At 69.0% G+C, this 230,686-nt stretch carries 213 protein-coding genes, 6 tRNA genes and 4 pseudogenes (2 of these 223 running past the window's edge); 81 read left to right on the forward strand and 142 right to left on the reverse strand.

Features of this window, described 5'->3' with window-relative positions; translation table 11 throughout:
- The 4 genes in view from aroB to M3330_RS01405 are tightly spaced (at most 48 nt apart) and all read right to left on the reverse strand, a layout consistent with a single transcriptional unit that may run on beyond the window.
- On the reverse strand, positions 1-492 hold the beginning of the coding sequence (gene aroB, locus M3330_RS01390) for a 3-dehydroquinate synthase (RefSeq protein ID WP_255026760.1). It extends 618 nt beyond the left edge of the window; 492 of the gene's 1,110 nt are visible here — the first part of the coding sequence; it begins with the start codon at positions 490-492; its stop codon lies off the left edge, out of view.
- Entirely contained in the window at positions 489-1,055 is a 567-nt protein-coding gene (locus M3330_RS01395; RefSeq protein WP_006551436.1) for a shikimate kinase, read from the reverse strand. The genes aroB and M3330_RS01395 overlap by 4 nt, the downstream gene beginning before the upstream one ends.
- A 4-nt stretch (positions 1,056-1,059) precedes the next feature.
- Positions 1,060-2,247 carry a chorismate synthase gene (aroC, locus tag M3330_RS01400; protein WP_006551435.1) on the reverse strand — a complete coding sequence of 396 codons (1,188 nt, stop codon included), beginning with the start codon at positions 2,245-2,247 and terminating at the stop codon, positions 1,060-1,062.
- 48 nt (positions 2,248-2,295) lie between these two features.
- Positions 2,296-2,913: an A24 family peptidase gene (locus M3330_RS01405; protein WP_230809452.1), complete on the reverse strand. Its 618-nt coding sequence runs from the start codon at positions 2,911-2,913 to the stop codon at positions 2,296-2,298.
- Between the two features lie 164 nt (positions 2,914-3,077).
- Here M3330_RS01405 and M3330_RS01410 point away from each other — a divergent pair, with 164 nt between their 5' ends.
- Positions 3,078-3,458: a DUF1622 domain-containing protein gene (locus M3330_RS01410; RefSeq protein ID WP_255026761.1), complete on the forward strand. Its 381-nt coding sequence runs from the start codon at positions 3,078-3,080 to the stop codon at positions 3,456-3,458.
- Here the strand turns inward: M3330_RS01410 and M3330_RS01415 are convergent.
- From M3330_RS01415 to M3330_RS01450, 8 genes and pseudogenes are all read right to left on the reverse strand, one after another.
- Entirely contained in the window at positions 3,451-4,698 is a 1,248-nt protein-coding gene (locus tag M3330_RS01415) for an RNA polymerase sigma factor (protein WP_255026763.1), read from the reverse strand. The two genes, M3330_RS01410 and M3330_RS01415, sit on opposite strands and share 8 nt — an antisense overlap.
- Positions 4,699-4,711: 13 nt before the next feature.
- Positions 4,712-5,068, reverse strand: a complete 357-nt coding sequence (locus M3330_RS01420; RefSeq protein WP_006551431.1) for a YciI family protein — start codon at positions 5,066-5,068, stop codon at positions 4,712-4,714.
- 107 nt (positions 5,069-5,175) lie between these two features.
- Positions 5,176-5,472 (reverse strand): annotated as a pseudogene (locus tag M3330_RS01425) (hypothetical protein); the annotation flags it as partial.
- 35 nt (positions 5,473-5,507) lie between these two features.
- A complete protein-coding gene (locus M3330_RS01430; RefSeq protein ID WP_255026766.1) occupies positions 5,508-6,362 on the reverse strand; it encodes a shikimate dehydrogenase in 855 nt (284 codons plus the stop codon).
- Entirely contained in the window at positions 6,352-8,208 is a 1,857-nt protein-coding gene (gene mltG, locus M3330_RS01435; protein ID WP_255026767.1) for an endolytic transglycosylase MltG, read from the reverse strand. The genes M3330_RS01430 and mltG overlap by 11 nt, the downstream gene beginning before the upstream one ends.
- Positions 8,205-8,723 (reverse strand): Holliday junction resolvase RuvX, encoded by a 519-nt coding sequence (gene ruvX / locus M3330_RS01440; protein WP_006551427.1) that lies wholly within the window; start codon positions 8,721-8,723, stop codon positions 8,205-8,207. Before ruvX ends, mltG begins: the two co-directional genes overlap by 4 nt.
- A 2-nt stretch (positions 8,724-8,725) precedes the next feature.
- A complete protein-coding gene (alaS, locus tag M3330_RS01445; RefSeq protein ID WP_219130305.1) occupies positions 8,726-11,392 on the reverse strand; it encodes an alanine--tRNA ligase in 2,667 nt (888 codons plus the stop codon).
- A 137-nt stretch (positions 11,393-11,529) separates the two neighbouring features.
- Positions 11,530-12,942, reverse strand: coding sequence for a replication-associated recombination protein A (locus M3330_RS01450; protein ID WP_255026768.1), 1,413 nt, complete (start codon positions 12,940-12,942; stop codon positions 11,530-11,532).
- Positions 12,943-13,037: 95 nt separating this feature from the next.
- On the opposite strand from M3330_RS01450, the gene M3330_RS01455 reads away from it, so the two are divergent.
- Positions 13,038-14,675, forward strand: a complete 1,638-nt coding sequence (locus tag M3330_RS01455; protein ID WP_255026769.1) for an alkaline phosphatase — start codon at positions 13,038-13,040, stop codon at positions 14,673-14,675.
- Between the two features lie 31 nt (positions 14,676-14,706).
- Here M3330_RS01455 and M3330_RS01460 read toward each other — a convergent pair whose 3' ends face one another.
- The 3 genes from M3330_RS01460 to aspS all read right to left on the reverse strand — a co-directional run bounded on the left by M3330_RS01460 (position 14,707) and on the right by aspS (position 18,313).
- On the reverse strand, positions 14,707-15,870 hold the full coding sequence (locus tag M3330_RS01460) for a kinase (RefSeq protein ID WP_033096583.1): 1,164 nt from the start codon (positions 15,868-15,870) through the stop codon (positions 14,707-14,709).
- A gap of 204 nt (positions 15,871-16,074) precedes the next feature.
- Positions 16,075-16,344 carry a DUF4235 domain-containing protein gene (locus tag M3330_RS01465; RefSeq protein WP_006551422.1) on the reverse strand — a complete coding sequence of 90 codons (270 nt, stop codon included), beginning with the start codon at positions 16,342-16,344 and terminating at the stop codon, positions 16,075-16,077.
- A gap of 181 nt (positions 16,345-16,525) precedes the next feature.
- Positions 16,526-18,313 carry an aspartate--tRNA ligase gene (gene aspS / locus M3330_RS01470; protein ID WP_255026770.1) on the reverse strand — a complete coding sequence of 596 codons (1,788 nt, stop codon included), beginning with the start codon at positions 18,311-18,313 and terminating at the stop codon, positions 16,526-16,528.
- A gap of 139 nt (positions 18,314-18,452) precedes the next feature.
- On the opposite strand from aspS, the gene M3330_RS01475 reads away from it, so the two are divergent.
- Complete coding sequence (locus tag M3330_RS01475; RefSeq protein WP_024100766.1) at positions 18,453-19,370, forward strand: neutral zinc metallopeptidase; 918 nt, start codon at positions 18,453-18,455, stop codon at positions 19,368-19,370.
- A gap of 43 nt (positions 19,371-19,413) precedes the next feature.
- On the opposite strand, the gene M3330_RS01480 is transcribed toward M3330_RS01475, so the two are convergent.
- Positions 19,414-19,713, reverse strand: coding sequence for a protease inhibitor I42 family protein (locus M3330_RS01480; protein ID WP_006551419.1), 300 nt, complete (start codon positions 19,711-19,713; stop codon positions 19,414-19,416).
- Positions 19,714-19,867: 154 nt separating this feature from the next.
- Here M3330_RS01480 and M3330_RS01485 point away from each other — a divergent pair, with 154 nt between their 5' ends.
- Positions 19,868-20,329: a hypothetical protein gene (locus tag M3330_RS01485; RefSeq protein WP_247848924.1), complete on the forward strand. Its 462-nt coding sequence runs from the start codon at positions 19,868-19,870 to the stop codon at positions 20,327-20,329.
- Between the two features lie 33 nt (positions 20,330-20,362).
- Positions 20,363-20,989 carry a hypothetical protein gene (locus M3330_RS01490; RefSeq protein WP_006551417.1) on the forward strand — a complete coding sequence of 209 codons (627 nt, stop codon included), beginning with the start codon at positions 20,363-20,365 and terminating at the stop codon, positions 20,987-20,989.
- A gap of 19 nt (positions 20,990-21,008) precedes the next feature.
- Here M3330_RS01490 and M3330_RS01495 read toward each other — a convergent pair whose 3' ends face one another.
- Positions 21,009-21,800: an SDR family oxidoreductase gene (locus tag M3330_RS01495; RefSeq protein ID WP_039587093.1), complete on the reverse strand. Its 792-nt coding sequence runs from the start codon at positions 21,798-21,800 to the stop codon at positions 21,009-21,011.
- Positions 21,801-21,962: 162 nt separating this feature from the next.
- Between M3330_RS01495 and M3330_RS01500 the strand changes: the two genes are divergently transcribed.
- Entirely contained in the window at positions 21,963-23,696 is a 1,734-nt protein-coding gene (locus M3330_RS01500) for an ATP-dependent DNA helicase RecQ (RefSeq protein WP_006551415.1), read from the forward strand.
- Positions 23,697-23,744: 48 nt separating this feature from the next.
- Here M3330_RS01500 and M3330_RS01505 read toward each other — a convergent pair whose 3' ends face one another.
- Together M3330_RS01505 and M3330_RS01510 are read right to left on the reverse strand one after the other, a co-directional pair.
- The gene (locus M3330_RS01505; protein ID WP_060653197.1) at positions 23,745-24,179 is read right to left on the reverse strand and encodes a DUF4383 domain-containing protein; all 435 of its coding nucleotides are present in this window, start codon (positions 24,177-24,179) and stop codon (positions 23,745-23,747) included.
- Between the two features lie 268 nt (positions 24,180-24,447).
- Positions 24,448-24,570, reverse strand: coding sequence for a hypothetical protein (locus tag M3330_RS01510; protein ID WP_016933989.1), 123 nt, complete (start codon positions 24,568-24,570; stop codon positions 24,448-24,450).
- A 423-nt stretch (positions 24,571-24,993) separates the two neighbouring features.
- Between M3330_RS01510 and M3330_RS01515 the strand changes: the two genes are divergently transcribed.
- Complete coding sequence (locus M3330_RS01515; protein ID WP_006551412.1) at positions 24,994-26,361, forward strand: hemolysin family protein; 1,368 nt, start codon at positions 24,994-24,996, stop codon at positions 26,359-26,361.
- Complete coding sequence (locus tag M3330_RS01520; protein WP_170318499.1) at positions 26,354-27,367, forward strand: hemolysin family protein; 1,014 nt, start codon at positions 26,354-26,356, stop codon at positions 27,365-27,367. Before M3330_RS01515 ends, M3330_RS01520 begins: the two co-directional genes overlap by 8 nt.
- A 28-nt stretch (positions 27,368-27,395) precedes the next feature.
- On the opposite strand, the gene M3330_RS01525 is transcribed toward M3330_RS01520, so the two are convergent.
- Both M3330_RS01525 and M3330_RS01530 read right to left on the reverse strand, forming a co-directional pair.
- On the reverse strand, positions 27,396-28,175 hold the full coding sequence (locus M3330_RS01525) for a pirin-like bicupin family protein (protein WP_006551410.1): 780 nt from the start codon (positions 28,173-28,175) through the stop codon (positions 27,396-27,398).
- Positions 28,172-29,197 (reverse strand): pirin family protein, encoded by a 1,026-nt coding sequence (locus M3330_RS01530; protein WP_039587085.1) that lies wholly within the window; start codon positions 29,195-29,197, stop codon positions 28,172-28,174. The genes M3330_RS01525 and M3330_RS01530 overlap by 4 nt, the downstream gene beginning before the upstream one ends.
- Positions 29,198-29,290: 93 nt before the next feature.
- Between M3330_RS01530 and M3330_RS01535 the strand changes: the two genes are divergently transcribed.
- Positions 29,291-29,755: a MarR family winged helix-turn-helix transcriptional regulator gene (locus M3330_RS01535; RefSeq protein ID WP_006551408.1), complete on the forward strand. Its 465-nt coding sequence runs from the start codon at positions 29,291-29,293 to the stop codon at positions 29,753-29,755.
- A 108-nt stretch (positions 29,756-29,863) separates the two neighbouring features.
- Positions 29,864-30,307: a thioesterase family protein gene (locus M3330_RS01540; protein WP_006551407.1), complete on the forward strand. Its 444-nt coding sequence runs from the start codon at positions 29,864-29,866 to the stop codon at positions 30,305-30,307.
- A 20-nt stretch (positions 30,308-30,327) separates the two neighbouring features.
- Here M3330_RS01540 and M3330_RS01545 read toward each other — a convergent pair whose 3' ends face one another.
- The gene (locus M3330_RS01545) at positions 30,328-31,356 is read right to left on the reverse strand and encodes an Rv2578c family radical SAM protein (RefSeq protein WP_255026777.1); all 1,029 of its coding nucleotides are present in this window, start codon (positions 31,354-31,356) and stop codon (positions 30,328-30,330) included.
- Positions 31,357-31,553: 197 nt separating this feature from the next.
- Here M3330_RS01545 and M3330_RS01550 point away from each other — a divergent pair, with 197 nt between their 5' ends.
- Both M3330_RS01550 and M3330_RS01555 read left to right on the forward strand, forming a co-directional pair.
- Positions 31,554-31,889, forward strand: coding sequence for a type VII secretion target (locus M3330_RS01550; protein WP_006551405.1), 336 nt, complete (start codon positions 31,554-31,556; stop codon positions 31,887-31,889).
- Positions 31,889-33,106, forward strand: a complete 1,218-nt coding sequence (locus M3330_RS01555) for a hypothetical protein (RefSeq protein ID WP_019289249.1) — start codon at positions 31,889-31,891, stop codon at positions 33,104-33,106. Before M3330_RS01550 ends, M3330_RS01555 begins: the two co-directional genes overlap by 1 nt.
- A 27-nt stretch (positions 33,107-33,133) precedes the next feature.
- Here M3330_RS01555 and M3330_RS01560 read toward each other — a convergent pair whose 3' ends face one another.
- From M3330_RS01560 to M3330_RS01570, 3 genes are all read right to left on the reverse strand, one after another.
- Complete coding sequence (locus tag M3330_RS01560; protein WP_170318498.1) at positions 33,134-33,778, reverse strand: hypothetical protein; 645 nt, start codon at positions 33,776-33,778, stop codon at positions 33,134-33,136.
- Positions 33,765-35,039 carry a histidine--tRNA ligase gene (gene hisS / locus M3330_RS01565; protein ID WP_006551401.1) on the reverse strand — a complete coding sequence of 425 codons (1,275 nt, stop codon included), beginning with the start codon at positions 35,037-35,039 and terminating at the stop codon, positions 33,765-33,767. Before hisS ends, M3330_RS01560 begins: the two co-directional genes overlap by 14 nt.
- A gap of 63 nt (positions 35,040-35,102) precedes the next feature.
- On the reverse strand, positions 35,103-35,786 hold the full coding sequence (locus M3330_RS01570) for an MBL fold metallo-hydrolase (protein WP_183079234.1): 684 nt from the start codon (positions 35,784-35,786) through the stop codon (positions 35,103-35,105).
- 149 nt (positions 35,787-35,935) lie between these two features.
- Between M3330_RS01570 and M3330_RS01575 the strand changes: the two genes are divergently transcribed.
- Both M3330_RS01575 and M3330_RS01580 read left to right on the forward strand, forming a co-directional pair.
- Positions 35,936-36,811, forward strand: coding sequence for a peptidylprolyl isomerase (locus M3330_RS01575; RefSeq protein ID WP_071934861.1), 876 nt, complete (start codon positions 35,936-35,938; stop codon positions 36,809-36,811).
- Complete coding sequence (locus M3330_RS01580; protein ID WP_071934860.1) at positions 36,811-37,593, forward strand: peptidylprolyl isomerase; 783 nt, start codon at positions 36,811-36,813, stop codon at positions 37,591-37,593. The genes M3330_RS01575 and M3330_RS01580 overlap by 1 nt, the downstream gene beginning before the upstream one ends.
- A 91-nt stretch (positions 37,594-37,684) precedes the next feature.
- Here the strand turns inward: M3330_RS01580 and M3330_RS01585 are convergent, their stop codons facing one another.
- From M3330_RS01585 to M3330_RS01640, 12 genes are all read right to left on the reverse strand, one after another.
- Positions 37,685-39,997, reverse strand: coding sequence for a bifunctional (p)ppGpp synthetase/guanosine-3',5'-bis(diphosphate) 3'-pyrophosphohydrolase (locus tag M3330_RS01585; protein ID WP_024100749.1), 2,313 nt, complete (start codon positions 39,995-39,997; stop codon positions 37,685-37,687).
- A gap of 104 nt (positions 39,998-40,101) precedes the next feature.
- A complete protein-coding gene (locus M3330_RS01590) occupies positions 40,102-40,659 on the reverse strand; it encodes an adenine phosphoribosyltransferase (RefSeq protein WP_006551396.1) in 558 nt (185 codons plus the stop codon).
- On the reverse strand, positions 40,656-42,407 hold the full coding sequence (locus M3330_RS01595) for an ABC transporter substrate-binding protein (RefSeq protein WP_255026781.1): 1,752 nt from the start codon (positions 42,405-42,407) through the stop codon (positions 40,656-40,658). The genes M3330_RS01590 and M3330_RS01595 overlap by 4 nt, the downstream gene beginning before the upstream one ends.
- Position 42,408: 1 nt before the next feature.
- Complete coding sequence (gene secF / locus M3330_RS01600) at positions 42,409-43,611, reverse strand: protein translocase subunit SecF (RefSeq protein WP_228045024.1); 1,203 nt, start codon at positions 43,609-43,611, stop codon at positions 42,409-42,411.
- A 2-nt stretch (positions 43,612-43,613) separates the two neighbouring features.
- Positions 43,614-45,410 (reverse strand): protein translocase subunit SecD, encoded by a 1,797-nt coding sequence (secD, locus tag M3330_RS01605; RefSeq protein WP_255026782.1) that lies wholly within the window; start codon positions 45,408-45,410, stop codon positions 43,614-43,616.
- Positions 45,411-45,520: 110 nt separating this feature from the next.
- Positions 45,521-45,850, reverse strand: a complete 330-nt coding sequence (yajC, locus tag M3330_RS01610) for a preprotein translocase subunit YajC (protein ID WP_006551392.1) — start codon at positions 45,848-45,850, stop codon at positions 45,521-45,523.
- Between the two features lie 147 nt (positions 45,851-45,997).
- On the reverse strand, positions 45,998-47,095 hold the full coding sequence (ruvB, locus tag M3330_RS01615) for a Holliday junction branch migration DNA helicase RuvB (RefSeq protein WP_228045124.1): 1,098 nt from the start codon (positions 47,093-47,095) through the stop codon (positions 45,998-46,000).
- A 95-nt stretch (positions 47,096-47,190) separates the two neighbouring features.
- Positions 47,191-47,787, reverse strand: coding sequence for a Holliday junction branch migration protein RuvA (gene ruvA / locus M3330_RS01620; protein ID WP_006551390.1), 597 nt, complete (start codon positions 47,785-47,787; stop codon positions 47,191-47,193).
- Complete coding sequence (gene ruvC / locus M3330_RS01625; RefSeq protein WP_033096573.1) at positions 47,784-48,362, reverse strand: crossover junction endodeoxyribonuclease RuvC; 579 nt, start codon at positions 48,360-48,362, stop codon at positions 47,784-47,786. The genes ruvA and ruvC overlap by 4 nt, the downstream gene beginning before the upstream one ends.
- Positions 48,363-48,559: 197 nt before the next feature.
- Complete coding sequence (locus M3330_RS01630; protein ID WP_006551388.1) at positions 48,560-49,312, reverse strand: YebC/PmpR family DNA-binding transcriptional regulator; 753 nt, start codon at positions 49,310-49,312, stop codon at positions 48,560-48,562.
- Between the two features lie 105 nt (positions 49,313-49,417).
- Complete coding sequence (gene pdxT, locus M3330_RS01635; protein ID WP_051121558.1) at positions 49,418-50,056, reverse strand: pyridoxal 5'-phosphate synthase glutaminase subunit PdxT; 639 nt, start codon at positions 50,054-50,056, stop codon at positions 49,418-49,420.
- A gap of 82 nt (positions 50,057-50,138) precedes the next feature.
- Positions 50,139-50,963 carry an acyl-CoA thioesterase II gene (locus M3330_RS01640; protein WP_006551386.1) on the reverse strand — a complete coding sequence of 275 codons (825 nt, stop codon included), beginning with the start codon at positions 50,961-50,963 and terminating at the stop codon, positions 50,139-50,141.
- Between the two features lie 142 nt (positions 50,964-51,105).
- Between M3330_RS01640 and M3330_RS01645 the strand changes: the two genes are divergently transcribed.
- Both M3330_RS01645 and M3330_RS01650 read left to right on the forward strand, forming a co-directional pair.
- Entirely contained in the window at positions 51,106-51,927 is an 822-nt protein-coding gene (locus M3330_RS01645; RefSeq protein WP_033096572.1) for an alpha/beta fold hydrolase, read from the forward strand.
- Positions 51,924-53,120, forward strand: coding sequence for a SpoIIE family protein phosphatase (locus M3330_RS01650; RefSeq protein WP_255026784.1), 1,197 nt, complete (start codon positions 51,924-51,926; stop codon positions 53,118-53,120). The genes M3330_RS01645 and M3330_RS01650 overlap by 4 nt, the downstream gene beginning before the upstream one ends.
- Positions 53,121-53,125: 5 nt before the next feature.
- Here M3330_RS01650 and pdxS read toward each other — a convergent pair whose 3' ends face one another.
- From pdxS to M3330_RS01695, 9 genes are all read right to left on the reverse strand, one after another.
- Positions 53,126-54,028: a pyridoxal 5'-phosphate synthase lyase subunit PdxS gene (pdxS, locus tag M3330_RS01655; protein WP_006551383.1), complete on the reverse strand. Its 903-nt coding sequence runs from the start codon at positions 54,026-54,028 to the stop codon at positions 53,126-53,128.
- Positions 54,029-54,278: 250 nt separating this feature from the next.
- A complete protein-coding gene (locus M3330_RS01660) occupies positions 54,279-55,361 on the reverse strand; it encodes an NUDIX domain-containing protein (RefSeq protein WP_255026785.1) in 1,083 nt (360 codons plus the stop codon).
- Positions 55,358-56,485 carry a glycosyltransferase family 4 protein gene (locus tag M3330_RS01665; protein ID WP_024100742.1) on the reverse strand — a complete coding sequence of 376 codons (1,128 nt, stop codon included), beginning with the start codon at positions 56,483-56,485 and terminating at the stop codon, positions 55,358-55,360. Before M3330_RS01665 ends, M3330_RS01660 begins: the two co-directional genes overlap by 4 nt.
- Complete coding sequence (locus M3330_RS01670) at positions 56,486-57,388, reverse strand: phosphatidylinositol mannoside acyltransferase (RefSeq protein WP_006551380.1); 903 nt, start codon at positions 57,386-57,388, stop codon at positions 56,486-56,488.
- On the reverse strand, positions 57,385-58,056 hold the full coding sequence (gene pgsA, locus M3330_RS01675; RefSeq protein ID WP_006551379.1) for a phosphatidylinositol phosphate synthase: 672 nt from the start codon (positions 58,054-58,056) through the stop codon (positions 57,385-57,387). Before pgsA (M3330_RS01675) ends, M3330_RS01670 begins: the two co-directional genes overlap by 4 nt.
- A 151-nt stretch (positions 58,057-58,207) precedes the next feature.
- Positions 58,208-58,729 carry an HIT domain-containing protein gene (locus M3330_RS01680; protein WP_051121556.1) on the reverse strand — a complete coding sequence of 174 codons (522 nt, stop codon included), beginning with the start codon at positions 58,727-58,729 and terminating at the stop codon, positions 58,208-58,210.
- Positions 58,730-58,788: 59 nt separating this feature from the next.
- The gene (gene thrS, locus M3330_RS01685; protein ID WP_006551377.1) at positions 58,789-60,867 is read right to left on the reverse strand and encodes a threonine--tRNA ligase; all 2,079 of its coding nucleotides are present in this window, start codon (positions 60,865-60,867) and stop codon (positions 58,789-58,791) included.
- A gap of 142 nt (positions 60,868-61,009) precedes the next feature.
- On the reverse strand, positions 61,010-61,660 hold the full coding sequence (locus M3330_RS01690; RefSeq protein ID WP_255026786.1) for a DUF742 domain-containing protein: 651 nt from the start codon (positions 61,658-61,660) through the stop codon (positions 61,010-61,012).
- A gap of 238 nt (positions 61,661-61,898) precedes the next feature.
- Positions 61,899-61,970, reverse strand: a tRNA-Val gene (locus M3330_RS01695).
- 433 nt (positions 61,971-62,403) lie between these two features.
- Between M3330_RS01695 and M3330_RS01700 the strand changes: the two genes are divergently transcribed.
- From M3330_RS01700 to M3330_RS01720, 5 genes are all read left to right on the forward strand, one after another.
- Positions 62,404-62,476: transfer RNA gene (locus M3330_RS01700), tRNA-Gly, on the forward strand.
- A gap of 25 nt (positions 62,477-62,501) precedes the next feature.
- Positions 62,502-62,572 (forward strand) — tRNA-Cys (locus M3330_RS01705).
- A gap of 1 nt (position 62,573) precedes the next feature.
- Positions 62,574-62,648 (forward strand) — tRNA-Val (locus M3330_RS01710).
- Between the two features lie 50 nt (positions 62,649-62,698).
- Positions 62,699-62,774 (forward strand) — tRNA-Gly (locus M3330_RS01715).
- A 20-nt stretch (positions 62,775-62,794) separates the two neighbouring features.
- Positions 62,795-62,866 (forward strand) — tRNA-Val (locus tag M3330_RS01720).
- A 156-nt stretch (positions 62,867-63,022) separates the two neighbouring features.
- Here the strand turns inward: M3330_RS01720 and M3330_RS01725 are convergent.
- Positions 63,023-63,517 (reverse strand): 2-isopropylmalate synthase, encoded by a 495-nt coding sequence (locus M3330_RS01725; RefSeq protein WP_006551375.1) that lies wholly within the window; start codon positions 63,515-63,517, stop codon positions 63,023-63,025.
- 400 nt (positions 63,518-63,917) lie between these two features.
- Here M3330_RS01725 and M3330_RS01730 point away from each other — a divergent pair, with 400 nt between their 5' ends.
- A complete protein-coding gene (locus tag M3330_RS01730; RefSeq protein ID WP_071934848.1) occupies positions 63,918-64,487 on the forward strand; it encodes an N-acetyltransferase in 570 nt (189 codons plus the stop codon).
- A gap of 52 nt (positions 64,488-64,539) precedes the next feature.
- On the opposite strand, the gene zapE (M3330_RS01735) is transcribed toward M3330_RS01730, so the two are convergent.
- Positions 64,540-65,553, reverse strand: a complete 1,014-nt coding sequence (gene zapE, locus M3330_RS01735) for a cell division protein ZapE (protein WP_006551373.1) — start codon at positions 65,551-65,553, stop codon at positions 64,540-64,542.
- A 165-nt stretch (positions 65,554-65,718) separates the two neighbouring features.
- Here zapE (M3330_RS01735) and M3330_RS01740 point away from each other — a divergent pair, with 165 nt between their 5' ends.
- From M3330_RS01740 to msrB, 3 genes are all read left to right on the forward strand, one after another.
- On the forward strand, positions 65,719-67,278 hold the full coding sequence (locus M3330_RS01740) for an alpha/beta fold hydrolase (RefSeq protein WP_255026790.1): 1,560 nt from the start codon (positions 65,719-65,721) through the stop codon (positions 67,276-67,278).
- Positions 67,279-67,341: 63 nt separating this feature from the next.
- Positions 67,342-68,577 carry a glycosyltransferase family 87 protein gene (locus M3330_RS01745; RefSeq protein WP_230809471.1) on the forward strand — a complete coding sequence of 412 codons (1,236 nt, stop codon included), beginning with the start codon at positions 67,342-67,344 and terminating at the stop codon, positions 68,575-68,577.
- A gap of 56 nt (positions 68,578-68,633) precedes the next feature.
- Positions 68,634-69,062, forward strand: a complete 429-nt coding sequence (gene msrB / locus M3330_RS01750; protein WP_033096717.1) for a peptide-methionine (R)-S-oxide reductase MsrB — start codon at positions 68,634-68,636, stop codon at positions 69,060-69,062.
- On the opposite strand, the gene M3330_RS01755 is transcribed toward msrB, so the two are convergent.
- Positions 69,025-69,750: an HAD family hydrolase gene (locus M3330_RS01755; RefSeq protein WP_019289229.1), complete on the reverse strand. Its 726-nt coding sequence runs from the start codon at positions 69,748-69,750 to the stop codon at positions 69,025-69,027. The two genes, msrB and M3330_RS01755, sit on opposite strands and share 38 nt — an antisense overlap.
- A 174-nt stretch (positions 69,751-69,924) precedes the next feature.
- Here M3330_RS01755 and M3330_RS01760 point away from each other — a divergent pair, with 174 nt between their 5' ends.
- Positions 69,925-70,893, forward strand: coding sequence for an L-lactate dehydrogenase (locus M3330_RS01760; RefSeq protein WP_255026794.1), 969 nt, complete (start codon positions 69,925-69,927; stop codon positions 70,891-70,893).
- Positions 70,894-70,897: 4 nt separating this feature from the next.
- Here M3330_RS01760 and M3330_RS01765 read toward each other — a convergent pair whose 3' ends face one another.
- From M3330_RS01765 to hemE, 4 genes are read right to left on the reverse strand one after another with little or no spacing between them, the layout of a single operon-like run.
- On the reverse strand, positions 70,898-73,183 hold the full coding sequence (locus M3330_RS01765; RefSeq protein WP_255028791.1) for a molybdopterin-dependent oxidoreductase: 2,286 nt from the start codon (positions 73,181-73,183) through the stop codon (positions 70,898-70,900).
- A 55-nt stretch (positions 73,184-73,238) separates the two neighbouring features.
- Positions 73,239-73,934 carry a hydrogen peroxide-dependent heme synthase gene (gene hemQ / locus M3330_RS01770; RefSeq protein WP_255026796.1) on the reverse strand — a complete coding sequence of 232 codons (696 nt, stop codon included), beginning with the start codon at positions 73,932-73,934 and terminating at the stop codon, positions 73,239-73,241.
- 5 nt (positions 73,935-73,939) lie between these two features.
- Positions 73,940-75,298, reverse strand: coding sequence for a protoporphyrinogen oxidase (locus tag M3330_RS01775; protein WP_019289226.1), 1,359 nt, complete (start codon positions 75,296-75,298; stop codon positions 73,940-73,942).
- Positions 75,295-76,392 carry a uroporphyrinogen decarboxylase gene (gene hemE, locus M3330_RS01780; RefSeq protein ID WP_039587069.1) on the reverse strand — a complete coding sequence of 366 codons (1,098 nt, stop codon included), beginning with the start codon at positions 76,390-76,392 and terminating at the stop codon, positions 75,295-75,297. The genes M3330_RS01775 and hemE overlap by 4 nt, the downstream gene beginning before the upstream one ends.
- Before the next feature lie 168 nt (positions 76,393-76,560).
- Between hemE and M3330_RS01785 the strand changes: the two genes are divergently transcribed.
- From M3330_RS01785 to M3330_RS01795, 3 genes are all read left to right on the forward strand, one after another.
- Positions 76,561-77,136, forward strand: a complete 576-nt coding sequence (locus M3330_RS01785) for a DUF3000 domain-containing protein (RefSeq protein ID WP_026061620.1) — start codon at positions 76,561-76,563, stop codon at positions 77,134-77,136.
- A gap of 50 nt (positions 77,137-77,186) precedes the next feature.
- On the forward strand, positions 77,187-78,629 hold the full coding sequence (locus M3330_RS01790; protein WP_255026800.1) for a wax ester/triacylglycerol synthase family O-acyltransferase: 1,443 nt from the start codon (positions 77,187-77,189) through the stop codon (positions 78,627-78,629).
- Between the two features lie 115 nt (positions 78,630-78,744).
- Positions 78,745-79,998 carry a ribonuclease D gene (locus M3330_RS01795; protein ID WP_039587065.1) on the forward strand — a complete coding sequence of 418 codons (1,254 nt, stop codon included), beginning with the start codon at positions 78,745-78,747 and terminating at the stop codon, positions 79,996-79,998.
- Positions 79,999-80,121: 123 nt separating this feature from the next.
- Here the strand turns inward: M3330_RS01795 and M3330_RS01800 are convergent.
- Positions 80,122-80,337 (reverse strand): annotated as a pseudogene (locus M3330_RS01800) (oxygenase MpaB family protein); the annotation flags it as partial.
- A gap of 366 nt (positions 80,338-80,703) precedes the next feature.
- Here M3330_RS01800 and M3330_RS01805 point away from each other — a divergent pair.
- The gene (locus M3330_RS01805) at positions 80,704-82,101 is read left to right on the forward strand and encodes a sugar porter family MFS transporter (RefSeq protein ID WP_024100730.1); all 1,398 of its coding nucleotides are present in this window, start codon (positions 80,704-80,706) and stop codon (positions 82,099-82,101) included.
- Between the two features lie 76 nt (positions 82,102-82,177).
- Here the strand turns inward: M3330_RS01805 and dxs are convergent, their stop codons facing one another.
- The 5 genes from dxs to M3330_RS01830 form a co-directional block, all read right to left on the reverse strand.
- On the reverse strand, positions 82,178-84,121 hold the full coding sequence (gene dxs / locus M3330_RS01810; RefSeq protein WP_084222380.1) for a 1-deoxy-D-xylulose-5-phosphate synthase: 1,944 nt from the start codon (positions 84,119-84,121) through the stop codon (positions 82,178-82,180).
- Positions 84,122-84,280: 159 nt separating this feature from the next.
- Positions 84,281-85,876: an MDR family MFS transporter gene (locus tag M3330_RS01815; RefSeq protein ID WP_006551358.1), complete on the reverse strand. Its 1,596-nt coding sequence runs from the start codon at positions 85,874-85,876 to the stop codon at positions 84,281-84,283.
- Positions 85,873-86,331: a MarR family winged helix-turn-helix transcriptional regulator gene (locus tag M3330_RS01820; protein WP_006551357.1), complete on the reverse strand. Its 459-nt coding sequence runs from the start codon at positions 86,329-86,331 to the stop codon at positions 85,873-85,875. The genes M3330_RS01815 and M3330_RS01820 overlap by 4 nt, the downstream gene beginning before the upstream one ends.
- A 152-nt stretch (positions 86,332-86,483) precedes the next feature.
- Entirely contained in the window at positions 86,484-87,767 is a 1,284-nt protein-coding gene (locus M3330_RS01825) for a class I SAM-dependent RNA methyltransferase (RefSeq protein ID WP_217579860.1), read from the reverse strand.
- Positions 87,764-89,761 carry an APC family permease gene (locus tag M3330_RS01830; RefSeq protein WP_255026801.1) on the reverse strand — a complete coding sequence of 666 codons (1,998 nt, stop codon included), beginning with the start codon at positions 89,759-89,761 and terminating at the stop codon, positions 87,764-87,766. The genes M3330_RS01825 and M3330_RS01830 overlap by 4 nt, the downstream gene beginning before the upstream one ends.
- 141 nt (positions 89,762-89,902) lie before the next feature.
- On the opposite strand from M3330_RS01830, the gene M3330_RS01835 reads away from it, so the two are divergent.
- Both M3330_RS01835 and M3330_RS01840 read left to right on the forward strand, forming a co-directional pair.
- Positions 89,903-90,568 (forward strand): TrkA family potassium uptake protein, encoded by a 666-nt coding sequence (locus M3330_RS01835; RefSeq protein ID WP_219130266.1) that lies wholly within the window; start codon positions 89,903-89,905, stop codon positions 90,566-90,568.
- A gap of 25 nt (positions 90,569-90,593) precedes the next feature.
- The gene (locus M3330_RS01840; protein ID WP_033096558.1) at positions 90,594-91,247 is read left to right on the forward strand and encodes a TrkA family potassium uptake protein; all 654 of its coding nucleotides are present in this window, start codon (positions 90,594-90,596) and stop codon (positions 91,245-91,247) included.
- On the opposite strand, the gene M3330_RS01845 is transcribed toward M3330_RS01840, so the two are convergent.
- Both M3330_RS01845 and M3330_RS01850 read right to left on the reverse strand, forming a co-directional pair.
- Positions 91,244-91,984 (reverse strand): DUF3159 domain-containing protein, encoded by a 741-nt coding sequence (locus M3330_RS01845; RefSeq protein WP_094980547.1) that lies wholly within the window; start codon positions 91,982-91,984, stop codon positions 91,244-91,246. The two genes, M3330_RS01840 and M3330_RS01845, sit on opposite strands and share 4 nt — an antisense overlap.
- A 76-nt stretch (positions 91,985-92,060) precedes the next feature.
- Positions 92,061-92,435, reverse strand: a complete 375-nt coding sequence (locus tag M3330_RS01850) for an OB-fold nucleic acid binding domain-containing protein (RefSeq protein ID WP_006551351.1) — start codon at positions 92,433-92,435, stop codon at positions 92,061-92,063.
- 183 nt (positions 92,436-92,618) lie between these two features.
- Between M3330_RS01850 and M3330_RS01855 the strand changes: the two genes are divergently transcribed.
- A complete protein-coding gene (locus tag M3330_RS01855; RefSeq protein WP_063714178.1) occupies positions 92,619-93,350 on the forward strand; it encodes an alpha/beta fold hydrolase in 732 nt (243 codons plus the stop codon).
- A 12-nt stretch (positions 93,351-93,362) separates the two neighbouring features.
- On the opposite strand, the gene M3330_RS01860 is transcribed toward M3330_RS01855, so the two are convergent.
- Both M3330_RS01860 and dut read right to left on the reverse strand, forming a co-directional pair.
- On the reverse strand, positions 93,363-94,259 hold the full coding sequence (locus tag M3330_RS01860; protein WP_255026802.1) for a DUF3710 domain-containing protein: 897 nt from the start codon (positions 94,257-94,259) through the stop codon (positions 93,363-93,365).
- A 1-nt stretch (position 94,260) separates the two neighbouring features.
- Positions 94,261-94,731: a dUTP diphosphatase gene (gene dut, locus M3330_RS01865; RefSeq protein ID WP_006551348.1), complete on the reverse strand. Its 471-nt coding sequence runs from the start codon at positions 94,729-94,731 to the stop codon at positions 94,261-94,263.
- A 126-nt stretch (positions 94,732-94,857) separates the two neighbouring features.
- On the opposite strand from dut, the gene M3330_RS01870 reads away from it, so the two are divergent.
- Positions 94,858-95,310 (forward strand): DUF3093 domain-containing protein, encoded by a 453-nt coding sequence (locus tag M3330_RS01870; protein WP_006551347.1) that lies wholly within the window; start codon positions 94,858-94,860, stop codon positions 95,308-95,310.
- Between the two features lie 185 nt (positions 95,311-95,495).
- On the opposite strand, the gene M3330_RS01875 is transcribed toward M3330_RS01870, so the two are convergent.
- Positions 95,496-95,798, reverse strand: a complete 303-nt coding sequence (locus M3330_RS01875; protein ID WP_006551346.1) for a DUF4193 domain-containing protein — start codon at positions 95,796-95,798, stop codon at positions 95,496-95,498.
- A 361-nt stretch (positions 95,799-96,159) separates the two neighbouring features.
- On the opposite strand from M3330_RS01875, the gene cei reads away from it, so the two are divergent.
- Positions 96,160-96,843 carry an envelope integrity protein Cei gene (gene cei, locus M3330_RS01880; protein ID WP_006551345.1) on the forward strand — a complete coding sequence of 228 codons (684 nt, stop codon included), beginning with the start codon at positions 96,160-96,162 and terminating at the stop codon, positions 96,841-96,843.
- 86 nt (positions 96,844-96,929) lie between these two features.
- On the opposite strand, the gene M3330_RS01885 is transcribed toward cei, so the two are convergent.
- Positions 96,930-97,823 carry an inositol monophosphatase family protein gene (locus M3330_RS01885; RefSeq protein ID WP_051121554.1) on the reverse strand — a complete coding sequence of 298 codons (894 nt, stop codon included), beginning with the start codon at positions 97,821-97,823 and terminating at the stop codon, positions 96,930-96,932.
- 99 nt (positions 97,824-97,922) lie between these two features.
- Between M3330_RS01885 and ppgK the strand changes: the two genes are divergently transcribed.
- Both ppgK and M3330_RS01895 read left to right on the forward strand, forming a co-directional pair.
- The gene (gene ppgK / locus M3330_RS01890; RefSeq protein WP_024100721.1) at positions 97,923-98,708 is read left to right on the forward strand and encodes a polyphosphate--glucose phosphotransferase; all 786 of its coding nucleotides are present in this window, start codon (positions 97,923-97,925) and stop codon (positions 98,706-98,708) included.
- Between the two features lie 134 nt (positions 98,709-98,842).
- The gene (locus M3330_RS01895; RefSeq protein WP_064852054.1) at positions 98,843-100,216 is read left to right on the forward strand and encodes an RNA polymerase sigma factor; all 1,374 of its coding nucleotides are present in this window, start codon (positions 98,843-98,845) and stop codon (positions 100,214-100,216) included.
- Between the two features lie 98 nt (positions 100,217-100,314).
- Here M3330_RS01895 and M3330_RS01900 read toward each other — a convergent pair whose 3' ends face one another.
- The 3 genes from M3330_RS01900 to M3330_RS01910 are packed head-to-tail and all read right to left on the reverse strand — an operon-like array spanning position 100,315 to position 102,412.
- Positions 100,315-101,529 (reverse strand): cation:proton antiporter, encoded by a 1,215-nt coding sequence (locus M3330_RS01900; protein WP_019289208.1) that lies wholly within the window; start codon positions 101,527-101,529, stop codon positions 100,315-100,317.
- Positions 101,530-101,538: 9 nt separating this feature from the next.
- Positions 101,539-102,021 carry a cation:proton antiporter regulatory subunit gene (locus M3330_RS01905; protein WP_006551340.1) on the reverse strand — a complete coding sequence of 161 codons (483 nt, stop codon included), beginning with the start codon at positions 102,019-102,021 and terminating at the stop codon, positions 101,539-101,541.
- A gap of 10 nt (positions 102,022-102,031) precedes the next feature.
- A complete protein-coding gene (locus M3330_RS01910; RefSeq protein ID WP_064852053.1) occupies positions 102,032-102,412 on the reverse strand; it encodes a DUF952 domain-containing protein in 381 nt (126 codons plus the stop codon).
- 258 nt (positions 102,413-102,670) lie between these two features.
- Between M3330_RS01910 and M3330_RS01915 the strand changes: the two genes are divergently transcribed.
- The gene (locus M3330_RS01915) at positions 102,671-102,865 is read left to right on the forward strand and encodes a hypothetical protein (protein WP_006551338.1); all 195 of its coding nucleotides are present in this window, start codon (positions 102,671-102,673) and stop codon (positions 102,863-102,865) included.
- Positions 102,866-102,940: 75 nt separating this feature from the next.
- On the opposite strand, the gene M3330_RS01920 is transcribed toward M3330_RS01915, so the two are convergent.
- Entirely contained in the window at positions 102,941-104,668 is a 1,728-nt protein-coding gene (locus M3330_RS01920) for a DEAD/DEAH box helicase (protein ID WP_024100707.1), read from the reverse strand.
- A 211-nt stretch (positions 104,669-104,879) separates the two neighbouring features.
- Between M3330_RS01920 and M3330_RS01925 the strand changes: the two genes are divergently transcribed.
- The gene (locus M3330_RS01925; protein ID WP_039587049.1) at positions 104,880-106,217 is read left to right on the forward strand and encodes a YihY/virulence factor BrkB family protein; all 1,338 of its coding nucleotides are present in this window, start codon (positions 104,880-104,882) and stop codon (positions 106,215-106,217) included.
- On the opposite strand, the gene M3330_RS01930 is transcribed toward M3330_RS01925, so the two are convergent.
- Positions 106,190-106,426: a DUF3039 domain-containing protein gene (locus tag M3330_RS01930; RefSeq protein WP_006551335.1), complete on the reverse strand. Its 237-nt coding sequence runs from the start codon at positions 106,424-106,426 to the stop codon at positions 106,190-106,192. The genes M3330_RS01925 and M3330_RS01930 overlap by 28 nt on opposite strands.
- Before the next feature lie 73 nt (positions 106,427-106,499).
- Between M3330_RS01930 and M3330_RS01935 the strand changes: the two genes are divergently transcribed.
- The 3 genes from M3330_RS01935 (at position 106,500) to M3330_RS01945 (ending at position 109,506) form a co-directional block, all read left to right on the forward strand.
- Positions 106,500-106,859: a DUF3099 domain-containing protein gene (locus M3330_RS01935; RefSeq protein WP_006551334.1), complete on the forward strand. Its 360-nt coding sequence runs from the start codon at positions 106,500-106,502 to the stop codon at positions 106,857-106,859.
- A gap of 37 nt (positions 106,860-106,896) precedes the next feature.
- Complete coding sequence (locus M3330_RS01940; protein WP_039587047.1) at positions 106,897-108,375, forward strand: methyltransferase; 1,479 nt, start codon at positions 106,897-106,899, stop codon at positions 108,373-108,375.
- A 168-nt stretch (positions 108,376-108,543) separates the two neighbouring features.
- Positions 108,544-109,506 carry a sigma-70 family RNA polymerase sigma factor gene (locus tag M3330_RS01945; RefSeq protein ID WP_006551332.1) on the forward strand — a complete coding sequence of 321 codons (963 nt, stop codon included), beginning with the start codon at positions 108,544-108,546 and terminating at the stop codon, positions 109,504-109,506.
- 105 nt (positions 109,507-109,611) lie between these two features.
- On the opposite strand, the gene M3330_RS01950 is transcribed toward M3330_RS01945, so the two are convergent.
- Together M3330_RS01950 and M3330_RS01955 are read right to left on the reverse strand one after the other, a co-directional pair.
- Positions 109,612-112,266, reverse strand: a complete 2,655-nt coding sequence (locus M3330_RS01950) for a bifunctional GNAT family N-acetyltransferase/acetate--CoA ligase family protein (protein ID WP_052227404.1) — start codon at positions 112,264-112,266, stop codon at positions 109,612-109,614.
- A gap of 106 nt (positions 112,267-112,372) precedes the next feature.
- The gene (locus tag M3330_RS01955) at positions 112,373-113,644 is read right to left on the reverse strand and encodes an acetoin utilization protein AcuC (RefSeq protein WP_006551331.1); all 1,272 of its coding nucleotides are present in this window, start codon (positions 113,642-113,644) and stop codon (positions 112,373-112,375) included.
- 104 nt (positions 113,645-113,748) lie between these two features.
- Between M3330_RS01955 and M3330_RS01960 the strand changes: the two genes are divergently transcribed.
- Together M3330_RS01960 and galE are read left to right on the forward strand one after the other, a co-directional pair.
- Entirely contained in the window at positions 113,749-114,435 is a 687-nt protein-coding gene (locus tag M3330_RS01960; RefSeq protein WP_006551330.1) for a metal-dependent transcriptional regulator, read from the forward strand.
- Between the two features lie 45 nt (positions 114,436-114,480).
- Positions 114,481-115,473: a UDP-glucose 4-epimerase GalE gene (galE, locus tag M3330_RS01965; RefSeq protein ID WP_175427942.1), complete on the forward strand. Its 993-nt coding sequence runs from the start codon at positions 114,481-114,483 to the stop codon at positions 115,471-115,473.
- A 19-nt stretch (positions 115,474-115,492) separates the two neighbouring features.
- On the opposite strand, the gene M3330_RS01970 is transcribed toward galE, so the two are convergent.
- Both M3330_RS01970 and M3330_RS01975 read right to left on the reverse strand, forming a co-directional pair.
- A complete protein-coding gene (locus tag M3330_RS01970) occupies positions 115,493-116,629 on the reverse strand; it encodes a DUF4192 domain-containing protein (protein ID WP_024100702.1) in 1,137 nt (378 codons plus the stop codon).
- A 169-nt stretch (positions 116,630-116,798) separates the two neighbouring features.
- Positions 116,799-117,539 (reverse strand): sensor domain-containing protein, encoded by a 741-nt coding sequence (locus M3330_RS01975; protein ID WP_255026809.1) that lies wholly within the window; start codon positions 117,537-117,539, stop codon positions 116,799-116,801.
- Positions 117,540-117,686: 147 nt separating this feature from the next.
- On the opposite strand from M3330_RS01975, the gene M3330_RS01980 reads away from it, so the two are divergent.
- The 4 genes from M3330_RS01980 to M3330_RS01995 all read left to right on the forward strand — a co-directional run bounded on the left by M3330_RS01980 (position 117,687) and on the right by M3330_RS01995 (position 123,299).
- On the forward strand, positions 117,687-118,709 hold the full coding sequence (locus M3330_RS01980) for a proteasome assembly chaperone family protein (RefSeq protein WP_248689998.1): 1,023 nt from the start codon (positions 117,687-117,689) through the stop codon (positions 118,707-118,709).
- Positions 118,710-118,883: 174 nt separating this feature from the next.
- Positions 118,884-119,921: an alpha/beta fold hydrolase gene (locus M3330_RS01985; RefSeq protein ID WP_255026813.1), complete on the forward strand. Its 1,038-nt coding sequence runs from the start codon at positions 118,884-118,886 to the stop codon at positions 119,919-119,921.
- Positions 119,922-119,988: 67 nt separating this feature from the next.
- On the forward strand, positions 119,989-122,493 hold the full coding sequence (locus M3330_RS01990) for an RNA helicase (RefSeq protein WP_006551324.1): 2,505 nt from the start codon (positions 119,989-119,991) through the stop codon (positions 122,491-122,493).
- A 41-nt stretch (positions 122,494-122,534) separates the two neighbouring features.
- The gene (locus M3330_RS01995; protein ID WP_193903630.1) at positions 122,535-123,299 is read left to right on the forward strand and encodes a LysR family substrate-binding domain-containing protein; all 765 of its coding nucleotides are present in this window, start codon (positions 122,535-122,537) and stop codon (positions 123,297-123,299) included.
- 11 nt (positions 123,300-123,310) lie between these two features.
- Here M3330_RS01995 and M3330_RS02000 read toward each other — a convergent pair whose 3' ends face one another.
- Together M3330_RS02000 and M3330_RS02005 are read right to left on the reverse strand one after the other, a co-directional pair.
- Complete coding sequence (locus tag M3330_RS02000; RefSeq protein ID WP_071934833.1) at positions 123,311-124,240, reverse strand: hydrogen peroxide-inducible genes activator; 930 nt, start codon at positions 124,238-124,240, stop codon at positions 123,311-123,313.
- A 101-nt stretch (positions 124,241-124,341) separates the two neighbouring features.
- Positions 124,342-125,052 carry a hypothetical protein gene (locus M3330_RS02005; RefSeq protein ID WP_071934832.1) on the reverse strand — a complete coding sequence of 237 codons (711 nt, stop codon included), beginning with the start codon at positions 125,050-125,052 and terminating at the stop codon, positions 124,342-124,344.
- Between the two features lie 73 nt (positions 125,053-125,125).
- On the opposite strand from M3330_RS02005, the gene M3330_RS02010 reads away from it, so the two are divergent.
- Positions 125,126-125,392, forward strand: coding sequence for a hypothetical protein (locus M3330_RS02010; protein WP_033096548.1), 267 nt, complete (start codon positions 125,126-125,128; stop codon positions 125,390-125,392).
- On the opposite strand, the gene M3330_RS02015 is transcribed toward M3330_RS02010, so the two are convergent.
- The gene (locus M3330_RS02015; RefSeq protein ID WP_071936369.1) at positions 125,352-126,545 is read right to left on the reverse strand and encodes an aspartate aminotransferase family protein; all 1,194 of its coding nucleotides are present in this window, start codon (positions 126,543-126,545) and stop codon (positions 125,352-125,354) included. The two genes, M3330_RS02010 and M3330_RS02015, sit on opposite strands and share 41 nt — an antisense overlap.
- A gap of 124 nt (positions 126,546-126,669) precedes the next feature.
- Between M3330_RS02015 and M3330_RS02020 the strand changes: the two are divergent.
- Both M3330_RS02020 and hrpA read left to right on the forward strand, forming a co-directional pair.
- Positions 126,670-127,468 (forward strand): annotated as a pseudogene (locus tag M3330_RS02020) (LLM class flavin-dependent oxidoreductase).
- 67 nt (positions 127,469-127,535) lie between these two features.
- The gene (gene hrpA, locus M3330_RS02025) at positions 127,536-131,429 is read left to right on the forward strand and encodes an ATP-dependent RNA helicase HrpA (protein WP_255026819.1); all 3,894 of its coding nucleotides are present in this window, start codon (positions 127,536-127,538) and stop codon (positions 131,427-131,429) included.
- 42 nt (positions 131,430-131,471) lie between these two features.
- Here the strand turns inward: hrpA and nrdR are convergent, their stop codons facing one another.
- Positions 131,472-131,942 (reverse strand): transcriptional regulator NrdR, encoded by a 471-nt coding sequence (gene nrdR, locus M3330_RS02030; RefSeq protein ID WP_006551317.1) that lies wholly within the window; start codon positions 131,940-131,942, stop codon positions 131,472-131,474.
- 193 nt (positions 131,943-132,135) lie between these two features.
- The gene (locus M3330_RS02035; protein ID WP_255026822.1) at positions 132,136-132,711 is read right to left on the reverse strand and encodes a LysM peptidoglycan-binding domain-containing protein; all 576 of its coding nucleotides are present in this window, start codon (positions 132,709-132,711) and stop codon (positions 132,136-132,138) included.
- Between the two features lie 285 nt (positions 132,712-132,996).
- Here M3330_RS02035 and lexA point away from each other — a divergent pair, with 285 nt between their 5' ends.
- Positions 132,997-133,707: a transcriptional repressor LexA gene (gene lexA / locus M3330_RS02040; RefSeq protein WP_006551315.1), complete on the forward strand. Its 711-nt coding sequence runs from the start codon at positions 132,997-132,999 to the stop codon at positions 133,705-133,707.
- Between the two features lie 76 nt (positions 133,708-133,783).
- Here the strand turns inward: lexA and M3330_RS02045 are convergent, their stop codons facing one another.
- The 3 genes from M3330_RS02045 to ptsP all read right to left on the reverse strand — a co-directional run bounded on the left by M3330_RS02045 (position 133,784) and on the right by ptsP (position 138,259).
- A complete protein-coding gene (locus M3330_RS02045) occupies positions 133,784-134,926 on the reverse strand; it encodes an acyl-CoA dehydrogenase family protein (protein WP_006551314.1) in 1,143 nt (380 codons plus the stop codon).
- 172 nt (positions 134,927-135,098) lie between these two features.
- Positions 135,099-136,391, reverse strand: coding sequence for a solute carrier family 23 protein (locus tag M3330_RS02050; protein WP_052039972.1), 1,293 nt, complete (start codon positions 136,389-136,391; stop codon positions 135,099-135,101).
- A 200-nt stretch (positions 136,392-136,591) separates the two neighbouring features.
- Entirely contained in the window at positions 136,592-138,259 is a 1,668-nt protein-coding gene (gene ptsP, locus M3330_RS02055; protein WP_019289186.1) for a phosphoenolpyruvate--protein phosphotransferase, read from the reverse strand.
- Positions 138,260-138,392: 133 nt separating this feature from the next.
- Between ptsP and M3330_RS02060 the strand changes: the two genes are divergently transcribed.
- The 4 genes from M3330_RS02060 to M3330_RS02075 all read left to right on the forward strand — a co-directional run bounded on the left by M3330_RS02060 (position 138,393) and on the right by M3330_RS02075 (position 142,606).
- A complete protein-coding gene (locus M3330_RS02060) occupies positions 138,393-139,160 on the forward strand; it encodes a DeoR/GlpR family DNA-binding transcription regulator (protein ID WP_019289185.1) in 768 nt (255 codons plus the stop codon).
- Positions 139,157-140,146, forward strand: coding sequence for a 1-phosphofructokinase (gene pfkB, locus M3330_RS02065; RefSeq protein ID WP_255026825.1), 990 nt, complete (start codon positions 139,157-139,159; stop codon positions 140,144-140,146). The genes M3330_RS02060 and pfkB overlap by 4 nt, the downstream gene beginning before the upstream one ends.
- A gap of 8 nt (positions 140,147-140,154) precedes the next feature.
- On the forward strand, positions 140,155-142,245 hold the full coding sequence (locus M3330_RS02070) for a fructose-specific PTS transporter subunit EIIC (protein ID WP_255026826.1): 2,091 nt from the start codon (positions 140,155-140,157) through the stop codon (positions 142,243-142,245).
- Positions 142,246-142,348: 103 nt separating this feature from the next.
- A complete protein-coding gene (locus M3330_RS02075; RefSeq protein ID WP_006551308.1) occupies positions 142,349-142,606 on the forward strand; it encodes an HPr family phosphocarrier protein in 258 nt (85 codons plus the stop codon).
- A 52-nt stretch (positions 142,607-142,658) separates the two neighbouring features.
- Here the strand turns inward: M3330_RS02075 and M3330_RS02080 are convergent, their stop codons facing one another.
- The 5 genes from M3330_RS02080 to M3330_RS02100 form a co-directional block, all read right to left on the reverse strand.
- Complete coding sequence (locus M3330_RS02080; protein WP_255026827.1) at positions 142,659-143,699, reverse strand: hypothetical protein; 1,041 nt, start codon at positions 143,697-143,699, stop codon at positions 142,659-142,661.
- On the reverse strand, positions 143,699-145,165 hold the full coding sequence (gene hflX, locus M3330_RS02085; protein WP_006551306.1) for a GTPase HflX: 1,467 nt from the start codon (positions 145,163-145,165) through the stop codon (positions 143,699-143,701). Before hflX ends, M3330_RS02080 begins: the two co-directional genes overlap by 1 nt.
- A 105-nt stretch (positions 145,166-145,270) precedes the next feature.
- Positions 145,271-146,137, reverse strand: coding sequence for a diaminopimelate epimerase (gene dapF / locus M3330_RS02090; protein ID WP_006551305.1), 867 nt, complete (start codon positions 146,135-146,137; stop codon positions 145,271-145,273).
- A 10-nt stretch (positions 146,138-146,147) separates the two neighbouring features.
- The gene (miaA, locus tag M3330_RS02095; RefSeq protein ID WP_006551303.1) at positions 146,148-147,110 is read right to left on the reverse strand and encodes a tRNA (adenosine(37)-N6)-dimethylallyltransferase MiaA; all 963 of its coding nucleotides are present in this window, start codon (positions 147,108-147,110) and stop codon (positions 146,148-146,150) included.
- The gene (locus M3330_RS02100) at positions 147,107-147,820 is read right to left on the reverse strand and encodes a hypothetical protein (protein WP_255026830.1); all 714 of its coding nucleotides are present in this window, start codon (positions 147,818-147,820) and stop codon (positions 147,107-147,109) included. Before M3330_RS02100 ends, miaA begins: the two co-directional genes overlap by 4 nt.
- Before the next feature lie 149 nt (positions 147,821-147,969).
- On the opposite strand from M3330_RS02100, the gene M3330_RS02105 reads away from it, so the two are divergent.
- On the forward strand, positions 147,970-149,382 hold the full coding sequence (locus M3330_RS02105; protein ID WP_019289176.1) for a DUF349 domain-containing protein: 1,413 nt from the start codon (positions 147,970-147,972) through the stop codon (positions 149,380-149,382).
- 76 nt (positions 149,383-149,458) lie between these two features.
- Here the strand turns inward: M3330_RS02105 and M3330_RS02110 are convergent, their stop codons facing one another.
- Together M3330_RS02110 and miaB are read right to left on the reverse strand one after the other, a co-directional pair.
- Positions 149,459-150,052: a hypothetical protein gene (locus M3330_RS02110; protein ID WP_016692697.1), complete on the reverse strand. Its 594-nt coding sequence runs from the start codon at positions 150,050-150,052 to the stop codon at positions 149,459-149,461.
- Positions 150,040-151,497, reverse strand: a complete 1,458-nt coding sequence (gene miaB, locus M3330_RS02115) for a tRNA (N6-isopentenyl adenosine(37)-C2)-methylthiotransferase MiaB (protein WP_230826295.1) — start codon at positions 151,495-151,497, stop codon at positions 150,040-150,042. The genes M3330_RS02110 and miaB overlap by 13 nt, the downstream gene beginning before the upstream one ends.
- Before the next feature lie 297 nt (positions 151,498-151,794).
- Here miaB and M3330_RS02120 point away from each other — a divergent pair, with 297 nt between their 5' ends.
- The 4 genes from M3330_RS02120 to M3330_RS02135 all read left to right on the forward strand — a co-directional run bounded on the left by M3330_RS02120 (position 151,795) and on the right by M3330_RS02135 (position 155,134).
- Complete coding sequence (locus M3330_RS02120) at positions 151,795-152,523, forward strand: amino acid ABC transporter ATP-binding protein (RefSeq protein ID WP_006551298.1); 729 nt, start codon at positions 151,795-151,797, stop codon at positions 152,521-152,523.
- A gap of 68 nt (positions 152,524-152,591) precedes the next feature.
- Complete coding sequence (locus M3330_RS02125) at positions 152,592-153,425, forward strand: glutamate ABC transporter substrate-binding protein (RefSeq protein ID WP_255026832.1); 834 nt, start codon at positions 152,592-152,594, stop codon at positions 153,423-153,425.
- Positions 153,426-153,548: 123 nt separating this feature from the next.
- Positions 153,549-154,229, forward strand: coding sequence for an amino acid ABC transporter permease (locus tag M3330_RS02130; RefSeq protein ID WP_006551296.1), 681 nt, complete (start codon positions 153,549-153,551; stop codon positions 154,227-154,229).
- Positions 154,226-155,134 carry an amino acid ABC transporter permease gene (locus tag M3330_RS02135; protein WP_255026833.1) on the forward strand — a complete coding sequence of 303 codons (909 nt, stop codon included), beginning with the start codon at positions 154,226-154,228 and terminating at the stop codon, positions 155,132-155,134. Before M3330_RS02130 ends, M3330_RS02135 begins: the two co-directional genes overlap by 4 nt.
- Positions 155,135-155,190: 56 nt before the next feature.
- Here the strand turns inward: M3330_RS02135 and recX are convergent, their stop codons facing one another.
- The 6 genes from recX to M3330_RS02165 form a co-directional block, all read right to left on the reverse strand.
- Positions 155,191-155,808, reverse strand: coding sequence for a recombination regulator RecX (gene recX / locus M3330_RS02140; RefSeq protein ID WP_033096537.1), 618 nt, complete (start codon positions 155,806-155,808; stop codon positions 155,191-155,193).
- A 120-nt stretch (positions 155,809-155,928) separates the two neighbouring features.
- Entirely contained in the window at positions 155,929-156,972 is a 1,044-nt protein-coding gene (gene recA, locus M3330_RS02145) for a recombinase RecA (protein ID WP_006551292.1), read from the reverse strand.
- A 277-nt stretch (positions 156,973-157,249) separates the two neighbouring features.
- Positions 157,250-157,444 (reverse strand): DUF3046 domain-containing protein, encoded by a 195-nt coding sequence (locus M3330_RS02150; protein WP_006551291.1) that lies wholly within the window; start codon positions 157,442-157,444, stop codon positions 157,250-157,252.
- Between the two features lie 37 nt (positions 157,445-157,481).
- Positions 157,482-158,627, reverse strand: a complete 1,146-nt coding sequence (locus M3330_RS02155) for a glycosyltransferase (protein WP_255026834.1) — start codon at positions 158,625-158,627, stop codon at positions 157,482-157,484.
- A 40-nt stretch (positions 158,628-158,667) separates the two neighbouring features.
- Positions 158,668-159,390: a PIG-L deacetylase family protein gene (locus tag M3330_RS02160; protein ID WP_006551288.1), complete on the reverse strand. Its 723-nt coding sequence runs from the start codon at positions 159,388-159,390 to the stop codon at positions 158,668-158,670.
- Positions 159,391-159,405: 15 nt separating this feature from the next.
- Positions 159,406-159,579 carry a hypothetical protein gene (locus M3330_RS02165; RefSeq protein WP_006551287.1) on the reverse strand — a complete coding sequence of 58 codons (174 nt, stop codon included), beginning with the start codon at positions 159,577-159,579 and terminating at the stop codon, positions 159,406-159,408.
- Between the two features lie 248 nt (positions 159,580-159,827).
- Here M3330_RS02165 and M3330_RS02170 point away from each other — a divergent pair, with 248 nt between their 5' ends.
- Genes M3330_RS02170 through M3330_RS02180 form a run of 3 tightly spaced genes read left to right on the forward strand, consistent with a single transcriptional unit; the run spans position 159,828 to position 161,723 of the window.
- Positions 159,828-160,424, forward strand: coding sequence for a biotin transporter BioY (locus M3330_RS02170; RefSeq protein ID WP_006551286.1), 597 nt, complete (start codon positions 159,828-159,830; stop codon positions 160,422-160,424).
- 16 nt (positions 160,425-160,440) lie between these two features.
- Positions 160,441-161,121 (forward strand): energy-coupling factor ABC transporter ATP-binding protein, encoded by a 681-nt coding sequence (locus tag M3330_RS02175; RefSeq protein WP_033096532.1) that lies wholly within the window; start codon positions 160,441-160,443, stop codon positions 161,119-161,121.
- Entirely contained in the window at positions 161,118-161,723 is a 606-nt protein-coding gene (locus tag M3330_RS02180) for an energy-coupling factor transporter transmembrane component T (protein ID WP_255026835.1), read from the forward strand. Before M3330_RS02175 ends, M3330_RS02180 begins: the two co-directional genes overlap by 4 nt.
- Positions 161,724-161,782: 59 nt before the next feature.
- On the opposite strand, the gene M3330_RS02185 is transcribed toward M3330_RS02180, so the two are convergent.
- The 4 genes and pseudogenes from M3330_RS02185 to pgsA (M3330_RS02200) form a co-directional block, all read right to left on the reverse strand.
- Complete coding sequence (locus M3330_RS02185; protein WP_006551284.1) at positions 161,783-162,592, reverse strand: hypothetical protein; 810 nt, start codon at positions 162,590-162,592, stop codon at positions 161,783-161,785.
- A 26-nt stretch (positions 162,593-162,618) separates the two neighbouring features.
- Positions 162,619-163,425 (reverse strand): phage shock protein PspA, encoded by an 807-nt coding sequence (pspA, locus tag M3330_RS02190; protein WP_006551283.1) that lies wholly within the window; start codon positions 163,423-163,425, stop codon positions 162,619-162,621.
- A 200-nt stretch (positions 163,426-163,625) separates the two neighbouring features.
- A complete protein-coding gene (locus M3330_RS02195) occupies positions 163,626-164,012 on the reverse strand; it encodes a helix-turn-helix domain-containing protein (protein ID WP_255026836.1) in 387 nt (128 codons plus the stop codon).
- A 393-nt stretch (positions 164,013-164,405) separates the two neighbouring features.
- Positions 164,406-165,047: pseudogene (gene pgsA, locus M3330_RS02200) on the reverse strand (CDP-diacylglycerol--glycerol-3-phosphate 3-phosphatidyltransferase); the annotation flags it as partial.
- A 43-nt stretch (positions 165,048-165,090) separates the two neighbouring features.
- Here pgsA (M3330_RS02200) and M3330_RS02205 point away from each other — a divergent pair.
- Complete coding sequence (locus M3330_RS02205; RefSeq protein WP_170318496.1) at positions 165,091-165,618, forward strand: amino-acid N-acetyltransferase; 528 nt, start codon at positions 165,091-165,093, stop codon at positions 165,616-165,618.
- A gap of 26 nt (positions 165,619-165,644) precedes the next feature.
- Positions 165,645-165,929 carry a YciI family protein gene (locus M3330_RS02210; RefSeq protein ID WP_006551279.1) on the forward strand — a complete coding sequence of 95 codons (285 nt, stop codon included), beginning with the start codon at positions 165,645-165,647 and terminating at the stop codon, positions 165,927-165,929.
- Here the strand turns inward: M3330_RS02210 and M3330_RS02215 are convergent.
- The 6 genes from M3330_RS02215 to thyX all read right to left on the reverse strand — a co-directional run bounded on the left by M3330_RS02215 (position 165,919) and on the right by thyX (position 174,238).
- A complete protein-coding gene (locus tag M3330_RS02215) occupies positions 165,919-166,902 on the reverse strand; it encodes a TerC family protein (protein ID WP_006551278.1) in 984 nt (327 codons plus the stop codon). The two genes, M3330_RS02210 and M3330_RS02215, sit on opposite strands and share 11 nt — an antisense overlap.
- A gap of 218 nt (positions 166,903-167,120) precedes the next feature.
- The gene (locus M3330_RS02220) at positions 167,121-169,892 is read right to left on the reverse strand and encodes a DNA translocase FtsK (protein ID WP_255026837.1); all 2,772 of its coding nucleotides are present in this window, start codon (positions 169,890-169,892) and stop codon (positions 167,121-167,123) included.
- Between the two features lie 92 nt (positions 169,893-169,984).
- Positions 169,985-170,611: a TIGR03085 family metal-binding protein gene (locus M3330_RS02225; protein WP_255026838.1), complete on the reverse strand. Its 627-nt coding sequence runs from the start codon at positions 170,609-170,611 to the stop codon at positions 169,985-169,987.
- Between the two features lie 77 nt (positions 170,612-170,688).
- Positions 170,689-172,494 carry a ribonuclease J gene (locus tag M3330_RS02230; protein ID WP_019289160.1) on the reverse strand — a complete coding sequence of 602 codons (1,806 nt, stop codon included), beginning with the start codon at positions 172,492-172,494 and terminating at the stop codon, positions 170,689-170,691.
- Entirely contained in the window at positions 172,494-173,399 is a 906-nt protein-coding gene (gene dapA / locus M3330_RS02235) for a 4-hydroxy-tetrahydrodipicolinate synthase (RefSeq protein WP_006551247.1), read from the reverse strand. The genes M3330_RS02230 and dapA overlap by 1 nt, the downstream gene beginning before the upstream one ends.
- 83 nt (positions 173,400-173,482) lie before the next feature.
- Positions 173,483-174,238, reverse strand: a complete 756-nt coding sequence (gene thyX / locus M3330_RS02240; RefSeq protein WP_255026841.1) for an FAD-dependent thymidylate synthase — start codon at positions 174,236-174,238, stop codon at positions 173,483-173,485.
- A gap of 143 nt (positions 174,239-174,381) precedes the next feature.
- Here thyX and M3330_RS02245 point away from each other — a divergent pair, with 143 nt between their 5' ends.
- Positions 174,382-174,981: a hypothetical protein gene (locus M3330_RS02245; protein ID WP_006551249.1), complete on the forward strand. Its 600-nt coding sequence runs from the start codon at positions 174,382-174,384 to the stop codon at positions 174,979-174,981.
- A 57-nt stretch (positions 174,982-175,038) separates the two neighbouring features.
- The gene (locus M3330_RS02250) at positions 175,039-175,479 is read left to right on the forward strand and encodes an SRPBCC family protein (RefSeq protein ID WP_006551250.1); all 441 of its coding nucleotides are present in this window, start codon (positions 175,039-175,041) and stop codon (positions 175,477-175,479) included.
- Between the two features lie 2 nt (positions 175,480-175,481).
- Here M3330_RS02250 and M3330_RS02255 read toward each other — a convergent pair whose 3' ends face one another.
- The 4 genes from M3330_RS02255 to M3330_RS02270 all read right to left on the reverse strand — a co-directional run bounded on the left by M3330_RS02255 (position 175,482) and on the right by M3330_RS02270 (position 177,969).
- Positions 175,482-175,985, reverse strand: coding sequence for a flavodoxin family protein (locus M3330_RS02255; protein ID WP_006551251.1), 504 nt, complete (start codon positions 175,983-175,985; stop codon positions 175,482-175,484).
- Between the two features lie 64 nt (positions 175,986-176,049).
- Positions 176,050-176,529, reverse strand: coding sequence for a hypothetical protein (locus M3330_RS02260; protein WP_019289158.1), 480 nt, complete (start codon positions 176,527-176,529; stop codon positions 176,050-176,052).
- Positions 176,526-177,281 carry a 4-hydroxy-tetrahydrodipicolinate reductase gene (dapB, locus tag M3330_RS02265; protein WP_170318494.1) on the reverse strand — a complete coding sequence of 252 codons (756 nt, stop codon included), beginning with the start codon at positions 177,279-177,281 and terminating at the stop codon, positions 176,526-176,528. The genes M3330_RS02260 and dapB overlap by 4 nt, the downstream gene beginning before the upstream one ends.
- Positions 177,282-177,366: 85 nt before the next feature.
- Entirely contained in the window at positions 177,367-177,969 is a 603-nt protein-coding gene (locus M3330_RS02270; protein WP_006551254.1) for a TetR/AcrR family transcriptional regulator, read from the reverse strand.
- 50 nt (positions 177,970-178,019) lie between these two features.
- Here M3330_RS02270 and zapE (M3330_RS02275) point away from each other — a divergent pair, with 50 nt between their 5' ends.
- The gene (zapE, locus tag M3330_RS02275) at positions 178,020-179,072 is read left to right on the forward strand and encodes a cell division protein ZapE (RefSeq protein WP_006551255.1); all 1,053 of its coding nucleotides are present in this window, start codon (positions 178,020-178,022) and stop codon (positions 179,070-179,072) included.
- On the opposite strand, the gene M3330_RS02280 is transcribed toward zapE (M3330_RS02275), so the two are convergent.
- From M3330_RS02280 to M3330_RS02320, 9 genes are all read right to left on the reverse strand, one after another.
- Positions 179,021-180,358: a pitrilysin family protein gene (locus tag M3330_RS02280; RefSeq protein WP_006551256.1), complete on the reverse strand. Its 1,338-nt coding sequence runs from the start codon at positions 180,356-180,358 to the stop codon at positions 179,021-179,023. The two genes, zapE (M3330_RS02275) and M3330_RS02280, sit on opposite strands and share 52 nt — an antisense overlap.
- 84 nt (positions 180,359-180,442) lie before the next feature.
- The gene (gene narI, locus M3330_RS02285; protein WP_006551257.1) at positions 180,443-181,174 is read right to left on the reverse strand and encodes a respiratory nitrate reductase subunit gamma; all 732 of its coding nucleotides are present in this window, start codon (positions 181,172-181,174) and stop codon (positions 180,443-180,445) included.
- Entirely contained in the window at positions 181,171-181,836 is a 666-nt protein-coding gene (gene narJ / locus M3330_RS02290; RefSeq protein WP_006551258.1) for a nitrate reductase molybdenum cofactor assembly chaperone, read from the reverse strand. Before narJ ends, narI begins: the two co-directional genes overlap by 4 nt.
- Entirely contained in the window at positions 181,833-183,503 is a 1,671-nt protein-coding gene (gene narH, locus M3330_RS02295; protein ID WP_033096525.1) for a nitrate reductase subunit beta, read from the reverse strand. Before narH ends, narJ begins: the two co-directional genes overlap by 4 nt.
- Positions 183,504-183,528: 25 nt before the next feature.
- Positions 183,529-187,224 carry a nitrate reductase subunit alpha gene (locus M3330_RS02300; RefSeq protein ID WP_006551260.1) on the reverse strand — a complete coding sequence of 1,232 codons (3,696 nt, stop codon included), beginning with the start codon at positions 187,222-187,224 and terminating at the stop codon, positions 183,529-183,531.
- Positions 187,221-188,372 (reverse strand): NarK/NasA family nitrate transporter, encoded by a 1,152-nt coding sequence (locus tag M3330_RS02305; protein WP_303627229.1) that lies wholly within the window; start codon positions 188,370-188,372, stop codon positions 187,221-187,223. The genes M3330_RS02300 and M3330_RS02305 overlap by 4 nt, the downstream gene beginning before the upstream one ends.
- Before the next feature lie 288 nt (positions 188,373-188,660).
- On the reverse strand, positions 188,661-190,946 hold the full coding sequence (locus M3330_RS02310; protein ID WP_033096524.1) for a polyribonucleotide nucleotidyltransferase: 2,286 nt from the start codon (positions 190,944-190,946) through the stop codon (positions 188,661-188,663).
- Between the two features lie 324 nt (positions 190,947-191,270).
- Positions 191,271-191,540 carry a 30S ribosomal protein S15 gene (rpsO, locus tag M3330_RS02315; protein WP_006551263.1) on the reverse strand — a complete coding sequence of 90 codons (270 nt, stop codon included), beginning with the start codon at positions 191,538-191,540 and terminating at the stop codon, positions 191,271-191,273.
- A 662-nt stretch (positions 191,541-192,202) separates the two neighbouring features.
- The gene (locus M3330_RS02320; protein WP_200359978.1) at positions 192,203-193,171 is read right to left on the reverse strand and encodes a bifunctional riboflavin kinase/FAD synthetase; all 969 of its coding nucleotides are present in this window, start codon (positions 193,169-193,171) and stop codon (positions 192,203-192,205) included.
- A gap of 158 nt (positions 193,172-193,329) precedes the next feature.
- On the opposite strand from M3330_RS02320, the gene M3330_RS02325 reads away from it, so the two are divergent.
- From M3330_RS02325 to M3330_RS02340, 4 genes are read left to right on the forward strand one after another with little or no spacing between them, the layout of a single operon-like run.
- Positions 193,330-194,217, forward strand: coding sequence for a metal ABC transporter substrate-binding protein (locus M3330_RS02325; protein ID WP_064061595.1), 888 nt, complete (start codon positions 193,330-193,332; stop codon positions 194,215-194,217).
- Positions 194,214-195,011, forward strand: coding sequence for a metal ABC transporter ATP-binding protein (locus M3330_RS02330; protein ID WP_006551266.1), 798 nt, complete (start codon positions 194,214-194,216; stop codon positions 195,009-195,011). The genes M3330_RS02325 and M3330_RS02330 overlap by 4 nt, the downstream gene beginning before the upstream one ends.
- Positions 195,008-195,901, forward strand: coding sequence for a metal ABC transporter permease (locus tag M3330_RS02335; RefSeq protein ID WP_255026847.1), 894 nt, complete (start codon positions 195,008-195,010; stop codon positions 195,899-195,901). The genes M3330_RS02330 and M3330_RS02335 overlap by 4 nt, the downstream gene beginning before the upstream one ends.
- Before the next feature lie 20 nt (positions 195,902-195,921).
- Entirely contained in the window at positions 195,922-196,614 is a 693-nt protein-coding gene (locus M3330_RS02340; protein ID WP_006551268.1) for a metal-dependent transcriptional regulator, read from the forward strand.
- Between the two features lie 31 nt (positions 196,615-196,645).
- Here M3330_RS02340 and truB read toward each other — a convergent pair whose 3' ends face one another.
- From truB to rimP, 11 genes are all read right to left on the reverse strand, one after another.
- Complete coding sequence (gene truB / locus M3330_RS02345) at positions 196,646-197,569, reverse strand: tRNA pseudouridine(55) synthase TruB (RefSeq protein ID WP_019289147.1); 924 nt, start codon at positions 197,567-197,569, stop codon at positions 196,646-196,648.
- Complete coding sequence (npt, locus tag M3330_RS02350) at positions 197,569-198,231, reverse strand: 4'-phosphopantetheinyl transferase Npt (protein WP_033096709.1); 663 nt, start codon at positions 198,229-198,231, stop codon at positions 197,569-197,571. Before npt ends, truB begins: the two co-directional genes overlap by 1 nt.
- 41 nt (positions 198,232-198,272) lie before the next feature.
- Positions 198,273-199,211, reverse strand: a complete 939-nt coding sequence (locus M3330_RS02355) for a metallophosphoesterase (protein ID WP_006551271.1) — start codon at positions 199,209-199,211, stop codon at positions 198,273-198,275.
- A 3-nt stretch (positions 199,212-199,214) separates the two neighbouring features.
- Positions 199,215-200,531 (reverse strand): MATE family efflux transporter, encoded by a 1,317-nt coding sequence (locus M3330_RS02360; protein WP_051121545.1) that lies wholly within the window; start codon positions 200,529-200,531, stop codon positions 199,215-199,217.
- A 71-nt stretch (positions 200,532-200,602) separates the two neighbouring features.
- Positions 200,603-201,550, reverse strand: a complete 948-nt coding sequence (locus M3330_RS02365) for a bifunctional oligoribonuclease/PAP phosphatase NrnA (RefSeq protein ID WP_255028808.1) — start codon at positions 201,548-201,550, stop codon at positions 200,603-200,605.
- Between the two features lie 88 nt (positions 201,551-201,638).
- Positions 201,639-202,097, reverse strand: a complete 459-nt coding sequence (gene rbfA / locus M3330_RS02370; protein ID WP_006551274.1) for a 30S ribosome-binding factor RbfA — start codon at positions 202,095-202,097, stop codon at positions 201,639-201,641.
- A 53-nt stretch (positions 202,098-202,150) separates the two neighbouring features.
- Positions 202,151-202,441, reverse strand: coding sequence for a DUF503 domain-containing protein (locus M3330_RS02375; RefSeq protein WP_006551275.1), 291 nt, complete (start codon positions 202,439-202,441; stop codon positions 202,151-202,153).
- Between the two features lie 124 nt (positions 202,442-202,565).
- Positions 202,566-205,445: a translation initiation factor IF-2 gene (gene infB / locus M3330_RS02380; RefSeq protein ID WP_024100657.1), complete on the reverse strand. Its 2,880-nt coding sequence runs from the start codon at positions 205,443-205,445 to the stop codon at positions 202,566-202,568.
- 204 nt (positions 205,446-205,649) lie between these two features.
- Positions 205,650-205,958: a YlxR family protein gene (locus tag M3330_RS02385; protein ID WP_006554227.1), complete on the reverse strand. Its 309-nt coding sequence runs from the start codon at positions 205,956-205,958 to the stop codon at positions 205,650-205,652.
- A 44-nt stretch (positions 205,959-206,002) separates the two neighbouring features.
- Complete coding sequence (gene nusA, locus M3330_RS02390) at positions 206,003-207,031, reverse strand: transcription termination factor NusA (RefSeq protein WP_006554228.1); 1,029 nt, start codon at positions 207,029-207,031, stop codon at positions 206,003-206,005.
- On the reverse strand, positions 207,028-207,627 hold the full coding sequence (rimP, locus tag M3330_RS02395; protein ID WP_033096519.1) for a ribosome maturation factor RimP: 600 nt from the start codon (positions 207,625-207,627) through the stop codon (positions 207,028-207,030). The genes nusA and rimP overlap by 4 nt, the downstream gene beginning before the upstream one ends.
- A gap of 156 nt (positions 207,628-207,783) precedes the next feature.
- Here rimP and M3330_RS02400 point away from each other — a divergent pair, with 156 nt between their 5' ends.
- Together M3330_RS02400 and M3330_RS02405 are read left to right on the forward strand one after the other, a co-directional pair.
- Positions 207,784-208,275, forward strand: coding sequence for a hypothetical protein (locus M3330_RS02400; protein WP_255028809.1), 492 nt, complete (start codon positions 207,784-207,786; stop codon positions 208,273-208,275).
- Positions 208,272-208,715, forward strand: coding sequence for a ferritin-like domain-containing protein (locus tag M3330_RS02405; protein WP_006554231.1), 444 nt, complete (start codon positions 208,272-208,274; stop codon positions 208,713-208,715). The genes M3330_RS02400 and M3330_RS02405 overlap by 4 nt, the downstream gene beginning before the upstream one ends.
- Positions 208,716-208,753: 38 nt before the next feature.
- On the opposite strand, the gene M3330_RS02410 is transcribed toward M3330_RS02405, so the two are convergent.
- Positions 208,754-209,413, reverse strand: a complete 660-nt coding sequence (locus M3330_RS02410; RefSeq protein WP_255026853.1) for an O-methyltransferase — start codon at positions 209,411-209,413, stop codon at positions 208,754-208,756.
- Between the two features lie 119 nt (positions 209,414-209,532).
- A complete protein-coding gene (locus M3330_RS02415; RefSeq protein WP_024100656.1) occupies positions 209,533-211,266 on the reverse strand; it encodes a proline--tRNA ligase in 1,734 nt (577 codons plus the stop codon).
- Between the two features lie 53 nt (positions 211,267-211,319).
- Here M3330_RS02415 and yaaA point away from each other — a divergent pair, with 53 nt between their 5' ends.
- Positions 211,320-212,063 (forward strand): peroxide stress protein YaaA, encoded by a 744-nt coding sequence (yaaA, locus tag M3330_RS02420; protein WP_019289140.1) that lies wholly within the window; start codon positions 211,320-211,322, stop codon positions 212,061-212,063.
- On the opposite strand, the gene M3330_RS02425 is transcribed toward yaaA, so the two are convergent.
- The 4 genes from M3330_RS02425 to mqo all read right to left on the reverse strand — a co-directional run bounded on the left by M3330_RS02425 (position 212,056) and on the right by mqo (position 217,523).
- Positions 212,056-213,138: an aromatic acid exporter family protein gene (locus M3330_RS02425; protein WP_255026854.1), complete on the reverse strand. Its 1,083-nt coding sequence runs from the start codon at positions 213,136-213,138 to the stop codon at positions 212,056-212,058. The two genes, yaaA and M3330_RS02425, sit on opposite strands and share 8 nt — an antisense overlap.
- 72 nt (positions 213,139-213,210) lie before the next feature.
- The gene (locus M3330_RS02430; RefSeq protein ID WP_232238113.1) at positions 213,211-214,632 is read right to left on the reverse strand and encodes an MFS transporter; all 1,422 of its coding nucleotides are present in this window, start codon (positions 214,630-214,632) and stop codon (positions 213,211-213,213) included.
- Between the two features lie 59 nt (positions 214,633-214,691).
- Complete coding sequence (gene cobA / locus M3330_RS02435; RefSeq protein ID WP_255026855.1) at positions 214,692-215,954, reverse strand: uroporphyrinogen-III C-methyltransferase; 1,263 nt, start codon at positions 215,952-215,954, stop codon at positions 214,692-214,694.
- 96 nt (positions 215,955-216,050) lie between these two features.
- Entirely contained in the window at positions 216,051-217,523 is a 1,473-nt protein-coding gene (gene mqo / locus M3330_RS02440) for a malate dehydrogenase (quinone) (RefSeq protein WP_232512698.1), read from the reverse strand.
- Between the two features lie 241 nt (positions 217,524-217,764).
- Between mqo and M3330_RS02445 the strand changes: the two genes are divergently transcribed.
- The gene (locus tag M3330_RS02445) at positions 217,765-218,835 is read left to right on the forward strand and encodes an alpha/beta hydrolase (RefSeq protein WP_255026859.1); all 1,071 of its coding nucleotides are present in this window, start codon (positions 217,765-217,767) and stop codon (positions 218,833-218,835) included.
- Positions 218,832-220,205 (forward strand): mycothione reductase, encoded by a 1,374-nt coding sequence (gene mtr, locus M3330_RS02450; protein ID WP_255026861.1) that lies wholly within the window; start codon positions 218,832-218,834, stop codon positions 220,203-220,205. Before M3330_RS02445 ends, mtr begins: the two co-directional genes overlap by 4 nt.
- A 75-nt stretch (positions 220,206-220,280) precedes the next feature.
- Here mtr and M3330_RS02455 read toward each other — a convergent pair whose 3' ends face one another.
- Positions 220,281-220,847: an alpha/beta fold hydrolase gene (locus tag M3330_RS02455; protein ID WP_064852543.1), complete on the reverse strand. Its 567-nt coding sequence runs from the start codon at positions 220,845-220,847 to the stop codon at positions 220,281-220,283.
- Here M3330_RS02455 and M3330_RS02460 point away from each other — a divergent pair.
- Positions 220,846-221,349 carry a hypothetical protein gene (locus M3330_RS02460; RefSeq protein ID WP_255026864.1) on the forward strand — a complete coding sequence of 168 codons (504 nt, stop codon included), beginning with the start codon at positions 220,846-220,848 and terminating at the stop codon, positions 221,347-221,349. The two genes, M3330_RS02455 and M3330_RS02460, sit on opposite strands and share 2 nt — an antisense overlap.
- Here the strand turns inward: M3330_RS02460 and map are convergent.
- Positions 221,336-222,193, reverse strand: a complete 858-nt coding sequence (gene map, locus M3330_RS02465) for a type I methionyl aminopeptidase (protein ID WP_006554247.1) — start codon at positions 222,191-222,193, stop codon at positions 221,336-221,338. The two genes, M3330_RS02460 and map, sit on opposite strands and share 14 nt — an antisense overlap.
- Positions 222,194-222,258: 65 nt before the next feature.
- Complete coding sequence (locus tag M3330_RS02470; protein WP_255026868.1) at positions 222,259-223,902, reverse strand: AMP-binding protein; 1,644 nt, start codon at positions 223,900-223,902, stop codon at positions 222,259-222,261.
- Positions 223,903-224,010: 108 nt separating this feature from the next.
- On the opposite strand from M3330_RS02470, the gene M3330_RS02475 reads away from it, so the two are divergent.
- Both M3330_RS02475 and M3330_RS02480 read left to right on the forward strand, forming a co-directional pair.
- A complete protein-coding gene (locus M3330_RS02475; protein ID WP_006554249.1) occupies positions 224,011-224,874 on the forward strand; it encodes a LuxR C-terminal-related transcriptional regulator in 864 nt (287 codons plus the stop codon).
- Between the two features lie 49 nt (positions 224,875-224,923).
- Complete coding sequence (locus M3330_RS02480; RefSeq protein ID WP_255026870.1) at positions 224,924-226,279, forward strand: APC family permease; 1,356 nt, start codon at positions 224,924-224,926, stop codon at positions 226,277-226,279.
- 2 nt (positions 226,280-226,281) lie between these two features.
- Here M3330_RS02480 and M3330_RS02485 read toward each other — a convergent pair whose 3' ends face one another.
- From M3330_RS02485 to M3330_RS02500, 4 genes are all read right to left on the reverse strand, one after another.
- Positions 226,282-228,123 (reverse strand): penicillin-binding transpeptidase domain-containing protein, encoded by a 1,842-nt coding sequence (locus M3330_RS02485; protein ID WP_255026871.1) that lies wholly within the window; start codon positions 228,121-228,123, stop codon positions 226,282-226,284.
- Between the two features lie 32 nt (positions 228,124-228,155).
- Positions 228,156-228,992: a GNAT family N-acetyltransferase gene (locus M3330_RS02490; protein WP_255026872.1), complete on the reverse strand. Its 837-nt coding sequence runs from the start codon at positions 228,990-228,992 to the stop codon at positions 228,156-228,158.
- Between the two features lie 114 nt (positions 228,993-229,106).
- Positions 229,107-230,261, reverse strand: coding sequence for a flavodoxin-dependent (E)-4-hydroxy-3-methylbut-2-enyl-diphosphate synthase (ispG, locus tag M3330_RS02495; protein ID WP_024100645.1), 1,155 nt, complete (start codon positions 230,259-230,261; stop codon positions 229,107-229,109).
- Between the two features lie 45 nt (positions 230,262-230,306).
- Positions 230,307-230,686: the 3' portion of an RIP metalloprotease gene (locus M3330_RS02500; RefSeq protein WP_247848880.1), read on the reverse strand. Its footprint extends 838 nt past the window's final position; the window shows 380 of its 1,218 coding nt (coding positions 839-1,218); the start codon falls outside the window, past its right edge; the stop codon is at positions 230,307-230,309.

Consider the following 230,686-nt stretch of genomic DNA (forward strand, 5'->3'; position numbering starts at 1 on the left):
GACGAAGACCGCCGAGGGCTCATGGAACGAACCGACGAGGTTCTTGCCCGCCTCGGTGTTGATGCCGGTCTTGCCGCCCACCGCGGCGTCGACCATCGCCAGCAGCGTGGTGGGGATGTGGTAGACCCGCACGCCGCGCATCCACGTCGCGGCCACGAAACCCGCGAGGTCGGTGGCGGCACCGCCGCCGAGGCTGATGACGGCGTCCGAACGGGTCAAGCCGATGCGGCCGAGCACCTCCCAGCAGAATCCGGCGACGGCCAGCTCCTTGCCGTCCTCGGCGTCGGGGATCTCGATGCGGTGGGCGTCGATGCCGGTCTCGGCGAGCGCCTCCCGCACGGCCTCGGCCGTCGCGGTGAGCGTCGGCTGGTGGAAGATCGCGACGGTCCGCGTGCCGGACAGTTCTTCGACGACGTCACCGAGCAGTCCCCGGCCGATGATCACCGGATAGGGCTGGGCGGTCTCGACGTCGATGCGTACCGGTTCGGTCACGGTGTGGGGCTCCGATCCTCGCTGATGGTCTGGCTGGTCGCGGCGTCCGCCGCTTCGAGTTTGGCGAGCACCTGCTGGACGACCCGCCCGGGGCTGCGGCCGTCGGTGCGCACCCGGATGGTCGCCGCCTGCCGGTACAGCGGGCGGCGGCGACGCATGAGGTCGCGGTATTTCTGGGCCGGATCACCACCGGCCAGCAACGGCCTGGTTCCGGCGGCGCCGACCGCGCCGGTGCGACGCAGTCCTTCCGCCACGCTGATCTCGAGATAGACGACGGTGTGTCCGGCCAGTCGCGCGCGGGTGCGCTCCGAAAGGATCGCTCCCCCGCCCAGGGACACCACACCGTCGTGGGTGTCGAGGGCGCGCGCGACCACCTCTTCCTCGGTCTCCCGGAAGGCCGGTTCGCCGTCCTGGGAGAAGATGTCGGGGATGGTCCGGCCGGTCACACGCTCGATCTCGGCGTCGGTGTCGAGCAACGGCAGCTCGAGCGCGTTCGCGACCCGACGACCGATCGTCGACTTGCCCGCTCCCGGCGGGCCGATGAGTACCAGGCGAGGCGACATGCGATCACCGCGGCGGCCGCGCCGCGATGCCCTTCAGGTAGTGGTCGATGTTGCTCACGGTCTCGGCGAGCGAGTCGCCGCCGAACTTCTCGAGGGCGGCCTGCGCGACGACGAGGGCGACCATCGCCTCGGCGACGACACCCGCCGCGGGCACCGCGCACACGTCGGAACGCTGGTGGATCGCGACGGCCTCGTCGCCGGTGGTCATGTCGACCGTCGACAGGGCGCGCGGCACGGTCGAGATCGGCTTCATCGCCGCCCGCACGCGCAGGGCCTCACCGTTGGTCATGCCACCTTCGATGCCGCCGGCGCGGTTGCTCGAGCGGAGCACACCGTCGAGGCCGGGCTTCATCTCGTCGTGGGCAGCGCTGCCGCGGCGACGCGCGGTCTCGAAGCCGTCGCCGACCTCGACACCCTTGATGGCCTGGATCCCCATGAGGGCCGCGGCCAGTCGCGCGTCGAGGCGATCGGCACCGCTGACGAACGAACCGAGGCCCACGGGCAGCCCGTGCACCACGACCTCGACGATTCCGCCGAGGGTGTCGCCGTCGCGCTTGGCGGCCTCGATCTCGGCGATCATGGATTCCTCGGCGGCCTTGTCGTAGGCACGCACTGGGCTCGCGTCGATCGCGGCGAGATCGTCGGCACCGGGTTCGGGGCCGACATAGGGATCGGATGCGCCGATGGAGATGACATGCGAGACGACCTCGGCGCCGAACGCCTGGCGCAGGAAGTTCCGGGCAACCGTGCCGGCCGCCACGCGTGCTGCGGTCTCCCGGGCGCTGGCGCGCTCGAGGACGGGACGCGCGTCGTCGAAGCCGTACTTGAGCATGCCCGCGAAGTCGGCGTGGCCGGGGCGGGGACGGGTCAGCGGCGCGTTGCGCGCCTGACCTTCGAGCAGTTCGGCATCGACCGGGTCGGCGGCCATGATGGTTTCCCACTTGGGCCATTCGGTGTTGCCGATCTCGATCGCGATCGGGCCGCCCAGGGTGCGTCCGTGCCGGACGCCACCGATCACGGTGACCTTATCGGCCTCGAACTTCATGCGTGCGCCGCGGCCGTAGCCCAGTCGCCGTCGCGCGAGTTGCTCCGAGATGTCGTTCGACGTCACCTCGACTCCGGCGACCATCCCCTCGAGCATCGCGACGAGAGCGGGACCATGGGATTCTCCAGCAGTTATCCAACGCAGCACAGGTCCATCCTTCCATGTTCGTCCGCCGACTCGACATGCCGCCCCTGGTCAACCCGTCGAGATCACCGCCAGCGCCGCGGCGGCGCACATCGACGGTCCGTGCGGAAGCACGCGCGGAGCGGCACGCACACCCCCGCGGCGGGCCTCCCGGAGCCGCAGAAACAGGGCCGCACCTGCGGTGAGGACGGATGGGAGCAGTGCACCGAGGAGCACCGCCGACGGGCCGGCGAGTCCGGTGACGGCACCGAGCCCGAGGGCGAGTTTGACGTCGCCCGCACCCACCGACCGCGGCACCGCGAGGTGGGTGATCAACAACGGTGCCGCGAGCAGAAGTGCACCGGCGAACGCCGCCCGGCCGTGCCCCGTCGCCGCGGCCACACCGAGGATCGTGCCCGCTCCCCCGAGCGTCAGCACGTTCGGCAGACGCCGCACGAGCAGGTCCACGGTGCTCAGGCACACGCACCACCATCCGAACATCGCTGCTCCGACGACCGCCGCGCCCGTGGTGATCGAGACCGCGACGAGTGCGGCTGCCGCGCATGCCGCCTCGCACGAACCCGGCAGCGGCCGACGACCGGCCGTTCTTCCCGCCACCACGCGCACGATCGCTCCCACGCCCACGCCGAGAACCACCATCGCGAGCTCACCCACCGTCTCCCCTGCCACGACCCGGAGCATCCCCCATCCACACTCGCCGGCAGGGCGTTCGCGCGGTGTCCGGCCCGGTCCTGTGGACAGGCGCACCTCCTGTGGACAAAGCCGCACGGTGCGGCGATCGTCCTGCGAGGATTGCCGGAGTCTGTCGGTTCCGGTCGGAAGGTTCTGGTCGAATGGAGATTTCGTCGCTGCTCGAACACGTGGGCACGGCCATCGACGTCGTCGGAGTCGGCGTCATGGTGATCGGCGCAGTGGCGGCGACGTGGATCGCGGCAACCGCGCGGCGGCGCGGGCCGGGTTCGGAGATCTACGAGCCGTACCGGCGCAATCTCGGCCGGTCGATCCTGCTCGGCCTCGAATTCCTGGTCGCCGCCGACATCATCAAGACCGTCGCCGTCACGCCGACCTTCACGTCGGTGGGTGTGCTGGCGGTCATCGTGCTCATCCGTACCTTCCTGAGTTGGTCGCTGCAGCTGGAGATCGACGGCCGGTGGCCGTGGCAGCGTTGGGTTCCCGAGGCCGAGACGACGACCGGCACGACACCGGCTACCTGAGCGCGTCCCGCAGGTCGTCGCGGCGACGCAGGAGATGTGCGCGTTCGACCGCGTTCTCCGTGCGCGCCGCGGCGGTGGTGTACGCCTCGCTCGCCTCGGTGATCCGGCCGAGGCGGGCGAGCAGGTCGGCCCGGACGGCGTGGAAGACGTGGTACCGCTCGAGCTCGAGGCGGTCGACGATCCCGAGAGCCGCTGCGGGACCCTCCACTTCGGCGAGTGCGACGGCCCGGTGCAACGCGACGACCGGTGTGGGATCCGCGGCCATCAGCAGGTCGTAGAGCGCGACGATCTGCGCCCAATCGGTGTCCTCGAAGGTGGGCGCGTCGGCGTGCACCGCGGCGATCGCGGCCTGGATCTGGTAGGGCCCCGGCCTGTTCCAGCGCAGGGTGCGCCGCACGAGCGCCTGTCCTTCGTCGATCAGCGCGCGGTCCCACCGCGAGCGGTCCTGGTCTGCGAGCAGGACGAGTTCGCCGCCGCGCCCTGTCCGCGCGGCGCGTCGGGATTCGCCGAGGAGCATCAGGGCGAGAAGTCCCGTGGTCTCGGGATCGTCGGGAACGAGCCCTGCCAGCAAGCGGGCCAGCCGCGCCGCCTCCGAACACAGGTCCGTATCGGCGAGTTCGGGTCCGGTGCTCGCCGTGTGGCCCTCCGTGTACACGAGATAGAGCACGGACCGCACCGCGTCGAGGCGTTCGGGAAACTCGTCCGGGGACGGGATGCGGAACGGGATGCGCGCGTCGCGGACCTTCCCCTTGGCTCGGGAGATCCGTTGCCCCATAGTCGTTTCCGGCACGAGGAAGGCTCGGGCGATCTGCGCGGTGGTCAGCCCGCCGAGCAGCCGCAGTGTCAGCGCGACCCGCGACGCAGGCGCGAGCGCCGGGTGACAACAGGTGAAGATCAGACGGAGGCGATCGTCGGGGATCTCGGGCGGGACGACCGCTCCGGAGTCGAACGCGTCGTCGGATGTCGGGTAGAGCAGGTCCGCCTCGGCGTGCTTGACCGGACGTGCGGCCTCCCGCCGTGCCCTGTCGATCGCCCGGCGACGGGCGGTGGTGATGATCCACCCGGCCGGGCTCGGCGGGATCCCCTCCCCGGGCCATCGTTCGACGGCGGTCGAGAAGGCGTCCTGCACCGCGTCCTCGGCGGCGTCGATGTCGCCGAGGACGCGGGTGAGCACGGCGACCGCCCTGCCGTATTCCTCACGGAAGGCACGTGCGATGTCGGCGGTGGACGGCCCGGTCATCGAGCTTCGCACGTCATCCGGCGCAGGAGCCGAACGCCAGGGGCCGCACCTCGATGGGCAGTGTGGTGGCGTCGGCAAGACCGCGCGCCCACCTCAGCGCCTCGTCGAGGTCGGGCACGTCGATGACGTCGAAGCCACCGAGATGCTCCTTGCCCTCGATGTACGGACCGTCGGTCGTCGCCGTGCGCCCCTCGTCCGTGCGCACGACCGTCGCCGTATCCGGAGGGTGAAGGCCGCCGGAGAACACCCAGACCCCTGCCTCCCGGATCTCGTTCTGCCACGCCGCGACCTTCTTCATGATCGGTTCGAGGAACTCCGGTGACGGCGGTTCACCGTCGGGCTGGTAGATGCTCAGCAGGTACTGCGCCATGGCGGGGTCCTTCCCCTCGGCGGCCGGCGGCTCCGGCCTCTCACCCTCTATACGAACGGTAGGGCGCCGATTCGACACCTGCGCGGAGAAATCCGCTGCCCACCCGCTCAGGCATCGCAGGTGGACAGCGGACGGTGTCGGGTGCGGCCTACTGCGACGAGTTCGACGATGGTGGCGTTGGCCTGGCCACCGCCCTCGCACATCGTCTGCGTGCCGTACCGGAGGTTAGTGCGGCGCATGTGGAAGATCATGTCGGTGAGGATGCGGGCACCGGAACCCCCGAGCGGGTGACCGAGAGCGATCGCACCACCGTTGGGGTTGAGCTTGTCCTCGGGTGCGCCGATCTCCTTCCGCCACGCCATGGGCACCGGAGCGAACGCCTCGTCGACCTCGAAGACGCCGATGTCCTGGTGGGGCCGCGCCCCGTCGTACCGGGTTCTCAGGCCGGGTGCGGAGAGTTCAGGTCGAGCCCGACGGCGCGCGCCATCTCCGCGCGCGGCGCGGGCAGCCCCGTGAACTGCTCGACCTGCCCGAAGGCCTGGTTCAGGAGCATGTGCAGACCGCTGACGACGCGGACACCGCGTGCCTCGGCCGCTGTCGCCAGCGGCGTGGGCCAAGGGTCGTAGATTGCATCGAGGATGCACGGCGCCTGCGCGAGAGCTTCTGTGTACGGCGCTACCGCGGGTGCGGGCACGGTGCTCACGAGCGCACCGGCCTCGGCGCAGACCCGGGCCAGTTCGGGTGCGTCGAACGACAACCACCGAGCCTCGATGTCGTCGCCGAGACAATCGAACGTCGCGCGGGCCTTCTGCCCGGACCGCGCGACCACGGTCACCGAGCGCACACCGAGGTCGGTGAGACCGACGAGCGCCGGCCGCGCGGTACCACCCGAGCCCACGACGACCGCCGACGCGCCGGACAGATCACCGACGCCGGCCGAGCGCAGTGCTCCGGACACGCCGTCGACGTCGGTGCAGTCGGCACGCCACCCGTTCTCGATGCGCACGAGGGTGTTCGCCGAGCCGATCCTCACGGCCCGCTCGGTGCGTTCGGTGGCGAACTCGAGAGCCGCGAACTTACCGGGCATCGTGACGGACAGACCCACCCATTCCTCACCGAGCGAGGACACGAGGCCCGGCAGCTGCTCACCGGTGCATTCGATGCGTTCGTAGGTCCACTCGGTCAGCCCGAGTGCCCGGTACGCCGCGAGATGCAACAAGGGCGACTTCGAGTGCGCGATGGGTTTCCCGAGGACCGCGGCCCTCCGGACACCTCCGTTCGGATCAGCGGCCACTGTCGAGGATCCCGCTCGCGAGTGCCAGTTCGGTGTTCTGCAGGTGCTCCTCGTAGGAATTCGCGAAGAGCGTGGTGCCCTTGTCGTCGATCGTCACGAAGTAGATCCATTCCCCCGGTTCCGGGTTCTCCATCGCCTGCAGCGCACCGATGCTCGGTGACGAGATGGGCGTCGCCGGCAGACCGACCATGGCGTAGGTGTTCCAGGGGGTCACCCGCGCGCGGTCGGCGTCGGTGGTCGCGAGTTCGGTCTCGTCGAGTTCGTAGTTGACGGTCGAATCGAACTGGAGCATCTGGTCGATGTCGAGGCGGTTGAGGATCACGCGCGCGACCTTCGCGAAATCCTGTGGCAGAGCCTCGCGTTCGACGAGCGATGCGGAGATGAGCATCTCGTACGGGGTCAGCCCCACCCGTGCGGCCGCGTCGGTGATCCCCGTCGCGTCGTAGCTGGCAGCACTTTCCGACACGAGGCGAGCCAGGATCTCGACGGGTTCGGCCGTCGGATCGAAATCCCAGCTGCCCGCGGCGATGAGGCCTTCGAGCTGCCGCCTGCGGTCGGGCACGTTCGCGACCGCGTCGCGTGCCCATTCCGGAACGCCGAGTGCCTGCAGGTCCGGGGTGGCCCCGGCCGCGTCGAGTTCCTCGTAGGTGACGCAGTTCTCGGCGGCCGGATCGCCGTGGCAGCTCGCCTCGGCGATGAGCGTGTAGATGCCCTTGCGGACGGCACCGGTGTTGACGTCGCGGATGTCGTGGAGCTGACGTCCCTCGGAGATCACGAGCGCACCGACCCGGCTGGCCGGGTCGACGAGGGCCGCGACGGCGTCGACAGCCGGGATGTTGGTGGCCACCTGGTAGAAGCCTGGTTGCAGCGAATTCATCCCCGAGTTCTGCACGGCCGCTTCGTAGAAGGCGGCGGAACTCGCGACGACACCCTTGTCGACGAACTCGCTGCCGATCTCCCCGGCGGTCTCGCCCGGGTTGACCTGGACGACGACGGCGGGCCCGGGAGGTCCGGTGAAGTCCGGCGGAAGGTTCGTGCCGAGGAACCGGTCGTAGGCGAGATAACCGCCGCCCACGACGACGAGCAGGAGCACCGCGGCGGCGAGCGCGCCCACGACACGTCCGCGCTTCCTGCGCCCGCTCGCCTTCGGATCACGGCGTGCGGCGCGTTCCGAACCACCGACCGCGACGGGGACCGCACGCTGCTCGGCGGTGACCTCCTCCGCTGCGACCGCGTCGTCGGCGGGATCGTCGTCCCGGTAGATATCCCGGCTCGCGTCGCGTGCGGCGTAGGAGTATCCGCCCGGGTACTCTTCGTCGAGATGTCCCCCGTCGGGGTGATCGGCCGGAGCGTGTCCGCGATCGGCGCCGATGGACCCCTCGTACTCGTACCCGGATCCTGCGTAGCCCCCGTCGCCGTAGCCCTGCTCGGCATAGCCCTGCTCGCCGTAACCCTGTTCGGCGTGACCGGGCGGCGGGCCATCGAATACACCCGGCTCGAAGTTCAGGACCGTGGTCTCGTGATCGTCGGGATCGGGTCGACGGGCCTCCGGGTGCCCACTCGGGACGCCCTCGTATCCACCACCGCCGTACGGATCACAGCCGTGGGAGTCGTTGCCGTACGGGTCGTGCCCGTATGCATCGTGACCTCGAGGGTCGGATGCGTACGGATCGTCGTACCGGTAACGCGGGTCTGATCGATACGGATCCTCGGATCCGGATCGATACGGATTCTCGGATCCGGTGCGATCCACTGGAGGTTCCGTGTACCCACCGGCGTAGGGATCCGCGAACAGATCCTGCCGTGCGTTCTCCGAATGGTCGTCGTGTCGTCCGTGCCGGCTCACCGGCTGTCCCCCGCGTCACGCCCCGACTCGTTCACTACCGAACTCCGCTCGTCCAACCAACCCTGCAAGATGGCCACGGCGGCGGCCTGGTCGATGACCGGCCGCGCACCTCGCGCACTCACCCCGCTCTCGCGGAGGGCGCGCGCCGCAGTGACCGTCGTGAAACGTTCGTCGGCCAGGCGCACGGGAACGTCGGGTAAGGCACGGCGAAGTCGACGCGCGAAGTCGCTCGCCAGTTTCGCAGCCTTGCCGGGCTCACCGCGCAGTGTCTGCGGCAGCCCGACGATAACCTCAACAGCCTCGTATTCCCTAACGATCTCGACGATGCGCCGGATATCGGGTGCGTCGGGTCCGCGTTCCTTGGACCGCGGCACCGTCTCGACCGGGGTGGCGAGGATCCCGTCGGGGTCGCTGGAGGCGACCCCGATCCGGACGCTCCCGACGTCGACTGCGATGCGGCGACCACGGCCGGGATCGTCCACTCCGGGACGATCGGGGCGCAGCGGTTCGGCCACGCTCAGCCGGCCAGCTCGCTCAGACGGGCACGGAAAGCATCGAGTGCGGCCGGGATACCGGCCGGATCCGCCCCTGCGCCCTGAGCCATGTCGGGCTTGCCGCCCCCGCGACCACCGATCGCGGGACCGAAGCTCGCGACGAGGTCGCCTGCCTTGATGCCCTTCTCCTGCGCAGCCTTGGTGGTGGCCACGACGAAGGGCACCTTGCCGCCGGCGTTGCCGAGCAGCAGCACCACGGCGGGCTCGGTGCCGAGCCGGCCACGGACGTCGGATGCGAGTGTGCGCAGGTCGTTGCCGGCGACATCCTCCGGGGCGGCCTCGGCCACGACGAGCACGTCACCGACGCGCTGCGCCTTGCTCGCGTACGTTCCGGCTGCGGCGGCGACGTTCGCGGCGCGGGTCTTCTCGAGTTCCTTCTCGGCGGTCTTGAGCCGATCGAGCAGGGCCTCGACACGTCCGGGCACCTCCTCGGAGGGAACCCTCAGGGTCGAGGACAGGCCCGCGAGCAGCGCGCGTTCCTTCGCCAGGTGGCGGTACGAGTCGAGACCGACGTACGCCTCGACGCGGCGGATGCCGGAACCGACGGACTGCTCACCGAGGAGCGTGACGGTGCCGACGTGCGAGGAGTGCTGCACATGCGTGCCGCCGCACAGCTCCATCGAGAACGGGCCGCCGATCTCGACGACGCGGACCTCGTCGCCGTAGTTCTCGCCGAACAGGGCCATCGCGCCCATCTTCTTTGCCTTGTCGAGGTCGGTGACGAAGGTGTTGACGGGATAGTTCGCCGCGACGGCCTCGTTGGTGACGGCCTCGATGTCCTGCTTCTGCTGCTCGGACAGGGCGCCGGGCCACGAGAAGTCGAAGCGCAGGTAGCCGGGCTTGTTGAGCGAACCGGCCTGCACGGCGTTGGGGCCGAGCACCTCGCGCAGCGCGGCGTGGACCAGGTGGGTGCCGGAGTGGCCCTGGGTGGCGCCCTTGCGCCACTCGGGATCGACCTGCACGAGGACGGCGTCGCCTTCGACGACCTGGCCCTCGAGCACCGTGACCTTGTGGGTCCACAGTTGCTTGGCGATCTTCTGGACGTCGTCGACCTTGATCTTCAGGCCCGGGCCGGTGATGCTGCCGATGTCGGCGATCTGGCCGCCGGACTCCGCGTAGAGGGGGCTGCGATCGAGGATCAGCTCGACCTGCTGGCCCGCGCCCGCCGCGTGCAGGCGCTCGCCACCGGTGATGACGGCGAGCACGTGCGCCTCGGTCACCAGCTCGCTGAAACCGGTGAACTCGGTGGGACCGCGGTCGAGGAGTTCCTTGTAGACGGTCAGGTCGGCGTGGGCGTGCTTGCGGGCCCGGGCGTCGTCCTTGGCGCGCTGGCGCTGCTCGGCCATGAGCGATCGGAAGCCCTCCTCGTCGACGGTCAGGCCCGCCTCGGCCGCCATCTCGAGGGTGAGGTCGATCGGGAACCCGTAGGTGTCGTGGAGGGTGAACGCCTCCGTGCCACCGAGCACATTCCTACCCTGCGACTTCACGGTCTCTACAGCGCCTTCGAACAGCTTGCTGCCGGTACCGAGGGTCTTGAGGAACGCCGTCTCCTCGCCCACCGCGACGGTCTCGATGCGCGAGAAGTCGGTGTCGAGTTCGGGATAGGACGGGGCCATGGTGTCGCGCACGACCGCCATGAACTCGCGCATGGTGGGCTTGTCGGCGCCGAGCAGACGCGCCGAGCGCACGATGCGGCGGAGCAGGCGGCGCAGCACGTAGCCGCGGCCGTCGTTGCCCGGGTTGACGCCGTCGACGATGAGCATCGCCGCGGTGCGGGCGTGGTCGGCGATGACGCGGAAGCGCACGTCGTCGTCGTGCTTCGCGCCGTAGACGGCGCCGGTGAGTTCGGCGGCCTTGTCGATCACGGGGCGCAGCAGGTCGGTCTCGTAGACGTTCTCGACGCCCTGGAGCAGGAAGGCGACGCGTTCGACACCCATGCCGGTGTCGATGTTCTTCTTCGGCAGCGGGCCGAGGATCGGGTAGTCGTCCTTGGCACCACCCTCACCGCGCTCGTTCTCCATGAACACGAGATTCCAGATCTCGATGTAGCGGTCCTCGTCGGCCTCGGGGCCGCCTTCGACGCCGTAGGCGGGTCCGCGGTCGTAGAAGATCTCGGAGCACGGACCGCACGGCCCGGGGATGCCCATCGACCAGTAGTTGTCCTTCATGCCGCGACGCTGGATGCGTTCCTCGGGAACGCCGACCTTGTCGCGCCAGATCGAGAACGCTTCGTCGTCGTCGAGATAGACCGTCGCCCACAGCTTCTCGGGGTCGATTCCGTAGCCGCCGTCCTCGACGGATCCGGTGAGCAGCGACCACGCGAAGGTGATGGCCTCTTCCTTGAAGTAGTCGCCGAACGAGAAGTTGCCGGCCATCTGGAAGAAGGTGTTGTGGCGGGTGGTCTTGCCGACCTCCTCGATGTCGAGGGTGCGCACACACTTCTGCACCGACGTGGCGCGGGTGTAGGGCGGGGTCTGCTGCCCGAGGAAGTAGGGCACGAACGGGACCATGCCGGCGTTGACGAACAGCAGGTTGGGATCGGCGAGGATCAGCGACGCGCTGGGCACCTCGGTGTGTCCCGCCTTCACGAAGTGATCGAGAAAGCGCCTGCGGATCTCGTGGGTCTGCACGTCGATGGTCCTTTGTGGTCTGGCGATGGTGTGAACTTCCCGGGACGGGCGGTCGACCCTGTCGATCGGCCGTTCTTCAGCTTATCGCGCCGCCGAAAGCGGCCGCGGTACGGCGCCGTGAGTACTCGGCGGAGGCGTCACCGCTCACCGCGCACGATGCGGCGCAGCTTGGGCAGGCGGGCCGACAGCTCCCGTTCCACACCGCGACCGGTCGGCTCGTAATAGTCGACGCCGACCAGCTCGTCCGGGGCGTACTGCTGCGCGAGCACGCCGTCCGGGTGCGCGTGCGGGAACTTGTAGCCGATCGCGTTGCCGAGCTTCTGCGCGCCCTGATAATGACCGTCGCGCAGATGGGCGGGCACCGGACCGGCCCTGCCCGCCTTCACGTCGGCGATCGCGGCGCCGAGCGCGGCGGTCACCGAGCCCGACTTGGGTGCGGTGGCGATGTGGATGGTGGCCTGGGCGAGCGCGAGCTGGGCTTCGGGCATTCCGACCTGCTGCACGACCTGCGCTGCGGCGACCGCCGTCTGCAGAGCGGTGGGGTCGGCCATGCCCACCTCCTCGCTGGCCTGGATCATCAGGCGACGGGCGATGAAGCGCGGGTCCTCCCCCGCGACGATCATCCGGGCCAGATAGTGCAGGGCCGCGTCGACGTCGGAGCCGCGCAGCGACTTGATGAAGGCGCTCGCGACGTCGAAGTGCTGGTCGCCGTCACGGTCGTAGCGCACGGCGGCCTCGTCGATGCTCGACTCCACGGTCGCGAGGTCGATGACGGCCGCGTCGCCACCGGAGACGGCGAGCGCGGTGTCGGCGGAGGCCTCGAGCGCCGTCAGAGCACGGCGGGCGTCGCCCCCGGCGAGCCGGACGAGGTGGTCGAGGGCGTCGTCGTCGATCTCGACCGCACCGGCGAGTCCACGGGCGTCGGTGCGCGCACGTTCGAGCAGTGCCCGGATGTCGTCGGGCCCGAGCGGCTGCAGTTGCAGCACCAGCGAGCGCGACAGCAGCGGGGCGACCACGGAGAACGACGGGTTCTCGGTCGTCGCGGCGACGAGCAGCACGATGCGGTTCTCGACCGCGGCGAGCAGCGCGTCCTGCTGGGTCTTCGAGAAGCGGTGGACCTCGTCGATGAACAGCACGGTCTGTTCGCCGTGGGTGAGGCGCCGGAGTGCCAGGTCGATGACGGCGCGCACGTCCTTGACGCCCGCCGACAGGGCGGACAGCGCTTCGAACCGGCGTCCGGTGGCTCCGGAGATCAGCGAGGCCAGGGTCGTCTTCCCGGTACCGGGCGGACCGTAGAGCACGACGGAGGCCGCACCCGATCCCTCGACGAGCCGCCGCAGCGGTGCTCCCGGTTCGAGCAGGTGTTGTTGCCCGACCACCTCGTCGAGACTCGCCGGTCGCATGCGCGCAGCGAGGGGCGCGTTCGCGCCGCCGGCCGCGACGGGTTGCCGGCGGACCTGCGGTTCGTCCTCGGGTTCCGGTTCGCGTGGCGCCTCGAACAGGGCGTCCGGTTCGGCAGACGGGTCGTTCGCCCCGAAAAGATCACTCACGCATCCGACGCTACAAGCTCGCGCCGACGCCCGGTCGACGGCGGTGTTCGTCGTTCGCGTGGACGGATGACCGACCGTGTGGTCGGATCTTGGTCGTGGCCACGACACCGTCCGCCGAACATGTGTCCCGTCGCGCCGTGCTCCGGTCGTCGATCCTCGCCGCAGGTGCGGCGGCCTTCGCCTCGACCACTCAGCACGCGCAGGCATCCCCCGCCGTCTTCGCGCACGGCGTCGCGTCGGGAGATCCGTTGCCCGACGCGGTGATCCTGTGGACGCGGGTGACACCCTCGCCGGAGGCGACACCCGGCTCGGGTGCGGGACCGGACGTCCCGGTCACCTGGGAGCTCGCCCGCAGCAGCAGCTTCGACACGCTGGTCGCGAGTGGGACGGTGACGGCGAGTTCCGTCTCCGACCACACGGTCAAGGTCGACGCCCGCGGGCTCGTACCGGGCACGACCTACTTCTATCGCTTCCGCGCCGGCGGTGCCGTCTCCCCGACCGGCAGGACGTCCACCGCGCCTTCGCACGACGCTGCGGTCGCACGCCTGCGCTTCGGGGTCGTGTCGTGCGCCGACTGGGAGGGCGGTTTCTTCTCCTCCTACCGCCACCTCGCCGCACGCGACGATCTCGACGCCGTGGTGCACCTCGGCGACTATCTGTACGAGTACGCGGCCGGGAAGTTCCCCGTCGCCGGTGGCCGCGGAGTTCGGACGCACGAGCCCGCCCACGAGATCGTGAGTCTCGCCGACTACCGCATCCGGCACGCGCAGTACAAGACCGATCCGAACCTGCAGTCGCTGCACGCGAAGGTGCCGTGGATCGTGATCTGGGACGACCACGAGTCGGCGAACGACGCCTGGGCGGGCGGGGCGGAGAATCACGATCCCCTCGTCGAGGGCGACTGGGCCCCCCGCAAGGCCGCGTCGGTGCAGGCCTACGACGAATGGATGCCGGTTCGCCCGAACGGCGGACGGCTCTACCGGCGCCTGCGGTACGGACGGCTCGCCGAACTGTCGATGCTGGATCTGCGGAGCTACCGTTCCCAGCAGGTCCTCGCAGTCGGACGGCAGGTCGACGATCCGGGGCGCACGATGACCGGCCGGGACCAGATGGAATGGCTCACCGCCGGGCTGGCGACCTCCCCCACACGATGGCAGTTGATCGGCAATTCGGTGATGTTCTCGCCGATCGTGTTACCACCGCTCGATCCGCGGACCACCGGAGCACTGACCGAACTCGTCGGAGTGCCGGCCGGCGGACTGCCCTTCAACACCGATCAGTGGGACGGCTACACCGCCGACCGTCGACGGTTGATGGACACCATCACGGCGGCGGGACTGCGCAACGTCGTCTTCCTCACGGGCGACATCCACACCTCCTGGGCGATGGACGTCCCGATGGACGCTGCCCACTATCCGGGTGCGGGCACCGTCGCCACGGAGTTCGTGGTTCCGTCGGTGACGTCGGCGAACATCGACGAGTTGCTCGGTGTGCCTCCGCGGAGCCTGTCGCCCGCGCTGGAGGCGACGGCGACCGCGGCCAACCGGCACGTGCGGTTCGTCGAACTCGATTCGCACGGTTACGGGGTGCTCGACGTGACTCCCGAGGCGACGCAGATGGAGTGGTTCTTCATCGGCGACCGCACGGATCCGAACACGGACGCGCGCCGCGCCGCGGGATACCGGGTGGCCGACGGCGCGACGAGGATCGAACCCGCCGCTCCGCTGGTGTAGACGCCGGTCGGCACCTGGCGGATCGGTCGCTCTAGCCGGCGGCGCGGTCCTCGAGGTGGGCGAGCACGTCGCGGGCATGCGCGGCGACGTCGTCGTGGCCTGTCGCGGTGGCGAACTCGGCGAGCAGCGACCAACGGGCGCGGAGCGCGGGGATGCGCGGCACAGACAGTCCGTGTTCGCGTACCGAGGCGATCCGGGCATGGTCCTCGGGCAGGAACAGGTGCGTGCTCAGCCAGATGCACGCGAGCAGTGCGTCGAGCAGCCGCTCCTCGAGCACCTCGTCGTAGGCCAGCTGCGGCCACATGGCGACGACCTCGGCGCGCCACGCGTCGGCCATCGCACGGATGCGATCGACGGACAGCGGCACCGAGCACAGGCACAGCGGGAAGGAACTGAGGGCGTACGCGATGTCCAGGGTCGCGTCGCGGAAGCCGCCCCATTCGTAGTCGAGGAACTGCACACCCTCGTCGCCGACCACGATGTTGTCGGGGCACAGGTCGGACGGGCTGAAGGCCCGGAAACGCCCGCCGGTGAACAGCTTGGACGCCCGCTCGGCACGCTCGCGTACCGACTCGGGCACCGACAGGCCGAAGTCGGCCTCGAGGAGCTCGGGCACACCCCGCACGGCATCGAGGGCCTGCTGGGACACGGCGTCGGCGACCCGCGCGACGTCGGCGCGACGCAGCAGCGCCGCGAAGTCCTCCTCGCGGCCGACGGTCGCCGCATGCATGCGTCCGAGTGCCTGAGCCAGGGCCATCAGGGTGTTCCCGGCGGCCTCGGAACTGTTGCGGAGCACCTCCGACAGGGTGGTCGCGTCGCCGAGGTCGCTGAGGACCAGCAGGCGGGCGTCGAAGTCGTAGGCGAGCAGTTCGGCACCCGGACGGTGATCCTTCGCGAGGGCCGTCGTGAACTGGTAGGAGACCGCCTCGCGGAGGAAGGCGATCTGCTCGTCCGTCTCGGAACCGCGGAAGTCGACGTGGCCGGTGCCACGCGAGGGCGGTACCTGCTTGAGGACAAGAGTGCGCGGGAGCGAGAACGGATTGGCGGCCACTCGTACCCGTACGACCATCGAGCGGCCACTGCCCCCGAGATCCACCGGATCGGTCAGGGTCACCGTGGCGCCGGTACGGCGGGTGAGCAGCGCTTCGGCGGCGTGAACCACCTCGGACACGGGGTCTGCCAATGTTGCGGTCATCACTGCCCAATCTACAGGTTCTCGGTCACGACGAGGTCCTCCACAATGCTCGGATCGAGCAGGACCTTCTTCACCCGTGCCCGGCCCACCAGGTCGCTTTTGTCTGCTTTGCGAGGGGAAATCGCTGTTCATCCGGGTGTGTCCCCGTCCGCGCCCCGGCCGCTCCGCTCCTCGGACGCCGATCACGATCGGGACACGTCACGATCATTCCGGTGAAACGTGTGTCACCTTCTGAAAACCACGGGCGGTGCCACGATCCACCGCAGCCTTCACGACACCGAAGATCAGACCCTGGAGGGCGGCCGCGATCAGCACGTCCCGGGTGCGCTGCGACAGATCCTGCGGTTCGGGCCGTTCGTCACTGCCGCCGACCTTCTTCCACACTTGGTTGAAGACGGCTCCGGCGAGGATGCCGCCTCCCACACTGGCTGCGAGAGCGAGCGGCTTGTAGAAGATCACGCGTGCGTCGGCCATGGATACCTCCTCGATCCGTCGCCCCCGTTGGCGCCGGACCGACGGAGTACCCGGGCAGGATCCTCACAAACCTCATCGGGCCCACGAACCTCACTCGGGAGCACCACCGGACGGCACACACGACGGCGCGGTGCCCCCGTCCGGAGACGGGCGACACCGCGCCATCGACAGCTACGGGTGATCAGGCCTTGTCAGCGCCCTCGGTCTCGGGTTCGGGCACGAAGTCGATGCCTGTCTCCTTGCGCTGCTCCGGCGTGATCGGGCCGGGTGCATCGGTCAGCGGATCGACACCGCCACCGGACTTGGGGAACGCGATGACCTCGCGGATCGAGTCCATCCCGGCGAGCAGCGCGGTGATGCGGTCCCAGCCGAAGGCGATGCCGCCGTGCGGGGGCGCGCCGTACTTGAACGCCTCGAGCAGGAAGCCGAACTTCTCGTTCGCTTCCTCCTCCGAGATGCCCATCACCTTGAACACCCGCTCCTGGATGTCGGGGCGGTGGATACGGATCGAGCCGCCACCGATCTCGTTGCCGTTGCAGACGATGTCGTAGGCGTACGCCAACGCCGAACCCGGATCGGTATCGAAGGTGTCGATGTACTCGGGCTTGGGCGAGGTGAACGCGTGGTGCACCGCGGTCCACGCCGAATGACCGAGGGCCACATCACCGCTCGCGGTCGCGTCGGCCGCCGGCTCGAACAGCGGGGCGTCGACCACCCACACGAACGCCCATGCGTTCGGATCGATCAGATCGAGCTTGCGGGCGATCTCGTCGCGGGCGGCGCCGAGCAGTGCACGCATCTGCTTGGTGGGACCGGCGGCGAAGAAGATGCAGTCGCCGGGGTTCGCGCCCACGTGCGCGGCGAGACCCTCGCGTTCGGCGTCGGTGAGGTTCTTGGCGACCGGACCGCTCAACGTGCCGTCCTCACCGACGAGCACGTAGGCGAGACCCTTGGCACCGCGCTGCTTGGCCCACTCCTGCCATGCGTCGAGCTGACGACGCGGCTGGCTCGCGCCACCGGGCATGACGACGGCACCGACGTACTCGGCCTGGAAGACGCGGAAGGTGGTGTCCTTGAAGAACTCCTTGCACTCCACGAGTTCGATGCCGAAACGCAGATCCGGCTTGTCGGTGCCGAAACGGCGCATGGCCTCGGCGTAGGTCATCCGCGGGATCGGGGTCTCGAGTTCGTAGCCCACCAGGCGCCACAACGCGTGCAGCACCTCCTCGGCGAGGAGGATCACGTCGTCCTGATTGACGAACGCCATCTCGATGTCGAGCTGGGTGAACTCGGGCTGACGGTCGGCGCGGAAGTCCTCGTCGCGGTAGCAGCGGGCGATCTGGTAGTAGCGCTCGATGCCACCGACCATGAGCAGCTGCTTGAACAGCTGCGGGGACTGCGGCAGAGCGTAGAAGTTACCGGGCTGCAGGCGGGCCGGGACCAGGAAGTCGCGCGCACCCTCCGGCGTGGAGCGGGTGAGGGTCGGGGTCTCGACCTCCACGAACTCGTGGTGGGCGAGCACCGCGCGGGCAGCAGCGTTGACCTTGCTGCGCAGACGGATGGTCTTGCCCGGCTTCTCGCGACGCAGATCCAGGTAGCGGTACTTCAGGCGCGCTTCCTCGCCGACCTGATCGTCGAGCTGGAACGGCAGCGGGGCGGCCTCGTTGAGAACCACGAGCTCGGAGGCGTCGACCTCGATCGCACCGGTCGGGATCTCGAAGTTCTGGTTGCCCTCGGGGCGGACCCCCACCTTGCCGGTGATCCGGACGCAGTACTCCGCGCGGAGCCGGTGCGCCTGCTCGAGGACGCCGGCGCTGCGGAAGACCACCTGCGAGACACCCGAGGCGTCGCGCAGGTCGATGAAGATGACCCCGCCGTGATCGCGTCGCCGGGCAACCCAACCGGTGAGGGTGACTGTCTGCTCGGCGTGCTCGGCTCGCAACGAGCCGGCGAGATGGGTGCGCAGCACGGAATTCCTTTCGAAACGATCAGCGACGGGTTCGTCGGCTGTAATCCTACGAAAGACACGATCGGCCCGAGCGCACCCGTACCGAATAGTTCGTGCCAAGCTTGTCCGAATCCGACGAACACAGGAGAAAGCGGCGGCGATGACGTTCAGAGAAGGTGCACGCATGGATGCGGGCCGTGTCCGTACCGGCGGCGGTGGGCGTGGCGGAAAGCTCGCTCTCGGTGGCGGGGCCGGCGGCCTGATCGTCATCATCCTGGCGCTGCTGTTCGGCGGCGATCCGTCCTCGCTGCTCGGCTCGGGAATGCCCGACACCTCCGGCGATCCGCAAGCCGAGAGCGCACTCGAACAGTGCGAGGTCGGTGGCAGCGCCGCGAACGAGAACGTCGACTGCCGGGTGCTCTACACCGTCGGGTCGCTCGACTCGGTGTGGGAGCAGCAGTTCGCGACACAGACCGGCGTGGCCTATGTGCAGCCGGAGGTCGAGATCTTCACCTCGGCCACGTCCACCGGTTGCGGCAACGCCACCAGCGACATCGGGCCCTTCTACTGCCCGGCGGACCGGACCGCCTACTTCGACACCAGCTTCTTCGACGAACTCGAGACACGGTTCGGCGCCAGTGGAGGTCCGCTCGCGCAGGAATACGTCGTCGCCCACGAGTTCGGGCACCACCTGCAGAACCAGCTCGGCGATCTCGGTCGCGCACAGGCCGACCCGCGCGGCCCCGAATCCGGCGCTGTCCGTACGGAACTGCAGGCCGACTGCTACGCCGGGGTGTGGGCCTACCATGCCGACAAGCTGCCCGAGCCGACCACCGGAGAGCCCTTCCTCGTGCCGCTCACCGACACCGACATCCGCGACGCGCTGTCGGCCGCGTCGGCCGTCGGCGACGACCGGATCCAGCGGGCCGCCACCGGCCGGGTGAACCCGGAAGGATGGACTCACGGGTCGTCCGAGCAGCGTCAGGCCTGGTTCCTGGCCGGATACCGCACCGGCCGGGTCGACGCGTGTGACACCTACTCGGCACGCGATCTCGACAACCCGCCGGCACTGCGCTGAGTTCCGCGGTGTTGTGAACCGCAGAGCGAGCGCCGAGACGCCGTCACGCGACGGTGACGGTCATGTTCGCGCGGTCGGCGACCAGGTCGGCATGCTTCCGCATGCGCAGCGAGATGGGCCAGGTACCGGCGCGGCGCGCCTTGAAACAGAAGACCCGCTCGCCGGTCCCTCCCGGCAACGGGTTCTTCGACGGCAGGAATCGGATGTCGCGAAGGACGAGTCCCTCTCCGACCCTCGACGTCGACCAGCAGTAGTCCCGGGAGGTGTTCTCAGGGAGATGCAGTTCGATCGTGTCCCCGACACCGACCGTGACATCCTTCGGACCAGTGGCGATGTGCTTCATGACCTCAGGATAGCCCGCGAATGTGATTTCCCTCACTCTCGTGACCATGGCGCTAGCACACCCGTCGCGACCGCGATGTGTGATGGGACACAAAACGGGGCATTCGTTCTGCATGCACGAAGAACGAGCCGGAATCACACGCAGCGACGCGGTGATGGGAGGACGCCTTCTCGCTCTCGCACACGAGAACGGCTACAGCGAACTGACCGAAGAGGTCGCGGCGCTGGTGTCGAGCCCCGGTTCGGACCCGCCGTCACAGATCACTCCCCCGCTCTACGGGAACGTGCTGAGGTGGACAGTCTCGACGATCGCCGACGTCGTCGTCGACAAGATCGGCCCGCAGGTGCGTGGCGACGAGAGCTTCGAACTGACCATCCGGACCGAGAGCGGCCGTCACGTCCGGCCGGAGGAACTCCCGCAGCCGGAGAGCACCGTGATGAAAGCGGTCGTCGACGCGCTCGCCGGCGACTCGGTCGCGGCCCGCAGCGAACTCGACGAAGTGGTCTTCGCCATGGACTGGGCGTCGCAGATGGAAGCGCTGGTCGAGGCGGTGCTCTGGCTCGACCGGCTTCTCGACACCCCGGTACCGGACGGGAACGACACGCCGCCCTGGTGACCCCCATACGCGGATGGGCGTGAACGGCGCGCGATGCCCGCCTTCACTCCCCTGACCCCCGAGATACTCACGGCCTCCGTCGCCGATCGCGCCGAGGCGCTCACCGGAAGCGTGTGCATCGCCGTGAGCGCACCGGACGCGGCAGACCCGGTGGAATTCGCACAGCGTGTCGCGACGGAACTGAGAACGCGGGGCCGCGCAGCGGACGTCGTCGATCTCCACGATTTCGTCCGGCCCGCATCGCTCCGGCTCGAGCACGGACGGACCGATCCGTACAGCTACCGCCACGACTGGTTCGACTACGCCGCGGTCGACCGAGAGGTGCTGCGCGCGGTACACGAACATCGACGATGGCTTCCGCGGCTGTGGGACGAACGCACCGACCGTTCGGCGCGCGAGCGCCCGCGTCGAGCGGCGGAGGACCAGATCCTCGTCGTCGCCGGCCCTATGCTTCTCGGCCGTGGTCTCGACTTCGATGTCACCGTCGTCCTGACGATGTCCCGGGGCGCGCTCGAAAGGCGCACGCGCCCCGAGGATCACTGGACGATCGACGCGGTGCTCGAACATGACGCGGTGCTCGAACATGCAGGAGCGGACGCGGACGTCCTGGTGCGCTACGACCACCCCACCCGCCCGGCAGTGCGGACGCGATCCGACTGAGCGGTCCTGCCGTCGCGGATCATCGCCCCGATCGAGGCTTGGCCAGGACCCGGTGAACCGCCGAGGTCACCGCGTCGGGCGCCACCGTGCCGAAGACCGCCATGGATTTCGCGAGCACGGAGCCGGGCACCACAGTCGCCTCGCCGCGCATCAGAGCGGCATAACCGTCGCGCGCGACGTGCGCGGGATCGTCCTTGGGCGCCTTCCCGAGGATCGTGTCGAGCATCCCGGCACGTGTGAAGAAGTGGGTGTCGGTGGCACCGGGGAGCATCGCGGTGAGCGTGACCCCGCTGCCGTCGAGTTCCTTGCGGACGCCGTCGGTGAAGGACTGCACGAAGGCCTTGGACGCGTTGTACACGGCCTGGTAGGGGCCGGGCATCTTCGACACCACCGACGAGGTGACGAGCATCCGGCCCGAGCCCGCCCGCAGCATGTCGTTCAGCAGCAGGTGCGCCAGATGCACCGTCGAGCGCACGTTGACGTCGACGATCGAGAGGACGTCCCCGAGCTCTGCGTCGACGAACGCCCCGCCGATCCCGACACCGGCGTTGAGCGCAGCCGCCGCCGGGACGCGACCTCCGGCCGTCGCAGCCTCGTGGACCGCCCGGACCCCTTTTGGAGTCCTCAGATCCGCGTGGACCGACACCACCTCCGCGCCGGACGTCCGCAGGTCTGCGGCGACCTCGTCCAGAGTGTCCGATCTCGCCGCGAGCACGAGGTCGTATCCGTCGGCCGCGAACAGGGCCGCCAACTCCCGGCCTATGCCTCGCGATGCTCCGGTCACCAGAGCGAGAGGTCGAGCGTCGTTCATATCTCCTCCTCGGCACGTCTGGCTCGCGGGTACCCACACCCCGCCGGGTCGACACGGCGCCGGGATCTCGCAACCGTTTGGGGCGGGCACGTCCTCGGGTATGCGGAGGGCACCCTGCGCGCGCAGTCCCTTCCGAGTTCTGGAGTCCACTTGCAGCACAAGATGTATCGGTCGTCGTCCGACATTGCATCGGAGGATGCACGCGAGGAACTCTGCGCCGCCGCGCAGAAGGTGTTCGGCTGGGACACGCTGCGTCCCGAACAACTGGACGCGATGGTTCCGCTGCTGGGCGGACGCGACGTCCTCGCCGTGATGGCCACCGGCTCCGGGAAGTCCGCGATCTATCAGGTGCCCTCGCTGCTGCTACCGGGGGTGACGGTCGTCGTCTCGCCCTTGATCGCGCTCCAGAACGATCAGATCGCCGGTCTGGACCACTCGGAGGCACCCGAGGCGGTCGCGATCAATTCGCGCCAGCGCGAGTCGGAGAACGAGGCGAACTGGCGGGCCGTGCTCGAACACGATGCCGACTACGTCTTCCTCGCCCCCGAGCAGCTCGCCAAGGACGAGGTCCTGGAGCGTCTGAGAAGCGTGGAGGTCTCGCTCCTCGTCGTCGACGAAGCGCACTGTGTCGCCATGTGGGGCCATGACTTCAGGCCGGAATATCTACGCCTGGGAGACGTGGCCGAGGCCCTGGGCCGGCCACCCGTCGTCGCGCTCACCGCCACCGCCTCACCCCCGGTCCGCGAGGACATCGTCGAGGCGTTGCGCATGCGGGATCCGTTCGTCGTCGCCGGTGGTTTCGACCGCCCGAATCTCGACATCGAGGTGCGCAGGCACACTGACGACGGCGAGAAGCGGCGCGCCGTCGTCGAGGCCGTGGCGTCCCTGCCCGGTCCCGGCATTCTGTACGCCGCGACCCGCAGGGACACCGAGCGATACGCAGAGGCCCTGCGTGAACGCGGGATCGACGCGTGCCCGTATCACGCCGGGATGCGCGCGGCCGAGCGCGAGGACGTTCACCTCGGATTCCTCGACGGTCGCTGCGATGTCGTGGTGGCGACCTCCGCCTTCGGTATGGGCATCGACAAGCCGGACGTGCGTTTCGTCGTGCACGCCTCGACACCGGACTCGGTCGATTCCTACTACCAGCAGATCGGGCGCGCCGGACGCGACGGGGAGCCGGCCACCGTCCTGATGTTCTACCGTCCCGAGGATTTGTCGCTCGCGACCTTCTTCACCACCCACAATCCCGACGAGGAGCTGATCGGCCAGGTGTTCTCGGCGGTCCGCTCCGCGTCGCCGATGAGGCTCGGACGGCTGCGTACCGAGCTCGACGTGCGGGGGCGGAGACTGGCCAACGCGGTGAACCTGCTCGAACGGTGCGGAGCGCTCGTCTCCGGCCGGCGTGGACTCTCCGCCGCCGACATCCCCCGACGGAAGGCGGTCGAGCACGCACGCGAGACGGCCGCGTCGGGCGAACGACTGGACCGATCGCGGGTCGAGATGATGCGGGGCTACGCCGAGACTCGCGGTTGCCGCCGCCGGTTCCTGCTCGGGTACTTCGGCGAGACGCTGTCCGACCCCTGCGGCCGGTGCGACACCTGCCGGGACGGCGCGTCCGACGAGGTTGCGACGGTATCCGTGCTTCGGGGCGCCGATACTGCCCCGGCGTACTGCGAGACGTCCGTGTTCGCCCCGAACACGCATGTCGTGCATGCCGAGTGGGGACCGGGAGTGGTGATGACCTGCGAGCACGATCGCGTCACCGTCCTGTTCGACAGCGAGGGTTATCGGACACTGTCGCTCGATGCAGTCGCCGAGTCGGGGGTGCTGAAAGTCGACGACCCCGCACCGGCAGAGCCCGTACCTGCCCATGCCGAAGAACCCGTGGCGTGAGGGGCCACGGGTTCTCCGGATCCCGTCATCACGACGGGTGGGTACGGATCAGGGGCGAACCGTGCCCGGGGTGGTCCGCGTGCGTGTCAGGAGCACACCGAGCGCGATCATGCCTACACCCAGGACGAAGTGCAGCCAGTCGTCCGCGGAGTTCACCGGCACGAAGTTGGCGCCGCTGTCCTTGTCGATGATCAGGCCGTAGATCCAGAGCACCAGGTAGATCGCACCGCCGATGATCAGGAAACTGCGGGCGGTTGCCACGGCCCGGGCCGCAGCGAGCCCCAGGACACCGAACAACAGGTGCACGATGTTGTGCAGGATGGAGACCTGGAAGATCCCCAGGAGCATGGCTTCGGAATGATGGCCTGCGCCCGAGAGTTGATCGTAGTCCGACGTGACCCCCGGGATGAAGCCGAGGATGCCCACCAGGAGGAAGACAGCGCCCACCACGAGCGCCGCAGTCTGCACCGGTGTTGCCGTCATCGAGCCACGGCCGGGGCTTGGGGTTCGAGATGTCATGTTCCGCGTCCTCTCACCGAACGTCCGTTCGGGTCGAGTGGTCCGAATTACATTCCCCGGTTAGCCGTGACCGAACGAACCCAAACGTCGGTTTCCGTGTTCGAGGATGGAGGTCGAGAACGGCGGCCGAGGGCGGGTACGGCACTCCACCCTCTGGCCGGACGGACACGACCGTGTCCGGACACGACGAAGGCCCGCGGGATCAACCCGCGGGCCTTCGAGTCTGCGAGGCTCAGGCCTGGCTGCTGCCGAACGCATCGCCGGCCGCATCAGCAGAACCGGTGAAGAAGTTCAGCACGTCGAACAGGTCGGACAGGTTACCGAAGAGGTCGACAAGGAACTCGAGTGCAGGCACGGGCTTCTCCCATCAATGGAACGACATCGAAGTTGTGACGACTCGCGTCGACACGCGATCCAATTGTTACCTGCATTCGACAGCTGCGCAGCGCGAAGAATTGTAATCCGGAACACAAATCGGCCCTAGCAGGGGAAATATGGAAAGTTCGGTGAAAATCGGCCCGATATGTCGTATTATTCGGGGAGTTTCCAGGCCGGACAATACGGCCTATTCGGGGAAGATTCCCATATTACAAGATCGCCTTGTGACCATATCTCCACCCCGCGGGGGGAACTTCCGCCGGTGCCCGTTCGTCCTATCCTGTGAGTACACCTGCCCGCCCGACCCCGAGGGAGTCATGAAACGCCCCAAGCGAAAACCTCGAAGACCCGTCCCGCCCAGATATGACGCTCTGCTCGTCACCCGAGCCCGGTCCCCGAAGTGCTGACCGCCCTCGGAATCGCGGCCGGCATTCTTGTCGTTCTCGCCATCACCGCACTGACCGGCTACTTCGTCGCGCAGGAATTCGCGTACATGGCCGTCGACCGCTCCCGCCTGAAGGCCCGCGCCGAAGGCGGTGACTCGGCTGCGGCCCGCGCACTGGCGGTCACCCGCCGCACCTCCTTCATGCTTTCGGGCGCTCAGCTCGGCATCACCGTCACCGGCCTGCTCGTCGGCTACGTCGCGGAACCGCTGATCGGTAGCGGTCTCGGCGAACTGCTCGGCGGGGTGGGTATCCCCACCGCGGTGGGTGTCGCCGTCGGCACCGTGCTGGCCGTGCTCTTCTCGACGGTGGTCCAGATGGTCTTCGGTGAACTGGTACCGAAGAACCTCGCCATTGCCCGTCCCGAACCGGTCGCACGCCGCCTCGCCCTGTCGACGAGCGCCTATCTCGCCGTCTTCGGATGGCTGATCAAACTCTTCGACGCGTCGTCGAATCTCCTGCTGCGCGCATTGCGCATCGAGCCGGTACACGACGTCGAGCACTCCGCGACACCACGCGACCTCGAACACATCGTGGCCGCGTCGCGCGAGACCGGCGAACTTCCGCCGGAATTGTCCACCCTCCTCGACCGGATCCTCGAGTTCCCGACCCGGACCGCCGAACACGCGATGATCCCGCGGTCGCGGGTCGACGTCGTCGAACTGGACGAGCCGGTCGCCACCATCCTCGACAAGATGAGCGAGGGGCACACCCGATACCCCGTGGTGGGCACCTCGTCCGACGATCTGCGCGGTGTCGTGCACCTGCACGACCTCCTCGGCCTCGACACCCCGACGGGCACGGCCGCGGGGGTCTGCCGCCCCCCCGTGATCGTGCCGGCCACGCTGGCACTGCCGGAGGTTCTCACCGAACTGGCCCGGGCCGAGGACGAGATGGCACTGGTGATCGACGAGTACGGCGGGTTCGCCGGCGTCGTCACCCTCGAGGACATCGCGGAGGAACTGGTCGGCGAGATCGCCGACGAGCACGATTCTGCGATGGCCGCCGAGGTCATCCGCCCCGAGGGCGACGGCTGGATCGTCCGCGGCGACGCACACATCGACGAGGTGGCCCGCACCCTCGACCACGAACTGCCCGAGGGCGACTACGAGACGCTCGCCGGCTTGGTCATCACCGAGTTCGGTGGCCTCCCCGAGGTGGGTGACACCGTCCGGATCACACTGGATCCGGATCCCGCCGAACTGCTGAACGGGGACGGCCCGATCCACAGGACCCTGGTGGCCGAGGTACGCGACATCGACAAGCACGTGCCGTCGTCCGTGCGCGTGACCGTTCTGACGGACGAGGTGACCGGCAATGAGTAATCCTGTGGTCGTCGCGGTGGTGACGATCGGCCTGATCGCCGCCAGCGCGTTCTTCGTCGCGGTCGAGTTCGCGCTCATCGCGGCGCGACGACACCGACTCGAGGACGCAGCGACGTCGAGCCGCTCGGCGCGGGCCGCCCTGCGCAGCGCGTCCGAACTGTCGGTGCTCCTCGCGGGATCCCAGCTCGGTATCACGGTGTGCACGCTCGCACTCGGTGCGACGACGAAACCCGCAGTGCACCACTGGCTCACGCCGTTGTTCGAGAACTGGGGCGCGCCGCTGTGGCTCGCGGACGTGGCCGGCTTCGTCCTTGCGCTGATCATCGTGACGTTCCTGCACCTCGTCGTCGGCGAGATGGCACCGAAGTCGTGGGCGATCGCCCACCCGGAGAAGTCCGCCACGATGCTGGCGCTGCCGATGCGCGCGTTCATGTGGGTGACCCGGCCGTTGATCGTCCGGTTGAATCATATGGCGAACTGGTGTCTGCGAAAGGTCGGTGTGGACCCGGTGGATCAGGTCGCCGAAGGTCAGGATCCCGATGCGCTGCGGCACCTGGTCGAGCACTCGGCCACCGTCGGCACGCTCGACGAGCGCTATCACGGGCACCTGAGCAGCGCGCTGGAGCTCGAGACGCTCACGCTCGGCGAGATCGTCACGCCGCAGGCCGAGCCGAGCAGCGTGAAGCCGACCTCGACGGCCGTCGAGATCCGTGAGACGGCCCATCGCACCGGGCACCTCCGGTTGCTCGTGCGCGACAACGGCCACGTGGACGGTGTCGTGCACGTGCGCGACAGTCTCCAGGCCGCACCCGGAACCACGGCGACCGAACTGATGCGCCCCGCGCTGACGATCGACGCCGCGACGCCGGTCTACGAGGCGCTGACGACGATGCGGGAGACCAGGAACCATCTGGTCACCGTCACCGAGAACGGACGGATCGTCGGATTGATCACCCTCTCGGACGTCCTGGCCCGGCTGCTGCCGATGAGCGGCGCCACGAGCTGACGTCGTTTCCTGCCCCGGCCGGGACCGTTCAGGAGTGTCCGAGTGCGGCGTGCATCTCCCAGACGATGATCTCGGCGCCGGTGGCTGTGGTGAGCTGTCGGCCGCCACCTCCGGCGATCCGCGCTGCGTCTCCTTGAGCGAGAGGTCCGGCTCCCTCGAGTGCGGCTTCGCCCCGGGCGACGAAGAGGTGCACGAAGGGTGCGTCCGGCAGCGTCACGGGGCGATCCGGACGCATCCGCGCGACGTGCATGGCGGCATATCTGTTGCGGATGCGGATGGCGGAATGGTCGGCGTAGGCGTCCATTCCGGATGCGACCGGCACGAGTCCGCCGGAGAGCAGTTCGTCGTCGATCTCGAGTTGTTCGTAGCCCGGCTCGATCCCGGCTTCGTCCGGCAGCACCCACATCTGCACGAACCGCACCGGTTCGTCGTGCTCGGCGGCATACGACGCAGTGGCACCGGGATGACGCCACGAGTCGTTCTTCTCGGAGTGGAGGATCCCCGAGCCCGCGCTCATGCGCTGCGCGAGACCCGGGTAGATCACCCCGGAATGCCCCGTCGAGTCCTGATGCACGAGCGATCCGCGGAGCACCCAGGTGACGATCTCCATGTCGCGGTGCGGGTGAGTGTCGAAACCGCTTCCCGGACGGACGATGTCGTCGTTGTTGACCATCAGCATCCCGAAATGCGTGTTGTCGGGATCGTAGTGGTGGCCGAACGAGAAGGAGTGCCTCGAATCGAGCCAGTCGATCTTCGTGTGGAGGCGGTCGTCCGCGCGGCGGACGTCGAGAATCGGTGCGGTGCTCATGCGGGGTCCTGTGTCGGGCAGTTCGGATCTGCGGTGGGCGGATTGCGGCGGGGGCGGATACGCGCCTGGGGCAGGGGCGGCGCCGGGAGACGCTCGACCCTCCCGGTGTAGCCGGAGACGCGGCCGAACCGATCGCACCCGCGTTCCCAGGCGTCCCGGTAGGCGACGATCTCGTCGTGGTCGCGGCCGACGAAGTTCCACCACATCACGATCTCCTCGCCGAGGGGTGTTCCGCCGAGGAGGACGATACGTGCGGGTTCGTCGGTGGTGTTGGTCAGTTCGAGGGCCGGCACGCCGGTTCCGGTGTAGCCCAGGGCGGCTCGCGTGAGCACGGTGCCGAACAGCGCGACCGTACCGGTGTCGACGAGCACCCCGTGCTCGAACGACGGGTCGACGTCGAGGGTGATGCTCGCCGCGGGGTCCAGGACGATCTCTGCGCCGAGCAACGGGGTGTACGTCGTCACGGGCGACTCCTCGCCGGCGAGCGAACCGAGGAAGACCTTGACCTCTGCACCGGGCACCCGAACGACCGGCGGCACGTGGTGCTGGAAGTCGCGGGGCGCATCGCGATGTGCGTCGGGCAGGGCCACCCACAACTGCACGCCGTGCAGTGTCGTGGCCGCGGAGGTGGAGACCTCGGAGTGACAGATTCCGTGGCCTCCGGTCATGAGGTTCAACTCCCCCGGCCGGACCATCGCGTGCACGCCGTGACTGTCGCGGTGTTCGATCTCGCCGGTGAACAGCCACGACACCGTCTGCAGACCGGTGTGGGGGTGCGGTGCGACGTCCATGCCGCCGGTGCGGGAGACGTCGTCGGGGCCGTAATGGTCGACGAAGCACCACGCGCCGATCAGCGAACGCTGCCGTTGCGGAAGCGTACGGCGCACGGGCATGGCCCGGGGGCCACCGAGCGGGACCTCACGCGAGGTGATGATCTCCACGCGGGGGCGGAGCGGGTCGCGGATGGGGAGGTCCTCCGTCCGGCAGCGGATCTCCTCGGGACGGGTGTCGGTGTTGCTCATGCCGCTCGACTCCTCTCGGTGGTCCGTCGGTCGACCCTATCCATTGTGTCACATTTGATTGCGCAGTCAACTAACACGGGTACACTGGGGATCATGGGAGACGCGAAGTGGCTCAGCGACGACGAACAGCGCCTGTGGCGCGCCTATCTGGATGCGACGCGCCTGCTGTTCCAGAATCTCGACAAGCAACTACTGCGGGACTCCGACATCTCCTTCACCGACTTCGAGATCCTGGTCCTGCTGTCCGAGGCACCCGACCGCCGGATGCGCATGCGCGACCTCGCGGACGCGAGCACCACGACCCGCAGCGGCATCACCCGCGCCGTCTCCCGCATGGAGAACGCGGGGTGGGTGCGGCGCGTGGAGTGCGAATCCGACCGACGCGGCGCGTGGGCCGAACTCACGGACGTCGGCTACGCGAGACTCGCCGAGGCGGGTCCCGGCCACGTCGGGGCGGTCCGCGAGAACATGTTCGACCTGCTCTCCCCCGCCGACATCGCCCCCATGACCGAGGTCTTCGCCCGCATGCGCGATCGCATGATCGACGGCAGACGGTAGGCCTCCGCCCCGAAGCGAACTCCGCCCGCACCTCCGGAGCGGGACGTCGATCGGATCACGGATATGTTGACCGGGTCACAGCCACGACCTCCGAAGGCGGTACCTCCCATGCGGCACGACCCGCGACGCACCTCGCTCGACCTGTATCCGTTGCAGCGCACGATCACGCCCCTGTTCGGCGACACCGACGCGCTCGGACACATCAACAACGTCTCGATCGCCCGCTACTTCGAGCAGGCCCGCGTCCTCGTCATGGAAGCCGTGTCGTCGACCTTGGGCGATACCTACCCCTTCGAGCGTGCGGTACTCGCGAAGATCGAGATCAACTTCCTGGCCGAGGTGTTCTATCCGCACGACATCGTCATCGCCACCGGTGTCCACCGCATCGGGACATCGTCGGTGGTGATCGGCTCGGCCCTGTTCCAGCACGGCCGGTGCGTCGCGCTCGCCGACTCGGTGGACGTCGGCACCGCCGCCGAAGGCGGCTCGCAACCGATCTCCGAAGCATCGCGCGTGGCGTTCGAGAAGGTCCGGCTCGCATACGACGACTGACGCGCCGCCCACGAACCGCCTCAGAACAGGGTGAGCGCCGCCTCGGGTTCGGGGACGCGTTCGTTGGCGCGCAGCGCACCCCTCTCCTCACGCCGAGCGGACGCCCGGACCCCGAGGCGGTGACGTTCGAGCAGGGGCGCGACCCGCTCGTCCAACCACTGCGAGTACTCCGGAGCAACGTACGCGCCCCGTCCGTAGAGGCGGCGATATCGTCTCATGAGGGCAGGATGCTCCTGCGCGAGCCACGACAGGAACCACCCGCGGGTCGAGCCGCGCAGGTGCAGCGGTATTACGGTGACCCCCGACGCGCCGGCGGCGGCGAGGGAGCCGAACAGCGTGTCGAGGTGCTGTCGCGAGTCGGTGAGGAAGGGCAGCACCGGAGCGACCATGACGTGGCACGACAATCCGGCGTCGACGACCGCCTTCACGAGATCGAGACGGGCCTTCGGTGACGGCGTGCCCGGTTCGATGTGCGCGGCCAGTTCGGGATCGCCGATCGGGAGCGACACCGCGACCGACACATCGACCTGACCGGCCGCCAGCGACAGGAGCGGAAGATCGCGGCGCAGCAGCGTGCCCTTCGTGAGAATGGAGAAGGGGGTGCCGGATTCGGCGAACGCCCGGATGACTCCGGGCATCAGCCGGTAGCGCCCCTCTGCCCGTTGGTAGGGATCGGTGTTGGTACCGAGCGCCACGTGTTCCCGGGTCCAGGATCGTCGCGCGAGTTCGCGGCGCAGGACGGCGGCGACGTTGGTCTTGACGACCAGTTGCGAGTCGAAGTCGTGCCCGCCGTCGAGATCGAGGTACTCGTGCGTGGGCCGGGCGAAGCAGTACCGGCAGGCATGGGTGCAGCCCCGGAACGTGTTGACGGTGTACCGGAACGGCAACCGGGAGGCCTCCGGCGTCCTGTTCAGCGCGCTCTTGCACAGCACCTCATGGAAGGTGACTCCCTCGAACTCCGGCGTGCGGACACTACGGACGAGACCCGCCCGTTCGAGGCCCGGCAGAGCTCCGTCGTCCGCATCCACAGTCTGACCCGCCCACCTCATACCCCCAGTCGAACATGTGTGCTATTCGCTGTCAACAGATCGTTCGGCATCGTGGTCGATCGGACGGAGCGCACTCGCGGTGCAACGAATACATCGGCATCCCCATCCGTTCATCCACAGGCGGCCGAGGGTCCGGTGGCTCGCCCGGTGCGCTCGAGTTACAGTGCTCGCCACACTGATCTTCGATGGGGGGTTCGATGAGCGGTCTGTTTCCCGGTGCCGGAATCCGGGTGGTGCCCGATGGTATTCGAGCGTTCGGGGCCACGAATCTTCGTGCGGCCGAGCAGGTAGCGCAGGCGGGGACGTTCGATCTGCAGGCCAACATCTCCGCGTTGAGTCCGGCTCTGGGACTCATCGGCGGAGAGTTCCTCGCGGTGTTCGCCGCGGCCCAATCCGAGCACACCAGTGCCGTCGCGCAACTGTCGTGGGCCTACGCGTCCAACGGCATCGCAGCACACGAGGCGGCCACCGGTTACGAAACGACCGACACCGGAACGGCTTCGGCGCTGGCCGACGCTGCGGGAGGACTGTGATGCAGGGATCGGTCATCGACACCGCAACACCCGCAGCGTCACCGACCGTTCTCGACGCTCTCCGCGCGTCGCCGATCGGACCGGTCCTCGACGCACCGCTGCCGGTACTTCCGGAACCCGTTCTTCCCGAGCCGGGTCTGCCCGTCCTCGAGGCGAATTCGATCGTCGAGCTGCTCGAATCGATTCCGGTACCGGTGCTGCCCGATCTCGAGACGATCGTGCGGCCGCTCACCGAACTCTGCTCGATGTTCGGCACCGGTATCCTCGACTCGCTCGATCCGTCGGCGATCCTGCAGCAGGGGTCGCGTCTGCTCGAGACCGCCACGATGCTCGGACGCAGTGCGCTGCACGCACTTCCGGAGTCGTGGGAGGGAGCAACGGCCGACGAGGCCGCAGGTCACGGTGTGCGCGCGCAGCAGTCGGCCCTCGAACTGGCCGACCGCGGCGACCGGATCGGCGACGTCACCCGCGCCGCCACGGCGACCGTCGAACGCGGCAACATCGAATTGACCGGCATCGCACAGTCGTTCGTGACCACGGCGATGGCGGCCGCACCGGCTCTCGCGACGCCGCCGGGCCAGGCCGCCCTGTTGGCGTCCGCCGCGCAGCATCTCCAGGCTGCCCTGGCCGTCGTTGCGCGTACCCGGGGCGAGCTGACGGTCCACACCGCCGCGATGACGGCGCTGACCACGCCGATTCCCGTGCCCGCGCCGGTGGCCGTGACCGGGGTGCAGGAGATGCGCACGGTCGCCACGGCCGCAACCGATGTCGCGTCGAGTGTCGCAGCGCCGTTCACGGCCGCCGCGCACGCCGCGACCACTCCCACCGCCTACGCGGCGACCGCGCCCACCGCACACGCGGCGGTTCCGACCGTCGGTGCGGCGGTCGCGGGATCGGCCGGAACGGTGTCGGCCGGAGTGGTCACCGGTCACGGCACCGCGGGGGCCGCGTTCGGAACTGCGGGTGTGCCTGCCGCCGCTCCGATTCCGACCGCCCCGGGCTCGGGCGGGAGTGCGCAGGCCACGACCGGCGCGAGCGCGATGGGAAGGGCACCCTCGACCGGTGGGATGGTCCCCGCGACGTCCGCTCGCGGGTCCGACGACGAGGAGCACCGCTCCCCCACCCGTCTGCTGAGTGCCGCCGCGGAGGGCACCGAGGTCGTCGGCGAACTGCCGTTGGTCGTTCCCGCCGTGATCGGTTCGCACGACGACCGCTGAGCATTACTCGTCGATCGGACGAGCCTGTCAGTCGACGAGGGAGGCGACCTCGTGGTCGGTCAGCGTCGTCTGCGGCACCCGGCCGGCGCCGCGCGCGAGTTCGATCGCCCGGTAGAGCGGGCGTTCGCCGAGCGCGGCGTCGCGGGCCTCGGCCCGCAACTGTTCGACGAGCACCGACGAGATCGCCGCCGCCGGAGCGATCTCGCTGGTGGCGAGCGCATCCGCGAGCTTTCGCAGGGCCAGCACGTCGAGTTCGCGACCGCCGCCGTTGGCGTACAGGGCGAGCGGGACCGACACGAGATTGTGCTCACCGTCGTTGACGCGCACGACGGCCTGCGATACCCCGCCCACCCGGACGATCAGTTCGACACCGGCGAGTCGCGCGAGATCGACACTGCGCGACCGGAACGCCCCCGACAGCGTGACGACGGTGCCGCGCAGCAGCAGGTGCCGACGCGTGGCCAGGAACGCACCGACGGCCGGCGGCACCGCGAAGACGGCCCCGACGAGCAGCGCGACCCATCCGGGCGCGACGATCCAGACCAGAACGCCGAGGACGACGCCGACGGCGAGCGCGAGCAGCGCGATCCTGCGGGCGCGTGGCCGGAGCAGCCGGGACGGGATCAGATCGAGCGGGACGGCGGCACCGTCCCGGTCGTCATGCGCCGGCAACGACCTCACCCACACGGGCGACGACGTCCGTGAGTGCAACGCTGTGCTGCTCGCCGTTGCGCAGATCCTTGACGACGACCTCACCTGCCTCGAGTTCGCGGTCACCGAGCACGAGCGCGACGACGGCACCGGACTTGTCGGCCGCCTTCATGGCGCCCTTGAGGCCGCGCCCACCGTATGCGAGGTCGACGCGGACACCCGCGGCGCGCAGTTTGTGCGCGATGGGCACGAGGGCGACCTTGGCGGCGTCGCCCATCGGCACCCCGTACACCTCGCACCGCGCGGGGCTGCCGGCGGTCTTGCCCTCGGCGGCGAGCGCGAGAACCGTGCGGTCGACGCCGATCCCGAAACCGATGCCCGAGAGCGGCTGGCCGCCGAGCTGTTCCATGAGCCCGTCGTAGCGGCCACCACCACCGATGCCGGACTGGGCGCCGAGCCCGTCGTGGACGAACTCGAAGGTGGTCTTCGTGTAGTAGTCGAGGCCGCGCACCATGCGCGGATTGACGACGTACGGGACGCCGATCGCGTCGAGGTGGGCGAGTACCTCGTCGAAGTGTGCGCGAGCGGTGTCCGAGAGATGGTCGAGCATCAGCGGCGCGTCGGCGGTCATCTCGCGGACCTCGGGGCGCTTGTCGTCGAGCACGCGCAGCGGGTTGATCTCGGCGCGGCGGCGCGTCTCCTCGTCGAGCGGGAGCGCGAACAGGAACTGCTGCAGCTTCTCCCGGTACTGCGGACGGCAGGTCTCGTCGCCGAGGGACGTGATCTCGAGGCGGAATCCGTCGAGTCCGAGCGACCGGAATCCTGCGTCGGCAACCGCGATGACCTCGGCGTCGAGCGCGGGATCGTCGATGCCGATCGCCTCGACGCCGACCTGCTGGAGCTGACGGTAGCGGCCCGCCTGGGGGCGCTCGTAGCGGAAGAACGGCCCGGAATAGGACAACTTCACGGGGAGCTGACCGCGGTCGAGACCGTGCTCGATCACCGCGCGCATCACGCCCGCGGTGCCCTCGGGACGCAGCGTGACCGAGCGCTCACCGCGATCGGCGAAGGTGTACATCTCCTTCGTGACGACGTCGGTGGACTCGCCGACGCCGCGAGCGAACAGGCCGGTGTCCTCGAAGATGGGCAGCTCGACGTGCCCGTACCCCGCCAGGCGTGCGGCACGGGTCAGACCGTCCCGTACCGCCACGAACTCCGCCGACTGCGGGGGAACGTAATCGGGCACACCCTTCGGCGCCGAAAACGTGGAGGCCTTGCTCACTGGTACTGCCTTCTCTCGGGATTCTCTCGGTTGGTCACCGGACGGATCGCGGTGTTCGTGCCGTCAGCGGGATTCTGCCAGGCCGGTGAGGAAGGGATTCGACTCCCGCTCCTGCCCGATCGTGCTCGCTCCGCCGTGTCCGGGGAGGATGTTGGTGCCGTCGTCGAGCACGAGCAGCTTGCGCGCGATCGAGTCGAGCAGTTGCGCGTGGTCGCCGCCGGGCAGGTCGGTGCGGCCGATCGACCCCTGGAACAGGGTGTCGCCGGTGAGCGCGACGTTCAGGGCGGCCCCGTCCGGGGTGGTGGTGCGCGTGCGCAGGACGACCGAGCCGCGGGTGTGTCCGGGCGTGTGGTCGACGACGAACTCGATTCCGGCGTGTTCGATCTCGTCTCCGTCGCCGAACTCCACGACCTGCTGCGGTTCGACGAACTCGACGCCGTCGAGGAAGGGGGCGAGGCTCGACCCCATGCCCTGCAGCGGATCGGTGAGCATCATCCGGTCGTCGGGGTGGATGTAGACGGGGATCCCGTACCGGTCGGCCACCGGCTGCGCCGACCACATGTGGTCGAGGTGACCGTGCGTGAGCAGCACCGCCCGGGGCGTGAGATCGGATCCGGTGAGGAACTCCACGAGCGGCTCGGCGGCGTCCTGGCCGGGATCGACGATGACGCACTCCTTCGCGTTGTCCTGCGCGAGGATGTAGCAGTTGGTCTGGAACATCCCGGCAGGGAATCCGGTCACGAGCACGAGCATCGCTCCTACGGGTGGAAGCCTTCGAGGTCTCCTACAGACTATGCGTTGCGCCCTGCCCGCGGGTTGCCGGTCCCGGGTGGCAGACTCGGGTCTGCTTCGAAGTCGGTTGGACCACATCGATCGTTCACGGGAGGACTACTGCAGTGCCGAGCAACGCACAACGGCGCCAGGCCGCGAAACGCAAACTCGAACGGCAGCTCGAGCGTCGAGCCGAACGCGAGCGCAAGCGGCGCCGCATGACGATCGCGCTGTCCGCGCTCGGAGTGATCGTGGTCGTCGGCGCCGGTGTTGCTCTGTGGGCGGTCGACCGGGGCGACGACACGGCCACCGAGGCGGCGTCGAACGACACCTCGGGTTCGGAAATGGAGTACGCCGCGCTCCCCGACGGCCGGTCCGAGCCGTTGCCCGAGACGGTGAGCTGCTCCTACACCGCGGACGGCCGCGAACCGTCGAAGCCGGCAGAGCCGCCGCGCACCGAGGGCATCCGCACCACCGGTGAGGGCAACACGGACATCAGCGTCAGCATGGAGACGAGCCAGGGGAACATCGGCCTGATCCTGCACAACGACGATTCGCCGTGCACCGTCAACAGCTTCCTGTCGCTGGCCTCGCAGAACTTTTTCGACGAGACGGCCTGCCATCGTCTGACTACCTCGCCGTCCCTGCAGGTCCTGCAGTGCGGCGACCCGTCGGGTAGCGGGTCGGGCGGTCCGGGATACCAGTTCGCCAACGAGTTCCCCACCGATCAGTTCGCCGCCGACGATCCCGCCGCGCAGGAACCGATGACCTATCCGCGTGGCACCCTCGCGATGGCCAACGCCGGCCCGGACACCAATGGCAGCCAGTTCTTCCTGGTGTACGGCGATTCGGTGCTGCCGCCGCAGTACACCGTCTTCGGCACGATCGACGAGACCGGTCTCGCGACCCTCGACAAGATCGCCGCGGCCGGCGTCGCAGGCGGAGCCGCCGACGGTGCCCCCGCGCTGGAGACCACCCTCACGTCGGTCAGGATGGACTGATGATCCGATTGCGCACCGCCCTCGCCGCCGGCGCCGGGCTGGCACTCCTGCTCACGGGGTGCTCCGACGATTCGTCCACCGATACCGCCGCGAGCTCGTCGGCACCGGCGTCCGCCGCCGACCGGCAGTCCCCCGCCTACACGGGCGAACTACCGGAGCGACCCAGCGGCACCGACTCCGTCTCGTGCACCTACGACGCCTCGGGTGACGCCGCACGCGACGTGACCGCCCCCGCCTCGGACGACGTCTCCGCCACCGGCGCTGCTGCCGCGCAGATCACCACCAGCGTCGGCGTGATCGGCGTCGAACTCGACCGTGCCGCGGCACCGTGCACGGTCAACAGCTTCGTGTCCCTCGCGGAGCAGGGCTACTTCGACGACACGCCCTGCCACCGGCTGGTGACCTCACCGGGTCTGCAGGTGCTGCAGTGCGGCGACCCGACGGGCACCGGCACGGGCGGGCCGGGTTACGGCTTCGACACCGAGTACCCGGAGAACGTGTACGCACCCGGCGACGCCCAGCTGCGCCAGCCGGTGATCTACCCGCGCGGCACGGTCGCGATGGCCAACACGGGCCGGCCCGGCAGCAACGGCAGCCAGTTCTTCCTGGTCTACGAGGATTCGCAGCTTCCCCCCACCTACACGGTCTTCGGGACGGTCGACGAGGACGGACTCGCCGTGATCGAGGAGGTCGCGGCGGAGGGCGACGACGGATCGATGGCGGCCGGCGGCGGTGCCCCCAACCGCGCGGTGCAGATCGAGTCGGTGACCGTCGGGTCCTGACACCCCCGTTCGCACGGAACGTACGGACGTCCCGTCCCGGAGATTCCGGGGCGGGATGTCGTCGTCCGGCGCGAGACCGAGACGGATTCGGTCAGGCTGCCGAGGTCACCCGGTACACGTCGTAGACGCCCTCGACGTTGCGGACGACGTTGAGTACGTGCCCGAGATGTTTCGGGTCGCCCATCTCGAAGGTGAACCGGCTCACCGCGACCCGATCGCCCGTGGTCGTCACGGAGGCCGACAGGATGTTGACCTTCTCGTCGGCGAGTGCCTTCGTCACGTCGGACAGCAGACGGTGCCGGTCGAGAGCTTCGATCTGGATCGCGACGAGGAACACCGACGACGGCGAGGGCGCCCACTGCACCTCGATGATGCGCTCCGACTGCTCCCGCAGCGACCCGGCGTTGGTGCAGTCGGTGCGGTGCACGCTCACCGCTCCGGTGCGGGTCACGAAGCCCATGATCTCGTCGCCGGGGACGGGCGTGCAGCACTTGGCGAGCTTCGAGACCGTGCCCGGTGCGCCCGGCACGAGGACACCGGAGTCGCCGCTGTTCCGCGAGCGGGTGGGGATGGTCGACGGTGTGGACCGCTCGGCCAGTTCCTCTTCGACGCCACCGACGCCACCGAGCAGCGCGACCAGCCGTTGCACGACGTGGTGCGCCGAGACGTGGTGCTCACCGACCGCGGTGTACAGCGCCGAGACGTCGGCGTACCGCAGTTCCTTGGCGACCGCGACCATCAGGTCGGCGTTCATCAGGCGCTGCAGCGGCAGACCGACGCGACGGACCTCCTTCGCGATGGCGTCCTTGCCGGATTCGAGGGCCTCCTCGCGACGTTCCTTGGCGAACCACTGCCGGATCTTCGCCTTGGCGCGGGGTGAGACGACGAACGACTGCCAGTCGCGGCTCGGGCCGGCGTTGGGGTCCTTGGAGGTGAAGACCTCCACGACCTCGCCGTTCTCGAGCTTGCGTTCGAGGGCGACGAGGCGGCCGTTGACGCGGGCTCCGATGCAGCGGTGCCCGACCTCGGTGTGCACGGCGTACGCGAAGTCCACGGGCGTCGAGCCGGAAGGCAGCGTGATCACGTCGCCCTTGGGCGTGAAGACGAAGATCTCCTTGACCGCCAGGTCGTAGCGGAGCGATTCGAGGAACTCCCCCGGGTCGGCCGCTTCCCGCTGCCAGTCGAGGAGCTGCCGCATCCAGGCCATGTCGTCGAGCTCGGCGACATCACCCGAGTGGCGTCCCTTGGTCTCCTTGTACCGCCAGTGCGCGGCGATGCCGAATTCTGCGGTGCGGTGCATCTCGTGCGTGCGGATCTGCACCTCGAGCGGCTTGCCCTCGGGACCGATGACGGTGGTGTGCAGCGACTGGTAGACGCCGTAGCGGGGCTGGGCGATGTAGTCCTTGAACCGTCCCGCCATGGGCTGCCACAGCGAGTGCACGACACCGACGGCCGCGTAGCAGTCGCGGATCTCGTTGCACAGGATGCGCACGCCGACCAGGTCGTGGATGTCGTCGAAGTCGCGGCCCTTGACGATCATCTTCTGGTAGATCGACCAGTAGTGCTTGGGCCGGCCCTCGACGACCGCGTCGATCCGCGACGCGGAGAGTGTCCGTCCGATCTCGTCACGGACGGTGGCCAGGTAGGTGTCGCGCGACGGTGCGCGGGTCGCGACGAGCCGGACGATCTCCTCGTACTTCTTCGGATGAAGGATCGCGAAGGCGAGGTCCTCGAGCTCCCACTTGACCGTCGCCATCCCGAGGCGGTGGGCCAGCGGGGCGATGACCTCGAGGGTCTCGCGTGCCTTGCGGGCCTGCTTCTCGGGAGGCAGGAAGCGCATGGTCCGCATGTTGTGCAGACGGTCGGCGACCTTGATGACGAGCACCCGGGGGTCGCGCGCCATCGCGATGATCATCTTGCGGATGGTCTCGCCCTCGGCGGCCGAACCGAGCACGACCTTGTCGAGTTTGGTGACGCCGTCGACGAGATGCGCGACCTCTTCACCGAACTCGGCGGTGAGCTGCTCGAGCGTATACCCGGTGTCCTCGACGGTGTCGTGGAGCAGTGCCGCGACGAGGGTCGTGGTGTCCATGCCGAGTTCGGCGAGGATCGTGGCGACCGCCAGCGGGTGGGTGATGTAGGGATCGCCGGACTTGCGCTTCTGGCTGGCGTGCCGTTCCTCCGCGACGTCGTAGGCCCGCTGCAGCTGCGAGAGGTCGGCCTTCGGGTACAGCTCGCGGTGGATGGTGACCAGCGGCTCGAGGACCGGCTTGAGGCTCGTGCCCCGCTGACCGGTGATGCGTCGTGCCAGGCGCGCGCGTACCCGCCTCGACGCGGAGGTCGATGCCGGTGTGGGGGTCGGGTTCTGACCGGAATTGTGGGACCGATCGAGATTCTGGGTCATGCCTCAACCTCCCGTCGCGGCTGCGAACCCGGTTCGTCACCGATGCGCATGTCCGGACCGTACGGGCCCGGCGGGTTCACCGGCACCTGTGGCAACTCTATCCCTCAGATCCGCATGAGAGACGTCAGCGGGTACTTCTGCAGTCGCGTCCGGCCGCCGAGGGCTTCGATCTCGGTGACGACGGTGATCCCGACGACCTCGGCGCCGACGCGTTCGAGCAGTTCGACGGTGGCGGCGAGGGTTCCGCCGGTCGCAAGGACGTCGTCGACGACGAGCACCTTGCGGCCCTGCAGGGCCATCCAGTCGCCCGGGATCTCGATCGCGGCGGTGCCGTATTCGAGGCTGTATTCACAGGTCTGGACGGGCGGCGGGAGTTTGCCCGCCTTGCGGACGGCGAGCACGCCCACCCCCAGGGTGCGGGCGATGCCGCCGCCGAGGAGGAAGCCGCGCGCATCGATACCGGCGACGAGTTCGGCGTCGGGTGCCGCGGAGGCCAGCGCCGCGATCACGGCCGAGAAGGACGGTCCGTCGGCGAAGACGGGCGTCAGGTCGGCGAAACGGACACCCGCGGTCGGGAAATCGTCGACCCATCGGGTGTGTTCGGCCACGGCCACGGCAGCTTCTTCGACGAGCCGCGTATCGCCGATCCGTTGAGCGCTCATCCTCCGAGTATCCACCGGTCCATGTTCCAGCCCGCACCCGCGGTCGTCGGGTTGGGCACCCCGGCATGCATTCCCGCCGCGAACCCGATCGTGCGGGGCTGCGCGAACAGGGGCAGGGTGGGAACGTCGCCCCACAGGATGCGTTCGGCCTCGGTCGCGAGTCCCGCGATGGCCGCGTTGTCCTTCGCCACGAGCAGGCCGTCGAGCAGTTCGTCGACGCGGCCGATCGAATAACCGCCGACGTTGCTGCCGGCCCCGGAGTGCAGTGCGTCGCGGGCGTGCTCCATGTCGGCGGCGCCACCGGCACCGGCGGCCGTGGCCGTCCCGACGAGGATCGCGTCGACCTCCCCCGCCGTCAGCTGCGACGGCGTGAAGGTGTCGGAGCCGGCGTCGACGATCTCGATGCCCGCCTCACGGCAGGATTCGCCGATCAACTCGACGGTGCGCGCGCGGCGCTCGTCCGGTCCGAGATAGCCGATGCGGACCTGCATGCGGTCCTGACCGGAGGCCTCACGTTCGGAACGCGCGGCGTCGATGTCGACCTCGGCGTAGCCTTCGGCGGTCGGCACGGTCTGCGGGTACAGCGGCGAGTCGGGCGCCAGGAGCCGCGAGGTGATCGGGCCCGTGACGCCGTTCGACTCGTCGGACACGCCGAGTTCGTCGAACAGCTGTGTGCGAGGCGTGCACAGGGCGACGGCGCGGCGCGCCGCCGGGTCCTGGAAGACACCGCTCGTGGCGAACACCAGTTGTTCGAGGTTGCGTGAGACGACGGTGGAGACGTCGGCGCCGTCGCCGAGGTTGCTGTGGCCGACGGATCCCTCGGCCACGTCGACGACGTGGATGCGGCCGTCCTCCGCGGCCGCGGACGTGTCGGTGCCGCGCGGCCAGACGACGATGCGGTCGGTGCCCGGGGCGTTCCCCCACCACCGCTCGTTCGCGACGAGCGTCAGGCCGTCCTCGGCGGTGTACGACTCGATACGGTACGGACCCGCCGACGGGAAGAGGGCCGGGTCGATCTCACCCGGGGTGAGAGACCAGCCGGTGTTCCAGAACTCCGCGATGCGCCGGACGGCCTCGGTGTCGTTCGTCGTGATCGCCCCGACCAGGTCGGACACACCCGACCTTCCTGCCGCCACGTGGGCCGGCATCAGCTCGGTGGCCCCGAACAGCGCCTTCCAGTTCGTGTCCTCGCGGCCGGGTCGGAAGACGACGGTGGCCTCCTTCGACCCGGGCTGACAGTCGACCCGGTCGATGTCGGCGTAACCACCACGATGGGCAGCGTCGAACAGCGGGACCTGCTCGCCGGACTCGTCGGGAGCGGTGAAGCGTCCGCTCGACGCAGCCCAGGCCAGGACGAGGTCGTCGCAGGACATGGGCACACCGTCGGAGTAGACCGCGTCCGGCGACAGGCGGTATTGCACGGTGAGCCCCTCACCGGGCACGACCGAGGCAGTGCCGATGTCGGTGTCCGCGATCACCCGGCCCTGCGGACCGACGTAGCCGAAGCCCGGCAGCACCCGGGCGAACGCCTGGCGCGCGCCCGAGGCCGCACCGTCGACGGTGTTCGCGTTGTAGGTCGTCACCGTGTTGTCGATCGCGTACCCGATCGAGTGCACCGGTTCCTCGTCCGTGCCGCACGCGACGGTGGAGAACGCGAGTGTCGAGGCCACCGCCGCGCACGCGAGGAGCGTGCCGCGGCGCCTCGGCGACCGCCTCGTCGTCGGGTCGTTCCGCTCGCTCACCGCCATGTCAGGACCTTCTCTTGCCGCGCTTTCCGGTGGGTCGTGCCCCGGGGGCAGGGCCGCGACGGACCGTCGCCCGGTCGGGCAGGGATCCGGCGCCCTGCACCGTCGGCACCACCTTTGCGTCGACCGCGTCGGCCGACTGCGATCCGGCCGGCGTCCCGGCCTTCGCCGCGCGGGCGGCGGCCTCCTCCCGCTTGGCGAGCACCTTGCGGGTGTGCTTCGCGACCGGACCACGCCATTCCTCGAGCGTAACCAGCAACGGGGTCGCGAAGAAGATCGACGAGAAGGTACCGACGACGATGCCGACCAACTGGACGAGGGCGAGGTCCTTGAGCGTACCCACACCGAGGAGCCACACCGCGATGACCATCAGCGCCAGCACCGGCAACACCGAGATGATAGTGGTGTTGATCGAGCGCATGAGCGTCTGGTTGACGGCGAGGTTGGCCTGCTCGGCGTAGGTGCGGCGGTGCAGGTGCAGGATGCCGCGGGTGTTCTCCTCGACCTTGTCGAAGACGACGACCGTGTCGTAGAGCGAGAAACCGAGGATCGTGAGCAGACCGATGACGGTCGCAGGACTGACCTCGAAGCCGACGAGGGCGTAGACACCCGCTGTCACGATGATGTCGAAGAACAGGGCGGTGATCGCTGCGATCGCCATGTTCCGCTGGTATCGGATCGTGATGTAGATGCTGACGATGACGAGGAAGACCACCAGCGCGATGAGCGCCTTGTTGGTGATCTGGCTTCCCCACGTCTCGCTGACGTCGGCGACGCTGATCGAGTTGCGGGACGGCTCACCGTCCGGCCCGGCGGGCTGGAACTCCTCGAACAGCGCGGTCTGCAACTCGGCGACCTGCTCGCCGTCGAGGGTCTCCGACCGGATCTGGACGGTCGCTCCGTCGCCGGCGCCGACAGTCTGCACCGCCTCGGGTTCGAAGCCGATGGTGTCGCTGAAGACGGTCTCGACTTCCTCGACGGAGACGCCCGGCACGGCCGGCATCTGGATGCGGGTGCCGCCCTCGAAGTCGATACCCCAGCTGAATCCGCGCAGCAGCATGCTGAGCAGGGCGATCAACACGATCACCGCGGTGACGATGTACCACCGCTTGCGGCGTCCGACGATCTCGAAGGCGCCCGTGCCGGTGTACAGACGGGACAGTCGGCTGTGCTGCGGCGCGGCCGTCGTCGTGGTCGTGTCGGTCATCGTCACGCCTCCTTCGCAGCGGTCGCGGCGACGAGACGACGCTCGTCGGCCACCTGCTGGATCGCGCCCAGACCGTTCACGCTCGGCTTGGACCAGAACTTCGACTTCGAGGCCAGGAACACCAGCGGCCAGGTCACCAGGAACACGACGACGACGTCGAGGATCGTGGTGAGGCCGAGGGTGAACGCGAAGCCGCGGACCTGACCGACGGCCAGGACGTAGAGCACGGCGGCGGCGATGAAGCTGACCGCGTTACCGGAGAGAATCGTGCGGCGGGCCCGTGCCCAGCCGCGCGGCACCGCGGAACGGAAACTCCGCCCCTCACGGATCTCGTCCTTGATCCGTTCGAAGAACACGACGAACGAGTCGGCGGTCATGCCGATACCGATGATCAGACCGGCGACGCCGGCGAGGTCGAGCGTGAACCCGATGTATCTGCCGAGCAGCACCATGACCGCGTAGACCGCCATTCCCGAGAGAACGAGCGACAGCGCGGTGAGCAGTCCGAGCATCCGGTAGTACGCGAGGCAGAACAGGAGCACCAGCGCCAGACCCACCGCACCGGCGATCAGCCCGGCCTCGAGCGAAGCCAGACCCAGGGTGGCGGAGACGGTCTCGGCTTCGGATGCCACGAACGACAGCGGCAACGACCCGTACTTGAGGGTGTTCGCCAGCTCTGCGGCCTGCGTATTCGTGAACTGGCCGGTGATCGAGGTGGCGCTGCCGGCGGGGGTGGCGCCCTGGATCACGGGCGCGCTGACGACCTTCGAGTCGAGCACGAAGGCGGCCTGCTGACCGATGTTCGCGGCGGTGAACTGCGCCCACGTATTGCTGCCCTCGCTGTCGAAGGTCAGGCTGACCTCGTAGCGCGACTGCTGCTGATTGAAACCGGAGGTCGCGTCCTCGATCTGCTGGCCGTCGATGATGCTCGGGCCCAGCAGGTAGATCGCGGTGCCGTCGGTCGAGCACGCGACCAGCGGAAGCGCCGGGTCGTCGTTGCCGGCGAGCGGGTCGGCCGCGGAGCAGTCGAGGGCGAGAGCCGCCGCCTGCTGCACGGCGGGGTCCTCGCTCTGACGGGTGGCCTTGGCCGTGGCGATGTCTGCAGCCGCCTGTTCCTGCGGCGTGAGCGAGCCGTCGTTCTCGGGAGCCTCGGGTGCTCCGGAGGGCTCGGCCGGAGCCTGGGGCGCCTCGACGGGGGCCTCGGGCGTCTCGGCCGGTGCCGGGGCATCGGTGGGCGCGGTGGGATCCTGCGCCGGGAACGGACGTCCCTGCGGTTCGGGTGCGTCGGCGGGCGGAGCCTGGTCGGCCGGCGTGGGTTCACCGGGTGCCGGTTCGGCAGGGGCCGGTTCTGCGGGCAGCCCGCCCTCGGGGGTACCGGCACCGGGCTGCTCGGCGAGATCCTCGGCGGTCATGTTCGCGTCGATCGGTCCCCCGATCACCGGCCTGATGTACAGCCGGGCGGTCTGGCCCAGCGTCCTGGCCTGGGCGCTGTCCTCACCCGGGACGGTGATTACGAGGTTGTCGCCCTCGACGATCACCTCCGAACCCGACACACCGAGCCCGTTGACGCGGGTCTCGATGATCTGCTGGGCCTGGCGGAGGCTGTCCGGACTCGGGCTGCTCCCGTCGGGGGTTCGCGCGGTGAGGGTGACGCGGGTGCCACCCTGCAGGTCGATGCCCAGCTTCGGGGTGGGCGACTTGTCCCCGGTGAAGAAGACCAGTGCATACAACGCGGCGAGAATCACCCCGAACAGGGCGAGAGCGCGCACGGGATGCACCGATCCGTTGGAAGGTGCCACGGTCTGTCAGTCTCCTCGATGCGAGTGAGTGGTGGTCGGGTGCAGTCGCGCGGCGCTCGGCACCGGCACCGGAGACTCCGGTGCCGAAACCGTGCGTCGCGAATCGGCTGTCAGTACTCGGTCGGACGTCCCTCCGGCGGGTTCGCATCGTCGTCCTTGCGGAGCAGATCCGGATCCTGCGGGGTCTCGGTCTCGACGCGCTCCCGGATGACCAGACGCGACCAGGTCGTGACGACACCCGGCGCGATCTCGAGATCGACGGTGTCGTCGGCGAGGGCGGCCACCGTGGCGTGCAGACCCGCGGTGGTCATCACGCGGTCGCCGATGCGCAGGGAGTCCTGCAGCGCCGTTACCTTCTGCATCTCCTTCTTCTGACGCCGCACGCCCAGGAAGGTCGGGACGAGCAGTGCCAGGATCAGGAGAGGGAAGAGCAGTTCCATCGTTGAAGTCAGTCCTCGGTCGTTGTCGGTGGGTGGTGACGCGAGCGACACCAGCGGGTCGTGGTGGCGCATGCGGCACCACGACGTCGGGATCGGCCTCCACGGACCGACGCAGTAGACCAGTGTGCCATTCCCCGGGCGAGGGCCCTACCTCCGTACGTCCGGATCGTCCGGATCGGACGGATCGACACCGCCCTCGAGGGTCGTGTCCGGGTCGTCCTCGAACAGCTCGAGCTGTGGTTCGCGCGCACGCACCTCGATGCCCCCTGTGGCGGCCTCCGGCGGCGGGGTGAGGCCGAGCTGCAACCAAGCGGCCTGCGTGGCCACACGTCCGCGCGGAGTGCGCGCGACCATACCGGCACGGACCAGGAACGGCTCGCACACCTCCTCGACGGTGGCGGGCTCCTCCCCCACGGCCACCGCGAGTGTCGACACGCCGACCGGGCCACCACCGAAACTGCGGACGAGTGCGCCGAGAACGGCGCGGTCGAGACGATCGAGACCGATCGGGTCGACGTCGTACACCTCGAGCGCGGCCTGGGCCACGGCCCGGGTCACGACACCGTCGGCGCGCACGTCGGCGTAGTCGCGGACGCGGCGCAGCAACCGGTTGGCGATACGCGGCGTGCCGCGGGAGCGACCGGCGATCTCCGCGGCGGCGTCGTCGCGGAGATCGATCCCGAGGATCGATGCGGAGCGGTCCAGGATGCGCTGCAGCTCGGGGGGCTCGTAGAAGTCCATGTGCGCAGTGAAACCGAACCGGTCGCGCAGCGGGCCGGTGAGGGCACCGGAACGGGTGGTCGCGCCGACGAGGGTGAAGGGTGCGACCTCGAGCGGGATGGACGTCGCGCCGGGCCCCTTGCCCACCACGACGTCGACGCGGAAGTCCTCCATCGCCAGATACAGCATCTCCTCCGCCGGTCGGGCGATGCGGTGGATCTCGTCGATGAACAGCACGTCGCCCTCCGCGAGGTTCGACAGCATCGCAGCGAGATCACCGGCGCGTTCGAGCGCGGGACCGGAGGTCAGTCTCAGTGACGTGCCGAGTTCGGCGGCGATGATCATCGCCATCGACGTCTTGCCGAGACCGGGCGGACCGGACAGGAGGATGTGATCGGGAGTGCCGCCGCGCAGCTTCGCTCCTCGCAGAACGAGCTGCAGCTGTTCGCGGACCCGCGGTTGCCCGATGAAGTCGTCGAGACTGGTCGGGCGCAGACTGGTCTCGATGTCGCTGTCGGAGGGCAGATGCTCCGCCGTGACCGGCGACCGCTCGCGGTCGGCCGATGCAGCATCGAATTCGCGGGCCGCTCCTGCGGCCTCGAACTCACGGTACTCGTCGGTCACCGCGACCTACCCAGCAGCTTGAGCGCCGAGCGCAGTGCCGTCGAGACGTCGGCGCCCGGCTCCTCGGCAAGGACCTTGTCGGCGGCCGGTTCGGCCTGACGCGGCGTGAATCCGAGGCCGACCAGCGCCTCGACGATCTGGTCGCGCAGCGGCGAGGCACCGGCCGCGACAGGCGACGATCCCGTGGCGCCGAAGGCCGCGACCTTGTCGCGCAGTTCGACGATCATGCGTTCGGCGCCACGCTTGCCGATCCCGGGTACCCGCGTCAGCGCTGCGGTGTTGCCGTCGGCGAGAGCCGCACGCAGCGCATCGGGTTCGAGGACGGCGAGCGTGGCCATGGCGAGCCGGGGGCCGACGCCGCTGACCGTCTGCAGCAGGCCGAACAGTTCGCGCGCCTCGGCGTCCACGAAGCCGTACAGCGTCATGGAGTCCTCGCGCACGATCATCGCGGTGGCGAGTCTGGCCTGCTCGCCGCGCCGGAGACCGGCGAGGGTCGCAGGTGTGGTGTTGATCCGATAGCCGATCCCACCCGCCTCGATCACCACGTGGTCGAGGGCTATGTCGAGTACCTCGCCGTGTACCGAGGCGATCACCGGCTACCTGCCTTCCGTGCGGCCGACTGTTCGCGCAGCCGCTCCTCGTAGCGTTTCTTCTGCTGGGCGGCCGCAGCTTCGGCGGCCGCGAGTCTGGCGATCAGCGGGGCCCGCCAACAGTGTGCGACGGCCAGCGCGAGCGCGTCGGCGGCGTCGGCGGGCTTCGGCGCGGCGTCGAGCTTGAGGATGCGGGTGATCATCGTGGTCACCTGCTTCTTGTCGGCCGTGCCACTGCCGGTGACCGCGGCCTTCACCTCGCTCGGCGTGTGGAACATGACCGGGATCGAGCGACGCGCCGCAGCCAGGGCGACGACGCCGCCGGCCTGCGCGGTGCCCATCGCGGTGCGCACGTTGTGCTGGGAGAACACGCGCTCGATCGCGACGACGTCGGGCTTGTAGCGGTCCATCCACTCCTCGACCGAGTCGGAGACCTTGAGGAGCCGGTGCTCGAGGTCGAGTTCGGGCGAGGTGCGGATGACACCGACGGCGACGGGGATCACGTCGCGTCCGCGTCCCGTGTCGACCATCCCCAGACCACATCGGGTCAGACCGGGGTCGACACCCATCACGCGCACCCGACTCACCTCTCGACACCCGAATACGGCCGGGTTTCCGACGCCTTCGACGGACCCGACCTTGCTTCGCACGATTGCGAACGCCTGTTCGAGAGCATAGCGGCCGGGATCGGGTGCCGGGAGACCGACACGCGACCCCGGCCGCTGTGACAAGTACGACGAGCGTCGCTCGTGGACGACTACGACGAGAGCGTCGCTCAGGCGTCGAGTTCGGCGAGGACGTCGTCGGAGATGTCGACGTTCGTGTAGACGTTCTGCACGTCGTCGCAGTCTTCGAGCGCGTCGACCAGCTTCATGACCTTGCGTGCACCCTCGGCGTCGACCGGCACCTCGACGGACGCCCGGAAATCGGGGTCGGCCGAGTCGTAGTCGATGCCGGCGTCGACGAGAGCCGTACGCACGGCGATCAGGTCGGACGCCTCGGAGACGATCTCGAAGGAGTCGCCGAGATCGTTGATCTCCTCGGCACCCGCTTCGAGGACGACCTCGAGGATCTCGTCCTCGGAGCGGCCGTTCTTCTCGAGCACGACGACGCCCTTGCGGGTGAACAGGTAGGCGACCGAACCCGGATCGGCCATGTTGCCGCCGTTGCGGGTCATCGCCGTGCGGACCTCGCCCGCGGCGCGGTTGCGGTTGTCGGTCAGACACTCGATGAGCAGCGCGACACCGTTGGGGCCGTAGCCCTCGTAGGTGATGGTCTGCCAGTCGGCACCGCCGGCTTCCTCACCGCCGCCACGCTTGCGGGCACGCTCGATGTTGTCGTTCGGGACCGAGCTCTTCTTCGCCTTCTGGATGGCGTCGAACAGGGTCGGATTACCCGCCGGGTCGCCACCACCGGTTCGAGCCGCCACCTCGATGTTCTTGATGAGCTTCGCGAACATCTTGCCGCGCTTGGCATCGATGACCGCCTTCTTGTGCTTGGTGGTGGCCCATTTGGAGTGGCCGCTCATTCGCTTCGAGCCCCTTCCGGAGAAGTGTGGTCGGCGTCAACCGACAGGTCGGAGAGTCGATTCTACTCGCTCCCGGTGTGGGCCACCGGCACGGTGGCCGTGTCGTCATGTCGCCGAGGCCGTCGGGCGCACCCGAGGTCGGGTCGCCGAGCGCACGGTCTCCACGAACAGCCGATGCACGCGATGGTCACCGGTGATCTCGGGGTGGAAGGACGTCGCGATCACAGCGCCCTGCCGCACTGCGACCACCCGACCCGCCGCCGGCCCGTCCGGAACCGTGGCCAGGACCTCCACGTCGGGCCCGATCTCCTCCACCCACGGGGCTCGGATGAACACCGCGCGCACCGGCCCGTCGCCGAGACCCGTCATCGGCAGGTCGGTCTCGAACGAGTCGACCTGCCGGCCGAAGGCGTTGCGGCGCACCACGATGTCGAGGGCGTCGAGGTGTTCGGCGTCCTCGGTGGTGTCGAGCACCCGGGAGGCGAGCAGGATCATGCCGGCACACGAACCGTAGGCGGGCAGCCCGGCCTCCAACCGGGCCCGCAGCGGTTCGAGCAGATCGAACACACGCAGCAGACGGCTGACCGTAGTGGATTCGCCTCCCGGAAGGACGATGCCGTCGACCTCGTCGAGTTCGCGTTCGCGACGCACCGCGATCGTCCGCGCGCCTGCCTCCTCGAGAGCGCTGCGATGTTCGCGGACGTCGCCCTGCAATGCCAGGACGCCGATCGTGGGAGAGGAAATGGTCACCGTTGCCTGCCTGTCCGTTCGGGGTCGCCGATGCGCAGGCACTTCGTAGGGACGTCTTCGTCGGGGACGCCCTCGTTCAGGACTCGCGCAGGTACCGCGTGAGTCCTTCCTGCACCACCGCCGCGACCATGTTGCCGTTGCGATCGAAGATCCGCCCCTGGGTCAGTGCGCGCCCCAGCCCGGCGGAGGGTGACGTCTGGTCGTAAAGCAGCCAGTCGTCGGCGCGGAACGGCCGCAGGAACCACATCGCGTGGTCCAGCGATGCACCCTGCGTCCGTTCGTCGTCGTGGCCGACACTCGCCGAGCCGAGCAACGTCATGTCGCTCATGTACGCGAGCGTGCACACGTGGAAGACCGGGTCGTCGGGGAGGATCTCGCGGGACTTGAACCACAGCTGCTGCTGTGCAGCCATCCTGCTCGACGAGTCCATCCGGTCGCGGGGAACGAACCGGAAATCCCATTCGGCCCATTCCTTCTTCGCCCACAGCAGGGTCGCGTCGTCGACCACAGTCTCCGGATCGGGCAGTTCCTCCGGAGCCGGCACCCGCGGAATCGTGTCCTGGTGCTCGATCCCCTCGTCGCGTACGTGGAACGACGCCGACATCGTGAAGATCGCCTTGCCGTCCTGGACGGCCGTCACGCGCCGGGTGCAGAAGGAGCGGCCGTCGCGGATCCGGTCGACGAGGTAGACGATCTGCATCGTCGGGTTCCCCGGCCGGAGGAAGTAGCCGTGCAGCGAGTGGACCCCGAATGCGGGATCGACGGTGCGGACCGCCGACACGAGCGCCTGACCGGCCACCTGACCACCGAACGTCCGCGGCAGCAACGTCTCCGTCGCTATGCCCCGGAAGATGTCGTTCTCGATCTGTTCGAGCGCCAGGATCTGCTCGATCTTCGCCATGGGAACTCCTTCTGTGCACCGTACGCAAGAAGGCTAGCTGCACGGAGGTGTGCCGAACGCCGTGTCCCCGGAAGGTGGCGAGAGAACCGGGATCGCTATCGAGTAGCGAATATGACACCCTCGGGAGAACGGAGGGGGTGCAATGCGACAAGTCACCGATATGGTGCGCAGGAACAGCGTGACGATCACGGGCAACCGACAGGGCCCGGTGGTCGTCCTCGCGCACGGTTTCGGCTGCGACCAGCACCTGTGGCGCCTGATGATCCCGCTGCTCGAACCCGACTTCACCGTGGTGCGGTTCGACCACGTCGGCTCCGGGCGTTCCGATGCGACCGCCTGGGACTCCCAGCGCTACTCGCGGATGGAGACCTACGCCGAGGACGTCGTGGACCTGTGCCGGAGCCTGGATCTCGGGCAGGTGCTCTTCGTCGGCCACTCGGTGAGCGCATCGATCGGTGTCCTCGCGGCGGCAGCTGCCCCGGAGGTCTTCTCCGGTCTCGTGCTGCTCGCGCCGTCCCCGCGCTTCATCGACGATCCGGCCAGCGGATACCGAGGTGGGTTCAGCACCGACGACATCGACGAGCTGCTCGAATCCCTCGAGGCGAACTATCTGGGCTGGACCGAGTCGATGGCGCCGGTCATCATGGGCAATCCCGAGCGACCGGAGCTCGGCGACGAACTCGCCGAGATCTTCTGCCGCACGGATCCCGAGGTGGCGCGCGTCTTCGCCCGGGTGACCTTCCTGTCCGACAACCGCTCCGACCTGGCCGCGGTGTCGGTGCCCACGCTCGTCGCCCAGTGCGCCCACGATGCGATCGCTCCGCGCGAGGTCGGTGCCTTCGTTCACGAGCAGATCCCCGGGAGCGAACTCGTGACCCTGAACGCGACCGGCCACTGCCCGCAGCTCAGCGCACCCGAAGAGACAGCAGCCGCGATCGCGGCGTTCGCGCGCCGATCGGGGTGACGGCGACGACCGATCGAACCCTCGATCCCCGTATCCGACACGGCGATGCGCTGTACGACAACGCGCCGTGCGGATTCCTGACGACGCTCCCGGACGGCCGGATCACGGAGATCAACCGGACCTTGACGGACTGGCTCGGGTTCACGAGCGACGAACTGGTCGGCAAGCGGTACTTCTCGGACCTTCTCAGCGTGGGCGGCCGCATCTACCACGAGACCCACTACGCGCCGCTCCTCCTCATGCACGGACAGATCAACGGGATCGCCCTCGAACTCGTCCGTGCCGACCGGACCCGGCTGCCGGTCCTGGCCGCCTCGGTGGTCGAGCCGGACGCCGAGGGCAGGCCCACGCTGATCCGCACGATGCTGTTCGATGCCCGCGAGCGCCGCGCCTACGAGACGGAACTGCTCCGTGCCCGTCGCGAGGCCGAACTCGAGCGTGAGCGGCTCCGCACGATCAACGCCACACTCCAGGCGACCCTTCTTCCGCCGAGCCTGCCCGCGGTACCAGGACTCGAGGTCGACGCGTACTACCACATCGCGTCCCCCGACGAGGTCGGCGGCGACTTCTACGACCTGTTCCCCGCGCGCGCCGGCACGTGGGGGCTGTTCCTCGGCGATGTGTGCGGAAAGGGCGCTCGCGCAGCGGCGGTGACGTCGATCGTCCGCTACACGCTGCGCGCCGCGGCGGTCTACGAGACGGTCCCGTCCGCGGCGCTCAGGACGCTCAACACCACCCTGCTCGACGAACGCGACAGCGAAACGCGAGCCCCCTTCTGCACGCTCACCTTCGGCACGGTCGCGCCCGATCCGGACACCGGACGGGTCGACATCCGTCTCGCCTCGGGTGGGCATCCGCCGCCGCTCCTCGTGCGCGCGAACGGCAACGTCGACTATCTCCCCACGATCGGCGGACAGCTGATCGGAATGCTGCCCACGCCGCAGCTCGTCGAGCACACCTTCGCGCTGCGCCCCGGCGACACGCTGCTGCTGTACACCGACGGGGTGACCGAGGCCCTCGTCTCCGGTGAGACCCGTGAACGCTTCGGGGAGGACCGGCTCCTCGAGCACGTCCGCGCATCGAAACCGACGAGCGCGGCGGAAGCGGTCGGGGCCGTCCGCGAGGCGCTCGCGACGCTCGGGGCGGGCGTGCAGGACGACGTCGCCCTGCTCGCCCTGCACGCGCCCCGGTAGAACGATCACCAGCCGCGTTCGGCGAGCCGGTGGGGCTGCGGGATCTCGTCGACGTTGATACCGACCATCGCCTCGCCGAGGCCCCGCGAGACCTTCGCGAGCACGTCGGGATCGTCGTGGAAGGTGGTGGCCTTGACGATCGCGGCCGCACGCTGGGCGGGGTTGCCCGACTTGAAGATTCCGGATCCGACGAACACGCCCTCGGCCCCGAGCTGCATCATCATCGCGGCGTCGGCGGGGGTGGCGATGCCACCGGCGGTGAAGAGGGTGACGGGCAGCTTGCCGGCGCGGGCGACCTCGACGACGAGGTCGTAGGGGGCCTGCAATTCCTTGGCGGCGACGTAGAGCTCGTCCTCGGGAAGCGAGCTCAGGCGCCGGATCTCCTGGCGGATCCGGCGCATGTGGGTCGTGGCGTTCGAGACGTCGCCGGTGCCGGCCTCGCCCTTGGAGCGGATCATCGCCGCGCCTTCGTTGATACGGCGCAGTGCCTCACCGAGATTCGTTGCGCCGCACACGAACGGCACGGTGAACGCGAACTTGTCGATGTGGTTCTCGTAGTCGGCGGGGGTGAGCACCTCCGACTCGTCGATGTAGTCGACCCCGAGGGCCTGCAGGACCTGCGCTTCGACGAAGTGGCCGATGCGCGCCTTGGCCATGACGGGGATCGAGACGGCCTCGATGATGCCGTCGATCATGTCGGGATCGCTCATGCGCGACACGCCGCCCTGCGCGCGGATGTCGGCGGGCACGCGTTCGAGGGCCATGACCGCCACCGCGCCGGCGTCCTCGGCGATCTTCGCCTGTTCGGGGGTCACCACGTCCATGATCACCCCGCCCTTGAGCATCTCGGCCATGCCACGCTTGACGCGGGCGGTACCGGTGACGGGGGCGGTGTCGGGGCTGGTCACGATGGGAGTCCTCCTCGGTGGACGGATCGGCGAAAGCTGCCGGCGCACGGGCGACGGGCAGCGGAACCGAGCCTAGGGGCGCAGCCGAGCCGGTCCTATAGCCAGTTCGGAACAACTGGACTGCCGCACACCGGTCCACTCCTCGGACGGGCACTGAAGATCCCGCGCATTCCCCAAAGGAACCGTCCAGTTTCGCGAACTGGATCTCTACGTGAGAGGCCCTGCGGCCGGACCGAAAGGGTTCAAAATTTCACCGGATCGCGCGGATCTCGGGCTCCAGCCGCCGCGTCGCGACCTGCCTCGCCTCATCGAGGAGCTCGGGCAGATCGTGCGGGTAGACCGGGTTCCCGGACCGCACCAGCGCCTGCAGTTCGTCGTCGTCGAACCAGCGATGGTCGAGGCGCATGCTCCGTTCGAGATCGGTGAAGCCGTCTGCAGCGGGTTCGAAGGACGGTACCCGCACCGAGAAGAACAGCTCCTCCGAGTGCAGGACCTCACCGTTGAACGGGAAGACGGCCACGCGCCGCCACATCGGCCCGCACAGGAGGTCGCGCTCGACCCGCAGACCGGTCTCCTCGGCGAGCTCCCGGAGCGCGGCCGTCGCCAGGTCCTCGCCGGGTTCGACGGCGCCACCGATCGTGAACCAGAAGTGCCGCTCGGGCACCGCGGGGTCGTGTCCGCGCAGCAGCAGGACCAGGCCGTCCTCGTCGAGCACCACGACGCGAGCCGACGTTCGTGCCCGATCCGGCACCGGGGTGGTCCGCGAAGCGGGAGCAGTGGCCGCGCCTGAGGAAGGGGACGTGCCGGGAACGGCCGGAGGCGCGGTGGCGACCGCACCCGCCCGCTCGGCAATCTCGAAATAGGTGGGCAGCGGCGCGGTTCCCCCGAGGTGCAACCAGCGGACCGGCCGTCGGGTGCGCAACGCCAGGGTGTCGCGCACCGCGTCGTTGTGGAAACGACGGGCGATGAGCACCCGCGCCTCCGCGTCGGCGAGCTCGGCCACGAGTTGGGGGCGCAGCCGGCCGGTCTCGAGCCGTGCCAAGGAGGCCGACAACGCGTTCTCGGCCTCCTCGCGCCGGGCGCGGTCCGCACGTTCGGCAGTATCGGCGAGCAGGGCGAGAGTGCGTCCCTCCGGGACCGGGATCGACGCCACGATGCTCCGCACGACCGCCGCGCGACGCGCCAGGGCCGCATCGAGTGCCTGCCAGGACAGATCCGAGCGCACATGGAGGCGGTCGAGTCGGTTGGCGGTGGAATAGGCCCACACACCGATCGCCACGACCACGGCGGCGATCAGCGACAGGACGAGGATCGTCACCGCGCTGACGGTCACGACCGGACCTCCCGCACCGGGCCGGCACCGACGGTGACGGTCTCGTAGACCCGCAGGATCTGATCTGCGACCACCGGCCAGTCGTACGCTTCGACCACCGTGGATCCGAAGTCGACCAATGCCTGCCGGCGGTCGTCGTCGTCGAGGACCTCGAGGAGTCCACGCGCGAGCGCATCGGCATCGGCGACCGGGACGAGGACCCCGGCCTGCCCGTCGCGCAGTACCCGGCGGAAGGCGTCGAGCTGGGAGGCGACGACCGCCGTCCCCGCGGCCATGGCCTCGACGAGCACGATGCCGAAGCTCTCACCACCGAGGTTCGGCGCGCAGTACACGTCGGCGCTGCGCATCGCGGACGCCTTCTCGTCGTCGTCGACCTGCCCGAGCAGCCGCAAGTGCCGGAAGTAGCGTCCCGCTTCCTTCCGCAAGCGGTCCTCGTCACCGCGCCCGACCACGAGGATCTCGATGTCGGGATGTCGGGCGACGAGCGCCGGCAACGCGCCGAGCAGGATCTCCATGCCCTTGCGGGGTTCGTCGTACCGGCCGAGGAAGAGCACCGTGCGGCCCGCTCGCGGGTAGCCCGGCAGCAGCGGGGCGTGCCGGAAGAACGGCACGTCCACACCGTTGGGGATCTCGACCGCATCGGCACCGAGAGAGGTGACCTGCCACCGCCGGGCCAGCTCGGACACCGCGATCCGGCCGCTGATCTTCTCGAGATAGGGCTGCAGGACACCCTGGAAGGTGCTGAGCACCAGCGATTTCGTCGTCGACGTGTGGAAGGTCGCGACGATCGGTCCTTCCGCCACCTTGAGCGCGAGCATCGACAGGCTCGGCGCGTTCGGTTCGTGGATGTGGAGGACGTCGAAATCGTTGTCGTTGATCCAGCGGCGGACCCGGGCATAGGAGACCGGACCGAAACTCAGGCGCGCGACGGACCCGTTGTACGGGATCGCGACGGCGCGACCGGCGGAGACGACGAAGTCGGGCAGGGGCGTCGTCTCCGACGCGGGTGCCAGCACACTCACCTCGTGCCCGCGGCCGATGAGGACCTCCGCGAGATCCACGACGTGTGCCTGTACTCCACCGGGAACGTCGAAGGAGTACGGGCAGACCATCCCGATCCTCACCTACGCCTCCATCCGGGCGCGGCGAGCCTCCGACAAGTCGTCGAGCCACAACGGCTGCAGCATGTGCCAGTCCTCGGGGTGGGCGGCGATGTTGGCGGCGAACCGGTCGGCGAGGGCCTGTGTGGCAGCGTCGATCCCGACACTCACGTCGAGCTCCGGATCCACGCGGAACCCCCAGCCGTCCTCGGTGAACCAGCAGTGCACCGGCAACAGTGCCGCACCGGTGTCGATGGCCAGTTTCGCCGGTCCGGCGGGCATGCGGGTGGGTTCGCCGAAGAAGGTGACCGGCACTCCCTTGCGGGCGAGGTCGCGTTCGCCGAGCAGGCACACGATCCGGTTGTCGCGCAACCGCGCGGCAAGCTCCCCGAACGGCGGCGTCTCCCCGCCGCTCGAGGGGAAGATCTCGAAACCGAGACCCTCGCGGTAGTCCACGAAACGGCGGTAGAGGGACTCCGGACGCAGGCGCTCGGCGACCGTGGTCAATCCGCCGAAGTAGCGGACGCACCACACGCCGGCGAGATCCCAGTTCCCACTGTGGGGCAGCGCCAGGATCGCGCCGCGACCGGCGGCGAGCGCCGCCTCGATGTGCTCACGGCCCTCGATGGACGAATCGATCGACTTCGCGGTCGCGTCGAGATCCATCGATGGCAGGCGGAACGCCTCGCGCCAGTAGCGCGCGTAGGACCGGACCGACCGGCGGATCAGATCGTCGGGCACCTCGTGCGGCTGCACCCCGAGCACCCGCGCGAGGTTGCGGCGCAGTTGCTGCGGTCCGCCGCCACGGCGCGCCGCATGGTCGGCGCCGGCGTCGAACAACCGTCGCGCGACGCCGTCGGGCAGTGCCCGGACCAGGCGCCAGCCACCCGCGTACGCGAGATCGGACGCCTTCTCGCCGACACTCACTGTGCTCCCCCGTCGTCCCGGGTCTCCGTCGTCCCCCCGGCCGGGGGCGTGATGGGAAGCAGTTCGCGCGCACCCGCGGAGTTGCGGACGGCGAGCACCCGCTGGAAGACGGTGATCACCGATCCGACGACGAGCAGCCACATGGCGATGTGGATCGCCCAGTCGAGTCCGAGGCCGGTGAGACCGGCGCCGACGAGCACGATCACGAGCCGGTCGGGTCGTTCGATCAGACCGCCGTCGGCGGACAGTCCACTCGCTTCGGCCCGCGCCTTCGCGTACGAGATGACCTGCGAGGTCACCAGACAGAGCAGGGTGGCGACGAACAGCGGACGGCTCTGCTCGTGGTAGACGGCCCACCACGCGAGACCGGCGAAGATCGCGCCGTCGGCGACCCGGTCGCAGGTCGCGTCGAGAACCGCGCCGAAGCGCGTTCCGCCACCGCGGGCCCGGGCCATGGCTCCGTCGAGCATGTCGAACATGACGAACAGCCAGATGACCATCGCACCCCAGAACAGGTGTCCCATGGGGAACAGGGTCACGGCGGCGGCGATCGTGGCGACGGTGCCGACGACTGTGACGGCGTCCGGAGTCAGGCCGGTACGGATCAGCGCCTTGCCGAGCGGCGCGGTGACCTTCGACACCGACGCACGCCCGAAGAAGCTCAGCATCCCGCGACCCCTGTCTTCCTGTCCGACCGTTGTGTCCGGAATCCGATCCTGCCACGAGTAGGGCCGGGAATGCGCAGTCGGCCCGCAGCGGATCGACACGCGAACGGCACCACGGCCGTACGATGCGATCGCGACGACTCGGGGAAGGCTGTCACTCGTCCCATGCCGAGGCGAGCAGTGCACGGGTGTCGCGCAGCAACTGCACCATGACCTTCGACCCACCGAGGACGGTGATGAAGTTGGCGTCGCCGCCCCAGCGCGGCACGACGTGCAGGTGGAGATGCTCGGCCAGCGAGCCTCCCGCCGCGGCACCGAGGTTGAGGCCGACGTTGAAGCCGTGCGGACGCGAGACGCGCTTGATGACGCGGAGCGCCCGCTGCGCGAACTGCATGAGTTCGGCGCTCTCCTCGGGCGTCAGGTCCTCGAGGTTGGCCACCCGGCGATACGGTACGACCATCAGGTGCCCCGGGTTGTACGGGTACAGGTTGAGCACCGCGTACACCGTTTCGCCGCGAGCGACGACGAGACCTTCCTCGTCGGACATCTTCGGGATATCGGTAAAGGGTTCGTACGGCTCGTCGCGACCTCGCGGGGACTCGGTGATGTACGACATCCGGTGCGGCGACCACAGGCGCTGCAGGTGGTCGGACTCCCCCACACCGCGATCGACCATCGACGCGGGACTGTCGTCGGTCGCGGGGATGTCGGCCGGCCCCGGAGTGCGATCGCCCGTCACGACGGGCTGCCTTCCCCACCGGAACCGACGAGCTCGGCGGTGGGCGAGGCGTTCTCGCGGCGACGGACCCATTCGGTCACGATCCGCACGGCCTCGTCGACCGGCACGCCGTTGACCTGCGTGCCGTCGCGGAAACGGAAACTGACCGCGCCCGCCGCGACGTCGCGCTCACCGGCGAGCAGCATGAACGGCACCTTCTGCGTGGTGTGGGTGCGGATCTTCTTCTGCATACGGTCGTCGGAGACGTCGACCTCGGCCCGGATCCCCTGAGCCTTCAGCTTGCCCACGACGTCGAACAAGTGGTCCTCGAAGTCCGCGGCCACAGGAATGCCCACGACCTGGACGGGCGAGAGCCACGCCGGGAAGGCACCGGCGTAGTGCTCGGTGAGCACGCCGAAGAACCTCTCGATCGACCCGAAGAGCGCCCGGTGGATCATGACGGGCCGGTGTTTCGCCCCGTCGGTGCCGGTGTACTCGAGCTCGAATCGCTCCGGCAGATTGAAGTCGAGCTGGATCGTCGACATCTGCCAGCTGCGGCCCAGGGCGTCCTTGACCTGCACCGAGATTTTCGGACCGTAGAAGGCCGCACCGCCCGGATCCGGGACGAGGTGCAGACCCGAGGCCTCGGCGACCTCGCGCAGGGTGTCGGTCGCGACGTCCCACAGCTCGTCGCTGCCGACGAACTTCTTGGGATTCTTCGTCGACAGTTCGAGGTAGTAGTCGTCGAGCCCGTAATCCTTCAGCAGGTCGAGGATGAACTTCAGGACGCTGGTGAGCTCGTCGCGCATCTGCTCCGGGGTGCAGAAGATGTGCGCGTCGTCCTGCGTCATGCCGCGCACACGGGTGAGCCCGTGGATCACACCGGACTTCTCGTAGCGGTAGACGGATCCGAACTCGAACATGCGAAGCGGCAGCTCGCGGTACGAGCGGCCTCGCGACCGGAAGATCAGGTCGTGCATCGGGCAGTTCATCGGCTTGAGGTAGTAGTCCTGACCCGGCTTGCGAACCGTGCCGTCCTCGTTGAGCTCCTCGTCGATGTGCATCGCCGGGAACATGCCGTCGCGGTACCAGTCGAGGTGACCGGAGACCTCGTAGAGGTGGCCCTTGGTGATGTGCGGCGAGTACACGAACTCGTAGCCGGCCTCGACGTGCCGCTGACGCGAGTAGTTCTCCATCTCCTGGCGGATGATGCCGCCCTTCGGATGGAAGACCGGCAGTCCCGAGCCGAGCTCGTCGGGAAACGAGAACAGGTCGAGTTCGGTGCCGAGCTTGCGGTGGTCGCGGCGCTCGGCCTCGGCGAGGAGTTCGAGGTGCGCGTCGAGCGCCTCGGTGGACTCCCAGGCCGTGCCGTAGATGCGCTGCAGGCCGGCGTTGTCCTGGTCGCCGCGCCAGTAGGCCGCGGAACTGCGCGTGAGCTTGAACGCCGGGATGAACTTGGTGGTGGGCACGTGCGGGCCGCGGCACAGGTCCTTCCAGACGAGCTCACCCGTGCGGGGGTTGAGGTTGTCGTAGATGGTCAGTTCCTTGCCGCCGACCTCCATCACCTCGGGGTCCGGCTCGAAGTCACTGCTTCCTGCCTTGTCGTCGATGAGTTCGAGTTTGAACGGTTCGTCCTTCAATTCCTCGCGGGCGTCCTCGAGGCTGTCGACGACGCGACGCGAGAAGCGCTGGGCATCCTTGACGATCTTCTTCATCCGCTTCTCGAGCTTCGCGAGATCTTCGGGCGTGAAGGGACGCTCGACCTGGAAGTCGTAGTAGAAGCCGTCGCGGATGGGCGGGCCGATGCCGAGCTTCGCCTCCGGGAACTCCTGCTGCACGGCCTGTGCGAGCACGTGGGCGGCCGAGTGGCGGATGACGCTGCGACCGTCCTCGGTGTCGGCGCCGACGGCCTCGACCTCGACGTCCGATTCCGGCGTCCACGAAAGATCGTGCAGCGTGCCTTCCGAGTCGCGGACGACCACGATCGTCTCGGGTCCCTTGGTGGGCAGACCCGCGTCACGGACCGCCGCGCCCGCAGTGGTCCCCGCGGGCACCCGGACGATCGTGGCTGGTTTCGCGGATGCGGGCGTGGTCACTGTGACGGACTCCTCGGCTCGATGCCTGATACGTGGTCGTCGCCGGACGCGTGCTGCGGTCGACGATCGCAAGCACACGGCAACTTCATCATGCTATCGACATCCGCCCGGGCAGCGAACACAGGGAGCCGAGCGGAGAAACTCAGAGGTGGTTGAGACCCGTCAGCACCCGTTCGAGCAGTTCGACGTTCGGTCCCACCTTGTCGGCCGTGCGGTGCACGGTGATCTCGCCGGTCGCCGCGAGATCCCCGACGAGCACGCGCGCGACACCGAGCGGGATCTGCGCGAGGGCCGCGATCTCCATGATCGATCTCGGCTGGGCGCACAACGCCAGCACGAGGCGATGCTCGTCCATCGCCGGACCGGACTCACTGCCCATCGCGGAGGGGACGGCCGACACGAGCACTTCGAGAGGCAGCTCCACCTCGGCTCGGGTGCGTCCCCCGCTCCGCACGAACGGGCGCACGAACGACGACGTCTCTGACTGGTTCATGTCCTCGATTCCCACACTGGTCCCGGTGCCCGTATTCCGGCCGGCCGGCTGCGCTGCACCGCCCGACAACGCTCTGTCGACCGACAACGCTCTGTCGACCGGCTGCGCTGTGTCGACCGGCTGCGCTGCGGGACGGTACATCTCGGCTGCCGTGACCTCGTCCACGACGGGGCCCGGCTCGCGGTGATTCCGTACCGGCACGGCGTGATCCGCCGGCCGCCGACGTCGACGGGACCGACCGGATCCGAATCTCGCTCCGGTCGCCCCCACGACCGGCCATTCGCTGTCCGCAACGCTCATCCGGACGTGCCCTCCTCGACGACCACGATCCTGCCATCACTACGCGCACTTCGGCCACAAGCACCACAGCTGTGCCCACACGACACGCGTGGTCGGGCCCGAGGGGGCCGTTGCGGTTCGAAGGAAACAAGCGCTCGCGGGCGACCACCCGACCGGGCGCCACGCTCGCTCAACGATTTCATCAAGGTACGAAAAAAGGCACCCCTGCGGGGGTGCCTTTCGTCACTGCCGATCTCGGTGGTCCCGGCTGGGATCGAACCAGCGACCTCCCCGGTGTGAACGGGACGCTCTTCCACTGAGCCACGGGACCGGGCCGCTCCGCAGCGGCTCGAACGAGATGGAACACTAACACGCTCCCGCCATGAAGACGAATCGCCTGGTCCCAGCGTTTCGACGCGGATGTTCCGTGCAGCGCGTTCGGGTGGCGCCTCTCGCGCGCGTACGCGAGCGGGCAGGAAACCGTGCTCGTAGAGACGAGAAGGCGCACCCGGAGCCCCGGGACGTGGACGGCCCTCAACTCGGGAGGACCGGGGAACGCAAGTGTCGGCCGGAGCGACACGAGCGGGGGACGCGGGCTCGGCCTCCGAAGCCCTATTCGTCGCCTCCCGCAGGGGTCATCAGCCCGTCACCTTCGCGAAATCTGCCGGTTTTCTGCCGTTGACCTGCGGATTTGTGCGTTTCGTAGATGCTCGGCTACTGTTTTGAACCGCACCACGGAGAGCACGACGCCGAACGGTGCGAATGCGGATGTAGCGCAGCTGGTAGCGCATCACCTTGCCAAGGTGAGGGTCGCGGGTTCGAATCCCGTCATCCGCTCGAGAGGTTGGACTCGACCTTTTACGGTGGAGTGGCCGAGTGGTGAGGCAACGGCCTGCAAAGCCGTGCACACGGGTTCGATTCCCGTCTCCACCTCGCGCGATTAGCTCAGCGGGAGAGCGCTTCCCTGACACGGAAGAGGTCACTGGTTCAATCCCAGTATCGCGCACCAGGTTCGACCAGCACGTGGGCCGAGCCGGTTCACCGAAAGAACGTGCACATGCGGATGTAGCGCAGCTGGTAGCGCATCACCTTGCCAAGGTGAGGGTCGCGGGTTCGAATCCCGTCATCCGCTCCATTCCGGCGATCACCATGCCGGCGCGATTAGCTCAGCGGGAGAGCGCTTCCCTGACACGGAAGAGGTCACTGGTTCAATCCCAGTATCGCGCACAGAAGATGAAGGCTCCCTTCGAATTTCGAAGGGAGCCTTCATTCGTTCGTGGAGACGCATTCGTTCGTGGAGACCGCCGATCGTCCGGGCCACCCGGTGAGAATCCGGCAACGGGTGATCCGGTGCGGAGGTATTCCCCGCACCGGACCGGCGCGTCACGCGCCGAGCGTGTTGATCCCCGCGATCATCGCCCGCAGCGACGACTCGTTGCCGGTCTCGCCCGTGCCCATCACCCAGGTCGTGCGCTCGCCGGAGCGGCACAGCAGGAAGGTCGCGGACATCTCACCGAGGTCGTGGCGGTGGAACGACAGGATCTCGATGTTCAGCCCGAGGTCGTACAGCATCGCGGTCATCGCGGCGATCGGTCCGCAGGTCGTGGCGGATGCCGTATGGATCGTGTCGCCGATCGCGATCGTCGCCTCGAAGGCGCTGCGTCCCGCACCCAGGGCCGTCGCGGTCCAGCCACCGAGGCGGACCGGGCCGTGCTGCGCACCGTAGGTGGATTCGAACTCCGTCCAACTCATGCCGGAGGCTTCCTCGCGCAATCCCCGAGGAAGGCCGCGTCCGTAGCGGGCGAAGAACGGATCGGCATCAGGGGTGCCAGAGGGGAACATCGGAGCGAAACCCGAGAAGGAGGTGAAGGCGTTCATCGTTCGTAGTGGTCTTCCACGAGAAGGAAGGACCGACGCGTAGCTCAACGACCCGCAGCGAGGGGTCGGTCCGAATCAGACCCCGCTACGGCGGTGAACTACGAGTACGCGCTTCATAGCCGCGACGGTACAACGCACCGACATTTCGTGCAAGTCGCATCCACGGGACCGTGTGACGCAACCGTGACCACGGTCGCTGGAACCTGAGGGATCCCTCATGTAGCGTGGATGTTGCCATCCCCCCGATGGTGTCGAACCCCAGCCATGACCCCCCATCCAAGGCTGGGGTTCAGCCATATCCGGACCCTTCTCCGTCTCGCGTCCGGGCTCGTGTCTCCGTCTCGCATCGACACGCGGGGCACCTGCCGTATCGTCCCGTCCGAGTGCTTCACTGGTGTGCATGTCCATGCCACCACTCGAAGAAGCAGTCTCCGTCGACGAGGCGGGCATCTGGGACGCCGAGGCAATCGCTCAGGTCGCCGCCGCGACCTTCCCGCTCGCCTGCCCTCAGGACGCCGCCGAGGACGACATCGCCGACTTCATCGAGCGCACCCTCAGCGCGGAGAAGTTCGCCGAGTACCTGTCCTCCCCCGAACGCATCGTTCTCGAGGCGCGCGCGGGTGAGGAGATCGTCGGTTATCTGATGGCAGTGGACGCCGCTCCCGAGGATCCGGCGATCGACGCGATGATCACGGCGCGGCCGGCGATCGAGATCAGCAAGCTGTACGTGATGCCGGGCCATCACGGTTCCGGAATCTCTGCGGCGCTCATGGATGCGATCGTCGCGCGGGCCCACACACTCGGGCGTGTGGGCCTGTGGCTCGGCGTCAACCAGGAGAACACCCGCGCCCGGCGCTTCTACGAGAAGCAGGGCTTCGAGGTGGTGGGCACGCGCACATTCGTCGTGGGGGCGCAGACGCACGACGATTTCGTCATGCAGCGCACCCTCCGAAGGGATGACGGCCGGTGAGCCGGTGATGGGGTGGAGGTCGACCCGGCGCGCATGAGCGCCGGGTATCCGATCAGCCCGCGGCAACCTCGAATCGGGACAGCGCCAGCAGACGGGACGTCGCGCGCAGGTACTTCTTGCGGTAGCCGCCCGCGAGCATCTCGGGCGTGAAGATCTCGTCGAGCTTGGCGCCGGAGACCGTCACGGGGATGCTCGCGTCGTACATGCGGTCGGCGAGGACCACCAGACGTAGGGCCACCGACTGGTCCTTCGCCGGGTGCACACCCTCGAGGAAGACGGCGGGGACACCCTCGACGAGCTTGCCGTAACGGGACGGGTGCAGCGTGCTCAGGTGCGCGCACAGCTCGTCGAAGTCGTCGAGCGTCGCACCCGGGATCGCGTCGGCGCGCTCGGTGAGCTCTGCCGAGTCGACCGGATCGGGTGCAGGCGGCAGGTCGCGGTGACGGTAGTCGGGGCCGTCGACGCGGATGGTCTCGAAGATCGACGCGAGCTTCTTGATCTCGCGCAGGAAGTCCTGTGCCGCGAACCGTCCCTCACCCAGCTGGCCGGGGAGCGTGTTGGAGGTCGCGACGATCGAGACGCCGCGGGCCGACAGTTCGGTCAGCAGGCGCGAGACGAGCATGGTGTCGCCCGGATCGTCGAGTTCGAACTCGTCGATGCACAGCACGCTGTGGTTCGACAGCTCCTCGACGGCCTTGTTGAACCCGAGGGCGCCGACGACGTGGGTGAGCTCGACGAACGTGCCGAAGGCCTTGGGCGCGGGTGCGCTGTGGAAGATCGAGGCGAGCAGGTGGGTCTTGCCCACGCCGAAGCCGCCGTCGAGGTAGAGGCCGGCCCCCTGCGGCTGGGAGCGGCGGCCGAACAGGCCGCGCTTGCCGCCGCGGATCTTCCCGATCTTGCCGACGAACTCCGCAGCGGTCGTCACCGCGGCCGCCTGGCTCGGCTCGTTCGGATCCGGAATGTACGACTCGAAGCTCACCTCGTCGAACATCGCGGGGGGCACCATCTGCGCCACCAACTGGTCTGCAGGCACCACCGGATTGCGGTCGACGAGACGTTCGTGCATCAGCCCAGGGTACGACCGCATCATGCTCGGATCCTCACTCGAATCCGGAATGCGACCTACTTCACACGGCGTTCACCTCGGCGTCATGCACCGGGAGGACACTTCGGATCGGCCGCTCGACCACCGGTTGCGCGCGGCCGCCGGTAAACCTGGCAGGCTGTGCGCATGCGCAGATCGGGAGTGATCGCCGCGATGTTGATCACGGTTGCCGCGGCGTCGACCGCGTGCGGAGCAGGACCGTCGATACGTCCCGACGTCGCCGTGGTGCGCGACGATCCCGGTGGCGCCGTCGACGGGACCCCGCAGGACGAGACCGAGGTACCCGAACTTCCGGTGCCGTCGGCCGAACCGGCGTGGCGGAACTGCACGGACGAGACGCTCTCCTCGTTCGACGCACCGCCGGGTGCCCAGGGCCTCGTTCTCGAGTGCGCGGAGGTCGTCGCCCCGATCGATGCGGCCGGCACCGTGACGGGCACCTTCCCGCTGGCAGTCATGCGCGCACGACTGCCCGACACCCCCACCGACGTGGCGCCGCTGGTTCTCACGACCGGCGCCGACGTCGCGTCGACGCGCGCACTGACCGCCATGGCGACCGGCGCGATGTCGGGTGCACTGGCGATGCGTCCGATCGTCGCGGTGGATCGGCGCGGGATCGGCAACTCGCTCGCGATCGACTGCATCTTTCCTGCTGATCGTCGCGGTCTCGGCGATCTCGGACAATTCGGCCGCACCGGCGATGCACCCGAACGCGTCGCCGATCTGGGTCGTCAGGCGACCGTCTCGTGCACCGACTACCTGCAGCCGCAGCAGCTGATGTTCGGCGCATCACACGCCGCCGACGACATCGAACGCCTCCGGCAGGCATGGGGCGTGGACCGGATCGGTCTCCTCGGGGTGGGGAACGGTGCGACGGTCGCGCTCGCCTACGCCGCCGCCTATCCGGGCGCGGTCGGCCGTCTCGTCCTCGACTCCCCCGCCGCGGCCACCGCCGACGCCGAACTCATGGCCGAGTCGCAGGCCCGCGGCGCGGAGGCCGCCGTCGATGCCTTCGCCCGGCAGTGCACCGCCCTCGACTGCGCCCTGGGCGACGATCCGCGCGCGGCGATCGAGGATCTGCACGAGCAGGCCACCGAGGGTGAACTCGCGCCGGTCTCGGCCAATTCCTTCCTCACGGCGCTGACGGGTGTCCTCGGCACGCCGCGCGCCGATCTGCAGGCCCGCGTCCGTGAGGTGGCGGACGTCCTCGCAGCCGCGCGGGACGGCGATGTCATGCCGCTCATCGAACTGGTCGGTGTGGCCGAGGAGAGGCTCTCGACGGACGGTCAGTTCGTCGCCCGGTGCAGCGACGGACAGCGCTGGCCGACCCCGACCCACGCGGGCGATCTCGCCCGGAGTTGGTCCACCCTCTATCCGCTGTACGGCGCGGATCTGGCGACGGGCCTGACGGCATGTGCGGCGTGGCCGAGCCTGCCTCCCCCGCCGCTGCCGGCGGCGCTCGACGTGCCCGTGCTCGTCTCCTCGGGGGCCGCGGACCCGGTCGTGGGCAATGCCGGCGTGGAGTCGGTGACCGGTGTGCTCACCGCAGGCGGTATCGCCTGGGCGTCACTGTCGTGGCAGGGTGCCGGTTACTCGGCGGTCCTGCACTCGGGATGCGTGCAGGCGCGGGTGGAGACCTATCTGTCCGACGGAGAACTTCCACCCAACGGGAGCCTGTGCCCCGCGTGACGTTCCCCGGTCGGGGGCAGGGCGTGTGCACGGGTCCGCAGGCCCGCGGTGTACCGTGCCGTAGTGTTCCTCAGAAGTCTCGAACCCCGGACCGCACGCACGACCGCCGAGGTGGTCAAGGCTGTGGTGTGGCCCCTGGCCATACTGACGGTTCTGCACCGGGTCGTAATCAAAGCGGTCAACGGGTTCCGGACGGACGACTTCACCCCGGTCTACAACGCCGCGCTGGCCTTCCTCAACCGCCGGCCGGTGTACACCGCCGAGTTCCAGTGGGTCGATCCCCACTACCTCTATCCGCCTTCCGGCACGTTGTTGATCGCCCCGATCGCGGTGATCGACCCCGAGCGGTCGCGGTGGTTGTTCATCCTCGCCAATGCGATCGCGATCCTCGTCGCGCTCTACCTGTTGCTGCGCATGTTCGGTCTGCGACTCGATTCGCCGATCGCGCCGGTGCTGGTCTTCGCCGCGTTCGCGTCCGAGACGGTGACGAACACGCTCGTCTTCACGAACATCAACGGTCTCGTCCTGCTCGGCGAGATCGCGTTCCTGACGCTGCTGCTCAAACGACGTGATCTGTGGGCGGGGGCTGCGCTCGGCCTGACCTTCGCCGTCAAACCGATCCTCGCTCCCCTGCTGTTGCTCCCGCTCGTGCGCGGACAGTGGAAGGTCTTCATCACCGCCGCGGGTGTCCCGATCGCGCTGACGATCATCGCGTGGCCCCTGTCGGTCGACGCGTGGCAGTTCGTCGAGCACACCGTGCCGTACCTGCTCGAGTCCCGCGACTACTTCAACAGCGCGATCGTCGGCAACGGCATGTACTACGGGCTCCCGGCCTGGCTGATCTTCGGTCTGCGGGCGGTGCTCGCGGTGATGGTCGCGGTGTCGGTGTGGTTGCTCTACCGCTACTGCCGCCACGACGAGGTGTTCTTCGTGTGCACCGCCGGCGGTGTGTTGCTCGCGGCTTCGTTCCTGCTCGGATCGCTCGGCCAGATGTACTACTCGATGATGCTGTTCCCTCTGCTGATGACGGTGCTGCTGCCGAACTCCGTGATGCGGAACTGGCCCGCCTGGCTCGCCGTCTACGGCTTCCTGAGCTACGACTCGTGGCTGTCGAACCGGTGGGTGGAGGCCGGGCGCGCGGCGGAGTACATGAAGACAACCTTCGGCTGGTCGCTGCTGCTCATCGTCGTCTTCGCCGTCCTGCTCGACCGTTACCTCGTCGCGAAGCGCGAAGGGCGCCTGGCAGACGGCATCGAGCCGTCGCACCTGCTCGAGGAGAAGCAGCCCGCACGGACGTGATCGTCCGTGCCGGTGCAGACGTGACGCGCGCGCCGAGCGCGGTTAGCGTGGAGATCATGACGTCTGCTCCTCGATCCGAACCCGCACCCAAGGTCGTCCACACCGACGAGGAATGGCGCGCGAAGCTCACTCCCGCCGAATTCGCCGTGTTGCGTCAGGCCGGCACCGAGCGTCCCTTCGTCGGCGAGTACACCGACACCGAGACCGAGGGCATCTACGAATGCCGCGCGTGCGGTGCCGAACTGTTCCGCAGCACCGAGAAGTTCCACTCCCACTGCGGGTGGCCGTCGTTCTTCGACCCCGCCGACTCCGACGCCGTGATCCTGCGCGAGGACAACTCGCTGGGCATGCGGCGCATCGAGGTGGTGTGCGCGACGTGCCACAGCCATCTCGGGCACGTCTTCGAGGGCGAGGGTTACCCGACGCCCACCGACAAGCGGTACTGCATCAACTCGATCTCCCTGCGCCTGGTTCGGTCGGAGTGATCCCGGCCGCGGCCAGCGCGGTCCACAGCGCGTCGTGCCGCTCGGTGGTCGGTGTCGGTTCGACGAGTTCGAACGCGCATCCGATCGACCGGGCGGCACCGTCCGCCTTCTCGCTGTCGCCGATCATCAGCGTCCGTCGCGGGTCGACACCGAGTCTGTCGACGGCGTGGCGGAAGATCTCCGGTTCGGGCTTGACGGCGCCCACTTCGAAGGACAGCGCGAACACCGACACGAGGTCGTCGATACCGAGCCGCGCGAAGGCCGGCCGCAGGTCGAAGGCGATGTTGCTCACCACGCCGACGGCGATCCCGTCTCCAGCGAGCGCCTCGATGACGGGGACGGTGTCGGGATAGACGGTCCAGCAGTCGGGGTCGGTCACCTTCTCGTAGAGCGCCTGTGCCTGTTCGGGATCGGCCACGCCCGATCTGCGCAGCACCGTCAGGTAGGCCTCGCGGTGCCAGCGCGGTTCGCGGTCGCGGTTGGTCCACGCGTGGTGCTCGTCGGCGTCCATCTCGACGGGCTGCCCGACGGGTTGCGTCAGCCGCCGCATGAGTTCGGCCTGCCGGTGCACGTCGAAGGGTCTGCCCTCGTGGTCGGTGACGTCCGCGAGCCAGCTCTCGTCCTCCTCGAGCCGGAACAGGGTGCCGGAGAAGTCGAACAGGACGGCATCGAAGGGGGTCTCGGCCATGTCCCGAGGCTAACGGCTGAGCGACAGTGGCAGGTCGGCTCGGCTAGATCTCCTCGAGCAGTCGCATCGCCGCCATCGCGGCGGGCCGGCCGCTCGCAGGGAATGTCCCGATGCGGACCGAGTCATGTGCCGCGAGGCTACCGACCGAGGGGCCGGTTTGCCACAATGTCTCGCATGGCTGAGACGGGTACGAGAATCCGGCGACACACGAAGCTGTCCGTCGTCGGCGCCGGGAGCGTCGGTACCGCGGTGGCGTATGCATGTCTACTCAGGGGTTCGGCAGACGCGATCGCGCTGTTCGACACGAACTCCGCGAAGGTGCGCGCGGAGGTCCTGGACCTGAACCACGGCACGCAGTTCGCGCCGTCGTGCCGGATCGAGGGCAGCGACGACATCGCGGTCACCGCCGGTTCCGATCTGATCGTCGTGACCGCGGGGGCCAAGCAGCATCCCGGCCAGTCGCGTCTGGATCTCGCGGCGGCGAACGTCGCCCTGACACGGGACCTGACTCCCGGCCTGCTGTCCGTCTCCCCCGATGCAGTGATCGTCTTCGTCAGTAATCCGGTCGACATCGTCACCCGCGCCGCGATCGCGGCGACCGGCGTCTCGGACGGCCGGATCTTCGGGTCGGGCACGGTGCTCGATTCCGGCCGGCTGCGGTATCTGCTCGCCCACCGCGCCGACGTCGCGGTCGAGAACGTTCACGCGTTCGTCGTGGGGGAACACGGCGACTCGGAGGTCGCCCTGTGGTCGAGTGCGACGATCGGCGGCGTGCCGGTGGAGTCCTTCGCCGTCGACGGACGACCCGTCTTCGGACCGGACACCCGCGCCGAACTCTTCGAGGAGGTCGTGCGCAGCGCCTACGAGATCATCCGCGGCAAGGGCGCCACGAATCTCGCGATCGGACTGTCGAGTGCCCGCATCGTGGAGGCCGTGCTGCGGAACCAGCGCCGGGTGCTCGCGGTGTCGACGCTGCAAACCGGGCGGCACGGTCTGCAGGACGTCTGCCTCTCGCTTCCCACCGTCGTCGACGCGCGCGGCGCGCACACCGTGCTCGATGTGCCGTTGTCGTCGGAGGAGGAAGCGGGGCTGGCCGCCTCCGCGGCCACCCTGCGTGGGGTCCAGTCGTCACTCGGACTGTGACCGCTCAGCGCTGCCGGACGACCGGCGGATCGTAGGCCCGGATGGGCGGCAACTCGCCGTCGAACCGCTCGATGTCGACGAGCACGTGCTGCCCCGTGCATCCGTGCGACAGCGACGACGTGCCGACGTCGGGGGTGAGCACGTTCGCGTTCCCGTGCACGCACATCGATCCGGGATCGGACGGATCCAGCGGGTCGTACCAGGCTCCCGTCGCGAGCTGGACGACGTTCGGCAGCAGACCGTCGTCGAGGACCACCCCGGCGAGGCACGAACCACGATCGTTGAAGACGCGGACGATGTCGCCGGCTTCCAGACCTCGCGCGACAGCGTCGTCGGGACGCATCCGGATCGGTTCACGGCCACGGATCTTCGACGCCTGGCTCACCGGGCCGTGATCGAGCTGCCCGTGCAGGCGCGTGGCCGGCTGATTGGCGATCAGGTGCAGTGGGAACCGCTCGACCCGCGGGGAGCCGAGCCATTCGTCGGGTTCGTACCAGGTGGGGTGCCCGGCGCAGTCGTCGTAGCCGAACGAGTCGATATCGGCGGAGAAGATCTCGAGCAGTCCGCTGGGAGTCCGCAGCGGGTTCGCCGCGGGATCGGACCGGAAGTCCTCGAAGAGGGTCAGATCGTCCTCGGTCCGCATCCGGACCGGTCCGCCGTACCAGAAGTCGTCGAAGGGCGGCGGGTCCTCGGTGCGCCGGTCGTCGGCGAGGACGAAACCGCGCCACTGCTCGTAGAGGTGTTCGAGCCACTCCCGGGAGGTCCGGCCCTCGGTGAACTGCTCGCCGAAGCCGAGGCGGTGGGCGAGAGCGGTGCAGGTGTCGTAGTCGTCGCGGGCGTCGGCGAAGCGTGGGACGGCAGCCTGCATCGCGACGAGCAGCGGATCGTTGCGCGTGCACGTCAGGTCGTCGCGCTCGAGCGCCGTGGTCGACGGCACGACGATGTCGGCGTGCTTGGCCATCGGCGTCCAGTACGGGTCGTGGACGACGATCGTGTCGGGCCGCTGCAGGGCGCGGCGGAGCCGGCCGATGTCCTGGTGGTGGTGGAAGGGATTGCCACCCGCCCAGTACACGAGCCGGATGTCCGGGAAGGTCAGGCGACGGCCGTCGTAGTCGAACTGCTCCCCCGGTCGCAACAGCAGGTCGGAGATCGCGGCGACGGGGATGAAGTCCTCGACGTCGTTGTTGCCCTGGAACAGGGTGGGCAGCGGATACGGGACGGGCGCGAGACCGGGTTCGTTCATCGAACCGTAGCCGTGGCCGAAACCGCCCCCGGGAACGCCGAGTTGGCCGAGCATCGCGGCGAGGGTCACGCCCGCCCAGGGCGCCTGCTCGCCGTGCCGCACGCGTTGCAGCGACCATGTGACCGACACCAGGGTGCGGCCACGGGCCATGCGTCGCGCGAGGTCGACGAGGGTTCCGGCCGGGATGCCCGACAGTCCGGCGGCCCACTCGGGGGTCTTCGGGACGCCGTCGGTGCGGCCGAGCAGGTACTCCTCGAAGCGGTCGTAACCGGTGCAGTAGCGGTCGAGGAACTCACGGTCGGCCAGACCCTCGGTGGCCAGGACATAACCGAGGGCGAGCATGATCGCGACGTCGGTGCCCGGCCGGGGCGCGAGCCACTCGTGCTCACCGTGCACGTCGCTGCGGATCGGGCTGAACGAGACGATCCGTCCGCCGCGGGCCCGCATCCGGTCGAGGGCGTCGCGGGTGGGGTGATCGCTCGTGCCGCCGTCGTTGACGGCGGTGTTCTTCAGCGGGATCCCGCCGAAGCACACCATCAGATCGGTCTCGCGGGCGATGACCTCCCAGGAGGTCGAGCGCGCGAACAGTTTCCAGTGGGTGCCTACGACGTGCGGCATGATCACGCCGGTCGCGCCGAGCGAGTAGGAGTGCACCGAGCGGGTGTAGCCGCCGAACATCTTCAGGAAGCGGTGCACCTGGCTCTGTGCGTGGTGGAACCGGCCCGGGGCGGACCAGCCGTAGGAGCCGCCGAAGATCGCCCGGTTGCCGTGCCGGTCCTTTACGCGCTGCAGTTCGCCCGCGAGGATCTCGGTGAGTTCGTCCCACGAGACCGCGACGTACTCGTCGTCGCCGCGTCGTGTGCTCGGTCCCGGTCCGTTCTCGAGCCAGCCGCGACGGACGGCCGGACCGGCGATGCGAGCACGGTGCCGCACCGATCCGGGGATGTTCCCGAGGATCGGTGAGGGGTCGCGGTCCCCGGCGTAGGGCCGCACGGCGACGACCTCGCCGTCGCGTGCCTGCGCCGAGAACATCCCCCAGTGCGCCATCTGGGAGAACAGACGACCTTCTCCCTCGGGTGGCACCGCGCTCGTCGAGGTCACGTCAGGGCAGCGACGCGACGAGGGCTTCGACGTCGACCCGCGGTCCGGTGAAGAAGGGGGTCTCCTCCCGGACGTGCAGGCGCGCGTCGGTGGCACGCAGGTCGCGCATGAGATCGACGATGCGGTGCAGTTCCGGCGCCTCGAAGGCGAGGATCCACTCGTAGTCGCCGAGCGCGAAGGCCGGAACGGTGTTGGCGCGGACATCGGGGTAGCCGCGGGCCGCCATGCCGTGGTCGGCGAGCATCTTGCGACGCTGCTCGTCGGGCAGGAGGTACCACTCGTAGGACCGCACGAAGGGGTACACGCACACGTAGTTGCCCGGCTCCTCCCCCGCGATGAAGGCGGGCAGGTGGCTCTTGTTGAACTCCGCGGGTCGGTGCAGTGCGGTGTTCGACCAGACCGGGGTGCTCGCGCGGCCGAGGATCGTGGTGCGCCGAAAGTCGGCGTACAGCTTCTGCAGATCCTCGATGTGCTCGGCGTGCGTCCAGATCATGAAATCGGCGTCCGCGCGGGTGCCGGCCACATCGTAGATACCGCGCACGATCACGTCGGTCTCGTCGAAGCGGGCGAAGAACGCTTTCGCGTCCTCGATCGCCGCGGCGCGGTCGTCGCCGAGGACGCCGGGCCGGACCTGGAAGACCGACCACATCGTGTAACGGAGGGTGGAATTGAGCTTGTCGTAGTCGAGACGTGCCATGACGTTCATCCTTCCATTCGTGCAGTCAGGCGTGCGGCTGCAGCCGTGCCTGTTGCGACACATGCGGGTACACCCACACCGTGCAGCATCGCGCCGGCGACCTCGAGTCCGTCGATCCCTGCGATCTCGGCCTCGAAGGCGGCGACGATCTCGCCGTGGTGTTCGCGGTACTGCGGCAGCCCGCCGTGCCACCGCTGCACGAAGGCGGCCACCGGTTCGGCGTCGACTCCGGTGACGGTCGCGAGATCCGCGCGGGCCAGCGCAATCAGGTCGGCCTCGGACGCGTCGACGAGCGCGTCGTCGCCGAACCGTCCGAACGACGCACGCGCGAGTGCGACGGGACGTTCGGCGAGGTGCGGCCACTTGCGGCTCGACAGCGTGAAGGCCTTCGCCGACAGTTCCTCCCCCGTCGCGACGAGGATCCCGGAGTTCTGCGGCAGGCCGGCGTCGTGCGGCAACGCGAGCGCGACCACCACCGACGAGGCGAGCGGGATCTGCGCGACGCACTGCGCGGCGGATCGGACACTGTCGGAGAGCAGCCGGGCGGCGTCCGGGGCGGGCACGGCGAGCACCACACCGTCGACCTCGCCGAGCGGATCGACCGACCACCGGCCACCGCTGCGCTTCAGTCCGGATGCGGCTGTGCCGTAGAGGAACTCGGCGTCGGCCTCACGGACGAGGGCTTGGATCAGCACGCCGTAGCCCTCGCGCAGCGTCCCGAAGACCGGGGCGTCCGACTTCGGGGGCAGAGCGCGGGCGACGGCGTCGCTCAGGCTCGTCGCGCCGGCGTCGAGGGCCGCGGCGAGCGTCGGGACGGTGGCACGGACACCCGCGGTGTCGGACAGCCCCGAGTACACCCCACCGAGCAGCGGGTCGACGCTGCGCTGCACCACCTGCTCACCGAAGCGGGATCGGACGAGATCCGCGACGGAGACGTCGGAGTCCCGGTCCCAGTGGAACGGCACTGTGGGTTCGGCGGCAATGCGCGCCAGGGTCTCGTCGTCGACGAGACCCTCCACGGCCTGCGCCGAGGCGGGGATGCCCATGAGCGTGCCCGCCGGCAGCGGATGCAGTCGCGCGTCGGCGTACAGGAGCGGACGGGCAGCCGAGGGGTGGACGATGTGGGCGCTCAGGCCGAGTTCCTCGACGAGCGCGACCACCTCGGGTCGGCGTGCGATGAACGCCTCGGCGCCGACGTCGACAGGATCACCCGCGAGCGGGACCGTGCGGAGCTTGCCGCCGAGCCGCGACGATCGCTCGAGCACGACGATGCGGGCGGCGGCGCCGAGCGAACGACGCAGCCGATACGCGGCGACGAGCCCGCTGATCCCACCGCCGACGACCGCGACCGTCGGCGGGGTCACAGCGAATGCACCAGCTCGACCACTCGGGTGATGGCATCGGGATCGGTGTCGGGCAGCACGCCGTGACCGAGATTGAAGATGTGTCCGATGGCGCCGGCCTCGAGAGCACGGTCGGCCTCGGCGACGATGCGGCGCACCTCGCGTTCGACGACCTCCCGGCCCGCGAACAGAATCGCGGGGTCGAGGTTGCCCTGCAGGGCCTTGCCGGGGCCGACGCGGGTCGCGGCGACGTCGAGCGGGATGCGCCAGTCGACGCCGACCACGTCGGCGCCCGCCTCACCCATGGCGCCGAGGAGCTCACCGGTGCCGACACCGAAGTGGATGCGCGGCACCCCCGCACCGGCGATCTCGGCGAAGACACGCTCGGAGTGCGGCAGGACGTACTCGCGGTAGTCGGCGAGCGAGAGGGCGCCGGCCCACGAGTCGAAGAGCTGGACGGCGTCGACACCGGCGCCGATCTGCGCGCGCAGGAAGGCGATGGCGACGTCGGTGAGCTTGCCGAGGAGGGCGTGCCAGGTCTTCGGGTCGGCGTGCATGAGCGCCTTGGTGCGCTCGTGGTTGCGGCTCGGGCCGCCTTCGACGAGATATGAGGCCAAGGTGAAGGGCGCGCCCGCGAACCCGATGAGCGGGGTGTCGCCGAGTTCGCGGGTCAGCAGACCGACCGCGCGGGCGACCGCTCCGACCTCTTCGGCCTCGAGGGTCGGCAGCGCGGTGACGTCGGCGGCGGTGCGGACGGGGTTCGCGACGACCGGGCCCGTGCCGGCGACGATGTCGAGGTCGATCCCGGCGGCCTTGAGCGGGACGACGATGTCGGAGAAGAGGATGGCGGCGTCGACCTTGTGCCGCCGCACCGGCTGCATCGTGATCTCGCAGACCAGTTCGGGGTCGAAGCACGATTCGAGCATGCCGATCCCGGCCCGGATCTCCCGGTACTCGGGCAGGGAGCGGCCGGCCTGGCGCATGAACCACACGGGCCGGTGGGCCGGCTTCTCACCGCGCGCGGCCGCCAGCAGGGGCGCATGGGGCAGGATCCTCCGCGCGGGGTACTCCGCGGGCACCGCAGATCCGACGTTCGTGTTCTCCAAGCCGGTCATCGATCCTCGTTCTTCGGGCACTGCGCGCCGTCGCGCAGGGCAGCGTCTGCCGGGTCGCACACAGGACGTGTGGTCCGGACCCGCTGCCCATGCTGCCACGCCCGTGCCGTTCGCCGGAATCGGCGCGCCTCCCGCGTGCGGTGCGTCACCGGCACTAACCTCCGCCTGGTGACCACCTCGCCCGCCGAGCCGGCCCGCTTCCGTTCCGCAGTCGATGCGATGAACGCGGCCACCGTGCGCCCGGAGATCGAGGTCGGGCCGATCCGACCCCCGCAACGGCTCGCCCCCTACAGCTACGCACTGGGCGCCGAGGTCCTGCACGACGAGACGGACCGGGTGCCCGAGCAATCCGAGGGCGACGCGTTCGGCCGCCTCATCCTTCTCTACGACCCCGACGGCGACGAGGCGTGGCACGGGACCACCCGGCTCGTCTCGTACATCCAGGCCGACGTCGACGAGAGCCTGGCAGCGGACTCGCTGCTGCCGGAGGTCGCGTGGAGTTGGCTCGTCGACGCCCTCGCCGCGCACGGTGAACCGCTCACGGCGCTCGGCGGCACGGTGACCGCGACGACCTCCGTGCGGTTCGGGGACATCGCGGGCCCGGGACGCGCCCACCAACTGGAACTGCGCGCGTCGTGGACTCCGCAGTCCGACATGCTGACCCCGCACGTGGAGGCGTTCTGCGACGTCCTCGCATATGCCGCGGGTCTGCCTCCGGCGGGGGTCGCGCGACTCCAGCGGTGAAAACCTGCGCAATCCGACCGGATTTCTAGAACCTGTTCTACTCTTGATCCATGCAGCGTCTCAGCGGGCTCGATGCCGGTTTCCTCTATCTCGAGACCCCCAGTCAGCTCCTCCACATCTGCGGGCTGATCGTGCTGGATCCGTCCACCGTCCCGGGCGGCTACGACTACGTGAGCCTGCGCAACGAACTCGAAGCGCGCCTCACCGCCGTACCCCAGTTCCGGATGAAGCTCGCCGACAGCAGGTTCAACCTCGACCATCCGGTCTGGGTCGACGACCACGACTTCGACCTCGACCGGCACGTCCACCACGTCGGCGTGCCCGCCCCGGGCAGCCGGACCGAGCTCGCGGAGCTGTGCGGACACATCGCCGCGCAACCGCTGGATCGCTCCCGGCCGCTGTGGGAGATGTGGTTCGTCGACGGTCTCGACGACGGCAGGATCGCCGTCATCGCGAAAATGCATCACGCCGGGGTGGACGGGGTCTCCGGTGCCGCGCTCATCGCGCAGCTGTGCAGCCTCGACCCGGCCGATCCCCGGCCCGAACCGGTGCAGTGGGGTGCCGGCGACGCGAACGATCTCGCCATCGCGATCGCCGGAGCCCTCAACGTGGCGCGCCGGCCTCTCCACCTGCTGCGGATCCTTCCCGGCGCGGTCACATCGCTGACCTCCTGGATCGCCCGCGCACGACGCGGCGACGCCATGCCCGCGCCGTTCACGGCGCCGCGCACCCCGTTCAACTCCACCATCACCGGACACCGCAACGTCGGCTTCGCCGAGCTGAATCTCGACGACGTGAAGCTGGTGAAGAACGTCTTCGGCGTCACCGTCAACGACGTGGTGATGGCGGTGTGCTCCGGTGCGCTGCGCCGATATCTGGAGCGGCGCGGCGAGCTGCCCGACTCCCCGCTCATCGGGATGATCCCGGTCTCGGTCCACGGCAGGTCGGATCGGCCGGGACGCAACCAGGTCTCGGCGATGTTCGCCGACCTTCACACCCACATCGCCGACCCCGCCGAGCGGCTGCGGGCACTCTCGGAAGCGAACGCGGTGTCCAAGGAGCACAACGCCGACCTCGGCGCGAACCTGCTGCAGGACTGGTCGCAGTTCCTCGGCGCGGCCGTGTTCGCCCCCGCGATGCGTGCCTACGCCGGACTGCGGCTCGCCGACCGGCATCCGGTGATCCACAACCTCGTTATCTCCAACGTGCCCGGACCTCCCGTCCCGCTGTACTTCCTGGGCGCCCGCATGACGGCGATGTACCCCTTCGGCCCGATCTTCCACGGCGCAGCGCTCAACATCACGGTGCTCTCCCTCGACGGCAGGCTCGACATCGGTCTGATCTCGTGTCCCGATCTCGTCCCCGACCTGTGGGAACTCGTCGACGACTTCTCTCCCGCCCTCGAGGACCTCATCCTCGCGGCGGGTGCGGAGAACGACGACATCCTCACATCGGATGTGGAGCGCGACGATGTCGTCTCGCAGGAGAGGTGACGGTGTTCTGAGGGGAGTTCGCGAGGCGTCGAGCGGGTCCGTGCGTGTCCACCGATCGGACGTTCCGGACAGGAACGGAATTGCACACGGGGACGACACCGCTAGAGTCACGCCCATGCCGGCACAGAACGACGAGGACGAGCAGAAGAGCACGAGCGTGACCACGGTGCCGCTCCTCGAACCCCGCGACGGCGTCCCGGAGGTCGTCACCACGGCGCGCGGGGTCGCCGACGCGGCAGCGATGCTCGCGCAGGGACACGGCCCGCTCGCCGTCGACGCCGAACGCGCATCGGGCTACCGCTACTCCGGGCGCGCCTATCTCGTACAGCTCCGTCGTGACGGCGCCGGCACGGTGCTGCTCGATCCCATTCCCACGCGGGACGACCTCGCTCCCCTGACCGAGGTGATCAACGACCTCGAATGGGTCCTGCATTCCGCCGACCAGGATCTCCCCGGCCTGGCCGAACTCGGACTCCGTCCGGCGAAGTTGTACGACACCGAACTCGCCGGTCGTCTCGCCGGATTCCCCCGCGTCGGTCTCGCCGCGATCGTGGCCGAGACCCTCGGCCTCGAACTGCGCAAGGGCCACGGTGCGGCGGACTGGTCGACGCGACCGCTTCCCGACTCGTGGCTCAACTACGCCGCGCTCGACGTCGAACCACTCGTCGAACTCCGCGACGCGATGGCGAGCGAACTCGAGCGGCAGAACAAGACCGAGTGGGCCGCTCAGGAATTCGAGCACATCCGGCTCGCGGGGCCGCCCGCTCCGAAGCCCGATCGGTGGCGGCGCACGTCCAAGATCCACGCGATCAAGGACCGACGCCGCCTGGCGATCGTCCGGGAACTGTGGACCACCCGCGACGAGATCGCCGCCCGGCGTGACATCGCCCCGGGGCGCATCCTTCCCGACTCCGCGATCATCGCCGCCGCGGAGGCGAATCCCACGAGCGTCGAACAGTTGCAGGAGCTTCCGGTTTTCGGCGGTCCGCGGCAGCGGCGTTCCTCCCGTGCGTGGTTCAACGCGATCGAGCGGGCCCGTGCACTGCCGGAGGACCGGCTCCCACCTCTCACGCCGCCCCTGACCGGGCCTCCCCCGGCCGGCCGGTGGTCGCGTCACCACCCTGAGGAGGCCGCACGTCTCGCCCTCGCGCGCGGCGAACTCACCGCTCTGAGCGAGGAAGTCGCCGTTCCCGTCGAGAACCTGATCAGTCCCGAACTCGTTCGGCGCCTGTGCTGGGACTGGGACGTCTCCGACGGGGCCGACGTCGAGGAGTACATCGACGGCCGCTTCGCCGAGGGCGGGGCACGGCCGTGGCAGCGCGCGCTGACCGTGCCGCGACTCGCGAAGGCCCTGACGGCGGAGAACTGATCTCCGCCGTCTGCTCTGCGTGCCATCTACTTCCGGCGGCTGCCGCGTCCTGGACATCACATCGAGGCCGAAGAACCGCTCGTACACGTCGCGGCCGCCGTGGAACATCACCGCGGCGATCCACAACTGGAGCCTCGGATCGAAGGCGTTGTATCCGTCGGAGCGGACCGGTGCGTGGGCGCGGTCGACGAAACGCACCACCCTGCGCCGTTCCTCGTCGTCGCCGAACGCCACGAGGAAGATGTACGCGCTCGTGTTCCGGAAACGTGTGACGGGATCGATGAGCGCCCTGCTGTGTTCCACCACCCCGTGCTCTACCGGAGGCAGAGCGATCTCCATGAGGAACCTCCGGGTGAGGTCGGCGGGAACGCCGCTTCACCCACCACACCCCGTACGGTCGCGTCCGGTCGTCGCCGAGTCATGGAACGGGACTGTATTTCCAGATCGCACGGTGTCAAGCGGAGGTCCTCACCGCTCGGGCAGGTCGCAGACAGAGCGACGGCGCGGAGAGAATATTTCTTAACTTCTTACCCACTCGGAGGCGTCGCCACACTCCATGCCGCGTTCGAAGTCCGCCTTGTGGGCGAGTTCTCGCCGGAAACGTCGAGTCGGCCGTTCACCCCGGCGTAATGTTCCCCTGAAGAAAACACACTGTGTCCAACCCTTTTCCCGCTCTCGCGGCCAGTCCGATCCAGGAGTTCCTCGGTGACCCAACCATCGACCGCACACGCCGCGAAAGTCATCGCCGTGACCGTCGCGGCGGCCGTGGGCGGTTTCCTGTTCGGCTTCGACAGCTCGGTCATCAACGGCGCCGTCGACTCCATCCAGGACAACTTCGCGCTCAGTTCGTTCGTGACCGGTTTCGCCGTCGCCATCGCCCTGCTCGGCTGTGCCGTCGGCGCGTGGTTCGCCGGACGCCTCGCCGACAGTTGGGGCCGCAAGCGGGTGATGCTCCTCGGCTCCGCCCTGTTCGTCATCTCGTCGATCGGGTCCGGTCTGGCCTTCAGCGTTCCCGATCTCATGCTGTGGCGTGTGCTCGGCGGCCTCGGCATCGGTATCGCGTCGGTCATCGCACCGACCTACATCTCCGAGATCGCACCCGCTCGCTACCGTGGCGCCCTCGCATCACTGCAGCAGCTCGCCATCACTCTCGGCATCTTCGCGGCCCTGCTGTCCGACGCGGTGCTGCAGAACGCCGCCGGTGGAGCGTCGAACGAGCTGTGGTGGAATCTCGAGGCCTGGCGGTGGATGTTCCTCGTCGGCGTCGCGCCTGCCGTCCTCTACGGTGTACTGGCGCTGACGATCCCGGAGTCCCCCCGCTACCTCGTCGGCAAGGACATGGACGAAGAGGCTGCGGCCGTCCTGGCCAACGTCACGGGCGAGCTCCGGCCCGACGAGCGTGTCCGCGAGATCCGGTTGACGCTGCGACGCGAGTCGAAGGCGTCCTTCGGCGACATCCGCGGCCCGGTCTTCGGTCTGCAGCCGCTGGTGTGGGTCGGCATCACGATGGCCGTCTTCCAGCAGTTCGTCGGTATCAACGCGATCTTCTACTACTCGACGACACTGTGGAAGTCGGTGGGCTTCACCGAGAACCAGTCGTTCACGACCTCGGTGATCACCGCCGTGATCAACGTGGTCATGACGTTCGTCGCAATCCTGTTCGTCGACAAGATCGGTCGCCGTCCGCTGTTGATGACCGGTTCGATCGGCATGTTCGTCAGCCTGCTGCTCGCCGCGATCGCCTTCTCGCAGGCGGTCGGCAGCGGTGAGGACGTCGAACTTCCGGCACCGTGGGGTGCGCTCGCCCTCGTCGGCGCGAACGCCTTCGTGATCTTCTTCGCCGCCACCTGGGGTCCGATCATGTGGGTGATGCTCGGCGAGATGTTCCCGAACCGCATGCGCGCGGTGGCCCTCGGTATCAGCACCGCCGCCAACTGGATCGCGAATTTCACGGTGACACTGGCGTTCCCACCACTCACCTCCGCGGTCGGCCTGTGGTTCCTGTACGGACTGTTCGCGTTCTTCGCCCTGCTGTCGTTCTTCTTCGTCAAGGCCAAGATCCCCGAGACCAAGGGCATGGAACTCGAGGAGATGCAGAGCTAACCGATACAGACGCCAGGGGCGGTATCCGGATCACCGGATACCGCCCCTGGCGTTTGCTCACCTGCGTCGGTCGGACTCAGCCCGCTTCGCGGTCGGACTGCTCGACCGCCGACGGTCGCGATCGCTCCTCGGGTTCGCTGTCGAGGCCGGCGACCCAGCCGGTGACCTGACGCGCCACGTCCTGGGCAGTCAGACCGAGTTCGGCGTGGATCTCGTTGCGGGAGGCGTGATCGAGGAACTTCTGCGGCACCCCGAGATCGCGGGCGGGCACGTCGACGCCGTTGCGGCGCAACGCGGCGGAGACCGCCGAGCCGACACCACCGTGGAGGCCGCTGTCCTCGATTGTGACGACGATCCGGAAGCCGCGTGCGAGGTCGACCACCGCGTCGGGCACGGGGAACACCCATCGCGGGTCGACGACCGCGGCGTCGATGCCCTGCCTGGAAAGACGATCGGCGACGTCGAGTGCGAGACCGGCGAAGGCGCCGACCGCGACGATCAGTGCGTCGCCGCGCCGCGACGACGGCATCCGCAGCACGTCGACCGTGCCGTCGAGACGTTCGATCGCCGGGATGTCTTCTCCCACCGAACCTTTGGGGAACCGGAGGACGGTCGGGCCGTCGGAGACGTCGAGCGCCTCACCGAGTTCCTCGCGCAGTGTCGCCCCGTCGCGCGGAGCGGCGACCCGGATGCCGGGAACGATGCCCAGCAGGGACAGATCCCACATACCGTTGTGGCTGGCTCCGTCGGAACCCGTGACACCCGCGCGGTCGAGCACCACGGTGACCGGCTGCCGCAGCAGCGCGACGTCCATGAGCAGCTGGTCGAACGCGCGGTTGAGGAAGGTCGAGTAGACGGCGACGACGGGATGCATTCCGCCGAGCGCGAGACCCGCCGCCGACGTCACCGCGTGCTGTTCGGCGATGCCGACGTCGAAGGTGCGCTCGGGGAACCGTTCGCCGAACTTGGCGAGGCCGGTCGGTCCGGGCATCGCGGCGGTGATCGCCACGACGTCCTCCCGCTTCTCCCCCAGCGCGATGAGTTCGTCGGAGAAGACCGACGTCCAGTCGGGAGCGGAGGCGGACTTCGCCCGGCCTGTGCGCGGATCCATCACGCCGGTGGCGTGCATCTGATCGGCGAGATGGTTCTCGGCGGGCGCGTAGCCCGCTCCCTTGCGGGTGACGGCGTGGACGAGGACCGGACCGCCGTACGCCTTCGCGCGACGCAGCGCCGATTCCATCGCCTGCTCGTCGTGCCCGTCGACCGGGCCGAGATACTTGATGCCCAGATCGGTGAAGAGCACCTGCGGGCTGACCGCGTCCTTCACACCGGCCTTCATGCCGTGCAGCACCGAGTAGGCCGCCGAGCCGATCCAGGGGATCCGCTTGACGATGCGCCGACTGTTGTCGAGCACCTTCTCGTAGCCGGGCTTGAGGCGCAGCGCCGCGAGGTGCTCGGCGAGACCGCCGATCGTGGGCGCGTAGGAGCGGCCGTTGTCGTTGACGACGATCACCATCGAACGGTTCTGCCCGGCGGCGATGTTGTTGAGCGCCTCCCAGCACATACCGCCGGTCAGCGCGCCGTCGCCCACCACGGCCACCACGGTCCGATCGGACTGTCCGGACAGCGAATAGGCCTTGGCGAGTCCGTCGGCGTACGACAGGGCCGCCGAGGCGTGCGACGACTCGATCCAGTCGTGTTCGCTCTCCGCGCGGCACGGGTAGCCGGACAACCCGCCTTTCTGCCGGAGACCGTCGAACTCGTCGCGACGACCGGTGAGGATCTTGTGGACGTAGGCCTGGTGACCGGTGTCGAAGAGGATCGGATCGCGTGGCGAATCGAACACCCGGTGCAGAGCGATGGTCAGCTCGACGACGCCGAGATTGGGACCGAGGTGACCCCCGGTCGCCGCGACCTTCTCGACCAGGAATTCCCGGATCTCCCCCGCGAGCTCGGTGAGCTCCACAGGAGAGAGTCGACGTAGATCGTCGGGCGACTGGATGCGGGACAGAACACCCAACTGGAACAGCTCCCTCCGGCTCGTGCCTCACGCTCGTCGCGCGAGTGATTTCCTCAGTCTACGGAGCGCGGGAACGGAGCGTCTCCCGCCACCGCCTCGCTTCCGCGTGATCTCCTGGTCACCGGCGGACGGATCGTCCGCCGGTGAGCGAGGTCACCCTCACGAGGAGATGTCGGCGCGATCGGCCGGCGACTTCTCCTCGACGAGGTCGATGGTGGTGCGCAACGCCTGGTTCGGGATCAGCACCACTGCCACCAGGGTAACGACCGCGAACGCCGCCGCCACGAGGAAGAGGGTCGCCGTCGCGTCGCCGTAGGCGGCACGGATGACTTCGGCCACCGGCTCGGGCAGCTGGGAGAAGTCGAGGCTTCCACCCGATCCGCCGCCGGAGGTGTCCACACCGAGCTTCGCGAGACCGTCGGCGGAGATCGTCGCGACACGGGACGCGAGGATCGAACCGAGCACCGACACACCGATCGCGCCACCGAAGGTGCGGAAGAAGGCGACCGAGCTGCTTGCGGCGCCGATGTTGCGCACGCTCACGGTGTTCTGCACGGCGAGGACGAGGTTCTGCATCAGCATGCCGGTGCCCAGACCCACGATCGCGATGTACACGCTGATCAGCGTGAGCGAGGTGAGGTGGTCGACAGTGCCGAGCAGGCCGAAACCGACCATCTGCAGGATCGCGCCGCCGATCAGGAAGCCCTTCCACTTGCCGAAGCGCGTGATGAGCCCACCGGAGAGCATCGACGAGACGAGCGTGCCGGCGACCATCGGGATGGTGAGCAGACCGGCGACCGTCGGGCTGTAGGCCCGCGAGGTCTGGAAGTACTGGCCGAGGAAGGTGGTGGCGCCGAACAGACCGATACCGACGGCCACGGACGCGATGATCGCGAGACCGGTGGTGCGTTCGGTGACGATCTTCAGCGGGATGATCGGATCGGCGACCTTCGTCTCGACGATCAACGTCGCGACGAGCAGGACGATGCCGGCACCGACGTACAGGGCGGACTCGACCGAGATCCACTCGTAGTAGCCGGCCTTGCCGGCGAAGGACACCCAGACGAGCAGGACGCTCACCGCGGCGGTGATGAGCGTGGCGCCGAACCAGTCGATGCTCACGTTCTCCTTGCGGACGGTCGTGACATGCAGCGTGCGCTGCAGCAGGATCAGCGCGACAACGGCGATCGGAACGCAGACGTAGAAGCACCAGCGCCAGCCGAGGAGGTCGACGATGACACCACCGAGCACGGGTCCACCCGACATGGCGACGGCCATGACGGCGCCCATGTAGCCGGAGTACCGGCCACGCTGGCGGGGCGGGATGATGCTGCCGATGATCGCGACGACGAGAGCGGTCAGACCACCCATGCCGATGCCCTGGATCACGCGGGCGGCGAGCAGGACCGGCACGTTGTGCGCGATACCGGCCAGGACCGAGCCGATCACGAAGACCAGGATCCCGAGCTGGACGAGCAGCTTCTTGTTGAACAGGTCGGCGAACTTGCCCCAGATGGGCGTCGACGCGGCGTTCGCCAGCAGCGCCGTCGTGATGACCCAGGCGTACTGGGTCTGCGTGCCGTTCAGATCCGCGATGATCGTCGGCAGGGCGGTCGAGACGATGGTGCTGCTCAGCAGCGCCGTGAAGAGGGCGGCGAGGAGGCCCGACAGCACGACGAGGATCTCGCGGTGCGTCATCTGCTCCTCGGCTGCCGGAGCATCCGGCTGCGCTCCCTGTCCGGAGACTGTGGTCATGAATTGGTCCTTCGAGTATCGATGACGAGCGGAGCCAGGGAGGAGGTGAGACGTTCGAGCGTCGTGATGGCGCCTGCGATCTCGTCCTCGTGCCAGTCCGAGAGTTCTGCGGAGAGCCGTTCGGTCCGGCGCTTCTTCACGATGTCGAGGATCTCGATACCCGCGACCGAACAACTCACCCGATGAGCACGACGATCGTCGGGATCGGGATGTCGATCCACGAGGCCTCGCTCGACGAGTTCGGCGATCTGTCTGCTCAACGACGACTGGCTGACGCACATTTCGACGGCGAGCTCGCTGGGCCGGCACTCCCCCATCCGTGCGAGCACGAACAGCACCGCGACGAGCGCGGAAGGAAGCACATCGGTGTCGTGGTGCACGAGTGCACCGCGCAGCGTGCGACCGAACATGAAGATGGCGTCGGCGAGTTCGTGGGCCTGAGCCTTTTCCGGCACAGCGAACCTCCGTCGGAGTGAACTAATTGATTACGTCATGCAACTATACAGATTAGTTGCGTACTACAAGCAATCTCTTTTTCATGTCACACCAACTGTTGGATGCGGCCCTCGTCACACCTCGCCCCGAGCGGGTGCGACGGGAACCCGGTTCAACGGGTGAACAGTCCGATGCACTCCACGTGATGGGTGGAGGGGAACGCCGCGAAGGCCCGGACGTCCGCCAACTCGAATCCGTGGTCCCGGTACAGCCCCACGTCACGACCGAAGGACGCGGGATCGCAGCCCACGTGGACGATCCGGCGCGGTCCCGCTGCGGCCACGGCGACCACCACGTCCTTGCCCGCCCCCGCCCGCGGCGGGTCGAGGACGACCACCTCGGGAGCCGGCAGATCGGGAATCACCCGCTCCACGCGCCCGTGACGGAAGGACACCTGGCCGAGGTCGGCGAGCGCCTCGATCCCGTCGTCCACGGCGGTCTTCGACGACTCGACCGACACCACCCGACCGGACGGACCGACCTGCTCTGCGAGCACGGCCGCGAAGACCCCCACTCCGCCGTACAGATCCCATGCCGTCGCACCCTCCGAGGTCTGCGCCCAGTCGGCCACCGCAGCCGAATAGGTCGACGCGGCACCGCGGTGGGCCTGCCAGAAACCGGTCGGCGCCAACCGCCACTCGCGTTCGCCGACCCGCTCGACCACACGTCCCGAGCCTTCGATCACCTTCTCCGGACGGCGCGCGTTCACCGCCGCCCGCCGCGACGCCGCGCCGCGCCGGCCCTGCCGTCGCGCACCACCCGAGAGGACCGGAGGTGCGATCTCCACCACGTGCCGCCGGCCGTCCGCGTCGAGTACGACCTGCAGCTCCGCTCCCGGCTGCCACACACGATCGGTGAGGCCGACGTAGGCGTGCGGATCGATCTGCGGGCACGCCAGTTCCGGGACGACCTCGTTGCTGCGGTACCGGCGGTATCCCGGGTTCCCCACCACGTCCACCGCGAGCCGGACCCGGGTGCGCCACAGGGTGCCGTTGGACGCACCGCCCGGCACCTCCTCGACGGTCACCTCGCGGTCCACCCCACCGAGCCGGCGCAGCTGCTCGGCCACCACCGCGCCCGTGAAACGGCGTTGCGCCTCGACGGTCATGTGCGCGAGGTCGCAGCAACCCGCCCCTCCCGGACCGGAGATCGGGCAGACCCGATCGACGCGGTCCTCGGACGCCTCGAGCACGTCCTCCACGTCGGCGAAGCAGAACGACCCGCCCCGATCCTCGGTGACCCGAGCGAAGACACGCTCCCCCGGCAGTCCGTGCCGCACGAACACGACGCGCCCCTCGAACCGCGCGACACACGCACCACCGTGGGCGGGATTGCCGAGGATCACCTCGATCCTCCGGCCGGACCAATCCGTACGCGGGTGTGCCTGACGATTCACCGCGGTTCCTCCTCGTTGTCCAACTGTCGATCCTGCCCGTTGGGGGCGGCCCGCCCCACCGCACCGGCGTCCGCGGACGAGCGCAGCTGCCAGGGCACACTCGTCACCATCACTCCCGGCTGGAAGAGGAGCCGGCTCTTGAGCCGCAGGGCGCTCTGGTTGTGGAGCAGTTGCTCCCACCAGTGCCCCACCACGTACTCGGGGATGAAGACGGTCACGACGTCGCGGGGAGAATCGCGCCGCACCCGGCGGACGTAGTCGAGGACGGGCCGCGTGATCTCCCGGTAGGGCGACTCGACGACCTTCAACGGCACGGTGAGATCGCTCTTCTCCCATTCGAGTACGAGACGCCGGGTGCTCTCGTCGTCGACGTTCACGGTGATCGCCTCGAGGGTGTCGGGGCGGGTCGCCCGCGCGTAGGCGAGGGCGCGCATCGTGGGCAGGTGCAAGGTCGAGACGAGCACGATCGAATGGGTGCGGCTGGGCAGCACCCCGTCCCAGTCCGCCCTCTCGAGTTCGGCGGCGACCGTGTCGTAGTGGTGCCGGATCGCCTTCATGAGCCCGAACGCGACGACCATGGTCACCACTGCGATCCACGCCCCGGCGGCGAACTTGCCCGTCAGCACGACCAGCAGCACCACCGACGTGGAGACGCACCCGACGCCGTTGATCAGCCGCGACCGCGCCATGCGGCCCAGCGCCGACGGATCCGTCTCGGTGCTCAGTTCCCGCGTCCAGTGCCGCACCATGCCGGCCTGCCCCAGGCTGAACGCGACGAACACACCCACGATGTACAGCTGGATGAGCCGGGTGACCTCGGCCTCGAAGACCCACACGAAGACGACGGCGATCCCGGCGAGGAAGAGGATGCCGTTGCTGAAGGCGAGCCGGTCGCCGCGGGTGTGGAACTGGCGCGGCAGGTAACGGTTCTGCGCGAGAACCGAACCGAGCACCGGGAATCCGTTGAAGGCCGTGTTGGCGGCGAGCACGAGGATCACGGCGGTGACGATCGTGATCAGGACGAACGCGGCCGGCACCCCCTCGAAGACGGTGTGCGCCAGCTGGGAGAGCAGCGTCTTCTGCTCGTAACCCTCGGGTGCACCGCGCAGCTGGGTGCCGGGATGCTCGGCCACCACCACACCGAGCCGCTCGGCGAGGAAGACCACCCCGAGGAACAGCGTGACGGCGATGCCACCGAGCACCAGCAGGGTCGTCGCGGCGTTGCGTGCCTTCGGCTTCTTGAAGGCCGGCACCCCCGTGCTGATCGCCTCGACACCCGTCAGCGCCGCGCAACCGGACGAGAAGGCGCGCGCGAGTAGGAGGACGAAGGCGAGCGCGGTCAGATCCGTCTGCTCGGCGACGAGTTCGAAGTCCGCCGACTCCGCACGCAGGTCGTCGCCGAGGACGAAGATCCGGAACATCCCGGCCCCGAGCATCACCAGCATGCAGCCCACGAAGGTGTAGGTGAGCACGGCGAACGCCCGGCCGGCGCGCCGGAGTCCGCGCAGGTTCACCGCGGTGAGCAGCACGATCGCGACGACGACGAAGAGCACCTTGTGCCGGGCGACGAACGGGACGGCCGATCCGACCGTCGCCGCCGCGGACGACAGCGACACCGCGACCGTCAGGACGTAGTCGACGAGCAGCGCACTGCCGACGGTCAGCCCTGCCGTGGGCCCGAGATTCTTCGTGGCGACCTCGTAGTCGCCGCCGCCGGACGGGTAGGCGCGCACGGTCTGGCGGTAGCCGGCGACCACGATCACGAGCACGAAGGCGACAGCGAGTCCGATCCACGGCGAGAAGGCGTAGGCGGACAACCCCGCGACGGAGAGGACGAGGAAGATCTCCTCGGGTGCGTAGGCGACCGACGACAGCGCGTCGGAGGCGAAGACCGGCAGTGCGGTGCGCTTGGGCAGCAACTCGTGCCCGAGAGTGTCGCTGCGGAAGGGGCGACCCAGCACGAGCCGCTTCGCCGCGGTGGAAAGCTTGGACACGCGCAAAGCCTATGCGGTTCCGGCCCCGAAGTACCCCTCGGCCGGGTCACGACCTCTCGAAGATCGTCACGCGGTACCGTTCGGATCGGCGGTCCACAGCGGTCCGTCTCGGAAAGATCGACCGGAACGGAGTCCACTGGGGTGTACGTGGTGGTGATGGGGTGCGGTCGGGTCGGTTCGGCGGTGGCCACCGCACTCGTCCGGCTCGGCCACGAGGTCGCGGTCATCGACCGCGATGAGAGCGCGTTCGGACGACTCGGCCCGGACTTCCCCGGGCGCACCGTGCTCGGCATGGGCTTCGACCGCGACGTCCTGATCTCTGCCGGCATCGAACACGCCGACGCCTTCGCGGCGGTCTCGTCCGGCGACAACTCGAACATCATCTCGACGCGCGTGGCCCGCGAGACCTTCGGCGTCGAACGCGTCGTCGCGAGAATCTACGACGCCAAGCGGGCCGCCGCGTACGAGCGGCTCGGCATCCCCACCGTGGCGACTGTGCCGTGGACCACCGACCGTTTCCTGCATGCGCTCACGCACGACAGCGAGACCGCCCGCTGGCGCGATCCCACCGGATCCGTCGCCATCGCCGAGGTGAACGTGCACGAGGGGTGGGTCGGACGACGCATCACCGACCTCGAGGATGCCACGGGTTCGCGCGTCGCGTTCCTGATCCGGTTCGGCACCGGGTTGCTGCCCGACCGCAGGACGGTGCTGCAGGCCGACGACTCCGTCTATATCGCGGCCGTGTCCGGTTCGGTCTCGGAGGCGATCACACACGCCGAGAACCCGCCGGTCGACGAGAACTGACCCGTCCACCCGAGAGGAAGCCCACATGAAGGTGGCGATCGCCGGCGCCGGAGCGGTGGGGCGCTCGATAGCGCGGGAACTGCTGCGCAACGCCCACGAGGTGATGCTCATCGAGCGCAAACTCGACCACGTAGAACCCGAGTCCGTGCCGGACGCGACGTGGGTACACGCCGATGCCTGCGAACTCAGCTCGCTCGAATCCACCGGACTCGAGCAGTACGACGTCGTGATCGCGGCGACGGGCGACGACAAGGCCAACCTGGTCCTCAGCCTGCTCGCGACCACCGAGTTCGGTATTCCACGGGTCGTAGCCCGCGTCAACGATCCGCGCAACGAGTGGCTGTTCGACGAATCGTGGGGTGTGGACGTCGCGGTGTCCACACCGCGCATGCTCGCGGCGCTGGTCGAGGAAGCCGTCACCGTGGGCGATCTGGTGCGGCTGATGACGCTGCGCAAGGGCGCGAACCTGGTGGAGGTCACCCTGCGCGACACCACCGCCCTCGCCGGGAAACCGGTCCGGAAACTGGAACTGCCGCGCGATACGGCACTCGTGGCGATCCTGCGCGGCGGGCGGGTGATCGTCCCTCAGCCGGACGATCCGCTCGAGGGCGGGGACGAACTGCTGTTCGTCACGGCGGAGGACGTCGAGGATGATCTCCGGCAGGCGGTGAACCGCTAGTCGCGGAGCCGGTGCCGACCGGGGAGCCGAGGCTGCCCGTCGTGCGTGCCGTGCTCGTCGCGGGGCTTGTTCGACAGCCCGTCGTCCGTCGCCGGATCGTCGGCCGGCGCGTCACCGACCGTCTCCGAGGGCGCGGGTTCGACGATGCGGTCGGCACGCCGGACCGCCCAGAGGGTCACGAGCAGGGCAAGAGCAGTAAGCGGCCAGCCCATGCCGATCCGGGCCACCGCGAGCCAGCCGGTGCGGTCCTCGTCGTAGAGGTGGTTCTGCACGAGATAGCGACCGAGGAAGACCAGGGTCCACGCGAGGGTCGCGACGTCGTAGGCGCGCACCGCGGTGGTATGCGAACGCCACCGCGATCCCTGGCCGTTGAGCATCCCCCAGATCACGCCCACGAGCGGTCTGCGGACGAGCACGGACAACAGGAATGCGCCCCCGTAGACCAGGCTCGCGTAGATCCCGAAGAGGAAGTACCCCTTCGCGTCGCCGGTGCGATGAGCGATGAAGGCACACAGGGCGACTCCGAAGAAGCCCGAGACCGCGGGCTGGATGGGGGTGCGCTGGATCAGGCGCCACACGAGCACCGCGAGGGCGACGCCCAGCGCGGACCAGATGGCGACGGTGAGGCCCCACAGGCTGTTGACGGGGACGAACACCAGCACCGGCAGCGTCGAATAGACCAACCCGCTGATCCCACCGAGTTGTTCGAGCATCGTCTGCTGGTTGGTGTCGCTCACTCCTACGAGCCTGCCACATCCGGCACAGGGGTACGACCCTGCGTGCACCAGGGGCACCACTCCGCGCGCACAGAGGTCAGGCGGGCTCGCGCAGCTCGTAGTAGGGGTTGTAGATCACCTTGCGTCCGTCGCGTTCGCCGACACGACCGCGGACCATCAACGTACGCCCGGGCTCGATCCCCGGAATGCGCCGACGACCGATCCACACGAGCTGGATCGAGTCGGTCCCGTCGAAGAACTCCGCCTCGACGACGGCGGCAGCGGCACGCGAACACGACTCGACACTGCGAAGACGTCCGTACATGGTCACTTCCTGACCGCGGGCGCATTCGACGACGGGTAGGGCGCCCGTGGAGTGCGAGGATTCGGCCATCTGCTCGGCATCGAGTTCTTCGATGTCCTCGGTGAGCCGCCGTGTGAGCCGACGCAGGTAGCCGGCCGGGGAAGCCATAACACGCTCCTGTACGGAAGGGGCACGGATCTCGCGCCACCGGACTCTTCTTCGCCCGCCACTGTAGACCCATTCTCGCCGGATACAAGTTGCACGGTGCACACGCGCGTGCAGCCGTCGGTCGTCCTGCCGTGCGGGCAGGTGAGCGCGGTCTCCGGGGTTCGATGGTGCAGGATCGTCCGCATGTCCCACAGCGAATCCCCGGTCCCCCCGACCGCCGGCACCGCGGTCGTGCTTCCCGGTACGGGTTCGGACGCATGCTTCGCCGAGAAGGCGTTCGGCGCCGAACTCCGACGGCGGAGCATCATCCCGATCGCCGTCGATCCGGATCCGCGCGGTGTGGTGGCGAGCTATCTCACCGCGCTCGACGAGGCGGCCGAGAACGGGCCGATCCTCGTCGGAGGGGTGTCGATCGGTGCAGCCGTCGCGTTGAGGTGGGCATACGACAATCCGGACCGGGTCGTCGGCGTCCTCGCTGCCCTACCTGCATGGACCGGCGATCCGCGGGAGGCGCCGGCCGCCGCGAGCGCGCGGTGGACGGCCTCCGAACTGCGCGCCCACGGGCTCGATACGGTCACCGCTGCGATGACGGCGTCGAGTCCGCCCTGGCTCGCCCGGGAATTGACGCGTTCGTGGAGCGCCCAGTGGCCCGATCTCCCGTCCGCGCTGGACGAGGCCGCACACTACCGGGCACTCGACGTCGACGAACTGCGTGCCGTGACCGTGCCGGTCGGTATCGCCGCCGCGGTGGACGACGCGGTTCATCCGCTCGCAGTGGGGCGGCAATGGTCGCGGGAGATCCCTCACGCGGAACTCGCGACGGTGACACTCGAACAGGTCGGGGACGACCCCTCCGTGCTCGGGAGGTTGTGCCTCGCCGCGCTCGACAGGATCGTCCCCGTCCCGAACCGATGATCGGTACCGGCCTCAGAAGCCGAGTTGCTGCATCGCCGAACCGGATTCGCCGCGGCGCGGCGGCGTCTGCCGGGCGGGCGGGACCTGCTGCGTCTGCTGGGCGGGCTGTTCCGGCGGGGCCGTCCGCGGAGCGGGCTGCGCCGGAGCTGCGCCCTGTTGCTGCTGCGCGGCGGCCTGCTGTTGCTGCTGCGCGGCGGCCTGCTGTTGCTGCTGCGCGGCGGCCTGCTGTTGCTGCTCCTGCGCCGCGACGAGCTGGCGGGTGAGTGCCTCGGGCAACACGATCGGCAGCGGTGTACGAACCGGATGGGGTTCGGATCCGCGGCGGACGACGGTGCCGGAGATCACCGACCGTGCGATCCCGACGAGTTCGGAGTCGGCTCCGGCGTTCCCCGAGGGCGCCGCGACGACGCAGCGGATCATCCAGCGGAAGCCGTCGACACCGATGAACCGGAGATCCGCGTTCGCGGTCCTGCCGTGCAGTTCGCGACCCCACGGCCCCGATTCGATGCTGACCTCGGCCTTGTCGTTGCGCAGCGTCTCCGCGAGCTCGGCGGCGACCTCACGCCACTGTCCCGGCGACTTCGGTGCGGCGTACGCGGAGACCGTGATGCGCCCGAACTGGGTCACGAGATGGACGTTCTGCGGCGTCCCGTTCGGAGCCATCTCGACCTGGATCTGACCACCGGCCGGCAGCGGTACGAGCACGGATCCGAGGTCGAGACGGGAGGCGGTCACCGTCTCCTCGTCGACCTCGTCGATGTCGTACGGGCCGGAATCGGCCGCACTTCCGGTGGCGTACTCGTCGTACTCCTCGTCGGCGGGCTCGTCGTACGCGCCGAGGTCGCCGGCGGAAGCGGCGTCGGTCGCCTCGATGTTCGACCCGCGGTCCTTGCGGCGTCGTCCGAACATGTCAGGAACCCTCCTTCACGAGGCCGGCGTGCCCGCCGCTCGATCCGTATCCGCCGCTGCCCCGCGCCGTGTCGTCGAGCTCGTCCACTTCGACGAATTCGACGAGTTCGACACGCTGGACGAGCAGCTGCGCGATGCGGTCGCCTCGGCGGAGTTCGACGGCGCGCTCGGTGTCGTGGTTGATCAGACACACCTTGATCTCTCCACGGTAGCCCGCGTCGACCGTCCCGGGAGTGTTCACGACGGACAGACCGAACTTGGCGGCGAGGCCCGAACGCGGGTGGATCAGGCCGACCGTGCCCACGGGCAGCGCGACGGCGATGCCGGTGCCGACGAGCGCCCGCTCCCCCGGGCCGAGGGTCACGTCGACCGACGTGCACAGGTCCACACCGGCGTCACCGGGGTGGGCACGAGTGGGCACGGGGAGCTCCGGATCGAGCCGGCGCAGCGGTATCGGGGGAAGATCGGTCACGTCGTCCGAGACTACTCGCGTGCCGGGTCGCTCCGCCGAGGCGACTATCCTTACGGTGTGTCCCGTTCCTCGCGCACCTCACCGACTACACCTCCGACGGCCGACGCTCCGACCTTCTCGGAGCGGATGTGGGTGCCGTGGTGGTGGTGGCCGATCGGGCTCGGTGTGGCCGCCCTGCTCGCGGCCGAGCTGCACATGGGTGCCCCGGGGATGTACGCGTGGCTTCCCTACGTCCTTCTGCTCCCGGTCCCGATCTGGGTCCTGACCTGGCTCTCACGCAGCCGGGTCGAGGTGGTCGACGGCGAACTCGTCGTCGGTCGCGCACATCTGCCCGTCGACGTGATCTCGCGGGGTGTGGTGGTTCCGGCGTCGGCCAAGAGCGCCGCGATGGGCCGCCAGCTCGATCCGGCGGCGTTCGTCCAGCACCGTCCCTGGGTGCGGACCATGGCGCTCGTCGTGCTCGACGACCCGGAGGATCCGACACCCTACTGGCTGGTGAGCACGCGGCGGCCTGCCGAACTGCTCGCGGCGCTGGGTTGCGACGAGTCGGGCCGCAAGGACGATCCGACCCGCAAGTAGGGCTGTTCGAACGGGCACCGGGTCCCCGGATACGACAGGGCCCGGATACGACACGGCCCCGGATGCCGGGAACAGCAGAGGCTGCCGCGGCGCCGGGGCACGCAGGAGGGAGACGCGGGTGACCACGGCGCATCGTCGTCACCCGGCCTCGTTTCGCACCTATGTCCTCACGCTGCCCTATGTCCTCACGCTGCGCAGTCCCGGCAGATCATGACACCGTTCTCCTCACTCGCGAGTCTGCTCCGGTGATGCACCAGGAAACAGCTCGAGCAGGTGAATTCGTCGGCCTGCTTCGGGACGACACGCACCGACAGCTCTTCGCCGGACAGATCCGCCCCGGGCAGCTCGAAGGACTCGGCGGTGTCCGATTCGTCGACGTCCACCACAGCGGACTGGGCCTCGTTGCGCCGGGCCTTCAGTTCCTCGAGTGAATCCTCCGACACATCGTCGCTGTCGGTCCGCCGGGGTGCGTCGTAGTCAGTCGCCATTTCCTCTTACCTTCTAGTACTCGTACCGGTAGCCGGCCGGGACACGGACGGTGCTCCCGGCCAGGGCAACGCACGGCCGTCCGTTGGAGTTCCCGACGGGTGTGCCATTGCTGTGGCATACCCGAATTGACTCTGTTTTCGCGCCGCACCGCCCATTCTTGGACGGTTCGGCCGCCGAACAATAGCCGACCTCACGCACGAATATGCAATCGATGCGTGGAAACGCCGGGAATTGTCTGGCAATCGTCATCAACAACACAACGACTCGTGACATTTCCTCGGGTCGGCGGTTCCACCGACCACGTCCGCGACCTCTACAGTGAGTGCGACGAACACGGCATGACACGAGAGGCAGGGCCGCGTGGTTTCCCTGATCACCGAAGGAAGCGCAACCGATGACCGCGGCCGCCCGTTCCGTCGGCGCCGGGTGGTCCCGGCCGCCGTGGCGGGTGCCGTCCTCGCCGCAGGCACGATCGTCGTGTGGTCCTCCGTGTTCACCTCGTCCGAGCCCGTCACGACCACCGTGGCGTGCAACGCTCCCCCGACCGAGGCCACCGACCCCGAAGGCCCGCAACCGGCTCCGCTCGGCGAGGTCGTGGACCGGTCGACGCTGCTCGAGGTCGAACCCGCTCCCCTGACGGCCACCCGGGTGCGCGTCTACAACGCCAACGGCGAACGCGGCCAGGCCACGCACGTGGCCGCTCAGCTGAGCGATTACGGTTTCTCGAGCCCGCCCGACGTGCAGGCCGGCAACGATCCGGTCTACGTCGACCAGAACATGCAGTGCCAGGGGCAGATCCGCTTCGGCGAGGCCGGGCGCGCTGCTGCGTCCTCGGTGTGGTTGCTCGCCCCGTGCGCCGAGTTGGTGCAGGACACACGCGAGGACGACACCGTCGACCTCGCGCTGGGAACCTACTTCCGGGACATCTCCCCCGGGGCGGATGCCGAAGAGGTCCTGCGGGCACTACGCGAGGTCCCGGCAGGCGAGGAGACGGCTCCGCTCGACCTCGATCTACTCACGGCCGCACGCAATGCCCGGTGCTGAATCTCTTTTCACAGACCGTGCATCCTGTTTTTCGTCACTGTTGCGGTAAAAGGTGACGAACCACAATTCATGATGTGACGAAACGGTCAATTCGGAATTGCGTCGAGCGCTCCGATTTCGGCGAGCAGAGTTTCGAAATCGGCCGCGATCCCCGGCGCGGCCGCGACCGTGAGTTCCCCGTCGTCCCCGGTGCCGCTCGGGACACGCACCACCGCACCGGCTTCCGCAGCGACGAGCGCCCCCGCCGCCCAGTCCCAGGGACCGAGTCCGTGTTCGTAGTGGGCGTCGACCCTGCCGGCCGCGACCATGCACAGGTCCAGGGCGGCCGCTCCGACACGCCGGATGTCGCGCACCCTCGGTAGCAGCGCCGCCACCAGCTCACCCTGACGTGCGCGTCGTGCCGGCGAGTACGAGAAGCCGGTCGCCACGAGCGCCAGTCGCGGATCCGTCACGGGATTGCATCGCAACGGCACCCGCGTGCCGTCGACGTCCAGATGGGCACCGAGACCCTCTGCCGCCGAGAACGTCTCCCCCGAGGCGATGTCGACGACGGCACCGGCCACCGAGCGTCCGTCGACCCGCGCGGCCACCGAGACCGCCGAGGCGGGGAGTCCGTAGACGAAGTTGACGGTGCCGTCGATGGGATCGACCACCCAGACGACTCCGCTCGCGGCAGTCGCCGTCCCGCCGTCGGCCCCGGTCTCCTCGCCGAGGAAGGCGTCGCCCGGCCGCAGTTCCGTGAGCCGACGCCGGATGAGTTCCTCACTCTCGGTGTCGGCGGCGGTGACGGGATCGGTCACCGTCGATTTCGTCCCCACACTGGCGGCCTCCCCCGAGCCCGGAGGACCGAACAGCTCGACCCGGCGTACACGGACGTAGGACGCGGCCTCACGGGCGACGGTCACCGCCACATCCCTCAGCGCGGACAACTCGGATTCGGGGATTGTTCTCTGTGCGTGCACGAACCGATCCGAACACAGTGCCGACGGTTTCGCCACCGACCCCGCACCCGGTGACACCGGGCACTATCGTTTCCACGAGCGGAGCAGCCGGCCCCACCCAGCGAGAGGAAGTACGCAATGGCACAGGACGTCCCCACGGACCGAGCGACTCCCGTCAACCACGGATTCGGAGTCGACATCGGGGGAAGTGGCGTCAAGGGTGCCGTGGTGGATCTCGACACGGGCCGCTTGGTCGGCGACCGCATCAAGATCCTCACTCCGCAACCGTCCACTCCCGAGGCCGTGGCGAAGACGGTGGCGCAGATCGTCGAACAAGCCGGCTGGACGGGTCCCGTCGGCGTGACCCTGCCGAGCGTGGTCACCGGAGGTGTCGCCCGCACCGCCGCCAACATCGACAAGTCGTGGATCGGGACCGACGCCGGATCCCTCTTCTCGCGGGTGCTCGGCGGCCGGGACGTCTCGGTGCTCAACGACGCGGACGCCGCGGGAATCGCCGAGGACCGCTTCGGTGCCGCCAAGGACACCGACGGCGTGGTGATCCTCCTGACCTTCGGCACCGGGATCGGTTCGGCCGTGCTGCACAACGGTGTACTGCTGCCCAACACCGAGTTCGGGCACATGGAGGTCGACGGCAAGGAGGCCGAGCACCGCGCCGCCTCGTCGGTCAAGGAGCGCAACGACCTGTCGTACAAGCAGTGGGCCAAGGAGGTCTCGCGCGTCCTCGCCCGCTTCGAGGATCTGCTCTGGCCCGACCTGTTCATCGCGGGCGGCGGCATCAGCCGCAAGCACGAGAAGTGGATCCCGCTCCTGACCAACCGCACCCCGGTGGTCCCCGCCGAACTGCGCAACGCGGCGGGAATCGTAGGGGCTGCTTATGCTGCGAAAACAGGTGTCACTCCCTGAGTCCGGCGCATCGGCCGCCCGAGGGATCGTTACAATGGTCCCCAGCAGGCCGGAACCGGCCCTCATCCCGACAGACCTCTCCGCCGGAATCACTCTGGCGCGACGCCGCACTACCTCGTCACGAAAGGGCGTACGTGGCAGCCACCGACATCCACACCGCTGATTCCGCCAACGAATCGGCACCCGTTGCGGACGCTTCGAGCGTCGCAGGCGCTGCGGACTCCGCGGAGGGCACCGCTCCCGGTGCCAAGCCGCCGGCGAAGAAGACCGCTGCGAAGAAGGCCCCCGCGAAGAAGGCCGCCGCCAGGAAGGCTCCTGCGAAGAAGGCAGCCGCCAAGAAGACCACCGCGAAGAAGGCAGCGAAGAAGGCCACGAAGGCTGCGGGTTCGGGCGACGAGGACTTCGTCGCCACCGAGGAAGCGGACCTCGCAGACCTCGAGGTCTCGGAGGGTGATCTCGCCGGCGCCGAGGATGTGGTGGTCGAGGACGACGAGCCCAGCGAGAAGGACAAGGCCTCGGGCGACTTCGTCTGGGACGAGGAGGAGTCCGAGGCGCTGCGTCAGGCACGCAAGGACGCCGAGCTCACCGCCTCGGCCGACTCCGTGCGCGCCTACCTCAAGCAGATCGGCAAGGTCGCCCTCCTCAACGCCGAGGAGGAAGTCGAGCTCGCCAAGCGCATCGAGGCCGGTCTGTACGCGACCCACATGCTGCAGCAGCTGGCGGCGAAGGGCGAGAAGCTCCCCGTCGCGCAGCGCCGCGATCTGAACTGGATCTGCCGCGACGGCAACCGGGCCAAGAACCACCTGCTCGAGGCGAACCTCCGTCTCGTCGTCTCGCTCGCCAAGCGCTACACCGGCCGCGGCATGGCGTTCCTGGACCTGATCCAGGAAGGCAACCTCGGTCTGATCCGCGCGGTCGAGAAGTTCGACTACACCAAGGGTTACAAGTTCTCCACCTACGCGACCTGGTGGATCCGTCAGGCCATCACCCGTGCCATGGCCGACCAGGCCCGCACCATCCGTATCCCGGTGCACATGGTCGAGGTCATCAACAAGCTCGGTCGTATCCAGCGCGAGTTGCTCCAGGATCTGGGCCGCGAGCCCACGCCCGAGGAGCTCGCCAAGGAAATGGACATCACGCCGGAGAAGGTGCTGGAGATCCAGCAGTACGCGCGTGAGCCCATCTCCCTCGACCAGACGATCGGCGACGAGGGCGACAGCCAGCTCGGCGACTTCATCGAGGACTCCGAGGCCGTCGTGGCCGTCGACGCCGTCTCCTTCACCCTGCTGCAGGATCAGCTGCAGTCGGTGCTCGAGACCCTGTCCGAGCGTGAAGCGGGCGTCGTGCGTCTGCGCTTCGGCCTCACCGACGGCCAGCCGCGTACCCTCGACGAGATCGGTCAGGTCTACGGCGTGACGCGCGAGCGCATCCGTCAGATCGAGTCGAAGACCATGTCGAAGCTGCGCCACCCGTCGCGGTCGCAGGTGCTGCGCGACTACCTCGACTGACATCTGTCACGAAGAACGAGGGCCATCCGATCGGGCGGCCCTCGTTCTTCGTTCCGGACCCCGAGGTCAGCAGAAGAAGGCCGCTGGAGAAGGGGCCGCTAGAGAAGCTCCGGTTCGTCTCCGGGAAGGCGCTGTCGCTCGTCACCTCCGGGGAGTCGTGTGGATGCGAACCGCATCACCGGTTCGACGACCCGCGCGGCCACCGGACCGAGCACGGCGGTGATCATCACGTATGCCGAAGCGATCGCCGCGAGGCGACTGTCGACGTGTCCGGAGGCGACGGCCAGCCCGGCGATCACGATGGAGAACTCTCCCCGGGCGATGAGTGCCGCGCCGGCGCGCGCCCGGCCCATCACGGCGATACCGTGACGGGCCGCCGCGATCCATCCGGTGACGAGCTTCGTCAGCGCGGTCAGCACGGCCAGCAGGATCGCCCAGCCGAGCACCGGCGGTATCGCCGTCGGATCGGTGTTCAGCCCGAAGAAGACGAAGAAGATGGCGGCGAACAGGTCGCGGAGCGGTTCGAGGACCCGGACCGCGTTGTGTGCCGTCGAACCGGAGATGGCGATGCCCAGCAGGAAGGCGCCCACGGCCGCGGACACCTGCAGGGCCGACGCGATCCCCGCCACCAGCAGCGCTGCGCCGAGCAGCTTGAGCAACAGCGTTTCCCGATCGGGGCTGTCGAGCACGACCGAGACGTAGCGCCCGTATCGCACCACCAGCACCAACACCACGGTGACGAGACCGAGTGAGATCGCGACGGCTTCGAGGCCGCCGAGCAGACTCACGCCCGCCAGGATCGCAGTGAGGATCGGGAGGTAGACGGCCATCGCGAGATCCTCGAAGACGAGGATCGACAGGACGACCGGTGTCTCGCGGTTGCCGAGGCGCCCCAGATCGGCGAGGACCTTCGCCACGATCCCGGACGACGAGATGTAGGTGACACCCGCAAGCACGAAGGCGCCGATGGGTCCGAGACCCAGGATCAGCGCGATGGCGGCTCCCGGCACCGCGTTCAGGGCGAGGTCGAGCAGGCCTGCCATCCGGGAGCGTCGCAGGCCGCTGATCAACTCGTTCGCGGTGTACTCGAGACCGAGCAGCAACAGCAGCAGGACCACGCCGATCTCGCTGGCGATGTGACTGAACGCCCCGATATCGCCGAGCTGGATGAAGCCACCATTGCCGAAGCACAGGCCGCCGATCAGATAGAACGGGATCGGCGACATGCCGATCCGCGCCGCGAGCCGTCCGAGGACGCCGAGTCCGAAGAACACCGCACCCAGTTCGATGAGTGCGAGTGTCGTCGTGTCCATTCTGCGGGATCAGCCGTTGCGCAGGATCCTGGCGGCCGCGTCGAGACCGTCGGCCGTTCCGACCGTCACCAGGATGTCCCCACCCGTGAGAACGAAGTCGGGTGTCGGGGACGGCATGACCTGACCGGCACGCATCACGGCCACGACGGACACACCGGTGCGGGTGCGCAACGCGGTGTCGCCCAGTACCGCTCCGTCGAACCGTGAATCCTCGTGGATGTGGAGCTGGCGGGTGAGGATTCCGGGCAGGTCGCGGTGGTCCTCACGCAACTGGGCGACGAGCTGTGGGGCACCGAGCAGATTGCTGAGCGTCGCCGCCTCCTCGACGGTGAGAGGCAGGGAGGCCGCACACGCGTCGGGGTCGCCCGCCTTCGAGATGATGAGGTCGCTGTGACCGTCCCGATGGGTGATCACCCCGATGCGGCGCCCGGAGGCCAGTTCGAAGTCCTTGCGTACACCGATCCCGGGAAGCGGCGTCACGTCGACGATCATGGTCGAAAGACTAGTCCTCCGGACCGACGGCGTCCGCTCGCTCCCGGTCGAGGGGCGGGAACCGACCGTCCGGTCCCGGCAGGTAGGGCGTCACCTCCACAACGACGTCGACGGGCAGGGGCCCGTAGAGGTGCGGAAAGCGCATCGAATCCGGGTCCTCCGGTACGCCGGGTTCGAAACGGAGCGGGTCGACGAGGCGCGTCGGGTCGACGCGCAGCAGGAGGAGGTCCGTGCGGCCTGCGTACAACCGGTCGGCGGGCAGGTGCACCTGGTGCGGGGTCGACAGGTGGACGAAACCCTGGGTCCCGAGGGAGTCCGGCACGACCGCCCCGAGGGGTCGGAAGTGGTCCCAGTCGTCGCGGGAGATGATGTGCAGCAGGGTCTCGGTCATGGCGTCATTGTGCGTCGGACAGCCCGTCCGGGGCGTTTCCGGCCCCCTCGGGCTCTGCGCTGTGAGCGAACACACCGTGCGGAAAACGGCCATGTCGAAGCATTTTCGCTGTTCGATGCGTGAAACACGCCACCATTGGGCATCCAGGGGAACAACACGTGAATACGAATCGTCTGTCAGAGTAGATCCACCGCGCCGGCCGGTGCGGCGGACCAGACCCCGGCACCCGATATGAGCGGTGGCCAGTTTGGAGGAGTCATGCCCGGTACGTTGACCAGCCCGAAATTGACCGCTGCAGATCGCTGCGATCGGTGCAATGCCGCCGCTCGTGTCCGCGCCGTCCTTCCGACCGGCGGAGAACTGTTGTTCTGCGGGCACCACGCGAACGAGCACACCGACCGCCTCCGTGAACTCGGAGCGACGATCGTGAGCGAGTCCGACGCCACCGTGTGATCCGCCGTCCGGAACCACGGTTCCGAGACCCGACCGAACGGGCGACCACCTCGAGGTGGTCGCCCGTTCTCGTCGTCACCAACTGCGCAGGATCGCGATCCGGTCGCGCAGTTGCTCGGCGGTCGCCATCGCCGTCGGCGGACCACCGCACTGGCGACGCAGTTCGCCGTGGATCACCCCGTGCGGCTTCCTGGTCCGGTGGTGCACGACCGCGACGAGCGAGTTGAGTTCGCGACGGAGCTGGGCGAGGGTGTCGGCGGTCTCGACACGCTCGGTCACCTGGGGCGGCGGCGTGGGTGCCGGTTCGGCCTTCGGCTTGTTCAGCTGCTGTTCCTGACGCTGACGCAGCAGCGCCCGCATCTGTTCCGCGTCGAGCAGACCCGGGAGCCCCAGATAATCGGCCTCCTCGTCGGAACCCGCGAATGTCGCGGTGCCGAAAGAGGATCCGTCGTAGATGACCTGATCGAGTTCGGCGTCCGCCCCGAGCGAGTGGTAGGCCTTCTCGTCCTCGCCGGGCTCGTCCTTGCGCCGGTTCGCGTCGGCGAGCAGCTCGTCGTCGAAGCCCTCCTTGACCCGGTGCGGCTTGCCGAGCACGTGGTCGCGCTGGGCCTCGAGCTGGCTGGCGAGCTCGAGCAGCACCGGCACGGACGGCAGGAAGACACTGGCCGTCTCCCCCTTGCGGCGCGACCGCACGAAGCGGCCGATGGCCTGCGCGAAGAACAACGGGGTCGAGGCGCTGGTCGCGTACACACCCACCGCCAGTCGCGGGACGTCGACGCCCTCGGACACCATGCGCACGGCGACCATCCACCTCTGGTTGCCCTCGCTGAACTGCGAGATGCGGTCGGAGGCGGTGGGATCGTCCGAGAGCACCACGGTCGGCATCTCGCCGGTGATCGACTCGAGGATCTTCGCGTACGCACGCGCGGTGGTCTGGTCGGTGGCGATGACGAGCCCACCGGCGTCCGGCATGCCGCCGGCACGCAGCTGCTGCAGACGGGTGTTCGCCGCCCCCAGCACCGCAGGAATCCAGTCGCCTTGGGGATCGAGGGCCGTCCGCCACGCCCGGGCCGTCTGCTCGGCGCTGAGAGGCTCTCCCAGTCGCGCGGTGAACTCCTCCCCCGCACTCGTGCGCCAGCGCGCCTCGCCCGAGTACGCGAGGAATACGACGGGGCGCACGACGCCGTCGGCGAGTGCGTCGGCGTAGCCGTAGGCGTGGTCGGCCTTGGACTGCAGCAGACCGTCCTCGTTCGGTTCGTAGCTCACGAACGGGATCGCACTGTCGTCGCTGCGGAAGGGCGTACCGGTCAGTGCCAGACGGCGGGTCGCGTCCCCGAACGCCTCGAGAATGCCCTCACCCCAGCTCTTCGCGTCGCCACCGTGGTGGATCTCGTCGAGGATCACCAGGGTGCGACGCGCCTCCGTGCGCACACGGTGCTTGAACGGGTGCGAGGCGATCTGCGCGTAGGTGACCACGACGCCCTGGTAGTCGCTCGATGTCTGCCCGGTGGAATTCGTGAAGTTCGAGTCGAGCGCGATGCCGATGCGGGCCGCGGCACCCGCCCACTGGTGCTTGAGGTGCTCCGTGGGGGCGACCACCGTGATCTGGTCGACCGTCCGGTCGCGCAGCAGCTCCGACGCCACCCGGAGGGCGAAGGTCGTCTTACCGGCGCCGGGGGTCGCGACGGCGAGGAAGTCGCGCGGCTTCGTCGCGAGGTACTTGGTGAGGGCGCGGCGCTGCCAGGCACGTAGCTGGGCCACAGGGGCGGAGGTCGTAGCTTGTCCGACGGTTTCGGTGCTCACCGGTTTCTCGTGCTCCTTGTCCGCTTCGCTCGGGTCGGTGCCACCGCACTCGTCCGGGCGCCGACCGTCATGCAGCCTATCGTCTCGGAGCCCGCGAACCCGCCGAAGCCGCGGCGTCGGCGGGTTCTCCGAGGACTGCGTGGCAGAATTCGAGAGGCCCTCACCTGCCTGTGCGCGCACGCGAGCGTGTCTTCAGGAATTCTGGAAGTAGATGAACGACACACCACGATCCCCCGCACAGGCACCCTCCGGCCGCGTTCGCCGCGCGGTCGGAAAGGGCTGGAAGGTCGTGACGCACACCCTGTCGTCGGCCTGGGACCACTCGATCTTCAGCAAGGCGGCGACCGCGGCCTTCTGGCAGACCCTCTCACTGCCGCCCCTGTTGCTCGGTCTGCTCGGCAGTCTCGGTTACGTCGGTGGCTGGTTCGGTCCCGACACGGTGGAGATCATCACGTCGAAGACCGTCACCTTCCTCCGCTCGGTCTTCAGCGACAGCGTGGTCGACCAGATCATCGAACCCACGGTCGAGGACGTCCTCCGTCGGGGTCGCGCCGACGTGATGTCGTTGGGCTTCGTGTTGTCGCTGTGGGCAGGATCGTCGGCGATCTCGACGTTCGTGGATTCGATCGTCGAAGCGCACCACCAGCAGGACCATCGCCACCCGGTGTGGCAGCGGATCTTCGGGCTGCTCCTCTACGTGATCTTCCTGATCCTGGCGGTGTTCACGATGCCGCTCGTCGCGCTCGGACCCACTCTGATCGGCCGGTTGCTGCCCGACGCCTGGTTCGATGTCGGCTCACGGATCATCGACACCTTCTACTTCCCCGCGGTGGGTCTGCTCCTACTGATCGGTCTGACGACCCTGTACAAGGTGGCGCTGCCGAAGTCACTGCCGTGGCACCGACTGCTCGGTGGCGCGGTGCTGGCCGGGGTGTTCTTCCTCGCGTCGAGCGTGATCCTGCGGTGGTACCTGACGTGGGTCGCGGCCACGGGCTACACCTACGGTGCGCTCGCCGCCCCGATCGCGTTCCTGTTGTTCACGTTCTTCCTGGGGTTCGCCGTGGTCCTCGGAGCGGAGTTCAACGCCACGGTGCAACAGTTCTGGCCGGCGCGCGCCACGCGTCTGGAGCAGTGGCGGATCTGGCTCGCGGAGCAGTCGGCCCGTGATCCGTCGCCCGACAGCGGACCGGTGACGAACCTCACCCGCCGGTTGACGAGCTCCACGACCATCCGGCTGTCGGACCTGATCCGGCCCGGGGATCGCCAACCCGAGTCGTGGCCGATCGACGGGAAACCCGTCGAGTCGGATGCGGCGCCGGACGATCGGCCTGCCCCCCACGACGACACTGCCCCCCACGACGACACTGCCTCGCACGACGACAAGGCCGGGGGATCCGAAGTTCCCCCGGCCCAGACCGAACTGTTGACGGTGGAGGCAGTATCACCGTCTTCGCCGGCCGCAAGACCGTCGCCGGAATCACCCGACGCCGCGGCGGACGACGAGGTATTCCACCAGGTGTCTCAGTCGCCCTTGCGCAAACCGTCGTAGACTTTCTTGCATTCGGGGCACACCGGCGAGCCGGGCTTCGGCGACCGGGTCACCGGAAAGACCTCACCGCACAGCGCGACCACATGGGTACCCATGACCGCACTCTCGGCGATCTTGTTCTTCTTCACGTAGTGGAAGAACTTCGGGGTGTCGTCGTCGGTCGTTTCGTCGGTGGTGGTATCCGGCCGTTCCTTGATATCCGTGCTCACGTGTCCATGATGCCGCACGGAAGGGCCGGATGTGTATGTGCGTGCGACGGCCCGGCGTGGGAAGGTGGAAGACATGGCGAGAACTCACGGTTTCGGCGGATCCCCCGAGAACGGATCGCCCGACAACCCGGTTCTGATCACCGCGGCGGAGGCGTCGCTCGAGGATCAGCACCGAGCACGGGTTCGCAAGTACCTCACCATCATGTCGGTCCGCATCCCCGCCCTGCTGCTGGCGGCGATCGCGTACGGCGTATGGGCCAATCCCTGGATCTCGATGGCGATCATCGGGGTGTCGATCCCGCTGCCGTGGATCGCCGTCCTCATCGCCAACGACCGGCCGCCGCGCCGCAAGGACGAACCGAGCCGCTGGGACGGCCGCTTCGACGATGCCCCGGCGATCGAGTCGTCCCGCCACCATGTGATCGACGGCTGACAGGGACCCCGGACGGGACGCTTGCGAGAATGTCGTGGTGGACCGCGACCTTCTCCTGTCTCTCTGCCCGGCTCTGCGCACCGCATTGATCCGGTGCCGCTACGACCTCGACACCGTCCGGGAACTCCTCGGCCCCGAGGCGCACGCCGCCCTCGGGCGTAGCGAACCCGTCCCTGCTCGGCGCATCGCGCGCGGTGCGGGCGATCTCGGCGTGCTCGTGCGGCTGTTCCTCCTCCAGGACACCTGCCCCGAGGATGAGGTCGCGCAGGCTCTCGCTCCGGTGACGACGGAGCAGGCCGTGCAGGCGGGACTCGTCGAACGCGACGGCGACGGCGTGCGGGCCGCTCTCGACCTGCGGCCCCTCGACGCCGGGACCGGCAGCCGCTGGGTGCTGTCCGATCTCGACGGCTCGATCCGGCCCGTCCCGACCCGCCCCGATCACGTCCTCGGCGTCGGTCAGGCCTCCCTGTCGCTGCTGCAGGCCACCCCGACCGATCGGGTCGGTTCGGTGCTCGATCTCGGCACCGGTTGCGGGGTGCAGGCGATCCGCGCCGCGGACCACGCGGACGAGGTCACCGCGACCGACATCAACCCCCGCTGCCTGACCCTGGCCGCCGCGAGCGCCGCGTTGAACGAGATCGACATCGATCTTCTCGAGGGGTCGTGGTTCGAGCCGGTCGCCGGCCGGACCTTCGACCGCATCGTCGCGAATCCACCGTTCGTGGTGAGCGCCGGACGTGTCGAGCACAGCTACCGCGATTCCGGTCTCGACCTCGACGGCGCCAGCCGGCTCATGATCTCGCAGGTCGCCGAACACCTGAATCCCGGCGGCACCGCCGCGATGCTCGCGTCCTGGGTGCACGTCGAGGGCGAGGACTGGCGGACCCGCGTCGCATCGTGGCTGCCGTCACACGGCGTCGACGCCTGGATCGTGCAGCGCGATGTCGCCGATCCGGCCCTCTACGTCGGGACGTGGCTGCGAGACGGTGACGCCGATCAACGCGAGCCGGAGGTCGCGGTGCGCGCCGAGCAGTGGCTCGACCACTTCGAGGAGCAGGGCGTCGAGGGCGTCGGGTTCGGGTTCGTCTACCTGCGCCGCACCGACCTGCCGTCCGATGTGATGGCCGAGGACCTGCGGCACGCGTTCACCGACGCGCTGGGCGACGAGGCGATCGACTACTTCCGGCGGCTCGACTGGCTGCGTACACACGAGGTGCTCGACGCCCGTTTCGCGGTGCGGCCCGACACGGCCCTCGAGCGGGTGCACCTGCCCGGCGAGGACGGGTGGAACCAGGTGGTCGTGCGGGTGCATCGGGGTGGCGGTCCGGCCTGGCAGCACGAGGTGGACGACCTCGCGGCCGCCCTGCTCGGCGGCATGCGCGCTGACGGTCTTCCGCTCGGGGATCTCGTGTCGCTGCTCGCGGCCGCGCACGGCGAGGACGAGGACGACCTCCTCACGCAATCGGTGGGCCTCGTGCACGGCTTGGTGCGGCACGGGCTGATCGAGCCCGTCTGACCCCCTCCGGGGCGTTCCTGAGGTTCCACGATTCGGTTCTCTCAGCAACTTCTCAGGAGCTCATCGGGTTAGTGCAGGTCAGCGCGGTGGTACTCCGAGACCGACGGGAACTCCACCGCTTCGCCGGTCGTTGAACCCTGTGAGACACCACCGATGAGGAGGCACGTCATGGCACGCCCCGAAACCACCGCTCGCTTCGATTCCGACCTGGACGGTCAGAGCCCCGCAGCCGATCTCGTTCGCGTCTACCTGAACGGCATCGGACGGACCGCTCTGCTCACCGCAGCCGACGAGGTGGAATTGGCCAAGCGGATCGAGGCCGGCCTGTATGCCAAGCACCTGCTCGAGACGAAGAAGCGTCTGTCGGCGGCGAAGAAGCGCGACCTCGCGATCATCGTCCGCGAAGGACAGGCCGCTCGCAGCCACCTGCTCGAGGCGAACCTGCGCCTCGTCGTCTCGCTGGCGAAGCGTTACACCGGACGCGGTATGCCCCTGCTGGACCTCATCCAGGAGGGCAACCTCGGCCTGATCCGCGCGATGGAGAAGTTCGACTACGCGAAGGGCTTCAAGTTCTCGACCTACGCGACGTGGTGGATCCGTCAGGCCATCACCCGCGGAATGGCCGACCAGAGCCGCACGATCCGGCTCCCCGTCCACCTCGTCGAACAGGTCAACAAGCTCGCCCGCATCAAGCGTGAGCTGCACCAGCAGCTCGGCCGCGAGGCGACCGACGAGGAACTCGCCAACGAGTCGGGTATCCCCGTCGAGAAGATCGCCGACCTGCTCGACCACAGCCGCGACCCGGTGAGCCTCGACATGCCCGTCGGCAACGACGAGGAGGCCCCACTGGGCGACTTCATCGAGGACGCCGAGGCGACGTCCGCCGAGACCGCCGTCATCGCCGGACTCCTGCACAGCGACGTCCGCAGCGTCCTCGCGACGCTCGACGAGCGCGAACAGCAGGTCATCCGGCTGCGTTACGGCCTCGACGACGGCCAGCCCCGCACCCTCGATCAGATCGGCAAGCTGTTCGGGCTGTCCCGTGAGCGTGTCCGGCAGATCGAACGCGAAGTGATGGTCAAGCTCCGCGAAGGAGACCGCGCCGAGCGCCTTCGCGCCTACGCCAGCTGACCGGGCGCGTCAGCGGTATCCGATCCCCGAGAACCGGGCTGGGTTCTCGGGGATCGTTGCCGTTCGGGTGCCTTCTCCGGCAGGTGTTCGGCCGCCGGACTGCCGTCAGCGCAGACGGCGCGGTCCGAGGTCGAGCGGGTGCGGTTCGGGCCCGATCCGCACGTGCGCGTCGGTGAGTTCGGCTCCCACCACCGAGGCCAGGACCGGTTCGCACACCAGTTCGCGCACCTCGGGCAGGTCGTCGGCGAGCGCCGAGATCCTCTGGACGAAGTCGACGAGTGCCGGCTTGTTCACCGGTGCGGCATTGCGATAGCCCGAGAGCAACGGCGCCGCCTTCGGCGCGTCGATCAACTCGACCGCCTCGTCCTCCGTGAGCGGAAGAACCCGGTAGGCGCGGTCGCCGAGCAGGTCGGAGATCACACCGGCGAGACCGAACGAGATGAGCGAACCGAACGACGGGTCGTCCTGCACACGGATCGCGCAACCGATGCCCTTGTGGGCCATCCGCTGCACATGCATCAACGGCTCCCCCGACACCGCGGCCAGGTCGCAATAGGCGATCCGTACCGAATCGGCGTCGACGAGATCGAGCCGGACCCCGGTCAGATCGGGCCGGTGCCGCCACTGCGCACCGGTGGCCTTGACCGCCACGGGGAAGCCGATCTCGTCCGCCGCCTCGACCGCCTCCTCCTCGGTGGTGACGGCGCGGAAGTCCGCGACCTCGACTCCGTAGCAGGACAGCAGCAGGGCCGCCTCGGTATCCGACAGGTAGCGACCCTCGGGAGTCGTCTCGAGCCAGCCGTCCACGAGCGCACGGGCGCGCTCGGGATCGATGCCCGCCGGTCGCACGACCTGCGAGGGCGGACGACTGCGCCATTTCGCGTACCGCCACGCCCGCCCCAGGGCGAGCGCCGCTCGTTCCGGACCGGGATAGGACGGCACGGATCCGCGGGTCGGGTTTCCGTCCGGTCCGCGCACGGCCAGGACGTCGGGGATACCCTCGGTCGCCAGGAAGGTCGTGACCACCGGCTTCTCCGACCCGGCGACGGCGTCGCGCAGGGCCTGCGCGTAGGGCTGGACGTCGACGGCGACCGGCGGGACGAAGACCGCGATCACCGAGTCGACATCGGGTGAGTCGAGCGCCCGGGCGACGGCTTCGGCGAATTCCTCGGGCGACGCCTGCGCGCCGAGATCCACCGCGTCCGGTGCCTGCAGACCCTGGCCGCGGGCGGCGTCGACGGCGAGCAGACCCAGGGCGGTGGAGTTGCCGACCACGGCGACGCGGGGACCCGCGGGCAGCGGCTGGTAACCGAACAGCAGGGCCGAGTCGAAGAGCTGGCCGATGGACTCGACCTGGACGACACCGGCCTGCTCGAACAGGTATCGCACGATGGTGTCGTCCATCTCCCCCGTCCGGGCGGCGAGCGCCGGCGGCACCGCGTGGCGGCCGCTCTTGACGGCGACGATCGGTTTGCTGCGCGCCACCCGCCGCGCGATGCGCGAGAACTTGCGCGGGTTGCCGAAACTCTCCAGATACAGCAGCACCACTTCGGTGGCAGGATCGGTGTCCCAGTACTGCAGCAGGTCGTTGCCGGACAGGTCGGCGCGGTTGCCGGCCGAGACGAAGGACGACAGTCCGACACCCGTCTTGGCGGCCTCGTCGAGGATCGCGATGCCGAGGGCGCCGGACTGGCAGAAGAAACCGACGTTGCCGGACGCCGGGAGCACGGGCGCGAGGGTCGCGTTGAGTCGGATGGCGGGATCGTTGTTGGCGACACCGAGAGCATTCGGCCCGATGAGTCGCATACCGTGCGACCGCGCGGCCAGCGTGAGCCGCCGCTCGGCGTCGCGACCCTCCGGTCCGGTCTCGCCGAAACCGGACGAGACGACGAGCAGGGCCTTGACACCCTTCGCGAGACAGTCGTCGAGCACCGAGTCGATCGATTCGGCGGGGACGGCGGCGACCGCGAGATCGATCTCATCGGGGATGTCGCGGACGGTCGGGTAGGCGCGGACACCTCGGACGGACCGGTGTTCGGCGTTGACCGGGTAGACCGGCCCGGTGAACCCGCTGCGCAGCATGTTCACCAGCACGGCGTTGCCCACCTTGCGGCTGTCGGTGGAGGCACCGATGACGGCGACACTGCCGGGACCGAGGATGTTGCGCACGCTGCGCGCCTCGGCGGCGCGTTCGCGGGCGTTGCGGACCGAGACGAGGGCTTCGGTGGGGTCGATCGCGAACTCGAGCCGGACGACTCCCCCTTCGAAGCTGCGGCTGACCTGGTAGCCGGCTTCCCGGAAGACCGTGATCATGTGCCGGTTCTCGGCGAGGACCTCGGCGACGAAGGTGTGCAGTCCGTTCTCGGCGGCCGCGCCGGCGAGATGTTCGAGCAGGATCGGACCGAGACCGCGTCCCTGGTGAGCGTCGGCGACGGTGAAGGCCACCTCGGCGGAGAGACCGTCGCCCTCGTGCGAGAGTCCCTCGTACCGCCCGACGGCGATGATCTCGTCGCCGAGCACCGCGACGAACGCCACCCGGGACTTGTGGTCGACGACCGTGAAGTTGAACAGGTCCTTCTTCGAGATCGTCGGGTACGGACCGAAGTACCGCAGATAGCGGGTGCGTTCGGACAGTTTGCTGTGAAAGGCGACGATCGCGTCAGCGTCCTCGGGGACGATCGGCCGCAGGTGTACGACACCGCCGTCCGAGGCCAGCACGTCGGCGACCCAGTGCCGCGGATAGTCGCGGGCGCGCGCCAGCGCCGCCTCGCGCGCGGGGTCGGTCTCCCCTGTCGTCCCGGCACCCTGCGCGGGGGCCGCGCCCGTCGCAGACGCGGAGTCCGGTGCCGCCGAGGGATTCTGCCGGTCAGTCACGGGGGTCCTCCGGGTCCAGGCCGAGCAGCGGGAAGGCCGCCCGCCTCGTGGCGATGATCGCCGAATCGATGCGGGTCAGTGCGCGGTCCAGGGACGCGATCCCCGTTTCCGGTGTGCCACCGGGACCGTCCCACGGCAGGTACGAGACGTCGGAGCCCTCCCCCATGACCGTGGGCAGTTCGACGCTCGGAGCGAGAGCGCCGACGCGCTCGCTCCAGTCCGCCGGAACCGGGGTGCTCAGGTCGATCTCGCGGTCCAGCGCCGCGGCGATCAGGTGGGTCCACGCGCGCGGCACCACCCGCACGAGGCCGTAACCGCCGCCGCCCACGGCGAGCCAGCGACCCTCGCAGTAGCGGTCGGCGAGATCGCGCATCGCGAGATACGACGCGCGCTGGCCGTCGACGGTCAGGGAGAGATCGGCCAGAGGGTCCTCGCGGTGGCTGTCGGCACCGCACTGACTGATGAGTATCTGGGGGCGGAACGCCGCGACCGCGCCCGGCACGACGGCATGGAAGGCGCGCAACCACAACGCGTCCACGGTGCCCGGCAGTACGGGCAGATTGATCGCGGTGCCCTCGGCCGGACCCGAACCGACCTCGCTGGACCACCCGGTGTTGGGCCACAGCGTCGCGGGATGCTGGTGCAGGGAAATGGTCAGGACGCGGGGATCGCCGAGGAATGCGTGCTGCACACCGTCGCCGTGGTGGGCGTCGACGTCGATGTAGGCGATGCGGTCGTAGCCGTGGTCGAGCAGCCACGAGATCGCGATGGCGGCGTCGTTGTAGACGCAGAACCCGGCGGCCCAGTCGGCCATCGCGTGGTGCATGCCGCCCCCGATGCTCACCGCACGGCGGGCCCGGCCGCTCGCGATCTCGCGTGCGGCCGCGAGGGTTCCTCCGGCGAGCGTCGCGCTGGCCTCGTGCATACGGGGGAAGATCGGGTTGTCCTCGGTGCCGAGACCGTGGGGTGCGTCGGCCGGGGGTGCCGCTCCCTCCGGAGCGGAGCCCGCGCGCTTGACCGCGTCGACGTAGGACGAGGTGTGGATGCGCAGCAGATCGGTGTCGTCCGCAGGGGACGGGCGGACCGTCTCGACGCCTTCGAGGAGACCGAGACTGCGGGACAGCGCCATCGTGAGATCGAGACGCGTGGGGTTCATCGGATGTGTCGGACCCCACCGGTAGTCGAGGTAGTCGGGGCTCCACACCACTATCCGATCGCCGCTCAGCTGTGTCGTACCGCCCGCCGCGGTGGAGCTCGTGGTCATGGACACAGACGCTACTGGTCCACCCACGGACATGCGAGCCTCGGAGGGCGCCCCCACCGTCCTGTTCGCACGGTTAGAATCGGCCCAGACGAAGGGGTGTGAGAGTGAAGGACCTGGTCGATACAACGGAGATGTATCTCCGGACCATCTACGACTTGGAAGAGGAAGGCGTGGTGCCGCTGCGCGCGCGTATCGCCGAGCGCCTCGAACAGAGCGGACCGACGGTCAGCCAGACCGTGGCCCGCATGGAACGCGACGGCCTGCTCCGGGTCGCCGGCGACCGCCACCTGCAGCTCACCGAGAAGGGCCGCGATCTCGCGGTCTCGGTCATGCGCAAGCACCGGCTCGCGGAACGGCTTCTCGTGGACGTGATCGGTCTCGACTGGGAGAACGTGCACGCCGAGGCATGCCGCTGGGAACACGTGATGAGCGAGGAGGTCGAGCGCCGTCTCGTGGAGGTGCTCAACAACCCGACCACCTCCCCCTACGGCAACCCCATTCCAGGACTGGCCCAGCTCGGCCTCGACCGCACGGCGGTCCTCGACGAGAAGCTGGTGCGGTTGACGGACATCCCGCACGGCAAGCCGACCGCGGTCGTGGTACGCCGGCTCGCGGAGTACGTCCAGTCCGACCCCGAGGTCATCGCGCGACTGCGTGAGGCCGGTGTGGTCCCGGACGCGCGGGTTACAGTCGAGACGCGACCGGGCTCGGTGTCCATCACCGTGGCCGGTCACGACAGCTTCGAGCTTTCCGACGAGATGGCCCACGCCGTGCAGGTGAAGCAGGTCTGACCCAGGCCCCTTTTCGCATGTCCGGTACGGGCGTGCGAAAAGGGGATGTCCAGCGTGAGACTTCTGGTGACCGGCGGCGCCGGCTATGTGGGCAGCGTGTGCACGACCGTGTTGCTCGAGCAGGGCCACGACGTCGTGGTCGTCGACGACCTGTCCACCGGGAACGCCGAAGCGGTGCCCACCGGTGCCGAGTTCGTCGAGGGCGACATCGCGGCCGTCGCCGACGAACTGCTCTCCGGATCCCGTTTCGACGGCGTCCTCCACTTCGGTGCACAGTCCCTCGTCGGCGAGTCGGTGGAGTTCCCCGAGAAGTACTGGCAAGGCAACGTGGTGACCACCCTGGCCCTGCTCGAGGCCGTCCGCCGCTCGGGTACCCCACGGTTGGTGTTCTCCTCCACCGCCGCGACCTACGGCGAACCCGACAGCGTGCCGATCACCGAGGACGCGCCCACCCGGCCGACCAACCCGTACGGTGCGTCGAAGCTCGCCATCGATCATGCGATCTCCTCGTACGCGCACGCTCACGGTCTCGCGGCGACGAGTCTGCGGTACTTCAACGTCGCCGGCGCCTACGGCGGTGCCGGGGAGAACCGGGTCGTCGAGACGCATCTGATCCCACTCGTGCTGCAGGTCGCTCTCGGTGTGCGCGATCACATCTCGGTCTTCGGCACCGACTGGCCGACCAAGGACGGCACCGCGGTGCGCGACTACATCCACGTCAAGGATCTCGCCGACGCCCACGTACTGGCACTGACGAAGTCCGAACCCGGCCGCCACGGCATCTACAACCTCGGCAGCGGAGAGGGCTTCACCGTCCGCGAGGTCATCTCGGCGTGCGAGCGGGTCACGGGCCTGCCGATCGCAGCGGTCGACGCGCCGCGCCGTGCCGGTGATCCGGCCGTGCTCATCGCCTCGAGCAGCCGCGCGATCTCCGAGCTCGGGTGGAACCCCCAGCACACCGATCTCGACGAGATCGTCTCCGATGCGTGGGAGTTCACCCGGTCTCTCGGCGACCGGCTGCACGCTGCTCGACGCTGATCGAGGACACGGCTCCGGTTCAGGACGGTTCGTCGCCGCGCGGCAGTTCGAGTCCCAGCCGCGCCGCGATCTCGTGTCCGGTCTCCGCGAGGCCACGGATCGACTCGGGACGCAGTCCCGCCTGCAGGGCCTGGTCGAGCAGATCCGAAAGCCGGTGGCGGGGATCGGATTCGAGGGCCGCTGCGAGCGCGACCCCGGCGAGCGGACCGTCGCCGCGCACGTAAGCGCCGAAGCCGACAAGCGCGGCGGCATCGGCCCGCTCGGGATCGGGCAGGGCCCGGGCGAGCTCGGTCCACAGACGCTCCGCCGGCCGTGCGAGCGGTCCGGTCGCAAGTCCCATGGCGGCGTCGCGCACCGTGCGGTTGGCGAGCAGGACGGCCAGCTCGGCGATGTCGGACGCGCTGGGATCCGTTCCGCCGGCGTACGTCTCGATGTGTGCGAGCACGGTTTCGAGTTCGAGACGGTCGGCGCGTTCGCCGCCGCCCTCGCGGGCACAGCGTTCGTACTCGCGGTCGCGGGTCTCGACGACCTCGTCGATACACCGCGCGACCTCCTGCCTCACCGCCGGCGGATACGGCGCGAGCAGTGCGGCGAGCTCGGTGCGGGAGCCGCGGATCGGGCTGCCCTCGAACACCCGGGCCACCGCGACCACCGAGGACCCGGGATCGGCCACGCTGCCGGTGATGTTCTGGCCGGGCACGAACCAGGTCGCTCCACCGGTGATCTCCGGTAGCGCGTACACCCCCGCCAGGTCGATGCCGACGGCGTCGAGATGGTCGGCGAAGTCGTCGACGAGCCTGCACACGTCGGCGATCACCGGATCGTGCCGGTCGATGAGATCGTCGTCCACGAGAACGGCCACCACAGATTCCGCGCCCTCGCGGGCACAGACGGCGCAGAAGCGCCGGAACGCCGCGCGCATGGGTTCCGGGACCGACTCTCCGGGCCGGGGCAGGACGAGGTCGTGCCGCATCACGGCGCCGATACTCGCCACCTTCCCGTTCGGGCGGGTCGGAGCGTCACCCGTCGGGGTCAGGCACATCACGACGATCGAACGCATCGGCGGGAAGCCCATGAGGGCGGGCAGGGCGGCGATCACGTCACCGACATCGGTGAGACGGAGGGGATGCGACGACGAAGGCGTGGAAGTTGTCATGCTCGAACCGTGGCCCATCGGTCCGAGCGGAAAGCGACTCCCGGGGTCGTTCCGCGGCCTTCTGGGGATGAACCGGCCGGCTGTGGACAACTCCGCGACCGGCATCGTCGACCCGTGCCGAACGGACGATCCCGTCGGTGAGCGCTGTTAGGGTGCGCGCCCGGCCTCGTCAGGGGCGGGCGGCGAAGTCGACGGCCTCCCGGAACACGAGGTCGAGATTGTCGGCGTCGGGCGGCGCCGCGTCGAAGGACAGGTACGTGACCGTCACACGCACGTCCCCGATCTGCGCGATCCGCGCGGCCATCGACTGCGTCATGCCACCCGATCCCCTGCCGGAGTCGACCGTGCGGGTCAGGGCCAGCGTCTCGGCCCCGTCGACGGCTATGGCGGGATCGTCGCCGAGGACGGTCGAGACGGTCGAGGTGATCCCCCGCACGGTGGCGTCCACCTGCGAGCACTCGGTGAGATAGGTGCGGTACTCGCCGACGTCCGGAGCGGAACGGGTGACCTCGACACTGATCGTCGCGCGACTGGCGTTGTCGGTACCGACCACCATGGCGGTGCTCTCGGGGCCGTAATTCTGCGCGGGCGGCAGACATCCGCCCGGATCGACCTTCGAGCCGGGCTGGATCCCGGTCAGGTCGGGCGCTGCCTGCGCCACGGCCTCCGGTGGGAGGACCACCGCGACGTACGGTTCGGGAAAACGTTCGGGAGGAAGCACCAGCTCGCCCGGTGCCCGGACAATCGCGGGTGCAGGTGCAGGCGCGGTTCCCGTCAGGGCTGCCGGTTCGGGCCGGGGGTCGCCGGAGACGGTCTGGGAGCAGGCGGATGCGAGCATCAGGCACGCTGTCGCCACCGCGCTTCGGGCGGCCGATGCGCGGCGCTTCGGACGAGTGTCGCGTCGGGTCACCCGAACCTCCCTCGGTCGTCGACGTCGGGCAGGATGTGCGCCCCGGAATCGGTCGTCGTAGCGTCGATTAGACTCGAACACCACCATGCCACGTCGGGTGACCCCGGCGGAGATGCCGAGACGAAGTGTGATCGGAGTGGTTCGCAGATGGACGAACAGTCCCGCATGTACGAGCTGGAATTCCCGGCTCCGCAGCTCACCTCCCCGGAAGGTGAGGGGCCGGTCCTCGTGCACGGTCTCGAAGGTTTCGCCGACGCGGGACACGCGGTGCGCCTGGCGACCACGCACCTGCGCGAGAGTCTGGAGACCGAGCTCGTCGCGTCGTTCGCCGTCGACGAACTGATCGACTACCGGTCGCGTCGGCCGCTCATGACGTTCGAGGCCGACCACTTCTCGGACTACGCCGAGCCCGAACTGAACCTGTACGCGCTCATCGATGAGGCCGGCACCCCGTTCCTGCTGCTCGCGGGTGCCGAGCCGGATCTGAAGTGGGAGCGTTTCATCACCGCGGTGCGGTTGCTCGCGGAGCAGTTCGGGGTGCGGCGGACCATCGGACTCAACGCGATCCCCATGGCGATCCCGCACACCCGGCCGTTGGCGGTCACCGCGCACTCGACGAACAAGGACCTCATCGCGGGGCACCACCGTTGGTCGGGCGAGCTCCAGGTGCCCGCGGGAGTGTCGTCGCTGCTCGAATACCGCATGGGCCAGCACGGGCACGAGTCCGTAGGCTTCTCCGTGCACGTGCCGCACTATCTCGCCCAGACCGACTATCCGGCGGCCGCCGAGACGCTGCTGACGAACGTCGCAGAGGTCGGCGGCCTCGAGCTGTCTCTGCAGGCGCTCGGTGAGGCCGCGGCGCGGGTGCGGGAGCAGATCGACGAGCACATCGAGGACAATGCCGAGGTCCTCGGCGTGGTGCACGCGCTCGAGCGGCAATACGACAGCTACGTCGCCGCCCAGGAACAGCAGACCTCTCCCCTGCCGACCGACGAGAGTCTGCCGACGGGTGAGGAGATCGGGGCGGAGTTCGAGCGGTTCCTCGCCGAATACGACCGGCGCGGCGCCGGTCCCGGCGGCGACCTCCCCGGTCCGGACGACGGAAGAACCGGCGACGGCGGATTCGGCGAGTTCGACCCGGACGACGGAGACGATTCCGCTCCGCGTTGACACCACGGCGGGTTCGCCGGATGTTTCATGATCGTCACAATCGTCGTTGTCGACGTCACATACAGACATGTACGCTTCGGCGACATGCCACAGTGGTAGGTGTGTCCGGTTCTCGGCCACGGGTCGGGCAGCCTGACTACCACCACGCGATCACCGACGTCGCAGGAGACGCTCATGGTTCCACCGCGCGCCCGGACGCTCCGCCCGGTTCCGGACAACGAACCCCGCATCGTGTTCCGCACGATCCACGGTTACCGACGCGCGTTCCGCCTGGCCGGAAGCGGTCCCGCACTGCTGCTCGTACACGGAATCGGTGACGACTCGTCGACCTGGCAGGACGTGATCCCGCACCTGGCGGAGAAGTACACCGTGATCGCCCCCGACCTGCTCGGGCACGGTCGATCCGACAAGCCGCGGGCCGACTACTCGGTGGCCGCCTACGCGAACGGTATGCGCGACCTGCTGTCGGTCCTCGGGATCGAATCGGTCACGGTGATCGGCCATTCGCTCGGCGGCGGGGTGGCGATGCAGTTCGCCTACCAGTTCCCGCACATGGTCGAGCGTCTGGTGCTCGTCGCGTCCGGCGGGGTCACCAAGGACGTCCATCTTGCCCTGCGGCTGATCTCGGTGCCGATCGTCAGCGAAGCGCTGCGGGTCCTGCGACTGCCCGGGGCGATGCCCGTCCTGCGCGCTGCCGGCGCGATGCTGAACCGGGTCAACGGATCGCCACTGAGGCCCGGTGCCCTGCTGCACGACACCTCGGATCTGGTGCGCGTACTGGGGAACCTCCCCGACCCCACGGCCTACGAAGCGTATTTGCGCACGCTGCGCGCGGTGGTCGACTGGCGCGGTCAGGTGGTGACCATGCTCGACCGCTGTTATCTGACGGAGAACCTTCCCGTCCAGCTCATCTGGGGCGATCACGACAGCGTCATCCCCATCGCCCACGCCTATCTCGCGCATTCGGCCATGCCCGGTTCACGTCTCGAGATCTTCCGGGGCTCCGGCCACTTCCCGTTCCGCGACGACCCGCTGCGCTTCCTGCGGGTGGTCGAGAACTTCCTGCAGACCACCGCTCCCCTGGAGTTCGACCTCGACCGCTGGCGCCGGCTCCTCGTGTCGGGTGTGAGCGAGTCGCAGATCAGCGGTGGCCCGGAGACCCGCATGGCGGTGCTCGGCGCGATGGGTTCGGACGAGCGCAGCGCCACCTGACCTGCACTACACGCCGGGCCACGCGACCCGCGGCGGTGGGTCGGGTCCTTCCGACTAGCCTGGAGAAGTGCTGCTTCCCGATCTGATACCCGACCCCGTCGACGACGACGCGCTGTTCGACGCGTTCACCACCTGGACGACGGATCGTGGCATCTCGCTGTATCCGGCGCAGGAGGAAGCGCTCATGGAGCTCGTCGCCGGCTCCAACGTCATCCTCGCCACGCCCACCGGCTCGGGAAAGTCGATGGTAGCGCTCGGCGCGCACTTCTTCGCGCTCGCTGCCGGGAAGCGAACCTTCTACACCGCCCCGATCAAGGCGCTCGTGAGCGAGAAGTTCTTCGCCCTGTGTGACGTCTTCGGTGCCGACAAGGTCGGCATGATGACCGGCGACGCATCGGTCAACGCCGGAGCGCCGATCATCTGCGCGACCGCCGAGATCGTCGCGAATCTCGCGTTGCGCGAGGGACCGGACTCCGACATCGGCCAGGTCGTGATGGACGAGTTCCACTTCTACTCCGAACCCGACCGCGGGTGGGCGTGGCAGGTTCCGCTCATCGAGTTGCCGCACGCGCAGTTCCTGCTCATGTCCGCGACGCTCGGCGACGTGACCTTTCTACAGAAGGATCTGACCCGCCGCACCGGACGGCCGACGGTGGAGGTCTCGGGCTCCGAACGACCCGTCCCGTTGACCTTCTCGTACTCGCAGGCACCCATCGGTGAAGCGATCGAAGAACTCGTCACCACGCATCAGGCACCCGTCTACGTCGTGCACTTCACCCAGGCCGCGGCCCTCGAGCGCGCCCAGGCCCTGACCAGCGTGAACATGTGCACGAAGGCCGAGAAGGAGGCGATCGCCACCGCGCTGGGCGACTTCCGGTTCTCCACCGGCTTCGGCAAGACCCTCTCGCGTCTCGTCCGGCACGGTATCGGTGTGCACCATGCGGGCATGCTGCCGAAGTACCGGCGCCTGATCGAGAAGCTCGCGCAGGACGGGCTCCTGAAGGTCATCTGCGGAACCGACACGCTCGGCGTCGGCATCAACGTGCCGATCCGCACCGTGTTGCTCACGGGCCTGACGAAGTTCGACGGCACCCGCACCCGGCAGCTCAAGGCGCGCGAGTTCCACCAGATCGCCGGTCGCGCAGGCCGCGCGGGATACGACACGATGGGCACCGTCGTCGTACAGGCCCCCGAGCACGAAATCGAGAACGTCCGGGCCCTCGCCAAGGCCGGGGACGACCCGAAGAAGCGCCGGAAGGTGCAGCGTAAGAAGGCACCCGAAGGGTTCGTCTCGTGGGGTGAGGGCACCTTCGACAAGCTGATCGCGGCGTCGCCCGAACCGCTGCAGTCGCGGTTCTCGGTGAGCAACTCGATGCTGCTCAACGTCATTGCGCGACCGGGCAACTGCTTCGACGCGATGCGGCATCTGCTCGAGGACAACCACGAACCCCGTCCGGCGCAGCGCAAGCACATCCTCAAGGCGATCTCGCTGTACCGGGGCCTGCTCCAAGCGGGTGTGGTGCAGCAACTCGACGAGCCCGACGAGTTCGGGCGCCGGGCCCGCCTCACCGTCGACCTGCAACGCGACTTCGCGCTCAACCAGCCGCTGTCGCCGTTCGCCCTCGCAGCGATCGAACTGCTCGATGTCGACTCCCCCACCTACGCGCTCGATGTGGTGTCGGTCATCGAATCGACCCTCGACGATCCCCGTCAGGTGCTCATGGCGCAGCAGCATGCCGCACGCGGTGAGGCCGTCGCACAGATGAAGGCCGACGGCATCGAGTACGACGAGCGGATGGAACTGCTCGAGGAGATCACCTGGCCCAAGCCGCTCGTGGAGCTGCTCGAGCCGGCCTTCGAGACGTACCGGGGTGGGCATCCCTGGGTGTCGGAGTTCCCCCTGTCCCCGAAGTCGGTGGTGCGCGACATGATCGAGCGCAGCATGACCTTCTCCGAGATGGTCTCGCACTACGGCCTGGCCCGCTCCGAGGGGCTGGTCCTGCGCTATCTCGCCGACGCCTACCGCGCGCTGCGGCAGACGGTGCCGGACGCCGCGCGCACGGAGGAACTCGAGGACATCATCGAGTGGCTCGGCGAGCTGATCCGGCAGGTCGACTCATCGTTGCTCGACGAGTGGGAGTCCCTCACCCATCCCGGGGTGGAATCCGACGACCAGCAGATCGCGTTCGGCGTCGACTCCCCTCGCCCGTTGTCCGCGAACGTCCGCGCGTTCAAGGTCATGGTCCGCAACGCGATGTTCAAGCGGGTCGAACTGGCCTCGCGTCGACGCTGGGACGAACTCGCGGCCCTCGGCGACGGTCTCGACGCCGAGGACTGGGAAGACCTGCTCGAGCTGTACTTCGACGAGTACGACGAGATCGGTACCGGCCCCGACGCGCGTGGACCGCTGCTGTTCACCGTCGAGATGGGTCCCGAGTTGTGGCGGGTGCGTCAGACCCTGCACGATCCGCAGGGCGATCACGGCTGGGCGTTGATCGGCGAGGTGAACCTCCGCGAGTCCGATGCGGCCGGTGAAGTGGTGTTCGACGAGTTCGAGATCGTCGAGGGCTGATCGTCGAAGGCGGCGGACCTCGGGAGCGGTAGCCTGACTCGGTGAGCGAACCGACCGTGCAACCCTTCCGCTTGGCCTACGTCCCGGGTGTCACCCCCGCGAAGTGGGTGCGGGTGTGGAACGAGCGGATGCCGGACGTCCCGATCGAACTGGTCCCCGTCGAACCCACGGCCGGTGCGGATCCGCTACGCGAGGACGTCGCCGACATCGCGCTGCTGCGCCTGCCGCTGCAGCGGGACGGCCTGTCGGTCATCCCGCTCTACACCGAGGTCTCCGTCGTAGTGGTGCCCAAGGAGCACGTGTTCGCGGCGGTCGACGAGGTGTCGGTGTCCGACCTCGCCGACGAGACGGTGCTGCATCCGCTCGACGACGTGCTCGACTGGGTCGCCCTACCCGGTGAGGAGGCGTTCGAGCGGCCCGCGACCACCGAGGACGCGATCTCGCACGTCGCCTCGGAGGTGGGTGTGCTCGTCACGCCGCAGTCGCTCGCCCGCCTGCACCACCGCCGCGACCTGACCTACCGTCCCGTCGTCGACGCGCCCGCGTCCCAGGTGGGTCTCGTGTGGGTCACCGACCGGACGACCGATCACGTCGACGAGTTCGTGGGCATCGTCCGGGGACGGACGGCCAACAGTTCCCGTGGCCGCAGCGATTCCGAGCCGGACGCCGAGTCGGGCGGCACCTCGCGTCGTGGCGAACGCAAGGGCTCGACCCCGAAGCGCCGCGCGCCCGAGCCCAAGACGTCCCGCCGGGCGGGGACGTCCGCGCGGAAGCGCCCCGGGAAGCCCCGGCGTGGTCGGCGCTGAGGGGGTCTTCGTCAGGAGACGGGGCGGCAGGTCGGCGGGACGCAGCCGCGGATGGTCTCGGCGAGGATGCGGTAGTCGCCTCCGCGTGGGGACGACGAGCGGAACACCAGCCCGATCCGGCGGCCGGGTGCCGGGTCCGCGAAGTGCGCGACCTCGAGGTCTCCCCGGGCAGTTTCGACGGCGACCGCGGAGGCCGGGACGAGGGTGATGCCCAATCGTCCTGCGACGCAGCGCACCACGGTGGACAGGGAGGTCGCGCGGGTGTCGCCGAGTGCCGGTCGCGCGTCGATGGACCGGCACAGGTCGAGTGTCTGGTCGCGCAGGCAGTGGCCTTCGTCGAGCAGCAGCAGTTGTGCGTCGTCGAGCGCGGAGACCGAGAGGTCGGTGCGCCCGGCGAGTTCGTGTCCGGTCGGCAGGACGAGGACGAAATCCTCGTCGTACAGCGGAACTTCGATCACACCCGAGACGTCGGCGGGCAGTGCGAGGACGGCGACGTCGAGGGTTCCGGCGCGTAGGGCGTCGAGGAGCCGCGCGGTCTGGTCCTCGACGACCTGCAGCGACAGCGCCGGCATCGCCCGGTCGAGTGCGGGCAGGATCTCGGGCAGGACGTAGGGCGCGACGGTGGGGATCAGGCCCACCCGCAGCGGGCCCGAGAGTCCGTCGGACACTCCTGCAGCCGCGTCGACGAAGCCGTCGGCGGCGTCGAGTACCACCTCCGCGTAGGGAAGCAGGCGCGCTCCCACCGGTGTCACGAGCACGCGGCGGGTGCTCCGCTCGATGAGCTGGACGCCGAGGCCGTTCTCGAGAGCTGCCAGCCCCTGGGACAGGGTGGGCTGGCTGACCTCGAGTCGCGCTGCTGCCGTGCCGAAGTGGCGGTAGGTGGCCACCGCGACGAAGGCACGCAGCTGCGAGAGGGTGGGCTGGTAGCTCTGATCGGTCACGCCTATCAGTGTAGTGCGACCTATCGCCTCTACCTTTCGCAGCTATCGGACGGTCGTGCGTCGACCACGAGACGGGCGCTCGCTGCGCCGACGGCCAGGTCCTACGACGCCGAGCCCGCCGCTCTTCCGGCAGCGAGGTCGTCCTCGTCGAGCACGACCTCGATCTCGCCACCGAACTCCACACCGGGAGCGAGCGGCAGCCGGTCGCCGCTCCAGAACCGGCCGGGGTCGTACCAGTTGCTCCCCCGGTGCCGTTGCCGCAGCAACCCCATCTCCTCCAGCGTCAGCCCCACCACTTCGGCGCAGTACGCGCTCTCGAGCCCACCGGACGGTACGGCCGCCCGGCGACGACGTGGGAGCCGGCCCGCGAACCATCGCCCCGTGAGTTTCGTCGTCGACGGGAACGGTGTGCCGTCGAGCCTCGCGATCGTACGCAGCAGCTGATCCTCCTGGTCCGGGGTGACCGCCACCGAGATCTGCCGCAACCAACCGCGCTGCCCGTAACGCGCGGCCCACACCTGCACCGCACTGCGCAGGTCGTGCAACTGCACGCCGCGCTGGTGCCGCCCGGTCCACATGTCCGGGAGACTGCGTCCGAGCTCGGCGTGCCACATCAGCGGCGGCAGGTCCTCGAGCGCGACCGTCATCCCCACGTGGTTCACCGGTGCGTTGGTCAGCGTCTGGATTGCTCGGTCGGCCGGGGTGGCGCCGCGGAAGATCCACAGGTCCCCCGTGCGGGTCGTCGCCACGGCCTCGTCGAGGGTGAGACGCGAACGCGCACCGGCGGACCGCTCTGCCGACGAAGTGTCCATGCCGTCAGCCTGCCATGCCCGACGGCCGCTGGGGTCGTCCCCATGACCCCGACGGACCGCTAGGGTCGTCCGCATGGCACTGCGCGGTGGCAAGTGGTGGAAACTCGTCGGACTCGCCGGGATCGTGGGAGTCGCGGCGACCGGTGCCGTCGCCGCCCGCAACGAGCGGCAACGACGGAACTACAGCCCAGACGAGGTGCGGTCGGTGCTGCACGAACGCTATGCCCGTTCGCTCGCCGCACGCGACGGCAGCGCCGAACTCCCCCTCGCCGAGGTACCGATCGGGCCGAAGGAAAAGATCAGCCGAGTGCTGCGGCGATTCCGTCGGCGAGATCGGTGATCTGCTCGTCGGTCATCACGAACGACGGGGAGATCTGCATCGCGCCCTGACCGGCCGCGCGTCCCGAGATCCCATGCTGCCGCAGGGTCTTGACGAAACCGAGCGCCTCGGACGGATCGGCGAGCTGCACGGCCGCCACCGCACCGAGGCCGCTGCGCACCTCCGCCACCCGCGGGTGGTCCGCCAGCGGAGCGAGCTTCTCGTGCAGCGTCCGCTCGATCCGCGCCGCCTCGGCGAGCAGATTCTCACGCTCGATGATGTCGAGGTTGGCGAGGGCGGCCGCTGCGGCTGCAGCATGCCCGCCGTAGGTGTATCCGTGGCGCCACCACACGCCTCCGGCGAAGAACGGTTCGGCGACCCGCGGAGCGACGAACAGGGCGCCCATCGGCAGGTAGCCGGAGGTGAGTCCCTTGGCAGTGGTGACCATGTCGGGCTCCAGGTCGAATCGCGACGACGCGAACCACGAACCACCGATACGACCGAAGCCGGTGACCACCTCGTCGACGACGAACAGGATGTCGTGGTCGCGGCAGATGTCGCGGATCTCGGCGAGATAGCCGTCCGGCGGCAGGTACACCCCGCCCGCACCGATGACGGGTTCGCAGAAGAAGGCCGCGATGGAGTCGGCACCGACCGAATCGATGAGTTCGAGCAGCGCCTTGGCGTCGTCCCACGCAACCCGCGCGGTGTCCTCCCACAGGCGACCGTAGCCCTCACCGTTGACGGGGATACCGGCGAGCGAGGTGCCGCCGACATGCATGCCGTGGTACGCCTTCTCGCGCGAGACCAGCAGCCGCTTGCCGGGCTTCCCGACCTCCTGCCAGTACCGTCGCGCGAGCTTGGCCGCCGAGTCGACGGAGTCGGATCCGCCCGAGGTGAAGAAGATCTTGCTGCCCGGAACCGGGGCGACCCCCGCGAGACGCTCGGCGAGTTCGACGGCGGGCTCGGAGGTCAGGTCGCCGAAGTTCGAGTAGTGGGCGAGTTTGGCGACCTGCGCTGCGATCGCCTCGCCGATCTCGGTGCGGCCGTGACCGACATTGGTGAACCACAGTCCGGCGGTGGCGTCGAGGTAGCGTTTGCCGGCGTCGTCCCAGATGTATGCGCCTTCCCCGCGCGACACGACGAATGCGCCGTCCCGTTCGATCGCGCCCATATCGGCGAATCCGTGCCACAACGCACCCACGACCAACTCCCGTCCACGACGATCACGACACCCGTCATCGTATGCGGAGGAAACGACTCTGGCGCCGGAGACCCGTACCCGCCACCCGGGTGCCATGACCGAGTTCCGCTTCTCCGTCAACATCTTCGAGGTCGGGTCTCCCGATGCGTTCGTTCGCTGGTGCCGCGCCGTCGAGGACGCGGGCTTCGACGCGGTGTACGCGGCCGACCATCTCGGTGTCCCCACGTCGTTCCCCGTCCTGGTCGCCGCCGCCGGTGCCACCGAGCGTCTGCGGGTCGGCACGATGGTGCTCGATGCCGGTTCCTGGAATCGGGCACTGCTCGCTCGCGAGATCGCGACCACCGATGTGCTCACCGGCGGCCGGCTCGAGGTCGGCCTCGGCGCAGGCCACATGAGATGGGAGTTCGAGGCGGCCGGGATCGAGTGGGAGCGCTTCGACGAGCGCGCCGAGCGTCTCGAATCCACCGTGCAGGAACTGCAGCGATCGTTCACCGGGTCCGGCTTCGACGAGCAGGCAGCGCTGCGCGAAGCGTTCGACCTGCCCGTACTCCGGCCGATGCAACGGCGCGGATTCGGCAGCTACGGTCCGCCCCTGATCGTCGGAGGCACCGCGACCGGATCTTTTCCGTCGTCGCCGCCCACGCCGACATCGTGAGTGTCGCGGGTGCCGTCCTGCTGCCGGGGAGGCCACCGGGGACGTTCCGCATCGCCACCGCGGCCGAGGCCGACGACCTGCTCGACTCGCCGTTCGTGCTGATCGGGACGGTCGACGAGATGGCCGGGCAGATCCTGCACAGCCGGGAGCGCTACGGGTTCACCCACTTCACGGTCCACGCCCGTACCGGGAGATCTTCGGTGAAGTGATCGGCCGGGTGCGTGCTCTGGCGGGCTGACCACCTGGCCTGCCTGCCCTCCCCGACCGGCCCAGACCGGGTCGTTTCGCTAGGCTGTGTGATCAGCATGTCCATCTCCCCCGCCCCGAATCGTCGCGAACTGCGCGCTGCCCTGTCCGAGGTCTCCCTCCGCGACGAGAAGCGCCTCCGTCGCAGGCTCGACCGGGCGCGGGGCGGCGAGGCGCTGACCGAGGTCGCCGCCGAGATCGAGACCGCCCGCGCCCGGCTCGCGTCCCGTGCGTCGTCGGTCCCGGAGATCCGTTATCCCGAGGACCTACCGGTCTCGCAGCGCAAGGACGACATCGCCGCCGCGATCCGCGACCACCAGGTCGTAGTGGTCGCCGGTGAGACCGGTTCGGGCAAGACGACGCAGATCCCGAAGATCTGCCTCGAACTCGGGCGCGGGGTTCGCGGCCTGATCGGCCACACCCAGCCGCGCCGTATCGCCGCGCGCGCCGTCGCCGAGCGACTCGCGGAGGAACTGGACACCGAGCTCGGCGACGCCGTCGGATACACGGTGCGCTTCAACGATCAGGTCACCGAGTCGACACTCGTCAAGCTGATGACCGACGGCATCCTCCTCGCCGAGATCCAGCGCGACCGCCTGCTGCGCCAGTACGACACGCTCATCATCGACGAGGCGCACGAGCGCAGCCTCAACATCGACTTCCTGCTCGGCTACCTCGCGCAGCTGCTTCCGCGTCGCCCCGACCTGAAGGTGATCATCACCTCGGCGACGATCGACCCCGAACGTTTCGCGCGCCACTTCGCCGACGCGAACGGCACGCCTGCCCCCATCGTGGAGGTCTCCGGCCGCACCTATCCCGTCGAGGTGCGTTACCGGCCGCTGACCGTCGAGGTGGGCGACACGCTGGTCGACCGCGACCCCGTCGACGCGGTGTGCGAGGCCGTCGAGGAACTCCAGTGTGAGGGCGACGGCGACATCCTGGTCTTCCTCTCCGGCGAGCGCGAGATCCGCGACACCGCCGACGCACTGCGCGACCGCAAGCTCCGCAACACCGAGATCCTCCCGCTCTACGGACGCCTGTCGGCGGCCGAACAGCACCGGGTCTTCGCACCGCACACGGGCCGGCGGGTCGTGTTGTCCACCAACGTCGCCGAGACGTCCCTGACGGTTCCCGGCATCCGCTACGTCGTCGACCCCGGCACCGCACGTATCTCGCGGTACTCGGTGCGGACGAAGGTGCAGCGACTGCCGATCGAGCCGATCTCGCAGGCCTCGGCGCGGCAGCGCGCCGGACGGTGCGGTCGTGTCGCCGACGGCATCTGCATCCGTCTGTACTCGGAGGACGACTTCGACGGCCGGCCGGAGTTCACCGAGCCCGAGATCCTGCGCACCAACCTCGCGTCGGTAGTGTTGCAGATGACGGCGCTCGGTCTCGGCGACATCGAGGCGTTCCCGTTCGTGGAGGCCCCGGATCCCCGCGCGATCCGCGACGGCATCGCTCTGCTCGAGGAGCTCGGCGCGCTCGAACCCGCCAAGAAGGGCGAGACGCCGCGCCTGACCGCGACGGGCCGCGAGATCGCCCGCCTGCCCGTCGATCCGCGCATGGCCCGCATGATCGTCGAGGGCCACCGGAACGGATGTCTGCGCGAGGTGCTCATCATCGTCGCGGCCCTGTCGATCCAGGACGTGCGCGAACGCCCGACCGAGTTCCAGCAGGCCGCCGACGAGAAGCACGCCCGGTTCGCGGTCGAGGGCTCGGACTTCCTGGCCTTCCTGCGATTGTGGGACTACCTGAAGGAGCAACGGCGGGAACTGTCGTCGAGCAGGTTCCGCAGGTTGTGCCGCGACGAGTTCCTGCACTGGTTGCGGATCCGTGAGTGGCAGGACCTGCAGGGGCAGCTCCGTCAGATCACTGTCGACATGGGCTGGCAGACGCACCACCGCGACGTGAATCCCGACGACGTCCACAAGTCCCTGCTTGCAGGTCTGCTGTCGCACATCGGTCTTCGCGAGGGCGACAAGCGCGACTTCCTCGGTGCCCGCGGCGCACGGTTCGCCGTCTTCCCGGGATCGTCGTTGTTCAAGAAGCCTCCGCGCTGGGTCATGGCCGCCGAACTCGTGGAGACCTCACGGCTGTGGGCGCGGACGGCCGCGCGCATCGAACCCGAATGGGTCGAGAAGCTCGCTCCGCACCTGGTCAAGCGCACCTACTCGGAGCCGCACTGGTCGACGCGCCGCGAGTCGGCGATGGCCTACGAACGCGTCACGCTCTACGGCATCCCCCTGGTCGCCCAGCGTCCCGTGCCGTACGGACGGATCGATCCGGAGGTCTCGCGCGAACTGTTCATCCGCCACGCCCTCGTGCAAGGCGAATGGCGCACGCAGCACAAGTTCTTCCACGACAACCGGGCGCTGCTCGAGGACGTCGAGGAACTCGAACACCGTGCGCGCCGCCGCGACATCGTCGTCGACGACGAGACCCTGTTCGACTTCTACGACCAGCGGGTCGGCCCGGAGGCGATCTCGGCCCGGCACTTCGACACGTGGTGGAAGAAGACCCGCAGGCAGCAACCCGACCTGCTGACGTTCACGCCGGACACCGTGGTGAACCAGGACGCCGCCTCGGTGCTCGAGGGCGACTATCCGGACGCGTGGCGCCAGGGCGAGATCCAGTTCCCCCTCACCTACCAGTTCGAGCCGGGCACGGAGGAGGACGGTGTCACCGCCCGCGTCCCCGTCGCGCTGCTCGCGAACCTCAAGTCCGTCGGTTTCGACTGGCTGGTACCCGGGATGCGGACCGAGCTGGTCACGGCCCTCATCAAGACCCTGCCGAAACACCTTCGGAGGCAGGTCGTACCGGCTCCCGATTTCGCAGCGGCCGCCCTCGCCTCGGTGACGCCGCGCTCCGAACCGCTCGTCAATGCGATGGCCCGCGAGCTGTCCCGGCTCGGCCGGTGCACGATCGAGCCCTCGGACTTCGATACCGGTGCGTTGCCCGACCATCTGCGGATGACCTTCGCCGCGGTCGACGAGCGCGGCACCGTGCTCGGCCGCAGCAAGAGCCTGGCGGCCCTGCGGAAGAAGTTGGCTCCGCGGGTCGAAGCGGAGGTCTCGCGCGCCGCTGCGGGCACCGAACGTCCCGCGGCGGTGGTGTGGACGGCCGAGACCCTCGGGAACCTGCCGGAGACCGTCACCCGCGAGGTCGGTGGCCGGAAGGTCACCGGTTACCCTGCCCTGGTCGCGGAGAAGGACGGCGTCGCGGTGCGCGTGCTCAGCACACCGCAGGCCCAGCAGAACGCGACGCGTCAGGGGTTGCGTGCCCTGCTTCTGTCGTCGGCACCGACGAAGGCGAAGGCCGTGACCTCGGGGCTGACCAACATGGAGCGGCTCGCGCTCGGGCGGAACCCCGACGGATCGTTCGAAGCGCTGATCGAGGACTGCCGTGCCTGCGCGGTGGACGAACTTATCGCCGCACACGGCGCACCCGTGCGCACGCCCGACGAGTTCGAGGCGCTCGCGTCCACGGTGCGGTCACACCTGCCGGGGCGCGTGGCCCGTCTGTTGAAAGCGGTTGTGCCCGTGCTGTCCCGCGCCCACGAGGTGGGTGTGCTCCTCGATCGGTCGGACGGCGAGGCTGCCGACGACGTACGCGAACAGCTGCAGTCGTTGCTGTTCCCCGGCTTCGTCACCGATCTGGGGTCGCGGCGGATCGCCGACCTGCCGCGCTATCTCACCGCGGCCGCGCAACGCCTGGAGGCGTTGCCGGCGAGTGCGCATCGCGATGCCGCGGGAATGGATGTGCTCGATCGCGTCTACGGCGCCTACGACAAGCTACTCGCACGACTGCCGGAGGAACGGCGCGCCGCGCCCGAGGTGGTCGAGATCTACTGGATGATCGAGGAACTGCGCGTGAGCCTGTTCGCGCAGGGTCTCGGAACGCGGATCCCGGTGTCGGAGAAGCGCGTCCTGAAGGCGATCGACGGGATCCGGTAGCGACCGGACCGGCCGGCGTGCGGTCGGCTTCGACCGGGTCGCTCAGTCGGTCTCGACCGAGCAGGACTTCTTGTGCTCGCGCAGTTCCTGAATCTCGCGTTCGAAATCCTCTGCAGAACTGAAGGAACGGTAGACCGAGGCGAATCGAAGATAGGCAACCTCGTCGAGATCGCGTAGGGGTCCGAGGATCGCCAGTCCGACCTCGTGGCTCGGGACCTCGGGTGAGCCCTTCGCCCGCACCGCGTCCTCGACCTGCTGCGCGAGCTTGTTGAGTGCGTCGTTGTCGACATCGCGCCCCTGGCAGGCGCGGGCCACGCCGCGCACGACCTTCTCGCGGCTGAACGGCTCGGTCACGCCGCTGCGCTTGACGACGGACAGCACGGCCGTCTCGACTGTGGTGAAGCGGCGTCCGCATTCGGGACACGCCCGCCGACGACGGATCGCGGCACCCTCGTCTGCCTCGCGCGAATCGACCACCCGGGAATCGGGATGGCGGCAATACGGGCAGTACATGTCGGTTCCTTCGTCGTGCCCGTGCGGGTCGCGACGTCGGCGCCGAAGCGATGTCTCCCGACCGGAACCGTCTCCACCCGCGAGTGGGCCGACACCGCCGCAACCACACGGAGTGGTGTGACTGACAGTGTTAGACAATACCCGCCTGTCCGGCTCGGGAGCGGATCGCGGGTCGGGCGGGGCCACGACGCCCTCATTCCCGGCTGGAATCCGGCAAGAGGAGGCGGATTCCGGCCTGCACGGCCGTACCGTCGAGCGAGTTGAGGTCGGCGATCCTCGCGACCGTGACGTCGACCGGGACGTCGGGCCACACGCGAGCGGCCAAGGCCTCCAGGCTCTCCCCCTCTCGCACGACCGTGGTGCCGGCGCTCTGCGAGATCACCTCATCGGTGCGCACGTGAGCGAGCACGAGGAGCATCGTGGTCGCGAGCGCGGTGAGGAGCACCGTCGTGGCCATCTGCCGCCAACTCGTCCCCTCCGCAGGCCGGCGACTGCGCGGTGCGATCTCCGAACGGCGGTGCAGGGGTTCCCGCGAGGGCGCGGCGACGCGCGGTCTCGTCCGCGCCGGGACACGGGTGCGATGGTGCAGCGTCGACGTCGCGATCGGCCGGATGCGATATGCCGCCGCCCCGGGCGCACCTGCTCCCGGCGGGCCCACGACGGTCCGCCCTGCCGTGCTCGTCCGGACTGAGGCACCGGTTCGGACCACCGCGCCCTGTCGCGCCGTACCCACCGGAACCGCCGTGTCGATCCGAACCGCTCTGCTCATCGGAAATCCTCCGTGTCGCTGTGCGTGGTCTTCCGACCCCGTCCGTGTCGCTGTGCGTGGTCTTCCGACCCCGTCCGTGTCGCTGTGCGTGGCCTTCCGACCCCGTCCGACCACTCGATCATGTGTTCGAACGAAAGTCTGTTCGAATGTTTTATCACGAGTCACAGCCTGACGGCAGCTCCTCGGAGGGTGAATCTCGAACATCTGTTTGATATGCGCGCGGGATCTCGATAGATTCGAAAGGCAACTTGCAACCCATCCGACACTCGCCGCACGGAGGTCACGATGAAGGCGGACGGAACATCCACAGCCCGCCGGGGCGGACCCGCGACCGACGATCCCACCGCGAGCCTCACCGAGCGTCAGCGTCGTGTGCTCGAGGTCATCCGCGATTCCGTCAGCGAACGGGGGTACCCGCCGAGCATCCGTGAGATCGGCGACGCCGTCGGCCTCAACTCCACATCCTCCGTCGCACACCAGCTGCGCACGCTCGAACGGAAGGGCTTCCTGCGCCGGGATCCGAACCGTCCGCGTGCCGTGGACGTCCGCGGTCTCGAGCCCACCCCCGCACCCGAGTCCTCGCCCGAGGTGGTCGCCGGCTCGTCGACCGACGACATCCCTTCGGCGGCAATGGTTCCCGTCGTCGGCCGGATCGCTGCCGGTGGTCCGATCCTGGCCGAGGAATCGGTCGAGGATGTCTTCCCGCTGCCGCGCGAACTCGTCGGTCAGGGCTCGCTGTTCCTGCTCAAGGTCGTCGGCCAGTCGATGATCGACGCAGCCATCTGCGACGGCGACTGGGTGGTCGTCCGGCAGCAGAACGTCGCCGACAACGGCGATATCGTCGCCGCGATGCTCGACGGCGAGGCCACCGTCAAGACGTTCAAGCGGGTCGACGGCGACGTCTGGCTCATGCCGCACAACCCGATGTTCGAACCCATCCCGGGCAACGACGCAGTCGTCCTCGGCAAGGTCGTCACGGTCGTCCGCAAGATCTGATCCCCGGGCCACCGGAGACGAACGAGACCGGGGTGGCTCCGCACAGCGGAGCCACCCCGACCTTCTCGTACGTGCCTCAGACGTTGAGGCCGCGCCCGATGACTTCCTTCATGATCTCGTTCGTGCCGCCGTAGATCTTCTGCACGCGGGCATCGAGGTACGCCTTGGCGACCGGGTACTCGCGCATGTAGCCGTAGCCACCGTGCAGCTGCAGGCAGCGGTCGATCAGCTCGACCTGCTTGTCGGTGGTCCAGTACTTGGCCATCGCGGCCTCCTGGACGGTGAGCTTCTTCTCGTTGAGCAGCTCGATGCACCGGTCCACGAACACCCGGGCCAGCTGGGTCTCGGTGGCGAGCTCGGCGAGCTCGAAGCGGGTGTTCTGGAACTTGCCGATCGGCTTGCCGAACGCCTTGCGGTCGCGGCAGTACTGGATCGTGTCGTCGAGCACGCGCTCCATCGCAGCAGCGGCGACGACGGCGATCGCGAGACGTTCCTGCGGCAGGTTCTGCATCAGGTAGATGAAGCCCATGCCCTCCTGGCCGAGGAGGTTGGCCGCCGGGACGCGAACGTCGTTGAAGCTGAGCTCCGCCGTGTCCTGCGCGTCGAGGCCGATCTTGTCGAGGTTGCGTCCCCGCTCGAAGCCCGGCATGCCGCGCTCGACGACGAGCAGCGAGAAGCCCTGGGCGCCCTTCTCCGGGTCGGTGCATGCGACGACGATCACCAGATCGGAGTGGATGCCGTTGGTGATGAACGTCTTGGCGCCGTTGAGGACCCAGTCGTCACCGTCGCGCACCGCGCGGGTCTTGATGCCCTGCAGGTCGCTGCCGGTGCCCGGCTCGGTCATCGCGATGGCCGTGATCAGCTCACCCGAACAGAAGCCCGGGAGCCAACGCTTCTTCTGCTCCTCGTTGGCGAGCTCGAGCAGGTAGGGAGCGACGACATCGTTGTGCAGCATGAAGCCCAGACCGCTGAAGCCCAGCTTGGTGGTCTCCTCGGCCATGATGGCGTTGTAGCGGAAGTCGTCCATGCCACCGCCGCCGTACTCCTCCGGCACCGCCATGCCGAGGAAGCCCTGCGCGCCGGCCTTCTTCCACACCTCACGGTCGACGATCTTGTCCTTCTCCCACTGCTCGTGGAAGGGGGCCACCTCCTGTTCGAGGAACTTCCGGTACGACTCCCGGAAGAGGTCGTGCTCGGGCTCGAAAAGGGTGCGTTGCATCTGCGCTCCTGTGTGAGACGTCGTTCGACATACTCACGGTATGCAGACGAGGGCGCGGTGACGCTGACACAACCGAGCGCATTTTGTGACCCGGACAACCCCGGCGGGTACGCGTCGGTATCGAACGACCCGCGGGCACGGGTCGGTGTCGGCCGATGCGCCGGGTTCCCGGTCAGCGGCGCAGATCCGCGAGTCTGCGCAGCAGCGGGTACGCGACGAGGATGCCGATCGAACCCCAGGCGATACCGCCGAGTTCGACCGAGCCGATCGACAGGGTCAGGTCGCCGATGCCGGCGACGAGCGCCGCGGCCGCGACCGTGAGGTTGACCGGATCCGTGAAGTCGACCTTCGCCTCCGTCCAGATGCGGACACCGAGGATGCCGATCAGGCCGTAGAGCACGAGGGTCGCGCCGCCGAGGACGCCCTCGGGCACGGTGAACACCAGCGCACCGAACTTCGGCGAGAAGGCCAGCACGACGGCGGTGACCGCCGCAACGGCGTATGCAGCGGTCGAGTACACGCGCGTGGCCGCCATGACGCCGATGTTCTCGGCATAGGTGGTCGTGCCCGAGCCGCCGCCCGCACCCGCGAGGGTGGTCGCAAGGCCGTCGGCGATGAGCGCATTGCCGGCCATGTCGTCGAGGTTTCGACCGGTCATCGCGGCGACCGCCTTGACGTGGCCTACGTTCTCCGCGACCAGCACGACGACGACGGGCAGCGCCAACAGCACGACCGACAGTTCGAAGGTGGGGCCGTGCAGATCGGGCAGGCCGAACCACGCCGCGTCGCGCATGGCGTCGATGCGCTCGGACGCGATCGCCCCGGTGAACGCCGCGAAGATCCATCCGACGATCACACCGACGAGGATGCCGAGGCGGCCGAGCATGCCCGGGCCGACCACCGTCACGAGCAGTGTGACCACGAGCGTGATCGTGGCGACGAGCGGTTGGGCTTCGAACGATCCGGTGGCCGTCGGCGCGAGGTTGAGGCCGATGAGGGCGACGATCGCCCCGGTGACCACCGGCGGCATGACCGCGTCGATGATGCGCGAACCCGCCGCCTTGACCACGAGGCCGACAAGCACCAGCACGATGCCGACGGCGACGATCCCGCCGAGCTGCGCTGCCGGACCGGAACCGGCCGAGGCGCTGAGCGGCGCGATGAACGCGAAAGACGAACCGAGATAGCTGGGCACCCGGCCGCGCGTGATGATCAGGAACAGCGCGGTGCCGATACCGGAGAACAGCAGCGTGGTCGTGACGGGGAAGCCCGTGATCGTCGGCACGAGCAGGGTGGCGCCGAACATCGCGATGACGTGCTGCATCCCGATGCCGATGGTGCGCGGCCACGACAGTCGCTCGTGCGGTGCGACCACCGCACCGGGGTTGATGCGACGTCCGTCGCCGTGCAGGGTCCAGCCGCGGCGTGTGGTCGTGCGTCCGGTCGTGTTCGCTCGTTCGGTCACGACAGGTCATCGTAGAACCGGCAGCCTCATCGGCGTAGAACAGGCCGTCCCGGCCGCGTAGAACAGGCCGTCCCGGCCGCGTAGAACAGGCCGTCCCGGCCGCGTAGAACAGGCCGTCCCGGCCGCGTAGAACAGGCCGTCCCGGCCGCGTAGAACAGGCCGTCCCGGCCGCGTAGAACAGGCCGTCCCGGCCGCGCCGCTCAGTCCAGCAGTTTCGCTGCCGCGGCACGTGCCGCGACGGGGTCGTCGCTCGCGAGGACCGCCTCGGCCGCCTCACGGCAACGGTCCATCGGGACCGAGGAGAGCCGGGCGCCGACACCCGTCACCGCCGACGCGGCGCACGACAGGGACGTCACGCCCATTCCGGTCAGGACGCAGGCGAGGAGCGGGTCGGCCGCCGCCTCGCCGCACACCCCCACCGGCTTGCTCGCGGCCGCCCCGGCCTGCGCCGCGCGGGCCACGAGTGCGAGCACCGCGGGCTGCCACGGGTCGGTGAGTGCGGCCAGCTGCGGCGACATCCGATCGGCCGCCATCGTGTACTGGGCGAGGTCGTTGGTGCCGATCGACAGGAAGTCCAGATGTTCGAGCAACCGATCGGCGAGCAGCGCCGCGGACGGAACCTCGATCATGACGCCGGGTGACAGCCCGCGCTCGCGCACCCGCGCGGCGAAATCGGCCGCCTCCGAGACGGTCGCCACCATCGGTGCCATGACCCACGGCGTGGCGCCGGTGCGCGAGGCCGCGGCGGCCACCGCGTCGAGCTGACGATCGAGGACTCCCGGCGCCGTGGTCGTGATGCGGATACCGCGGACGCCGAGGGCGGGATTGTGTTCGTCGGGGTGGTTGGCGAACCGGAGGGGCTTGTCGGAGCCGGCGTCGAGGGTCCGCAGGACGACCTTCCGTCCCTCGAACGCCTCGAAGACCTCCGCATAGATGTCGGCCTGCTCGTCCACCGTCGGTTCGGTGTCGCGGTCGAGGAAACACAACTCGGTGCGGAACAGTCCGACGCCCTGCGCCGGCGTCCGGCGCGCCGCGCGGGCACCCGATCCGTCCTGCACGTTGGCGAGGATCTCGACCGGGTGACCGTCGGCGGTGGCGCCGGGACCGGACCAGCCCGCCACCCGCTCGCGCTCGACGCGGTCGCGTTCGACCTCGGCTGCGGCCTCGGCGCTGTCCGGGGAGATCACGATCCGGCCCGTCGCGCCGTCGACCAGCACCTCGGTGCCGGCAGGGACGTCGTCGAGACCTGCCACCGCGACGACACACGGGATGCCGAGCTGGCGCGCGATGATCGCGGTGTGGCTCGTGGGTCCTCCGAGGGAGGTGGCCAGCGCGACGACGACGGACGGGTCGAGTCCGGCGGTGTCGGCGGGTGCGAGATCGGCCGCGAGGAGCACGGACGGCGAATCGGGCATCTCGAGACCGGGTTCGGGGGCGCCCTGCAGTTCGGCGATCACGCGGTCGCGGATGTCGAGCAGGTCGGTGACCCGCTCGGACTGCAGCCCGCCCATCTTCTCGAACAGGGCCGCGAACTGGTCGGTGGCGGCGACGGTGGCACCGACCGCGTCGGATCCGGACCGGATCTTCGTCGCGGTCGCCCCGCGCCAGGCGCGGTCCTCGACCAGCACAGCGGTGGCTTGGAGCACTTCTGCCGCGGCACCCGATGCACGCGAGGCGCGGGCGCGCAGCCGCTCGGCCACGACCTTCGCGGCGTCCTCGAACCGGCCCACCTCGGCCTCGCGCGCCGTGTCGGGGATCGAGGCGCCCTGCGCCGGGACCACAGGACGCGCGACGGGACGGATGACCGGCCCGTATCCGATACCGGGGACGACGGGGGTGCCGTACAGGACGGACGCCGACTGCTCCATGGAGATCTCCTCACCGCAGTAGTTCATTGTGACTCAGATTACTCGGAAGCCTTGACATGTCAACACAGACGGGCGTAAAACAACATAAACCAACATTGTTCTCCCCACAGATCGGGTACCCCCAGGAGTGTCGGTGTACGCAGAGGAACGGCAGCAGGCGATCGCAGCACTGGTGGCGGCACGTGGCCGCGTGTCGGTCGCAGTGCTCGCCGACCGGTACGGCGTCACCACCGAGACCGTGCGCCGCGACCTCGCACACCTCGAACGCCTGGGCCTCGTGCGGCGGGTTCACGGCGGCGCGATCCCGGCCGCCTCGCTCTCGGTGGCCGAGCCTGCCCTCTCCGAGCGCGAACACACCCGCGCCGAACACAAGGACCGCATCGCCGCCGCCGCGACGTCCTTCCTCCCGCCGTCCGGCGGAAGCGTGCTCTTCGACGCCGGCACCACGACCGGCAGGATCGTCGGAGCGCTGCCGCCCGAGGTCGACCTCACCGTCGTCACCAACTCGGTGCCGATCGCCGCGCGCCTCGCCGCAATGAGCACCGTGCAGCTGCACCTGCTCGGCGGTCGCGTCCGCGGTGTCACGCAGGCCGCGGTGGGTGCCGAGGCCCTCGCCACCTTGTCGACGGTGCACGTCGACGTGGCCTTCATCGGCACCAACGCGCTGAGCATCGACCACGGCCTGTCCACCCCCGACGCCGACGAGGCCGCGGTCAAGCGCGCGATGGTGCGCACCGCCGACCGGGTCGTCGTGGTCGCCGATTCGTCGAAGGTCGGTCGGCGCAATCTGCTGAGCTTCGCGTCGCTCGAACCGATCGACGTTCTGGTCACCGACACCGATCTCGACGACACCGACCGTCGGCAACTCATCGAACACGGAATCGAGGTGGTGACGACATGATCGTCACGCTCACGGCCAACCCCAGTCTCGATCGCACGGTCGGGCTGACGAGCCCGCTCGAGCGCGGGAAGGTGCATCGCACCGAGCGATCCACCGTCGATCCGGGCGGCAAGGGGATCAACGTCGCGCGTGTGCTGCACGCCGCGACGACCGAGGTCGTCGCCGTTCTCCCGGCCAACGCCGGCGATCCTCTGCTCGCCGCGCTGGACGAGCAGGGCATCGCCCATCGGGCCGTGCCCACCTCCGGGCCGACGCGCAACAACATCACCGTCGCCGAACCCGACGGCACCACGACCAAACTCAACGAACCCGGAACCCCCTGCACCGGACGCACACTCGGCGAGTTGCACGCAGTCCTGCTGGAATGCGCGCAGGGAGCCGCGTGGACCGTCCTGTCCGGTTCTCTTCCTCCCGGTGTGCCCGAGTCGTGGTATGCCGATCTCGTGGGTGCCCTGCGCGGTCTCGGATGCCGCCTCGCGGTCGACACCTCCGAGCGGCCACTGCTCGCCCTCGCCGAGCGGTTCCCCGCGGCGGCCCCGGACGTGATCAAGCCGAACGCCGACGAACTGGCCCAGCTCACCGGCGCGGACGCCCACGAACTCGAATCCGGCGCCGCCGCAGGAGACGTCGGCGCCGTGGTCGACGCGGGACGGGTGCTGGTGGAACGCGGGGTCGGCGCGGTACTCGCGACCCTCGGCGGTGCGGGCGCGGTGCTGGTCACCGCCACCGGCGCGTGGCGGGCCACCGCCGACGACGTCACGGTCCGCAGCACGGTCGGCGCGGGCGACTCGTCGCTCGCCGGATATCTGCTCGCCGAGCAGGCCGGTCACACCCCCGACGAGTGCCTGCGCCTCGCCGTGGCGTACGGAACCGCAGCCGTCACGCTCCCCGGAACAGCCCTGCCCACAACCGATTCCGTCGATCCATCCCGAGTGCACGTCACCGACGTCCACCGCCGACCCCGACCGCTCCCCTCCCACTCCTAAGGAACGTCATGTCCGACACCACCTCCGGCTCCGCAGACGGTTCCTCGATCATCGGCACGGAACTCGTCTCGCTCGATGTAGACCTGGGATCCGACAAGAACTCCGTCATCGCCGCGCTCGCCGAGCGTCTCGCAGCGAACGGTCGCGCATCCGACGCCGACGCACTCACCGCGGCCGTTCTCGAACGGGAGGCCAAGTCCGCCACCGGCCTTCCCGGCGGGATCGCGATCCCGCACGCACGCAGCGAAGCGGTGACCACGCCGTCGCTCGGTTTCGCCCGGCTGTCCCCGAAGGCCGACTTCGGTGCGCCCGACGGACCCGCCGACCTCGTCTTCCTCATTGCCGCGCCCGAAGGTGCGGGCGGCGACCACATGAAGCTGCTCACCGCTCTCGCTCGTGCACTCGTGCGCCCGGACTTCGTCGCGTCGCTGCGCGCGGCCGCCTCCGCGGACGAGGTCATCGCGCTGGTCGAGGACGTCCTCCCGCCCCGACCGGAGTCGTCGGTCAGCGCTCCTGCCGGCTCGACCGCAGCGCCGGAACAGCCGTCACCGACAGCCGCTGCGAAGCCGGCGGTCGCGCCTCCGCAGAGCGCGGAACAGCCCGGAGGCCGCACGATCGTCGCGGTCACCGCGTGCCCGACCGGTATCGCGCACACCTACATGGCCGCCGATGCGCTGGCCGCCGCCGGTGAACGCGCAGGCGTGACGGTCCGGGTGGAGACGCAGGGATCGAGCGGCAGCACTCCCCTGCCCCCCGACGTGATCGCCGGCGCCGACGCCGTCATCTTCGCCACCGACGTGGGGGTCAAGGGCCGCGAACGGTTCGCCGGGAAGCCCGTGATCGCATCGGGCGTCAAGCGCGCGATCAACGAACCGGACACCATGGTCGACGAGGCCCTGCGGGCCGCCACCGATCCGTCCGCACGCACCGTCGAGGGCACCGCGGGCGCCCCGGCGGGTGAGTCGGAGAGCGGCAGCGACCTCGGTTGGGGTACCCGGCTGCGGCAGATCCTGCTCACCGGTGTGAGTTACATGATCCCGTTCGTCGCGGCCGGTGGTCTGCTCATCGCTCTGGGCTTCCTGCTCGCCGGTCCCGACATCACCGACTCGGCCGCCGACATCGTCCTCGACAACACGCTCACCAACCTTCCCGAGGGTGGGCTCGGCACTTATCTCGGTGCGGTGCTGTACCAGATCGGCTCGTTGGCGTTCTCGTTCCTCGTCCCGGCACTGGCCGGGTACATCGCCTTCGCGATCGCGGACCGTCCGGGTCTGGCTCCGGGCTTCACCGCCGGTGCGGTGGCCGTCTTCGTCGGCGCCGGTTTCATCGGCGGTCTGGTCGGCGGCATCATCGCCGGCTTCGCGGCCCTGTGGGTCGGCCGTATCCCGCTGCCCACTTGGGCTCGTGGCCTGATGCCCGTGGTGATCATCCCGCTGCTCGCGAGCCTGATCGTCGGTGGGCTCATGTTCCTGCTGCTCGGTCGCCCGCTCGCCGCGATCACGACCGGTCTCACCGACTGGCTCAACGGTCTGTCCGGTGGTTCCGCGGTGCTGCTCGGCGCGATCCTCGGCCTGATGATGTGCTTCGACCTCGGCGGACCGGTCAACAAGGCCGCCTACGCCTTCGCGGTCGCGGGTCTCGACGTCGCCAACACCGGTTCGCTCGAGATCATGGCGGCGGTCATGGCCGCCGGTATGGTTCCGCCGCTCGCCATGGCACTGTCGTCGCTGGTGCGTCCGCGTCTCTACAGCACGGCCGAACGCGAGAACGGCAAGGCCGCCTGGCTGCTCGGTGCATCGTTCATCTCGGAGGGCGCCATCCCGTTCGCGGCGGCCGACCCGTTCCGGGTCATCCCGTCGATGATGCTCGGCGGCGCCGTGACCGGCGGCATCGTCATGGCGACGGGTGTCACGCTCACCGCTCCCCACGGCGGATTGTTCGTGCTGTTCGCGATGGACCGCGTCGTGTGGTTCCTGATCGCACTGGCAGCCGGTACGGTGGTCGCCGCACTCGCGGTCAGTATCGCCAAGTCGATCACGCGTCCCGCCCGGGTTGCCGCCGACGAGGCGAACCCCCAGCCCGTAGCGGCACGCTCCTGATCACAGCGGCACGCTCCTGATCACAGCGGCACGCTCCTGATCACAGCGGCACGCGCCTGATCTACCCGACTTCCTGCACTTCCCCACCACGAAGGAGATTCCCATGCCCAGCACCACCGTTGCCGTCGGTTCGTCCATCGGCCTGCACGCCCGTCCTGCAGGGATCATCGCCGAGGCCGTGGTCGCGGCCGGTGTCCCCGTGACCCTCGCGGTCGACGGCGGCGAGCCCGTCGACGCCGGTTCGGCCCTGATGATCATGACGCTCGGCGCAGAAAAGGGCACGCAGGTCACGATCTCGTGCGATGACGACGCGGTCCTCGCGCAGGTCGCGGAGCTGGTCGCCGCGGACCTCGACGCCTGATCTCGGCCGCGGTCGCGGCGTCTGATCTCGGCCGCGGTCGCGGCGTCTGATCTCAGCGGCGGGCGCGGCGCCGGACGACGAGTCCGAGCACCCCGAGGGCGATGACCCCGGCGGCCACGCTCGCACCGACGACCGGCAGTGCCGCGGGCGACATCTCGTCCGCGGCATCGTCGTCCGCGGGTGCGAAGAGATCGGTCGCACCGCGACGGATATGGATCGGTGGATTCTCCGTGCCTGCCGCGCCGCGCTCGGACGCGGTGACCAGGTCACCGTCGGCGGTGAATGCGACGGCTTCGCCCTGCGGTTCGTCCGGGACCGGGACGCGGAAGCGCGGACCGGCGACCAGAGCGGACGCGAGATCGCCGTCGGGGACGTGGAACAGGTAGACGTCGGTGTAGGTGCGGACCGCCGCGACCGTCCCGTCGGCGTTGACCGCACCGCCGGTGATCATCGAGGAGGACGCACCGGGAATGGGACCGCCGGGGGTGTCCGACGGTCCGAGTGCCAGCGACCCGACCCTCTCGAGGGGGGCAGGTCCCGGGACGGGGAGGCCGTCGATCGTGAGTCCGCGTGCGGGCCGGTAGACATTGCTCGAGCCGAACAGCGCCTTCGTCACGATCACAGGTTCGCCTGTCGCGGAGACGAGCACGGTCTCGGCGTCGCGGGGACCGTCGGGATAGGTCAGCCGGTGCAGATCTCCCTGCCCGGTGTCGGGGTCGAGGGAGATGAGCGCGATCGTCTCGCGGACGCGGGTGTTGTCGCCGAGATCCCCGAGCCACAACCGGCCGTCGGGCCCCGCGGCGAGATCCTCGACGTCGTAGGGATCGACGGGCGACGGAACGCGTTGCAGCACCGAGCAATCGTCGTCGAGTTCGACGATGCGTTCGTCCTCCCCGGCATCGGGCGTCGCGAACAGCCGGTCGCCGATCGTCGCGAGGCCGGACAGTTCGGTGAGCACGGGATCGTCGGGGGTACACAGCATCTCGGTCGGCAGATCCACGACCGGAATCTCGGTGTCCTGCGCGCCTGCGTGCGAGACCGGCACGAACGCCGCGACGGCAGCGAGCAGCGCCGCCCGGCGTACGACCCGCATCAGGCCGCGAAGTCGACCAATGCCGACGCCAGCGCTGCCGGCACCTTCGCGTGCACCCGCGTGCCGTCCACCTCGTGCTCGGACGACAGGATCTGACCGTCCGAATGGATGCGCGCGAGCAGATCACCGCGGGTGTACGGCAGGAGCAGCTTCACCTCGACGTCGGGATCCTCGAGCAGACCCGCGAGCTGGGTCTGCAACTCCTCGACGCCCACGCCGGTGTGCGCGGAGACGAACACCGCGCCGGGGATCGCGCTGCGCAACTGCGTCAGGGTGACCGGGTCGGCGGCATCGATCTTGTTGACGACGATCAGTTCCGGCGGCGGCGGTGCGTCCGATTCGCGGAGCACCTCGGTGACGACTTCGCGCACCGCCTTGATCTGCTCTGTGGGCATGGGGTCGGAGCCGTCGACGACGTGGAGCAGCACATCGGCGTCGGCGACCTCCTCGAGAGTCGACCGGAACGCCTCGACCAGCTGGGTCGGGAGGTGCCGGACGAAACCGACGGTGTCGGTGAGCACGTACTCGCGGCCGTCGGGCAGCGCCGACCGGCGGGTCGTCGGGTCGAGGGTCGCGAACAGTGCGTTCTGCACCAGGACACCGGAGCCGGTGAGCTTGTTGAGCAGGCTCGACTTACCGGCGTTGGTGTATCCCACGATCGCGACGGACGGGATCTTGTTGCGCAGACGCCGGGTGCGCTTGGTGTCGCGCGCGGCCTTCATCGCCTTGATCTCGCGACGGAGCTTGGCCATCCGCTCACGGATCCGGCGACGGTCGGTCTCGATCTTCGTCTCACCGGGACCGCGCAGGCCCACACCGCCGTTGCTGCCGGCACGGCCACCGGCCTGCCGCGACATCGATTCGCCCCAGCCACGCAGACGCGGGAGCATGTACTCCATCTGTGCGAGGGAGACCTGTGCCTTGCCCTCTCGCGAGGTGGCGTGCTGGGCGAAGATGTCGAGGATCAGCGCGGTCCGGTCGATGACCTTGACCTTGACGACCTTCTCCAGCGCGGTGAGCTGGGCGGGGGTGAGTTCGCCGTCGCAGATCACGGTGTCTGCGCCGGTGGACAGGACGATCTCCCGGAGTTCGTCGGCTTTGCCGGAGCCGATGTAGGTGGAGGCATCGGGCCGGTCACGACGTTGGACCAGGCCTTCGAGGACCTCGGAGCCCGCAGTCTCGGCGAGCGCGGCCAGCTCGGCCAGGCTCGCTTCCGCCTGGGCGGCCGTTCCGCCCGTCCAGACACCGACGAGCACGACACGCTCGAGTCGGAGCTGGCGGTATTCGACCTCGGTGATGTCCTCGAGTTCGGTGGACAGACCGGCCACACGCCGCAACGCGCTACGGTCTTCGAGTTGCATCTCGCCGACGGACGGATCCTCGGCGGTCCAGCCTCCGGATGCGTCGTACGCGGTCGGAGTGCTGTCATCTGTGGTTGCGCGATGCATGCGCTGTGTGTTCGTCATACACCTCCATGGTGTCACGAAGCCCGAATCGGTGCATTCGAGTTTTTCTGCCGCATCCGCGCGGGGGGTACCCAAGTGCGCGCCGGCCGGGCCGAGCGGCGCCGATCAGATCGGCGCCGACCACCAGGTGTCGTCGAGTTCACCCGTCGCGACCAGCACAGACGGCCCGCGCAACCAGGCGCGACCGTTCTCGATGCGCACCTCGACCGAGCCACCGGGGATCCGCACCTGCACCGCGCCGTCGGATGCGCCGTCGAAGCGCAGGGCTGCAGCAGCCGCGGCCACCGTGCCGGTTCCACACGAGCGGGTCTCCCCCACGCCGCGTTCGTGGACGCGCATGTGGACCGTCCCGGCCGCGATCGGGGTCAGGAACTCGATGTTGACCCCGTGCGGGAAGAAGCCCGGGTCGAAGCCGGGCGAGGTGAGGTCGAGACCGGCAAGGCTCGTGTCGTTCAGGTGCGGGTCCACGCACGCGAGGTGCGGGTTGCCGACGTCGATGCCGATGCCCGGATAGACCCGCCCGTCGATGGTCGCCGCCGACTCGCCGAGGGTGCGCACCGTCCCCATGTCCACGGTCACCTCGCCGAGGACCGGTCCTGTCTCGTGCACGGTGACGGGCTTGCCTCCCGCCCGGCTGCCGACGACGAACTCGCGGCGGTCCTCGAACCCGTGCGCGGTCAGATAGTGCGCGAACACCCGCACACCGTTGCCGCACATCTCGGCGATGGATCCGTCGCCGTTGCGGTAGTCCATGAACCAGTCGTCGGCGTCGGTGCCCTCGGGCAGTTCTCCGAGCGCGCCGGCCGACACCAGTGCCCCGGCCCGGGCCACGCGGAGCACACCGTCGGCGCCGAGCCCGCGACGCCGGTCGCACAGGGCCGCGATCCGGCCTGCGTCGAGGTCCAGGCGGGCGTCGGGATCCGGAAGGATCACGAAGTCGTTCTCGGTTCCGTGCCCTTTGCTGAACTCCATGCGCGCTACCTTATCGGGCTGGTGAGGCCGGTGATGTGCGTGCGTCCCGGACGGCCCGCAACGCGACGTCGAGCAGGTGGGGGTCGGCGCCGTCGAGCCAGTGGATGCGCGGGTCGCGGCGGAACCACGAGCGTTGCCGTCGCACGTAGCGCCGGGTCCCGATGAACGTCCGCTCGCGTGCGTGGTCGAGGTCGTACTCCCCGTCGATGTACGCGAGCACCTGTGCGTAGCCGATCGCGCGACGTGCGGTGACGCCCTCGTGCAGCCCGACTTCGAGGAGTCCGTGCACCTCGTCGACGAGGCCGCGTTCGAACATCAGGTCGGTGCGCCGCGCGATGCGGTCGTCGAGTTCGGCGGTGTCGCGGTCGACGCCCAGGATCACGGTGCCCCAGCGGGGCTCACCGATCGTCGGCTGCGACGCCGCGAACGGTTGCCCGGTCAGCTCGACGACCTCGAGCGCGCGGACCATGCGGCGGCCGTCGGTGGGCAGGATCGTCGCCGCGGCGGCGGGATCGGCGCTCTGCAGCGCCCGGTGGACCGCGGCGGGCCCCTCGGTCTCGAGCACCGCCTCCCACTTGGCACGGACCTGCGGATCCGTCGCCGGGAACTGCCATTCGTCGAGCAGTGCCTGCACGTACATCATCGATCCGCCGACGACGATCGGGAGGCGGCCGCGGCCGAGGATCGCCTCGACGTCGGCGATCGCGGCCTGCTGGTAGCGGGCGACCGTCGCGGTCTCGGTGACGTCGAGGACGTCGAGTTGATGGTGCGGGATCCCGCGACGCTCGTCCGGTGCCAGCTTGGCCGTCCCGATGTCCATCCCGCGGTACTGCTGCATCGCGTCGATGTTGACGATCTCGCCGCCGAGCGCTTCGGCGAGGTCCAGTCCGAGATCGGACTTGCCCGTGGCGGTGGGGCCCACCACCGCGATCGGTACGAGCGTGTCGGCGGGACCGGTGCTTTCTGCGCTCACGGTGTCCAGATCCCCACGTGGTAGCCCACGCCGTAGGGCGCGGCGGAGTAGGTGACGGACGCCGAGCGCGGGCGCGCTCCGAGGGTGGCCGCCAGGACGTGCCAGGCAGCGCGGCCGGTCAGCTTGATGTCCGAACACAGGTCGGGGTCGAGCGCCGCGAGCACCTCCGTGTCGCCGGCGCCGAGCGCTGCGGCCAGGGCCGCCTCGACCTCCTCCGAGCGCGGATCGTAGGCGCCGGGCGCCTTGGCGGTGAGGGTCGTCGCTCCGTCCGCGACGACCAGCAGTGCTCGCGGCAGATCGTCGCGGTCGAGCTCCGCACGCAGGTCGCGGCCGAGATCGGCGCAGTGGGCGGCGTCGGCGTCGGCGGCCACCACGTGGGTCGTCACGTGGGTGCCGGGTGCCGTGCGGTCGCGGATCCAGCCGGCCACCAGCGCGGTCAACGCGAGCGCGGGATCGGGTTCACCGGCGGCCTCAGGACCGAGTTGCACCGTGACGTCGACACCGAACCCGAGGAAGGTTCCGCGCGCGGTGGAAGGAACGGTCTGTTCGGCCGTCTCGGCTCCCACGACCACCCATTCCGCGGCACCGGACAGGCTGCGACCGACCTCGAAAACCGCCTCGCGCAGATCGTCGGTCTCGGAGACGGCGAGACCGGTGAGCTCGGGGACGAGCAGCGGTGGGGACGGCACGAACGCCGCGGCGGTCAACACATCGGCAACCGTAGTCCACCGGACCCGGCGCCCTGCATGGACACGACCTGTTTCAATAGTGAGCGGACACGATCGCGGAGCCCCGGGATCGACCGGCGGTAGACCCATGCGACCAGGCAGCCGTGCCGCGCGGCAGAGATGAGGTATCGATGAGCGACCCGAACGCACAGGACCGAACCGGCGAGTCGACGCAGGAGCGGACCCCGCGTCCCGGTCCCGCCACACCCCGAGCCCATGCTGCGACGCCCGGCCCCGCGGGCCGAGAGAACGGCAGTTCCACCGCAGCACCCCCGAAGCCGCATCCCGTCGCGGCCCAGACGCACCCCCACGTCCCGGCGGTGCCCGCGAGCGATCCGAGTCGGTTCGGACGCGTCGACGAGGACGGCACCGCATGGGTCCGCACGAGCGAGGGCGAGCGGTGCATCGGATCGTGGCAGGCAGGCGACGCCGCCGAGGGCCTCGCGCACTTCGGACGCCGTTACGACGATCTCGTCACCGAGGTGGCGATCCTCGAGACCCGGTTGACCTCCGGCACCGCCGACGTGAAGAAGACCCGCGCGGCCGCCGAGGCACTGGCCGAGTCGCTGCCGACCGCCGCCGTCATCGGTGATCTCGATGCGCTCGCCGCCCGGCTCACCGCGATCATCGAGCACTCCGAGGAGGCTGCGGCTCTCGCCAAGCAGGAAAAGGAGCGTCGGCGCGCCGAGAGCACGGCCCGCAAGGAGGCCCTCGCGGCCGAGTCCGAGACGATCGCCGCCGAATCCACCCAATGGAAGGCCGCGGGCGACCGGCTGCGCGAGATCCTCGAGGAGTGGAAGACCATCCGCGGGGTCGACCGGAAGGTCGACGACGTGTTGTGGCGTCGCTATTCGAAGGCACGCGAGGCGTTCAACCGGCGTCGCGGAGCCCACTTCGCCGAACTCGACCGCGAGCGCGCCGCGGCGAAGAGCCGCAAGGAAGAACTCGTCGCCCGGGCGGAGGAGCTGCAGAACTCCACCGACTGGGGTGCCACCGCCGCGGCCTTCCGCGACCTGCTCGCCGAGTGGAAGGCGGCCGGACGGGCACCGAAGGACGCCGACGACCAGCTGTGGAAGCGGTTCAAGGGCGCCCAGGACGTCTTCTTCGCCGCACGCAACGCCGCGAACGCCGAGCGCGACGCCGAGTTCGAGGAGAATGCCCGCGCGAAGGAGGCCCTGCTCGAGGTGGCCTCCTCGATCGACCCGTCGGCCGATCTCGAAGGTGCCCGGGCGCGCCTGCGCGAGCTGCAGGACCAGTGGGAGGCGATCGGCAAGGTGCCGCGCGAGCGCATGCACGATCTCGAAGGCCGTCTGCGGGCCATCGAGAAGAAGGTGCGCGAGGCCGCGGATTCCGAGTGGCGCCGCACCGATCCCGAGGCCCTCGCGCGTGCGGCCCAGTTCCGTGAGCGGGTGCGTCAGTTCGAGGAGCAGGCCGCCAAGGCGACCGCCGCCGGCCGGGCGAAGGAGGCCGAGAAGGCTCTCGCCCAGGCCGCGCAGTGGCGCGAGTGGGCCGACGCGGCCGAAGGTGCCGTCGGCGAGCGCTGACCCCGCGACATCCGAGACGGACGATCCCCCTCTCCCGGTCCGGGAGAGGGAGATCGTCGTGTTCGTGCCGGAGGCGTCAGGCCTCGGGGTCGTCGCGCATCAGGCGGGGCCGCTCGTGCTGTGCTGCGACCTTCCGCAACTCGGCCTCGGCCTCGAGCTGGGCCGAGGTCCGCGCCCACACCACGCGGGCCCAGTGGAAGACGATCACCATGACGGCGAACCAGCCGATCACGAGACCGAATCCCGGTCCCGCGGCGGACGACTCGACGGGCAGGGTCTGGCGCGACCAGATCGCGAGCATGCCGAAGACGATGGTCACCGCCGAGCCGGCCAGAGACACCCACGCCAACGCCCACTTGCGGGTGACGAGCGCGAGAATCGAGCCCAGCCCGGCGAAGACCACTGCGAAGCCGACGAACAGCCGCGACGGCAGACCGATCTCCTCGGTGGTCGCGTCCGGGGCGAAGGACAGCACCTCCCACCCGTTGGCGGATCCGGCGTGGGGCAGGCTGAAGGTCGCCAGCAGGATCAGGACGGCGATCGCGACGAACATCGCCCGGGCGCCCGGGTCGATGTCGCTCGCCACCTTCCGTTCGGCGGCTTCGAGTTCGGCGCGTACGTCACCCGTCGCGTGGTGATCGTGCGGCTTGTCGGTGGTCATGCGTTGCATCCCATCTGAGGCGGCAGCGGGTCGGGGACGCCGATGCTCGGCAGTCCGAGTCCGACACCGATCGGCGGTGTCTTGGGCAACCGGCCCTGTTCGAAGTGGTCGCCCGCACGTGTACGGCGGTGCGTGAGGATCGGGGTGTCCGCGACGAGGTGGTGCGGCGCGGCGTCGCTGACGACGATCGTGATGACGTCGCCGGGACGCACCGCGGTGTCGATCGCGCCCTCGGGACGGAAGTGGACGAGGCGGCCGTCGCGGGCACGCCCGCTCATCCGGGCGGTCTCGGCGTTCTTGCGACCCTCCCCCGCCGCGACGAGCAGTTCGACCTCCGTGCCGACGAGCTTGCGGTTCTCCTCGAGGGTGATGCGTTCCTGCAGCGCGATCAGACGGTTGTAGCGCTCCTGCACTACGGCCTTGGGGACCTGACCCTCCATGTCTGCTGCGGGCGTGCCGGGACGCTTCGAGTACTGGAAGGTGAACGCGCTGGTGAAACGCGCCTTCTCGACGACCTCGAGGGTCTGCTGGAAGTCCTCCTCGGTCTCACCGGGGAAACCGACGATGATGTCGGTGGTGATCGCGGCGTGCGGCATCGCGGCCCGAACCCGCTCGATGATGCCAAGGAAGCGTTCCTTGCGGTACGAGCGGCGCATGGCGCGCAGGATCCGGTCGCTGCCGGACTGCAGCGGCATGTGCAGTTGCGGGCACACGTTGGGGGTCTGCGCCATCGCGTCGATGACGTCGTCGGTGAATTCCGCCGGATGCGGGGACGTGAAGCGCACCCGCTCGAGGCCCTCGATGTCGCCGCACGCGCGCAGCAGCGACGCGAAGGCGCCCCGGTCGCGGGGCTGCTCCGGATCGGCGAAGGACCGGCCGTAGGAGTTGACGTTCTGGCCGAGCAGTGTCACCTCGAGCACGCCCTCGTCGACGAGCGCCTGCACCTCGGCGAGGATGTCACCCGGGCGCCGGTCGACCTCCTTGCCGCGCAGCGACGGCACGATGCAGAAGGTGCACGTGTTGTTGCAGCCGACGGAGATCGACACCCATCCGGCGTACGACGACTCGCGCTTGGCGGGCAGCGTCGAGGGGAACGCCTCGAGGGCGTCGAGGATCTCGACCTCGGCACGGCGATTGTGCCGCGCGCGTTCGAGCAGTGCGGGGAGATTGCCGATGTTGTGCGTGCCGAAGACCACGTCGACCCAGGGCGCCTTCTTCACGACCGTGTCGCGGTCCTTCTGGGCGAGGCAGCCTCCGACGGCGATCTGCATGTCGGGGTTGTCGTCCTTGACCGGACGCAGATGACTCAGATTGCCGTACAGCTTGTTGTCGGCGTTCTCCCGCACCGCGCAGGTGTTGAAGACCACCAGATCCGGTGACGCGCCGGGCGCGGCCTTGGTGAAGCCGGCGTCCTCCAACAACCCCGACAGACGCTCGGAGTCGTGTACGTTCATCTGACAGCCGTAGGTGCGGACCTCGTAGGTCCGGGCACCGGTACGGGGGGCTTCTTCGTCGATCAGTGACACGTCTCAGGGTATCTCACCTCGGCGGGTCCCCTTTCCTCGCGCCGACCGCGCGTGCCCCGTCGAGGTATCCGATACTGCTCGTGCAGTAAAAATCCCGTGACGCGCGTGTCGAAGGTGTCCCGAAATGCGAAGTCTCGGGCGTCGGACGGCATAGGGTCTGCAGATATGACATCAGCGGCCGCCGGAACGGATCGTCCGTCCGAGAAGTCGGACACCAGCTCGTCCATGATCTCCATGAACGGGGTGAACAAGCATTTCGGATCCCTGCACGTACTGCAGGACATCAACCTCGAGATTCCGCGAGGACAGGTCGTCATCGTCGTCGGCCCGTCGGGTTCGGGCAAATCGACCCTCTGCCGCACCATCAACCGGCTCGAACCGATCGATTCGGGAGAGATCCACGTCGACGGCACCCTGCTGCCGGAGGAGGGCAAGGCACTCGCCCGCCTTCGTTCGGACGTCGGCATGGTGTTCCAATCGTTCAACCTCTTCGCCCACAAGACGATCCTCGAGAACGTCATGCTCGGCCCCCTCAAGGTGCGCAGGATCAAGAAGGACAAGGTCCGCGAGTCGGCGATGCAGCTGCTCGACCGGGTCGGGATCGCCAATCAGGCCGACAAATACCCGGCGCAGCTGTCGGGCGGCCAGCAGCAGCGCGTGGCGATCGCACGCGCGCTCGCGATGAATCCCAAGGTCATGCTGTTCGACGAGCCCACCTCCGCCCTCGACCCCGAGATGGTCCAGGAGGTCCTCGACGTGATGACCTCCCTCGCGAAAGAGGGCATGACGATGGTCGTGGTCACCCACGAGATGGGATTCGCCCGCAAGGCCGGCGACCGCGTTCTGTTCATGGCCGACGGTCGCATCGTCGAGGACACCGATCCCGAGACCTTCTTCACCGCACCGAAATCCGATCGCGCCAAGGACTTCCTCGGCAAGATCCTCAGTCACTGACCTGATTCCCGCACCGACGGGCCACCCGGTCCGTCGGACGTAGTTCCGAACCGCACCGGAGGTATTCGATGAAATTGTCCCGCTCCATCCGCCTGGGCATCGGCGCCGTCGCCGTGGCAGTCGTCGCCACGGCGTGCGGTGGCGACGAGACGCGCAGTGTCTCGCAGTCCGCGGAGAACGGCACCCTGACGGTCGGTATCAAGTTCGACCAGCCGGGCCTGGGCCTGCGCAACCCGGACGGTTCGTTCAGCGGGTTCGACGTCGAGGTCGCCAAGTATGTCGCCGGTCAGCTCGGTGTGTCCGAGGAGAACATCGAATTCAAGGAAGCTCCGTCCGCCCAGCGCGAGACCCTCATCCAGAACGGTGAGGTCGACTACATCGTCGCGACCTACTCGATCACCGATTCCCGCAAGGAGAAGGTGGACTTCGCCGGCCCGTACTTCATTGCGGGCCAGTCGCTCCTCGTGCGCGCGGACGACACCGAGATCACCGGACCCGACTCGCTCAACGGCGGCAAGCGCCTGTGCTCGGTGGCGGGTTCGACCCCGGCCCAGAACGTGAAGGACAACTACGCGCAGGACGTCCAGCTCCAGGAGTTCGACACCTACTCGCTGTGTGTCGAGGCGCTGCGCAACGGCGCGGTCGACGCGGTGACCACCGACGACATCATCCTCGCCGGCTACGCCGCGCAGAGCCCGGGCGACTTCAAGGTCGTCGGTGAGCCGTTCACCACCGAGCGCTACGGCATCGGTCTCGCCAAGAGCGACGACGAGTCGCGCAATGCGATCAACGACGCGATCGAGGAGATGATCGCCAGCGGTGCGTGGGAGGCCGCATTCCAGGAGACGGTCGGCGCCTCGGGCTACGAGCTCCCGGAGCAGCCGAGCGTCGATCGCTACTGAGTGTCGATCGTCACCGAGTACGGGTACCACCCGTCACGTCCGGCGGTGCGGCCGGTCCGTAATCCCACGGACCGGCCGGACCGTTCCGGACTCCCACCCGTCCCCTCGATCCCGGAGTGACCTGTGGATCTGTTGAGCAAGTACAGCAGCCAGCTACTCGACGCGTTCTGGACCACGATCCAGTTGACCGTCATCTCGGCGATCGGTGCACTGATCCTCGGAACGATCCTCGCCGCGATGCGCGTGTCCCCCATCCCGGTGGCGCGTGCCGTCGGCGCCGCCTACGTGACGATCTTCCGGAACACCCCGCTGACCCTCATCATCATCTTTTGCCTGTTCGGTCTGTCCCAGACGCTCGGCATCAAGCTGGCCTCCGAGTCGTCGCCGACCTTCCTGGTGGACAACAACTTCCGACTCGCGGTGCTCGGCCTGAGCGTCTACACGGCGGCCTTCGTGTGCGAGTCGCTCCGCTCGGGCATCAACACGGTCTCGCTCGGACAGTCGGAGGCCGGCCGCTCGCTGGGTCTGACCTTCAGCCAGAATCTGCGCCTGATCGTCCTCCCCCAGGCCTTCCGCGCGGTCATCGCCCCGCTCGGTTCGGTGCTCATCGCGTTGACCAAGAACTCGACGATCGCCTCCGTCATCGGCGTGTCCGAGGCCTCGCTGCTGATGAAGACGATGATCGAGAACGAAGCGGCCATCTTCGTCGTCGGTGGCATCTTCGCGCTCGGATTCGTCATCCTCACCCTTCCCACCGGCCTGCTCTTCGGCCGGCTCAGCAAGCGATACGAGGTCGCCCGATGAGTGCACACGGAACCGTTCTCTACGACGCACCCGGGCCCCGCGCCAAGGCGCTCTACCGGATCCTGTCGGTGGTCGTGGTCGCGCTCCTCGTCCTGGTCGGCTGGATCGTCTACCGCGCGCTCGACGCCAACGGACAGCTGACGGCCGCCAAGTGGGAGCCGTTCGTCGAATCGTCCAGCTGGACCACCTATCTGCTGCCCGGCATCCGCGGCACGATCATCGCGGCCGTCGCGTCGATCGTGCTGGCACTCGTGCTCGGCACGGTCCTGGGTATCGCGCGTCTGTCCGACCACCGGTGGGTCCGCTGGATCGCCGGCACGATCGTCGAGTTGTTCCGCGCCGTCCCGGTGCTGATCCTGATGATCTTCGCCTACCAGGTGTTCGCCGAGTACCGCGTCTTCAAGTCCGGATATCTCGCGCTCGCGGCGGTCATCACCGGCCTGACCCTGTACAACGGCTCGGTCATCGCCGAGATCGTGCGCGCGGGCATCCGATCGCTTCCGCGTGGTCAGAGCGAGGCCGCCTACGCGATCGGCATGCGGAAGAACCAGCTCATGCGACTGATCCTGCTGCCGCAGGCCGTGACGGTCATGCTCCCGGCAATCGTGTCGCAGATGGTGATCGCGCTCAAGGACTCCGCGCTCGGCTACCTCATCGGCTATGTCGAAGTGGTGCGTTCCGGCCAGCAGCTCGGCGCGTTCTTCCAGAACTACCTGCCGTCGCTGCTGGTGGTCGCGGCGATCATGATCATCCTCAACAGTGCGCTGACACAGTTCGCGATCTGGCTCGAGAAGCGTCTGCGATCCGGGAAGCGGAAGAAGGGTGCCGTGGCGGCCGAAGAGCCGCAGACGATGCGCACGATGTCGGTGCCAGGCCTGGACCTGAGCGGCGAGGGCCGCAAGTAACAGCAGCACTGCGGTTGCGAAGTTCGCAGTCGAGCCCAGGCGTTTCGCAGTCGGGCTCAGTCGTGCGGGAGGTCGCTCGCGTCGGCACCGAACGTCGCGAGTTCTTCCCGCACGACATCGAACGCCATCCCCTGCGCGTAGCCGCGCCGGGCCAGCATCCCGACCAGCCGCCGCACCAACTTGTCGCGTTCGGCCGCGATCTCGCGCCGATCCCCTTCGGTGGGCAGCGGCGGCTGGGTGCGGAGCTTCTTGCGGACCAGTTCGACCGCCCGTTCCCGTTCGTCGGCGGTGTCGATCTGTTCGAGGGCGGCCGCCGCGTCGTCGGCGTCGATTCCCTTGCGGCGCAGTTCGAGTGCGATCGCGCGCTTACCCTTCCCCGCGTGCAGATGCCGTGAACGTGCCCACTGGTTGGCGAAATCCGCGTCGTCGATCAACCCGACCTCGGTGAGACGGTCGAGGGCACGTTCGGCGACGTCGGACGCGAACCCCTTCTGCTCGAGCTTCGTCGCGAGCTCGGATCGGCTGCGTGCCCGATCGGTCAGCAGACGGAGACAGACGTCCTTGGCCTGCGCTTCGGTGCCGCCGCCGGGCAGTTCCTGCTCAGTGCGAGCCGAGCGCCGCCGTCCGCGTCGTTCGCGCCGAGCGTCGGGGCGTCGTTCCTCGGAGTCGTCCATGACGCGCACAGTAGCCGGACGCACCGACAGCGCGGCCGGGTGCGGATACGCCACGGGGGCACGGACGACGTGCGTCCGTGCCCCCGTGGGGCCGTGGGGCCGTGGGGCCGTGGGCGGTGACTAGAAGTCGACCGGCTCCTCGACATCACTCGGATCGGTGAGAACGGCACCGATGCCGAGCTTCTCCTTGATCTTCTTCTCGATCTCGTCGCGCACATCGGTGTTCTCGAGCAGGAACTTGCGGGCGTTCTCCTTGCCCTGCCCCAGCTGGTCGCCCTCGTAGGTGTACCAGGAGCCGGACTTGCGGATGAAGCCCTGCTCGACACCCATGTCGATGAGCGAGCCCTCCTTCGAGATGCCCTGGCCGTACAGGATGTCGAACTCGGCCTGCTTGAACGGAGGCGAGACCTTGTTCTTGACGACCTTCACGCGGGTGCGGTTGCCCACCGCGTCGCCCCCGTCCTTGAGCGTCTCGATCCGGCGCACGTCCAGACGCACGGAGGCGTAGAACTTCAGCGCCTTACCGCCCGTGGTGGTCTCGGGCGAGCCGAACATCACGCCGATCTTCTCGCGCAGCTGGTTGATGAAGATCGCGGTGGTGCCGGAGTTGTTGAGCGCACCGGTCATCTTGCGCAGTGCCTGGCTCATCAGGCGGGCCTGGAGACCGACGTGGCTGTCGCCCATCTCGCCCTCGATCTCGGCGCGGGGCACGAGCGCCGCGACCGAGTCGATGACGATGATGTCGAGCGCACCCGAGCGGATGAGCATGTCGGCGATCTCGAGGGCCTGCTCACCGGTGTCGGGTTGGGACACGAGCAGGGCGTCGGTGTCGACACCGAGCTTGCGCGCGTAGTCCGGATCGAGGGCGTGCTCGGCGTCGATGAACGCCGCGATGCCGCCGGCGGCCTGCGCGTTGGCGACCGCGTGGAGGGCCACCGTCGTCTTACCCGAGGATTCCGGGCCGTAGATCTCGATGACGCGCCCGCGTGGCAGGCCGCCGATACCGAGAGCCACGTCGAGTGCGATCGACCCGGTGGGAATGACTGCGATGGGCGGACGGACGTCCTCGCCCAGGCGCATCACCGAGCCCTTACCGAAGCTCTTGTCGATCTGCGCGAGGGCGAGCTCGAGCGCCTTCTCGCGGTCGTGAGCCTGTGCTGCCATCTTGGTCCCCTTAATAGAATCTCGTCCTTGTTGTCGACGACGTTAGAACCCGGCACCGACAAGTTCGCTGTCGCGACCGCGGAAACGCCGTATCTGTGGATGGAATCACCACCTGTGGACAACCCACCCGGCGTTCCCAGCATAGCCGAACACGTGTTCGAAATCCGGTCGCTTCGTGTACGCCAGGAATGGTCTCATCCCGGTCGGACAGAAAATCGATTCCGGCATCTACTCCTGCACCGATTCCGGTCGGGAACAGCCCCGACCGGCTCCGCGGCTACCGCCGCACGGGTGGGACGTCGAACTCGTCGCAGAGAGCGCGCCATACCTCCCGGGGCTCCTGTCCCGCCTCGATCGCCTCGGCCGCCGTCCGTCCACCGAGCGAAAGCAGCACGTGATCGCGCAGCAGGGCATCGCCGTGCATCTGTCCGAACTCGTCCCGGACCACCTCGTAGAACTCCGTCAACCGCACCCCGACCACGGTAGTCGCGCGCGGTGTGGCGCGACAGTCAGTCCGCTGCGGCCTCGCACACCGCGACCGGATCCTCCACGTCGCCGGCACCGTCCGCGGCCGCACGAGCCGCGGCGGCGAAGTCCGGCGACGACAGCACGGTGTCGATCGCGGAGCGGACCGCATCCGCGTCGAGCGGACGCACCACCACCGCACTCCCCTGCCGTGCGGCGCGGTTCGCCAGCTCCCACTGGTCGCCGCCCCCGGGAACGATCACCGCCGGAACCCCCGCACTCAGCGTCTTGGCGAGCATCCCGTGCCCACCCCCGCACACGACGACATCGGCCTGCCGGAGCAGGACGTCCTGCCTGCCGCGACCCGAGACGGCCCAGCTGGGGAGCGACTGCGGCGGAGGGTCGAGCATCGTCGCGGCGACCCGCATCCCGGCCCCGTCTAGTGCGTCGCAGACCGTCTCGACCATCCCGGTCACGCCGGTGACCGCGGTCGACGGCGCGACCATCACGAGAGGTCCGTCCCCTGGCGGCGGATCGAGGATCTCCACGTTGGGTTCCCACAGCAGCGGACCGACGACGTGCGCGTGCCCGGGCCAGTCGGGACGTGGCACCTCGAGTGCCGGCAGGGTGGCGATCAGCCGGGCCCGGGGCCCGGGATCGCGCGCCGGCAGACCGATCCCGACGCGTGCGGCAGAACGCTCGCGCTCCCCCTGCCGCAGCGATCTCGCGGTCATCGCTCGCAACGCGGCATCCCTCAACCGGCCCCGCACGCCCCTGCCCACATCGAGACCGCTGCCGATCGGCGGGAGCCCGCGCGACGGCAGGTACAACGGGTGCGGCGAGAGCTCGACCCACGGGATCCCCAGGCGCTCGGCGGCCATCCCTCCGCCGGCGGTGAGCACGTCCGCCACGACGAGGTCGGGTAGCAGGGCTCCGAGATCCGGGAGCATCTCGCTCGCGATATGGGCGGCGCGGGCGTGGATCTTCGCCCCCGCGTCGCCGTCGTCGTCCCCGAGCCGGGGCGCCAGCCCCTTCAACTCAGCGAACGTCACACCGGGCAGCTCGAGGCCGAGCCATCGTTCGCCCGTGAGGACGACCGCGTCGTGCCCGGCATCCGCAAGCCGCAGCGACAACGCGATCGCCGGAATCGCATGACCCGCATCGGGCCCGGCCACCACCGCCACTCGCACGCGCACAGCCTGCCACAGGCCACCGACGGCGGGACGCTTCCTATCCCGCGAAGGTGTACAACTCGAACCCGGAGGCGCGCTCGGCAGCGAATCCCGGCAGCGGCGCCGATGCGCGCTCCACCTGTTCGCGCGCTTGTGCCTCCACCGGCCTGTCGTCGAGAGCCTGCAGGTACAGACGGTGCGCCGCGAGGGACTCGACTGCCAGTTCGACCGTATCGGTCACGTCCACCGCGTGGGTCGGAGGCGAACCCGGACACACGGCAGCCCATCGCACGCCGTGCCACGGTTCCAGACCGCGTTCGGTGAGTTCCGGGAAGATCCATTCGTTCGCGGCATCGGAGACGGCGTCGAGGACGCTGATCCCGAGCGCCCGATGGTCGGCACTGTTGACCCAGCCGGGCCGGGGCGACAGCCCGAACGCGAGCGTGACCACCATCTCAGGACGATGACGTCGGATGGCGGAAGCGATGTCGCGACGGAGATCGAGACTCGGGACGAGTCGACCATCCGGGTGCCCGAGGAACTCGACGGTATCCACTCCGACGATCCGCGCGGACTCGCGCTGCTCCGATTCCCGCACCGGCCCGCTCTTCTCGGGCGGCAGACCGGCGATGCCCGCCTCGCCACTGGTGGCCAGAACGTAGGAAATCTCCTTGCCCTGTCGGGTCCACCGCGCGATCGCCGCCGCAGCGCCGTATTCGATGTCGTCCGGGTGGGCGACGACGACGAGTCCGCGTTGCCAGTTCTCCGGTACCGCCTCCACAGCTGCCCCCTTCGTCTACAGACGTGTCAGGTCGTGCTTGTCACCTCCCGATACTGCCTTGTACAGCAGGTATCCGCCGAAGATCACGGCGCCGAGTACGAGAAAGCCGAACAGGTTGTCGAGCAGGGCGCCGAGGACGGCGAGACCGACCCACACCACCGCGACGATTCCTACGATCTTCCAGAACATTGGGTACTCCCACCCTCGATGCCGACCCCTTCCGAGTCGGACTCCGTTTGCTCGGTACGCCTCGATCCTGACAGCTCGAGCAATGAAAAACAGCAGGTCAGCGCAGATATCAGGGAAAGATCAGGGGACACCCGGAGGCGCACCCCGGTGTGGCCCACGGGCACCCGGAGACGGGTCGGTGACCCGCGGCACGCCGGTACGGCTTAGGCTCTACGGGTTCGCCGTCCATACCAGAAGGCTGAGTAACCGTGTCCTCGTCCCCCCGTATCCCCGCGCGCGACCTCGCGCAGATCGCCGTCTTCGCCGCCCTGATCATCGCCCTGGGACTGCCCGGTCAGATCAGTATCGGATCGTCCGGCGTGCCCATCACGCTGCAGACCTTGGGCGTGATGCTCGCGGGTGCACTGCTCGGCGCACGCAAAGGTGTCCTGTCGGTGCTCACCGTGATCGTGCTGGGGCTGGCGCTGCCCGTACTCGCCGGCGGGCGCACGACCCTCACCTCGCTGGCAGGTCCCACGGTGGGCTTCCTCATCGGCTGGATCCCTGCCGTCGCCGTGATCGGCTGGCTGAGCATGAAGATGCTGCCGCGATACCGCACGTTGCCCGGTGTGGCCGTCAACGTCCTCGGTGGCATCGTCGTCCTCTACGCCTTCGGTATCGCAGGCATGGTCCTGCGCACGGATCTCACGGTGTGGGCCGCCGCCGCGGCCAACGTCACCTTCCTGCCGGGCGATCTGGCCAAGGCGGTCGTCGCCGCAGCGGTCGCCGCCCAGGTGCATCGCGCCTATCCCGCACTGGCGGCACCGCGCATCGCGCACCGCCCCGCTGCGGATCCCGCGCACTGACGCCGTCCGACCGTCGATGAGCGAGATCCGATTCCGGGAGGTGCGGCACGCCTACGGCGACCGCACCGTCCTCGACGGGGTCGACGTGGTCCTCACCGAACGACGCGTCGGCATCGTCGGAGCGAACGGCAGCGGCAAGTCGACGATGGCGCGCATGATCAACGGCCTGCTCGTCCCGTCGTCCGGCTCGGTGACCGTCGACGGTCTCGACACGGCGCGCAAGGGCCGGGAGGTCCGCAAGAAGGTCGGATTCGTCTTCACCGACCCGGACCATCAGATCGTCATGCCGACGGTCGCCGAGGACGTCGCCTTCTCGCTGCGACGCAGCGGACTCGGCAAAGAGGAACGCGAAGCCCGGGTAGGGCAGGTTCTCGCCGATTTCGGGCTCGCGGGGCATCACGACCACCCCAGCCACCTGCTCTCGGGCGGCCAGAAGCAGTTGCTCGCGCTCGCCGCGATCATGGTGACCGACCCGGCGGTGCTCGTCGCGGACGAACCGACGACCCTGCTCGACCTGCGCAATACGAAGCTCATCGCGCGCACCTTCGCGAGCCTTCCGCAGCAGGTGATCGCGGTGACCCACAATCTCGAACTCCTCGTGGGCTTCGATCGTGTGCTGGTGGTCGACTCGGGGCGGGTCGTCGCCGACGACGAACCGGCGTCCGCGCTCGCGTTCTACCGGAATCTGATCGGGTGAACACGTTCGGCCTCTACCATCCCGGACGCTCCGTCCTGCACCGGCTTCCGGCGGGAGCGAAGCTGCTCGCGGTCGCAGCACTGATCCTTGCGCTGACCCTGTGGATCCGGCAACCCTGGCAGGTGCTTCCCGCCCTGGCCTTGGCCGTGCTCGCGTATGCGGCCGCGCGCGTACCTCCGCGTCCGGCGGTTGTGCAGCTGCGGCCGCTGGTGTGGATGCTGGCGATCATTGCAGCGTTCCAGGTGCTCGTGGCGGGGTGGGAACGGGCGGTGGTGATCTGCGGGTCGCTGCTCGTGGCGGTCGCCCTGGCCGCCCTGGTGACCCTCACGACGCGGACCACCGACATGCTCGACGCGATCGTGCGGGCGGCCCGTCCCCTCGCGCGCGTCGGGGTCGATCCCGACCGGGTGGGACTCGTGCTGGTGATGACCGTCCGCGCGATCCCGCTGATCGGCACCGTGGTCACCCGCGTGACCGAGGCACGCAAGGCGCGCGGTCTCGGATTCTCGTTGCGGGCGCTGGTGGTTCCGGTGGTGGTGGGAGCCCTCCGCACCGCGGAGGCGATGGGCGAGGCCCTCGCCGCTCGCGGTGTCGACGACTGAGAGGTGTCGACGACCGACGTGTTCGGCTCGCGGTGTCGATGGTGGGGGTGTTCCACCCCTCAGGGGTGGTAACGCTGCTCGATCTGCCCCAACTCGCGCCAGGACTGCGCCCAGCTCTCGAGTTTGTCGGACGTGGCGATCAGTTCGGCGCGTCGCTGGTCGAGCATCGCCAGCGACCGGTTACCCTCGGCGGTCGCGGCGAGGCGTGCTGCGGCGGCGACGAGTTCCTCGAACTGGTCGACACCCGTCCCGAGACGCTCGCCCGCGTCGACGATGGCCGCGGACAGATGGGTCTTGGCGGCCGCACTGCCCTGCGCGGCGGATTCGAGGGCAACGACGTCCTCGACGACGGCATCGAGTGCGGATGCGGCTGCGCGGGCCGCGTCGTCGATCTCGGTGAGGTCGTCGGGAGCCACGGAGTTCGACCGCACGAGCACACCGAGCAGGCGCCGCAGGCTCTCCTCGTTCGCCGCGAGGCGTTCCATCGGGGCGCGGGCGACCGAACCGGCCGGTGGCAGCGACCGGCGGCGCGGCGGCGGTGGGGGCAGCGGCACCGCATCGAGGCGACGGAAGGTACGGACGGCGAGGACGGCAGGCACTGCGAGAGCCGCCGTCGCTCCCCCGGCCGCGACGAGCGTCCATTCGGGAGCCGACGCGACGGCCAGGGTCGCGGTGCCGATCGCCGTGGTGCCCGAGCCGGCACCGAAGAAACTGGCACGCCGACGCGCGCGACGCTTCTTACGCCGCAAGCGGGCGGCGGGATCGCGCCAGCGGCGCGCGGCCTCCATCGCGTTGCCGGTGGCATCGCGGAACGCAGAGACGACCGAACCGGGGATGTTCCCGGTCCGGTCGTCTCCGGAGACGTTCACGGCGGATCAGTTCCGAGGCGTGCGGATCAGCGGCCGGTGGTACCGGCAGCGTTCGGGGGCTCTTTGCGCGTGTCGACGGCAGGGTTGGCGGGGGTGCCCGGAAGCGCCTCGCCCTTCATCGACGCCCGGATCTGCTCGAGTCGGCTGTGACCGGCCATCTGGACGGTGGCCTGCTGAACCTCGAGCATGCGGCCCTGCACCGAGTTCTGGGCGAGCTCGGCCGAACCGAGAGCGTTGGCGTAGCGACGCTCGATCTTCTCGCGGACGGCATCGAGGCTCGGAGTGGTGCCCGGAGCTGCGAGGGTCGAATCCATCGAACGCAGCGACTCGCTCACGCGCTCCTGCATCTTGGCCTGCTCGAGCTGGCTGAGCAGCTTCGTGCGCTCTGCGACCTTCTGCTGCAGCGCCATGGCGTTCTGCTCGACGGCCTTCTTGGCCTGCGCGGCGGCCTGGAGCGACTGGTCGTGCAGCACCTTGAGGTCCTCGACGGACTGCTCGGCGGTGACGAGCTGTGCCGCGAAGGCCTCGGCCGCGTTCGTGTACTGGATCGCCTTCTCGGTGTCGCCCGCCGCCGTGGCCTGGTCGGCCATCATGACGGCCTGGCGGGCACTCGCGTTGAGCTTCTCCACCTCGTCCAGCTGACGGTTGAGCTTCATCTCGAGCTGACGCTGGTTACCGATAACGGAGGCCGCCTGCTGCGAGAGTGCCTGATGCTGACGCTGCGCGTCCTCGATCGCCTGCTGAATCTGGACCTTCGGATCGGCCTTCTCATCGATCTTCGAGTTGAAAAGCGCCATCAGGTACTTCCAGCCCTTGACGAAAGGATTAGCCATGGGTGTGATCCTGCCTCCATCTGGTACGCCGCGCCGAACGCGACCCGGTACGCGGCCCTCGCGCCCCGGTTCGAAGATCGCCGGTCCGCTGCTACCCCCGACGACCCACCTGCCCCGGCCGGGTCCGTGCACGCACCACGCCCCGGCTCGATGTCGCTTACGACCGTATCCGGCGAGACCGGCACGGTTCGTGATCCATGTTAGGCGGCTGCCAGCGCCTGTGCGGCGGGTGCAGGGATCACCATGCGCGGCTCCTGCGCGAGCAACCCGGGATCGGCGGTGGCGCCGTCGTCGGACCGCTCGGCCGGTGCCGTGTCGGCTGCGGTGGTCTCCATGTCCGTGCGACGGTCGAGGCCGTCCGCCAGCAGACCGCTCACATCGAACAGAACGTCGGACAGCGGGACCTCCAGTGCATCGCAGATGGCCGCGAGCAGTTCGCTCGAGGCCTCCTTCCTGCCGCGCTCGATCTCCGAGAGATAGCCGAGGCTGACCCGGGCGCTGCTGGAGACTTCGCGCAGGGTGCGGCTCTGCGAAACACGGGTGCGCCGAAGGCTGTCACCGAGTGCCTCACGCAACAACAGCGCCATCCCATCCTCCTTCGTCCGTCGTGCCGACACCTCGTCAACGCACGACGAGGCTGCGAGGTTCCCGCAGATCGATCGGACCTCGATACCGCGGTGTCCAGACATTACAACGCCGACGGCGGTTGCAGACGCCCGAGTAGTCCCGACACAGCGTAGTCCCGACACAGCGGTGTCGACCGCACCGAGCCGGATCCCGCATGTCCCGCCCCGTGGTTACCGGGCGTCCTCGCCCACCGTGCGGCCGTCGCCCGGCGTGTCCTGGGCAGCGGCGCCCTCCCCCGCGGCGCCCTCCCCCGCGACGTCCTCCCCCGCGACGTCCACCCCCGCGACGTCCACCCCCGCGACGTCCACCCCCAGGACGTTCACCCTCGGGACGTCCTCCGCACGGGCGGTCTCGCTCTCGCTCCGGCGCACCCCGGTACGCAGCCGGATCGCCTGGACCACGTAGTCGAGTCCCGTCACCACCGTCAGGGCGACCGCCAGGATCATCAGGCCGATCGCCACCGGCGCCACCGATTCGGGCAGCGGCAGCAGGTAGACACCGATGGCGAGCGTCTGCACCAGCGTCTTGAGCTTGCCACCGCGACTCGCCGGGATCACGGCGTGCCGGAGCACGGCGAACCGCAGGGCGGTGATCCCCAGCTCCCGAGCAGCGATGATCCCGGTGACCCACCACGACAGGTCACCGAGCATCGACAGCCCGACCAGCGCGGCACCGATGAGGGCCTTGTCGGCGATAGGATCGGCGAGTTTGCCGAAATCGGTGACGAGACCGTGCTTTCGCGCGAGTTGACCGTCGATCCGGTCGGTGATGGCGGCGATCGCGAAGACTCCGGTCGCCGCGAGCCTCCACCCGATGTCGTGCCCGTCGCCGACGAAGAGCAGCACCAGGAAGACCGGTACCAACGCGATCCGACCCACCGTCAAGATGTTGGCGATGTTCCACAACGGCACCGGATCGTGCGGGCTCCCGGCGTGCGGTCCCGGTGCGGCGCCGCTCCCGCCCGACGCGGTGACATGCTGGCGGGGCGTGCTCATGTGCCCCACAATATCGGTAGCCGCACGCGCTACTGTTCACCGCATGACGACACCGCCGACGAACCACGACTCGAACGATCGAATGGTCGTACGGAGCGCCCGAACCTCCGACGTGCCCGAGATCAAGCGGCTCATCGACATCTATGCGGGCAGGATTTTGCTCGAGAAGAATCTGGTGACCCTGTACGAGGCCGTCCAGGAGTTCTGGGTGGCCGAACTCGGGGGTCGGGTCGTCGGGTGCGGGGCCCTGCACGTGCTGTGGTCGGATCTCGGCGAGGTGCGCACCGTGGCCGTCGACCCGTCCGTCAAGGGCCACGGCGCAGGTCACCTGATCGTCGAGCGCCTCATCGAGGTCGCCCGCGAGCTCGAGCTGGAACGACTGTTCGTGCTCACCTTCGAGGTGGAGTTCTTTGCGCGGCACGGTTTCACGGAGATCCAGGGGACTCCGGTGACGGCCGAGGTCTATGCGGAGATGTGCCGGTCGTACGATACGGGCGTCGCGGAGTTCCTGGACCTGAGCTACGTGAAACCGAACACGCTCGGGAACACCCGGATGCTCCTCACCCTCTGATCGAGACCCACGAAAGCGAGGCCCGCATGGCCCTGTTCGCCGTCGAGTACACCTATTCGGATGCGACCGCCTCGGCGCGCGACGAGCACCGCCCGAAGCACCGAGCATGGCTCGGCGATCTCGTCGAACAGGGCATCGTGCGGGCGACCGGCCCGTGGACCGACGGTTCGGGTGCGCTCATCCTCGTCGACGTGGCCGACGAGGCCGCGGCGCGCGAACTGATGGCCCAGGACCCGTTCGCGCAGCGCGACCTCGTCGATACCGTGCGCATCACCGGGTGGAACCCGGTGATGGGCGTGTTCAACTCCTGACGGATTCCTTCTCACCGCGCGTCTTGAGCAGGCTGGCCACCGTCGTCACGGCCAGCACTCCGACGATCACGATCAGGGACACGCCGGTGGAGATCTCCGGGACGGCGACGTGCTCGCCGCCGTTGATCCAGCCGAGCGTGTTCTCATGCAGGGCGTGGAGCACCAGCTTCACGCCGATGAACGCGAGGATGATCGACAGTCCGTAGGACAGGTAGACCAACCGCTCGAGCAGACCGCCGATGAGGAAGAACAGCTGGCGCAGGCCCATCAGCGCAAAGGCGTTCGCAGTGAACACCAGGTACGGCTCGTTGGTCAGACCGTAGATCGCGGGGATCGAGTCGAGCGCGAAGAGGATGTCGGTGAAGCCGATCGCGACGAGCGCGAGCAGCATCGGCGTGACGAACTTCTTGCCGTCGATGCGGGTGACGAGGCGGTCGCCGTCGTACTCGTCGTGCACCGGCAGGAACTTCCGGGCCAGCTTGACCATCCGGTTCTCCGAGATGGCCTGCGGGTCCTCACCGTGGTCGCGGATGAGCTTGACCGCCGTGTAGATGAGGAAGAAGCCGAACAGGTAGAACACCCAACTGTAGGCGTTGATCGCCGCGGCACCGACCGCGATGAAGGCTCCGCGCATGACCAGCGCCAGCACGATGCCGATGGTGAGGACCTTCTGCTGGTACTCACGGGGCACCGCGAAGGTGGCCATGATGATGACGAACACGAAGAGGTTGTCGACCGACAGCGCCTTCTCGGTGATGTAGCCGGCGAAGTACTCACCGCCGTAGGTCGGTCCCCAGACCGCGAAGACGATCACGCCGAAGAGGATCGCGATGGCGACGAAGACGGCCGACCAGAAACCGGACTCGCGCAGTGTGGGCGCGTGCGGCTTGCGGACGTGGGCGAAGAAGTCGAAGATGAACAACCCGATGATGACGGCGATCGTGATCAACCAGGTAGTCAGGTTTACGTGCATGGGCACATAGGCCTTCCGGTAGGTATGCGTACCTGCCGGAGGTCTCTCCCGCCCGGACTATCGCCGGACCGACGGCCCCGGGACGGCATCGGTGCCGAACGTGTTGACGAGACCGCCGCGGATCTGGGGATACTCCCCTCCACAGCTCCCACGATTGTGCCACACATCGTCACTTACCGCCGGAAGGCAACAGGGACGGCCGGTCGAACGGGCATGTCTCACTGCTCTGCGGCAGGCACTTCCACCGGATCCCCGCCGCCACGGATCGAGTACAGCAGGCCGTCGAGTTCCTCGGGTTTGACCAGCACCTCGCGGGCCTTGCTGCCCTCGCTCGGCCCGACCACGCCTCGGGTCTCCATCAGGTCCATCAGGCGACCGGCCTTGGCGAAGCCGACGCGGAGCTTGCGCTGCAGCATCGACGTCGAACCGAACTGGCTCGTGACGACGAGTTCGACGGCCTGCAGGAAGACGTCGAGGTCGTCGCCGATGTCGGGGTCGACGTCCTTCTTGTCGCCGGCCTTCGGGGCGGTGACGCCCTCGTTGTACTCGGGTTCGGCCTGGTTCTTGGCGAAGTCGACGACCCCTGCAATCTCCTCGTCGGTGATGAACGCACCCTGCAGGCGGATCGGCTTGCCCGCACCCATCGGCAGGAACAGTCCGTCGCCCATACCGATGAGCTTCTCGGCACCGGGCTGGTCGAGGATGACACGCGAGTCGGTGAGCGAACTCGTCGCGAACGCAAGTCGCGAGGGCACGTTCGTCTTGATGAGACCCGTGACGACGTCCACCGAGGGTCGCTGGGTGGCGAGCACGAGGTGGATGCCGGCGGCGCGGGCCTTCTGGGTGATGCGGACGATCGCGTCCTCGACGTCGCGTGGGGCCGTCATCATCAGGTCGGCGAGCTCGTCGACGATGGCGAGGATGTACGGATACGGCCGGTACACGCGCTCGCTGCCGAGCGGTGCGGTGATCTCCCCCGACTTCACCTTCGTGTTGAAGTCGTCGATGTGGCGCACGCGGTTGGCCTGCATGTCCTGGTAGCGCTGCTCCATCTCCTCGACGAGCCAGGCCAGTGCCGCCGCGGCCTTCTTCGGCTGCGTGATGATCGGCGTGATCAGGTGCGGGATGCCCTCGTAGGGCGTCAGCTCGACCATCTTGGGGTCGATGAGGATCATCCGCACCTCGTCGGGCGTCGCGCGGATGAGCAGCGACACGAGCATCGAGTTGACGAAGCTCGACTTACCGGAACCGGTCGAACCGGCGACCAGCAGGTGCGGCATCTTCGCGAGGTTGGCGGAGACGAAGTCGCCCTCGATGTCCTTGCCGAGACCGATGACGAGGGGGTGATGGTCGCGGCGGGTCGACGGTGCTGCGAGCACGTCCGACAGCCGCACGAGTTCGCGGTCGGTGTTGGGGACTTCGATGCCGACGGCGGACTTGCCCGGGATCGGTGCGAGCAACCGGACGTTGTCGGTCGCAACCGCATACGCGATGTTGCGGGCGAGCGCGGTGATCTTCTCGACTTTGACGCCGGGGCCGAGTTCGACCTCGTAGCGGGTGACGGTCGGGCCACGGGTGAAGCCGGTGACCGCGGCGTCGATCTTGAACTGTTCGAGGACCTCGGTGATCGCCTCGATCATCTGGTCGTTCGCGGCCGACCGCGTCTTGGGCGGGTCGCCCTTGGTGAGCAGCTCCAGTGAGGGCAGCGTGTAGTCGCCGTCGACCTCGCGGTCGCGCACGAACGTCTCGGCCGGTTCCGGCTCGGAGGTCTGGTCGACGACCTCGGGTACCGGGGCGGCCTTCGGCTTCTTGCGGGCGGGAGCCGGGGCCGGCGCTGCGGCCGGGGTCTCGGCGACCGAGGGCACCTCCAGTGTGGCCGGCGGTGAGGCGGGCGCCCCGGGTTCGGATGCGCGGTCGTCCCACAGCGGGAGCACCTCGGTCTTCGCGTCGCCGTCGAACTCGTCAGGCGGGTAGTTCTCCACCGGGGTACGCCGGCGGCGGGACCGCTTGGGGGCGGGCGGCTCGTCGATCGGGTAGCCGTCGGCGTCGAACATCGGCGGCTCGTCGTAGCCGTAATCGTCGTCGTAGTCGCCGTACTCGTCGTCGGCGCGGTAGCCGAGGCCGAAGTAGTCGCGGAACAGTTCGGGCAGCTCCCGCACCGTGGTGCCGGTGAGCAGCAGGATCCCGAAGCCCGCCGCGAGGAGCATCAGCGGCACGGACAGCCAGACGGTGAGCCCGGAAGTGAGCGGGCCGCCCACGGCGGCACCGACGAAACCGGCCCCTTCCGAGCGGCCCTCCGCGTCGGTGGGTGAACCGGAGGCGACGTGCCACAGGCCCAGTGCGGGGAGACCGACGAGCAGTCCGCCGACGACGAGCCGGGGACGGATCTCGGGATGCGGTTCGGTGCGCATGAGCGTCACCGCGATGCCGACCGCGACGAGCGGAAGGACCGCGCTCGCACCACCGGTTATGGCGCGGACGGCCGTCTCGACCCACTCCCCCACCGGGCCGCCGACGCCGAACCACACCGTGCCGGCGATGATCACACCGATGGAGATCAATCCGAGCGCGATGCCGTCGCGACGGTGTCCGGACTCGATCTCGGTGGCGCGACCCATCGTGCGGGTCGTGGCTCCGACAGCGCGGGCCGTCATCATCCAACCGGCGCCGACGGTGCGGCCCACGGCGGTGAGGATCCCCCCGGAACTGCGCCGGGGACGGGCGGGCGCGGGGCGTCGACTCGCGGCCGGAGCGCGACGTGCGGTGCCGCCGCTGCGACGGTTCGCGGTCGAGGCCGCGGCGCGCGGCTTGCGCGCAGGGGTGGACCGGGTCGATCCGGACGCCTTCGTCTTCGCGGTCGATCTGGTCTTCGAGGTGGAGGCACCCGCGCTGCGAGCACGGGAGGTGCTGCCGCCCGAGCCCCGCGCCCCCGTCCGCGACCGAGAGGTCGTAGACGACGTTCCGCGGCTGCCCGACGACTTTCCTGCCATATCCGCCAGGGTAGCCGCACGGACCTCTCATGAACCATCAGCAACACGGGTACCGGTCGGCGGCACTGGTCACACGCCGTCCGGGCGAGCGCTCACAGGCCGCGTTTCGATCCCGCCAGTTCGGAGACCGCCGACTCGTCACCCTCGATCTCGAGCCGCACCTGGTCGCGGCCGAAGGCGTGCAGCACGAGTTCGGACGGTTCACCGCGCAGCACGACGGTGCGCGGACCGCGCTTGCGCAGGGCGACCCGCTCGCCGGAACGGGACCTCTCGAAGATCACCGTGACGTCGCATCCGCCGTAGCTGTTGCGTCCGATCATCCGCGCGATGCGCCAAAGCTGGTCCTGATCGTCCGCCGACAGCGTCCGCGGCTCCCATCCGGGCTGCGCGCGGCGCACGTCCTCATGGTGCACGAACATCTCCGCCGCGTTGGCGACGGCGTCGAACAGGAACATCGGCGACCACTTCGGCGGGCCGGAATCGACGTCGGCGAGCACGTGTGCCCACTGTCGGTCGGTGGCGGAGCGTCGCACCTTCTCCGTGTGATCGGCCAGGGCCGGGACGACGATGCCGGGCATCGCGTCCACGCGGCGCTCGCGGACGAGCAGGTGCGCGGCGAGATCCCGGACCGTCCAGTCGCCGCAGAGCGTCGGCGCGTCGGGTCCGACCTCGGACATGGTGCGGACGAGGGCATGTCGTTCGCTTCGGGCGAGGCTCATTCCGCCACTCTAGCGATCACTCCTGCCCTCGCCCATCGCGCGAGCCCGCGTGTTCGGCGGGCCCGCGCGGACCGAAATCAGGAGACCGGGATCACCGTGGGCACGATCATCGGGCGACGACGATAGGTCTCGGCGACCCAGCGGCCGACGACCCGGCGGATGCCCTGGGCGATGCGATGGGTCTCCGTGACCCCTTCGGCAGCGAGTTCGTTGAGCGCCTTGTCGACGAGCTGCGCCGCCTCGTCGAGTGCGTCCGGGTCGTCGGAGAAACCGCGACCGGAGACCTCCGGGGTGCTCACCGCACGGCCGGTCGCGGCGTCGACCGCGACTGAGATGGAGATGAAACCACCCTCGCCGAGGACGAGACGATCGGACAGCGTGGACTCGCCCACGTCGCCTACCGACAGGCCGTCGACGTAGACGTGACCGACCGGGACGCGCCCGACGATTTCCGCGAGTCCGTCGACCATGTCGACGACCACACCGTCCTCCGCGAGCACGATCCGCTCGCGGGGAACACCCGTGGCCTCGGCCAGTGCGGCGTTCGCCCGCAGGTGGCGCCACTCGCCATGGACGGGCATCGCGTTGGTGGGTCGCACCGCGTTGTAGAGATACAGCAGCTCGCCGGCCGACGCGTGACCGGAGACGTGCACCTTCGCGTTCTGCTGGGTGACGACCTTCGCGCCGCGCTTGGCCAGGCCGTTGACGACCGCGAACACGGAGTTCTCGTTGCCAGGGATCAGCGACGACGCGAGGACGACGAGGTCGTCGGCCCGGATGTTGATCTGCCGGTGCTCGCCGCGCGCCATCCGGGACAGCGCCGAGAGCGGTTCGCCCTGCGAACCGGTGGAGACCAGCACGACCCGGTCGTCGGGCAGGCTCGCGGCGGTGTCGATGTCGACCTCGAGGCCGTCGGGCACGTTCAGGTAGCCCAGATCCTGCGCGATCTGCATGTTGCGGACCATCGACCGGCCGACGAACGCCACACGCCGGTTGTAGCGCTCGGCGACGTCGACGATCTGCTGGATGCGGTGCACGTGGCTCGCGAAGGACGCGACGATCACCCGGTTGGCGGCCTTGCCGATGACGGTGTCGAGCACTCCGCCGATCTCGCGCTCCGGTGTGACGAAGCCGGGGACCTCGGCGTTCGTCGAGTCGACGAGGAACAGGTCGACACCCTCGTCGCCGAGGCGGGAGAAGCCCGCGAGGTCGGTGAGACGGTTGTCGAGCGGCAGCTGGTCGAGCTTGATGTCGCCGGTGTGCAGCACGATGCCCGCAGCGGTGCGGATCGCGACGGCGATCGCGTCCGGGATGGAGTGGTTGACCGCGAAGTACTCGCACTCGAACGGACCGTGCGAGGTGGTCTGCCCCTCGACGACCTCGACGAGGTTGGGACGCTGGCGGTGTTCGCGGCACTTCGCCGCGACGAGCGCCAGGGTGAACTTGGACCCGACGACCGGGATGTCGGGGCGCAGGCGCAGGAGGAACGGCACGGCACCGATGTGGTCCTCGTGGCCGTGGGTGAGGACGATCGCCTCGACGTCGTCCATCCGGTCCTCGATGTACCGGAAGTCGGGCAGGATCAGGTCGACGCCCGGCTGCTGGTCCTCGGGAAAGAGCACCCCGCAGTCGACGACGAGCAGCCGGCCCTGGTGCTCGAAGACCGTCATGTTGCGGCCGATCTCGCCGATACCGCCGAGCGCGACGACCCGCAGACCGTCGCGAGGAGCCTTCGGCGGCAGACCCAATCGCTCGGTGGGATCGACGATGCGGGCGTCCGGACGCTGGGGGTTCGCCGAGTTCTGCGCGACACGCCGCGGAACGCGGGCGGGCGGACCGGCGTTGCGGGTGGCGCGGCCCCGGCCGCGTGCGGGGCGGCTCATCACAGCACCCCCGCAGCCTGGAGATCCGCCGCGAGAGCGTCGATCTGCGCGGTCACCGGGGCGACCTGCGGCAGACGAGGCTCTCCGACGTCGATGCCGAGCAGCCGCAGGCCGGCCTTCGAGGCGCTCACGCCGCCCAGCCGAGCGACGGCGCGATAGATGGGCACCATCGACAGATTGATGCGGCGGGCGAGTTCGAGATCGCCGGCTTCGAAAGCGGTGTGCAGCTCGCGCAGGCGACCGGGCACGAGATGGCCGATGACGCTGACGAATCCGACGGCGCCGACGGACAGCCACGGCAGGTTCAGGGGGTCGTCGCCCGAGTAGAACTTCAGGTCGGTGGTACCGATCAGCTCGGCGCCCGCGTTCAGATCGCCCTTGGCGTCCTTCACCGCGACGATCCGGGGGTGCTCGGCGAGCAGACGCAGTGTGTCGGTCTCGATCGGCACGACGGATCGAGGTGGGATGTCGTAGAGCATGACCGGCAGATCGGTCGCGTCGGCCACCGCGACGAAGTGGGCGTAGAGGCCGGCCTGCGGGGGCCGCGAGTAGTACGGGGTCACCACGAGCAGGCCGTGTGCACCGGCTCGCGCGGCGTCGCGGGCGAGCTCGACGCTGTGGGCGGTGTCGTTGCTGCCGGCCCCGGCGATGATCTTGGCGCGGTCGCCGACGGATGCGAGCACGGCCCGCATCAGCTCCATCTTCTCGTTCTCGGTCGTCGTGGGCGATTCGCCGGTCGTACCGGCGAGAACCAGTGCGTCACAGCCACCGTCGACGAGGTAGTTCGCCAGACTCACGCCCGCATCCACGTCGAGCTTGCCATCGGCAGTGAACGGGGTCACCATCGCTGTGGCGACGGTGCCGAACGGAAGCTCGACAGCAGTTGCGGAATCACCGTTGGTCATGGTCAGAAGGCTACCGCGTGGCAGGGCCGGCTCGACACATGCCCGCCCCCCGAAGACGGATCACAGATCGGTGTAGCGGTCGATCAGAGGTCGGTCGCAAGCGTGGGAGCTGCGATCTCGCTGCCGTCGGCCAGCTTCCTGATCGCGAAGTCCGAGAACGCGTTCGGTGCGGCATCCGCGAGCTGACGCACACATTCGACGGCGAGACGCCGGATCTCGACGTCGGCATGTTCGGTCGCGCGCATGGCGACGAAGTGACGCCACGATCGGTAGTTTCCGGTGACGACGATGCGGGTCTCCGTGGCGTTGGGGAGCACCGCCCGGGCGGCCTCCCGGACCTGCTTGGCGCGCAACGGACCGGCGGGAAGATGCGAGAACTTCTCGTCGAGCGCCGCCAACAGCGCCACATACGCCTCGCGGCTGCGCTCCGCGGCCGCGAAGAACAACTCCTCGAGTTCGGCATCGCCCGCAATCGCGGGCGGAACCACCACGGGCACCTCACCGTCGGCGACGAAACGCTGCGACAGCTGCGAGAACGAGAAGTGCCGGTGCCGGATCAGCTCGTGCGTGCACGAACGGGAGATGCCGGTGATGTAGAAGGTCGCCGTCGCGTGTTCGAGAACGGACAGGTGCCCCACGGTGAGCAGGTGACGGAGATATCCGCCGTTCGTCGCGGTGCGGGGGTTGGGCTTGGACCAGCTCTGGTAGCAGGCGCGACCGGCGAACTCGACGAGCGCTTCGCCGCCCTCGGCGTCGGTGTCCCAGTCGACGTCGTCGGGGACGTGGAACTCCGTCGTGGCGATGAGCCGGACCTTCGGAACGGCGGGTTCGGGCGCCATCGTCTCCTCCTCGCCTCGGTCGTCGCGCATCCTCCGGACGCGCCGTCTCTTCCGTCCGCACACTAACGCGCCTCGACCTGCGACGATCGATGACATCACGATGACACCTTGCGTGACATCATCGGTGACGTCACACTGGCGTCATGGACATCGACAAATACACGTCCGCCATCACGGACTCCGTGATCTCCGCAGCCGAACTCGGCGACGAGCAGACCCGACGCACCGCCGCAGCCCTCGCGACCGCCATCGCCGCACCCGTCCGCCTCGCGGTCCTGGCAGCACTGTCCGACATGGCCAACGAGATCAGCGACGAACTCGGCGACCGCACCGTCACGGTGCGCCTCGACGGCACCGATGCCGTCCTCGCCGTCCACAGCGAACCCGCTCCCCCGCACGAGGATCCGACGCCGTCCTTCGAGGAGATGACGGGCGACATCAGCCGGGTCACCCTGCGCCTCGTCGAACAGATCAAGACCAAGGCCGAGGAAGCGGCGCAGCAGAGCGGAGTGTCACTCAACTCCTGGATGGCGCAGGCGGTACAGGGCGCCCTACGGGAGCAGATGCGCTATCAGCGCCGCGCCGACGAATGGCGCCGTCAGGGCGGCTGGGCGAAGCCCACCCCGCCCGCACCCACCGAGCCGCAGCCGTCCGACCCGAGCGACACCGCGGGCCCGGACGACGCCGCCGGCCGCAACGACACTGCGGGCCCCGACGACACGAACCCGCGCAGCGACGCGTAAGGCACCTCACCGCACGATAGAGTGCCGACGCACACAATCGGGCGACGCGGAGGGCGCATGGCAGTCAGCAGCACCAGGAGTTTCGACATCGACGCAACCCCGGAGCAGGTGATGGCCGCGCTCGCCGCGGTCGAACGCCTGCCCGAGTGGTCGTCGACCCACAAGTCCGTCACCGTCGAGTCCACCCACCCCGACGGACGACCCCACCGCGTACGGATGACCGTCTCGATCGTCGGCATCACCGACGAGCAGGTCGTCGAGTACTCCTGGAACGGCGACGGGTCGATGTCGTGGACCCTGGTGGAGAGCAGCCAGCAGCGCCAGCAGGACGGCGCCTACACCCTCACCGCCAAGGGATCCGGCACGACGGCCGAGTTCTCACTGACCATCGATCCGAAGGTCCCCATCCCCGGATTCCTCGTGCGGCGCGCCGAGAAGATGGCCCTCGAAACCGCCGGAAAGGGCCTCAAGTCGTTCACGGAGAAGAACTTCCGCTGACGTCAGATGTCACCGGCCGCGGTCGCCGCGACGATGGCGCCGAGCTCGTAGCACTGCTCGCGTACCTTCGCGTCGACCGGTCCGGTGATCTCGAGATCGGCAGCAGCCTGCACGAGACCCAACCCGGTGGTCAAGCGCCGAACCGACGCCACAGCGCCGGCGGTGTCGTTGTTCCCGTGCACCCACAGACCGTAGGGACGGCCGGCCACGGCATCGAGACACGGGTAGTAGACCGTGTCGAAGAAGTGCTTGAGCGCACCCGACATGTAACCGAAATTGGCTGTCGTGCCGAACAGGAAGCCGTCGGCGGCCAGCACATCGGGCACCGTGGCGCCCAGCGCGGGGACCACCCGGACGGTGACACCCGTGATCTCCGGGTCCCGCGCTCCCTCCAGGACGGCTTCGAGGATCTCGCGAGTCGGCGGCGAGGGGGTGTGATGCACCACCAGCACTGTGCGGGATCCGTCCTCGCGCCCTGCCTCGCCCGACCCTGCCCGGTCTTCCACAGCCTCGTCCGTCACATCAGCAGGCTGCTGCACCATCTCGAGGTTGTCAAAGCCGCTCGCCGGTTCAGGAACCGGCTTGGCCGTCCCGTTCGAGCTTCTCGAGCGCAACGGCTCGGCGCATCGTCTCCCGCGCACGACTGCGGTCGCCCGCATAGTCGTAGGCGCGTGCGAGCCGGTAGGAGTTGCGCCAGTTGTCGGGGTCGGCTTCCCATTCCTGCTTCACGGTCGCGAACAGTTCGTCGGCGGCGTCCCGCTCGATCCGGCCCGACGGCATGCGAGGCAGATCGTCGATGTCGAGTTCGAGTCCTTCGTCGTGGATCCGCCGCGCGAGGTGCTGATGCTGCAGCCCTGCGCGGAGGGTCGCGTAGACGATCCAGGCTCCCACGATCGGGAGAATGAGGATGCCGATCCCGAGACCGATCGCCGCGACCTCACCGGACCGGGCCAGTTCCAGGCCGGTGGAGCCGAGCAGAACGAAGTAGAACCCCAGCGCCACCACGATGAACGCAATGGGGACGAGGACCTTGAGCGAGCCGGTTCTCACAGGTCGAGGAGGGGATCGATTCCGACGGTCAGACCCGGTCGCTTACCGATCTCCCGCACACCGAGCAGCACGCCGGGAGCGAAGGAGGAACGGTCGATCGAGTCGTGCCGAATGGTGAGGGTCTCGCCCTGGGTGCCGAGCAGCACCTCCTGGTGAGCGACGAGGCCGGCGAGACGCACGGAGTGCACGCGGACACCGTCGACGTCACCGCCGCGCGCACCGTCGAGTTCGGTGGTGGTGGCGTCCGGGCTCGGAGCCACACCGGCCTCGGCGCGGGCCTGCGCGATCAGACGGGCGGTGCGGTAGGCGGTGCCGGACGGGGCGTCGGCCTTGTTCGGATGGTGCAGCTCGATCACCTCGACGGAATCGAAGAACCGGGCGGCGGCCTGAGCGAAGCGCATCGACAGCACGGCACCGATCGCGAAGTTCGGCGCGATGAGCACGCCCACCTCGGGGCGGTCGGCGAGCCAGCTCCGCACCCGGTCGAGGCGCTCGTCGTCGAAGCCGGTGGTTCCGACCACGGCGTGGATGCCGTTCTCGACGAGGAAGTGCAGGTTGTCCATGACGACGTCGGGGTGGGTGAAGTCGACGACCACCTGGGTCTGCGAGTTCACGAAGGCGTCGAGGCTGTCGCCCTTGTCGACGGTGGCGACGAGCTCGAGATCGGACGCGGCGTCGACGGCGGCGCAGATCGCCTGGCCGACCTTGCCGGCAGCACCGAGTACACCCACCCGAACCTTTGTTGCATCCACTTGCGTCGTCACGCCCTTTCGTTGCCGTCTCCCCCGGAAATCCTACGCAACCACCCGTAGACGTCCCGAGCGGGTCGAACGCCACCTACTGCTGCGCGCAGAGCGCGTCGAGCCACAGAGCGACCGCCGAACGGATCTCGTCGACGCACGCCGTGGCCGAATCCGAGGATGTATGGGCACGAGCGCCGCGGGTGCGGTCGAACAGAACTCCTTCGAGCAGGGTCACCAGATCGCGCCCCGCGGTCTCGGGGTCCGGCGCACCGAGCTCCCGCACGAGAGCGGTGGCCGCGGAGATCGAGAACATGCAGGCCGCGAGCGCCTCGGCAGCCTCCGGTTCGAGGCGCGCGTCGGGCGCGAGCGCGTAGCGGGCCAGCACATCGGTGCGACGCACAGTGAGCAGGCGTTCGAGATAGCGCGCGATCAGGTCGGCAGGAGGGCTCGGGTCGCCGGTCGTGTCGTCGAACAGCGCGGCGAAATCCGCGCGCGACCGTTCGGCGAGGCGGGTGATCGCAGCCGAGACGAGCGCGTGGCGGGTGCGGAAGTAGTAGGAGGTCGATCCCTTCGGCAGGCCGAGGTGCACGTCGACGCCCGTGTGCGTCACCGCGTGGTTGCCACCGCGGGCGGCGAGTTCGAGGGCGGCATCGCTGATGGCCGTGCGCCGAGAGGGACGTTCGGGTGAAGTCGTCACTCTACGATGATAGAGTAACGGCCGTGAGGTTGCGCCGACGCAGAAACCGCATGTCGCCGAACACCGCCTCGTCGAACCCCGTCCCCCGCACGGTCTTCGAGGACGCCTCGCGCAGCCGGGGGTTCGTGCTCGATCCCGCGCAACACGACGCTGTCGAACAGCTGTGTCATCCCGAGCGCCCGAACGTCTACCTGTGGGGCCCACCCGGACGCGGCAAGAGCTGGCTCGCCGACGTGTACTTCTCGGCCTATCCCGGACGGAACAAGCTGCGCGTCCACTTCCACGAGTTCTTCCGCGACCTGCACGTCGAGCTGCGACGGCACCGCTTCGATCTCGACGCCGCACTCGATCACCTGATCGGCCGCGCCGAACTCGTGTGCTTCGACGAATTCCACGTCCACGATCCGGCGGACGGCACGTTCGTCGCCCGGCTGTTCCCCGCACTGCTCGCTCGCCGCACGCGTCTCGTCCTGACCTCGAACTATCCTCCACGCGACCTGCTCCCCAACCCGCTCTTCCACGACGGCTTCGTCCCGACGATCGAGCTCGTCGAGCGGAGCGCGACCATCGTCGCTCTGGACGGTCCGCGCGACCACCGGCTCGGCTCCGACCATGCGAAGGGATTCGCATCGGGGATCTGGGCCGTCTCCCCGTCCGATCCGCAGCTACGACGGCTCGGTCTCGAGCGGCCGGCACCGGTTGAACATCGGGTTCTGCGCCCGGCGGGGCGTCCACTCCGCGCCCTACGGGCCGAGAAGGACTGTCTCTGGTTCGATTTCCGCGATCTCTGCGGGCATCCCACGGCTCCGGCCGACTATCTGGCGCTCGCGGCGGACCACTTGTTCTGGGTCGTCGACAAGATCCCGGATCTGACGACCGTGGGTCGCGAACCCGCGCAGCGGTTCGCCAATCTCGTGGATGTGCTCCACGACCGCGACGTGCGGGTCGTGTTCGTCTCGGAGGTCGCGGCGTCGGAACTCGCTGCCGCGGTGGGACCCGTCGCGCACGACATCGGACGCCTCCGGAGCCGACTGGCTCAGCTGAGGACGATTCAGGACACGAGCGCGCGCACCGACGCCGGAAGATCACGCGTGCGCCGGTAGGGGCCGGCGACGGCGACCGCGAACGGCCGGTGCAGCAGGTCGGCTGCCACGCTGCGCACCTCCTCGGTGGACACCGACGAGATGCGTTCGAGGGTCTCAGTGATGCCCCAGTGCTGCCCGTAGCTCAGTTCGCTGCGGCCGATCCGGTGCATGCGCGCCCCGGTGTCCTCGAGTCCGAGCACGAGACCGCCGCGCAGCGACCCCTTTGCGCGAGCGCATTCCGCGTCGGTGATGCCGTGTTCGGCCACGTCGGTGAGCACCTCACGGACCACCGCGGCGACCTCACCGAGATTGTCGGGCTGGCAGCCCGCGTACACGGAGAAGGCGCCGGTGTCGGCGAAGGTGTCGGTGCCGGAGTACACCGAGTAGGCCAGACCCCGCTTCTCGCGCACCTCCTGGAACAGGCGCGAACTCAGCCCACCGCCGACGGCTGCGTTGAGCACCGACAGCGCCCAGCGACGCCCGTCGTGCCGACCGAAGGACCGCACGCCGAGCGTCAGGTGCGCCTGCTCGTTGTCGCGCTCGACGATGCTCATCGTCGGCGCAGTGCGCAGTTCGAGCCGTCCGTCGCGGCAGGGCGCGGGGGTGGCCGCGTCGTCCAGGTGACCGGCGAAGGCGCGGCGGACCAGTTCGACTGTGTGCGCGTGGTCGACGTTGCCGGCGACCGCGACGACCATCCGCGGCGGGGTGTAGCGGCGCACATGGAACGAGTGCAACTGGGTCCGGGTCATGGACTCGATCGACTCGACGGATCCGATGATCGGCCGGCCGATGGGGTGATCGCCGTACAGCGCGGTGAGCAGCGAGTCGCCGAGCAGATCCTCCGGATCGTCGTCGCGCATCGCGATCTCCTCGAGCACCACCTGACGCTCGACGTCGACGTCCGCGCTCAGGCACCGGCCGCGCAGGACGACGTCGGCGACGACGTCGACGGCGATCGGCAGGTCGTCGTCGAGGACGTGCGCGTAGAAGCAGGTGTGTTCCTTGCTGGTGAACGCGTTGAGCTCTCCCCCGATCCCGTCCATCGTCTCGGCGATGTCGAGAGCGGTACGCGTCGGGGTCGCCTTGAACAGCAGGTGCTCGAGGAAGTGGGCGGCGCCTGCGACCGACGGTTGTTCGTCGCGGGATCCGACACCGACCCACACGCCGACGGCCGCCGAGCGCACTCCCGGGACGTGCTCGGTGACGACCCGCACTCCCCCGGGAAGGACCGAGCGGCGGACGCCGGTGGCCGCGACGGGTGCGGGGGTCGAAGCGTCGTTCTTCACGTGGGAACTGGAAGCCATGGGGATCTTCGGTGGTCCTGACAAGGTCGGAGGGCGCGGAACATTTCACAGTACACCGGGACTGCCCCCCACCATCGGTCGCGCTCACCACCCCCGTCGTTGCGGTTGCGAACCCACGAGCCGGCCGGGACGTGCCTCCTCGCGGCTGCGGTAGACGATGTACGGCCGGAACAGGTATCCGACGGGGGCACTGAAGGCGTGGACTAGGCGGGTGAACGGCCATATCGCGAAGAGCACGAGGCCGATCAGCGCGTGCAGCTGGAAGCTGAACGGCGCCTCCACCATCAGGTCGCCGCGGGGTTGCAGGACCCAGATCGACCGGAACCACGGCGAGACGGTCTCCCGGTAGTTGTGTTCCTCGCCCACGACACCCGACCCCATCAGCGTGGTGGCGAGACCCGCCACGATCGCGGCGACGAGCACGACATACATGACCTTGTCGTTGAGAGTGGTGGCGCTGAAGACGGGACCGCGGGTGCGACGGCGATACACGAGCAGGGAGATGCCGACGAGCGTCGAGACACCCGCGATCGTGCCGAGCGTGATGGCCTGCACGTGATAGGCGTGCTGACTCAATCCCACGGCGTCGGTCCACGACTGCGGGATCACCAGGCCGATGACGTGGCCGACGATCACGACCAGGATCCCGAAGTGGAACATGGGGCTCGCGATGCGCAGCAACCGCGCCTCGTACAGCTGGGACGAACGGGTGGTCCATCCGAACTTGTCGTATCGGTACCGCCACCAGGTCCCCACCGCGACGATCGCGAGCGTCACGTACGGCACCACGTCCCAGAAGATCTCTCCTGCACTCATGATTCCGGAACTCCTCGCCGGGGCGGCACCGTCAGGGTGAAGGGCTGCAGACCGATCGACTCTCGGGGCGGTCCCGCCTGCGCGAGGCGCCGGGCCCGTTCCTCGTCCCGGTCGGTGACCGGCGGGAGCGTCGCGCACACGGCTGCGACGACCTGCGCGTACGGCGAGCCGGCCTCGTGCAGGGAGGTGTGCAGCACGTCGAGGGCCACCCGATACCGGGTGAGGAGTTCCTCGCCCGCGGCGGGATCCACGGTGGCCGCGAATTCGAGGACGACCGGCAGATGGTCGGGTGATTCGTGGGCGGGCGGCTCGACGCCCGCGGCGCGGTAGGCACTCGCGAAGGCGTGCATCTCGGCGCCGCGATTCCGGGTGTCGCCCGCGGTCCAGTAGGTCAGGTACATCGTCGAGCGTCGCCGCAGGTCGAAGGTCTCGACGTACCGCTGGGCCAGGACGAGCAGATCCGGTTCGTCCAGTGCGCGGATCGCCGTCCCCAGCATGTCCTGCTCGGGACCGGTGATGTGGTCGACGAGCTGCCCGGCGACGTCCAGCCGTCCGGCGTGTCCGGCGTCGGGATAGGCGAGCAGCAGCGACGCGGCCTGACGGACGAGGCGACGGTGCAGGGCGCGATCGACGCCGGCGCGCCGTGGACGCAGCAGTCTCATTGCTTCTCCCCCCTCGTGTCGTGACCGCCCGGGAACATGCCCGTCGGTACGCCCTTGCCGTCCCAGTTCAGGAGGTTCACCCGCGACGGGTTCGACGCGTTCGCCGCCATCCCATCACTGGTCTGCCGCTGTGCGAGGGCGTGGAAGGTCTCGACCGCCACCGGGACCGGGACGCCGCTGGCCTCCCCGAACGGACCCGACTCGTACATGCCGGGGCCACCTTCGTAGGACAGCGCGCAGTCCGTCGCCGACTCCTCGAGCCGATGTCCTTCGGCCGCGTAGGCGGTCGGGATGACGTACCGCTCGTCGTACTTGGCGAGCGCGAGGAGCCGGTACATCTCGTAGATCCGTTCCTCGGTCATGCCGACGGCCTCGGGGATCTCGGGGCGGGTCTCGCGGCCGAGATTGATGTCGCGCATGTAGGAGCGCATCGCGGCGAGTCGTCGCAACACCGCCTCGACCGTCGCGGTGTCCCCGGCGGTGAAGAGTTCCGCGAGGTACGCGATGGGGATGCGCAGGGCGTCGAGGGCGCCGAACAGGTTGCCGATGTCCTCGCCGTCGTGTCCCTCCCGGCTGACGGCGTCGACGACCGGTGACAGCGGTGGCACGTACCAGACCATCGGCATCGTCCGGTATTCCGGATGCAGCGGCAACGCGACCCGGTACGTGCTGATCAGGTCGTAGACCGGGGACCGTTGCGCGGCCTCGATCCACTCGTCGGAGATGCCCTCGGCGCGGGCGCCGGCGATCACCTCGGGGTCACGGGGGTCGAGCAGCAGGCCGCGTTGCGCCTCGTACAGGTCGGTGTCGTTCTCCACCGATGCCGCCTCCAGGACCCGATCGACGTCGTAGAGGACCAGACCGATGTACCGGAGCCTGCCCACGCATGTCTCCGAACACACGGTCGGCAGCCCCACCTCGACCCGCGGGTAGCAGAAGGTGCACTTCTCGGCCTTCCCGGTCTTGTGGTTGAAGTACACCTTCTTGTACGGGCATCCGGACACGCACATCCGCCAGCCGCGGCACCGGTCCTGGTCGACGAGGACGATGCCGTCCTCCGACCGCTTGTACATCGCGCCGGACGGACACGACGCCACACACGACGGGTTGAGGCAGTGCTCGCAGATCCGCGGCAGGTAGAACATGAAGGTCTGCTCGAACTCGAGCTTGACCCGGTCGCCGACCTTCTTCAGGATCGGGTCGTCGGGCACGATCGCCGGTGAGCCACCGAGGTTGTCGTCCCAGTTCGCCGACCATTCCACCTTCATCGGTTCACCGGAGATGAGGCTGCGCGGCGAGGCCACCGGGACGTGGTCGCCGAGCGGGGCGTTCGTCAGGTTGTCGTAGTCGTAGGTCCACGGTTCGTAGTAGTCGTGGATCGACGGCATCTTCGGGTTCGAGAAGATGCGGGCGAGTTTCGCGAGGCGTCCACCGTCGCGGAGACGCAGCCGTCCCTTGGTATCCCGGACCCAGCCACCGCGCCAGCGTTCCTGGTCCTCGTAGGTGCGCGGATAGCCCTGGCCCGGGCGGGTTTCGACGTTGTTGAACCACACGTACTCGGTGCCCGACCGGTTGGTCCACGCCTGTTTGCAGGTCACCGAGCAGGTGTGGCATCCAATGCACTTGTCGAGGTTCATCACCATCGCGAGTTGTGCCATGACCTTCACGATCGCCTCGCTTCCTGCTCACGCATCAGTAGACGACCTCCTGGGATCGGCGACGCACGATCGTCACCTCGTCGCGCTGGTTGCCCGTCGGGCCGAGATAGTTGAACGCGTAGGCCGTCTGCGCGTATCCACCGGCCAGGTGGCTCGGCTTGATGAGGATGCGGGTCAGCGAATTGTGGATGCCGCCGCGGCGTCCGGTGGTCTCGCTGCGCGGGACATCGATGACGCGGTCCTGGGCGTGGTAGACGAACACCACCCCTTCGGGCATCCGGTGCGAGACGATCGCCCGGCACACCACGACACCGTTGCGGTTGACGGCCTCGACCCAGTCGTTGTCGCTCACCGAGATCTTTGCGGCGTCGGCCGGCGACATCCACATCGTCGGCCCACCCCGGGACAGCGACAGCATGAACAGGTTGTCCTGATATTCCGAGTGGATCGACCACTTCGAGTGCGGGGTCAGGTATCTCACCGTCAGACCGACACCGTCGCCGGAGCCGACCGCCTGTTCGCCGAACAACCGCGACATGTCGAGTGGGGGCCGGTAGACCGGGAGCTGCTCCCCGAGCTCTTCGAGCCAGTCGTGGTCGACGTAGAAGTGCATCCGGCCCGTCAACGTGTGGAACGGTTTCAGCTCCTCGATGTTCATCGTGAACGGCGCGTACCGGCGACCTCCCGTTTCGCTCCCCGACCATTCCGGGCTCGTGATGACCGGTACGGGACGGGCCTGGGTGTCGGCGTAGGTGATCCGCCGTTCCTCGCTGCCCTCCGCGAGGTGCACGAGTCGCCGTCCGGTGCGTTTCTCCAGTTCACGGAAACCCTCGACGGCGAGCCTGCCGTTGGACGTGCCCGACAGCGCGAGGATCGTGTCGGCCATGCGTTCGGCGGTGGTGATCGCCGGACGTCCCTGTCCGGCACCGGAATCCATCACGCCGAATCTCTGTGCCAGTTCGGCGACCTCACGGTCCGGCCGGGTCACGACGCCCTTGGTGTTCAACCCGAGGGACTCGACGAGCGGACCGAGCGTCGCCCACTTCTCCGCGATCGCACCGTAGTCCCGTTCGACGACGGTGAGCGGACCCATCGTCCTCCCCGGAACCGGCACCTCGCCGGTCGAGCGCCAGTCCCGCTCGGTGCCGGACGGATACGCCATCGCTGCGGGCGTGTCGTGCTGCAGTGTCCCCATCACGATGTCGGTGCGGGTTCCCAGGTGGGTCCGGGCGAGGGTGCTGAAGGTCTGCGCGATGGCGCCGAAAGCGTCGTAGTCCGAACGAGTTTCCCAGGGCGGATCGACCGCTGCGGTGAAGGCGTGGATGTAGGGGTGCATGTCGGTGCTCGACAGGTCGCCCTTCTCGTACCAGGTCGCGGCGGGCAGGACGATGTCGGAGAACAACGTTGTCGAGGTCATGCGGAAGTCGATCGACATGAGCAGGTCGAGTTTTCCTTCGGGCAGGTCGTCGGGCCACGCCACCTCACCGGGCCGCAGGCCGGGGGCCGTCGGCTCGGCCTGCACGTTGGAATCGGTGCCGAGCAGGTGCCGCAGGAAATACTCGTTGCCCTTGCTGGACGAGCCGAGCAGGTTCGACCGCCACACGCTGAGCACGCGCGGCCAGTTCCGCGGGTCGTCGGGGTCGGTCACCGACAGTTTCAGTTCACCCGAAGCGAGTTGCTGCGCGACGTGCTGCGGGATCTCCCGTCCCGCCGCCCGTGCCTGTTCGGCAATCTCGTGGGTGTTGCGGTCGAACTGGGGATAGAAGGGTGTCCAGCCCATGGCGACCGCGGACGCCATGACGTCCATCGTGTGCTTGTCGCGGAAACGACCTCGTCCCAGCGGACTGGCCAGCGCGTCGGCACGGTAACCGTCGTAGCGCCACTGGTCGGTGTGCACGTACCAGTAGGAGGTGCCGGCCATCTGGCGAGGTGGGCGAGACCAGTCCGTCCCCATCGCCATGGCCGCCCATCCCGTGACGGGACGGCACTTCTCCTGGCCGACGTAGTGCGCCCACCCGCCTCCGTTGCGTCCCATGCAGCCGGTGAGCATGAGCAGCGCAAGTACGGCGCGATAGGTCGCGTCGCCGTGGAACCACTGGCAGATGCCGGCCCCCATGATGATCATCGAACGCCCGCCCGACTCCTCGGCGTTGCGGGCGAACTCCGTCGCGATCCGGATCGCCTGGGCCGCGGGCACCCCGGTGAGGGCCTCCTGCCAGGCCGGGGTGTACGGCGAGCCCGGGTCGTCGTACCCGCTCGGCCACTGCCCGGGCAGGTCGAGCTCCGGACGGTTCACCCCGTACTGCGCGAGCATCAGGTCGAAGACGGTGCACACGAGGTGGTCCCCGATCCGACGGACCGGCACGCCCCGTTCGATGCTTTCACCGTGCCCGTCGACGGTGTCGAAGCTCGGCAGGTACACCGCCGCGGTCTCGCCCGCTCCCCCGCCGCCGGGCGCGACCGTCAAGGTCGGGACGAGGTCGCCGAGTTCGAGATTCCACTTTCCGATGCCGTCGTCGCCGTAGCGGAAGCCGAGGGAGCCTGGGGGTACGACGACGGTGTCGGTCGCACCGTCGACGAAGACCGGTTTGAAGGCCGCGTTCTCGACGCTGTGCCCGAGATCGGCGGCGGTGAGGTTCTTGCCCGGCACGAGCCTTCCGTCGCGTTCCTCGACCCGCACGAGGAAGGGCAGGTCGGTGTACCGGCGCACGTAGTCGACGAAGAACGGCACGCGCTGCCGCACATAGAACTCGGTGAGGAGCACGTGGCCCATCGCCATCGCCAGGGCACCGTCGGTACCGGCCGCGCACGCCATCCACTCGTCGGCGAACTTGGTGTTGTCGGCGTAGTCCGGACTCACCGAGACGACCTTGGTGCCGCGGTAGCGGACCTCCGTCATCCAGTGCGCGTCCGGGGTGCGGGTGACGGGCACGTTCGAACCCCACATCATCAGGTAGGAGGCGTCCCACCAGTCCCCGGACTCGGGTACGTCGGTCTGATCGCCGAAGACCTGCGGCGACGCCACCGGTAGGTCGGCGTACCAGTCGTAGAACGACGTCATCACGCCGCCGAGCAGTTCGACGAACCGGGATCCGGCGGCGAAGGAGACCATCGACATGGCGGGGATCGGCGAGAAGCCGGCCACCCGGTCGGGTCCGTACTCCTTGATGGTGTGGACGTGCGCGGCGGCGATCATCTCGGTGGCCTCGGCCCACGTGACGCGCACCAGTCCGCCCTTGCCGCGGGCACGCTGGTAGCGGCGGCGCCGTTCGGGATCGTTCTGGACGTCGGCCCAGGCGAGCACCGGATCGCCGAGTCGCTGCCGCGCCTCCCGGTACATCTCGACGAGCAGCCCGCGCGCGTACGGATAGCGCACGCGCGTCGGCGAGTAGGTGTACCAGGAGAAGGCCGCGCCGCGCGGGCATCCACGCGGTTCGTACTCAGGACGGTCGGGACCGACTGTCGGATAGTCGGTTTCCTGGGTCTCCCAGGTGATGATGCCGTCCTTGACGTAGATCTTCCACGAGCACGAGCCGGTGCAGTTCACCCCGTGGGTCGAGCGGACGACCTTGTCGTGGCTCCAGCGGTCCCGGTAGAAGATGTCGCCCTCGCGGCCACCGCGCCGCGTGACCGTGCGTGTGTCGTCGGACTGCTCGCCGGAGGTGAAGAACCGTCCGCTGCGCACGAGCAGTTCCTCGATCCGGTTCCCGACTCCGGCGGTGTCCGTCACGGCTTCTCCTCACGTACGTCGCGGGTTCCGGATCGTGCGACAGGGGGCGGTTCATGGGCGTGCAGCCGAAATGCGGTGTAGAACACGCACACCAGTGCCGTCGCCGCGAGCAGGAGCAGACCGACGGTGTAGTCGTTGCCTTCGGCGTCGTAGGTCGCGCCCATCACCAGTGGCGGGAAGTAGCCGCCGAGCCCACCGGCAGCGGCGACGATGCCGGTGACACTGCCCACTGTGTGCGCCGGGGCGCGGCGCGCCACCCACGCGAAGACACCGCCGGTGCCGATGCCGAGGAAGATCGCCATTGTGATGAACGTCAGCGCCGACCACAGGTCGGGCGGGGGCTGGAAGGTCGCGATCACCGCCATCACGGCGGTGCCGGTGAACGAGGCCAGGACCACGTATTTCGGCGGCACCCGGTCCGACAGCGCTCCGCCCACGGGCCGGGCGAGGACCGCGGCGAGCGCGAAACCCGCCGTGCGCGTACCGGCGTCGACGGCGGAGAAGCCGTAGATCGTCTTGATGTAGGTGGGCAGATAGTTGCTGAACGCCACGAATCCGCCGAACACGACCGCGTACAGGAACGACATCTCCCAGGTCACACCGAGTTTCGCCGCGGCTGTCAGTTTGGGCAGCACCGGGTCGGTGTTGGGACGGAAATCGGGAGCATTGCGCATCACCAGGATGCACACCACGGCGGTCACGGCGAGGGCGGCCGCCACGACGATGTGGGTGGGCACCAGCCCGAACCAGTTCACGAAACGCGGGGTGAAGAAGGCCGACAGGGCCGTGCCCACCATGCCCGCCCCGAACACGCCGGTCGCGAAGCCGCGGCGGGCGGGTTCGTACCAGTTGTTGGCGAACGGGATCCCGACCGCGAAGATCGTGCCGGCGATGCCGAGGAAGAACCCGCAGACCAGGAGCAGCGGATAGGAGTCGGCCTCGGCGGCGAATCCGACCGCGACGACGGGAACGATCGACGACAGCGAGACGGCGATGAACATCGCCCGTCCGCCGTACCGGTCCGTCATCGCCCCGACCGCGATGCGACCGAGGGAGCCCACGAGGATCGGCGTGGCCACCAGCATCGACGCTTCCGTGCTGCTGAGCGACATGTCGGTGGCGTAGGTCGTCGACAGCGGCCCGATCATGTTCCAGGCCCAGAAGTTGATGGCGGACACCCAGGTTGCCAGAGCCAGATTCGCTCCGCGCAACCTCCCGAGATCCGCCTGCGTCGCCGTTCTCACATACTCAGGGAACCATTCCCGGGCGCGGTCCGGGCCCGGTTCGGCGGAACCTCACCCGGATGACGTCCGGCCGTTGCACCCCGGTAACCATGGCCTGCCGGAAACGACGCACCCGTGGTGCCCGACCGGATGTCGGGCGCCACGGGTGCGGGGTTCACGCGCCCACCGGGAACCGGCAGGCGGGTGGGGTGATCAGGACTCGGCGTTCTCGCCGGTCGCAGCGGCCTCGGCCGACTCGTCCTCGACGGGGACGAGGCTGATCTTGCCGCGGTTGTCGATGTCGGCGATCTCGACGCGGATCTTCGAACCGACGTTCACGACGTCCTCGACCTTGGCGATGCGCTTGCCGTTGCCGAGCTTGCTGATGTGCACCAGACCGTCGCGGCCGGGGAGCAGGGAGACGAACGCTCCGAACGCCGTGGTCTTGACCACGGTGCCGAGGAAGCGCTCGCCGACCTTCGGCAGCTGCGGGTTGGCGATGGCGTTGATCTTGTCGATCGCGGCCTGCGCGGACGGGCCGTCCGCTGCACCGACGTAGACGGTGCCGTCATCTTCGATGGAGATGTTGGCGCCGGTCTCCTCGGTGATCGAGTTGATCATCTTGCCCTTGGGGCCGATGACCTCACCGATCTTGTCCACCGGGACCTTGATGGTGGTGATTCGCGGAGCGAATTCGCTCATCTCGTCGGGCGTGTCGATGGCCTCGGCCATGACCTCGAGGATCGTGGCGCGGGCATCGTGGGCCTGCGAGAGCGCACCGGCGAGGACCTGCGACGGGATACCGTCGAGCTTGGTGTCGAGCTGCAGGGCGGTCACGAAGTCCTTCGTGCCGGCGACCTTGAAGTCCATGTCGCCGAACGCGTCCTCCGCACCGAGGATGTCGGTGAGGGCGACGTAGCGGGTCTCGCGGGTGCCGTCCTCGAGCTCGACCTCGTCGGAGACCAGGCCCATGGCGATACCGGCGACCGGGGCCTTGAGCGGCACACCGGCGTTGAGCATCGATAGCGTCGAGGCGCAGACCGAACCCATGGACGTCGAGCCGTTCGAGCCGAGGGCCTCGGAGACCTGACGGATGGCGTAGGGGAACTCCTCCTGGCTCGGCAGAACCGGGATGAGCGCGCGCTCTGCGAGGGCACCGTGGCCGATCTCGCGACGCTTCGGCGAGCCGACACGACCGGTCTCACCGGTGGAGTACGGCGGGAAGTTGTAGTGGTGCATGTAGCGCTTGCTGGTCTCGGGACCGAGCGAGTCGACCTGCTGCGCCATCTTCACCATGTCGAGCGTGGTGACACCCATGATCTGGGTCTCGCCGCGCTCGAACAGCGCCGAACCGTGGGCGCGGGGAACGACCGCGACCTCGGCGGAGAGGGCACGGATGTCGGTGACACCGCGGCCGTCGATGCGGAACTGGTCGCGCAGGATGCGCTGGCGCACGAGCTTCTTGGTCAATGAGCGGAAGGCAGCGCCGATCTCCTTCTCGCGACCCTCGAAGTTCGGAGCGACCTGCTCGAGCACCTCGACCTTGATCTCGTCGGTGCGGTCGTCGCGCTCCTGCTTGCCGGCGATGGTGAGCGCCTCGGCGAGCTTCTCCGACGCGGCGGACTCGACCGCGGTGTAGACGTCGTCCTGGTAGGGCGGGAACAGCGGGAACTCACCGGTGGGCTTCGCGGAGGCGGCGGCGAGCTGCTGCTGCGCGATGCACAGGCGGGCGATGAACGGCTTCGCCGCCTCGAGGCCCTCGGCCACGACGGACTCGGTGGGCGCCTGGGCGCCACCGTCGACGAGCGCGATGACGTTCTCGGTCGCCTCGGCCTCGACCATCATGATCGCGACGTCCGCGGTGTCGGGGTTGTCTCCCCCACCGACGATGCGACCGGCGACGACCATGTCGAAGACGGCGTTCTCGAGCTGCTCGACGGTCGGGAACGCGACCCACTGGCCCGACTTGTTGTCGTCGGAGACGATGAGCGCGACACGCACGCCACCGACCGGGCCGGAGAACGGCAGGCCGGCGAGCTGGGTGGAGGCCGACGCGGCGTTGATCGCGACGACATCGTAGAGGTCGTTCGGGTTCAGGCTCAGAACCGTGACGACGACCTGGATCTCGTTGCGCAGACCGTCGACGAAGGACGGGCGCAGCGGCCGGTCGATCAGACGGCAGGTCAGGATCGCGTCGGTGGAGGGGCGTCCCTCACGACGGAAGAACGAGCCGGGGATGCGACCCGCGGCGTACATGCGCTCCTCGACGTCCACCGTCAACGGGAAGAAGTCGAACTGGTCCTTGGGCTGCTTCGAGGCGCTGGTGGCCGAGAGCAGCATGGTCTCGTCGTCGAGATAGGCGACGACCGAACCGGCGGCCTGGCGTGCGAGGCGGCCGGTCTCGAAACGGATGGTGCGGGTGCCGTAGGCACCGTTGTCGAGCGTTGCGGTGGTCTCGTAGACCCCTTCGTCGATCTCGACTGCGGTAGTGCTTGTCATCTGTATGTCTTCTCTTCCCTCTTCGTCTTCGCCGTACCCGCGCGGGCGCCGCGACCCCCGTGGCCACGGCTGCGCACCGACTCACGGAGGCGGTCGTCGATCGAAACCCTCCGGCGGATTCGGGATACGACACCCGACGGGACCGGAAGGTCACTACCGAGGACCGACACCGTCGGTGCATACGGATCATCACCATTGGAGGCGATGGAAGTCGCCGGCCGAACCGGCACAAACACCGACAGCCAACGAGGCCCAGTGTAGTGGGTACCCCGTCGGCTGCCGGAAAAGATCAGCGAATGCAGATCAGGTCGTGTCCTGTCCGCGTCAGCGACGCAGACCCAGACGCTGGATGAGCGAGCGGTAACGCTCGACGTCGACCTTCTCGACGTACTTCAGCAGGCGGCGACGACGACCGACCAGCAGCAGCAGGCCGCGGCGGGAGTGGTGGTCGTGCTTGTGCTGCTTGAGGTGCTCGGTGAGGTCCACGATGCGCTTGGTGAGCAGTGCCACCTGCGCCTCGGGGGAGCCGGTGTCGGTCTCGTGGAGGCCGTACTCGCCGAGGATCTGCTTCTTCTGTTCGGTGGTCAGAGCCACTGGGTCACTCCTGTACAACTGACGTCCGCGTGACGGTAGACGGACCGGAGTCCGCCCGGTACGGCCACCGCGAACCGCAGCGCGCACCGACGGTCCAGCCTATCAGAGCCGACTTCTGCCGCCGAACCACGATCGGGTTCAGCGCCGGCCGGCACCCGCGCGGCCCACCGCGGCCGACACCTCGGCGAAAACCTGGTCGAGCAACTCGACGTACCGGTCGATGTCGCGGTCGGGACGGAGGTCGTCCCGCGCCGGGGCCAGGACGGTGACCGCCGAGCGCCACGGGCACCGCCGCGTACTCCGAGGGCAGATCCTCCCCGCGCTCGCGGTAGTAGCGCTCCATCGCGAGCGACACCGTTGTCGACGGCGAGGTCGGCCTTCACCCAGTAGGGATAGTCCAGTGAGCCCGGCGCGTCGGCGATCCGACGTGCCAGAGCACTGACCAGGTGCATGCGGGAGGCGAAGAACGACAGAATCGACTCGCGGTCCGGGGTGCGCCCCCCGGTCCTCGGAGAAGACGGCGGACAAGACCTTTTTCGTACCGAACTCGCAGTTTCGTTCGTTCGGACGACACCGGACGGTCGACGGACAACCACGTCATTCGAGAGTCGGTGTCACTCGGAGTCGGTGTCACTCGGAGTCGGTGTCACTCGAAGTCGGTGTCACTGGGGAGTCTTCGTGAGAACCTCTCGCGCCCGTTCGGCGTCGCGGTGCATCGCGGAGATCAACGCTTCCACGGAATCGAACTTCTCCATGCCCCGCAGCCGCTCGACGAAGTCGACCGCCACGTGCTGGCCGTAGAGATCGGCCTTCTCGTCGAGGACGAACGCCTCCACCGTGCGCTTGCGTCCGGAGAAGGTCGGATTGGTGCCCACCGACACGGCTGCGAGGTAGCGCTGACCAGCTGTGAGTCCCTCGACGGGAGAACCGGAGTCGAGCACCGTGAACCAGGCCGCGTACACGCCGTCGGCGGGGATCGCCGCGTAGATCGGCGGTGCGATGTTGGCGGTCGGGAATCCGAGTCCGCGACCGCGACCGTCGCCGTGCACGACCACGCCTTCGACCCGGTGCGGGCGACCGAGTGCGTCCGCGGCCGCAACGACGTCCCCGGCGTCGACGCACGAACGAATGTAGGTCGACGAGAACGTTACGGCGTGCTCGGCGACCAGCGTGAGCCCCTGCACCGCGAACCCGAAACGCTCACCGATCGAGCGCAGCATGTCGACGGTGCCGGCCGCCTTCTTTCCGAAGGTGAAGTTCTCCCCCACGACCACCTCGGCCACGTGCAGTCGCTCGACGAGGATCTCGTGGGCGTACCGCTCCGGCGAGAGCTTCATGAATTCCGGGGTGAACGGCATGACGCAGAAAACGTCGATACCGAGTTCCTCGGCGAGCTCGGCGCGTCGCGCGAGGGTGGTCAGCTGCGCCGGGTGGCTGCCCGGGCGGACCACTTCCATGGGGTGGGGATCGAAGGTCATGAGCACGGCGGCCACACCGCGTGCCCGCGCGGCCTCGACGGCACGCGCTATGAGCTGCTGATGGCCGCGGTGTACGCCGTCGAACACGCCGATCGTGAGTACACACCGACCCCAGTCCGCAGGAATTTCGTCCAGACCTCGCCATCTCTGCACATCGGCAGCCTACGGCCCGTGAGCGGGTCGGGCACGCCCGGATGGCTCCCGGAGCGCCCCACATGACGGTGACGGCTCGGCGAATGCATAATTTCGGTGTGCCGAACTTTTCGTCGAGAGCCCACAGAACACGGTCCGTATCCTCCCGTGCCGGTCGCATGATCGCCGCCTTCGCGGCCACGGCCTGCGCTGCCGCCCTCGCGGCATGTTCGACCACCGGTTCCGCCGACGATCGGCCCCTGGTCCTGACCACCTTCACCGTCCTCGCCGACATGGCGCGCAACGTCGGCGGCGACCACGTGCGGGTCGAGTCCATCACCAAGCCCGGCGCCGAGGTCCACGGCTACGAGCCCACGCCGGGCGACCTGCGGTTCGCGACCGAGGCCGACCTCGTCCTCGACAACGGACTCGGTCTCGAGCGGTGGTTCGAACAGTTCGTCGCCGATGTCGACGCCGAGCACGTGGTCGTGAGCGAGGGTGTGGACCCACTGCCGATCGGTGAGGGCGCGACGACGGGTCCCTACAACCCCCACGCCTGGATGTCCCCGCTCGCCGCCCGCGTCTACGTCGACAACATCGCCGCGGCACTGGCCGACCTCGCTCCCGAGCACGCGGACGACTTCGCGGCCCGCGCCGAGGCGTACAAGGCCGAACTCGACGGTCTCCACACCGAACTCGTCACCGCCCTCGACAGCGTGCCCGCCGACCGGCGCGCACTCGTCACCTGTGAGGGCGCGTTCAGCTATCTCGCGCGCGACGCCGGGCTGCAGGAGGCCTATCTGTGGCCGGTGAACTCCGACCAGCAGGGCACCCCGCAGCAGATCGCCCGGACCGTCGATTTCGTGCGCACCAACGAGGTTCCGGCGGTGTTCTGCGAATCGACCGTCTCGGACAAGGCACAACGGCAGGTCGCGGCCGATACCGGAACGGAATTCGGCGGAATCCTCTACGTCGATTCGCTCTCCGAGGCGGACGGTCCCGTTCCCACCTATCTCGATCTGCTCCGACACGACATCGACGTCATCACGACGGGACTGAGGCCATGACTTCGACACTCGACACACCGGCACTGTTCGTCGACGACGTGACGGTGCGCTACGACACCGTCCTGGCCCTGCAGAACGTCACCCTGAAACTCGCACCCGGCCGCGTCTGCGGACTCGTGGGAACCAACGGCTCGGGTAAGTCGACGCTGTTCAAGACGATCATGGGTCTCGTGCGACCCACCTCGGGTCGCGTCACCATCGGCGGGACGACCACCGCCGTGGCGCGTCGCCGCACGCAGGTCGCCTACGTGCCGCAGTCCGAGGCCGTCGACTGGAACTTCCCGATCGGCGTGCGCGACGTCGTCATGACGGGCCGCTACGGCCACCAGGGCTTCCTGCGCCGCCCGCGCCCCGCCGACCACGAGGCCGTCGACGCCGCGCTCGAACGCGTGGGCATGACCGCGTTGTCCGGCCGGCAGATCGGGCAGCTCTCGGGCGGCCAGCGCAAGCGTGTCTTCGTGGCACGGGCGATCGCGCAGGGCTCGCCGCTGCTGCTGCTCGATGAGCCGTTCGCGGGGGTCGACACCACCACCGAGCACGCGCTGACCGGCGTCATCCGCGAACTGGCGGCGAGCGGCCACGCGATCCTCGTCGCCACCCACGATCTTGCAGGTCTGGCGCAACTGTGCGACGAGGCGGTACTGCTGCAGCGGCGCGTGCTGGTACACGGCTCCCCCGAGGAGGTCCTCCTCCCGGAGAACCTCGCCCGCGCCTTCGGCGCTCCCCCACCTGCGAACGGTGGACGAGCCGAGGACGTCGCACGGGAGACATACGCACAGGAGGCCGGACGATGATCGACGTGCTGATCGAACCCCTGCAGTACGGCTTCATGCAGCGCGCGCTGCTCGTCGCGGTCGCCGCGACGATCGTGTGCGCGCTGCTCAGCTGCTGGCTCGTGCTCATCGGCTGGTCGCTGATGGGCGACGCGGTCTCGCACGCCGTGCTGCCCGGTGTCGTCCTCGCCTATCTGGTGGGGGCGCCGTTCGCGCTCGGAGCCCTCGTCTTCGCCGGCATCGCCGTCGCGTTGATCTGGCTCGTCCGCGGCACGAGCCGCGTCAAGGAGGACGCCACCATCGGCATCGTCTTCACGACACTGTTCGCCCTGGGCGTGGTGCTGATCTCGAAGAACCCGAGCCAGATCGACCTGCACCACGTGCTGTTCGGAAACCTGCTCGGGCTCGCGACGGGCGACGTCTGGCAGGTGTCGATCCTGGCGGCCGTCGTGCTGGCCGTCCTCGTCGCGAAGCGCCGCGATCTGACGCTGTTCGCCTTCGACCGCGTCCAGGCGCACACCCTCGGCCTGTCCCCCGCCGCGCTGTCGGCGTTGCTGTTGTCGCTGCTCGCGGTGACGATCGTCAGCGCGCTGCAGGCGGTCGGCGTGATCCTCGTCGTCGCGATGCTCATCATCCCCGGCGCGACCGCCTATCTGCTCACCGACCGGATGGCCCGGATGCTGGTGATCGCACCGGTACTCGCAGTGATCGCCTCGGTGGTCGGTGTGTACACGAGCTACTACACCGACGCCGCGACCGGCGGCGTGGTGGTGCTCGCCCAGGCCGTGGTCTTCACCCTCGCGTACCTGTTCGCTCCGCGTCAGGGTGTCGTCACCCGGCTCGTGATGCGTCGCCGCGCGCCGGAGGGCGAAAGGACCAGCGAGCCGACGGAGAGCGTGATTCCCGGGTGACGGTTACCTAAGCTGGACGCGTGCCTGAGAGTAACGAGACCACCGCGACCGAGCTGCTGTCCTCGGTCGCACAGGACTATCTCAAGATCATGTGGACGGTCCAGGAGTGGTCCGGGGAGAAGATCTCCACCAAGCTGCTCGCCGAGAAGCTGGGCGTGTCGGCGTCCACGGTGTCCGAAGCGGTACGCCGCCTCGCGGACCAGGGACTCGTCGACCACGAGCGCTACGGCGCGATCTCCCTCACCGACGAGGGCCGGCAGGCCGCCGTGGCGATGGTCCGGCGCCACCGCCTCATCGAGACCTTCCTGGTCCGCGAGCTCGGCTACGGGTGGGACGAAGTGCACGACGAGGCCGAGATCCTCGAGCACGCCGTCTCCGAACGGATGGTCGCAGCGATCGACACCAAACTCGGTCATCCCGAACGCGACCCGCACGGCGACCCGATCCCGGCGCCCGACGGCACGATCCCGTCACCACCCGCCCGCGCTCTGAGCGAGTTCAACGACGGCGACCACGGCCGCGTGGCCCGCATCTCCGACTCCGACCCCGCGATGCTGCGCTACTTCGACGAGGTCGGGATCGCCCTCGACACCGACATCACCGTGCTCGAACGTCGCGACTTCGCCGGAACCATCTCGGTCCGGTTGGGCCGGACCGAGGGCCGCACGATCGATCTCGGTCACCCGGCGGCGGAAGCGATCTGGCTCGTCTGAGCCGGCTGCGATCCGGCCCGTCCGAGCCCGCTCACATGTTGGAGGGGCGCACCACGAACACCGCCGCAGCCCGCTTGCCCTTCTCCTGCAGCAGCGCTGCAGCCCGACCCTGCGCATCCACGGCGCCGTAGACGCCGTGGATCCCGACGGGCTCGAGCCAGCGGCCGTTCGCGAGCAGCCCCACCTCCTCGTCGCTGATGGTGCGGCACTCGAAGGCCGTGCGCACGGCCGCGTCGATGTCGAGGCTCGGCGTCGGGTCGTCGGCGAGCTGTTCGAGCGTGCGGGCATGTTCGAGGCCGAACGGGCCGACCTTCGTGCGACGCAGCGCCGTGAGATGACCGCCCACTCCGAGGGCCGCGCCGAGATCGCGTGCGAGCGCCCGAATGTAGGTGCCGGACGAGCAGTCCACGTCGACGTCGACGTCCACGAAGCCGCTCCCGGGCACATCGCGGCGGGCGAGGACGTCGAACCGCGAGACCGTGACCGGCCGGGCCTTCAACTCGACCGCCTCCCCCTCGCGCATGCGGGCGTAGGCGCGCTTGCCGTCGATCTTGATGGCGCTGACGCTGGCGGGCACCTGCTGGATGTCGCCTGTCAGCGCGGCCACGCCCTCGCCGATCTGCTCGTCGGTCACGTGCGTCGCATCGGTGGTCGCGACGGTCTCGCCTTCCGCGTCGTCCGTGACGGTGCTCTGCCCGAGACGGATCGTCGCGGTGTACGACTTGGTCGTCAGTGCGAGCAGCCCGAGCAGCTTGGTGGCGCGCTCGACGCCGAGGACGAGCACGCCCGTCGCCATGGGGTCGAGAGTGCCCGCGTGCCCGACCTTGCGGGTGCCGAGCAGTCGGCGGCAGCGCGCCACCACGTCGTGGCTCGTCATGCCGGCGGGCTTGTCGACGACGAGCAGGCCTGCGCGGGCGAGTGCCGGATGTTCCTGCGGGGGTGCGGCGTCGTTCATCAGCGCACCGTGATCGCGGTGAGGACGAGACCGTCGGCGATGAGCCACCGTCCGTCGAAGCCCGTCAGCGGCTGCCCGTCGAGGGTGTCGCCGGGGACGAGCAGTCGCGAGTGGAAGGTGCCGGTGACCACGTCCGAGGTGGTGTCGCGCTCGAAGGTGATGTGGGCGTCCTCGAAGCCCAGCCACCTCTTCGTCAGCGGGAACCACGCCTTGTAGGTGGCCTCCTTGGCGCAGAACAGCAGACGGTCCCAGTGCAGGTCGTCGCCGGCCGAGGCGAGCCACTCGCGTTCGGGTTCGAGGCTCACCGCGGGCAGCACCCCGTCGGGGAGCACGTCGTGCGGTTCGGCGTCGATGCCGAGCGATCGGATCTGCAGCGAATAGCCCAGCACGGCACCGCGATAGCCGTCGCAGTGGGTGAGGCTGCCGACGACGCCGCGAGGCCAGACGGGATCGCCCATCTCTCCGCGCAGTACCGGCGCGGGGTCGACGCCGAGGGTGCGCATGGCCTGGCGGGCGCAATGACGGGCACCGGCGAACTCGCGGCGCCGCTTCTCCACGGCCCGCGCCACGAGCGGCTCCTCCTGGGGATGCGGCCGCAGTCCCGGTGGGTCCTCGAACAACTCGGCTGCAGCGACGCCGTCCGGCACGATGCGCCCGATCAGCGCGCCGCGCGTGTCCGTCTTCTGCCCGGTGTCCGGTTCGGTCACCGCAACTCCTTCTCTCGTTGAGCCCGCATCTTCTCGGCCTCGGCTTCCATCTCGGGGGTCACGGTGAAATGACCGCCCCACTTGTTCAGGCTGCCCGGCGGATACTCCGGGACGGGGAGGATCTGCCGCAGGGGCTGCTCCGGCATGCCGCGTCGCTGCCATTCGCGCGGGTAGCCGACCGAGACCTCCTCGAAGCGCACCCCGTCGTAGTAGGTGGTCCGCGGGATATGCAGGTGGCCGTACACGCTGCACAGCGCCCGGTAGCGCAGGTGCCAGTCGGCCGTCTCGGTGGTACCGCACCACAGGGCGAACTCGGGGTAGAACAGCATCCGCGTGGGTTCGCGCACCAGCGGGAAGTGGTTGATCAGCACGGTGGGCAGGGCGGGGTCGAGCGCGTCGAGACGGGCGCGGGTCTGATCCACGCGTACCCGGCACCAGGTGTCGCGCGTGATGTACGGATCCGGCTTCAGCAGGAACTCGTCGGTCGCGACGACGTTGCGTTCGCGCGCCAGCGCGAGCCCGTCCGCCTTCGTCGTGGTGCCCTCCGGCAGGAACGAGTAGTCGTAGAGCAGGAACATCGGCACGAGCACCACCGGCCCGTCCTCGCCCTCCCAGATCGGATACGGATCCTCAGGGGTGAGCACGTCGAGTTCGCGGCACATAGTGACGAGATAGTCGTAGCGCGCGACCCCGAACATCTGCACCGGGTCCTTGGCGGTCGTCCACAGTTCGTGGTTGCCGGGCACCCAGATCACCTTCGCGAACCGGCTGCGGAGCAGCGACAGCGCCCACCGGATGTCGTCGGTCTTCTCCGACACGTCGCCCGCGACGATCAACCAGTCGTCGGGCGACTCCGGATACAGGTCCTCGGTGACCGGCCGGTTGCCCCGATGGCCCACATGGATGTCGCTGATCGCCCACAGCTTCGCTGCCACGCACTAACCTCCCGACTCGTCCTGGATGCACACCTGCCGGTCCGCGCCCGTCACCGCCCATCGTCCCGAGAGCGTGCGCCACACGACGGCGATCATCCGGAACACGATGAACACCGTAAGCCCCGTCCAGATACCCGCCAGACCCCAGTCGTACGCGAGCGACAACCAGATCAACGGCAGGAAGCCGAACAGCGCCGAGGCCAGCGTCGCGGTGCGCAGGAAGGCGGCGTCCCCCGCACCGAGGAGAACACCGTCGAGTGCGAAGACGATTCCCGCGAGCGGCATGATCGCGACGAAGAACCACCACGCGACGCCGATCTGGTCGAGCACCTCGGTATCGGTGGTGAACAGATCAGGAATCACATCCTTCCCCGCCACGAAGACCACCGCGAGGACGACGGCGAAGACCACCGACCACGCCGACAACCGCCACGCCAGGCGAGTCGCGCCCCGGCGGTCGGCCGCACCGAGCGCGGCGCCGACGAGGGCCTGCGCGGCGATCGCCAGCGAGTCCAGGGTGAGGGTCACGAAGGTCCACAGTTGCAGCACGACCTGATGACCGGCCACCGCGGCCGCACCGAAACGCGACGCCACCGCCGCCGCGGACAGGAAGCAGGCCTGGAATGCGAGGCTGCGCGCGATCAGGTCACGTCCGAGCCGCAACTGTGCCCCGATCACGGCGGGTCGCGGTCGCAGCGGAACCCCGGACCGCAGCAGCGCCACGACGAACAGGACGGCCGTCACGGACTGCCCGATCACGTTGGCGATGGCCGAACCGACGAGTTCCCACCGGGGAGCGCCCAGCAGTCCGTGGACCAGTACCGGGCACAGCACCGCCGACAGGGCGAGGCCGGCGATGACGAATCGCAGCGGCCGCATCGTGTCCTGGACGCCGCGCATCCAACCGTTCCCGGCCAGGCCGACGAGGATCGGGGGAGCCCCGAACAGCGCGACGCGCAGCCACGAGACGGCGGCGTCGGCGATCTCGGCATCGCCGGCGAGCAGCCGCGCGACGGGGCCGGCCAGCGCCTGGCCGACGAGCAGGATCGCAAGTCCGACGATCATCGCGAGCCAGGTCGCCTGCACGCCCTCGCCGACAGCGTCGTCGTGCCGGTCCGCACCGTGGAAACGCGCCGCGCGCGCGGTGGTGCCGTACGACAGGAAGGTGAGCTGGGTGCTCACCTGCGCGAGGATCAACCCGCCGATCGCGAGACCGGCCAGGGGCAGCGCCCCCAGCCGGCCGACGACGGCGATGTCGAACAGCAGGTAGAGCGGTTCGGCCGCGAGCACCCCGAGGGCGGGAAGGACGAGCCCGAGGATCCGCCGTCCGGTGACGTCGGAAGCGCGTGAGCCGCCGGGCGTCTCAGAGGCGGGCGACCCGCCGGACGCAGTCAACCGAGCACGCCGCGCAGGGCGGCGACGATCCGATCGGTGTCGCCGTGGGCGGTGTACCCCGCCGCCAGGCGGTGTCCTCCGCCGCCGAGTGCGGTGGCGACGGCGGACACGTCCACCGAGGTCTTCGCGCGCAGCGAGACGGTCCACTCCTCGGGAGCGACCTCCTTGAACACCGCGGCGACCTCGGCCTCGGCGGTGGTGCGCACGATGTCGATGACGCTCTCGATCTCCTCCGGACCGAGATGCGCGGAGTCGGCGCGCCGGACGAAGGCGTAGACCAGTCCCCTGCCCTGAGCAGCGTCGCGTTCGAGTCTGGCGGTGGCCAGCACCGACGACAGCATCGGCAACCACCCGAAGGGATGGGTGTCGAGCAGGGCCCGCGTGATCGACGTGCCGTCGATACCGGTGGCGAGCAGGCGCTCGGCAAGTCCGTGGGCCTGCGGGCGACCCCAGCGGAACGATCCGGTGTCGGTCACCAGTCCCGCGTACAGGCAGTGCGCGAGTGCGGCGTCGATCTCGACACCCCACACGTCGAAGAGGTCGGCGAGCACCATCGCGGTGGCCTCGGACTCCGGGTCGACGAGGTTGTGGGTGCCGAACCGCGTGTTGGACAGGTGGTGGTCGATCACCAGGACGTTCGGGGCGGTCTTCAGACGGTCGCGCAGGACACCGAGACGGCCCGCGGTACCGCAGTCGACGGTCACCACGAGATCGGCCTCACGGCGTACCTCCGCGACCGGCGTGACCAGGTGTGCGCCCGGCAGCGACCGCATCGAGTCCGGCATGTTCGCGGGCGAACCGAACGCGACCTGCACGGTGACACCGCGTCGCTCGAGCGCCAGCCCGAGGGCCAGCCCGCTGCCGAGAGTGTCGGCGTCGGGGTTGATGTGGCACAGCACCGTCACGGTGGCCGCCGCGTCGAGCAGTGCGGCGGCACCGTGCAGATCGACGGATCCTGCCGGGCCGGACGGGACGCCGGCATCGTCCCGGTGCGACGGGACCACCGGAGGAGTCGGGTCGGGCACCGGTGCGTTATTCGTCGTCGTCACCGGCGTCGCGCTCACGGGATTCCTTGTAGGGATCGGCATCGCCGGCCGGAACGGCGCCCTCACGGGCGCGTGCGACCTCGTCGTCGGCCGCGCGAGCGCGCGCGAGGAGTTCCTCCATGTGCCGTGCCGTGTCGGGCACGGTGTCGGTGACGAACGTCAGCGTCGGGGTGAACCGCACACCGGTGCCGGCGCCGACCTTCGAGCGGAGCACGCCCTTGGCCTTCTCGAGGCCGGCAGCAGCCGCCTCGTGATCGGGTTCGGTGTTCAGATCCGCGCCCCGGACCGTGTAGTAGACGGTGGCGTCGTGCAGATCCGCGGTGACCTTCGCGTCGGTGATCGTCACGAACTCGAGGCGCGGATCCTTGATCTCGAGGTCGATGGCGGTGGCCACGATGGTGGCAATGCGCTTCGCGAGTCGGCGAGCCCGTGCTGGATCGGCCATGTCGTTCGTTCCCTTCTGTAGCCGCCGGCAGGCGGCCTGTCGTGCGGCCGGGATCAGTCCTCGGGCCCGTACAGCCTGCGTCTGACCGACAGCAGGTCGAGTTCGGGCCGCTGGGCGACCAGCCGCTCACACTTGTCCAGTATCTCTCCGACGTGCGCGAGGTCGGGGGCGACGACCGCCACACCCACCTGCGCCCGGCGGTACAGATCGTGTTCCCCGGTTTCGGCGGCGGACACCCCGAGCCGGCGCAGTTCTGCGACCACCGGACGGATCGCCGATCTCTTCTGCTTGAGCGAATGCACGTCGCCGAGCAGCAGGTCGAGTTCGAGCGCTCCCAGATACATTCGCTTCTCTCCTCGAGGACACTCCGGTCGGCCGTCCGGTCGGCTCCGTGCCGGCCGGGTCGGGCGTCCCGACACACCCGTGGCGGCGAACGACGAATCGTTCACCGCCACGGGTGCGGGTGGATCAGTCGCGCGGCTTCTCGCGCAACTCGTACGCCTCGATCACGTCGCCGACCTTGATGTCGGAGTAGGTGATCGTCAAACCGCACTCGAAGCCCTCGCGGACCTCGGTGACGTCGTCCTTCTCGCGGCGCAGCGACGAGATGGTGACCGTCTCGGCCACGACGTTGCTGTCGCGGATGAGGCGGGCTTTCGCGTTGCGCTTGACGATGCCGGACTGCACGAGGCAACCCGCGATGTTGCCGACCTTCGACGACTTGAAGATGGCGCGGATCTCGGCGCGGCCGAGCTCGACCTCCTCGTAGATCGGCTTGAGCATGCCCTTGAGGGCCTTCTCCACCTCGTCGATCGCCTGGTAGATGACCGAGTAGTAGCGGATGTCGACACCCTCGCGGTTCGCGAGCTCGGTGGCCTTGCCCTCGGCACGGACGTTGAAGCCGATGATCACGGCGTTCGACGCGGCAGCGAGGTTGACGTTGGTCTCGGTGACGCCACCGACACCGCGGTCGATGACCCGCAGGCGCACCTCGTCGTCGATCTCGATACCCATGAGCGCCTCTTCGAGGGCCTCGACGGTACCCGAGTTGTCGCCCTTGAGGATGAGGTTGAGCTCGTTGTGCTCCTTGAGAGCGGCATCGAGATCCTCGAGGCTGATGCGCTTACGGCTACGTGCTGCGAGCGCGTTGCGCTTGCGGGCATTACGCCGGTCGGCGATCTGACGCGCGATGCGGTCCTCTTCGACGACGACGAGGTTGTCCCCGGCGCCGGGCACCGACGTGAAGCCGACGACCTGGACCGGACGCGAAGGCAGTGCCTCGAGCACGTCCTCGCCGTGTTCGTCGACCATGCGGCGCACGCGGCCGTAGGCGTCGCCGGCGACGATCGAGTCGCCGACCCGCAGAGTGCCGCGCTGGATGAGCACCGTGGCCACCGGACCGCGACCGCGGTCGAGGTGCGCCTCGATGGCGACGCCCTGCGCCTCCATGTCCGGGTTGGCCCGCAGATCGAGCGCTGCGTCGGCGGTGAGCAGCACCGCTTCGAGCAGCTGGTCGATGTTGAGGTTCTGCTTCGCGGAGATGTCGACGAACATGGTGTCGCCGCCGTACTCCTCCGCCACCAGCCCGTACTCGGTGAGCTGCTGACGGATCTTCTGAGGGTTCGCACCCTCCTTGTCGATCTTGTTCACCGCGACCACGATCGGGACATCGGCGGCCTGTGCGTGGTTGATCGCCTCCACCGTCTGCGGCATGACGCCGTCGTCGGCTGCGACCACGAGGATCGCGATGTCCGTCGCCTTCGCGCCGCGGGCACGCATCGCGGTGAACGCCTCGTGACCCGGGGTGTCGATGAAGGTGATCAGGCGATCTTCACCGTTGAGGTGCGTCATCACCTGGTAGGCACCGATGTGCTGGGTGATGCCACCGGCCTCACCCTCGCCGACGTTCTCCTTCCGGATCGTGTCGAGCAGGCGGGTCTTGCCGTGGTCGACGTGACCCATGACGGTGACCACCGGCGGACGCTGCTGGAGGTCTTCCTCGCCGCCCTCGTCCTCGCCGTACTGGATGTCGAACGACTCGAGCAGCTCGCGGTCCTCATCCTCGGGCGAGACGACCTGCACGACGTAGTTCATCTCCGAGCCGAGCAGCTCGAGGATGTCGTCGTTCACCGACTGAGTGGCCGTGACCATCTCACCGAGGTTGAACAGCGCCTGCACCAGGGCCGACGGGTTCGCGTCGATCTTCTCGGCGAAGTCGGACAGCGATGCGCCGCGAGCGAGACGGATGGTCTCGCCGTTGCCACGCGGCAACCGCACGCCGCCGACCGACGGCGCCTGCATCGAATCGTATTCCTGCCGCTTCTGCCGCTTCGACTTACGACCACGACGCGGAGCGCCACCGGGACGACCGAACGCGCCGGCTGCACCGCCGCGACCGCGTCCACCGCCACCGCCACCGGGACGACCGCGGAAACCACCGGGAGCACCTGCACCTGCAGGTGCGCCGCCACCGGCGCCGCCACCGCGGTAGCCGCCGCCACCGCCACCGGGACGTCCACCGGGAGCTCCGCCCGGACGACCCGGACGACCGGATGCGGCCGGACGCGCAGCACGCTGCGGCATCGCACCCGGGTTGGGACGCGGGGGCATCGAACCCGGGGACGGACGGGGACCGCCCTGTCCGGGCGCGGGGCGGGGACCGCCCTGTCCGGGAGCCGGACGCGGACCGGCCTGGCCGGGTCCGGGACGCGGGCCACCGGGGCCTGCTGCAGGACGTCCCTGTCCGGGCGTGGGGCGGGGGCCGCCCTGTCCGGGGGTAGGACGCGGTCCGCCCGGGCCGGGGCGCGGGGCACCCGGACGCGGAGCGGGACGCTCGGCCGGAGCCGAGGAGTACGGGTTGTTACCGACGCGCGGGGTCTTCGGACCCGGACGCGGACCGGCCGGCTTGGGGCCGGGCTTGGCCGCGGGAGCCTGCGGCGTCGCGCTGGGAGCCTGAGCAGCCGGGGACTGCGGTGCCGCTTGGGCAGCGGGGGCCTGCGGCGCGGGAGCCGCGGGCTCCTCCGGTGCCGGAGCGGGCTTGGGAGCAGCCGGCTTCGGTGCGCCGGGCTTCGGACGCGCGGTCTCGGCCGCGGGGGCCGGGCTCGCAGGGGTGGGCCGGGGACCCGGCCGGGGGGCACCGGGCTTCGGTGCGGGGTTGGGTGCAGCCTTCGCGGCTGCATCGCCTTCGGTCTTACCGAACGATTCGCGCAGTCGACGCGCGACCGGCGGTTCGACGGTCGACGACGCGGACTTGACGAACTCGCCCTGTTCCTTCAGGCGTGCGAGTAGTTCCTTGCTGGTGACACCGAGTTCTTTCGCCAACTCGTGCACGCGGGCCTTGCCTGCCACTGCTCTCCTCACTGATGAGGTCGAGCGGCCGACTGCCCGCACGACCTCGGGTTATCTCCGATGGACGTTCATCGCTGGTGCTTCACGGTGTGCTCATGAGTGTTCGTGCCTGTTCTTCTCAGAGTGCGATGTCACTGTTGGTGTTCCTCGTCGTCGTTCCCACGATCGTCGTACCCGGCCGAGGCCGACTCGATGCGTCCGTGATCACTGTGCCGTGGACCCGACCAGCTGATCCAGCGCTGTGGTGTCCGGATACCCGGTCACGCGCAGTGCCCTGCCGAATGCTCGACGCCGAACCGCCAGGCCCAGACATTCCGGGTTGGGATGCAACCAAGCACCTCGCCCGGGAAGCCTGCGTCGGGGATCGGGAATCACGGCGAAACCTGACGGTTCCTTCTCGCGCGCCACCACCCGGAGCAGTTCGGCAGCCAGCGTTCGCTGCCGACATCCGACACAGGTCCGCACCGTAGTGGCGCGTTCCCCGCCGGTCGAGGACAGGTCATGCTGAACCATCGACCACTGTACCGCTGATTTGCCCGGAATCCCGCATCCCACTCCTACGCGCCTGTCGAGCCGCCGCGCGAATCGTCGTTCCCGGCCGGTGCCGCGTCGCTGCGGATGTCGATCCGCCAGCCGGTCAGCCGGGCCGCGAGCCGGGCGTTCTGCCCTTCCTTGCCGATCGCGAGGGACAACTGGAAGTCGGGAACGACCACCCGGGCGGCGCGCGCGTCGGGGTCGACGACCGTGACCGACACCACCTTCGACGGCGACAGTGCGTTGCCCACGAACTTCGCGGGGTCCTCGTCGTAGTCGATGATGTCGATCTTCTCCTCGCCGAGTTCGCGCATCACGTTGCGCACCCGCTGCCCCATCGGTCCGATGCACGCACCCTTGGCGTTGAGGCCGGGGACGGTCGAGTGCACGGCGATCTTCGAGCGGTGCCCGGCCTCGCGGGCGACGGCGACGATCTCCACCGACTCGTCGGCGATCTCCGGGACCTCGAGGGCGAACAACTTGCGCACCAGATTGGGATGTGTCCGCGACAGGGTGATCTGCGGGCCGCGCTGTCCGCGGGAGACGCCCACGACGTAGCACTTGATGCGGTCGCCGTGCTCGTAGGACTCCCCCGGCACCTGCTCGGCCGGCGGGATCAGTCCCTCGGCGTTGTTCGTCTCGCCGCCGATCTTCACGACGACCATGCCGCGGGCGTTGGCACGCGAGTCGCGCTGCACGACGCCGCTGACGATCTCACCCTCGTGGGTCGCGAACTCACCGAAGCGCTGTTCGTGCTCGGCGTCGCGGATGCGCTGCATGATGACCTGACGCGCGGTGGTCGCCGCGATCCGGCCGAAGTCCTCGGGAGTGTCGTCCCACTCGGCGATCAGGTTGCCGTCGGCGTCGCGCTCCTCGGCGAGGACCTGGATGGCGCCGGTCTTCGTGTCGACCACGACCCGCGCGTGCGGCTGGTGTCCGTCGACGTGCCTGTACGCCGTGAGCAGGGCCGTCTCGAGCGTCGCGATCAGCTCGTCGAACGGGATGTTCTTCTCCGCCTCGAGCATGCGCAGGGCGGCGATCTCGATATTCACTTGTCCACCTTCGTTTCGTTCGTCTCGTCGTGGTCGTCGCTGCCCGTCTCGTCCTCGGGCCCTTCGGCCAGCTCCCCGGCCGCGACCCGGCCGTCCGGAACCCCGCCCGCGAGCTCGAGTTCCCTCGGTGGCGGCGGGGAGAACTCCACCTCCACCACCGCTCTGCGCACCGCCGAGAGCGGGACCGAACGCACGACCGGCCCGGACCGATCGGGCAGGACGAGCCTGATCTCGTCGCCGACGAGCTCGCCGATGCGTGCGACGAGGGTCTCGTCGGCCAGTTCCACCTTCGTCTTGCGACCCTGAGCGCGCCGCCAGTGGCGGGGCTCGGTCAGGGGCCGGCCGATCCCGGGGCTGGTGACCTCCAGGACGTAGGGCGACTCGCCGAAGTCCGAGACTCCGTCGAAGGCCTCGGAGACGATCCTGCTCAGGCGGGCCGCCTCGTCGAGACCGAGACCTGCGTCGCTGTCGACGAGGAGGCGCACCGTACTGTGCTTTCCGGCGGCCGTGACCACCACGTCCTCGAGGTCGTATCCCTCTCTGGCGAGCAGATCGGAGACGAGCTCGACGATCCTCTCCGGGGGCGGCACAGGCATGGCGGGCGGGCTCCTCGTTCAGTTGTGGTCGCAGCGGACAGCGGGCCGGAACGGATGCGTACCGGCAGACATCAAGCCTAACCCGCGTCTCCTGCTGCTGTGACCAGGGCGGCGTCCTTCGTCGGACGACGCGACTGGCAGGATGGTCCGGTGCCGATGCCACTCGACCGTCCCACCGTCTCCCGACGAACCCTCCTGCGATGGTCGTCGGTCGCCGTCGGTGGATTCGGAATCACGACGATCACCGCGTGCGGCGCCTCCGACGAGGATGCCGCCGAACCGGATCCGCTGGCGGGTCAGGCGACCCGCGCCCGCACCGACGCAGCGATCGCGACCGCGCTGGTCGCGCGGGCGCCGGAGCTGTCCGCGCCGCTCACCACGATCGCGGCCGAGCGGACCTCCCACGCCGACGCGCTCGAGGTCGAGATCGCCCGGATGGAGGGCGCCACGACGAGTTTCACTCCCCCGTCGACCACCGTGACCACTCCCACCGGTGAGCTGCCGACCGTCGAGGCGCTCCGTGAGCGGTTGAACCGGTCGCAGCGCGAAGCCGCCGACCTCGCATGCACGCTCTCGGGTTACCGCGCGGGTCTGCTCGCCTCGATCAGCGCGTCCTGCGCCGTGCAGACGGCGGTGATGTTGCCGTGAGCTCGCCCGAACTCGGTTCCGAACAGCAGGCCCTCGTCGACGCCCTCGAGGCCGAACACGCGGCGGTCTTCGGATACGGCGTGGTCGCGGCCTTCGCGGATCCCGCCCGCGCGAACGCCGTGGCGGAGGACACCGCAGCGCACCGCGCACGCCGTGATGCAACGATCGAGGCGTTGCGCGCCGCGAGCGTCGAGCCGCCGGTCGCGGCACCCGGTTACACCGTGCCGTTCCCGGTGATCGACGCCGCGTCCGCCGCGCAGCTCGCCGAACAGATAGAGAGCGACACCGCGGTCGCGTGGCGGTCCGTCGTCGAACGGGCACGCAGCGAGGCCACCCGGGCCACGGCCGTGGACGCACTCACCGAGGCGGCCCTGCGGGCGGCGCGGTGGCGGCAGAGCCGCGGAGTCGTGCCGTCGGTGGCCTTCCCCGGTCAACCCTGATCCGGTCGGCCTCGATCCGGTCGACTCCGAAGCACGGGTCACCCGGTCACGACCGCCAGCGCGAAGCCGTCCCAGCCCTTCGATCCGACGGTCTGCAACGCCGTCGCGTCGAGGCGCGGTTCGCGGGCGAGCAGTTCGAGCACGTCCCGCGACGCGCGGACCCGTTCGTCGTCGCTGCCCTGATCGACGATGGCCCCTGCCCGCACCACGTTGTCGACGACGATGACGGTGCCGGGTCGCGACAGCCCGAGCGACGCGCGCACGTAGTTGCTGTTGTTCTCCTTGTCGGCGTCGATGAACACCAGGTCGAAGGGATCCTCGTCGACCAGGCCCGGCAGCGAGTCCAGGGCGGGGCCGACTCGGATGTCCACACGGTCACCGACGCCGGCGCGGTCGAGATTGGCGCGGGCCACCTCGGCGTGCTTGCGCTCGTATTCGAGGGTGACCACCCGGCCGGACTCCCCGACGGCCCGGGCAAGCCAGATGGTCGAGTATCCGCCGAGGGTGCCGATCTCCAGGACCCGGCGGGCACCCCGGATCCGTGCGAGCAGGTGCAGGAACTTGCCCTGCGGCGCGGACACGTCGATGGGCGGCAGTTCCGCTGCGGCGTTCGCCTCGAGCGCTGAGCTCAGCGCAGGATCGTCGCCGATCAGCACGTCGGTGAGGTAGTTGTCGGTCGCACTCCAGTTGTCGGCCATGTACCTCATTGTGGTTCGGCGCGCAGCGCACCACGGCGACTTCTGCCACATACGCCGGTGCCCCCGCGACGGCAGGTCGCAGGGACACCGGGTTCCGCCTGTATCGGCGAATAAGAGCGTCAGCGGTTGACGATGCGCTGGACGACCTCACCGATCGGCAGTTCGTCGGCCTCGCCGGAGAAACGGTCGCGGACCTCGACCTTGCCGTCGGCGAAGCCGCGGCCGACCACGACGACGAGCGGCATGCCGAGCAGCTCCGAGTCCTTGAACTTCACGCCGGGCGACGCCTTGCGGTCGTCGAGGAGCACCTCGAGGCCGGCGTTCGAGAGTTCCTCGGCGAGGTTCTCGGCGCCTTCGCGGGCCTGCTCGTCCTTGTTGGCGATGACCAGGTGCACATCGAACGGTGCGATCTCCGACGGCCAGCGCAGGCCCTTCTCGTCGTGCTGCTGTTCGGCGACCACCGCGACGAGGCGTGACACGCCGACGCCGTAGGAGCCCATCGTGGGGCGGACGGGCTTGCCGTTCTCGCCGAGGACGTCCACCGCGAAGGCATCGGTGTACTTGCGGCCGAGCTGGAAGACGTGGCCGATCTCGATGCCGCGGGCGGAGAGGAGCGGGCCGGCTCCGTCGGGCGACGGATCGCCGTCGCGCACCTCGGCGGCCTCGATCGTGCCGTCCGGGGTGAAGTCGCGACCTGCGACCAGCCCGAAGACGTGCTTGCCCTGCTCGTCGGCGCCGGTGATCCAGCTGGTGCCGTCGACCACGCGGGGGTCGACGAGGTAGCGGACACCGTTGGCGAGCAGCGCCTTCGGGCCGATGTAGCCCTTGACGAGGAAGGGATTGGCCTCGAAGTCGGCGTCGGTGAGCAACTCGACCTCGGCGGGTTCGAGCGAGGCCTCGAGGCGCTTGTCGTCGACCTCGCGGTCGCCGGGGATGCCGATGCCGAGCAGCTCCCACTCGCCACCGGGCTGCCGGACCTTGACCATGACGTTCTTGAGCGTCTCGGCCGCGGTGACCTCCCGGCCGAGGACCTCCGACGCCGCGGCGACGAGCGAGGCGATCGTCGGGGTGCCGGGGGTATCGTGCACGACCGCCTCGGGCTGTCCGTCGATCGGCAGCGGTTCCGGCGCGAGCGTCTTCACCGCTTCGACGTTCGCCGCGTAGCCGGATTGGAGGCACCGCACGTAGGTGTCCTCACCCGCAGGCGAGTCGGCCAGGAACTCCTCGGAGGCGCTGCCACCCATCGCACCGGAGGTGGCCGAGACGATCACGTACTTCACGCCGAGACGCGCGAAGATGCGCTCGTAGGCGTCGCGGTGCGCCTTGTACGAGTCGGCCAGGCCCTCGTCGGTGAGGTCGAAGCTGTAGGAGTCCTTCATGACGAACTCGCGACCGCGGAGGATGCCGGCGCGGGGGCGCTCCTCGTCGCGGTACTTCGTCTGGATCTGGTAGAGCGTGACCGGGAAGTCCTTGTAGGAGTTGTACTCGCCCTTGACGGTGAGCGCGAAGAGCTCCTCGTGGGTGGGTCCGAGGAGGTAGTCGCCGCCCTTGCGGTCCTTCAGCCGGAACAGGCTGTCGCCGTATTCCGTCCACCGGTTGGTGGCCTCGTAGGGTTCGCGCGGCAGCAGCGCGGGCAGAGCGATCTCCTGCGCTCCGATGGAGTTCATCTCCTCGCGCACCACCCGCTCGATCTGCCGCAGCACCCGCAGCCCCAGAGGCAGCCACGAGTACACACCTGGCGCGATTCGTCGCACGTATCCGGCTCGGACCAGCAGCTTGTGGCTCGCGACCTCGGCGTCGGCCGGGTCGTCTCGGAGGGTGCGGAGGAACAGGTGCGACATGCGGGTGATCACGACCGTGCAGCCTACCGTGGCCACCTTCCGCGACGTCGGTACGGTTACCGGTTGTGCTGGTGCTTCTCCCCCCTTCCGAAACCAAGTCCGACGGCGGCGACGGCGGACCGCTCGATCTCGCCGACCTGTCGATGCCGCAGTTGACGGAGACGCGGGAGATGCTCGTGCAGGCCCTCGTCGACCTCTCCGCCGACCCCGAGGAGTCGAGCCGCGCACTCGGGCTGGGTACGAAGGGCGCCGACGAGATCGAACGCAACGCGAAGTTGTGGGTCTCCCCCACCCGCCCGGCGCTGGAGCGGTACACCGGCGTGCTGTACGACGCGCTCGACGCGGGAGCCTTCACGAAGGCGCAGCGCGACAAGGCCTATCGACGCCTGGGCATCGGGTCGGCGCTGTTCGGCGCGGTCCGGGCTGCGGATCCGATCCCCGCCTACCGCCTCTCCGGAGGGTCGAAACTGCCCGGCTTCGGCACCGTGAAGTCCGTGTGGCGGAACGAGCTCACCGACGCGCTGGTGGCCGAGGCCGGCGGCGACCTCGTGGTCGATCTCCGCTCCGGGGTCTACCAGCAGCTCGGTCCCGTGCTGGGTGCGGTGACCGCAACCGTGCTCACCGAGCAGCCCGACGGCACCCGCAAGGTCGTCAGCCACTTCAACAAGCACCACAAGGGCCTGCTGGCCCGCGCGTTGGTCCTCACCCGCGCGGAGCCGAGCGATATCGGAGCGCTCGCCCGCGTCGCGACGAAGGCGGGACTGAGGGTCGAGGTGGAGTCGCCGACCGAGCTGGTCGTGCTCACCTGACCTCGTGTCCCATCGCCGCGACGATCCGGCGAGCCGTGTGCAGGACGGCGCCGAGTCGCGCGGTCAGGACCAGGTCGTCCGATTCGGTGGCGAACCGTTCGAGTTCGGTGAGATTGCTGCGGCATGTCCCGTCGGGGTCGACCTCCCGGCCCGCCCCCACGGCATCGACCATCTCGGCGAGGGCGTCGAGCATCGCTGCGATCGCCGTCCGCAGGCGGCGACGGTCGGCTTCGGCGACGTCGTCGCCGAGTACGGGGTCCAGAGCGTGCGCGAGTTCCTCGACAGCGCTGGACACCGACGAGAGGTCGTCGAGGGTCCGGTCCCAGCGACGTGCCCATTCCCCGGCCCGTGCAGCGGCGGGGCGTGGGTTCATCCGGGCACTCTCGTGCGCCCACCGTGATTCCTCGAAGGCGCGTTGCACGAGGCTGTCGATGCCCCGCGCGCGCTGCACCCAGTCCCGCACCCCCGACGATCCCTCACGGCATCCGGACGCCATGTCCCGCAGCAGGTCGCGCAGCTCACCGGTGAGTTCGCGGGCCTCCTTGCCCGCCGAGTACACCGGCGGGAAGACCAGCGCCGTCACGGCCACGCCGATCGCCGCGCCGATCGCCGTCTCCGCGAGTCGTTCACCGAGCAGGATCGGGCTGTCCGAGGCGCCCGTCGCGATCACCAGCAGCGCGGTGATCGCCACCCAGATGCCACTGGCCCCGAACCGTCGCCAGCGACCCGCGAAGTAGCCGATCGCCACGGCGATGCCGATTGCAGCGGTCGTCGACTCCACGAGCCGCGTCACCACGACCGCGACCAGCAGACCCGCAACCACCGCCCCGACCTGCACCACCGCCTGCTGGAGCGAGCGCACGAGTGTCGCCTCGACGAGGAAGACCGCGACGTAGGGCGCGAGGAAGGCCTGCTGGAAGTGGAAGACCTCGGTCACGACGAGCCACGCGACGACCGCGGCGAGCGTGGACCGGAACGCCTGGAGGGCAACGTACCGCTCGTGTCCGGCCTCGCGCACCGCGCGGACCATCCACGATCCGACGAATCTGCCCCGTTCGAGAACACCGACCTGCATGAGTGTCGGGTACCCGGGGGTCGTGCGTGGCAGGCGTGAGCAAACTCATCCGCCGCGCCGACGGTCCCGGGATCAGGACGTCTGCGCGGCCTTCTCGGCTTCCTGCGCCTGGGCGACCTCTTCGGGGGTGAAGCGGATGAACAGAGCCGCGATACCGGCGATCACCGCGCAGACGGCGCAGCCGACCAGCGCGAACATGTAACCCTCGCCCTGCGCGACGAGCTGGGCGTCGGTCATGCCGGCGACGGCCCCCGAGACACCGCCGAGCGACATCGTCCGCGAGGTGGCCATCGCACCGATCACACCGAGGCCGATCGGACCTCCGAGGGTCGTTGCGACCTGCGCGATCGCCGAGAGCGGTCCGATCTCGTGCGGACCCACCCCGGAGATCGCGCACAGCGGCAGCGGGACGACGGCCAGTCCGACGCCGAAACCGACGACGAGCACCAGCACGAACAGGGTCGGGAAGTAGCGGACGCTGCCGTCCATCGTCGATCCGTAGAGCAGGCTCACCGTCATGATCACCGAGCCGGTGACCACCAGCCAGCGGGGTTCGATCCGCGCGACCATCTTCGACGACACCGCGGCGGCGCCTCCGAGACCGAAGGCGAACGGCACGAACGCCAGGCCCGCGGAGAGTGGGCTGTAGCCGAGAATGTCCTGTACGAACAGGGCGACGAAGGCCGCGAGGCTGAACATCACCGCACCCGCGAAGAAGATCGCCACGAAGGTCGCGACGCGGTCCTTGTTCCGGAACAGCACGAACGGCAGCAGCGGGTTCTCGGCCCGCCGCTCGGCGAGCAGGAACAGTCCCAGCAGCACGAAGCCCGCGGCGACAGCACCGATCACCGGAAGGCTCGACCAGCCGAGTTCGGGGCCCTCGGTGAGACCGAAGACCAGACCGGTGCAGCCGAGCGTCGCGAGGATCGCGCCGGGAACGTCGAGCGCGAGGCGTTCGGACGCGGTCTCACGCAGCGCGATCGCGGCGAGCACGACGATGAGCACACCGATGGGGACGTTGATGAGGAAGATCCAGCGCCACGACACCTGTGTGAGGGCCCCACCGAGGATGAGTCCCGCGATGGACCCGACGCCGGTCATGGCGGCGAAGACCGCGATGGCGCGGTTGCGTGCCGGGCCTGCGGCGAAGGTCGTCGCAACGAGCGCGAGAGCGGTCGGGGACGCGACCGCGGCCCCGACACCCTGCAGGGCGCGGGCGCCGATGAGCGTCGCTTCGCCGGTCGCCAGCCCGCACAGAAGGGACGCCAGGGTGAACAGGCCGACCCCGCCCATGAACATGCGTTTGCGCCCGTAGCTGTCGCCCAGGCGGCCGCCGAGGAGCATCAGTCCGCCGAACGCGAGGGCGTACGAGGTGAGGACCCAGTTGCGACCCGAATCCGACAGTCCCAGATCGCTCTGCAGCGGAGCGAGCGCGAGATTCGCGACCGTTCCGTCGAGAACGACCATCAACTGGAGACCGCTGAGGACCAGCATGGCCAGAGCGACCGCGCGGGTGGCCGACGGATGCGAGGTGGCTGACACGTGTTCCAATGTTACCCACCGTCCGAGTCGGAGCCGGTCCGCGGATCGAGTCCGAATGCGGCCACCGGCCCGATCACGATGATCGCGGGCGGGCGCACGCCCTCGTCGCGGACGCGGTGCGCGACGGTCGACAGATCGGCACGCACCACACGTTGGCTGCTCAGCGTGCCCTCCTGCACGACGACCACGGGGGTGTCGGTGGGACGTCCGCCGGCGATCAGGGCGTCGGCGAACTGCTCGATGCGTTCGACGGCCATGAGCAGGACCAGGGTGCCGCGCAGCTTGGCGAGCGCGTCCCAGTCGGTGAGCGAGTCGGGATGTCCGGGCGCGACGTGGCCGCTGGCCACGACGAATTCGTGGGTGACCCCACGGTGGGTGACGGGGATCCCGGCCGCGGACGGCACGGAGATCGCGCTGGTGATGCCGGGGACGACGGTCACCGGGATGCCGGCCGCGGTGCAGGCCTCGAGCTCCTCGTAACCGCGACCGAAGACGTACGGGTCGCCGCCCTTGAGTCGGACGACGAACTTGCCGGCCTTTGCGCGGTCGATGAGGGTCTCGTTGATGACCTGCTGGGCCATGGCCCGTCCGTACGGGAGCTTCGCCGCGTCGATCACCTCGACGTGCGAGTCGAGTTCCGCGAGCAGTTCCTGCGGGGCGAGATGGTCGGCGACGACCACGTCGGCGCGGGTGAGGAGGCGTCGACCGCGCACGGTGATCAGGTCGGGATCGCCCGGTCCTCCGCCCACTAGGGCGACGCCGACCGGCTTCGGCGCGGTCTCGGCGAACTCGGCGACGGCCGCTCCGGCGAGGGCGTCACGGATCGAGGTGCGCACGGCGGCGGACCGGCGGTGGTCGCCACCGGCGAGGACGCCGACGGTCAGACCCTCGTAGCGGGCCGTGGCGGGGGTGACGGCGCTGCCGTGACGGGCGTTGTCCGCGCGGACGCAGAAGATCCTGTTGCGTTCGGCTTCGGCGACGACCGCTGCGTTGGTCTCGGGTTCGTCGGTGCAGGCCATGGCGTACCACGCGCCGTCGAGGTCGCCGTCGCGGTAGTCGCGCAGGTCGAGGGAGATGCGGCCCTTCGTCGCCATGCTCTCGACCACGGGGGTCGCGGCCCGGGCGACCACGTGGACGTCGGCACCGGACGCGACGAGCAGACCGAGACGCCGCTGCGCGACGCTGCCTCCTCCGACGATCACGACGCGGCGTCCACGGAGATCGAGTCCGACCAGGTAACTGGTCTCGTCCTCAGCGGCAGCGGACACGGGCATCTCCCCATCTCTCGTGTCGGGGCGAATCCGATCGGACCCACCTTCGGGACACCTGTGGCCCGGGCATCGCCCCGGGCCACAGGTGCAATGATCGGATCAGACCGCGGCGGCCTCTGCGGGTGCCTCGGCCACGGTGTCGGAGACGACGTCGAGCTGCAGCGACTTCGTGCTGTGGTCCCATACCTGGCGGAACAGGTCGGGGTTGTCGGACAGCTTCAGACCGAGCGACGGGACCATTTCGCGGAGCTTGGACTGCCAGCCCGCCCACTGCTGCGGGAAGCAGCGCTCGAGGACGTCGAGCATGGCCGGAACGGCCGTCGAGGCACCCGGCGACGCACCGAGCAGACCGGCGATCGAACCGTCACCCGCGTTGACCACGGCGGTACCGAACTCGAGGACACCGCCCGCACCCTTGCGGCGGATGACCTGCACACGCTGGCCGGCGACGATGAGCTCCCAGTCCTCGAGGCGCGCCTCGGGCACGAACTCGGCGAGGGTGCCGATGCGGTCGGCGGGCGACTGCATGAGCTCACCGACGAGGTACTTGACCAGGCCGAGCTCGGTGACGCCGACGCCGAGCATCGACATCAGGTTGCCGGGCTTGACGGACTTGGGCAGGTCCATGATGCCGCCCTGTTTGAGGAACTTGGGCGACCAGCCGGCGTAGGGACCGAAGAGCAGACCCTGCTTGCCGCCGATGACGCGGGTGTCGAGGTGCGGCACCGACATCGGAGGGGCACCGACCGCGGCCTTGCCGTAGACCTTGGCGCTGTGCTGCGCGATGACCTCGGGATTGGTGCAGCGCAGGAAGGCACCGGAGACGGGGAAGCCACCGAAGCCCTTGATCTCCTTGATGCCCGACTTCTGCAGCAGGTGCAGCGCGCCGCCGCCGGCGCCGACGAAGACGAACTTCGCCTGGACCTTGCGCGACTCGCCGGTGCGGCGGTTGCGGACCTTCACGATCCAGCTGCCATCGGACTGCTTGGACACGTCGGTGACGTCGTGGCCGAAGAAGACGGTGCCGCCGGAGGCCGCGACGTGGTTGAGGAGCTGCTTGGTGAGGGCACCGAAGTCGATGTCGGTGCCGGTCTGCGTCCAATTCAGGGCAACCGGGTCGGAGAAGTCGCGGCCCTTGCCCATGAGCGGCAGACGCTCGGTGAAGACCTCGGGGCTCTCGGTGTACTCCATGCCCTCGAAGAGGGGATGGCCGGCAAGGGCGTCGTAGCGGGCACGCAGGTACTTCACGTTCTCGGCGCCGTGTACGAAGCTGACGTGCGGAACCGGATTGATGAAGTTCTTGGGGTCGGACAGAATGCCGTTGTCGACGGCGTACGCCCAGAACTGGCGCGAGACCTGGAACTGCTCGTTGACGTTGACGGCCTTCGCGATGTCGACCGAACCGTCCGGCTTCTCAGGAGTGTAGTTGAGCTCACACAGCGCGGAGTGGCCCGTACCGGCGTTGTTCCAGGGGTCGCTGCTCTCGGCGGCCGCGGCGTCGAGGCGCTCGAACGCGGTGATCGACCAGTCGGGCTGCACCTGACGCAACAACGCACCGAGGGTTGCGCTCATGATGCCCGCGCCCACGAGCACTACATCGGTTTTCGCTACTACGTTCTCTGACACTGGGAAATCGACTTCCTTGTCTGGTTCGCACGCGCCGCCGAAGTACGGAGGTACCGTCTCGCGTGGGTGTCCCGTCAACGCGGCGCGCGAATGCGACCGACAGGTTACCCGCGCGTGGTCCGGCGTTTCATTTCACCTCATTGTGTACCCATGAGCGGTGGTCGGCGAACACACCTAGGGTGTGATAGTGACTACTTGGCGTCCTGACGTCCTCGGAGACGGCTACGAACAGCTCGAACTGCCGCTGGGCACCGACCCCGACGGCGAAGGCGAGATCTCGGCGACCCTGGTGCGCTACCAGCCTCCGTCTACCGATCTCCCCGACCGGGCGGTGCTCTACGTCCACGGCTTCACCGATTACTTCTTCCAGCAGCACCTCGCCGAGCACTTCGCGGCGCGCGGTTACCGCTTCTTCGCGCTGGACCTGCGCAAGTGCGGTCGTTCGCGGGCACCCGGGCACACCCCTCACTTCGTCACCGATCTCTCCCACTACGACGCCGAACTCGACCAGGCGCTGCGCGTGGTGCGCGAGGAGGTCGGTGGCGGTGTGCTGCTGGCGGCCCACTCGACGGGCGGGCTCGTCCTGCCGTTGTGGCTCGACCGTCTCCGTCGCCGGCCCGGCGGGGTTGCCGCGGCGGGCATCGTGGGTCTCGTCCTGAACAGTCCGTGGTTCGACCTGCAGGGACCGTCCTACCTGCGCAATGTCGGCACGGCGGCCGTCGACATCGTCGGCCGCCTCCGCCCGCGCGCGCTCATACCGCTGCCGAAGACCGAGGCCTACGGCCGCAGCCTGCAGTGCGACGGCTGGCGCTACGACCTCGACTGGAAGCCGTTGACCGGGTTCCCCGTCCGCTTCGGCTGGTTACGTGCCGTGCGGCGGGGCCAGGCCGTCCTGCACCGCGGGCTCGACATCGGGGTGCCGTCGCTGATCCTGCGGTCCGGTGCCTCGCGCTTCGCTCCGCGGTACGACGCGAGCGTCGACACCGTCGACGCGGTCCTCGACGTCCGCCAGATAGCCCGATGGGCGGGATGCCTCGGCAACCGCACGACGATCGTGCCGATCGACGGTGCCCGTCACGACGTGTTCCTGTCCACACCCGGTCCCCTGGCGGAGGCCTTCCGGGAATTGGACTTGTGGCTGGAATGGTTGGACGGAGCGGACGAGGCGGACACCTCCGGTTCCCGAACCGAGGCCGACGACTCCGACGACTCCGCCACCGTTTCCGCACTGCACCGACTCACGGGAGAGCACGCGTGACCCACTACGACCTCGCGATCATCGGCACAGGATCGGGGAATTCGATCCTCGACGAGCGGTACGACGGGAAGCGCGTCGCTCTCCTCGAAGAAGGCACCTTCGGGGGCACTTGCCTCAACGTGGGCTGCATCCCCACGAAGATGTACGTCTACGCCGCGGAGGTCGCCCACACGGTCCGCACCGCGGCGAAGTACGGCGTCGACGCGTCGATCGACGGAGTGCGGTGGAACGACATCGTCGACCGGGTCTTCGGTCGCATCGATCCCATCGCTGCGGGCGGCGAGCGCTACCGCCGCGAGGACTGCGCGAACGTCACCGTCTACGACGGTCACGCGCGGTTCGTCGGCGAGCGCCGCATCGACACCGGAACCGGTGAGGTGATCACCGCGGACCAGGTGGTCGTCGCGGCCGGTTCGCGGCCCGCGATCCCGCAGGAGGTACTCGATTCCGGTGTGAGATATCACACGAGCGACGGCATCATGCGGTTGCCTAAACTGCCCGAGTCCCTCGTAATCCTCGGGACGGGTTTCATCGCGATGGAGTTCGCCCACGTCTTCTCGGCGCTCGGCACGCGGGTGTCGGTGATCGCGCGGACCGACCGTCTACTGCGGCACCTCGACGCCGACGTCTCCGAGCGGTTCACGGCGCTCGCCGCGGCCAAGTGGGACGTCCACCTCGCCAATCCGGCCCGGGCGTTCCGTCCGGTCGGCGACGGCGTGGAGGTCGAACTCGCCGACGGCACCGTCGTGAGCGGCGACGCCCTGCTCGTCGCGACAGGTCGGCAGCCCAACGGTGACCTGCTCGACGCCGCGGCGGCCGGCATCGAACTCGATGCGAAGGGCCGGATCGTGGTCGACGAGTTCCAGCGCACGTCCGCGGCAGGTGTGTTCGCCCTCGGCGACGTGTCGTCGCCCTACCAGCTCAAGCACGTGGCCAACCACGAGGCTCGGGTCGTCCAGCACAACCTGTTGCACGACGCGTGGGGCGGCGACACCACGGGTCTGCAGCGGACGGACCACCGCTACGTCCCCTCCGCGGTGTTCACCGATCCGCAGATCGCGTCGGTCGGTCTCACCGAGGCCGAGGCCCGGGAGGTGGGATTCGACATCTCCGTCAAGATCCAGGACTACGGCAACGTCGCCTACGGCTGGGCCATGGAGGACACCGAAGGTTTCTGCAAGCTGATCGCCGATCGGTCGACGGGTCTGCTGCTCGGCGCCCACATCATCGGGGCCCAGGCGTCGACGGTCATCCAGCCCCTCATCCAGGCCATGTCGTTCGGTCTGCCCGCGCGGGAGATGGCGACCGGGCAGTACTGGATCCACCCCGCGCTGCCCGAACTCGTCGAGAACGCCCTGCTGGGTCTCTGAACTTCGGGGTCTCCGAGCACCTTCACCAGCGCCGTGTGGCCTGCTGCCCTCTCCGGGCCGCAGGCCACACGCGTCTCACCAGCTTCCGGTGCGCAGCGCGATCGCGGACGCGAAGTCGGTGGGCGCCTCGGCGGGCACGTTGGCGACCCCGGCGAGTTCGACCACCCGGAACTCTCCCGTCACGTAGCGCATCGATGCGTCCGCTTCGGGTCGACGCGAGGCATCGCCCACGACGATCGTGGTGGGCACCTCCGCGGGCGGCGCCGACGCGTCGCGCACCGTGCCGTCACGATCCGCGACCGCGGGATGGCCGCGGTCGGCGACCACCAGGCTCGCGAAGCGTCCGAAGCGTCCTGCGGCGACGGCCCAGGCCAGTTCGGCTCCCGCGCCGCTGCCCGCCAGATGAACCCAGGGCAGGGCGAGGGCGTCCAGTAGGGCGAACACGTCGGCGGGCGCGAGTCCGTCGATCTTCTCGACCACGATCGTCCGCAGGTCGGACGTGTGCAGCCGCTCGCACACGACGTCGTACACACCTGCGTCCTCCCCCACGTCGGGGAAGAGAAGCACCGTGTAACGACTTTCGGGGCCGCCGATCCGAACCTGCACGTCCCCACCGGGCGTGGTCACCGTCCTCGATTCCATGGGCAAACGCTACATGGCCGCAGTCCGTGCTCCGCCTCTTGCCGTATCGACGACGGGCTGGGGAGTGGACATGCGGAGGTTCGGGATCCTGCGTTTCGTCACCGACAGTTCCGTGGTGCAGTTCCTGGGCTTCTTCGCCACCATGCTCCTGATCGTTGCGCTGTCGATGCTCGTCGGGGCAATCCAGCACCGTTGGCGCGCAACGGGTCTGCTGACGGCCGCCGCGTCCGTCGTCGTGATCGACGGTCTCGCCGCGACCCTCGTCACGTGGACCCGGTCGTGGTCGTCGCTGTGGTCGTGGATCGTCGACGCGTCGCCGACGACGACCCTGGTGGCGCTCCCCCCTGCTGGTGGCCGCGGTGTGCGTGGGCGCGACCTGGCAGGTCGCCCGCAACGCGGCACCCCAGGCCGGCCGCCTTCCGGAACAGGTTCGGCCCCGACCCTTTCCGGGTCGGGGCCGAACTCCGTGCTCGCTCAGCGAGCGGAGGTCACGGCAGGGTGAGGATCTCGGCGCCGGTGTCGGTGACGACGATGGTGTGCTCGAACTGCGCGGTCCACTTGCGGTCCTTGGTGACGACCGTCCAGCCGTCGTCCCAGATCTCGTAGTCGGGCGTACCGAGGTTGATCATCGGTTCGATGGTGAACACCATGCCGGGCTCGATGATCGTGTCGATGTCGGGCCGGTCGTAGTGCAGGATCACCAGGCCGTTGTGGAAGGTCTCGCCGATACCATGGCCGGTGAAGTCGCGGACGACGCCGTAGCCGAAGCGGTTGGCGTAGGACTCGATGACCCGGCCGATGACGTTGAGGGCCCGGCCCGGCTTGACCGCCTTGATGCCGCGCATCGTGGCCTCGCGGGTGCGATCGACGAGCAGGCGGACGTCCTCGGAGACGTCGCCGGCCAGGAAGGTGGCGTTGGTGTCGCCGTGGACGCCGTCGATGTAGGCGGTGACGTCGATGTTGACGATGTCGCCGTCCTCGACGACGGTCGAGTCGGGGATGCCATGGCAGATGACCTCGTTGAGCGAGGTGCAGCACGACTTGGTGAAGCCGCGGTAGCCGAGGGTCGACGGGTAGGCGCCGTGGTCGCACATGTACTCGTGGGCGACGCGGTCGATCTCGTCGGTGGTCACGCCCGGCGCGACAACCTTACCGGCCTCGACGAGGGCCTGTGCGGCGATCTTCGACGCGAGTCGCATCTTCTCGATCGTCTCGGGTGTCTGCACCCACGGCTCGTTGCCTTCCTTCGCCGTGGGCTTCCACACGTACTCCGGCCGTTCGATCGATGCGGGCACCTCCCGGACGGGAGTCGGAGTGCCGGGGACGAGCGGAGCGCGGGTAGCCATGACTTCCAGATTAGCCGCCGCGCCCCGCTCCCCCGTCATCCACCGATCGGGCCGTCGTGCGCCGATCAGCCCACAGCGCCCGCCTGGCGCAGCTTGAAGCGCTGGACCTTGCCGCTCGGCGTCTTGGGCAGGTGCGGCACGAAGTGCACCGCGCGCGGGTAGGCGTGGGCGGCGTACTTCTGCTTCACGAGCTTCTGCAGCTCCGCCTCGACCGCGTCGTCGCCCTCGACACCCTCCCGCAGCACCACGAACGCCTCGAGGACCTCCCCCCGCAGTTCGTCCGGCAGACCCACCACGGCGGCCTCGATCACGTCGGGGTGCATCACGAGCACCGACTCGACGTCGAACGGGCCGATGCGGTAACCGGCCATGATGATCACGTCGTCGTCGCGGGACGAGAAGAAGAAGAAGCCGTTCTCGTCGACCTTGCCGGCGTCGCCGGTCAGGTACCAGCGGCCGTCCTCGCTGAACCGGTCGGCGGTCTTCTCGGGTGCGTCGACGTAGCCGGTGAACCACACGAGCGGGCTCGCGTGCACGTCGATCGCGACGCGTCCGACCTCACCGGGCTCGGCGATCTCGTCGCTGTCCTCGCGCAGCACCGCGCAGCTCCAGCCCGGCAGCGGCTTGCCCATCGAACGCGCCGGGGTGTCCTCGCGCAGCTCGTCCGCCCACGCGTCGACGACGAACATGCCGTGTTCGGTCTGTCCGTACTGGTCGCGCACCACGACACCGAGGGTCTCCTTCGACCACTCGAGGACGTCCGGGGTCAGCGGCTCACCGGCCGAGGAGGCACGACGCAGCCGCACCGGCGGGTGCTCGGCGGTGTCGGCCTTGAGGCTGCGGTAGACCGTCGGGGCCGCCGCGAAGTTGGTCACCCCGAAGGTGTCGAGGATCTGCCAGGTGAGCGCGGGCGAGAAACCGGCGTGCAGCAGGAGGCTGCGCCGACCGGCCGCGAGCGGCCCTAGTAGCGCGTAGTAGAGCCCGTACGCCCATCCCGGATCGGCCGCGTTCCAGAAGACGTCGTCCTTGCGCACGTCGAGGCCGAACTCCAGGTAGGCGTGGAAGGACGCCAGCGCCTTCACCGGGACGGGAACACCCTTGGGAGTGCCGGTCGTGCCGGAGGTGAACAGCTGGACCAGGCGCCCCTCGGCGCCGACGGCGACGGCCTCGCCACGCGGGTCGTCGGCCGACTGCGCGGCGACCAGCTCGTCGAAGTCGCGGGCCCCACGCCCGGACGCGTCGGCGTCTCCCTCACCGGCCACGACGACCTGCCACGGCACCTCGGCGGGAAGATCCGATCCGGCGGCGAGCTTGCCGGCCTGATCACGATCGGCCACGACCACCTTGGTGCCGCTCGCGTCGAGCCGGAAGGCGATCGCCGGCGGGGCGAAGGCGGTGAAGAGCGGCACGTGCACGGCGCCGCGACGCCAGATACCGAGAACCGCGACCACCAGGTCTGCCGACTTGCCCATGAGCGTCGCGACGTGGTCGCCGGGTTCGACACCGAGATCCGCCAGCGCCGCGGCGAAGCGGATCGACCGTTCGCGGAGCTCGCCGTAGGTGAGATCGGTGGAGCTCAGGTCCGCGTCGACGACGGTGAACGCCACCGCGTCGGCGGGATGGTCGTCGCACAGCAGTCGGGCTGCGCAGGCGTCTGCCGTGTCGTACCGCTCGAGCAGTGTCCGCACGCGGCTCGCTGTGTCGCCCATTGTGGTCCTTTCGTCCGTACCGGCCAGGGTGTTCCTGATCTGTGGAGCACACCCGTTCGACGTCTATGATTCGAGTCACACCATGTTCCCCGATACCCCCGGAAAGGGGTGGCGTTCGTGTCGTCCTCCTCGTCGGCGCTGCTGCGTCCCCGTGACGGTGATGCCCTGCGCGGTGAACTCCGCCGCACCGCGGCGCAGGCACAGTTGCCGGTGGTCTTCGCCGGCGAGGTCCAGCAGGGATCGCTGCAGCTCAGCGAATTCTTCGGCACCCGCACCAACAGCCTGGCGGGGGTCGTGGTGCCTCCGCGGGCCGGTCTCGGCGGTCGCGTCCTCGCGGAGTCGCGGGTGGTGACGGTGTCGGACTACGGTCGCTCTGCGTCGATCACGCACCACTTCGACCGTCCCGTTCTGTACGAGGGATTGCGGTCCATCCTCGCCGTGCCGGTACTCGTCGAGGGCAAGGCCCGCGCGGTGTTGTACGGCGCCGCGCGCGAGTGCGCGCCGGTCGGTGATCGGGCGGTGACGGCGTTCGCGCAGGCGGCCGCACGTCTCGCGCACGAGATCGAGGTGCGCGACGAGGTCGATCGGCGACTCGCGATGCTCGAGCGGTCGTCCGGCGACCGCGATCCCGTCGCGACCGCGCAGGTCCGCGAGGTCCACGCCGAGCTGCGGGTGCTCGCGCAGGGCACGACCGATCCGGCGCTGCAGGAGAAGCTCCGCTCGTTGTCCGACCGTCTCGCCGGGGTGCTCGACGGAACGGAACCGGAACCGACGGACGTCGTGCTGTCCCCGCGCGAGACCGACGTGCTGTCCCATGTGGCGCTGGGGTGCAGCAACGCCGAGATCGCCCAGCGCCTGTCGGTCGGTGCCGAGACGGTCAAGAGCTACCTGCGCAGCGCCATGAGCAAGCTCGACGTCCATTCCCGCCACGAGGCCGTCGTCGCCGCGCGAAAATCGGGTCTGCTGCCCTGATATCCGGCCGGTCCCCCATCGGCGGACAGGGTGCGGAAGGGGGCCTGCGGTGGCCGAGACGACCGACTCACCCCAGCTCGTCCGCGTCCTCGGACCGGGTCTGCTCCTGCTGTTCGTCATCGGCGACATCCTGGGCACCGGCATCTACGCTCTCACCGGGGAGGTCGCGAACGAGGTCGGCGGCGTGGTGTGGCTGCCGTTCCTCGTCGCGTTCGCCGTCGCGGCGGTGACCGCGTTCAGCTATCTGGAGCTGGTCACGAAGTATCCGCGGGCGGCCGGAGCGGCGCTCTACACGCACAAGGCGTTCGGCGTGCATTTCCTGACCTTCCTGGTGGCCTTCGCCGTGATGTCCTCGGGCATCACCTCTGCCGCCACTGCTGCGCGGGCGTTCGCCGCGAACTTCGCCGAGGCCTTCGGACTCGACCTGGCCGGCACGGCCGGGATCACCGTGATCGCGCTGGTCTTCGTCCTCGTCCTGGCGGTGATCAACTTCCGCGGGGTCGGCGAGAGCGTGAAGACCAACGTGGTGCTCACGATGGTCGAGTTGGGCGGCCTGCTCATCATCGTCGCGATCGGCATGTGGGCGTTGGGTTTCGGCGGCGGGGACTTCTCGCGTGTGGTCGAGATCGATCCCGGCGACCGGTCCGTCTTCTCCGCGGTGGTCGCAGGGACGGCCCTGGCCTTCTTCGCGATGGTGGGGTTCGAGGATTCGGTGAACATGGCCGAGGAGTGCAAGGAGCCCACCCGGATCTTCCCCCGGATGCTGCTGCTCGGCCTGGGTCTCGCCGCGTTGGTGTACGTGCTCGTTTCGATCACCGCGATCGCGCTCGTCGCGCCCGAGGAGCTCGGGGCGGGCGAGACGCCTTTGCTGCGGGTGGTCGAGGTCGGCGCGCCGGCGTTCCCGGTCGGGATCTTCGCCTTCGTCACGATGTTCGCGGTGGCCAACACCGCGCTGATCAACATGCTGATGGCGAGCCGGTTGGTCTACGGCATCGCCCGCGAGGACGTCCTGCCCGCCGTCCTGGGGCGGGTGCACCCCACGCGCCGCACGCCCTATGTCGCGATCGCGTTCACGACGCTGCTCGCGGTCGGTCTCGTCGTCTTCGTCGGCGGGGTGCCCGAACTCGGGGGGACGACGGCGCTGCTCCTGCTGGGGGTGTTCGCGATCGTCAACGTCGCCGCACTGGTCCTGCGCCGGGACCACGTGGAGCACCGGCACTTCCGCGCGCCGACGATCCTCCCGGTGCTCGGGGCGGCCAGTTGCCTGTTCCTCGTCCTGCCGTGGGTCGACCGGCCCGTGACCCAGTACCGGACGGCCGGGGTGCTGCTCGGGATCGGTGTGGTGCTGTGGCTGGTGACGCGACTCGCGGGCCGGCGCGACGGTCGGCCCGCGAGTACGACCTGAGCTCAGGCTCCCTCGTCGTATTCCGGCGGCAGGGCGGCGAACATGTCGCGGGTGACCGCGACCGCGTTGTCGGAGCTGCCGCCGCGCACGACGAGCGTCGCGAACGCCAGATCACCGCGGTAACCGACGAACCACGAGTGCGACCCGCCCTCGACCTCGGCCTCGCCGGTCTTGCCGTAGACGTCGCCCTGGTCCCGGATGCGGTCGGCGGTACCGCTCGTGATCACCAGGCGCATCATCTCGCGCAGACCCTCCACCATCTCCGGCGTCACCGGCGGCGGCGAACCGCTCACAACGGTCTCGCGACCCGCGATGAGATAGGGCACCGGGGTACGGCCGGCGGCGACCGTCGCCGCGGTGAGCGCCATCCCGAACGGGCTCACGACCACCTTGCCCTGACCGAAGCCGTCCTCGGTCCGTTCGACGAGATCCTCCGCGGGCGGAACCGATCCGGTGAAGGTCGGCATCCCGACCACCTCGTAGTCCACACCGATACCGAACTGCGAAGCGGCGACGGTCAGCGCGTCCGGGGCCATCTCGGAGGCGAGCTTGGCGAAGGAGGTGTTGCAGGATCGGGCGAAAGCGGTAGCGAGAGAGACCGTCCCGAGCTCGAACTCGTTGTAGTTCGGCACGCTGCGCTCACCGATCGTGATGCGGCCCGGGCACGGCACCATCGTGTTCAGGGTCGCGCTCCCCTCGGCGATCGCCGCACCCGAGGTGACGATCTTGAACGTCGAGCCCGGCGGGTACTGGCCGGCCAGCGCGACCGGGCCGTCCCGGTCGGCGGCCTTGTTCTGGGCCACCGCCAGCACCGCACCCGTGGACGCCTCGATCACGACCGTCATCGCCTGCTCGGTGCGGGCATCGACGGCCGCCTGGGCCGCGAGCTGGAGGGGACGGTCGAGACTGACCGAGAACGACGGCACCGGTTGCGGCGGCGTCTCGGTGAGCACACCGGTGTCCACGCCGTACTGGTTCACCACGACGACGCTCCACCCGGCCGTGCCGTCGACCTCGTCGATGACGGTCTTCTTGATCTGACCCACGAGATCCGGCGCGAAGTTGCGATCGGTCGCGACGAGGTCGGCCTGCTCGGTCACCACGACACCGTCGATCCCGGCGAGACGTGGGGCGACGCGCTCGTAGTCGTCCTCGCGCAGTCGCATCACCGAGCGCGGCCCGGCGGAGGCCGTCACCGATTCCGCGATCGCCTGCGCCGTGAGCGAGGAATCGAACTCCGACAACGTCGACGCGAGCTGTCGTGCGGCGCCGGCGACATCGGTGGTCTGCGCGGCGTCGAAGGCGATGCCGTAGACCGTGCCGGGGACGAGGATGTCGCTGCCTGCGTGCTCGTTGACCCGGGCACGCGGCGCCGGGCTGCTGCGGAGCTGCATGGTCTGCCGTTCGCCGAGCTGCGGGTGCAGCGCGGACTTCGCCCACCGCACGATCCAGTCGTTCCCGCTGCGCCCCATGTTGAGCTCACCGGTGTATTGCCATACCCGTTCCTTCGGCAGGTGCCACTCGTAGTTGTAGCCCACGGTCGCGGAGTCGCCGCTGATCCGGGTGGATGTCGTTGTGGTGATGAGGGATTCGGCTTGAAGCCCGTCCAGGACCTCCTGCATCGCGACGGCCGCGTCGTCGGGGCGGTCGGTGCGATCCGCCGCCGACGCGACGTCCTGCGCGGCGAACGAGTCGAGAAACGCCTGGGCGGCGGCCTCCGGCCCGGCCGGCCGCGGCGTGCACGCGACGGCCAGGCCGAGGAGCACGACGGCCGCCGACCACACAGCGCCGATCCGGAGTGCGCGTGCGTACGGGGATGCCGGGGTGGAACTTCGAGGTCTCATCGCCCGTCATCGTAGGCAGAGCCGACGGGAAATCAGTCGAGCAGCACCGTGGAGAACGTCGCGACCTGACGGAAACCCGCGCGGGCGTAGGCTCCACGAGCCGGGGCGTTGAAGCTGTTGACGTAGAGGCTGGGCAGGCGAGCGCTGCGAGCGACCGCGCAGGCCACGGCGGCCGTGCCGATCGTGCCGAGGCCCGAGCCACGATGCGCGGGATCGACCCAGACGCCCTGGATCTGGCCCACCGCGGACGACTGCGAACCCACCTCCGCCTTGAACACGACCTGTCCGTCCTCGAACCGCGCCCAGGCGCGTCCCGCCGCGATCAGGCTCGCGACGCGGCGCCGGTAACCCGCACCGCCGTCGCCGGTGCGCGGGTCGATGCCGACCTCCTCGATGAACATCGAGATCGCGGCCGGCAGATAGACATCGAGTTCGTCGGGTCGCACGGGACGGACCTGCGGGTCGGGCTCGACGAGCGGCTCGCGGTCGAGAACGAGCAGGGGTTGTTCGGCCCTCACCTCGCGGGGAGCGCCCCACACCGATTCGAGCCGCTCCCACATCGGCAGCGCGTACTCGGCGCGACCGACGATGGACGAACACAACCGCGGCCCGCGACTCGCGCGCTCGGCGAACGCCTGGATGTCGTCCGGACTGCCCAGCAGCGGAATGAGGTTCGCGCCGGAGAAGCACAGCGAGGTCTCGGGGCCTCCGCGGCTCCACATCTCGCCGCCGACGGCACGCCCGTCGAGTCCGTACTCCTCGACGCGGCCGGCCACCATGCACGCGGCCACGGGGTCGCGGGAGAGCACCCGGAGCACCGCGGCGGTGTCACGTCCGCCCAACGACCGGACGCCCAGAAGCTTGAGCACTCGCTCACCACCCGTCGAGAAGCCGATACGAGATCAGAGTGCCATGCCGGACGGCGGCGTGGAAACCTGAGTCCTCGAAAGTGAGAGAACGCCGTCCCGTGCGCCCCACCCGTATCAGCCGACCGACACCACGGGGCCGCCGCCCGAGTCGTTGCCGTCCATCTCGTCGGCGATGCGCATCGCTTCCTCGATGAGGGTCTCGACGATCTGCGCCTCGGGCACGGTCTTGATGACCTTGCCCTTGACGAAGATCTGGCCCTTGCCGTTTCCGGAGGCCACACCGAGGTCCGCCTCACGAGCCTCACCGGGTCCGTTGACGACGCAACCCATCACCGCAACCCGCAGCGGCACCTCCATGCCCTCGAGTCCGGCGGTGACCTCGTTGGCGAGGGAGTAGACGTCCACCTGGGCACGCCCGCAGGACGGGCACGAGACGATCTCGAGTTTGCGGGGACGCAGGTTCAGCGACTGCAGGATCTGCGTGCCGACCTTGATCTCCTCGGCGGGCGGCGCCGACAGGGACACGCGGATGGTGTCGCCGATGCCCTCGCTCAGCAGCGCACCGAAGGCGACGGCCGACTTGATGGTGCCCTGGAAGGCGGGGCCGGCCTCGGTCACACCGAGGTGCAGCGGGTAGTCGCACTGCGCGGCGAGCTGCCGGTAGGCCTCGACCATCACGACGGGGTCGTTGTGCTTGACGGAGATCTTGATGTCGCCGAAGCCGTGTTCCTCGAACAGGCTCGCCTCCCACAGGGCGGACTCGACGAGAGCCTCCGGGGTGGCCTTGCCGTACTTGGCGAGGAGCCGGGGGTCGAGGGAGCCGGCGTTGACGCCGATCCGGATGGGGATCCCGGCGTCTCCGGCCGCCTTGGCGACCTCCTTGACGCGACCGTCGAACTCCTTGATGTTGCCGGGATTGACGCGCACGGCCGCGCAGCCGGCGTCGATCGCGGCGAAGATGTACCGCGGCTGGAAGTGGATGTCGGCGATTACCGGGATCTTGCTCTTCTTCGCGATGATCGGGAGTGCGTCGGCGTCCTCCTGACGCGGGCACGCGACACGCACGATGTCGCAGCCGGACGCCGTGAGCTCCGCGATCTGCTGGAGGGTGGCGTTCACGTCGTGCGTCTTCGTGGTGGTCATCGACTGCACGGACACCGGATGATCGCTGCCGACGCCGACATTTCCGACCATGAGCTGGCGGGTCTTGCGTCGGGGTGCGAGGACCGCAGGAATTTCGGGCATGCCCAATCCGACGGGGCTGGTCACAGTTCGCCTTCTTTCGTCGCTACTCGGCAAGTCTACCGGCGCAGATCAGAACAGCTTGATGGGGTTGACGATGTCTGCTGTAAGGGTGAGCACCATGTAGGCGCCACCGATGACCACCGCCACATAGGTCAGCGGCAGCAGTTTCATGTAGTCCACGGGAGGGCCGACCGGCAGTCCGCGCAGGCCGCGCAGCCAGTTGCGGGCCTTCTCGTAGATCGCGACGGCCATGTGCCCACCGTCGAGCGGCAGCAGCGGGAGGAGGTTGAACGCACCGAGGAAGAAGTTCAGCTGAGCGAGCAACAACACGAACGACTCCCAGATGCCGCGCTCGGCGAACTGGCCGCCGATGACACTGGCGCCCACGACACTGACCGGGGTGTCGACCGCGCGCTCTCCCCCGGTGACGGCCGTCCACAGGTCGGCGA

Source organism: Rhodococcus sp. GA1, assembly GCF_024321955.1.
In the GTDB taxonomy this organism is placed as follows: Bacteria; Actinomycetota; Actinomycetes; order Mycobacteriales; family Mycobacteriaceae; genus Rhodococcus; species Rhodococcus pyridinivorans.

Coding starts and splice junctions, on each gene's coding strand:
- M3330_RS01395 (WP_006551436.1), bottom strand. CDS start 1,055: ATGTCGCCTCGCCTGGTACTCATCGGCCCGCCGGGAGCGGGCAAGTCG.
- M3330_RS01410 (WP_255026761.1), top strand. CDS start 3,078: ATGGAGATTTCGTCGCTGCTCGAACACGTGGGCACGGCCATCGACGTC.
- M3330_RS01415 (WP_255026763.1), bottom strand. CDS start 4,698: ATGACCGGGCCGTCCACCGCCGACATCGCACGTGCCTTCCGTGAGGAA.
- M3330_RS01420 (WP_006551431.1), bottom strand. CDS start 5,068: ATGGCGCAGTACCTGCTGAGCATCTACCAGCCCGACGGTGAACCGCCG.
- M3330_RS01460 (WP_033096583.1), bottom strand. CDS start 15,870: ATGACCGCAACATTGGCAGACCCCGTGTCCGAGGTGGTTCACGCCGCC.
- M3330_RS01465 (WP_006551422.1), bottom strand. CDS start 16,344: ATGGCCGACGCACGCGTGATCTTCTACAAGCCGCTCGCTCTCGCAGCC.
- M3330_RS01475 (WP_024100766.1), top strand. CDS start 18,453: ATGACGTTCAGAGAAGGTGCACGCATGGATGCGGGCCGTGTCCGTACC.
- M3330_RS01480 (WP_006551419.1), bottom strand. CDS start 19,713: ATGAAGCACATCGCCACTGGTCCGAAGGATGTCACGGTCGGTGTCGGG.
- M3330_RS01485 (WP_247848924.1), top strand. CDS start 19,868: ATGGGAGGACGCCTTCTCGCTCTCGCACACGAGAACGGCTACAGCGAA.
- M3330_RS01490 (WP_006551417.1), top strand. CDS start 20,363: ATGCCCGCCTTCACTCCCCTGACCCCCGAGATACTCACGGCCTCCGTC.
- M3330_RS01495 (WP_039587093.1), bottom strand. CDS start 21,800: ATGAACGACGCTCGACCTCTCGCTCTGGTGACCGGAGCATCGCGAGGC.
- M3330_RS01500 (WP_006551415.1), top strand. CDS start 21,963: ATGTATCGGTCGTCGTCCGACATTGCATCGGAGGATGCACGCGAGGAA.
- M3330_RS01505 (WP_060653197.1), bottom strand. CDS start 24,179: ATGACGGCAACACCGGTGCAGACTGCGGCGCTCGTGGTGGGCGCTGTC.
- M3330_RS01520 (WP_170318499.1), top strand. CDS start 26,354: ATGAGTAATCCTGTGGTCGTCGCGGTGGTGACGATCGGCCTGATCGCC.
- M3330_RS01525 (WP_006551410.1), bottom strand. CDS start 28,175: ATGAGCACCGCACCGATTCTCGACGTCCGCCGCGCGGACGACCGCCTC.
- M3330_RS01530 (WP_039587085.1), bottom strand. CDS start 29,197: ATGAGCAACACCGACACCCGTCCCGAGGAGATCCGCTGCCGGACGGAG.
- M3330_RS01535 (WP_006551408.1), top strand. CDS start 29,291: ATGGGAGACGCGAAGTGGCTCAGCGACGACGAACAGCGCCTGTGGCGC.
- M3330_RS01540 (WP_006551407.1), top strand. CDS start 29,864: ATGCGGCACGACCCGCGACGCACCTCGCTCGACCTGTATCCGTTGCAG.
- M3330_RS01545 (WP_255026777.1), bottom strand. CDS start 31,356: ATGAGGTGGGCGGGTCAGACTGTGGATGCGGACGACGGAGCTCTGCCG.
- M3330_RS01550 (WP_006551405.1), top strand. CDS start 31,554: ATGAGCGGTCTGTTTCCCGGTGCCGGAATCCGGGTGGTGCCCGATGGT.
- M3330_RS01555 (WP_019289249.1), top strand. CDS start 31,889: ATGCAGGGATCGGTCATCGACACCGCAACACCCGCAGCGTCACCGACC.
- M3330_RS01580 (WP_071934860.1), top strand. CDS start 36,811: ATGATCCGATTGCGCACCGCCCTCGCCGCCGGCGCCGGGCTGGCACTC.
- M3330_RS01585 (WP_024100749.1), bottom strand. CDS start 39,997: ATGACCCAGAATCTCGATCGGTCCCACAATTCCGGTCAGAACCCGACC.
- M3330_RS01590 (WP_006551396.1), bottom strand. CDS start 40,659: ATGAGCGCTCAACGGATCGGCGATACGCGGCTCGTCGAAGAAGCTGCC.
- M3330_RS01595 (WP_255026781.1), bottom strand. CDS start 42,407: ATGGCGGTGAGCGAGCGGAACGACCCGACGACGAGGCGGTCGCCGAGG.
- secF (WP_228045024.1), bottom strand. CDS start 43,611: ATGACCGACACGACCACGACGACGGCCGCGCCGCAGCACAGCCGACTG.
- yajC (WP_006551392.1), bottom strand. CDS start 45,850: ATGGAACTGCTCTTCCCTCTCCTGATCCTGGCACTGCTCGTCCCGACC.
- M3330_RS01630 (WP_006551388.1), bottom strand. CDS start 49,312: ATGAGCGGCCACTCCAAATGGGCCACCACCAAGCACAAGAAGGCGGTC.
- M3330_RS01640 (WP_006551386.1), bottom strand. CDS start 50,963: ATGGCGAAGATCGAGCAGATCCTGGCGCTCGAACAGATCGAGAACGAC.
- M3330_RS01645 (WP_033096572.1), top strand. CDS start 51,106: ATGCGACAAGTCACCGATATGGTGCGCAGGAACAGCGTGACGATCACG.
- pgsA (WP_006551379.1), bottom strand. CDS start 58,056: ATGCTGAGCTTCTTCGGGCGTGCGTCGGTGTCGAAGGTCACCGCGCCG.
- M3330_RS01680 (WP_051121556.1), bottom strand. CDS start 58,729: ATGGTCGATCGCGGTGTGGGGGAGTCCGACCACCTGCAGCGCCTGTGG.
- M3330_RS01690 (WP_255026786.1), bottom strand. CDS start 61,660: ATGAGCGTTGCGGACAGCGAATGGCCGGTCGTGGGGGCGACCGGAGCG.
- M3330_RS01725 (WP_006551375.1), bottom strand. CDS start 63,517: ATGAACGCCTTCACCTCCTTCTCGGGTTTCGCTCCGATGTTCCCCTCT.
- M3330_RS01730 (WP_071934848.1), top strand. CDS start 63,918: ATGTCCATGCCACCACTCGAAGAAGCAGTCTCCGTCGACGAGGCGGGC.
- zapE (WP_006551373.1), bottom strand. CDS start 65,553: ATGCACGAACGTCTCGTCGACCGCAATCCGGTGGTGCCTGCAGACCAG.
- M3330_RS01740 (WP_255026790.1), top strand. CDS start 65,719: ATGCGCAGATCGGGAGTGATCGCCGCGATGTTGATCACGGTTGCCGCG.
- msrB (WP_033096717.1), top strand. CDS start 68,634: ATGACGTCTGCTCCTCGATCCGAACCCGCACCCAAGGTCGTCCACACC.
- M3330_RS01755 (WP_019289229.1), bottom strand. CDS start 69,750: ATGGCCGAGACCCCCTTCGATGCCGTCCTGTTCGACTTCTCCGGCACC.
- M3330_RS01760 (WP_255026794.1), top strand. CDS start 69,925: ATGGCTGAGACGGGTACGAGAATCCGGCGACACACGAAGCTGTCCGTC.
- M3330_RS01765 (WP_255028791.1), bottom strand. CDS start 73,183: ATGGCGCACTGGGGGATGTTCTCGGCGCAGGCACGCGACGGCGAGGTC.
- hemQ (WP_255026796.1), bottom strand. CDS start 73,934: ATGGCACGTCTCGACTACGACAAGCTCAATTCCACCCTCCGTTACACG.
- hemE (WP_039587069.1), bottom strand. CDS start 76,392: ATGACCGGCTTGGAGAACACGAACGTCGGATCTGCGGTGCCCGCGGAG.
- M3330_RS01790 (WP_255026800.1), top strand. CDS start 77,187: ATGCAGCGTCTCAGCGGGCTCGATGCCGGTTTCCTCTATCTCGAGACC.
- M3330_RS01795 (WP_039587065.1), top strand. CDS start 78,745: ATGCCGGCACAGAACGACGAGGACGAGCAGAAGAGCACGAGCGTGACC.
- M3330_RS01815 (WP_006551358.1), bottom strand. CDS start 85,876: ATGACCACAGTCTCCGGACAGGGAGCGCAGCCGGATGCTCCGGCAGCC.
- M3330_RS01840 (WP_033096558.1), top strand. CDS start 90,594: ATGAAGGTGGCGATCGCCGGCGCCGGAGCGGTGGGGCGCTCGATAGCG.
- M3330_RS01850 (WP_006551351.1), bottom strand. CDS start 92,435: ATGGCTTCCCCGGCCGGCTACCTGCGTCGGCTCACACGGCGGCTCACC.
- M3330_RS01855 (WP_063714178.1), top strand. CDS start 92,619: ATGTCCCACAGCGAATCCCCGGTCCCCCCGACCGCCGGCACCGCGGTC.
- M3330_RS01860 (WP_255026802.1), bottom strand. CDS start 94,259: ATGTTCGGACGACGCCGCAAGGACCGCGGGTCGAACATCGAGGCGACC.
- M3330_RS01870 (WP_006551347.1), top strand. CDS start 94,858: ATGTGGGTGCCGTGGTGGTGGTGGCCGATCGGGCTCGGTGTGGCCGCC.
- M3330_RS01875 (WP_006551346.1), bottom strand. CDS start 95,798: ATGGCGACTGACTACGACGCACCCCGGCGGACCGACAGCGACGATGTG.
- ppgK (WP_024100721.1), top strand. CDS start 97,923: ATGGCACAGGACGTCCCCACGGACCGAGCGACTCCCGTCAACCACGGA.
- M3330_RS01900 (WP_019289208.1), bottom strand. CDS start 101,529: ATGGACACGACGACACTCGCACTCATCGAACTGGGTGCGGTGTTCTTC.
- M3330_RS01905 (WP_006551340.1), bottom strand. CDS start 102,021: ATGATCGTCGACGTGACGCCGCTTCCCGGGATCGGTGTACGCAAGGAC.
- M3330_RS01910 (WP_064852053.1), bottom strand. CDS start 102,412: ATGACCGAGACCCTGCTGCACATCATCTCCCGCGACGACTGGGACCAC.
- M3330_RS01915 (WP_006551338.1), top strand. CDS start 102,671: ATGCCCGGTACGTTGACCAGCCCGAAATTGACCGCTGCAGATCGCTGC.
- M3330_RS01925 (WP_039587049.1), top strand. CDS start 104,880: ATGAACGACACACCACGATCCCCCGCACAGGCACCCTCCGGCCGCGTT.
- M3330_RS01935 (WP_006551334.1), top strand. CDS start 106,500: ATGGCGAGAACTCACGGTTTCGGCGGATCCCCCGAGAACGGATCGCCC.
- M3330_RS01945 (WP_006551332.1), top strand. CDS start 108,544: ATGGCACGCCCCGAAACCACCGCTCGCTTCGATTCCGACCTGGACGGT.
- M3330_RS01955 (WP_006551331.1), bottom strand. CDS start 113,644: ATGACCACGAGCTCCACCGCGGCGGGCGGTACGACACAGCTGAGCGGC.
- galE (WP_175427942.1), top strand. CDS start 114,481: ATGTCCAGCGTGAGACTTCTGGTGACCGGCGGCGCCGGCTATGTGGGC.
- M3330_RS01970 (WP_024100702.1), bottom strand. CDS start 116,629: ATGACAACTTCCACGCCTTCGTCGTCGCATCCCCTCCGTCTCACCGAT.
- M3330_RS01980 (WP_248689998.1), top strand. CDS start 117,687: ATGGACGAACAGTCCCGCATGTACGAGCTGGAATTCCCGGCTCCGCAG.
- M3330_RS01985 (WP_255026813.1), top strand. CDS start 118,884: ATGGTTCCACCGCGCGCCCGGACGCTCCGCCCGGTTCCGGACAACGAA.
- M3330_RS02005 (WP_071934832.1), bottom strand. CDS start 125,052: ATGGACACTTCGTCGGCAGAGCGGTCCGCCGGTGCGCGTTCGCGTCTC.
- M3330_RS02010 (WP_033096548.1), top strand. CDS start 125,126: ATGGCACTGCGCGGTGGCAAGTGGTGGAAACTCGTCGGACTCGCCGGG.
- M3330_RS02015 (WP_071936369.1), bottom strand. CDS start 126,545: ATGGGCGCGATCGAACGGGACGGCGCATTCGTCGTGTCGCGCGGGGAA.
- hrpA (WP_255026819.1), top strand. CDS start 127,536: ATGTCCATCTCCCCCGCCCCGAATCGTCGCGAACTGCGCGCTGCCCTG.
- nrdR (WP_006551317.1), bottom strand. CDS start 131,942: ATGTACTGCCCGTATTGCCGCCATCCCGATTCCCGGGTGGTCGATTCG.
- M3330_RS02035 (WP_255026822.1), bottom strand. CDS start 132,711: ATGAGCAGAGCGGTTCGGATCGACACGGCGGTTCCGGTGGGTACGGCG.
- lexA (WP_006551315.1), top strand. CDS start 132,997: ATGAAGGCGGACGGAACATCCACAGCCCGCCGGGGCGGACCCGCGACC.
- M3330_RS02045 (WP_006551314.1), bottom strand. CDS start 134,926: ATGCAACGCACCCTTTTCGAGCCCGAGCACGACCTCTTCCGGGAGTCG.
- ptsP (WP_019289186.1), bottom strand. CDS start 138,259: ATGGAGCAGTCGGCGTCCGTCCTGTACGGCACCCCCGTCGTCCCCGGT.
- pfkB (WP_255026825.1), top strand. CDS start 139,157: ATGATCGTCACGCTCACGGCCAACCCCAGTCTCGATCGCACGGTCGGG.
- M3330_RS02070 (WP_255026826.1), top strand. CDS start 140,155: ATGTCCGACACCACCTCCGGCTCCGCAGACGGTTCCTCGATCATCGGC.
- M3330_RS02075 (WP_006551308.1), top strand. CDS start 142,349: ATGCCCAGCACCACCGTTGCCGTCGGTTCGTCCATCGGCCTGCACGCC.
- M3330_RS02080 (WP_255026827.1), bottom strand. CDS start 143,699: ATGCGGGTCGTACGCCGGGCGGCGCTGCTCGCTGCCGTCGCGGCGTTC.
- hflX (WP_006551306.1), bottom strand. CDS start 145,165: ATGACGAACACACAGCGCATGCATCGCGCAACCACAGATGACAGCACT.
- dapF (WP_006551305.1), bottom strand. CDS start 146,137: ATGGAGTTCAGCAAAGGGCACGGAACCGAGAACGACTTCGTGATCCTT.
- M3330_RS02105 (WP_019289176.1), top strand. CDS start 147,970: ATGAGCGACCCGAACGCACAGGACCGAACCGGCGAGTCGACGCAGGAG.
- M3330_RS02110 (WP_016692697.1), bottom strand. CDS start 150,052: ATGCAACGCATGACCACCGACAAGCCGCACGATCACCACGCGACGGGT.
- miaB (WP_230826295.1), bottom strand. CDS start 151,497: ATGAACGTACACGACTCCGAGCGTCTGTCGGGGTTGTTGGAGGACGCC.
- M3330_RS02120 (WP_006551298.1), top strand. CDS start 151,795: ATGATCTCCATGAACGGGGTGAACAAGCATTTCGGATCCCTGCACGTA.
- M3330_RS02125 (WP_255026832.1), top strand. CDS start 152,592: ATGAAATTGTCCCGCTCCATCCGCCTGGGCATCGGCGCCGTCGCCGTG.
- M3330_RS02135 (WP_255026833.1), top strand. CDS start 154,226: ATGAGTGCACACGGAACCGTTCTCTACGACGCACCCGGGCCCCGCGCC.
- recX (WP_033096537.1), bottom strand. CDS start 155,808: ATGGACGACTCCGAGGAACGACGCCCCGACGCTCGGCGCGAACGACGC.
- recA (WP_006551292.1), bottom strand. CDS start 156,972: ATGGCAGCACAGGCTCACGACCGCGAGAAGGCGCTCGAGCTCGCCCTC.
- M3330_RS02165 (WP_006551287.1), bottom strand. CDS start 159,579: ATGTTCTGGAAGATCGTAGGAATCGTCGCGGTGGTGTGGGTCGGTCTC.
- M3330_RS02175 (WP_033096532.1), top strand. CDS start 160,441: ATGAGCGAGATCCGATTCCGGGAGGTGCGGCACGCCTACGGCGACCGC.
- pspA (WP_006551283.1), bottom strand. CDS start 163,425: ATGGCTAATCCTTTCGTCAAGGGCTGGAAGTACCTGATGGCGCTTTTC.
- M3330_RS02195 (WP_255026836.1), bottom strand. CDS start 164,012: ATGGCGCTGTTGTTGCGTGAGGCACTCGGTGACAGCCTTCGGCGCACC.
- M3330_RS02205 (WP_170318496.1), top strand. CDS start 165,091: ATGACGACACCGCCGACGAACCACGACTCGAACGATCGAATGGTCGTA.
- M3330_RS02210 (WP_006551279.1), top strand. CDS start 165,645: ATGGCCCTGTTCGCCGTCGAGTACACCTATTCGGATGCGACCGCCTCG.
- M3330_RS02215 (WP_006551278.1), bottom strand. CDS start 166,902: ATGCACGTAAACCTGACTACCTGGTTGATCACGATCGCCGTCATCATC.
- M3330_RS02220 (WP_255026837.1), bottom strand. CDS start 169,892: ATGGCAGGAAAGTCGTCGGGCAGCCGCGGAACGTCGTCTACGACCTCT.
- M3330_RS02225 (WP_255026838.1), bottom strand. CDS start 170,611: ATGAGCCTCGCCCGAAGCGAACGACATGCCCTCGTCCGCACCATGTCC.
- M3330_RS02230 (WP_019289160.1), bottom strand. CDS start 172,494: ATGAGCCGCCCCGCACGCGGCCGGGGCCGCGCCACCCGCAACGCCGGT.
- dapA (WP_006551247.1), bottom strand. CDS start 173,399: ATGACCAACGGTGATTCCGCAACTGCTGTCGAGCTTCCGTTCGGCACC.
- thyX (WP_255026841.1), bottom strand. CDS start 174,238: ATGGCGCCCGAACCCGCCGTTCCGAAGGTCCGGCTCATCGCCACGACG.
- M3330_RS02245 (WP_006551249.1), top strand. CDS start 174,382: ATGGACATCGACAAATACACGTCCGCCATCACGGACTCCGTGATCTCC.
- M3330_RS02250 (WP_006551250.1), top strand. CDS start 175,039: ATGGCAGTCAGCAGCACCAGGAGTTTCGACATCGACGCAACCCCGGAG.
- zapE (WP_006551255.1), top strand. CDS start 178,020: ATGTCGCCGAACACCGCCTCGTCGAACCCCGTCCCCCGCACGGTCTTC.
- M3330_RS02280 (WP_006551256.1), bottom strand. CDS start 180,358: ATGGCTTCCAGTTCCCACGTGAAGAACGACGCTTCGACCCCCGCACCC.
- narI (WP_006551257.1), bottom strand. CDS start 181,174: ATGAGTGCAGGAGAGATCTTCTGGGACGTGGTGCCGTACGTGACGCTC.
- narJ (WP_006551258.1), bottom strand. CDS start 181,836: ATGAGACTGCTGCGTCCACGGCGCGCCGGCGTCGATCGCGCCCTGCAC.
- M3330_RS02305 (WP_303627229.1), bottom strand. CDS start 188,372: ATGATCGGGCCGCTGTCGACGACCTACGCCACCGACATGTCGCTCAGC.
- M3330_RS02310 (WP_033096524.1), bottom strand. CDS start 190,946: ATGACAAGCACTACCGCAGTCGAGATCGACGAAGGGGTCTACGAGACC.
- M3330_RS02325 (WP_064061595.1), top strand. CDS start 193,330: ATGATCGCCGCCTTCGCGGCCACGGCCTGCGCTGCCGCCCTCGCGGCA.
- M3330_RS02330 (WP_006551266.1), top strand. CDS start 194,214: ATGACTTCGACACTCGACACACCGGCACTGTTCGTCGACGACGTGACG.
- M3330_RS02335 (WP_255026847.1), top strand. CDS start 195,008: ATGATCGACGTGCTGATCGAACCCCTGCAGTACGGCTTCATGCAGCGC.
- truB (WP_019289147.1), bottom strand. CDS start 197,569: ATGAACGACGCCGCACCCCCGCAGGAACATCCGGCACTCGCCCGCGCA.
- rbfA (WP_006551274.1), bottom strand. CDS start 202,097: ATGGCCGATCCAGCACGGGCTCGCCGACTCGCGAAGCGCATTGCCACC.
- M3330_RS02375 (WP_006551275.1), bottom strand. CDS start 202,441: ATGTATCTGGGAGCGCTCGAACTCGACCTGCTGCTCGGCGACGTGCAT.
- M3330_RS02385 (WP_006554227.1), bottom strand. CDS start 205,958: ATGGTTCAGCATGACCTGTCCTCGACCGGCGGGGAACGCGCCACTACG.
- rimP (WP_033096519.1), bottom strand. CDS start 207,627: ATGCCTGTGCCGCCCCCGGAGAGGATCGTCGAGCTCGTCTCCGATCTG.
- M3330_RS02400 (WP_255028809.1), top strand. CDS start 207,784: ATGCCACTCGACCGTCCCACCGTCTCCCGACGAACCCTCCTGCGATGG.
- M3330_RS02410 (WP_255026853.1), bottom strand. CDS start 209,413: ATGGCCGACAACTGGAGTGCGACCGACAACTACCTCACCGACGTGCTG.
- M3330_RS02425 (WP_255026854.1), bottom strand. CDS start 213,138: ATGCAGGTCGGTGTTCTCGAACGGGGCAGATTCGTCGGATCGTGGATG.
- M3330_RS02430 (WP_232238113.1), bottom strand. CDS start 214,632: ATGCTGGTCCTCAGCGGTCTCCAGTTGATGGTCGTTCTCGACGGAACG.
- cobA (WP_255026855.1), bottom strand. CDS start 215,954: ATGCCCGTGTCCGCTGCCGCTGAGGACGAGACCAGTTACCTGGTCGGA.
- mqo (WP_232512698.1), bottom strand. CDS start 217,523: ATGAGCGCAACCCTCGGTGCGTTGTTGCGTCAGGTGCAGCCCGACTGG.
- M3330_RS02460 (WP_255026864.1), top strand. CDS start 220,846: ATGGGCAAACGCTACATGGCCGCAGTCCGTGCTCCGCCTCTTGCCGTA.
- M3330_RS02455 (WP_064852543.1), bottom strand. CDS start 220,847: ATGGAATCGAGGACGGTGACCACGCCCGGTGGGGACGTGCAGGTTCGG.
- map (WP_006554247.1), bottom strand. CDS start 222,193: ATGGCTACCCGCGCTCCGCTCGTCCCCGGCACTCCGACTCCCGTCCGG.
- M3330_RS02470 (WP_255026868.1), bottom strand. CDS start 223,902: ATGGGCGACACAGCGAGCCGCGTGCGGACACTGCTCGAGCGGTACGAC.
- M3330_RS02485 (WP_255026871.1), bottom strand. CDS start 228,123: ATGAGACCTCGAAGTTCCACCCCGGCATCCCCGTACGCACGCGCACTC.